152 protein-coding genes, 2 tRNA genes and 6 pseudogenes are annotated in these 170422 nt (G+C 62.1%); 82 read left to right on the plus strand and 78 right to left on the minus strand.

The window, feature by feature from the left end:
* Window positions 1-20: 20 nt before the first annotated feature.
* A complete protein-coding gene (locus V7650_RS13970) occupies window positions 21-1598 on the minus strand; it encodes a hypothetical protein (protein WP_335656855.1) in 1578 nt (525 codons plus the stop codon).
* A gap of 388 nt (window positions 1599-1986) precedes the next feature.
* On the opposite strand from V7650_RS13970, the gene V7650_RS13975 reads away from it, so the two are divergent.
* The 3 genes from V7650_RS13975 to V7650_RS13985 all read left to right on the plus strand — a co-directional run bounded on the left by V7650_RS13975 (window position 1987) and on the right by V7650_RS13985 (window position 4025).
* Window positions 1987-2661: a hypothetical protein gene (locus V7650_RS13975; RefSeq protein WP_335656856.1), complete on the plus strand. Its 675-nt coding sequence runs from the start codon at window positions 1987-1989 to the stop codon at window positions 2659-2661.
* A 45-nt stretch (window positions 2662-2706) separates the two neighbouring features.
* Entirely contained in the window at window positions 2707-2937 is a 231-nt protein-coding gene (locus V7650_RS13980; protein WP_335656857.1) for a hypothetical protein, read from the plus strand.
* Window positions 2938-3314: 377 nt separating this feature from the next.
* Window positions 3315-4025 (plus strand): hypothetical protein, encoded by a 711-nt coding sequence (locus V7650_RS13985; RefSeq protein ID WP_335656858.1) that lies wholly within the window; start codon window positions 3315-3317, stop codon window positions 4023-4025.
* 250 nt (window positions 4026-4275) lie between these two features.
* Here V7650_RS13985 and V7650_RS13990 read toward each other — a convergent pair whose 3' ends face one another.
* Window positions 4276-5034, minus strand: a complete 759-nt coding sequence (locus tag V7650_RS13990) for a competence/damage-inducible protein A (protein WP_335656859.1) — start codon at window positions 5032-5034, stop codon at window positions 4276-4278.
* 41 nt (window positions 5035-5075) lie between these two features.
* Window positions 5076-6941: a sulfatase-like hydrolase/transferase gene (locus V7650_RS13995; RefSeq protein WP_335656860.1), complete on the minus strand. Its 1866-nt coding sequence runs from the start codon at window positions 6939-6941 to the stop codon at window positions 5076-5078.
* A 111-nt stretch (window positions 6942-7052) separates the two neighbouring features.
* On the opposite strand from V7650_RS13995, the gene map reads away from it, so the two are divergent.
* The 5 genes and pseudogenes from map to V7650_RS14020 all read left to right on the plus strand — a co-directional run bounded on the left by map (window position 7053) and on the right by V7650_RS14020 (window position 9305).
* On the plus strand, window positions 7053-7877 hold the full coding sequence (gene map, locus V7650_RS14000; protein ID WP_335656861.1) for a type I methionyl aminopeptidase: 825 nt from the start codon (window positions 7053-7055) through the stop codon (window positions 7875-7877).
* 197 nt (window positions 7878-8074) lie between these two features.
* Entirely contained in the window at window positions 8075-8395 is a 321-nt protein-coding gene (locus tag V7650_RS14005; protein ID WP_335656862.1) for an HPF/RaiA family ribosome-associated protein, read from the plus strand.
* A gap of 44 nt (window positions 8396-8439) precedes the next feature.
* A pseudogene (locus tag V7650_RS14010) lies at window positions 8440-8595 on the plus strand (type I methionyl aminopeptidase); the annotation flags it as partial.
* Window positions 8579-8872 (plus strand): annotated as a pseudogene (locus tag V7650_RS14015) (CorA family divalent cation transporter); the annotation flags it as partial. The pseudogenes V7650_RS14010 and V7650_RS14015, both read left to right, overlap by 17 nt.
* Before the next feature lie 91 nt (window positions 8873-8963).
* Window positions 8964-9305, plus strand: coding sequence for a hypothetical protein (locus V7650_RS14020; protein WP_335656863.1), 342 nt, complete (start codon window positions 8964-8966; stop codon window positions 9303-9305).
* 187 nt (window positions 9306-9492) lie between these two features.
* On the opposite strand, the gene V7650_RS14025 is transcribed toward V7650_RS14020, so the two are convergent.
* The gene (locus V7650_RS14025) at window positions 9493-10602 is read right to left on the minus strand and encodes an AI-2E family transporter (protein WP_335656864.1); all 1110 of its coding nucleotides are present in this window, start codon (window positions 10600-10602) and stop codon (window positions 9493-9495) included.
* A 175-nt stretch (window positions 10603-10777) separates the two neighbouring features.
* On the opposite strand from V7650_RS14025, the gene V7650_RS14030 reads away from it, so the two are divergent.
* The 7 genes from V7650_RS14030 (at window position 10778) to V7650_RS14060 (ending at window position 20443) form a co-directional block, all read left to right on the plus strand.
* Window positions 10778-12937 (plus strand): TonB-dependent siderophore receptor, encoded by a 2160-nt coding sequence (locus V7650_RS14030; RefSeq protein WP_335656865.1) that lies wholly within the window; start codon window positions 10778-10780, stop codon window positions 12935-12937.
* A 5-nt stretch (window positions 12938-12942) separates the two neighbouring features.
* A complete protein-coding gene (locus V7650_RS14035; RefSeq protein WP_335656866.1) occupies window positions 12943-14184 on the plus strand; it encodes a PepSY-associated TM helix domain-containing protein in 1242 nt (413 codons plus the stop codon).
* Window positions 14185-14314: 130 nt separating this feature from the next.
* Window positions 14315-15415, plus strand: a complete 1101-nt coding sequence (locus tag V7650_RS14040) for a histidine kinase dimerization/phosphoacceptor domain -containing protein (protein ID WP_335656867.1) — start codon at window positions 14315-14317, stop codon at window positions 15413-15415.
* 145 nt (window positions 15416-15560) lie between these two features.
* Window positions 15561-17684 (plus strand): PQQ-dependent dehydrogenase, methanol/ethanol family, encoded by a 2124-nt coding sequence (locus V7650_RS14045; protein ID WP_335656868.1) that lies wholly within the window; start codon window positions 15561-15563, stop codon window positions 17682-17684.
* Between the two features lie 248 nt (window positions 17685-17932).
* The gene (locus V7650_RS14050; RefSeq protein WP_335656869.1) at window positions 17933-18271 is read left to right on the plus strand and encodes a P-II family nitrogen regulator; all 339 of its coding nucleotides are present in this window, start codon (window positions 17933-17935) and stop codon (window positions 18269-18271) included.
* Between the two features lie 47 nt (window positions 18272-18318).
* Window positions 18319-19731: a type I glutamate--ammonia ligase gene (gene glnA / locus V7650_RS14055; RefSeq protein WP_335656870.1), complete on the plus strand. Its 1413-nt coding sequence runs from the start codon at window positions 18319-18321 to the stop codon at window positions 19729-19731.
* Between the two features lie 127 nt (window positions 19732-19858).
* Complete coding sequence (locus V7650_RS14060; protein WP_335656871.1) at window positions 19859-20443, plus strand: hypothetical protein; 585 nt, start codon at window positions 19859-19861, stop codon at window positions 20441-20443.
* A 55-nt stretch (window positions 20444-20498) separates the two neighbouring features.
* On the opposite strand, the gene V7650_RS14065 is transcribed toward V7650_RS14060, so the two are convergent.
* The 6 genes from V7650_RS14065 to V7650_RS14090 form a co-directional block, all read right to left on the minus strand.
* The gene (locus V7650_RS14065; protein ID WP_335656872.1) at window positions 20499-22694 is read right to left on the minus strand and encodes a TonB-dependent receptor; all 2196 of its coding nucleotides are present in this window, start codon (window positions 22692-22694) and stop codon (window positions 20499-20501) included.
* Between the two features lie 34 nt (window positions 22695-22728).
* Window positions 22729-22920, minus strand: a complete 192-nt coding sequence (locus tag V7650_RS14070) for a hypothetical protein (protein ID WP_335656873.1) — start codon at window positions 22918-22920, stop codon at window positions 22729-22731.
* Window positions 22917-24083, minus strand: coding sequence for a PepSY-associated TM helix domain-containing protein (locus V7650_RS14075; protein ID WP_335656874.1), 1167 nt, complete (start codon window positions 24081-24083; stop codon window positions 22917-22919). Before V7650_RS14075 ends, V7650_RS14070 begins: the two co-directional genes overlap by 4 nt.
* 207 nt (window positions 24084-24290) lie before the next feature.
* Window positions 24291-24647 carry a hypothetical protein gene (locus V7650_RS14080; RefSeq protein WP_335656875.1) on the minus strand — a complete coding sequence of 119 codons (357 nt, stop codon included), beginning with the start codon at window positions 24645-24647 and terminating at the stop codon, window positions 24291-24293.
* A gap of 78 nt (window positions 24648-24725) precedes the next feature.
* On the minus strand, window positions 24726-28895 hold the full coding sequence (locus V7650_RS14085; RefSeq protein ID WP_335656876.1) for a translocation/assembly module TamB domain-containing protein: 4170 nt from the start codon (window positions 28893-28895) through the stop codon (window positions 24726-24728).
* Complete coding sequence (locus tag V7650_RS14090; protein ID WP_335656877.1) at window positions 28896-30989, minus strand: autotransporter assembly complex protein TamA; 2094 nt, start codon at window positions 30987-30989, stop codon at window positions 28896-28898.
* A 213-nt stretch (window positions 30990-31202) separates the two neighbouring features.
* Between V7650_RS14090 and V7650_RS14095 the strand changes: the two genes are divergently transcribed.
* Window positions 31203-31739 carry a hypothetical protein gene (locus V7650_RS14095; RefSeq protein ID WP_335656878.1) on the plus strand — a complete coding sequence of 179 codons (537 nt, stop codon included), beginning with the start codon at window positions 31203-31205 and terminating at the stop codon, window positions 31737-31739.
* Between the two features lie 12 nt (window positions 31740-31751).
* On the opposite strand, the gene V7650_RS14100 is transcribed toward V7650_RS14095, so the two are convergent.
* From V7650_RS14100 to V7650_RS14125, 6 genes are all read right to left on the minus strand, one after another.
* Entirely contained in the window at window positions 31752-32924 is a 1173-nt protein-coding gene (locus tag V7650_RS14100) for a winged helix-turn-helix domain-containing protein (protein ID WP_335656879.1), read from the minus strand.
* Window positions 32925-32926: 2 nt separating this feature from the next.
* The gene (locus V7650_RS14105) at window positions 32927-33850 is read right to left on the minus strand and encodes a DMT family transporter (RefSeq protein ID WP_335656880.1); all 924 of its coding nucleotides are present in this window, start codon (window positions 33848-33850) and stop codon (window positions 32927-32929) included.
* A 120-nt stretch (window positions 33851-33970) separates the two neighbouring features.
* Entirely contained in the window at window positions 33971-35113 is a 1143-nt protein-coding gene (locus V7650_RS14110) for an acyl-CoA dehydrogenase family protein (RefSeq protein WP_335656881.1), read from the minus strand.
* 29 nt (window positions 35114-35142) lie between these two features.
* Window positions 35143-35592: an acyl-CoA thioesterase gene (locus V7650_RS14115; protein WP_335656882.1), complete on the minus strand. Its 450-nt coding sequence runs from the start codon at window positions 35590-35592 to the stop codon at window positions 35143-35145.
* Window positions 35579-36739 carry an iron-containing alcohol dehydrogenase gene (locus V7650_RS14120; RefSeq protein WP_335656883.1) on the minus strand — a complete coding sequence of 387 codons (1161 nt, stop codon included), beginning with the start codon at window positions 36737-36739 and terminating at the stop codon, window positions 35579-35581. The genes V7650_RS14115 and V7650_RS14120 overlap by 14 nt, the downstream gene beginning before the upstream one ends.
* Before the next feature lie 104 nt (window positions 36740-36843).
* Window positions 36844-39387, minus strand: coding sequence for a TonB-dependent receptor (locus tag V7650_RS14125; RefSeq protein WP_335656884.1), 2544 nt, complete (start codon window positions 39385-39387; stop codon window positions 36844-36846).
* A gap of 536 nt (window positions 39388-39923) precedes the next feature.
* Between V7650_RS14125 and gpmA the strand changes: the two genes are divergently transcribed.
* The 10 genes from gpmA to V7650_RS14175 all read left to right on the plus strand — a co-directional run bounded on the left by gpmA (window position 39924) and on the right by V7650_RS14175 (window position 50508).
* Window positions 39924-40610: a 2,3-diphosphoglycerate-dependent phosphoglycerate mutase gene (gene gpmA / locus V7650_RS14130; protein WP_335656885.1), complete on the plus strand. Its 687-nt coding sequence runs from the start codon at window positions 39924-39926 to the stop codon at window positions 40608-40610.
* Between the two features lie 100 nt (window positions 40611-40710).
* Window positions 40711-41199: a 5-(carboxyamino)imidazole ribonucleotide mutase gene (gene purE / locus V7650_RS14135; RefSeq protein ID WP_335656995.1), complete on the plus strand. Its 489-nt coding sequence runs from the start codon at window positions 40711-40713 to the stop codon at window positions 41197-41199.
* 8 nt (window positions 41200-41207) lie between these two features.
* Window positions 41208-42278, plus strand: a complete 1071-nt coding sequence (locus V7650_RS14140; protein WP_442955303.1) for a 5-(carboxyamino)imidazole ribonucleotide synthase — start codon at window positions 41208-41210, stop codon at window positions 42276-42278.
* A 35-nt stretch (window positions 42279-42313) separates the two neighbouring features.
* Window positions 42314-42808, plus strand: coding sequence for a dihydrofolate reductase (locus V7650_RS14145; RefSeq protein WP_335656886.1), 495 nt, complete (start codon window positions 42314-42316; stop codon window positions 42806-42808).
* Complete coding sequence (locus V7650_RS14150) at window positions 42805-44064, plus strand: dipeptidase (RefSeq protein WP_335656887.1); 1260 nt, start codon at window positions 42805-42807, stop codon at window positions 44062-44064. Before V7650_RS14145 ends, V7650_RS14150 begins: the two co-directional genes overlap by 4 nt.
* Before the next feature lie 65 nt (window positions 44065-44129).
* Complete coding sequence (locus tag V7650_RS14155) at window positions 44130-45053, plus strand: bifunctional riboflavin kinase/FAD synthetase (protein ID WP_335656888.1); 924 nt, start codon at window positions 44130-44132, stop codon at window positions 45051-45053.
* A complete protein-coding gene (locus V7650_RS14160) occupies window positions 45050-46033 on the plus strand; it encodes a glycerophosphodiester phosphodiesterase family protein (RefSeq protein WP_335656889.1) in 984 nt (327 codons plus the stop codon). Before V7650_RS14155 ends, V7650_RS14160 begins: the two co-directional genes overlap by 4 nt.
* A gap of 357 nt (window positions 46034-46390) precedes the next feature.
* Window positions 46391-49306 (plus strand): isoleucine--tRNA ligase, encoded by a 2916-nt coding sequence (gene ileS / locus V7650_RS14165; RefSeq protein WP_335656890.1) that lies wholly within the window; start codon window positions 46391-46393, stop codon window positions 49304-49306.
* Between the two features lie 211 nt (window positions 49307-49517).
* Window positions 49518-50045: a signal peptidase II gene (gene lspA / locus V7650_RS14170; protein ID WP_335656891.1), complete on the plus strand. Its 528-nt coding sequence runs from the start codon at window positions 49518-49520 to the stop codon at window positions 50043-50045.
* Between the two features lie 55 nt (window positions 50046-50100).
* Window positions 50101-50508, plus strand: coding sequence for a DUF3035 domain-containing protein (locus V7650_RS14175; RefSeq protein ID WP_335656892.1), 408 nt, complete (start codon window positions 50101-50103; stop codon window positions 50506-50508).
* A 373-nt stretch (window positions 50509-50881) separates the two neighbouring features.
* Here the strand turns inward: V7650_RS14175 and V7650_RS14180 are convergent, their stop codons facing one another.
* The 5 genes from V7650_RS14180 to V7650_RS14200 form a co-directional block, all read right to left on the minus strand.
* Window positions 50882-51172 carry a DUF167 domain-containing protein gene (locus V7650_RS14180; protein ID WP_335656893.1) on the minus strand — a complete coding sequence of 97 codons (291 nt, stop codon included), beginning with the start codon at window positions 51170-51172 and terminating at the stop codon, window positions 50882-50884.
* A 196-nt stretch (window positions 51173-51368) separates the two neighbouring features.
* Window positions 51369-52961: a bifunctional phosphoribosylaminoimidazolecarboxamide formyltransferase/IMP cyclohydrolase gene (gene purH, locus V7650_RS14185; protein ID WP_335656894.1), complete on the minus strand. Its 1593-nt coding sequence runs from the start codon at window positions 52959-52961 to the stop codon at window positions 51369-51371.
* A 2-nt stretch (window positions 52962-52963) separates the two neighbouring features.
* Window positions 52964-54751, minus strand: coding sequence for a heparinase II/III family protein (locus tag V7650_RS14190; protein WP_335656895.1), 1788 nt, complete (start codon window positions 54749-54751; stop codon window positions 52964-52966).
* Window positions 54748-55410, minus strand: a complete 663-nt coding sequence (gene rpe / locus V7650_RS14195) for a ribulose-phosphate 3-epimerase (RefSeq protein ID WP_335656896.1) — start codon at window positions 55408-55410, stop codon at window positions 54748-54750. The genes V7650_RS14190 and rpe overlap by 4 nt, the downstream gene beginning before the upstream one ends.
* Before the next feature lie 120 nt (window positions 55411-55530).
* Window positions 55531-56808 carry an RsmB/NOP family class I SAM-dependent RNA methyltransferase gene (locus V7650_RS14200; protein WP_335656897.1) on the minus strand — a complete coding sequence of 426 codons (1278 nt, stop codon included), beginning with the start codon at window positions 56806-56808 and terminating at the stop codon, window positions 55531-55533.
* Between the two features lie 254 nt (window positions 56809-57062).
* Between V7650_RS14200 and V7650_RS14205 the strand changes: the two genes are divergently transcribed.
* The 4 genes from V7650_RS14205 to V7650_RS14220 all read left to right on the plus strand — a co-directional run bounded on the left by V7650_RS14205 (window position 57063) and on the right by V7650_RS14220 (window position 60328).
* Window positions 57063-57329, plus strand: coding sequence for a PadR family transcriptional regulator (locus V7650_RS14205; protein WP_335656898.1), 267 nt, complete (start codon window positions 57063-57065; stop codon window positions 57327-57329).
* Window positions 57326-58438 (plus strand): hypothetical protein, encoded by a 1113-nt coding sequence (locus V7650_RS14210; RefSeq protein ID WP_335656899.1) that lies wholly within the window; start codon window positions 57326-57328, stop codon window positions 58436-58438. The genes V7650_RS14205 and V7650_RS14210 overlap by 4 nt, the downstream gene beginning before the upstream one ends.
* A 304-nt stretch (window positions 58439-58742) precedes the next feature.
* Window positions 58743-59018: a hypothetical protein gene (locus tag V7650_RS14215; protein WP_335656900.1), complete on the plus strand. Its 276-nt coding sequence runs from the start codon at window positions 58743-58745 to the stop codon at window positions 59016-59018.
* Between the two features lie 218 nt (window positions 59019-59236).
* Window positions 59237-60328, plus strand: coding sequence for a hypothetical protein (locus V7650_RS14220; protein WP_335656901.1), 1092 nt, complete (start codon window positions 59237-59239; stop codon window positions 60326-60328).
* A gap of 57 nt (window positions 60329-60385) precedes the next feature.
* Here V7650_RS14220 and V7650_RS14225 read toward each other — a convergent pair whose 3' ends face one another.
* The gene (locus V7650_RS14225) at window positions 60386-61285 is read right to left on the minus strand and encodes a M48 family metalloprotease (protein WP_335656902.1); all 900 of its coding nucleotides are present in this window, start codon (window positions 61283-61285) and stop codon (window positions 60386-60388) included.
* 85 nt (window positions 61286-61370) lie between these two features.
* Between V7650_RS14225 and V7650_RS14230 the strand changes: the two genes are divergently transcribed.
* Both V7650_RS14230 and V7650_RS14235 read left to right on the plus strand, forming a co-directional pair.
* On the plus strand, window positions 61371-61553 hold the full coding sequence (locus V7650_RS14230) for a DUF1674 domain-containing protein (RefSeq protein WP_335656903.1): 183 nt from the start codon (window positions 61371-61373) through the stop codon (window positions 61551-61553).
* Window positions 61554-61674: 121 nt separating this feature from the next.
* A complete protein-coding gene (locus V7650_RS14235) occupies window positions 61675-62808 on the plus strand; it encodes a TIGR03032 family protein (protein WP_335656904.1) in 1134 nt (377 codons plus the stop codon).
* On the opposite strand, the gene V7650_RS14240 is transcribed toward V7650_RS14235, so the two are convergent.
* The gene (locus V7650_RS14240) at window positions 62798-64006 is read right to left on the minus strand and encodes a hypothetical protein (protein ID WP_335656905.1); all 1209 of its coding nucleotides are present in this window, start codon (window positions 64004-64006) and stop codon (window positions 62798-62800) included. The two genes, V7650_RS14235 and V7650_RS14240, sit on opposite strands and share 11 nt — an antisense overlap.
* A gap of 229 nt (window positions 64007-64235) precedes the next feature.
* Between V7650_RS14240 and V7650_RS14245 the strand changes: the two genes are divergently transcribed.
* The 9 genes from V7650_RS14245 to V7650_RS14270 all read left to right on the plus strand — a co-directional run bounded on the left by V7650_RS14245 (window position 64236) and on the right by V7650_RS14270 (window position 69109).
* Window positions 64236-65090 (plus strand): nucleotidyltransferase family protein, encoded by an 855-nt coding sequence (locus tag V7650_RS14245; protein WP_335656906.1) that lies wholly within the window; start codon window positions 64236-64238, stop codon window positions 65088-65090.
* 55 nt (window positions 65091-65145) lie between these two features.
* The gene (locus V7650_RS14250) at window positions 65146-65592 is read left to right on the plus strand and encodes a hypothetical protein (protein WP_335656907.1); all 447 of its coding nucleotides are present in this window, start codon (window positions 65146-65148) and stop codon (window positions 65590-65592) included.
* 73 nt (window positions 65593-65665) lie between these two features.
* Window positions 65666-67297, plus strand: coding sequence for an AAA family ATPase (locus V7650_RS14255; protein ID WP_335656908.1), 1632 nt, complete (start codon window positions 65666-65668; stop codon window positions 67295-67297).
* The gene (locus V7650_RS14260) at window positions 67212-67637 is read left to right on the plus strand and encodes a phage portal protein (protein WP_335656909.1); all 426 of its coding nucleotides are present in this window, start codon (window positions 67212-67214) and stop codon (window positions 67635-67637) included. The genes V7650_RS14255 and V7650_RS14260 overlap by 86 nt, the downstream gene beginning before the upstream one ends.
* Window positions 67609-67836 carry a phage major capsid protein gene (locus V7650_RS18250; protein WP_442955311.1) on the plus strand — a complete coding sequence of 76 codons (228 nt, stop codon included), beginning with the start codon at window positions 67609-67611 and terminating at the stop codon, window positions 67834-67836. The genes V7650_RS14260 and V7650_RS18250 overlap by 29 nt, the downstream gene beginning before the upstream one ends.
* Window positions 67836-68054 (plus strand): phage head-tail joining protein, encoded by a 219-nt coding sequence (locus V7650_RS18255; RefSeq protein ID WP_442955304.1) that lies wholly within the window; start codon window positions 67836-67838, stop codon window positions 68052-68054. The genes V7650_RS18250 and V7650_RS18255 overlap by 1 nt, the downstream gene beginning before the upstream one ends.
* Before the next feature lie 3 nt (window positions 68055-68057).
* A complete protein-coding gene (locus V7650_RS18260) occupies window positions 68058-68345 on the plus strand; it encodes a DUF2190 family protein (RefSeq protein ID WP_442955305.1) in 288 nt (95 codons plus the stop codon).
* A 58-nt stretch (window positions 68346-68403) separates the two neighbouring features.
* Window positions 68404-68619, plus strand: a complete 216-nt coding sequence (locus V7650_RS14265) for a hypothetical protein (RefSeq protein WP_335656910.1) — start codon at window positions 68404-68406, stop codon at window positions 68617-68619.
* Between the two features lie 67 nt (window positions 68620-68686).
* Window positions 68687-69109 (plus strand): hypothetical protein, encoded by a 423-nt coding sequence (locus V7650_RS14270; protein WP_335656911.1) that lies wholly within the window; start codon window positions 68687-68689, stop codon window positions 69107-69109.
* 108 nt (window positions 69110-69217) lie between these two features.
* On the opposite strand, the gene V7650_RS18265 is transcribed toward V7650_RS14270, so the two are convergent.
* Complete coding sequence (locus V7650_RS18265; protein WP_442955306.1) at window positions 69218-69604, minus strand: helix-turn-helix domain-containing protein; 387 nt, start codon at window positions 69602-69604, stop codon at window positions 69218-69220.
* Window positions 69605-69881: 277 nt separating this feature from the next.
* Between V7650_RS18265 and V7650_RS14275 the strand changes: the two genes are divergently transcribed.
* The gene (locus tag V7650_RS14275) at window positions 69882-70757 is read left to right on the plus strand and encodes a DUF5655 domain-containing protein (RefSeq protein ID WP_335656912.1); all 876 of its coding nucleotides are present in this window, start codon (window positions 69882-69884) and stop codon (window positions 70755-70757) included.
* A 103-nt stretch (window positions 70758-70860) separates the two neighbouring features.
* Here the strand turns inward: V7650_RS14275 and V7650_RS14280 are convergent, their stop codons facing one another.
* From V7650_RS14280 to V7650_RS14290, 3 genes are all read right to left on the minus strand, one after another.
* The gene (locus V7650_RS14280) at window positions 70861-71544 is read right to left on the minus strand and encodes a hypothetical protein (RefSeq protein WP_335656913.1); all 684 of its coding nucleotides are present in this window, start codon (window positions 71542-71544) and stop codon (window positions 70861-70863) included.
* Window positions 71545-71556: 12 nt separating this feature from the next.
* Window positions 71557-71748 carry a hypothetical protein gene (locus V7650_RS14285; protein WP_335656914.1) on the minus strand — a complete coding sequence of 64 codons (192 nt, stop codon included), beginning with the start codon at window positions 71746-71748 and terminating at the stop codon, window positions 71557-71559.
* Window positions 71749-71812: 64 nt separating this feature from the next.
* Window positions 71813-72106, minus strand: a complete 294-nt coding sequence (locus V7650_RS14290) for a hypothetical protein (protein ID WP_335656915.1) — start codon at window positions 72104-72106, stop codon at window positions 71813-71815.
* A gap of 360 nt (window positions 72107-72466) precedes the next feature.
* On the opposite strand from V7650_RS14290, the gene V7650_RS14295 reads away from it, so the two are divergent.
* Window positions 72467-73087, plus strand: a complete 621-nt coding sequence (locus V7650_RS14295) for a hypothetical protein (protein WP_335656916.1) — start codon at window positions 72467-72469, stop codon at window positions 73085-73087.
* A 41-nt stretch (window positions 73088-73128) separates the two neighbouring features.
* Here V7650_RS14295 and V7650_RS14300 read toward each other — a convergent pair whose 3' ends face one another.
* On the minus strand, window positions 73129-74154 hold the full coding sequence (locus V7650_RS14300) for a GmrSD restriction endonuclease domain-containing protein (RefSeq protein WP_335656917.1): 1026 nt from the start codon (window positions 74152-74154) through the stop codon (window positions 73129-73131).
* 357 nt (window positions 74155-74511) lie between these two features.
* Between V7650_RS14300 and V7650_RS14305 the strand changes: the two genes are divergently transcribed.
* Entirely contained in the window at window positions 74512-74829 is a 318-nt protein-coding gene (locus tag V7650_RS14305) for a hypothetical protein (protein ID WP_335656918.1), read from the plus strand.
* 28 nt (window positions 74830-74857) lie between these two features.
* On the opposite strand, the gene V7650_RS18270 is transcribed toward V7650_RS14305, so the two are convergent.
* The gene (locus tag V7650_RS18270; RefSeq protein ID WP_442955307.1) at window positions 74858-75244 is read right to left on the minus strand and encodes a helix-turn-helix domain-containing protein; all 387 of its coding nucleotides are present in this window, start codon (window positions 75242-75244) and stop codon (window positions 74858-74860) included.
* A gap of 146 nt (window positions 75245-75390) precedes the next feature.
* On the opposite strand from V7650_RS18270, the gene V7650_RS14310 reads away from it, so the two are divergent.
* The 6 genes from V7650_RS14310 (at window position 75391) to V7650_RS14335 (ending at window position 79300) form a co-directional block, all read left to right on the plus strand.
* Window positions 75391-75888 (plus strand): hypothetical protein, encoded by a 498-nt coding sequence (locus tag V7650_RS14310; protein WP_335656919.1) that lies wholly within the window; start codon window positions 75391-75393, stop codon window positions 75886-75888.
* Window positions 75875-76285: a hypothetical protein gene (locus V7650_RS14315; protein WP_335656920.1), complete on the plus strand. Its 411-nt coding sequence runs from the start codon at window positions 75875-75877 to the stop codon at window positions 76283-76285. Before V7650_RS14310 ends, V7650_RS14315 begins: the two co-directional genes overlap by 14 nt.
* On the plus strand, window positions 76260-76649 hold the full coding sequence (locus tag V7650_RS14320) for a hypothetical protein (RefSeq protein WP_335656921.1): 390 nt from the start codon (window positions 76260-76262) through the stop codon (window positions 76647-76649). The genes V7650_RS14315 and V7650_RS14320 overlap by 26 nt, the downstream gene beginning before the upstream one ends.
* Complete coding sequence (locus V7650_RS14325) at window positions 76646-77008, plus strand: hypothetical protein (protein WP_335656922.1); 363 nt, start codon at window positions 76646-76648, stop codon at window positions 77006-77008. The genes V7650_RS14320 and V7650_RS14325 overlap by 4 nt, the downstream gene beginning before the upstream one ends.
* Window positions 77005-77334 carry a hypothetical protein gene (locus tag V7650_RS14330; protein WP_335656923.1) on the plus strand — a complete coding sequence of 110 codons (330 nt, stop codon included), beginning with the start codon at window positions 77005-77007 and terminating at the stop codon, window positions 77332-77334. The genes V7650_RS14325 and V7650_RS14330 overlap by 4 nt, the downstream gene beginning before the upstream one ends.
* Before the next feature lie 481 nt (window positions 77335-77815).
* A complete protein-coding gene (locus tag V7650_RS14335) occupies window positions 77816-79300 on the plus strand; it encodes a reverse transcriptase/maturase family protein (protein WP_335656924.1) in 1485 nt (494 codons plus the stop codon).
* Window positions 79301-79382: 82 nt separating this feature from the next.
* Here the strand turns inward: V7650_RS14335 and V7650_RS14340 are convergent.
* Window positions 79383-79457 (minus strand) — tRNA-Gly (locus V7650_RS14340).
* Window positions 79458-79668: 211 nt separating this feature from the next.
* Between V7650_RS14340 and V7650_RS14345 the strand changes: the two genes are divergently transcribed.
* Genes V7650_RS14345 through V7650_RS14355 form a run of 3 tightly spaced genes read left to right on the plus strand, consistent with a single transcriptional unit; the run spans window position 79669 to window position 81385 of the window.
* Window positions 79669-80577, plus strand: coding sequence for a tetratricopeptide repeat protein (locus V7650_RS14345; RefSeq protein WP_335656925.1), 909 nt, complete (start codon window positions 79669-79671; stop codon window positions 80575-80577).
* On the plus strand, window positions 80574-81194 hold the full coding sequence (locus V7650_RS14350) for an LON peptidase substrate-binding domain-containing protein (protein ID WP_335656926.1): 621 nt from the start codon (window positions 80574-80576) through the stop codon (window positions 81192-81194). Before V7650_RS14345 ends, V7650_RS14350 begins: the two co-directional genes overlap by 4 nt.
* Complete coding sequence (locus V7650_RS14355) at window positions 81191-81385, plus strand: Trm112 family protein (RefSeq protein ID WP_335656927.1); 195 nt, start codon at window positions 81191-81193, stop codon at window positions 81383-81385. Before V7650_RS14350 ends, V7650_RS14355 begins: the two co-directional genes overlap by 4 nt.
* A 108-nt stretch (window positions 81386-81493) precedes the next feature.
* Here V7650_RS14355 and V7650_RS14360 read toward each other — a convergent pair whose 3' ends face one another.
* Window positions 81494-81706, minus strand: coding sequence for a hypothetical protein (locus tag V7650_RS14360; RefSeq protein WP_335656928.1), 213 nt, complete (start codon window positions 81704-81706; stop codon window positions 81494-81496).
* 580 nt (window positions 81707-82286) lie between these two features.
* Here V7650_RS14360 and V7650_RS14365 point away from each other — a divergent pair.
* The 4 genes from V7650_RS14365 to V7650_RS14380 all read left to right on the plus strand — a co-directional run bounded on the left by V7650_RS14365 (window position 82287) and on the right by V7650_RS14380 (window position 86055).
* The gene (locus tag V7650_RS14365; protein WP_335656929.1) at window positions 82287-82808 is read left to right on the plus strand and encodes a helix-turn-helix transcriptional regulator; all 522 of its coding nucleotides are present in this window, start codon (window positions 82287-82289) and stop codon (window positions 82806-82808) included.
* A gap of 59 nt (window positions 82809-82867) precedes the next feature.
* Window positions 82868-83233 carry a hypothetical protein gene (locus V7650_RS14370; protein ID WP_335656930.1) on the plus strand — a complete coding sequence of 122 codons (366 nt, stop codon included), beginning with the start codon at window positions 82868-82870 and terminating at the stop codon, window positions 83231-83233.
* 568 nt (window positions 83234-83801) lie between these two features.
* Window positions 83802-84284, plus strand: coding sequence for a JAB domain-containing protein (locus V7650_RS14375; protein WP_335656931.1), 483 nt, complete (start codon window positions 83802-83804; stop codon window positions 84282-84284).
* A gap of 64 nt (window positions 84285-84348) precedes the next feature.
* Window positions 84349-86055: a tetratricopeptide repeat protein gene (locus V7650_RS14380; RefSeq protein ID WP_335656932.1), complete on the plus strand. Its 1707-nt coding sequence runs from the start codon at window positions 84349-84351 to the stop codon at window positions 86053-86055.
* A 39-nt stretch (window positions 86056-86094) separates the two neighbouring features.
* Here the strand turns inward: V7650_RS14380 and V7650_RS14385 are convergent, their stop codons facing one another.
* From V7650_RS14385 to mutS, 7 genes are all read right to left on the minus strand, one after another.
* Entirely contained in the window at window positions 86095-86712 is a 618-nt protein-coding gene (locus V7650_RS14385; RefSeq protein WP_335656933.1) for a MarC family protein, read from the minus strand.
* Window positions 86709-87425 (minus strand): hypothetical protein, encoded by a 717-nt coding sequence (locus V7650_RS14390; RefSeq protein WP_335656934.1) that lies wholly within the window; start codon window positions 87423-87425, stop codon window positions 86709-86711. Before V7650_RS14390 ends, V7650_RS14385 begins: the two co-directional genes overlap by 4 nt.
* A complete protein-coding gene (gene folD / locus V7650_RS14395) occupies window positions 87425-88321 on the minus strand; it encodes a bifunctional methylenetetrahydrofolate dehydrogenase/methenyltetrahydrofolate cyclohydrolase FolD (RefSeq protein WP_335656935.1) in 897 nt (298 codons plus the stop codon). The genes V7650_RS14390 and folD overlap by 1 nt, the downstream gene beginning before the upstream one ends.
* Window positions 88318-88614: a YggT family protein gene (locus V7650_RS14400; RefSeq protein WP_335656936.1), complete on the minus strand. Its 297-nt coding sequence runs from the start codon at window positions 88612-88614 to the stop codon at window positions 88318-88320. Before V7650_RS14400 ends, folD begins: the two co-directional genes overlap by 4 nt.
* A 97-nt stretch (window positions 88615-88711) precedes the next feature.
* Window positions 88712-89629 carry an acetylglutamate kinase gene (gene argB / locus V7650_RS14405; protein WP_335656937.1) on the minus strand — a complete coding sequence of 306 codons (918 nt, stop codon included), beginning with the start codon at window positions 89627-89629 and terminating at the stop codon, window positions 88712-88714.
* Between the two features lie 43 nt (window positions 89630-89672).
* Window positions 89673-90227 carry a peroxiredoxin gene (locus tag V7650_RS14410; RefSeq protein WP_335656938.1) on the minus strand — a complete coding sequence of 185 codons (555 nt, stop codon included), beginning with the start codon at window positions 90225-90227 and terminating at the stop codon, window positions 89673-89675.
* Window positions 90228-90231: 4 nt separating this feature from the next.
* Window positions 90232-92811 (minus strand): DNA mismatch repair protein MutS, encoded by a 2580-nt coding sequence (mutS, locus tag V7650_RS14415; RefSeq protein WP_335656997.1) that lies wholly within the window; start codon window positions 92809-92811, stop codon window positions 90232-90234.
* 240 nt (window positions 92812-93051) lie between these two features.
* On the opposite strand from mutS, the gene V7650_RS14420 reads away from it, so the two are divergent.
* Window positions 93052-95322: an NADP-dependent malic enzyme gene (locus V7650_RS14420; RefSeq protein ID WP_335656939.1), complete on the plus strand. Its 2271-nt coding sequence runs from the start codon at window positions 93052-93054 to the stop codon at window positions 95320-95322.
* A gap of 9 nt (window positions 95323-95331) precedes the next feature.
* Here V7650_RS14420 and V7650_RS14425 read toward each other — a convergent pair whose 3' ends face one another.
* Window positions 95332-95823: an outer membrane protein assembly factor BamE gene (locus tag V7650_RS14425; RefSeq protein WP_442955312.1), complete on the minus strand. Its 492-nt coding sequence runs from the start codon at window positions 95821-95823 to the stop codon at window positions 95332-95334.
* A gap of 147 nt (window positions 95824-95970) precedes the next feature.
* Between V7650_RS14425 and V7650_RS14430 the strand changes: the two genes are divergently transcribed.
* Window positions 95971-96486 (plus strand): ubiquinol-cytochrome C chaperone family protein, encoded by a 516-nt coding sequence (locus tag V7650_RS14430; RefSeq protein WP_335656940.1) that lies wholly within the window; start codon window positions 95971-95973, stop codon window positions 96484-96486.
* Entirely contained in the window at window positions 96483-97007 is a 525-nt protein-coding gene (locus V7650_RS14435) for a YceD family protein (RefSeq protein WP_335656941.1), read from the plus strand. Before V7650_RS14430 ends, V7650_RS14435 begins: the two co-directional genes overlap by 4 nt.
* Here V7650_RS14435 and V7650_RS14440 read toward each other — a convergent pair.
* Together V7650_RS14440 and V7650_RS14445 are read right to left on the minus strand one after the other, a co-directional pair.
* Complete coding sequence (locus V7650_RS14440) at window positions 97004-99784, minus strand: [protein-PII] uridylyltransferase (RefSeq protein ID WP_335656942.1); 2781 nt, start codon at window positions 99782-99784, stop codon at window positions 97004-97006. The two genes, V7650_RS14435 and V7650_RS14440, sit on opposite strands and share 4 nt — an antisense overlap.
* A complete protein-coding gene (locus tag V7650_RS14445; protein ID WP_335656943.1) occupies window positions 99781-101490 on the minus strand; it encodes a class I adenylate-forming enzyme family protein in 1710 nt (569 codons plus the stop codon). The genes V7650_RS14440 and V7650_RS14445 overlap by 4 nt, the downstream gene beginning before the upstream one ends.
* A 79-nt stretch (window positions 101491-101569) precedes the next feature.
* On the opposite strand from V7650_RS14445, the gene lgt reads away from it, so the two are divergent.
* Both lgt and V7650_RS14455 read left to right on the plus strand, forming a co-directional pair.
* Complete coding sequence (gene lgt / locus V7650_RS14450) at window positions 101570-102436, plus strand: prolipoprotein diacylglyceryl transferase (protein WP_335656944.1); 867 nt, start codon at window positions 101570-101572, stop codon at window positions 102434-102436.
* Window positions 102429-103508, plus strand: a complete 1080-nt coding sequence (locus V7650_RS14455) for a class I SAM-dependent methyltransferase (protein WP_335656945.1) — start codon at window positions 102429-102431, stop codon at window positions 103506-103508. Before lgt ends, V7650_RS14455 begins: the two co-directional genes overlap by 8 nt.
* 15 nt (window positions 103509-103523) lie before the next feature.
* On the opposite strand, the gene V7650_RS14460 is transcribed toward V7650_RS14455, so the two are convergent.
* From V7650_RS14460 to V7650_RS14475, 4 genes are all read right to left on the minus strand, one after another.
* Window positions 103524-104123, minus strand: a complete 600-nt coding sequence (locus V7650_RS14460; protein ID WP_335656946.1) for an ABC-type transport auxiliary lipoprotein family protein — start codon at window positions 104121-104123, stop codon at window positions 103524-103526.
* Between the two features lie 11 nt (window positions 104124-104134).
* Entirely contained in the window at window positions 104135-105082 is a 948-nt protein-coding gene (locus V7650_RS14465; RefSeq protein WP_335656947.1) for an MlaD family protein, read from the minus strand.
* 65 nt (window positions 105083-105147) lie between these two features.
* On the minus strand, window positions 105148-105963 hold the full coding sequence (locus V7650_RS14470) for an ABC transporter ATP-binding protein (RefSeq protein WP_335656948.1): 816 nt from the start codon (window positions 105961-105963) through the stop codon (window positions 105148-105150).
* On the minus strand, window positions 105963-107075 hold the full coding sequence (locus V7650_RS14475; RefSeq protein ID WP_335656949.1) for an MlaE family ABC transporter permease: 1113 nt from the start codon (window positions 107073-107075) through the stop codon (window positions 105963-105965). Before V7650_RS14475 ends, V7650_RS14470 begins: the two co-directional genes overlap by 1 nt.
* Before the next feature lie 83 nt (window positions 107076-107158).
* Between V7650_RS14475 and V7650_RS14480 the strand changes: the two genes are divergently transcribed.
* The 3 genes from V7650_RS14480 (at window position 107159) to V7650_RS14490 (ending at window position 108607) form a co-directional block, all read left to right on the plus strand.
* Window positions 107159-107863 carry an HAD family hydrolase gene (locus V7650_RS14480; protein ID WP_335656950.1) on the plus strand — a complete coding sequence of 235 codons (705 nt, stop codon included), beginning with the start codon at window positions 107159-107161 and terminating at the stop codon, window positions 107861-107863.
* 63 nt (window positions 107864-107926) lie between these two features.
* Window positions 107927-108133 carry a hypothetical protein gene (locus V7650_RS14485; protein ID WP_335656951.1) on the plus strand — a complete coding sequence of 69 codons (207 nt, stop codon included), beginning with the start codon at window positions 107927-107929 and terminating at the stop codon, window positions 108131-108133.
* Window positions 108134-108136: 3 nt separating this feature from the next.
* Complete coding sequence (locus tag V7650_RS14490) at window positions 108137-108607, plus strand: GreA/GreB family elongation factor (protein WP_335656952.1); 471 nt, start codon at window positions 108137-108139, stop codon at window positions 108605-108607.
* Window positions 108608-108954: 347 nt separating this feature from the next.
* Here the strand turns inward: V7650_RS14490 and V7650_RS14495 are convergent, their stop codons facing one another.
* From V7650_RS14495 to pepN, 7 genes are all read right to left on the minus strand, one after another.
* Window positions 108955-110331, minus strand: a complete 1377-nt coding sequence (locus V7650_RS14495; RefSeq protein ID WP_335656953.1) for an efflux transporter outer membrane subunit — start codon at window positions 110329-110331, stop codon at window positions 108955-108957.
* Complete coding sequence (locus V7650_RS14500) at window positions 110328-113408, minus strand: efflux RND transporter permease subunit (protein ID WP_335656954.1); 3081 nt, start codon at window positions 113406-113408, stop codon at window positions 110328-110330. The genes V7650_RS14495 and V7650_RS14500 overlap by 4 nt, the downstream gene beginning before the upstream one ends.
* 13 nt (window positions 113409-113421) lie before the next feature.
* Complete coding sequence (locus V7650_RS14505) at window positions 113422-114525, minus strand: efflux RND transporter periplasmic adaptor subunit (RefSeq protein ID WP_335656955.1); 1104 nt, start codon at window positions 114523-114525, stop codon at window positions 113422-113424.
* 95 nt (window positions 114526-114620) lie between these two features.
* On the minus strand, window positions 114621-115949 hold the full coding sequence (locus V7650_RS14510) for a cystathionine gamma-synthase family protein (RefSeq protein ID WP_442955308.1): 1329 nt from the start codon (window positions 115947-115949) through the stop codon (window positions 114621-114623).
* 48 nt (window positions 115950-115997) lie between these two features.
* Window positions 115998-117404, minus strand: coding sequence for an SLC13 family permease (locus V7650_RS14515; protein ID WP_335656956.1), 1407 nt, complete (start codon window positions 117402-117404; stop codon window positions 115998-116000).
* A 96-nt stretch (window positions 117405-117500) separates the two neighbouring features.
* Entirely contained in the window at window positions 117501-118262 is a 762-nt protein-coding gene (gene pgeF, locus V7650_RS14520) for a peptidoglycan editing factor PgeF (protein ID WP_335656957.1), read from the minus strand.
* Window positions 118255-120852 carry an aminopeptidase N gene (gene pepN / locus V7650_RS14525; RefSeq protein WP_335657000.1) on the minus strand — a complete coding sequence of 866 codons (2598 nt, stop codon included), beginning with the start codon at window positions 120850-120852 and terminating at the stop codon, window positions 118255-118257. Before pepN ends, pgeF begins: the two co-directional genes overlap by 8 nt.
* A gap of 103 nt (window positions 120853-120955) precedes the next feature.
* Here pepN and V7650_RS14530 point away from each other — a divergent pair, with 103 nt between their 5' ends.
* Window positions 120956-122251 (plus strand): M48 family metallopeptidase, encoded by a 1296-nt coding sequence (locus V7650_RS14530; RefSeq protein ID WP_335656958.1) that lies wholly within the window; start codon window positions 120956-120958, stop codon window positions 122249-122251.
* A gap of 3 nt (window positions 122252-122254) precedes the next feature.
* Window positions 122255-123058 (plus strand): SDR family oxidoreductase, encoded by an 804-nt coding sequence (locus tag V7650_RS14535; RefSeq protein WP_335656959.1) that lies wholly within the window; start codon window positions 122255-122257, stop codon window positions 123056-123058.
* Window positions 123059-123060: 2 nt separating this feature from the next.
* Here the strand turns inward: V7650_RS14535 and V7650_RS14540 are convergent, their stop codons facing one another.
* The 4 genes from V7650_RS14540 to V7650_RS14555 all read right to left on the minus strand — a co-directional run bounded on the left by V7650_RS14540 (window position 123061) and on the right by V7650_RS14555 (window position 125711).
* Window positions 123061-123999: a DMT family transporter gene (locus V7650_RS14540; RefSeq protein WP_335656960.1), complete on the minus strand. Its 939-nt coding sequence runs from the start codon at window positions 123997-123999 to the stop codon at window positions 123061-123063.
* On the minus strand, window positions 123996-124997 hold the full coding sequence (locus tag V7650_RS14545) for a threonine aldolase family protein (protein WP_335656961.1): 1002 nt from the start codon (window positions 124995-124997) through the stop codon (window positions 123996-123998). Before V7650_RS14545 ends, V7650_RS14540 begins: the two co-directional genes overlap by 4 nt.
* Before the next feature lie 82 nt (window positions 124998-125079).
* The gene (locus V7650_RS14550; RefSeq protein WP_335656962.1) at window positions 125080-125397 is read right to left on the minus strand and encodes a hypothetical protein; all 318 of its coding nucleotides are present in this window, start codon (window positions 125395-125397) and stop codon (window positions 125080-125082) included.
* Window positions 125398-125625: 228 nt separating this feature from the next.
* Window positions 125626-125711: transfer RNA gene (locus V7650_RS14555), tRNA-Tyr, on the minus strand.
* A gap of 137 nt (window positions 125712-125848) precedes the next feature.
* Here V7650_RS14555 and rlmB point away from each other — a divergent pair.
* Window positions 125849-126595 carry a 23S rRNA (guanosine(2251)-2'-O)-methyltransferase RlmB gene (gene rlmB, locus V7650_RS14560; RefSeq protein ID WP_335656963.1) on the plus strand — a complete coding sequence of 249 codons (747 nt, stop codon included), beginning with the start codon at window positions 125849-125851 and terminating at the stop codon, window positions 126593-126595.
* 2 nt (window positions 126596-126597) lie between these two features.
* On the plus strand, window positions 126598-127524 hold the full coding sequence (locus tag V7650_RS14565) for a hypothetical protein (RefSeq protein ID WP_335656964.1): 927 nt from the start codon (window positions 126598-126600) through the stop codon (window positions 127522-127524).
* 707 nt (window positions 127525-128231) lie between these two features.
* Here the strand turns inward: V7650_RS14565 and V7650_RS14570 are convergent.
* Window positions 128232-128549 (minus strand): 2Fe-2S iron-sulfur cluster-binding protein, encoded by a 318-nt coding sequence (locus V7650_RS14570; protein ID WP_335656965.1) that lies wholly within the window; start codon window positions 128547-128549, stop codon window positions 128232-128234.
* Between the two features lie 94 nt (window positions 128550-128643).
* Here V7650_RS14570 and V7650_RS14575 point away from each other — a divergent pair, with 94 nt between their 5' ends.
* Window positions 128644-129261, plus strand: a complete 618-nt coding sequence (locus tag V7650_RS14575; protein WP_335656966.1) for a DNA-3-methyladenine glycosylase family protein — start codon at window positions 128644-128646, stop codon at window positions 129259-129261.
* A 146-nt stretch (window positions 129262-129407) separates the two neighbouring features.
* Here V7650_RS14575 and V7650_RS14580 read toward each other — a convergent pair whose 3' ends face one another.
* From V7650_RS14580 to V7650_RS14595, 4 genes and pseudogenes are all read right to left on the minus strand, one after another.
* Window positions 129408-130184 carry an SDR family NAD(P)-dependent oxidoreductase gene (locus V7650_RS14580; protein WP_335656967.1) on the minus strand — a complete coding sequence of 259 codons (777 nt, stop codon included), beginning with the start codon at window positions 130182-130184 and terminating at the stop codon, window positions 129408-129410.
* A 19-nt stretch (window positions 130185-130203) separates the two neighbouring features.
* Entirely contained in the window at window positions 130204-130728 is a 525-nt protein-coding gene (locus V7650_RS14585) for a hypothetical protein (protein ID WP_335656968.1), read from the minus strand.
* Between the two features lie 2 nt (window positions 130729-130730).
* Window positions 130731-132266, minus strand: a complete 1536-nt coding sequence (locus V7650_RS14590; RefSeq protein ID WP_335656969.1) for an ABC transporter permease/substrate-binding protein — start codon at window positions 132264-132266, stop codon at window positions 130731-130733.
* Window positions 132263-132940, minus strand: a pseudogene (locus V7650_RS14595) (ATP-binding cassette domain-containing protein); the annotation flags it as partial. The gene V7650_RS14590 and the pseudogene V7650_RS14595, both read right to left, overlap by 4 nt.
* A gap of 203 nt (window positions 132941-133143) precedes the next feature.
* On the opposite strand from V7650_RS14595, the gene V7650_RS14600 reads away from it, so the two are divergent.
* On the plus strand, window positions 133144-133977 hold the full coding sequence (locus tag V7650_RS14600; protein WP_335656970.1) for an SDR family oxidoreductase: 834 nt from the start codon (window positions 133144-133146) through the stop codon (window positions 133975-133977).
* A gap of 3 nt (window positions 133978-133980) precedes the next feature.
* On the opposite strand, the gene V7650_RS14605 is transcribed toward V7650_RS14600, so the two are convergent.
* Window positions 133981-134310 (minus strand): 4a-hydroxytetrahydrobiopterin dehydratase, encoded by a 330-nt coding sequence (locus V7650_RS14605; RefSeq protein ID WP_335657002.1) that lies wholly within the window; start codon window positions 134308-134310, stop codon window positions 133981-133983.
* A 20-nt stretch (window positions 134311-134330) separates the two neighbouring features.
* Here V7650_RS14605 and ccmA point away from each other — a divergent pair.
* Window positions 134331-134891 (plus strand): annotated as a pseudogene (ccmA, locus tag V7650_RS14610) (heme ABC exporter ATP-binding protein CcmA); the annotation flags it as partial.
* Here ccmA and V7650_RS18275 read toward each other — a convergent pair.
* Window positions 134853-134951: pseudogene (locus V7650_RS18275) on the minus strand (hypothetical protein); the annotation flags it as partial. The pseudogenes ccmA and V7650_RS18275 overlap by 39 nt on opposite strands.
* A 2-nt stretch (window positions 134952-134953) precedes the next feature.
* Here V7650_RS18275 and V7650_RS14615 point away from each other — a divergent pair.
* A complete protein-coding gene (locus V7650_RS14615; RefSeq protein WP_442955309.1) occupies window positions 134954-135604 on the plus strand; it encodes a heme exporter protein CcmB in 651 nt (216 codons plus the stop codon).
* A gap of 77 nt (window positions 135605-135681) precedes the next feature.
* Window positions 135682-136152 (plus strand): MarR family winged helix-turn-helix transcriptional regulator, encoded by a 471-nt coding sequence (locus V7650_RS14620; protein WP_335656972.1) that lies wholly within the window; start codon window positions 135682-135684, stop codon window positions 136150-136152.
* Here V7650_RS14620 and proB read toward each other — a convergent pair.
* Entirely contained in the window at window positions 136149-137312 is a 1164-nt protein-coding gene (proB, locus tag V7650_RS14625; protein WP_335656973.1) for a glutamate 5-kinase, read from the minus strand. The two genes, V7650_RS14620 and proB, sit on opposite strands and share 4 nt — an antisense overlap.
* Before the next feature lie 183 nt (window positions 137313-137495).
* Between proB and V7650_RS14630 the strand changes: the two genes are divergently transcribed.
* Entirely contained in the window at window positions 137496-138278 is a 783-nt protein-coding gene (locus V7650_RS14630) for a pyrroline-5-carboxylate reductase family protein (RefSeq protein WP_335656974.1), read from the plus strand.
* A 27-nt stretch (window positions 138279-138305) separates the two neighbouring features.
* Here V7650_RS14630 and V7650_RS14635 read toward each other — a convergent pair whose 3' ends face one another.
* The 3 genes from V7650_RS14635 to V7650_RS14645 form a co-directional block, all read right to left on the minus strand.
* Window positions 138306-138890, minus strand: a complete 585-nt coding sequence (locus tag V7650_RS14635; protein WP_335656975.1) for a sulfite oxidase heme-binding subunit YedZ — start codon at window positions 138888-138890, stop codon at window positions 138306-138308.
* A gap of 57 nt (window positions 138891-138947) precedes the next feature.
* Complete coding sequence (gene putA / locus V7650_RS14640; RefSeq protein ID WP_335656976.1) at window positions 138948-142427, minus strand: bifunctional proline dehydrogenase/L-glutamate gamma-semialdehyde dehydrogenase PutA; 3480 nt, start codon at window positions 142425-142427, stop codon at window positions 138948-138950.
* Between the two features lie 198 nt (window positions 142428-142625).
* Window positions 142626-143096, minus strand: a complete 471-nt coding sequence (locus V7650_RS14645; protein WP_442955310.1) for an Lrp/AsnC family transcriptional regulator — start codon at window positions 143094-143096, stop codon at window positions 142626-142628.
* A gap of 136 nt (window positions 143097-143232) precedes the next feature.
* Between V7650_RS14645 and V7650_RS14650 the strand changes: the two genes are divergently transcribed.
* Window positions 143233-144300, plus strand: coding sequence for a Leu/Phe/Val dehydrogenase (locus tag V7650_RS14650; RefSeq protein WP_335656977.1), 1068 nt, complete (start codon window positions 143233-143235; stop codon window positions 144298-144300).
* Between the two features lie 25 nt (window positions 144301-144325).
* Here V7650_RS14650 and V7650_RS14655 read toward each other — a convergent pair whose 3' ends face one another.
* The 7 genes from V7650_RS14655 to V7650_RS14685 all read right to left on the minus strand — a co-directional run bounded on the left by V7650_RS14655 (window position 144326) and on the right by V7650_RS14685 (window position 155112).
* Complete coding sequence (locus V7650_RS14655) at window positions 144326-145603, minus strand: dipeptidase (RefSeq protein ID WP_335656978.1); 1278 nt, start codon at window positions 145601-145603, stop codon at window positions 144326-144328.
* The gene (locus V7650_RS14660) at window positions 145600-147192 is read right to left on the minus strand and encodes a serine hydrolase (protein WP_335656979.1); all 1593 of its coding nucleotides are present in this window, start codon (window positions 147190-147192) and stop codon (window positions 145600-145602) included. Before V7650_RS14660 ends, V7650_RS14655 begins: the two co-directional genes overlap by 4 nt.
* Before the next feature lie 147 nt (window positions 147193-147339).
* Window positions 147340-148407, minus strand: a complete 1068-nt coding sequence (locus tag V7650_RS14665) for a DUF1611 domain-containing protein (RefSeq protein ID WP_335656980.1) — start codon at window positions 148405-148407, stop codon at window positions 147340-147342.
* Between the two features lie 3 nt (window positions 148408-148410).
* Window positions 148411-150750 carry a TonB-dependent receptor gene (locus tag V7650_RS14670; RefSeq protein WP_335656981.1) on the minus strand — a complete coding sequence of 780 codons (2340 nt, stop codon included), beginning with the start codon at window positions 150748-150750 and terminating at the stop codon, window positions 148411-148413.
* A 50-nt stretch (window positions 150751-150800) separates the two neighbouring features.
* Window positions 150801-152111, minus strand: coding sequence for a peptide MFS transporter (locus V7650_RS14675; protein ID WP_335656982.1), 1311 nt, complete (start codon window positions 152109-152111; stop codon window positions 150801-150803).
* On the minus strand, window positions 152108-153118 hold the full coding sequence (locus tag V7650_RS14680; RefSeq protein ID WP_335656983.1) for a dipeptide epimerase: 1011 nt from the start codon (window positions 153116-153118) through the stop codon (window positions 152108-152110). The genes V7650_RS14675 and V7650_RS14680 overlap by 4 nt, the downstream gene beginning before the upstream one ends.
* Entirely contained in the window at window positions 153118-155112 is a 1995-nt protein-coding gene (locus V7650_RS14685) for a serine hydrolase domain-containing protein (protein WP_335656984.1), read from the minus strand. Before V7650_RS14685 ends, V7650_RS14680 begins: the two co-directional genes overlap by 1 nt.
* Window positions 155113-155260: 148 nt before the next feature.
* Here V7650_RS14685 and V7650_RS14690 point away from each other — a divergent pair, with 148 nt between their 5' ends.
* The 5 genes from V7650_RS14690 to V7650_RS14710 all read left to right on the plus strand — a co-directional run bounded on the left by V7650_RS14690 (window position 155261) and on the right by V7650_RS14710 (window position 163419).
* Complete coding sequence (locus tag V7650_RS14690) at window positions 155261-155890, plus strand: helix-turn-helix domain-containing protein (RefSeq protein ID WP_335656985.1); 630 nt, start codon at window positions 155261-155263, stop codon at window positions 155888-155890.
* A gap of 186 nt (window positions 155891-156076) precedes the next feature.
* A complete protein-coding gene (locus V7650_RS14695; RefSeq protein ID WP_335656986.1) occupies window positions 156077-159283 on the plus strand; it encodes an autotransporter outer membrane beta-barrel domain-containing protein in 3207 nt (1068 codons plus the stop codon).
* Window positions 159284-159532: 249 nt separating this feature from the next.
* Window positions 159533-160054: a sigma-70 family RNA polymerase sigma factor gene (locus tag V7650_RS14700; protein ID WP_335656987.1), complete on the plus strand. Its 522-nt coding sequence runs from the start codon at window positions 159533-159535 to the stop codon at window positions 160052-160054.
* Window positions 160047-160967: a FecR family protein gene (locus V7650_RS14705; protein WP_335656988.1), complete on the plus strand. Its 921-nt coding sequence runs from the start codon at window positions 160047-160049 to the stop codon at window positions 160965-160967. Before V7650_RS14700 ends, V7650_RS14705 begins: the two co-directional genes overlap by 8 nt.
* A 1-nt stretch (window position 160968) precedes the next feature.
* Window positions 160969-163419: a TonB-dependent receptor gene (locus V7650_RS14710; RefSeq protein WP_335656989.1), complete on the plus strand. Its 2451-nt coding sequence runs from the start codon at window positions 160969-160971 to the stop codon at window positions 163417-163419.
* Between the two features lie 186 nt (window positions 163420-163605).
* Here the strand turns inward: V7650_RS14710 and V7650_RS14715 are convergent, their stop codons facing one another.
* The 4 genes from V7650_RS14715 to V7650_RS14730 all read right to left on the minus strand — a co-directional run bounded on the left by V7650_RS14715 (window position 163606) and on the right by V7650_RS14730 (window position 169590).
* Window positions 163606-165186, minus strand: a complete 1581-nt coding sequence (locus V7650_RS14715; protein WP_335656990.1) for a serine hydrolase domain-containing protein — start codon at window positions 165184-165186, stop codon at window positions 163606-163608.
* A gap of 142 nt (window positions 165187-165328) precedes the next feature.
* Entirely contained in the window at window positions 165329-167536 is a 2208-nt protein-coding gene (locus V7650_RS14720) for a TonB-dependent receptor (RefSeq protein ID WP_335656991.1), read from the minus strand.
* A 292-nt stretch (window positions 167537-167828) separates the two neighbouring features.
* Window positions 167829-168497, minus strand: coding sequence for a helix-turn-helix domain-containing protein (locus V7650_RS14725; RefSeq protein WP_335656992.1), 669 nt, complete (start codon window positions 168495-168497; stop codon window positions 167829-167831).
* A gap of 112 nt (window positions 168498-168609) precedes the next feature.
* Window positions 168610-169590, minus strand: coding sequence for a dipeptide epimerase (locus V7650_RS14730; protein ID WP_335656993.1), 981 nt, complete (start codon window positions 169588-169590; stop codon window positions 168610-168612).
* A 633-nt stretch (window positions 169591-170223) separates the two neighbouring features.
* Here V7650_RS14730 and V7650_RS14735 point away from each other — a divergent pair.
* Window positions 170224-170422, plus strand: a pseudogene (locus V7650_RS14735) (ParB N-terminal domain-containing protein); the annotation flags it as partial.

Below are 170422 nucleotides of genomic sequence, written 5' to 3' on the forward strand. Positions count from 1 at the left end.
TCGCTCCGCATAGCCGGAGGCTACGCTACGCAGCCCCTTGCTTCACCCGCGCAGTCGCGCAATAACGATGCCGAGACTCTAATCGCAAATGGATGAACGTTGGGGGTCACGTCACATCCAAAAATATCGCTTGATGAGAGTACTAGCGACCTCTCAAATACCGATCCGCGAAAGGTAAAAGTCTCTGAATGGGTAACCCCAACTAGGTTTTGGAAATGCGTGTACCCATGAAAGCTACAATTCTGAAAATGCACTGATGCATTAGCAATGTCTACATTGTCAAATGAGGTAAACCTGGACATAAATGAAGAGTCGTCAAAATCAAATTTGTTGTCAGAAAAGCTTGCAGAATTGAAGTCGAGTACTCCCTCATTTTCAACTCCAAAATTGGAATTTTTGAAGTGGGTCATTCCCCCTAGTTTTGAACGACAAAATTGCGTGTGGGCCGGCAGAGTACATAGTGAAAAGTCCAGTCTCTCCGACAAACAAATGACATCGACAAAATGAAAAGTTTGGCCGGAGAACTTACTTTTGCTGAATGACAGCTTGTCTCCTTCAAATCTACAATTTGCGAAATCAATCAAATCTGCGGATGAAGTTAAATTTCGAAAACTGACGCTCGCTTTTCCAAACCGCGAATCTGCGAAACCTAAAAGCCGACTGTCCATAATGAAGCCGTTCATTCGGAAATTACCGGCTTCTATTTCGCACTTTTGGAATTTAAAGTCGCTGTTGGTTAAACTGATAGATTCAAAATCTATTTCACATTCACCAAACACGCTGCCATCAAAAATAAAATCGGTTTGCGCCGCTTCAACTTTGTGGAATGTGAAGTCCCCTTTGCCTAGTCTGGTTTCTACAAAACTAGAAATCGACTTCGTATTCGATTTGAATTTGCTATTTGAACAATCGATTTTTCCAGTCCCCAGATCATTCCGCTCGAACGAAATCCCCTTGCTGAATATGATATTTGAGAGGTCGATTTCTGATGAGTTGAATTGGTTATCGTTAAACTCCAGTCTCTCGTCGAACTTAGTCTGACTTAAGTCGATTCTTGCGGAGCTGAACCGGTTTTTCTGCAACTTGCATTTTGATTGAACGAAGTTTGGGATGTTAAATTTGATATTAACAGATGATCTTTTTAAACTTTCAATAACAATGGATGATGCACGATACTTACCATCAAAGTATATTTTAGACTTGGTACAGTTACCTCCAACTATTTCGATTTGTGATTCTCGAACATCAGAGGCCGAAAAACCAAGCTCGGCATCTTTGAAATAACAATCACTGAAAAGCAGTCGAGACGAAAATACATTGCATTGCGTAAAAATTATTTGCGATGAAATCTTGTTCTTTTCGAATATCAAAATGCCATTGTTGAATTGAACATTCTCAAAACATAGCCCCTTTTCTGGGATCAAATAGCCTTCGAATGAAAAGAGCGGCTTAGGTTGAGACTGCTGAATGAAAACATTGAACCAACTGATATTTCTGAATGTAATCGAACCTTCGGGATTGTATTGAACCCATTCATTCCACGCATCTTTGCCTTGTCTGAGCTTGTTAATCACCTCGCGTTCCGAAAGACTAGCCACATTTCATCCAATGCTGATGGTTTAGAAACTAAATTAGATTCATGAGTCGGTGTGTCGAGATAGCAAGATTTTCTATACGATGACACTGCTTTACGGTGGCACTGCACCACTTGCCCTACCCGACAAATGACCTCAGCGGTGCTCCAATTACGGTGGGAATTACGGTGAAAGTGCACAAATTGCCTCAGCTGGCGAGCCTTGTCGCTCGTCGGGTTCAGAATGAACAGCAACAGCGGCCCAAATTCGCGCCTGTCGCGCTGTTCCTGGCCCCGATCAAAACAATAGCTGCCCCGCTGCTTTTGCCCTATGCCGATCCCGTTAAATACAGGGGTATTTGACGGTCGGGATCAGGCACTTGCCGGTCCCGGATGGTAAAAGGGGAGCTATTGTGAAAAAACTGATCTTGACCTTCGCCTTGTCGGCGCTGGCCGCGCAGGGTGCGCACGCACAGGATATGGCTACGCCGCCGCCAGCGGTTGCCGCCGTGCCGGTGGTTGCACCGGTCGCCGCGCCGGTGACCGTCAATGCCGTGCTGCGCGCGGGCACGCCCGTGGCGCTCAGCATGATGGAGCAAATCACCACCAAGAAAAAGGCCGCCAAGATCGGCCAGCGCTTCATGCTGGAAGTGTCGGCGCCGGTCGAGGTCAATGGCGTGACCGTGATCCCGGCCGGGACGCCCGCCTGGGGCGAGCTGGTCGGCGTGCGCAACAAGGGCATGTGGGGCAAGTCCGGGAAGCTGGATGCCAAACTGCTGTACCTGCGGGTCAATGGCCGGCAGATCCGGCTGACCGGATCGTTCGACGACAAGGGCGTCACCGGCACCGCCGGCGTGGTCGGCGCGATTGCGCTGGTGCCGATTGCCGGTTTCTTCATGACCGGGACCAGCGCCGAGCTGCCCAAGGGCGGCGTCGTGAGCGGTTTTATCGACGAGGATGTCGAGCTGGCGATTGCCAATGTCAAGCAGGCGCCGCTGGCGGTGGGCGCGGTGGCGGAGCCGCTGTCCGTGTCCGAGCCGGTCGCGAGCGAGGCCGAGGAAGCGAGCGAGAGCAGCGCTTCCGACTGATCCGACAGGATGGGCTGAGCCTGTCGAACCGCAGGGCGCCTGCTGATGCAAGTGCAGCGGTTGCCGGGAGGCGTGGTTAGCTGCGCTGGCCTTCGGCTCGACAGGCTCACCACCAACGGCAAATGGTGGGCCTTCGGCTCGACAGCATCAGGGCCAACGGCAGCTCGCTCCATTCCGGATGTCATTGCGAGCGCAGCGCGGCAATCCAGCGCGGCAGGCAATGAGGATGGCGGCCAGACGCCCTGGATTGCCGCGTCGCTGCGCTCCTCGCAATGACGGTTGTCCTTGCTGTCTGTACGCAACCTTGCTGGTGCGGGTGCTCCGCGCTTGACGCGGAGCTCTGGCCACCATCACCATCGGTATTTTGACGCGCAGGGCTCCGCATTCCCCGCCTTCGCGGGGACAGGCGAGCGCGGAGCGCGGGACGCGGGGTTTGCGTTGCCCCGGTGTCGGCTGCGATCGACGCGAACGGGGTGGCCGAAATTGTCCAGCCGGGGGGCTTTCCTACAGGTTCGGGGCTTTGGTAAATTCGGGGCATGGCTAGGAAGAAAACAGGTGGGCGGGGTCCTTCGACAGGCTCAGGACGAACGGGAAAAGGCGCGGGGCCAACGGGAGAAGGCTCGGGGGAAACGGAGACCGGCTCGGCGCTGGCGGTGGTGCCGCCGCCCGCCCTGCCCGTCCCGGCCCGCAAGCCCCGCCATGACGGGTGGACCGAGGTGCGGCGCAAGACGTTTCTGGCGGTGCTGCGCGAGAGCGGCTGCGTCGCCGATGCCTGCCGGGTGGTGGGGATATCGACGACGTCGGCCTACCGGCTGCGCCGGCGGGATGCGGATATCGCGGCGCGCTGGCAGGCGGCGCAGGCCAATGCGCGGCGCGGGCTGGTGGCGGTGGCGCACCAGCATGCGGTGGTCGGCAAGGAGACGGTGATCTACCGCGGCGGCGAGGAGGTCGAGCGGCGGGTGACGCCGTCGGATTCGATGCTGGCGCTGCTGATCCGGCGCGGCGACCTGGCGGCGGAGGCGGCGGCGGAGGGCGCGGCGCAGGCGGAGGCGGCGAGCACCATGATCAGCTGGGAGGAGTGGCAGCGGGGGATCCGCTTCGACCCCGACGGGCGCAAGAGCGACGTCACCGCCGAGCAGCAGCGGGCCAGCGCGTCGCTGGCGGCGAAGCTGGAGGCGCTGCGCGAGCGGATGCGGGGCGGCGGCCACCGGGCGGTCAACATATACACCGGCGAGGGGATCGACCAGGCGGTGATCGACGCGGTGATGCGCGTCGCCGGCGACCGCGCGCGGGTGGTGCCGGGGGTGGAATGGGACGAGGGCGTGGACTGGGAGGGGGCCTTGTCGGGGTTGAGGGGGGAGTGAGTTCGGGTTGGGGGGAGTGTGCTCCGCGCTTGACGCGGAGCTCTGGGGACAGGGACTGATGGCTATTGCCGCGCAGGGTTCCGCGTCGAGCGCGGAACACGGGACACTGCTGTGTTTTCCAGCACTCGTGAGGTTGCCGTCATTGCGAGCGTAGCGCGGCAATCCAGAGCGGCATGCACTGATGATGGTGGCCGGACGCCCTAGATTGCTTCGTCGCTGCGCTCCTCGCAATGACGAGGGGGCACGCTCGCTAGATGCCGCCGTCGGTGACGGCGTAGCCGGCGGCCTCGAGGGCGGTCTTGAGCGCGGCGCGGCAGTCTTCGAGCGCGTGCGCGTCGGTCGAGCGGACGACGAAATTGGCGCCGACGGTGCCGCTGCGGAAAAAGGGGTAGCTGCCGATGACGCAGCCGTCGTGCGCCTTTTCGGTGTCGCGGAGGATGGCGGCGATCTCGCTTTCCGGGGCCCAGGCGCCGAGCGTGGCGGAGAGCAAAGGCGCGCCGCCCTCGAGCGTGCCGGTGAGCGCGTCGAGCATGCCGGCGGTGATGTGGGGGACGCCGGCCATCATGTAGATATTGGCGAGATGGATGCCGGGCGCGCCGGACATGCGGTTGGGGATCAGCTCGGCGCCGTCGGGGACGCGGGCCATGCGCAGCCGGCCCTCGTTGAGGCCGCCGCGGGTCTCGTAATAGGCCTCGAGTATGGCGCGCGCCTCCGGGTGGATGGTGACGGCGAGGCCGAGCGCGGCGGCGACCGCGTCGACGGTGATGTCGTCATGGGTCGGGCCGATGCCGCCGGTGGTGAACAGATAGTCGTTGCGGGCGCGCAGGATGTTCACCGCCTCGGCGATATGGTCCATGTCGTCGGCGACCACCCGGACCTCGGCGAGGCGGATGCCCTGGACGTTGAGCCAGGCGGCGACCTGGGCGATATTCTTGTCCTGGGTGCGGCCGGAGAGGATTTCATCGCCGATCACGATCAGCGCGGCGGTCCAGATTTTTTCTTGGGTCATGGCGATGCCTATAGAGCGGCGGGGCGGGATTTGGGAATATGTTATTTGGTGCCGCTGGCGGAGCTTGCGGGAGCGGCGAAGTCGGAGGCCGGCGGATACGCGATGCGGGCGAGGTCGATCTGCCGCCAGCCGGGGGCGCGGCCGAGGCGGGCGTTGAACCGGTAGTTGAAGGCGAAGGGCGCCGGGTTGGCGCTGCGCAGGTCGCTGCCGTAGAGCGCGGTGACGGCGGCGGGGTCATAGCCCATCAGCTCGAGCATGGTCGGGAAGATCTGGAAATGGCTGGAGCGGTTGCGGCCGGTGGCGGCGGCGGCGGTCCAGTCGATGGCGGGCGTGCGTGCCGGGGCGGTCGGGGCGGCGGGGGATGCCGGGGCGGGAGCTGCGCCGGTGAGCACGACCAGCGGCACCAGCCCCTCTTCCGGCTGCGGGTCGGGCGAGCAATGGGTGACGACGCCGGTGCCGCCGCGCTCGTGCAGGTTCTGGCCGTGGTCGGAGGTGTAGAGGATGGTGGCGCCGGCAAGGTCGGCCGCGCCGAGCAGCCGGTCGAAGAAGCCGCCGACGTTCCACAGCAGGGTGTTGCGATAGGCGTTGCGGTAGAGCACCCAGCTTTCGCGCGAGCCGGAGAAGCCGTCGCGGTCGCCGGTGTCGCCGATGTGCAGATACTGGCCGCGCGGCAGCACCGGCCGGTAGCGCATGTAGGCGTCGGGATATTTGTCGTGAATCGGGAAATGCGCGCCGATCTTGTTGAGATAGATGAACTGGCGGCGGCCGTCATTGAGATAGCCGGCGAGCGCGGTGGCGGCGGCATGGTCGCGGCGCTGGATCGGCACGTCGTCGAACTCGATCCACTGGTCGATGTCGACCAGCTCGCTGTCGTTCATCAGATTGTTGAAGATCCGCCGGGTGCGGGGCACGTCGATATAGACGGTCTCCATGCCGGCGGCCTTGGCATAGGCCCAGAGCGAGGGCATGGTGCCGTTGATCCGCTGATAGTCGTCGCGGGTGCCGCCGTGGCGCAGCGTGTAGTTGACCGCGGCGCTGCAGTGGGCGATCGACACCGCCAGCCCGAAATTGTGCACCGCCACCCCGGCCGCGGGCTGCAAGAGGCCGCTGCGCACGCCGGCGGGATTGTTGATGTCGAGATAATGGCCGGAGATGCTCTCGTCGACCAGCAGCACGATATCGCCGTCGCCGTTTGGCGGCGCCGCCGGGACCAGCCGCACCGGCTGGCGCGGCTCGATCACCGCGGTGGCGCGCTCGTAGCCGTAGAGCAGGCTGTAGGCGGCGCCGGTATAGCTGGCCGGCAGCCCGCGGCCGCCCTCGCCGCCGCGCGCGAACAGCACCGCGACCATCACCGCCAGCGCCAGCAGCGGCGCCGCGACCAGCGCCGGCCGGTGCCGCGACCCGCGGGCCGGCGCGCGCGCCAGCCACGCCGGCAGCCGCCGCCGTGTCGGTGTCCGATTGTCCTGTGCTTGCCCTCGCCCGGACCCCTGCCCCGGCCGGTGCCGGCCGGCGCGCAGGCCGATGCCGAGCAGCAGCAGCAGCGCCTGCACCCCGCCCAGCACCATCGCCCCGGCATATTGGCCCCAGGCCTCGTGCAGCGAGCCGGAGGCGTTGATCATGCTGATGAACGCGTCATAGGGCATCTGGTCGTCGACGGTATATTCGTAGGTGCCGACCATGATCCCGGCGAGCGCCAGACCGGCCGCGAACAGCCAGCGGAGCGCGGCGAGCGGGATGAAGGCGGCGGCGATCAGGCCGGCGAGGCAAATGCCGAGCAGCCCGGCATAGGCGGCCAGCCCGAACCATTGCACGGTCGGCGCCAGCAGCGATTCGATGCGCGCGGCGATCTGCGCCCATTCGAGCAGCAGCGCCCCGGCGATCAGCAACAGTTTCAACGTGGTGCGCATGGTCAGGCTCTGGTCAACAAACCCCGATGGCTAGCAGAGGAGTGTTAAATAACTGAGAATATGTGCACGGCAGGCCTCGCATCTTGGCGATTCCGTCGTTATATAGGCGGCATGACAGACTATCTGACCGTGGAAGACACCACCCCCCATGCGCGCACCGGCGCGATCAAGCTGCACGGCCCCGACGGGTTCGAGGGCATGCGCCGGGCCGGCCGGCTGGCCGCCGATATCCTCGACGCGCTGGTGCCGCTGGTCGTCCCCGGCGTGACCACCGGCGAACTCGACGATTTCGTGCGCCAGCGGACCTTTGCCGCCGGCGCGGTGCCGGCGACGCTCGGCTATCGCGGCTTCACCCACAGCTGCTGCACCTCGATCAACCATGTCGTGTGCCACGGCATCCCCGGCGACAAGAAGCTGGTCGAGGGCGACATCATCAATATCGACGTGACCCCGATCGTCGACGGCTGGCACGGCGACACCAGCCGCATGTACCTGGTCGGCAAGACCCCGATCAAGGCGAGCAAGCTGGTCCAGGTGACCTATGAATGTTTGATGCTGGGCATCAAGCAGGCGAAGCCGGGCAACCGGATGGGCGATGTCGCGCACGCGATCCAGAGCCACGCCGAAGCCAACCGCTATTCGGTGGTCCGCGATTTCTGCGGCCACGGGCTCGGGCAGATGTTCCACGACGCCCCCGAAGTCGTCCACGCCGGCCGGCCCGGCACCGGCCCGGAACTGCGCCCCGGCATGTTCTTCACCATCGAGCCGATGATCAATATCGGCAAATATGCCTGCAAGATGCTCGACGACGGCTGGACCGCGGTGACCCGCGACCGGTCGCTGACGGCGCAGTTCGAGCATAGTATCGGGATTACCGAGGACGGGTGCGAGATCTTTACGAAGAGTGCGAAGGGGCTGGATTGCCCGCCTTATTAGGTTTTGGTGCGGGCACCACTAGCGCGCGGGATCGCTTGCCTTGAACAAAGGCGGTTGCATCCTTGATGCCCTTGAGAATTCCTGCAAAATTTTCCTGCTTCATATCTCGACTCCAGGTTCCCGCTATTTCCCGCTGTCCGGAACGAACCCGCGGTTGGGCGGTAGATTATATGATAGATAATCTAGAGAGGGCTTCCATGGATTTCCAGTTCAACAGCGACAGCAATATCGAAGGCACCAGCGAAATGGCCGACCGGGTCGAGATGCGGGTCCGGGAACGGCTCGCGCGGTTCGAAAGCCGCCTGACCCGGATCGCGGTGCATGTGCGCGATATTGATGGCGACACGGACGGCCCGGACGGCGTCGAGGCCTCGATCGAAGCGCGCCCCGCTGGCGCTCAGCCGGTTGCTGCATCGGACCGGGCGGGTGAGCCGGAGGCTGCGGCGAACGGTGCGCTCAAGAAGCTCGTGGCGCGGTTGGATAGCGAGTTTGGGAAGACGGATCGGGTTCGGCGGTAATTTGGGGTGGGGGCGACTTAGAAAAGTTCACTGTCATCGTAATTCCCGGAGCTGCGCCCCGCATGTTCTTCACCATCGAGCCGATGATCAATATCGGCAAATATGCCTGCAAGATGCTCGACAACGGCTGGACCGCGGTGACCCGCGACCGATCGCTGACGGCGCGGTTCGAGCATAGTATCGAGATCACCGAGGATGGCCGAGGAGCTGGAGGCGATCCGCGAGCGGGCGGCGCTGCTGCACGAGCAGATCACCGACCTGCGCGCCGAGCTGGTCGACCAGCGCAGCCTGATGATCGCGGTGGTCGCCTTCATCTTCCTGCCGCTGACCTTTGTCACCGGGCTGCTCGGCATGAATGTCGAGGGCATACCCTTTGCCCATGCGCGATGGGCCTTCTGGGGGGTCGTCGGCTTCTGCCTCCTGCTCGGGCTGATCGTGCTCGGCTGGTTCGGCTTGCGGCACTGGCTGAGGCGCTAGGCGGGCGGCGGCGGGACCAGCTTTCGCTGGCCATAGGCGCCGCGCGGGCCTAGGCCTCCCCCTTCCCACCCGGCAAGACAGGCAGTATGTGATGGCGCGCAAACATTCGAAACATGGCGGCTACCGCGAGCCGGAGCGCGACGAGGCCGAGGAGGCACCGGTGCCGCTGCCCTGCTGGCTGTGTGCGCGGCCGGTCGGCGAGACCGTGGTCTGGCACCATCCGGTGCCGAAGAGCCGGGGCGGCCGCGAGGTGGTGCCGATGCACCCGATCTGCCAGAAGATGCTGATCACCCAGTTCACCAACAGCGAGCTGCAGCGCCACGGCATGGATGTCGAGGGGCTGCTCGCCGACCCGGCGGTGCGCAAATTCGTCGACTGGGTGGCGAAGAAGGACCCGGATTTCAACGCGGCGATCGCCAAGAAGCCGCGCTGAGGAGGACTGCACCTGTCTTTTATCAGGACCTTCTCCACGCTCTGTTTTTCACCTCTGTAACTGGCTGCCGTTCGCACTGAGCTTGTCGAAGTGCAACTCACGGCGTGCGGCGGGGTTCGACAGGCTCACCCCTGACGGCATAAAGCTCACCCCTGACGGGATTTCTCTCATGCGAGGCGCGGCTGGGTCAGCCGCCGCCGCCGACCTCGACCGGCTTGCCGAGCAGGCCCTCGACGTAGACGCGCTGGACCATCACGAAGACGACGATGGTCAGCGGCGCGGCGAGCAGGACGCCGATGAAGCCGAACAGCAGCCCGGCGGCGAGCACCGCGAACAGCAGCACCGCCGGCGGCACGTTGACCGCCTGTTTCTGGATCATCGGCTGCAGGAAATTGCCCTGCAGCTGCTGGATGCCGAGGAACAATAGCACCGTCCACAGCGCGGTGACCGGCGAGACGGTGAAGGCGAGCAGCGCCGCCGGCAGGCCGGCGATCACCGGGCCGATCATCGGGATCACGTCGAGCAGGCCGGCGACGACGGCGAGGCCGCCGGCGGCGGGGACGCCGAGCAGTTCGAGGCCGAGCCAGGTCAGCGCGCCGACCACCAGCGAGGAGACCGCCTGCCCCATCATCCAGCCGCGCAGGCCCTTGCCGCTGTCGTCGAGCGCCAGACCGGCGGTCGGTTCGGCGCGGGCCGGGACCAGCAGCAGCAGGCCGCGGCGATAGGTCGCCGGATCGGCGGCGAGGAAGATCGCGCCGACCAGCACCAGCACCGCATCGGCGATGCCGCTGCCCGCGGCGAGCGCGAAGCCGCCGGCGCTGGACAGGATGCGGGAAATGTCCTGGCTGCCGGTCTCGACCAGCTCGCGGGCGCGGTCGCCCATGCCGTAGCGGTCGAGAAACTGCTCGATGCTCTCCATCGAGCGCGGGACGGTGGCGCGGATCGTGTCGAATTCGCTGGCGATCTGCGAGCCGAACAGCAGGAAGGCGCCGCCGAACATGGCGAACATGCCGATCACCGCCAGCGCGAGACCGAGCGGGCGCGGCATGCCGGTGCGGCGGCTGAGCCAGCTGGCGATGGCGTCGAACACCGCCGCGATGACGATCGCCGCGAAGATCAGCAGGAAGAAGCGGGCGAGTTCGACCGCGAGCCAGGCGAGGCCGCCGATGGCGATGATGATCAGCGCGGCGGTGGCGATCTCGCCGGCGCTGCCCTTGGGCGAGAGCAGCGCGGGCGCGCCGGGCTTCCGGGCGGGCATGTGGTCCGGCGCGGCCGGTGCATCTGGTTTTTTGGGCATGGCGCATATTAGCGCGCGGCACCGGCAGTGCAAGCCCGGCGAGCAGGGGCGACGCACGGGCCCGGGAATGCGGTGGTCAGCGGCCATCGAACAACTTGCGTATAATTGCGATTGATTTGCAATAGCGTCTTGCCTATCAGCCTCTGCGAACGATTCGCAAAAAGGGGTGTCCATCGTGTCCAAAGCCAATTTTCTCCGTCTGAAGATCCTGCTGCTCGGGGGCAGCCTGCTGCCGGTGCCGGCGCTGGCACAGGAGAGCGCGGCGGGCAGTGCCGACGCCGAGGCACCGGCCCCGGTCGACGACGAGGGCAATGTGATCATCGTCACCGGCCGGGCGCAGAAGCTGTACCGGGCCGAGGAGACCAGCACCGGCAAGCTGTCCACCCGGCCGCTGGAATCGAGCCTGGTGATCACCACCATCACCGAGCAGCTGATCGAGGACCAGGGCGCGCGCGACGCGCAGGACCTGTACCGCAACATTTCCGGCGTCAGTTTCTTCAGCTATGCCGGGGTCACCGCCCGCGGCTTTCGCCAGGAGGAGATTTTCTACGACGGGCTGCGCGGTGATCCCTATGCCGGCTTTTCGGTGCCGCAGCTGTTCAACGTGAAGAAGGTGGAGTTCCTGAAGGGCCCCGCCGGTATGCTCTATGGCCCGGGCGCGCCTGGCGGCGTGTTCAACTATATCACCAAGAAGGCGGAAAATGACCGGCTCAGCGGCAAGATCCAGGCGATCGCCGGGACCGAGGACCGCTGGGGCGGGTCGGCCGAGATCAACGCGCCGTTGGGCAACGGCTTTGCCGCGCGCGGCGGGATATTCTACGAGGATCGCGGGACGTTCCGCTATAATGCCGCATCGCGGACGATGATCGCCGATGGCGGGCTGTCGTTCGATCCCGGCCCGGTGCGGATCGATATCCAGGCCACCCATTATGACCAGGAACTCGACGCCAACCGCCTGCGCGGCGTGCCGGTGGACGATGACGGCGAATTTCTGACCGACCGGCGCTGGAACCACAACGAGCCAACGGATTTTCTGAACCTGGAATCCGACGTGCTGCAGATGCAGCTGAAGGCGGAGCCGGTTGCCGGGCTGACCGTCGACGCCACGGTCCGCTACAACAAGGCGGTCGAGTTGCAAAATTACCACGAGCCGCGCGGCCTGTTCGATTCCGACGGCGACGGCGTCATCGACGCCTCGATCCGCGAATTCCGCGACCAGCGGCGCGAACAGGAAACCTGGTCGTTCGGGGCCAATGCGGTGTGGTCCGCCGGTATTTCGGACACGGTCAGCAACCGGCTGCTCGCCGGGTTCGACCATTTCATCTCCGACCAATATTTCCAGGGCCGCTCGCTGCGCGGCGTCACCACGGTCACTCCCGGCCTGCCCAGCCCGCTGAGCCTGTTCGACCCGGTCTATGGCCAGTCCGACCCGGCGACCTATAACCAGGGACCGTTCAACATCACCCTGACCGAAGGGCGGCGGACCGGTTTCTACCTGCTCGACGAACTGACCATCGGACGGCTGATCGTGACCGGCGGCATCCGCCGCGACAGTTTCCGCGACGATGCCAATGGCACGGTGTTCGAGGATGACGAGACCACCTACCGGATCGGTGCGGTTTACCGGCTGACCGACGAGATCTCGGCCTTTGGCCAATATGCGACCAGTTTCGAACCGCAGAGCGCGGCCTCGCAAAACCCGCTGGCCGGCGGCCCGTTTGCGCCCACCACGGGCGATATTTTCGAAGGCGGGGTCAAGACCGCCCTGATGGGGGGCCGGATCCAGACGTCGCTGTCCGCCTACCGGATCCGCCGCACCAATATCCTGCAGACCGACCCGCGCGGCGATGTCGGCAATGACGGGGTCGACGATGTGGTGGCGCTCGGCGAGATCACCAGCAAGGGAATCGAGTTCGACATCGCTGCAGACGTGACCCCCGACTGGGTCGTCACCCTGGCCTATGGCTATAATGACACAAGGATCAGCGCCGACAATGGCGGCGGCGGTTTTTCCAACGCGGTCGGCGACCGTTTCGCCAATGCGCCCGAGCACCAGCTGGGGTTCTGGACCCGCTACCAGTTCCCCGAGCTGGGCCTCGCCGCCGCGCTGGGCGGCGACTATGTCTCCAGCCGGTTCAGCATCGACGGCCAGCGGGTCGACCCCTATATGGTGTTCGACGCCTCGCTGATTTATGAAACCGGTCCGATCCGTGCGATGGTCCGGATCGACAATCTGTTCGACAAAACCTACGCGGCATCCGGCTTCATCGAGCGCACCGGCCATTTCCCCGGTGAACCACGCTCGCTGTTCGTCGAGCTCGGCTACCGCTTCTGATGGACATGGCGCGGGACAGCGGCGGCGCATTGCCGGTGCGCGCGAAGCCCGCGCCCAAGGCCGCGCGCACCTGGTGGAACGTGCACCAGTGGGTCGGCCTGAAGCTCAGCCTGTTCCTGACCTTCATCCTGTTCACCGGAACGCTGGCGGTGGTCAGCGCGGAGATCGACTGGCTGCTGCAGCCGAGCCTGCGGGTGTCGCCGGCAAGCGCCGACGGGCCGGTGGCCTGGGCAAAGATCGCCGACAATGCCGCCCGCTATCCCGGCGTCGCCAAGGCCAATGCGATCGACGCACCGACCGCTTCGGCCTTCGCCGCCCGAGTGACGATCGAGCACCAGGACGGTTCGCTCGGGCTGCTGCACGCGCACCCGACGACCGGCAAAATCCAGGGCGAGGCGCCGTGGGTCGGCGCGCAGCGCATATTGCGCAACATGCACCGGCATCTCAATCTGCCCGTCAAATATGGCGTTCCGATCGTCTCGTCCCTCGCCTTCCTGCTGCTGATCAGCCTGGTCACCTCCTTCGTGGTCTACAAGAAATGGTGGCGCGGCTTCGCCAAGCCGCTGCGCAAGCGCGATGCCCGGACCTGGTGGGGCGATTTCCACCGGCTGGCCGGGGTCTGGTCGCTGTGGTTTGTCGCGCTGATCGGCCTGTCGGGCCTGTGGTATTTCGTCGAGAGCCTCGGCGGCGATGCACCGCCGCAGCCGCGCGTCGAGGTCGAGGCAGGAGCGGAACCCTCCCCCCTTCCGCCGAGCCTGGCCAATGCCTTCGAAGCGGCCCTGGCCGCCCGCCCGGCGCTGCGCGTCGAGCGGGTGATCCTGCCAAGTCCGGAAAAGCCGCTGCTGGAGCTGCACGGCGACTATGAAGCGGTGCTGGTCCGCCCTCGCTCCAATGCGGTCTGGGTCGATGCGCGTAGCGCCGAGGTGCTGCTGGTCACCGACGGACGCGACCTCAACCTCCACCAGCGCATTTCGGAAATGGCCGATCCGCTGCATTTCGGATATTTCGGCGGCTACTGGACCAAGGTCCCGTGGTTCCTGTTCGGGCTGGCGATGACCGGCCTGGCGCTGTCGGGGGCGGCGATCTACACCCTGCGCATCAGCCGCGATCGATCGGAGATGCTGAGATTCGCCAAGACCCTTTCCGGCATGTGGCAGGGATCGGGGCGCTGGCGCTGGCTGTCGGTGATCCTGATCGCGATCGGCTTTGCCCTGCTGCCGGCGCTGATCCTGCAAAACGGGGGCTGACGACCGGGCCGGTTCCGCAAAGCAGGACGGTGCGACATTCGCTCGCTGCCGCGCAACTGGCGAACCGAAACAATCCGAAGGGGTGGCGAACGGCTCTTCCCTCTGCATCCCGATCTGCTATCAGCAGCCGATGAAGCCTGCACCCCACCCGAGAGAGACCGAGCGTCTCCGCGAACTACACCGCTATGATATACTCGACACCGACCGGGAAGGCGATTTTGACGAGATTGTCGAACTGGCCTCGCAATTGTGCAACGTGCCGGTGTCGGTGGTCAATTTCATCGACGCCGATCGCCAGTGGTTCAAGGCGGAGATCGGCCTCGGCGTGCGGTCGACGCCCCTCGACACCAGCCTGTGCGGCCATGCCATTCTGGAGGGGGATTTCGTCGAGATTCCCGATACGCTGGCCGACGCGCGGATGGCCGACAACCCGCTGTGCACCGACGAGCCGGGCTTCCGCTTTTACGCCGGTGCGGTCCTGAAGGGCGCCAACGGGCTGCCGCTGGGAACGCTGTGCGTGCTCGACCACGAGCCGCGCGTGCTGACCGGACAGCAGCGCCGGGTGCTGATGGCGCTGTCGCGCCTGGTGATGCGGGAACTGGACCTGCGCCGGTCGCTGGAGCGCGAACGGGTGCTGCGCCGCGAGATCGACCATCGGGTGAAAAATTCGCTCGCGGCGATCGGATCGCTGCTGTCGATGAAAGCCCGGGGAGCGGCAGACGAGAATGTGCGCGAGGCGCTGGAAGACGCCGGCCTGCGGATCCGCTCCCTGTCTTCGCTGCACGCCGAGCTGCACGACCTCGAACACGGGCAGTCGGTCGACCTGAGCTCGCTGTTCCACCGGGTGCGGGCTGACCTCGGACAGCTGCTGCCCGACGACATCACACTGACGGTCACCGTCGGCGGCGGCCAGGCGTCGCCCCATCTCGCCAACGGGCTGCTGCTGATCGTCAACGAATTCGTGTCGAACAGCGTCAAGCACGGGCGGTTCGCAGACGCCGGCCGGATCGAGATAGCGATCGCAACGACCGACGACCGATGGTCGATCGTCTGCCGGGACAATGGTGCGGCAGGCGCGGAGGCCACCGCGCGCGCGGCGGGCGCGACGGGGCTTGGTACGCGGGTGATCCAGTCGCTGGCGGCGTCGCTCGACGCTTCGCTGGAGTGGTGCGCGACCGGCGAAGGCCTGGAAATGAAACTGAGCGGTCCCGGGGACACGGTCGCCGCCTAAACCGCGAGCGATCCGCGGCGAGACGCGCGGCGCGGTGAGGCGTCCGGTGCGACAGGCCTTTAATCCTTGACCTGCTGCCCGGAGTTTAGCTAGTCAATTAAATTGCAAGGGCGGCTGACCGTCCGGCGGTTTCGGGAGACGGGTGATGCGCAGGCTGGGTTTGATATTGATGCCATTGTTGCTGGTGGCTTGCGAAAGCCAGACCAGCGCGCCGCCGCCACCCGAGACCACGGTCGAGGGCGACTGGAGCAATATCGGCTTCGATGCCAAGGAACAGCGCCACAGCCCGCTCACCCAGATCAACGACGGCAATGTCGGCGAGCTGGGCATCGCCTGGTTCAAGGACCTGCCCGACGCGCGCGGCCAGGAAGCCACGCCGATCGAGGTCGACGGCAAGCTTTATATCTCCACCGCCTGGTCCAAGGTCTTTGCCTATGACGCCAAGACCGGCGAGGAAATCTGGTCCTATGATCCCGCGGTCGATGGTGCCAAGGCGGTCGACGCCTGCTGCGACGTGGTCAACCGCGGCGTCGCGATCAACCGCGGCACCTTGTTCTTCGGCACGATCGACGGGCGGCTAATCGCGCTTGACCGCAACACCGGTGCGCGCCTGTGGGAGACGCAGACCACCGACAACAGCAAGCCCTACACGATCACCGGTGCGCCGCGGGTCGTCAAGAACATGGTGATCATCGGCAATGGCGGCGCGGAATTCGGCGTCCGCGGCTATGTCTCCGCCTATGACATCCGCGACGGGACCCTGAAATGGCGCTTCTACACCGTGCCCAATCCGGAAGGAAAGCCGGACGGCGCGGCCAGCGACGAGATTTTCGCCAAGGCGGCAGCGGCGACCTGGAGCGATGGCGAGTGGAAGGAATCCGGCGGCGGCGGCACGGTCTGGGACAGCATCGTCTATGACGAGGATCTCGACCAGCTCTATTTCGGCGTCGGCAACGGCAATCCGTGGAACCACGGGCTGCGTTCGGGCGGCGAAGGCGACAACCTGTTCCTGTCCTCGATCGTCGCGGTCAATCCGGACACCGGCAAATATCTGTGGCATTATCAGGAAACCCCGGCGGAGACCTGGGACTATACCGCCACCCAGCATATCATCCAGGCCGAGATGCAGATCGGCGGCAAGATGCGCAAGGTGCTGTACCATGCGCCGAAAAACGGCTTTTTCTTCGTCATCGACCGGATCGACGGCACGCTGATCAGCGCCGAGCCGTTTGTCGAGGGAATCAACTGGGCGACCGGCTATGACCTGGAGACCGGGCGGCCGATCGAGAATCCGGACGCGCGCTTCTACAAGACCGGCAAGCCGTTCATCGCCATTCCCGGCGCGCTGGGCGCGCACAACTGGCATCCAATGAGCTATAATCCCAAGACCGGGCTGGTCTATATTCCGGCGCAGCAGATCCCGCAGGGCTATGAAGTACCGGCGAGCGACATCGACAAGAAGCGCGAACGGCTTGGCTTCAATGTCGGGGTCGGCTGGTCGATTGCCCAGTTGCCCGACGACAAGGAAGTCTACAAGGCGGCGATTGCCGCGACCACCGGCAAGCTGGTTGCGTTCAACCCGAAGACCGGCAAGGTCGAATGGAGCGTCGACTATCCCGCGGCCTGGAACGGCGGCACGATGACGACTGCAGGCAACCTGGTGTTCCAGGGCACCAGCACCGGCTTTTTCAAGGCCTATTCGGCCGACAAGGGCACGGAATTGCTGAGCCTGCCGATGCAGTCGGGGATCGTCAGCGCGCCTTCCACCTATATGGTCGACGGCGAGCAATATGTCGCGTTCCTGACCAGCAAGGGCGGCGCCTTTCCGCTGGTCGCCGGGGTTGCCGGCGGCGCCACCCGGCAGGTGCCCAATATTCCGCGGCTGGTGGTGATGAAACTGGGCGGCAAGGCGAAGCTGCCGCCGCTGCCCGACAAGGGCGAAGTCGTCTGGGACCCGCCGGCACAGACCGGCACCGCGGCGCAGATCGCCGCCGGCAAGGGGCTGTACGGGCGCAACTGCATCGTCTGCCACGGTGACAGCGCGGTCGGCAACGGTTTCACGCCGGACCTCAGGATCAGCGGCGTGCTCGGCGACGAGGAGGCCTGGGCATCGGTGGTCACCGGCGGCGCGCTGAAACAGCACGGCATGGTCGGCTTTGGCTCGCAGCTTAGCCCGGCGCAGGTGGAGAATATCCGCCACTATATCGTCGAGCGGTCGCACTGGACCAAGGAGCACCTGCCGGAGATGACCGCGCCCACCGCGCGCTGAGCATCGTCCGCGGGCCCGGCCTGCTGCCTAAATTATGGTCATTTGCCGACGCAAATGCCTGTTTTTTGGGCGGCATTGTCAGAAGGCGGATTAGCCATTAGCAATGCAGGCACGCATTCCGGTGATTCTGTTCGCGAATCAATTCTGGCATGGTAATTGAATAGTTCCGGGCAATTGTGCCCGGCTGAGGCTCCTTCCCCTTGCGCAAGCGGAATGGCCGAGGATGAGGTACACGGGGACGTATTAAAATGAAAAAGATTGAAGCGATCATCAAGCCTTTCAAACTCGACGAGGTCAAGGAAGCGCTGCACGAAGTCGGCGTGTCCGGGATCACCGTGACCGAGGCAAAGGGCTTTGGCCGGCAGAAAGGGCACACCGAGCTCTATCGCGGCGCCGAATATGTCGTCGACTTTCTCCCCAAGGTAAAACTGGAAGTGGTGGTCGAGGACGCCCTTGCCGACCGCACCGTCGAGGCAATTTCCGCCGCCGCCCAGACCGGCCGGATCGGCGACGGCAAGATTTTCGTCATTCCGGTCGAGGCCGCGCTGCGCATCCGCACCGGCGAGCGTGACAACGACGCCATCTGATCTTTCTTTCGCAACCCATCCAAACACGCAAAACCAAGGGATAAAAAATGGCCAATTCACCATCCGATATTATCAAGATGATCAAGGACGAGGAGATCGAGTGGGTCGATGTCCGCTTCACCGATCCGCGCGGCAAGTGGCAGCATCTGTCGATGTGCGCCGGCGTGATCGACGAAGACGTGCTGGAAGAGGGCTTCATGTTCGACGGCAGCTCGATCGAGGGCTGGAAGGCGATCAACGAATCCGACATGATCCTGCGCCCCGACCTTGACGCGGTCTACATGGACCCGTTCTCGGCCACGCCGATGATGATCATGGTCTGCAACATCGTCGAGCCCGGCGACGGATCGCTGTACAGCCGCGACCCGCGCTCGACCGCTGTCCGCGCCGAAGCCTATCTGAAATCGACCGGCATCGGCGACACCATCTATGTCGGACCGGAGCCGGAATTCTTCATGTTCGACGACGTGAAGTTCGAGAACGGCTATGACCGCTCGGGCTTCCGCATCGACGATATCGAACTGCCGACCAACAGCGGCCGCGACTATGATGTCGGCAACATGGGCCACCGGCCCCGCGCCAAGGGCGGCTATTTCCCGGTCGCTCCGGTCGACAGCTGCGTCGACATCCGCGGCGAGATGGTCGCGACGATGCTGGAAATGGGCCTGCCGATGGACAAGCACCATCACGAGGTGGCCTCGGCGCAGCACGAGCTGGGCATCACCTTCGGCACGCTGACCCAGACCGCCGACCGGGTACAGGTCTACAAATATGTCGTGCAGCAGGTCGCCCATGCCTATGGCAAGACCGCGACCTTCATGCCGAAGCCGATCAAGGACGACAATGGCAGCGGCATGCACACGCATATGTCGATCTGGAAGGACGGCAAGCCCTTGTTCGCGGGCAATGAATATGCCGGCCTGTCGGAAATGTGCCTCCACTATATCGGCGGCGTGATCAAACATGCCAAGGCGATCAACGCCTTTTCCAACCCGACCACCAACAGCTACAAGCGGCTGGTTCCGGGCTTCGAAGCGCCAGTGCTGCTCGCCTATTCGAGCCGCAACCGGTCGGCCTCCTGCCGTATTCCCTACGGCGCGGGCGACAAGGCGAAGCGCGTCGAGTTCCGCTTCCCCGATCCGCTGGCCAACCCCTATCTGTCGTCAGCAGCGCTGCTGATGGCGGGCCTCGACGGCATCGAGAACAAGATCCACCCCGGCGACGCGATGGACAAGAATCTCTATGACCTGCCACCGGCGGAGCTGGCCGAAGTGCCGACCGTTTGCGGTTCGCTGCGCGAGGCGCTGGAAGCGCTGGAAGCGGATCACGAGTTCCTGCTCAAGGGCGACGTTTTCTCCAAGGACCAGATCGACGCCTATGCCGAGCTGAAATGGGAAGAGGTCAGCCGCTGGGAAACCACGCCGAGCCCGGTCGAGTTCGACATGTATTATTCGAGCTGATCGCTGCGATCCGATGGAATGCAGACAAGCCCGGGGCAAGCGATTGCTCCGGGCTTTTTCGTGGCGAGATCATGGCGGAAGGCCCGGCGAGCCGGGAACCGCTGGCCGGCCTGCGGGTTGAGGACGGATGACCCCGAACAAATTCTGGGCCGCAATGGCCCCCGCCCTTCTGTTGCTGGGATGCAGCGAGCCGCAGACGCCGCAGAACGAACCGCAGCCGGACCGCGGCGCTTCCCCCGCCGCCGCGCCGCATGCTGAGATGGATGCGCCATCATCCGACGCGGGCGCCACCGCCAATGACAGCGCGCCTGATCTTTCGCCGCCAACCCTGATCCCCGAGGCGGAGCGCGGAGAAAAGGGCGCGCGCAACATTCTGCTGTCCTTCGCGCGCGCGATCGAACTCGGCGCCTTCGACCAGGCCTGGTCCCTGCTCAGCCCACCCGACAAGAACAAGTGGAGCAAGAGCGAGTTTGCCGGCCTGTTTGCGGATCTGTCGGCGATTACCGTTGCCATTCCCGGCGGAACGGTGGAGGGCGCGGCGGGATCGCTTTATTACACGGCGCCGGTCACCATCACCGGCACGGACGGGAACGGCCGCCCCCTACGCATCGAAGGCAAGGCGGTGCTGCGGCGGGTCAACGACGTCGAAGGCGCGACAGCAGCCCAGCTGCGCTGGCATTTCGAGACGCTGACGCTCGACTGGACGCACTAGGCGGCGAGCCGCTCGCGAGGCTCCCGCGGAAGGTGCCGCGGGAGCCTCGTGGTGTCTAGAAGTCGATCGTTGCCGAGGCCTTGAAGGTGCGCGGCGTGCCCAGCGCGAGGTCGGGGCGGAACGTGTCGAAGGCAGAGGCCCAGTAGGCGGTGTTGGCGATATTGTCGACGCTCAGCCGCAGGGTCAGCGGCTTGTCGCCGACCACCGCAACATAGCGCGCACCGAGATCGAACCGGGTCCAGGAATCGAGATACAGCGTGTTGTCGATATTGGCAGGCTGCTTGCCGGTGTGCACCGCGCGGCCGGTCAGCGTCAGCGCGGGGGCGAAGGGCACGTCCCATTCGACATTGGCGTTGAGCAGATATTCCGGCACGCCGACGGCTTCATTGCCCTCGTTGACGCCATTTTCCGTCTGCCGCAGCTTGGCATCGATCACCGAGCCGCCCGCGATCAGGCGCAGGCCCTTGCTGATTTCACCGGCGACGGTGAACTCGATGCCGCGGTTGCGCTGGGTGCCGAACGGCCCGAATTCGAGCATCGTTGCATCATCCGGGTCGATGCGCAGGATGGCGGTCTCGCGGTCGATCTGGAACAGAGCCAGCGTCAGGTCCACCGGACCGAGGGTCAGCTTGCCGCCGATCTCGTACTGTTCCGACACATAGGGCGCGAGGGTTTCGCCGGCATTGCTGACCGGCAGCGGGTTGCCGCCCGCCGGATTGGCACCGCTGGCGGGCGCGCTGGGACCCTGTACCAGAGATTCGATGCGATTGGCGTAGAGCGACAATCCCTCGGCCGGTTTCACGACCAGACCGAAGACCGGCGTCCAGGCGTCTTCCTTATATTCGCTTTGCAGCGCTCCGCCGAAATAGGAATAGGATTTGGAACGGATCTCCTGCAGCCGCACGCCGGCAGTGAACATCACCCTGTCGTCCCAGAAGCCGATGGTGTCGGAGAGGAAGGCGCTGCGCAGGCGGGTCCGCGATATCGGGAACGGATCGGCAAGATTGCCGCCGGCGAAGGAGACGGTGGTGGAACGCGGCAGCTCGACCGGGTCGTAGAGATTGTTGAGGCCCGGCGAATTGGTGTAGAATTCATAGGCGTTGCGGTTGACCAGCCAGTTGATCGAGCCGCCGACATTGATCTCGTTGGAAACCCCGCCGGTCTCGAACCGGGCGCGCAACCCGGCCGTTGCTGCCTCGTTGTTGTCGGTGCGCGGAATGAAGGAGCTGCTGACCGAAATGTCGCCGGTGGTCGCGTCGACCAGGGTCGGCGTGCTGTAGACGCCGGATTCCGATCCGTCGCGCGCGCCGAAGGCGGCATAGGCCATCACGTCCTCGGCAATGTCATATTCGGCGCGGAACTGGCCGAAGACGTCGCGCAGCGTGGTATATTGCCAGGGCTGGCCGAAATTGGTGTCGGCATCGGGTTCCTCGGGGATCACGCCGAGACCGGACACGCTCAGCTTTGGGCGGAAATGCGCCACCTTGATCCGCTGATAGGCAACGTCTAGCGAAAGCCGCAGCGGCCCGGAATCATAGTCGATCGCGCCGCCCAGCACATAGGTGCTGCGGAATTCGTCATCCACCGAGACATCGCCGGCGCGCGCGGCACCGTTGATGCGGACGCCCCATTCGCCATCGGCGCCCAGCCGGCGGCCGACGTCGAAGCTGCCGCCGACATGTTCGGATGCGGTATAGCCGAGCGTTGCGCGGGTGATTTCACGCTCGCTGGCGCGTTTCGGAATGAGATTGACGCTGCCGCCGATGCCCGATCCGCCCGGCGCCGCACCGTTCAGGAAGGCGCTGGCGCCGTTGAGCACCTCAACCGATTCATAAAGTTCCGGCGCGGCGAGCTGGCGCGGCATGATTCCGTAGAGCCCGTCATAGCCGATATCGTCACCGGCCAGCGTGAAGCCGCGAATGTTGAACAATTCGCCGGCGATGCCGAAGCCGGTGGTGGTGCGGATGGTCGGATCATTCTCGAGCACCTGGCCCAGCGTCTGCGGCTGCTGGTTGAGGATCAGCGCCGCATTGTAGCTGCGCACGCTGAACGGCAGGTCTTCGGCTGCCTTGTTGCCGAGCACGCCGGCGCTGCCGCCCTGGCGCACGCCGGTCTGGTTGTCGCGCTGGGCGGTGACGATGATCAGGTCCTTGTCGGCCTGTGATTCCTGGGCAAGGGCCGGGACCGCCAGCGTGGTCGCGGTGAAGCCCGCGGCGACCAGGAGCGCAGCGCGCATATGTTTGTGGTTCATGATTTATTTCCCTTTCAAATCCGAATTCAAATGCTCAGTAACGCCGGGCCCGCAGCGCCCAGGCGAGCGCGGCCACCGGCGCGGCCAGCGCCAGCCAGGACAGGCCGTCCCGCCAGCCGTCGCCGGTCAGTGCGCTCACCAGCCCAAATATGCCGATCAGGAAGATCGTCACCGGCGATGCAAAGATCGCCCGGAGCGGCAGGCTGCGCTTGTTGTGCCTGCTCATTCCGCCGGGACCGCCAGTTGCTCGATCTTGCGCAGGTGCGCCCGCGAGGAGGATTCCTTCTTCACTAGCCAGAGATAGAGTCCCGTCCCGAGCACGATGATGGTGAACAGCGTCAGCGCCGCCCACAGCAGCTTGAGCGGCAGGCCGCCATAATCGCCGAAATGCAGCGGCCGCGAAAGCGACAGCGCCTGATAATACCAGGGCATCGGCCGCGCATCGGTGAACGCGCCGGTCTCGGCGTCGATCAGCGCCGGGGTCAGCAGCCGCTCGGTCAGCGGCGTATCGCCCTGGAAGAACACCGCATAATGATGGTCGGAGCTGAAGCTGCCGCCGGGGAAGGCGATGAACTGCGGGTTGTTGCCGGGAAGCACTGCCCGCGCCCGCGCCATCGCGCGGTCGAGCGATCCGTAGCGCGCCGGCGGCAGCGCCTCGCGCCCGGCATATTCGCGGGTCATGTCGGCCAGTTCGCCCGCCTGCCAGATATCCTCGATCGGCGTCGACAGCGCGTTGATCACGCCGGTCAGGCCAACCACCAGCATCCAGGCCAGCGCGACAATGCCGAGCAGGTTGTGATAGTCGAGCCACTTGAGGCGCGGGCTGCGCGAGACGCGGACGGTGCCGAAATCGAGCTTGCGCATGAACGGCGCGTAAAGCACCACGCCGGATACCAGCGCAGCGGTAAACAATATCCCGATCAGCGCCAGGAACAGCATGCCCGGCAGGCCGAGAAACATGTCGGTGTGCAATTGCAGCAGGAAGTGCATCACGCCGCCGTCGCTTTCCGCGACCATGCCGATCTGCTGGCCGGTCGAGCGGTCGAAGGACTGGATGGTCATGTCGGCTGCGGGCGAACCGGGGCGCGGCGCGGTGGTGACCGTCATCGACGGCTGATCATTGTCAAAGGCCATGAACACCGGCACCTCGCCCGGACGGTTGGCGAGCGCGCGGCGCATCATTTCGTCCAGTGACAGCAGGCCTTCGGCGGTTCCCGACGAGCCGACGCCGGGCATGCCGAACGCCGGCTGTTCTTCGGTCAGCAGGTCGATTTCGTCATGGAATATCAGCGGCAGGCCGGTGAGACAGAGCATCAGCAGAAAAGCGGTGCAGACGAGGCTGCTCCACTTGTGCACCAGAAACCAGAGCCGAATCGCCCTTCGCGTCACATTGATCGTCCTTGTTGCAATCGATTATCATTAGCCCTTATCGATGGGTTTCACCGATTGCAAGCGGCGAAAGCCGATCAGCAGCGACTGCGCGCAAAAGATGTATTTTTGAAACATCTGCCGGTGGTGATGCCGATCGAAGCCGGGACAATCTCCGCCGCTGGCAAGTAACGGCGAAGCGCGAGGAGGCAGGCGATTGAGCGGATGCTAGCCGGCTTGTTCGTCATCCTCGATGGCCAGCAGATCCAGCCAGGCCTGCGCCTGTTTCGGCTCTCCAACGGCCTGTGGGCCGACCGGGCCGCGCGCGGCCAGAAATTGCTGGTGCAGTTCGAACGGAGGCATGGCGAGCGTCTCCCTTGCCCGGTCTATCGCGTCCGCGGTTTCCTTCAGATTTTCGATCGTCGGAGCCACGGCCGCGCGGGCCCGGCGGTCGGCATTATGGTCAAAAAGGCCCCATTTGCCAGCGGCCGTTACCCGCAGCGCGTCGAGCAGCGCGGCGCGATATTCTGTTTCCAGGTCTGAACGAAGCGCGTCCAGGCGGTCAAGTCGATCAGCTTTGGACATGTCCGGGCGTTACACCGCCCGTTCGACATTGGCAATCAGGACCGCAGCAACAATCTGCCGGTCCTGGCTGGCGGCCGCTCAATAATCCTTGCTCACCCGGATATTGGCGCTCTGCCGTCCGAGGGTCGAGATGGTCGAGAGGACCGACAGCCAGCGGGTGATCTGGAATTCCAGCTGAGTGGCGCTGTAGCCCTTGCCATCGGTGATCAGCTCGACATAGATGCGGCGGGTAATATATTTGCCGGCGGCGATCGAGGTGCCGGACCCGGCGTCGAGGTCGGAGGGCAATATCCGCAACCGGTCGAGACCGACGGCCTTGCGCAGCTGGTTGATCGGATCAAGCCCGCCGCCGCTGTTGAGCGAGGCCACCGCGGCGGCCAGCTGGACCGCCTCCGGGGCCGACAGGTTGGCGATCGAGGAGCCGAACAGGATGCGGGACAGCAGCTCGTCCTGCGGCAGCGCGGGGATGCTGGAAAAGGCGATTTCCGGCCGGTTGCCGGAGCCGGTGACGTTGATCGTGGCGTTGAGACCGGTCAGGTTGGCCTCTGCCTCAATGTCGAGTATGGGGTTGACCGGCTGGTTGCCGACAAAGCGGATCTGGCCCCGTTCGAGCCGGAAGCGGCGACCGGCGAAGGTATAATTGCCGTCGAGCAGATTGGCAGCCCCGACGATGGCGAAATTGTCGACCGGACCGGTGATCTTGAGATTGGCCCGCCATTCGCTGTCCAGCCCGAGGCCCTCGACCCGCAGACGGTTGGGAGCATTGGCCGTAAGGTCGAAGCGCCAGGGCCGGCTGCGCAGGCGGATCGGGCGTTCGTCCGCGCGCCGGTTGATCTCGCGCGTCTTGATGTCGGGCAGGTTGGCCGATGCACTGGCCCGGCCGAAGCGGAAGAAGCTGCGGTTGAGCGTGACATCGCCCGAGATCAGGCCGCCGTCGGGCGCGCTGCGGATGCGGATCGGTCCGGTTACGGTCGCCGCGAAATCGTCGCGAGCGATCAGCGCCGCCCGCTGTGCGTCGAGATCCATGGCAATGCCGATGCCCTCGCCTTCGGCGACGGCGAAGTTGAAGCTGCCACTGCCACTGATCGTGCCGCCATCGACGGTGGTGCCGGTGAGATTGGGCAGCACCAGACGCGAGCCGTTGAACCGGCCGGCCGCCCGGATATTGGACACCACGGTCCCGGTCAGCGGGCTTTCCAGCCGCGCATTACTGGTCCGCACCTGCCCCTCGATGCTGGGATTGGCGAGATTGCCGCTGACGTCGGCGCTCACTGCAACCGGTCCGGTCAGGTCGAAGGTTTCGATGCCGGTCAGCCGCCACAGGCTTTCGGCACCGCCATTGAACCGGGCCTGGGCGAACAGCGGCTTGCGCAGCAGCTCGTCCTGCCAGCGGCCGGCGCCGAGCCCGGTGACGCGGCCCTGGAAGCGGCCGATGGTCTTGCCGTCGGGCGATTTGATGACTCCGCGCGCCGCCGCGTTGCGCGCGGAAATGGCGATGTTGAGGCCGAGGTCGACGGGCGCCGATGTCAGGATCAGCCCGGACCGGGTCAGCCCCCTGACGGTCAGCCGGGCATCGCCGACGGGAACCTGCGCGCCCGTCTGGCTGAGCTTGACGGTGCCGCTGGCGGTGCCGCCCAGCCCGAGCTCCGCATCGGCGATATCCAGCAGCGACAGCGGCATTTTTGCCATCGCCAGGTCGAGCCGCGAGGTGCCGCTGCCGAGCCGGCCGGAGAAACGCGCGCTGCCGCTGCCGTAGCGGATGGTGGTCGGCGATGCGGTCCAACCGTCGCCTGCCCGCCGCAGCTCGAGCGCGCGGGTCAGCCGCAGGTTGCGGCCCATGAATTCGCCGGTGCCGGTGATCCGGTACAGGTCCGGGGTGATGTCCGCCTTTGCCTGGAATTCGAAGGTGCTGCCGCGGGTGCCGGCGATCGTGAAGATCGCCGACCCGCGGCCGTCGGTGAGCTTGGCGTTGGCGGCGATCCGGCCGACAATCAGCTCGCCGCGACTGATTCCCTGCGCCCGCAGCGTGACATCGACATTCGACCGGCCCTCGATCAGGACGATATCGGCGTCGAGCACGGCGGTGCGGATGAAAATCGGCGGTTTGCCGGCAAAGCGGGCATTTTCGGCCTTGAGGTCGGCGCGGATCAGCTGGCGGTTCGCCCCGGGCCGGAACAGGACGCTGCCGTTCACACCGCCGCCGCTGACGGCCAGCGTCCCCGACAGGCCGTTGGGCGTGGTCAATATGGTGCCGGTCGCCAGCGTGTCGGAGACCAGCAGCCGGTCAACCCGCACCGCGGTATCCTGACCCGGGGCGATACCGATGGTGCCGGTGCTCGTGAATGGCCCGAGGGTGGATCCGCCGGCCGCGGCGTAGGAGAAACCGGAGCTGGTCGGGTCGAGGCGCAGGTTGACCGCCGACAGGCCGAGGGCGGGCAGCGGGCTGTCGAGCAGCAGCGCGATATTCGGCCGGTTGAGCGGGCCGTCGAGCTTGAGATCGAAGCGGCCGTAGCTGGCCTGCGTGCCCGAACCCTGGAAGGCGAATTTCGCCGCGGCGGTCTGGCGGCCGGCGCCGCGGAAGGTGATTTTCGGCGCGGTCACGGTCAGGTCGGAAAAGCGGAGCAGGCCGTCGGGACCCAGCACCAGCCCGGTGTCCAGTTCCGGCAGGCCGCCCGCGAGGTCGCGGAGAAAGCCGATGTCGAAGCGGCGCAGCCGGGCATTGACCTGACCGTCCAGCGCCAGCCCGCGCGGCCCCGGGCCGAGATTGATGTCGGCGACAATATCGGCGAGGCCGACCCCGGGCACCGCAAATCCCGGCGCGGTGGCAGCGATATCGACCGCGAAGTCGCCGGTCGAGGGCTTGAGTTCAAAGTCCAGCGTCCCCTTCGCGACATTGGTCGCCACGCGGGCCCGCTCGGCGAACAGCCGGTCCTTTACCAGCCGGAGCCGGGCATCGGCAGAAAAGCCCGACAGCAGCTGCTTGAGCAATTCGCCATTGCCGATCAGCGTGCCGACCGACAGTTCGAGCGGGATATCCCAGCCACCGGCATCGCGCTGCCCCTCGCCTTCGCCGCGGACGCCGGTCAGCAGCGTCTTGCCCAGCGCCAGTTGCGGCGCGGTCAGCAGATACTGGTAGCGCAGCTCCGAAAACTTGCCGTTCAGCAGCGCCTTCAGTTCGAAATCCTGGGCCTTCATATTGGCGGCCAGCGCCGACGGATCGATCAGCCTGGTCTCGATCCGCATCGCGTCAAGGCTGCTGCGGCCCAGATCGATGCCGCCCCTGGCGACCAGCGAGAGAGCGGCGGAGCGCGCCTGCAGATCAAGCGAGACGAGGCGATTTTCGAGACTGGCGGTGCCCTTGACCGCGAGACGGGGAGCGGTAAGCTTTTGCACGACGCCTTTTGGCAGCACCGACCCGGACAGCGTGCCGTCATAGCTGAACAGCCCCTCCCTTGCCTCCAGCGTGATCCGGGCCAGCGAGTCCTCGCCGCTCAGGGCGGCGAGTTCGCCTTCCCATTTCTGCCAGCTGCCGTCGCCCTTGAGGGTCACCGCAAGATCGCGTTCCAGTCCCAGAGCCCCGGCCAGCACGCCGCCGGCGGGCGCGACAATCTCGGCGTCGATATCGAGCTTCTTGCGATCGGGCTCCGCGTTCAGGGCGAGCAGCAGCTTGTCGCCGCTGCCGCTGGTCGTTGCGTTGAGATTGACCATGGCTCGGCCAGCGCGAATGTCCGCCGATCCGGCCAGGTCGGCGGTTTGCTCGCTGCCGGTGATCGCCTTGCCCAGCACCAGATTGTCGGCGCGAAACGCACCAATATAGATGTCGAAACCGGGCAGCAGCGGCTGGTCCTCGCCGGTGTCGACCAGTTCCGGCAGCCGGTCGAGCCGCGCCTTGCCGATCACCGCATCGGAGATGTTGAGTTCATTGAAGATCCAGGCCAGCGGATTCCAGTCGACCGCCACCGTTCCGGCGGTGAAGAACCGGCCCTTGGGATCGCGGAGTTCCAGGCCTCGCACCTGCGCGGTGCCGTAGAGCGAGCCGTCGATATCGGCGATGCCGATGCGCAGGCCGGACTTGGGCTCCAGCGATTCGATCTGGTTGATCACGAAGCGGTGGCCGGCATCGCTGTCCAGCCAGATGGCCGCACCGGCAATGCCCAGGACAAAGAGCAATCCGAGCGCCAGCAGGCTGCGCAGCGGCCAGCGCCATGTCATCAGTCCGGAGCGGGGCTGGGCGGCGGTGTCGGTCATTCAGAACGCCTGCCCGAGCGACACATAGACGGCGACCCGGGAATCGCCGGGCTGCGGATTGATCGGCGTGCCGACATCGATGCGGATCGGTCCGAAGTCGCTGTAATAGCGCACACCGAGACCCGCACCGTAGCGCATGCCGGAAAAATCGGGGGTGCTGCTGGTGTAGACATTGCCGCCGTCGACAAACGGAACAATGCCGAGATTGCCGCCAAAAAACCCGGTCTTGACGCGGGCTTCGAGCGAGAATTCGACGAGCGAGCGGCCGCCGACCGGGTCATTATTGGCATCGCGCGGCCCGATCCGCTGATAGCCATAGCCGCGCACCGAGCCGCCACCGCCCGAATAGAGCCGGCGGGACGGCGCGATGCGGTTGTTGCCGGCCCCGGCTATCGTGCCAAAGCGCGCGCGACCGGCGAGCACGATCTTGTCCGACACCGGGAAATAGGCGCTGCCGTCCAGCTGGCTGCGGACGTAGAAGAAGCTGCCGTCCTGCAGCGATGCTTCCGGCGCCACCCGGGCGGTCAGGCGGAAGCCGCGGGTCGGATCGAGCAGGTCGTCGCTGGCGTCATAGGTGACCAGCCCCGGCAGCGAGCCGATGAAGAACGTGTCCCGGCCGGTGGCGCCGGTCGGCCCGGTCACATCGGTTTCGCGCGAGGCGAGCAGCTCGACCCCGGCCGACCAGCTCCAGCGCTTCTGGTAGATCAGGTTGCTTTGCCGCTCGAAATTGGCGGCGACCGAGAAGGTCTGGGCCTTGAACGCCGGGCGATCGACCACGCTCAGCGCGGTGCGGGCGTTGAAAATATTGTCGCGGCGGCGGAAATTGTTGCGGCGAAAGGCGATGCTGCCCGATTGTTCCTGGGTCGCGAGCACGCCGCTGACGCGCACCAGCCCTTCGGGCGGGAAGAAATTGCGATGCTCCCAGCTGACTTCGGCGCGGGCGCCCTCGCCGGTGCCATAGCCTAGCTCGCCGGCGATCGTGCGCAGGGGCGCGGCGGTCACGTCAACCGCGATATCGACCTTGCCCGGATCGTCCGCCACCACCGGCTCGAGCGTGATGGTCGAGACCAGCCCGGTGGCAATCAGCGCGCGGCGCAGGTCTTCCAGATCGGACGCCTGATAGAGATCGCCGGGATCGAAGCGCGCAATCAGCTGGACGTGGTCGGCATCGAACAGTTCGGTCCGGGCCATTGTGATCGCGCCGAAATTGTAGCGGCCGCCGGGGGTCACCTGAACCGCAAGATCGCCGAGCCGTTCGGCGTGATCGATTTCCAGTTCCGGTTCGCCGCTTGTGGCAAAGGCATAGCCATTTTCGGCCATGGCCGTATCGAGCCGGTCGATGGCCGCCATGATCCGGTCGCTGTTGACGGTTTCTCCCGGCTGCAGCGCAAAAATGTCCCGAAATCGCTGCGGGTCCGGCGCGACTGCGCTGTCCAGCCCGGGCAAGGCGATGGCGTCGAGATAATAGAGCGGCCCTGCCTGCACGTCGATCACGACCTTGACCCGCTCGTCGCCGTCCGCATCAAACCGCGTTTGCACGACGGCGTCATAATAGCCCTCGATCCGCAACAGCCGTTCGACCAGTTCGGCATCGCTCTGCGCGCGCCGGCGAATCTGGGCAAAATTGGCATCGTCGCCGCGATATTCCTCCAGCACCGACAAAATCTCGAAGCGGCTGCCAAAGCTGTCCCCGAGCGCGTCGGGCAGGCCTTCGAAGCTGATCCGATAGGCGGTTTCGCTCAGGGCATCGGTCGGCTGATATTCATTGCCGGGTGCCGCGTCCGCCAAGGCGGGCTGGGCCGTCTGGGGTGGCTGACCTTCGCCGCCGTCGACCAGGGCCTCGGCCGGGACCGCTTCGTCCTCGCTCTCCTCGATCAGCGGTTCCGAAACCTCCTCCAGATCGGGCCATTCGACCCCGAAATCGGAAAATTCGGTGAGCGGCTGGTCGGGATCGAGAGGGCTGTCGAAATCGTCCAGACCCTGGACATCGGCAGCCGGCTGGTCCGCAACCTGGGCGTAGCCAGGCCGGATGAGCGATCCCATCAGCACAATGACCAGCATGCCGAGGCGGCAACGATATGTGGTTCGACCCATCGCCGATCTCTTTAGCGGGGGATGATTCGCGATGCCAACGAATAAGATGGATTTGGCGGCAACAAATATCACGTGCGCAGCCTGCTCCGGCAATCCGTTTCACGCGCGGCTTTAACCCCATTTTAACCAAGATCGTCCATGTTTCGAGCTCAGAAAGACCGGGTGATCCTACCCGGTTGTCATTGCTCAACGGGATCGCGGAACATGTCGAACATGCGTAATATTTTTGTCGAAGCCACGATGGTTGCCGGAATTCTGGCGACCGGAATGTCCCTGCCGGACATTGCCCATGCGTCGCCGCTGGCGGCTGCCGTGCAGACGGCCACACCCGCGGCGCAGTCCGACGTGAAGATCGAAAGCTCGATCCGGGTCGAACGGACCGAGGTATCGGAGAACGGCGCGAGCGCGACCGTCTTGCTGGACCCGGCCGCGGTGAAGGTCATTCCCGGCGACAAGCTGCTGTTCATCAACCGGTACAGCAATTCGGGCCAGGATGTGGTGACCGGCTTTGTCATCAACAATCCCGTGCATAGCGCCGTGACCTTTGTCGAGGTGCTGGAAGACTGGGCGCTGGTGTCGGTCGATGGCGGACAGAATTTCGGCAAGCTGGCGGAACTGACCGTCACCGACGCCGAGCAGGCCAGCCGGCCGGCCGTGGCCTCGGATGTGACCCATATTCGCTGGGCCCTGCCGATGCCGATCGCGCCGGGCGCGTCCGGCGAACTGCGTTTTCGCGGCATCGTCAAATAGGCCGCGCGTCCTTCAAGAACCGCCTTCGCATTCCCAGACCACGGCGCTGACGCCGATCAGCCGTCCGAGACGTGACAGCTCCGCCGCCAGCTTGCGCCGACGCGCGGCTGGCCAGGCGACGCCGGGTTCGGGCCAGAATTGCGTCACCCGCAAATGGCCCGCCCCCCGGTCCGCCTTGACCTCGATCCGCCCAACGAACCGGTCGCGCTCGAGCAGCGGATAGACATAATAGCCCCATTTTCGCTGCGCTGCGGGCACGAACATCTCGTTGCGATAGGCAAAGCCGAAGAGCGCCTCCAGCCGGTTGCGGTCGCGCACCACCGGATCGAAGGGATTGATGATGCGCAGCCGCGAGGTCGGCTCGGCCACCTCCGCCAGACGCTGCCCGATATTCGCCGGGGCAAGCATCCCGCGCCAGCTGCCATCATCGGCCTCCAGCTGCACCGGAACCAGATCCGATGTCGATGCGGACCACAGCCGGACCTCCTTCGCGTCGATCGCGGCCCAGAAGCGCTGGATATCGCCAAGCGAGGCAAAGACCAGGCGGTCGAGCGCGTTGCGGCACAGCCAGTCGACCTGACCGGCATCGTCGAGCGTGGGCTGGCGGTGCTGCTCCGGGATCACCCGGTCGCGCAGATCATAATATTTTGCAAAATTCTCGCGATGCGCGGTGGCAAGCTCACCGGCATACCAGAGCTGGTCGAGCACCCGCTTGTGCGGCGGGCGGTCCCACATCTGCCGTTCGCCCTCGACCCTGGTGTCGAAGGCATGGGTGGACAGCGGGCCTTCCTCGGCGATCCTGGACAATATGTGCTGCGCGTCGACCTGCTGCAGCGCCCTTTGAAAGGACGCGTGGCCGGCGACCTTTGCCCCCAGCCGCCGGAACTGGCGTTGCCACATCGGGTAAAATTCGATCGGCAGCACCGACGCGTCATGGGTGAAATGCTCGAACACCGCCCGGTCGCTGCCGAGCAGCCGGTCGAGCATCGGCTCGCGGTAATTCTGGTTGCGGCTCCACAGGATATGATGGTGGGCGCGGGTGACATTCTGGATCGTATCGAGCTGGACGAAGCCGAGGCGGCGGATCGTGTCCGGCAGGTCGAGCGGACCGGTCGGGGCATCCGACAGGCCCTGCGCCTCGAGCCAGAGCCAGCGCGCCTGCCGATTGGGGATGCGCAGCGCCATGGTCAGACCGCGGTGGATTCGATATGGGCGACCTTGCGCTCCCGCCGCGTCGCCAGATAGCAGCCGGCGACGATCAGCAGGGTGCCGGACACCGTCGCCAGGGTGATCGGTTCGCGAAAGAACAGCCAGCCGAAGATCGCTGCCCAGATGAAGGCGCTATATTCGAGGTTGATCAGATTCTTCGCCTCGGCCCGCCGGTAGCCCCAGGCGATGAACACCGCCGCGATGATCGACAATATCGCGCCGGCGACGATCAGCGGCCAGTCGGCCTTGTCCGGCAGCACCGCAAAGAAGGGAGCGAGCAGCAGAAAGGCGCCGGCGACGATCAGATTCTGGGAGAAGCTGATCTCGATCGGACCGGCGAGCAGCGCCTGCCGCCGCTGGATTACCAGGTTGCCGGCATAGAGCACCGCCGACAGCAGGATCGCGCCGATGCCGAGCAGCGCGGCTTCATCATAGTCCCCGGTGGCGCGTCCCCCGGCAATCACCAGCACGCCGCCGAAGCCGAGCGCCGAGGCGTAGATAGCGTTGCGATGGATCGTCTCGCCGAGAAACACCGCGGCGAGATAGAGAGCGATGATCGGTGCGATGAAGGACAGCGCAATGGCCTCGGCCAGCGGCACCCGCGCCAGACCCCAGAAGAACAGATAGGACATGAAGACGACGATGATGCCGCGCTGCAGATGCACCTTGCGCGCTTCGGGGCCGGGCATTTTCGGCCGACGGGCAAAGAAGACCAGCGAGACGAGGACCAGCGAAGCCAGCACCCGCCAGAGGATCGCGTTATAGGCACCCATGCTGATCGCCAGGCTTTTCATCACGACATCCATCGACGCGAAGGCGAGCAGGCCGACCAGCACCGACCCGACCGGCAGCAGCGGCACGTTTTCGTCAGCATGTACAGAGGCCGGTTCGAGGTCAGGCATATTTCATTCCATCAATATAACCGGGTGCGCAGTCGCCACACCAAGTGCTTCGACAGGCTCAGCACGAACGGTCTTTGAGCCGCCTGCTTATGCCCCAGCAACCGGCAATGGCAAGCGCGATCAGAGGCCCATCTGCCGGACGGCGAGATCGCGCATGATTTCTTCCGAGCCGCCGCCGATCGCCATTACCTTGACCTCGCGGTAGAAGCGCTCGACCGGGTTGCCGCGCAGATAGCCGGCGCCGCCGAGGATCTGCATCGCCTCGCTGGCGCAATATTCGAGATCCTTGGTGGCGCTGAACTTGGCCTTGCAGATCTGCGCGACCGGCATCTCGCCCTGTTCGGCGAGCCAGCAGATCTGGTTGAGCCAGGCGTCGAGCCGGTCGATGCGGGCCGACATCTCGGCGATCTTGTGGCGGATCACCTGGTGGCGGATCAGCGGCTTGCCGAAGGTTTCGCGCTGCTGCGCATAATCGATCGCATATTCGAGCAGCACCCGCATCATGCCGAGGCTCTGCGCGACCATGCCGAGCCGCTCGTGGTTGAAATTGTGCATGATCTGGATGAAGCCGCGGCCCTCTTCGCCGAGCATGTTCTCGGCCGGAACGCGGACTTCGTCGAAATAGAGCGAGGCCTGGTCCGACGCCCACCAGCCCATTTTCTTGTCGAGCGCGCTGCGCGAAAAGCCCTCGGCATCCTTGTCGACCAGGAACAGCGAGATGCCGTTCAACCCCTCGCCGCCGGTGCGGGCGCCAATGACATAATAGTCGGCGGTCATGCCGCCGGTGATGAAGGTCTTGGCGCCGCTGATCACCCAGTGGTTGCCGTCCTGCCGCGCCGTGGTCTGCATGTTGGCGACGTCGGAGCCGCCGCCGGGCTCGGTGATGCCGAGGCTGGAGCCCTTGTGCCCGAGCACGATATCCTTGAGGATGCGGTCCTTGATGTCTTCGGACGCCAGCTTGTGGATCGGGCCGATCGAGATCGAGCGGCCGCCGAGCGCGGCGAGCGTGCCGCCATTGTGGGCGCGGGCGGCCTCCTCGCCCCAGGCGGCGCGCATGAAGATGTCGTCCATGCCGAGCCCGCCATATTTCTCGTCGACGCCAAAGCCCCAGACGCCGAGCGCGCCGACCTTCTGGTGCATCTCCCAGGGGATTTCGCCGGCCTCGTCCCATGCGTTGGCATGCGGCTGCAGTTCGGTTTCGATGAAGCGGCGGCAAGTGGCGCGGAATTCACGGCGTTCGTCATTGTCAAAGGGGCGTAGCATGTCTCTCTCCCAAGAGTTTAATCAGTTGATTAAAACTCTATCGCTTCCAGCGCGGAACGCAAGGGGGATGGGAGGGAAACCGGGCGACGGGTCGCTCGGTCGACATAGACATGGGTGAAGCTGCCGGCGGCTGATGCGCTGTCCTCGTCGCCGCGGAACAGGCCGACGCCATAGGTGACGCTGCTGGTGCCGAGCCGGTCGACGCGGATGCGGGCCATCACGTCATCGGGAAAGGCGATCGGGGCGAAATAGTCGCAGCTGGTGTTGACGACCAGCCCGATGGTGGCGCCGCCGGTGATATCGAGGGCGCCCTGCTCGACCAGATAGCGGTTCACCGCGGTGTCGAACCAGAAATAATAGATGGCGTTGTTGACATGGCCATAGGGGTCATTGTCGTTCCAGCGGGTGGTGATCAGCGAGCCGGCGCGATAGTCGGCGCGGACCGGCGGTGCGGCCCGCTCGGCTTTACCAGGCGGCATCGTAGATCCTCTGCGCGTCGGCCTGGGTCAGTTCCCTGGGGTTGTTCATCAGCAGGCGGGTCTGCAGCATCGCCGCTTCCGCCAGTTCGGCGGTCGCCTCCTGCTTTATGCCGATCTCGCGCAGCTTGCGGGGCGCCTTAACCTTGACCGCGAGCGCTTCGAGATAGTCGATCAGCTGCTGCGCCCTCGCCTCGTGGCTGTTCTCGCTGCCGCGCGGCACGTCCAGCGCATCGGCCAGCTGGGCGTAGAGCGGCGCCGCGGCCTCGAGATTATACTGCATCACATAGGGCATGACCAGCGCGTTGGAGAGGCCGTGCGGGACATGATAGATGCCGCCGAGCGGATAGGCGAGCGCGTGGATCGCGCCGACCGGTGAATTGGCAAAGGCCTGGCCGGCGAGCATCGAGCCGCGCAGCATCGCCTCGCGGGCCTGCATATTCTGTCCGTTGGTACAGGCGGTTTCGATATTGCCGGTGAGCAGTCTGAGCGCCTCGATCGCGAGCATGTCGGAGACCGGGTTCTTGGCGTGGCGACCGGTGAAGGCCTCGATTGCGTGGACCATCGCGTCGATCCCGGTGGCAGCGGTGACGGCGGCGGGCAGGCCGAGGGTCAGCGCCGGGTCGAGCAGCGCGACGTCGGCGAACAGATAGGGCGAGACGATGCCCGCCTTGGTGGTTTCGCCGGTGGTCAGGATCGAGATCGCGGTGACCTCCGAGCCGGTGCCGGAGGTGGTCGGGATCAGGATCGTCGGCAGGCCCTTGCGCTGCAGCGCACCGACACCGTAGATCTCGGCCAGCGGCTGGGCGTTGTCGACCGCGAGCGCGGCGACGACCTTGGCGGTGTCGAGCGAGCTGCCGCCACCGAGGCCGATGACGATATCCACACCCTTCGCTCTCGCCGCTTCGATGGCCTGCAGCACAATGGCTTCCGGCGGGTCGGCGACCACGGCGTCGAAAATGACCGCGTCAAGCCCGGCGTCGGCCAGTGTCCGCTCCACCGGAGCGATCAGGCCCGCCGCGACGATGCCCTTGTCGGTGACGATCATCGGTTTCGACGCGCGCAGGGCGGCGATCTGGGAGGGAAGTTCGCCGAGGCAGCCTTGCCCGAAATGGAGCACGGGAACGGTCTGGAAGATAAATTTTTTCATGCGGCCAGTCTTTTGCATCAATGCTTGTGCCGCGCAATAAAAAGGGGCCGGAAAACCGGCCCCTGATTGTCTGGTGACACGAAGTCACGCGATGATGGTGGCGCCTAGAACTTGCCGCGCAGGGTCAGGCCGTAGCTGCGGGGTTCCTGGACGAAAGCCGAGCGCGAACCGGACCGCAGCACCGTGTTGAAGGTGACACCGCGGGTCACTTCGTTGGTCAGGTTGGTCACGAAAGCCTCGATGCCCCACGTATCGTCCTGGCTGCCGATGCCGGCGCGCAGGTTGAGCTTGATGTTGCCATCCTGCTCGTCGAACGGAACCGGGATCATCGCTGCCAGATTGGCAGGATCGACGGCCTGGGTGGACGTCCGGCGATCGCTTTCGAACCGCATCTGCGCGTTCAGGAAATATTTCAGGTTGGTACCAATGTCATTGGCATAGGTCGCCCCTGCAATACCCACGATATCCGGAGCGTTGGTCAGCGAATTGCCGCACAATGCCACGACGTTCGGGTTGGTCTGCGTACCGGCGCAGTCCTGCGGATAGTTGGCATCGGTGAAGGTCAGCGCGGCGTTGACCGTGAAATGGTCGTCCGGACGGATCGTCGTTTCGATTTCCACGCCCTGGGTTTCCGCCTTCGGAACGTTGAAGGTCTGGAACTGCGCACCGGTGAATTCGAGAACCTGGAAGTTCGAGAACTCCTCGCGGAAGGCCGCCAGGTTCAGGGTCACCGCATTGTCCAGGAACTTGGCTTTCAGACCAATTTCATAGGCATCGACTTCTTCCGAAAGGAACCGCGGATCCGCGCCGCCGGCCGCTGCCGTCGAATCGAGGTTGAAGCCACCCGACTTGTAGCCGTGGGTAAAGCTGGCATAGATGTTGATCGGATCGGCGAAGGCATAAGCCACCTTGCCGGTATAGATCAGCTCGGTGTCGCTGAACTTGCTGTTGAACGTGCGGGGCGATGGCAGCGCCGCTGCATAAGGCGCGTCGGCCGGCGAGGTGAAGGCAAAGCAACCCAGGCTGAAAAACGCGTTCTGCAGAGCGGCAGGAAGGCCGCTCAGGCCGCCACCGGGCGAAATCTGGCCGACGATTGCCGGGCAGACCGGATTGTTGTTCGGACCGGCCGCGTAACCGCCATCCTTGCTTTCGTCGGAATAGCGGAGACCAACGGTCAGTTCGAGGCCATCGGTCACTTCCAGCGTGTTGTGGGTGAAGATCGACCAGCTTTCGCTGTTCTGCGAATATAGATTGTTGTTGGTGATGGTCGCAGGATCAAAGCCGGTGATGTTCTGCAGCGGCGTGGCGCCAAAGAAGATCGGGCTTGCCGGGTTCAGGCTGGCACCGCCGGTGGCACCGGCGAGGATCGCGCCGACCAGCTGGTCATAATCTTCGCCGAGCGCGAAGGACACGTCCTGCGAGATATCTTCCTTGGAATAATAGCCGCCGACCAGCCAGTTCAATGCACCGCCGAACGCCTGTCCCTGCACCCGCAATTCGTGGGTCATGGTTTCGATCGAGGTGAAATTGTCGGTGACGTTGAAGACATCGAGGCCCGAGAAGTCGGAGTCATAGGCCTCGCTGGCGTCATATTCGCGATAGGAACCGATGTAGATCAGGTCCGCGCTGTCGCCGAGCGGCACTTCGACCTCGCCGGTGACGCCCCACTGGTCAAAATTGGTCCGTGGCGCGAAATTGGCGGTCGCGATGCGATTGTCGACGGCGCGTTCTGCGGTCGTCGTGTCGAACGGGTTAACCGCCACATCCGGGGCTGCCATGCCGCCGCGCGGGCCAAGGCCGACCGCCGCAAACAGGCCAGCGGTTTCCAGCGGCGACTGATAGACTTCGACCGGCGTGCAGCAGCCGGCGGAGCTCTTGGCATAATCGCCGATCAGACGGCCGCGAATGCCGCTGTCGGTTTCGAAACCGAGCTGGCCACGCACCAGATACTGGTCGGTGCCATTCGATTCGCCGATTTTCGCGCCGGTCGGGTCGACCACGGTAACATAGCCGTCACGCTCCCGATAGGCACCGGTGACGCGCAGCGCCAGACTGTCCTCGACGATCGGCACGTTGACCGCGCCCTGAACGCTCATCAGGTCGCGATTGCCGTAAGTCGCGTTGGCAAAGCCGCCAAATTCGCTCAGATCCGGGCGGACATTGGTGATGTTCAGCGCACCGGCGGAGGTGTTGCGACCGAACAGCGTGCCCTGCGGGCCGCGCAGCACTTCGACGCGTTCGACGTCGACAAATTCGGACAGCGCAACACCGGGACGCGACTGATAGGCGCCGTCGATGAAGATGCCGACGGCCGATTCAAAACCGATATTGTTGGAGGTCGTGCCGACGCCGCGAATCCGCAGCACCACCGAGCCCGACGCCAGCTGGGCGTTGGAGGTGGAGAAGCTGGACGATACGTTGGTGATCTGGCCGACGCTGACAACGCCCTGGCGTTCCAGCTGAACCGGGCTGACCGCGGTCACCGCCAGCGGAATGTCCTGGACATCCTGCGCGCGGCGGGTGGCCGTCACGATGATGACATTTTCGTCGTAGGTTTCGGCGTCCTGGCCGGCATCCTGCGCATAGGCGGGGGCTGTCATGGCTGTCGTGCAGAGGGCCGTCATGAGAATTTTATGGATGGTTTTCATTGATATACTCCGATTGAACTCAGTCTCGGCCGCGCCAATGTCCTGGGGGATGGCTTGCTTTTCCGACGACTGCGGCGGCGTCCGTCGTTTAATTGCACCGTTAAATCAAGCGCAGTGGGGGCGAAACGGGCCGATTGGCAGTCGTGTGTTGCGAATATGTTACATTCCGAGACAAGAAAAACCGGGGATGCGGGCGCGATTGACGCGGCAGCGATGCTGAAAGGGCACGCCGGTTTCTCGCAGAGGCCGTAACGGCGGCGATGGTCGGCGGCGGCTCGCGCGATGATCGCAAAACCGGAGATCCGGCCGGCAGGCCGTGCGCGACCGACTGGCCGATCCGCTGGGGCGCCTGTCCCCCTGACCTGGTTGTGCATAGCGGAAAATGCCATTGCTGTTGATCCGGCCATCGCCCTCACTGCTGCGACAGAATTAGGGACGACCGGCCGACCATCACCCGGTTTCCGGATGAAATCGCTCTTGGCGACCCATATGATCATCGCTAGGGGGAGACCGAACCCAAGATTTAAGGACATCCTATGCCGCAACTCATCCTGCTTCGCCACGGCCAGTCGCAATGGAATCTTGAAAACCGCTTTACCGGCTGGTGGGATGTCGACGTCACCGAAAAGGGTGTCGAGGAAGCCAAGGCCGCCGGGCAACTGATGAAGGAACGCGGCATTGATCCGGACGCCTGCTTCACCAGCCTCCAGACACGGGCCATCAAGACGCTCAATCTGGCGCTGGAAGAAATGGGCCGCCTGTGGCTGCCGGTGGAAAAAAACTATCGGCTGAACGAACGCCATTACGGCGGACTGACCGGCCTCGACAAGCAGGAGACGCGGGACCAGCATGGCGACGAGCAGGTTCATATCTGGCGGCGCAGCTTCGATACGCCGCCGCCGCCAATGGCATCCGACAGCCCCTACCAGATGTCCAACGACCCGCGCTACAAGGGTATCGAGGTTCCCGCGACCGAAAGCCTGAAGGACACGATCGCCCGCGTCCTGCCCTACTGGAAGAGCCGGATTGCCCCCGAATTGCAGAACGGCAAGCGGATCCTGATCTCTGCCCATGGCAACAGCCTGCGGGCGCTGGTCAAGCATCTGTCCAAGATTCCCGACGACGAGATCACCGGGCTGGAAATCCCGACGGGACAGCCGATCATCTATGAACTGGATGATGATCTCAACGAGATCGAACGCTATTATCTGTCCGATCGTTAGGCCGAACCCGGCGATGCAGCGAGGCACGACAAGGTGCATTGCCTTCGCACCCATTCCCCACTAAACGGCATTGCTTCCGCAGCATTTGTCAGGGGCAAAAATGGTCGAAGCACCTCCTCCGGTTGGAATCATCATGGGCAGCCAGTCCGACTGGGCCACCATGAAACTCGCGAGCGACATTCTCGACAAGCTGCAGGTGCCGCATGACGTACAGATCGTGTCCGCACACCGCACGCCCGGCCGCCTCTACGACTATGCGACATCGGCGGCGGACCGCGGCCTGCAAGTGATTATTGCCGGCGCCGGCGGGGCCGCGCACCTTCCCGGCATGGCGGCGTCGATGACCCGTATTCCGGTGCTCGGCGTGCCGATCCAGTCGAAGGCGCTGAGCGGCATGGACAGCCTGCTGTCGATCGCGCAGATGCCCGCCGGCGTGCCGGTCGGCACCCTGGCGATTGGTGAAGCGGGGGCCAAGAATGCGGCGCTGCTGGCGGCCGCGATCCTGGCCAATTCGGACCCCGCCCTCGCCGAGCGGCTGGACGCGTGGCGCGCGGAACAGACCGAAGCGGTCGCCGACCGGCCCGAGTAGCCCGGATCGTGACCCCCCTTTCCCCCGGATCAACCATCGGCATATTGGGCGGCGGCCAGCTGGGCCGGATGCTGGCGGTGGCTGCGGCGCAGCTCGGCTATCGCTGCCACATCTATGCTCCCAATGCCGACAGTGTGGCAGCGGAAGTTTCCGCCGCCTTCACCTGCGCCAAGGACGACGACATCGACGCCCTGAGCCGCTTTGCCGACAGCTGCGATGTCATCACCTTCGAATTCGAGAATGTACCCGTCGATCCGCTGCACCGGATCGCCGCCTGCGCGCCGCTGCATCCGCCGATTGCCGCGCTTGACATCGCGCAGAACCGGGTGGCCGAGAAGAATTTTGCCCGCGACCATGGCGGGACCACCGCGCCCTTTGCCGAGGTCACCGACCGCGCGGCGCTCGACAAGGCGATTGCCGAGATCGGCGCGCCGGCGATCCTGAAGACCATCCGCATGGGTTATGACGGCAAGGGCCAGTCCCGCATCCAGCCGGGCGACGATCTCGATACGCACTGGCAGGCGGTGGCGCAAAAGCCTTGCGTGGCCGAAGGCTTCGTGACCTTCGACCATGAATTTTCCGTCATCCTGGTGCGCGGCCGGGACGGCGAGATCCGCTTCTGGGACACACCCCATAACGTCCACGAGGACGGGATTCTGGCGGTTTCCACCGCTCCCGCACCCCGCGCGATATTGGCGCAACAGGATGCAGCACGCAGCCTGGCGGCAAGGATGGCCGAGGCGATGGGCTATGTCGGCGTGCTGACCTGCGAATTTTTTGCCACCGCCGAGGGGCCGGTGTTCAACGAGATGGCGCCGCGGGTGCACAACAGCGGCCACTGGACCATCGAGGGCGCGGTCACCAGCCAGTTCGAGAATCACATAAGGGCAATCTGCGGCCTGCCGCTGGGCGACACGGGTCTTGCGGCAAAACGGGTCGAAATGCACAATCTGATCGGTGCGCAGGCGGACGCGTGGCAGGCATTGCTGGCCGACGGGGCCAACCACCTGCATCTCTACGGCAAGGGCGAGACGAGACCGGGCCGGAAAATGGGCCATGTTACAAAATTGCATTTCTAATTTGCAGTCTGCCGGAACTGCGCTAGGCGTCGCCCATGAACCATCCTGAAATCATCTTCTTTCTCGCCCGCGCCGACAACGGCGTGATCGGCGATGGCGACAGCATTCCCTGGCACCTGCCCGAGGATCAGCGGCGATTCAAGTCGATGACCATGGGCAAGCCGATGGTCATGGGGCGCAAGACCTTCGACAGCCTGCCCGGACTGCTGCCCGGCCGGCGGCATATCGTGCTGACCCGCGACACCGACTGGGAAGCCGACGGCGCGGAAGTGGCGCACAGCGTGGCAGAGGCGCTGAAAAAGGCCAATGCCCCGCATATCGCGGTGATCGGCGGCGCCCAGATCTACAAGGCGTTTCTGGCCAAGGCCGACCGCATCGAACTGACCGAGGTGCATGACAAGCCGGCGGGTGATATCAAGCTTGCCGCGTTTGACGGCGCCGCCTGGGACGAGATCGCGCGCGAGGATCATGAGGCGAAAAACGGCAAGCCCGCCTACAGCTTCGTCACCCTGAAGCGAAAAGCGCCATGAAGAAGGTCGCGCTGGCCCTTCTCGGTCTCGTCGCGATTGCCATCATTGCCTTCCTGATCTTCGGGCCCGCCTGGTTCGAAAAGCAGACCAACATGGTCGACGGCAAGCCGTTGCCGGAAATCAGTGCCGAGGCGCAGCGGCTGCACGACAGCCTGATGATCGTCGACCTGCACGGCGACACCCTGCTGTGGCAGCGCAAGATCACCGACAGCGTCAACTATGGCCATATCGACCTCAAGCGCATGCAGCAGGGCAATGTCGGGCTGCAGGTCTTCTCCAGCGTCAGCAAGACGCCGCGCGGCCAGAATTACGACAGCAACAGCGCCGACACCGACAATATCACCTTGCTGGCAATCACTCAGCTGCAGCCGATGCGGACCTGGTTCTCGCTGCTCGAGCGGCAGCTCTATCACGGCCAGAAGCTCGATCGGGCGGTGAAGGATTCGGCCGGGGCGCTGGCCAAGGTCAGCAACGCGGCCGATGTTGACGGGCTGGTCGAGTTCCGCGCCCGGACCGGGAAACCGATCGGCGTGCTGTTCTCGGCGGAGGGCCTGCAGACGCTGGAAGGCGAGCGGGAGAATCTCCAGAACCTTCATGATTCCGGGATGCGGATGGCCGGGCTGGTGCATTTTTTCGACAATGAACTGGCCGGTTCGATGCACGGCGAGAAGAAGGGCGGGCTGACCCAATTCGGCCGGACCATCCTCCGCGACATGGAGCAGAAGGGTATGATCGTCGATATCGCCCATTCCAGCCATGCGACGGTCGCCGACATATTGAAGATGGCGCGGCGCCCGGTGGTCTCCAGCCACGGCGGCGTGCAGGCGGTGTGCGGCGTCAACCGCAACCTCACCGACGCGGAAATCAGGGGCGTGGCCGCGACCGGCGGGGTCATCGGCCTGGGCTACTGGGACGGCGCGATGTGCGATACCGATCCGGCGACCGTGGCCAAGGCGGCGAAACATGTCCGCGACCTGGTGGGGATCGAGCATGTCGCGCTGGGCAGCGATTTTGACGGCGCGGTGACCACGCGCTTCGACACCAGCGGCATCGTTCAGATCACGCAGGCGCTGATGGATGCCGGCTTTGCCGAAGCGGAAATCCGGGCGGTGATGGGACTGAACGCGCTCCGGGTAATCAAGGCGGGCATCGAGCCCCTGCCAAAGACCGCCGCGCCACCGCAAGGCAAGGTTACCCCGGCGACCCCGCTGGTGGTCAAGCCCGGTGCCGATGCCCGCAACCTGGTCACCGAATAGAGCGCGGTCGCGTCCGGCATGACGAACTTGTTGAATGAAATGCAAAAGCCCGCGATAGCGACTCGATGATCAGACTGAACGGACAAGACCGGATCGAGGGCGCGCTGCGCGGGGCGATTCTGGCGCTGGGCAATTTCGACGGCTTCCATTTCGGCCACCAGGCGGTCGCCGGCAAGGCGCTGAGCTGGGCGCGGGAGGAAGGCCGGCCGGCGATCATCGCCACCTTCGATCCGCATCCGGTACGCTTTTTCAAGCCCGACCTGCCGCCCTTCCGGCTAACCTCGCTCGACCAGCGCCAGCGCCTTTTCTGCGACGCCGGGGCGAGCGCGATGCTGGTCTTGGAATTCAATGGCGGGCTGGCGGGGACGACGGCCGAGGATTTCATCACCGAACTGCTGGTAGACCGCTTTGGCGCGGCCGGCGTGGTCACCGGTGCGGATTTCACCTTTGGCAAGGGTGCCAAGGGCAATGTCGAGATGCTCCATGCCGTCGGTGCCGAGCACGGGCTGAAAAGCGAGGCGGTCCGGCCGATCAGCGACAGCGACGATGTCATTTCCTCCAGCCGGATCCGGGCGGCGCTGAAAGAGGGGCATTGCGAGGAAGCGGGCCGCCTGCTGACCCGGCCGTTCGCGATCCAGGGCGAGGTGATCCACGGCGACAAGAACGGGCGGCAGCTTGGCTACCCCACCGCCAATATCGACATGGGCCAGTATCTGCGGCCCAAATATGGCATCTATGCGGTCAAGGGCAGGCTGCCCGACGGGCGGGTGCTGAACGGCGCGGCCAATCTGGGCATTCGCCCCAGCTTTGATCCGCCGAAGGAATTGCTCGAGCCCTATTTCTTCGATTTTGCCGAAGATCTCTATGGCCAGACGATCGAGGTGGAACTGCACCATTTCCTCCGCGGCGAACAGAAGTTCGACGATCTGGAGGCGCTGAAGGCGCAGATGGAGAAGGATTGCGAGCGGGCGAGGATGCTGCTTGCATGAAGCGAACACTGCTCTGGGGCGTCGGCGGTTTGTGGATGCTACTGGTGCTCTTGTTCCTGCTCAACCATTCGCGCTGGGCCTCCGAGCCGCAAGGCAGGCTCAAGATGATCGCGCATCGCGGCGTCCACCATCTCCATGATCCGTCCGGCGTCGGCAGGGATGACTGTACCGCCGTGCGGATGCTGGCGGGCCAGGACAAGCTCGAGATATTTGAAAATACCGTCCATTCGATCCGCGCTGCGGTGAGCGCCATGGCGGACATGGTCGAGGTCGATGTCGCGCCGACCCGCGATGGCCGGATGGTCCTGTTTCACGACTGGACGGTCGATTGCCGGACCGACGGCAAGGGCGATACCCGCGACCTGACGCTGGCTCAGCTGAAGCGGCTCGATATCGGCCACGGCTATAGCGCTGATGGCGGCAAGAGCTTTCCGCTGCGCGGCAAGGGCGTCGGCAAGATTCCGACCGTGGAGGAGGCGCTGGCGGCGGAGAGCGGCAAGCCGTTCCTGTTCAATTTCAAGTCCAAGGACGCGGCCGAGGCCGACCAGCTGGCGGCGATCCTGAAGGCGGCCGGGCGCGACCCGGTCGCGGAAGGTGACGGCTTTTACGGGGCGGAGGGTCCGGTGCAGCGGATGCGCCGGCTGTTCCCCGGCGCCTGGGCTTGGACGACCGACGAGATCAAGGCCTGCACCAAAGATTATGCCTGGATGGGCTGGCTGGGGATCATGCCGAACAGCTGCCGCGAGCGCACGCTGTTGGTGCCGCTGGATTATCAGTGGGTGATGGCCGGCTGGCCCAATCGCACGATTGCGCGGATGGAGGCGGCCGGGACGCGGATCCTGATCACCGGTCCAATGGACAAGGACCGCTCCGGCCGCGGCCTGACCCAGGGCGCGCAACTCACCGAGATTCCGAGCAACTATAATGGCTATGTGATGGTCGAGGATATCCGGCAGGTCGGGCCGGCGCTGGTGCGCTGATCGCCTATGCCCGTCGGTCCGGAGCCTGTCGAGCCAAGGGCCAGGCTTGCCGGGGAGTGCCGTTCGTCCCGAGCTCGTCGAAGGGCGCCTTGCGACGAGAGGCGTGGTTCGACAGGCTCACCACGAACGGCAGGAAGGCAACTAGCAGCAGGAAGGCAGCCGGATCGGGGCGCGGGGATTGCCGGGTTGAGCAGCCCTACTCGTCATTGCGAGCGGAGCGAAGCAATCCAGGGCGCCGCTTGCCGCTCTGGATTGCCGCGGGCTTTCAGCCCTCGCAATGACAAGCCTATTTGAAGGTTCCCGCGCTGCACAAATCCCGCTTGCACCGGCGCCTCGCCTCCCCTAATCCCCGCGGTCATGACCGATCCCAAAGCAGATTATAAAGACACGGTTTTCCTGCCGAAAACCGATTTCCCGATGAAAGCCGGCCTTGCCCAAAAGGAACCGGCGATTTTGGAACGCTGGCAGCAGATTGGTCTCTATGAAAAGCTGCGCGAAACGCGGTTTGGGCGCGAAAAATTCATTCTGCATGATGGCCCGCCCTATGCCAATGGCAATATCCATATCGGCCACAGCCTCAACAAGACGCTGAAGGATCTGGTGGTCCGCTCGCAGTCTCTGCTCGGCAAGGACGCGCCGTTTGTGCCGGGCTGGGATTGCCACGGCCTGCCGATCGAGTGGAAGATCGAGGAACAATATCGCAAGAAGAAGCTGAACAAGGACGAGGTCCCGGCGAGCGAATTCCGCGCCGAATGCCGGACCTATGCCGACAACTGGGTCAATGTGCAGCGCGAGGAATTCAAGCGGCTCGGCATCCTGGCGCAGTGGGACAAGCCCTATCTGACGATGGACTATGACGCCGAGGCGGCGATTGTTGCCGAGCTATTGAAGTTCGCCGAAGCGGGGCAATTGTACCGCGGGGCCAAGCCGGTGATGTGGTCGCCGGTCGAGAAGACCGCTCTGGCCGAGGCCGAAGTGGAATATGAGGATATTGTCTCGACGCAGATCGATGTGGCGTTTGAGATTGTTGAAGCGCCGAAGGCGCCGGAACTGGTGGGTGCGCATGCGGTGATCTGGACCACGACACCTTGGACGATTCCGGTTAATCAGGCGCTCGCTTATGGGGCGGATGTTGAATATGTTTTGGTAGGCGAGCATCAAGGACCAAAATACCTAGTCGCGAAAGCTCTGGTTGAATCCGGTGAACTATATGGCCGTTTCCTCGCTCAAGAGGCGACCGAAATCGCTTGGCAAGGCAAAGGCTCGCAACTCGCCGGTGCCATCGCCAAACACCCGATGGCCGACAAATTCCCGGACAGTGAATTCTATACCAAGCCCCGCCCGTTTCTCGACGGCTCGCATTTCGTCACCACCGATGCCGGTACCGGGCTGGTGCATATGTCGCCCGATCATGGCGAGGATGATTTCATTCTGTGCAAGGCCAATGGCATCAACCCGGTGTTCGCGGTCGAGGCCGATGGTGTCTATCGCGAGGACTGGGAATGGCTGCCGCGCGGCGACGAGCGTTCCGGCGGGGTGATCAACAAGAATTTCAATGGCCCCGATGGCCCGATCTGTTCGGACTTGCGCGAAGCGGGCGCGCTGCTCTCGGCCAGCGCCGATTTCACCCACAGCTATCCGCACAGCTGGCGGTCCAAGGCGAAGATCATCTATCGCTGCACGCCGCAATGGTTTGTGCCGATGGATGCGCCGCTTTCGGCCCCTCCACCGTCTTCGACGGTCCCCCTCCCCACGCCTTCGGCGCAGGGAGGAAATGGGGATGCATCCTCCCTGGCGCGCAGCGACGGGGAGGGGGACCATGCGCAGCATGGTGGAGGGGCCACCCTCCGCGATGTCGCGCTGGACGAAATCCGCAACAAGGTCCGCTTTGTGCCGGAGCGCGGGCGGCGGCGTCTCGAATCAATGGTCGAAGGCCGGCCCGACTGGGTGCTGTCGCGCCAGCGGGCGTGGGGCGTGCCGATCGCGCTTTATGTTGATCGCAAGAGCGGCGAATATCTCAACGATCCGGCGGTCAATGCGCGGATCATTGCCGCATTCAAGACCGGCGGGGCCGATGCCTGGTTCAATGCCGACCATCAGCTGTTTCTCGGCAACGACCATGCGCTCGACGATTATGAAGTGATTACCGACATTCTCGACGTCTGGTTTGACAGCGGCTGCACCCATGCCTTTGTGCTGGAAAGCGGCAAATGGCCTGAGCAGCAGTCGCCGGCCGATCTCTATCTGGAAGGCAGCGACCAGCATCGCGGCTGGTTCCAGTCGAGCCTGCTCGAAACCTGCGGCACGCGGGGCCGGGCGCCCTACAAGGCGGTACTGACCCATGGCATGACGCTCGACAAGACCGGCAAGAAAATGTCGAAGTCGCTCGGCAACACGCTCGATCCGAAGAAGATCATCGATGTGCAGGGCGCGGATATATTGCGGCTGTGGGCGGCGAGTGTCGATTTTACCGAGGATCACCGGATCGGTGACGAGATCCTGAAGGGGGTTTCGGACAGCTACCGGAAGCTGCGCAACACCTTCCGCTACATGCTGGGCGGCCTTGGCGATTATACCGAGGCCGAGCGGGTGGCGGTGGCCGATATGCCGGAGCTGGAACGCTATATCCTGCACCGGCTGGCGGAGGTGGACGCGGAGCTGAAGCGGCATGTCAACGATTTCGCCTTCGGTCCCTATATGCGGGTGCTGAACGCCTTTGCCCAGGAAGACCTGAGCGCCTTCTTCTTCGATATCCGCAAGGATTGCCTCTATTGCGATGCGCCGGATGATCCGAAGCGCATGGCCTACCGCACGGTGATGGATATCTTGTTCCACGCCCTCACCCGCTATATCGCGCCGGTGCTGGTGTTTACCGCCGAGGAAATCTGGCAGAGCCGGTTCCCGGACGAGGCGGATTCGATCCATCTGAAGGAATGGCCCGAGGTTGATGCGGGCTGGTCCGACACCGGCCTTGCGGACAAATGGCAGAAGATTCGCGATGCCCGCGAGAAGGTCACCGAGGCAATCGAACCGTTGCGACGCGAAAAGACGATTCGCTCCAGCCTGGAAGCCGAAGTCGTCTATCCGATGAGCGATCTGCCGATCAGCACGGACGAATTTGCCGAGCTGGCGATTGTCGCAAAGGTCAGCGATGGTGGCGAAATCGCCGTCACCAAGACCGACAACCACAAATGCGGCCGCTGCTGGCGACTGCTGCCGGAAGTGGATGAGGATGGCATGCTGTGTGATCGTTGTGCGGAGGTGCTGGCGTGAACAGAACCAGCCGCATCCTCCTGAAAATATCCGACAAGCAATTCCTTGCACGAAGGCCGTCATTGCGAGCACAGCGAAGCAATCCAGAGCGGCACACACCGGCGATAGCGGATAGACGCCCTGGATTGCCGCGTCGCCTGCGGCTCCTCGCAATGACGCTGCTGGCCCTGCCCCTGTGTCTCGACTGCGCTCCGCACGAACGGAATATGATATGACCGACCAAATCACCAAATACCGCCGCGCCGGCCTGATCATCGCCTTTCTGATCTTTGTCCTCGACCAGGCGAGCAAGTTTGGCGTCATGCAGCTGCTGCAGCTGCCGGCGCGCGGACAGATCGAGCTGGTGCCCTTTTTCAACCTGACCTGGGCGGAAAATTACGGCGTGTCGATGGGCTTCCTGACCGCCTCCACCGATTTCCAGCGCTGGGCGCTGGTCGCGCTGACCGGGCTGATCGGCATCGCGGTGTTTGTCTGGATGAACCGGGAAAGGGCCAAATGGGACATTGTCGCGCTCGGCATGATCCTCGGCGGGGCGATGGGCAATATCGTCGACCGCGCGCGGCTCGGCTATGTCGCCGATTTTGCCGACCTGCATGTCGGCGATTTCCGGCCATTCCTGATTTTCAACCTGGCCGACGCCTGCATCAGCATCGGCGTCGTAATCCTGCTTGCACGGGCGCTGCTAATCCGCGAAAAGACGGGCGAGACAAAAGACAATGTTCAGCTTGACGAAAGTTGACCTGTGTCAGGAGCGCGCTATCAGGCTCCACAAGAGATTTTTGAGGGACAATATCATGCGTAAATCGACCGTCGCCATCAGCCTTGTTTCGCTGGCCAGCCTGACCGCCTGCGGCTCGAGCGGGCTGTTCGACCGTGACCGGCCCGATGAATTCGCCGTTTCGCGCCAGCCGCCGCTGGTTATCCCGCCCGATTTCACGCTGGTCCCGCCGCAGCCCGGCCAGCCAAGACCCCAGACCGGCGGCGTGCAGCAGCAGACGCTGGAAGCCCTGTTCGGCGGCCCGCAGGCGCGCAGCATCACCGAATCGGCGGTGGTCGGACAGGCCGGCGAAGCCGATGCCGGCATCCGCTCCTCGGTCGGTGATCCCGATACCTATACGGTCGACAAGGGCAGCGTCACCCGCGACATCATCGCCGCACCGGAAGGCGACGGCCAAAACGCCCAGGCGGCCGTACCGGAATAGTCGTTCCCCTGCACAGGCAGGGGTCCATCCAGTGTCATCAAGGTAGGTGAATCTGGCTGAAGGGCTTCGGTGCTTGAGCCGGCAGAATGTTATTCCATAGATAACGCATGAAGACTGTGGTTCAGGAGATGGGCCGTCAAACGAGTCACGCGCCTCGCTTGACCCTGCGCACGGGCACGGGTTCCTGCCTATCCAAACCTTCTCCCGTGAGGGAGAAGGATAGGGAGGCTTATGAGCGAAGCGAATTAGCCGGACTTGGATGAGGGTGTTCTGCCCTCTGGAGTGTCGTACACCCTCACCCAGCTACGACTAGCAAACAAGTTTGCGAGTCTGCGCAACCAGTTTGATGACGGAAAAAGACCCGGTGCCCGTATCAATCGGGAATAGCGATTGTCTTGGTTCTTGCATTGCCGCCCCGGACAATTGCGAGCGATGTCTTGGGCAGCCCGAGCGCCTTGGACAGCAGTTTCAAAACGGCCGCATTGGCTTTCCCATCCTCTGGTGTAGCGGTAACGCGGACCAGCAATATGCCGCATGGCCCATTCTTGTCCGGCATGCTGATGCTATTTTCTCCCGCATTCGGGGTGACTTTGACGGTCAGCTCACCGCCACTGACGAGCGACAATATTTCTTCGCGAGGCGAGAACAGGGTTTTCTTGGCCATTATCATACCTGACTGATGCGGTTCCTTCTCACGTGAGGGAGAAGGATACAGAGGCTTATTCGCGAAGCGGATTAGCCGGCGTTGGATGAGGGTGTTCTTCAATCCGAAGAGCAGTGCACCCTCATCCAACTGCGCCTAATTCGCTCCGCTCATAAGCCTTCATATCCTTCTCCCTTAAGGGAGAAGGTAAAATTACCTAATGCCGGAAATGCCGCATGCCGGTGAACAGCATCGCGAGGCCGGCTTCGTCCGCCGCGGCGATCACCTCGTCGTCGCGGATCGAGCCGCCGGGCTGGATCACCGCGGTCGCGCCCGCCTCGACCGCGGCCATCAGGCCGTCGGCGAAGGGGAAGAAGGCGTCGGAGGCGACCGAGGAGCCGATCGTGCGGGCCTCGTCCCAGCCGGCTTTCTCCGCGGCATCGCGGGCTTTCCAGGCAGCGATGCGCGCCGATTCGAGGCGGTTCATCTGTCCCGCGCCGACACCCGCAGTGGCGCCGCCCTTGGCATAGACGATGGCGTTGGACTTGACATGCTTGGCGACCGTCCAGGCGAACAGGCAGTCGGCCAGTTCCTGGTCGCTCGGCTGGCGCTTGGTGACGCATGTCAGCTCATCTTGCGAGACCTGGCCATTGTCGCGGCTCTGCAGCAGATAGCCGCCAGCGATATTCTTCACGTTCATGCCGGTCCGCGCCGGATCGGGCAGCTCGCCGGTCAGCAACAGGCGCAGGTTCTTCTTCTTCGCGAAAATGGCCTTGGCCTCATCGTCGGCATCGGGCGCGCAGACGACTTCGGTGAAGATGCCGGTCATCGCTTCCGCCGCCGCCGCATCGAGCGGCCGGTTGACCGCGATGATGCCGCCGAAGGCCGAGACGCTGTCGCACGCGAGCGCCGCCTGATAGGCCTCGACGATACTGTCGGCGCTGGCGACGCCGCAGGGATTGGCGTGCTTGACGATGACCACGGTCGGCGGGCCGTCGCGAAATTCGCTGACCAGCTCCAGCGCCGCGTCGGCATCGTTGTAATTGTTGTAGCTGAGCGCCTTGCCCTGCAGCTGCTCGGCCTGGGCGATGCCGCGGGCCGAGGGGCCGTCGGGCAGATAGAGAGCGGCGCTCTGGTGCGGATTTTCGCCGTAGCGCAGCTCGACCGGGCGGCTCATGGTGAGCGGCAGCGTATCGGGGAACATCTTGCCCTGGTCGGCGAAACCGAACCACTGGGCGATCATGCCGTCATAGCTGGCGGTCGCGGCAAAGGCCTTGGCAGCCATGTTCTTGCGGAAGGCCAGCGAGGTGCCGCCGTCATTCTGCTGAAGCTCGGAGAGCAGGGTGGCATAATCCGACGGGTCGGTGACGATGGTGACGAAATCGTGATTCTTGGCGGCGCTGCGCACCATCGACGGGCCGCCGATATCGATATTCTCGATAATCTCGTCGCGCCCGGCGCCCCTGGCGACGGTCTGGGCGAAGGGGTAGAGATTGACGATCACCAGGTCGATGCCGGCGATGTCATGTTCCTCCATCGAGGCGACGTGGCCGGGATCGTCGCGCCGGGCGAGCAGGCCGCCGTGGACCTTGGGATGCAGGGTCTTGACCCGGCCGTCCATCATCTCGGGGAAATTGGTGACGTCGCTGATGTCCGCGACCTCGAGCCCGGCTTCGCGCAGGGCCTTGGCGGTACCGCCGGTCGAGATCAGGGCCACGCCCATCGCCGCCAGCTGCTGGCCGAGTTCGGCCAGGCCGCTCTTGTCCGAAACCGACAACAAGGCGCGCTTGATTTTGATATTCTCTGTCATTCTTACCCCATATGTTTGAGCAGCCAGCCGGTGGCACCGCCACCCCTGCCCACTGTTCCGGAAATTACCATCTGCCGGACGTCATGGCCAATGCCCATGCCGTTGACCCAGACGCTTTCTTCCAGTTGAATGTCTCCGCTGGTCGAGCGGAACTGCCATAGATTGCCGTCCGCCAAACGCAAGAGCACGCCCTTGCCTTCGGAAATCAGGTCGCTTTCGATATCGGGTCCGAGATGGAAGCGCAGCGCATAGGGTATATCCTCCTTGCGACGCCGGCGCTTCTTGCCGTCGGGGATCAGCATGTCCTCGCCGCGCAGCTCGAGACCATCCGAGCGCATGAGCAGCAGCCGCTTGTGGACAAGGCCGAAGCGGCGCGCATAGCCGTCGTGGCTGGCTTCCAGCCGGGTCGCGTTCTCGACATCGCGGCGGAAAAGCTCGACCTCGTTGACACCTCGGCCAAGCTTGCCTTCGGGGAGGATCGAGGTGCTGTTGCTGTCGGCGACGCAAAGCGTGCTGTGGGCGGCGGTGGTGCGCAGACCGCGCGCCAGTGCCGCCGGAATGGTCGCGCCGACCAGCCCGGCACCGCCGCAATTGCTGATGATCCGGCAGTCGCCGTTGGAAAATTCAAATGCCAGGGTCGAGGCGCAGCCGGCTACCGCCATGCGCGCGATCGGCGGCGGCGCGGCGTCGAGGATCAGCACTGATCGTCCGGAAGCCACGCGCTGATAGCCCCAATCGCGGGCCTGCCGCAGCGGCCGGGCGCGCACGCCGCTGGCCTCTACCACCTGCGCCACCTGTTCGGCGGACGTGGCGCCGCTGCCCTGCCAGTTGCCCATGGTCCCATCAAAATGAGTCAGCGCGGTCAGCGGCGGCACCGCCTGGTTGAGCGCTTCCTCGAGAAAGGCCGGCGGGTCCTCGTTGCGGGCCAGATAGACCTGTTTCAGCATCGACAGCAGGATCACCGCGTCGATCTGGTTGAGCGGCGAGCGCGAGACCGATCCGCCATCGGCAAAGAAAAATTCGCCCATCGCCTTTTGCAGTCCGGCCTCGCCGACGATCTGGCGGACGCGGCCTTCGGGCAGCAGCAGCGATGCGGCGACCACCCCGCTCCACGCCACCAGCCGGCCGAGGCTGGATTCCGCCTTGTCGGCGGTGCGGTCGAGATGGCGCGCGGTGCGGGCGATATGGTTGAGCAGCTTGGAGCGGTAGATCAGGTCACGGGAAGACAGGATCAGCGGCGCGTGGCTGGCCCAGATCATCAGCCGCCAGCCGCAATTGTCAGGCCGCCACGCGGGCTGGCGGATGACCGCGCCATTGGCATCGAGCCACTGGCTGACCAGCTGTTCCGCCACCGGCACCGCCTGGTCGCGGGACGCGGCGGTATCCAGGTCGCGCAGCCACTGGAAGCGGTGGACATAGTCCTCGAACTGGGGCGGCAGCCGGAGGTTGGCAAAGTCGATATTCTCGTGCGTCTTCTTGAGCCCGCGGAACAGGAAATGGCCGGCGCGCACCGCCATGCCCTGCACCCGGTCGCCCTCGACCGGATCGACCGGCACGGCGAGCAGCCGCAGCGGCAATTTCCCCGACAGGCGCAACCGGTGCATCGGCATCCGCCACGTCAGCCGATAATAGAGCATCGCCGCCTGCTCGGCGAGCGACTGGCCGCGGTCGCGGTCGTGGCGCAGCGTGAGGCTTCGCCCCTCTGGCGCGCTGTCATTCTCGTCGTGGGTGGCCGGATCGTCGGGGTCGCTGTCGCCCAGATCCAGCCGGTCAGCGCTCCCCGTGGTCATTCACCCCTCAGGCCGGCAATATTGGCGGCATAATGGTCGGGACCGCCGCGGAAGGTGGCCGTCCCGGCGACCAAAGTGTCGGCACCGGCGGCAATCGCCCTGGGGGCGGTGGCGAGATCGATGCCGCCGTCCACTTCCAGCCGGATGTCCTTGCCGGTGGCGGTGATGCGGCTGCGGATCGCCTCGATCTTGCGCAGCTGGCTGTCGATGAAGCTCTGTCCGCCGAAACCAGGGTTGACGCTCATCACCAGGATCAGGTCGAGATCCTCGATCAGATAGTCGAGCATGTCGAGCGGCGTCGCCGGGTTGAGCACCACGCCGGCCTGCTTGCCGAGCGCCTGGATCGTCTGCACCGTGCGGTGCGGATGCGGGCCGGCTTCGGGATGGAAGGAGATGATGTCGGCGCCGGCGTCGGCGAAGGCCTCGAGATACTGGTCGACGGGGGAGATCATCAGATGAACGTCGAACGGCTTGGCGCTGTGCGGACGCAGTGCCTTCACGACCGCCGGGCCGATGGTGATATTGGGCACGAAATGGCCGTCCATCACGTCGACATGAATCCAGTCGCAGCCGGCCCGGTCGATGGCCTGCACCTCTTCACCCAGACGGGCAAAATCGGCGGAGAGTATGGACGGGGCGATACGAATGCTGTCGGACATGGCGCTTCCTTAAACTTGTTCCGGCCCTAGAATTTTTGGACCCGGCAGGCAAGGCGCTAATCCGATGGTGCCACAGTCCCTTGTGGACAGATTGGGGACAGGTTCACAATATGTAGAATATCAGGATTTGCGGACCAGACGGGCGATGAAGAAACCGTCGACATGACCGGCTTCGGCCAGCGTCGTCGGCAACGTCCGGACGCAACCGTCATCGGTCGGCAGCAGCCCCTCGGGCAGCGCGTCGGCGGCGACCGGGTCGATGGCAAACTCGCCGTGACGCTCCAGGAAAGCCTCGATCTGCTCCTCGCCTTCCTCGGGTTCCAGCGAGCAGACAGCGTAGACCAGCGTCCCGCCCGGCTTGACCCATGGTGCGATCCGGTCGAGCAGCGCGCGCTGTGTCTCGGCCCGGTCGGCGATCTGGCGGGCGCCGATGCAGTGCAGCACATCGGGGTGGCGGCGGTAGATGCCGGTGGCGCTGCACGGCGCGTCGAGCAGGATGGCATCGGCGGGCTCGGCCGGCTGCCACTGCATCAGGTCGGCGATCACTTCCTCGGCCTGCAAGCCGGTGCGGTTCAGATTGTCCCGAAAACGCTCCATTCTTTTGGCGCTGCTGTCGACCGAGACCACGTTCCAGCCGTTGCTGGCCAGCTGCATGGTCTTGCCGCCGGGCGCGGCGCAGAGATCCAGGATCGTCTTGCCGTTCCCCTCTCCGAACAGCCGCGCGGGGATCGAGGCTGCCAGATCCTGCACCCAGAACTGCCCTTCATCGAAGCCGGCCAGGCCGGTGACCGGAAGATTTGGCAGCATCCGAAGATGTTTCGGGGCCAGCTGCACGCCTTCGAGCGCGCCGACGTCGTCGGTCCGGAAGCCGAGATCCAGCGGCGCGGGCCTGGCCCAGGCTGCATTGGCCGCAAGCGCGACATCCTCTCCCCAATTCTGTGTCCAGCGGTCCAGCGTTTCTCCGGGAATTTCGGGAAATTCGGGCAGTTTCAGCGCGCCCGATTCGACGCCGCGCATGACGGTCGAGAATACGCCGTGGACCAGCCGGCGCGGGCCGCCATGGACCAGCGGCAGAGCGGTCGAGATTGCAGCATGCTGCGGCGTATCCAGGATCAGCACCTGCGCCAGCGCGATCCGCAGTGCCATCCGCGGCTTGGCATCGTCGGCCAGCCGGTTGCGGGTGGCGCTGTCGATCATCGCGTCGAGCGCGGTCATCCAGCGCAGCACATTGGCGGCGATATTGTGGGCCAGCGCCTTGTCCGACGGATTGGAAAGCTTGCCTGTGGCAGCAGGCATCGCCTGGTCCAGCGTCTCTCCGCGCCGGCAGACCGCGTCGAGCAGGCGAATGGCGGACTGGCGCGTGGCGAGACCGGGGATGGCGTTATTGGGCTGGTTCATTGTTCGATTCCACGACGGCTTTAGATCGAGAACCCGGATGGCTCGCGCTGCCGCACCGCATAGACCTTCCCGCGTTTCGATCAAGCTTTTGCAATGAAACGCCGGGAACCGGAGGGACGGGAATCGCTGCATGCCTCCCGCTCCAGGCGATGGGCGCGAAGCCGCCATCAATCCGGTTGACATTAAGTCGATATATATCGATATAAATCGTCATGCGAAAACAGCGCGCTCCATCAAAGGCTACCAGACTGGCATTGACCGCCTTGCTCGATGCTTCGGACAGCCTGCATGGGTATGAAATCATGCAGGTCACCGGCATCAAGCCGGGCACGCTCTATCCGATGCTGGCGCGGCTGGCAGACCAGGCGCTGCTGGAATCGCAATGGCAGGAAGCGCCGGTCGACGGCCACCCTCCCCGCCATATGTACAGGCTGACCGACTCGGGCCGGGCGCTGGCGACCGATCTCGCCCGGGACGACCGCGGCAGGCCGCAGCCGGCACTGCGGGCGAAACCGACATGAGCCGGCGCGCCCTGCAGCGCATGGTCCTGTGGCTGGCCCCAGGTCATCGCAGGAGCTGGGCGCAGGCGATGGTCGCGGAGATCGCGGCAATCGAGGACCGAAGGGCCGCGACCCATTTTGCGCTCGGCTGCCTGGTTGCCTGCGCCCGCTTTCAACTCGAGCAGGAAATTTGGGCAAGAAGGATAGGGAGCGGGCTAGTGACGGACAGATTCTCGATTTTGACATTGGGATGCGGATTGGCGGGAGGACTCGTCGGCCTTTCCTATCTCCTGATCGCCGGCGCGCCGCTGACGATGGTGACCGTCAACGGCGCGGCGATCCTGATCGGCCTGTTCTTTGCTCTCGGCCTGCGCGCTTCGGTCCGGATCAACGATCAGGTCATTATGGGCGTCGCGTTCGCCGGCGCCCTCATCCTGCTGGGAACCGCGACATTCGGTCATGCCGTGGAGGAGGCCCGGCGGTGGCTGGCGATCGGTCCCTTTTTCATCCAGACCAGCCTCATCCTCCTGCCGATCCTGGTGACCGGCTTTGCCAGGCTGCAAAATCCGGCAACGGCCACGGCAATGGTGCTGACCGCCGCCGCCATGGCGATTCAGCCCGACCGGGCGATGGCGGTCATGCTGTTCGTCGCGGTCGCGCTTGTCGGCCTGTTCCGGCCAGGAAGGCTCACCTTCGGCACGGCAATGGCCTGCGCGATCGCCCTTGCCATCACCCTGTTGCTGCCCGACCGCCTGCCGGCGGTTCCGTTCGTCGACCATATATTATGGACAGGCTTTGCCATCGGTCCGTGGGTCGGGCTGCTGCTATGGGCCGGCTGCCTGACGCTGGTCTGCCCGATCCTGTTCGTGCCAGGGGCGCAGCGGACCGTCCCACAACATGTCCTTGCCGGCAGCTGGCTGACCCTGATCGCCGCCGCCGCGATCGGAGCCTATCCGACGCCCGTCGTCGGCTACGGAGCCAGCGCCATCCTCGGCTATTTCCTGAGTCTGCTATTCCTGCAGCCCTTGCCGCAGGGTCGCGCAACGGAAGCTGGTTTACAGGATGATCCGTCAAATTCTGACGAGACATCACCCCCGCTGCGGAGCAGCATATCCTCGTTCGCGACCTGACCGCGCTCGACGACCCGGCTTTGGGAAACAGACCGGCCTTGCCCGAGCCGGATAGCTCGTGCTGCCCCAGCGCTTCGACCGTCCCGCCCTCTGACCCACGCCGGGTGAAAAATTTCGTCGGTCGATCTTAACAACCAGCCGGAAAGGCCGTGAAAAATCATATCGCAGGCCAGAGCGACATGGGGGGAATGTCTCAAAGGTTGGTTGGCCACTGCCTTTGAGGCATTCAACATTGTGAAAAGACCAATATCTCCGTTCAGAAAAAGCCTTGTCCAACTAATATCATACAACAAAGGGCGATATAATGAGTATATCATTATTATTGAAACTTACTTCTTTAATGATAGCTTCATCCACTGTTACACCACATATTGAATCGTCTTCCAAAGTGAGTTGGGAAGACCCCGACACGATGCCTTCTGTCCACTGCTCCGAAGTGGAACTGGTCTATCATGTTGGCGGCGAATATAATTGGACCAGCAGCCAGCATTGCGCAGATGAGAAACCATCCCGCGAACGTGCGATGTCGCGACACGGTCAAGATCCACTGACCGCCGAATCCCCGACAGAAGTGCGGTAGAGAATTTCGGTTCATCCCCACCTCGATGATCGTGATTGTCGGTATCAGCCTGTGCTTCCCGGCCAGACAGTCCGGGCTTCACTGGCCCCGGTGACTGCCGCGGCAGATCGACAGCAAGGCTCCCGAAAACGCCAGCATCTCGGTGAGATCGGCTGCCAATCGCTATCAAACCTGTCGCTCTCCGCAACCCGAACAATTGTTCCGTCGACGCCATGAATATGAAACGGACACGCGGCCCTTCCATCGTGCCTGCACTCGGTAGCCACGTGCTTTCCCTTGCGGCATGGCTTTGCCTGCTGCTCGCGCTGGATGCGGACCGCGTCCATGCCCAGAGCATTGCCATAGATCCCGCCAGCACGCTGGAGGATAGCGGCACCACGTTCAACTGGAACCACACGGTTGGCAGCGGCAGCAACCGGTTTCTCATCCTGTCGATGGCCATCGAGCGGGACAATGACCGTGTGGTTTCGGCGAGCTACGCGGGCCGCGCCATGACCTTCCTGGGGACGAGCGCGGATGCGAGTGGCGACACAAGGGTGGAAGTCTGGGGTCTGGTTGCTCCCCCCACCGGGACCAATAGCGTCTCGGTCCGGCTTGACGGGACTGCCGCTATAATCGGAGCCGCGATCTCGTTCGCCAATGTCGACCAGACGAACCCGGTTTCCGCATCGCAATTCGCCAGCGGCACCAATTCCCTCACCGCCTCTGCGAGCGTAGCCAGCGCTCCCGACGAAGTGGTTCTCGCAGCGATTTCTGCTGACGACAACGTCAATTCGGTCACGGCAGGCTCGGGGCAGACAAGCAGGTGGAACCGCCTGAATGCGGCAGACGTCATCGGTGCGGGAAGCACAAAATCTGGTTCGGCAACAACAGCCATGAGCTACTCGCTCAACCGTGTGCAGGGATGGGCAATGGGAGTCCTTTCCTTGCGGCCGGTCCGCCTGCCCGATATCCAGGTGACACTCGTGTCCTATGTGTTGAGCGATCCGGTCAATGCCGGGTCGAACCCTAAGGCCATTCCCGGTGCCAGCGTCCGCTATTGCATGACCGTTTCAAATGCCGGCACCGGGCCGGCAACGGCGGTGGTCGCAACCATCCCGTTGCCGGCGGCCGTAAGCTACGTTGCCGCGTCGATGGTTTCAGGGACCAGCTGCAGCGCGGCAGCGGACGTCGAAGACGATAACGCCAGCGGCACCGACGAAAGCGATCCGCGCGGCGGGTCGGTAACCGGTTCCACCATCACGTCCGGAATTCCCACGCTCGGTCCTTCCGAGTCGATGGCGCTGATATTCAGGGCCCTGACCAACTGAGCCTGACAGTCGCGGGCAACCGGAACGTCCCGCCGCCCTACCGGGGATCGCCGCAGACTAGCGCGTCGGATCGAGCGCGCTCGGCTTGCGCGTCCGGCCCGTGGTTGCGGGCTCACCAGACCGGCCCGGGCCACCGTCAAAACCACCGCCATCTGCCATCGCCTGCAGCGCCGCGATGCGGTCCTCGGTCGCGGGATGGGTGGAGAACATCTGCCGCACGCCGCCGGGCACGATATAGAGCTGCGATGCCGCCGGGTTGCGCTCGGCCACCGGATTGGGCGTGCGCGCGGCAACGCCGGAAATCTTGGCCAGGGCAGAGGCCAGCGACAGCGGCTTGCCGCTGATCCGAGCGGCCGCGGCGTCGGCGCCGAATTCGCGGGTGCGGCTGATCGCCATCTGCACGATCATCGCCGCAAAGGGTGCGATCAGCACCGCCATCAGCCCGGCGATGCCGGCGTTGCGGTCGCGGAAGAACAGGCCGAAATTGGCCAGCATCGACACCGCGCCGGCAATCGTCGCGACCATCGTCATGATCAGCGTATCGCGGTTCTTCACATGGCCAAGCTCGTGCGCCATCACGCCCTCGATCTCGTCATGACTGAGCATCTGGAGCAGGCCGGTGGTCGCGGCAACCGCCGAATGTTCGGGGTCGCGGCCGGTGGCAAAGGCATTGGGCTGCGCCTGGTCAACGATATAGACCTTCGGCATCGGCAGCTGCGCCCGCTGCGCGAGATTGCGGACCATGTTGTAATATTCGGGATGGCTGGCGGCGTCCACCTCCACCGCATTGTGCATTTTCAGCACGATCTTGTCGGCGTTCCAGTAGGTGAACAGGTTCATCCCCGCCGCGACCAGCAACGCGAGGATCGCGCCGCCGCTGCCGCCCAGCGAATAGCCCATCGCCATGAACAGCGCGGTCAGCGCCGCCAAAAGCATGCCTGTCTTCATGAAGTTCATCGTCTCTATCCGCTTGAATATGGTTGGTTCATCCTCAATATAAGATCAGAGGCGGGACGATTCAATTTGGCGGACAGGCAAAAATATGACCGAAAGCGATAGAAAACCGGGCGAGCGACCGGCGCACGTCAAGGCGCCCGCGCATCTTTCCAGGAGCAAGCCGGTGCCCGAGCCCGATCCCCTCGAGAAGGCCGATGAAATCACCGGCAAAGGCGGGCCCACCCGCTATGGCGACTGGGAGCACAAGGGCATCGCGGTCGATTTCTGACGCACCGCGAAACCGGACCGACGGCAACGGGCGATGCGGCCGGACCATTTAAGCCTTTGCCCCACCATCCTTTTGTGGAAGGATCGCTGACCGGAGCCGATCGGAGAGCGGGAGCGATGTTGTGAGCAAGGACAGGCCGGGCACAGAAGACGTCGAAACCGTCGCGCCGGAAGACCGGAATATCCCCACCGAAGCCGCGCCGACCGCCGCCGCCGAGACCGGCAGCATCGATATCAGCTTCTCTCCCGGGCTCACCGCCTTTCTGGCGAGCCACAATATCGCGCTCGGCTTCACCTCCTACCAGACCGGGCGGCTCTATCTGATCGGCCATGGTCCGCAGGGCAAGATGGCGCTGCACGAGGCGGTCTATCCGCAGGCAATGGGCCTGACCGGCAATGGCGACCGCATCTATCTCGGCACATTGACCCAGATCGTGCGGATGGAAAATGTCCTCGCCCCCGGCCAGCGCGCCAACGAGGTGCACGACAAGGTCTATGTGCCGCGCAACCTGCAGACCACCGGTAATATCGACATCCACGAACTCGGCATTCAGGCCAATGGCCGGATATTGTTCGTCAACACGCTCTACAATTGCCTGTGCGAGCCCAGCCTGACCCACAGTTTCAAGCCGGTATGGAAACCCGAATTCATCAGCGCGCTGGTCGCGGAGGATCGCTGCCATCTCAACGGCCTGGCGATGGTCGACGGCAAGCCGAAATATGTCAGCGCCGTGTCCCGCAGCGATACCGCCAACGGCTGGCGCGATGACCGCGACACGGGCGGGCTGGTCATTGAGGTCGAAAGCAACCGCATCATCGCCGAAGGGCTGTCGATGCCGCACAGCCCGCGGGTCCACGAGGGCCGGGTCTGGCTGCTCAATTCCGGAACCGGGGAACTGGGCTGGCTGGACCCACACGACCAGCGCTTCGTGCCGCTGGCGTTGTTCCCCGGTTTTCTGCGCGGGCTTGCCTTTCACGCGGATCATGCCTTTGTCACCCTTTCGAAACCGCGCAAGGGGCATTTCGAGGGCCTGGCGCTGGATGACCGGCTGAAGGAAAAGGACCGCGAGGCCTGGTGCGGCGTCCAGATCGTGTCGCAGAAAGACGGCGCGCTCGCCCACTGGCTGCGCTTCGAGGGCGCGATCACCGAACTGTTCGATATCTGCGTGCTGCCGGGGGTAAAAAATCCGATCACGCTTGGCCCGAACTCGGTCGAGATCCGGGATTTCCTGACGATCGAGCCGGCTAGCCCGTAGGGCCCGGCTGGTCCGGTTTCGGCCGCATCAGAAACTCGGTGATCGCGGCCGCCGCGCGGTGCGATGGCGGCTGGCGATGATCCATATCGAAGGAATAGGCAAAGGCCTGCGCCTGTGCCGCCCGATAGGTCTCGGGCAGCGGTGTGACGTCGGCCAGCGTCGGCGCGAGATCGGCGATATCATCCAGCACCGGGCCGAGCGTCCAGTGTTCGTAATTGGCATTGCCGCGCCATTCGGCGGCATGGGAATTGAGAAAAATCGCCGGGCGCGGGGTCCGGATGAATTCGTAGATCTGGCTGCTGACATCGCCGAGATAGATGTCGGCGGCATTGGTATAGGTCATGTCGACGCTCCGCGGGCTGCCGGTGTCGATATGCATATGGTCCAGCGCGGCGTAGCGCGGGTCTATGCTCTGGCGGAACCGCAACAGGCGGTGCTCGACCGAGGCCAGTACCCGGCGCTGGAACAGCATGACGTGCGGCGCGAAGATCAGGTTATAGGCGCTCTGCTGCGCGAAATGGTCGAGGACCTGCTCGCCGAAGCGGAACCAGGATGAAAGCAGGGGATCGAAATGCGGGTTGTAGAGCACCGTCGGCCGGTCGTTGGCGAACAGCCGGACCGGGGGGCGATCGCCAAAAACCTCGAACTTGGGATAGCCGACGATGCTGTGATGGTCGGGACGGATTACCCCGGCGGCGAGCATCCGGTCGCGGGTCTTTGCGCCGGGCAGCAGGACATGGTCAAACCGGGCGATTTCCGGCGAAAATCCGATCGACCGGTCGCCGGCCCCGTGCGGAAAGAAGATTAGCGCGGGCCGGTCAAGCCCGCCATTTTTCTTCAGAAAGGTCGTGGTCGTCTCCGGCACCACCAGCGCATCATACTGGCGGAACAGGCTGGTCGCGCGCTTCAGGCTGCTGAGCCGGTTGAGCGGCACCATATTGCCGAGCAGGGCCTCGACGAGGCGCGCGCCGCGGCCGGGCCGGATCGACCGGAATAGCGGTGGCGAGCAAGCCGGATCCAGAAAACTGCGCACCGCTTCGGCCTGCCGTTCGCTGGAGGTGATGACCTCGACACTCGCCGCCGGCGCCTGCCGCTGCAGCGCCGAAATGATCGGGGCGGTGTGCGCGACCTGGTGCAGTTCGTCATGATTGAACAAGAAGCCGATCCGCGGGCGGTCGCCGGGTTTTCCAGTTGTCATTCTGCTTCCATCGGATGTCCGACCCGTTTGTTCGCTGGTCCAAGGCGGAACCGTTCCGCCCTGTCCTGTCCTTGGACATGTTTTAGGCAGAAGTCCACGCGGTCACCATCCGGGCAGAGATAGTGCGCTTGCGGCACCGATATTTGCGGGTCCCGCTTTGCAAAGGCGTGCCTGACGGCTAAGGCGCTTGGGCCTACCGCCTTTACACCGGTTGCGATGGAAAATGAGCATGAAAACCGTGATCCCCGTTGATGATTCGAGCCCCCGGCCCGACGCGTCCGTTTCCGGCCCGGCCACGGGAGACAGGCTGTGGACCGCGATCATCATGGCCGGCCAGCGCCCGGGACCCGACCTGATGGCCGATGCTTCCAACGTTCTCTACAAGGCACTGATCCCGATCGCCGGCCAGACGATGCTGGAACGGGTGGTGCGTGCGCTGCTGGCCTCGCGCCATGTCGGGCGGGTCGTGGTCATGGCCCAGTCGGCCGAGGCCCTCAAGCTCGCCCTCGGCGCAGATCTGGCCGAGCGCGACGACATCGCCTTCGTGGCATCGGGTGACGGCATCGCCACCAGCGTCCACGCCATTGTCGGCACCGCCGGCGCCCCCTGGCCGGTTCTGGTGACCACCGCCGACAATGCGCTGCTGACCGGAGAAATCATCGACAGTTTCATTGCCGGGCACAATGGCCAGAATGTCGCGGTCGGCGTGGTCGAGCGCCGGACGATGCTGGCCGCTTATCCCGATGCTCGCCGCACCTGGCTGAAATTCCGCGGCGGCGCCTATAGCGGCGCCAATCTCTTCGCCCTCTACAATGAGGAGGCGAAACCGGCGGTCGCCTTCTGGTCATCGGTCGAACAGGATCGCAAGAAGGGCTGGAAAATATTCGCCCGCTTCGGACCCCGGCTGCTGCTCCGCGCGCTCAGCCGCACGATCAGCTTCAAGGATGCGATGGCCCGCGCCGGCGACAGCCTGTCGCTCCGCGCCGAGCCGATCATATTGCCGTTTGCGGAAGCGGCGATCGATGTCGACAAGCCGGCTGATCTGGCGCTGGTCACCGGGATCTTGGAACGGCGGGAGGGCTAGGGCCGGCGGCTGGTCTGCCGAGCGCCCCATAGAGGTTGAGGCCTGCGCAGGGCGATTGCGCCGCGAACCCGCTTTCCTACAAGCAGCGCTCTGTGATAAAGAAGCCGCCTGTTCGAAGCGCAACGCCCTGGGAGCGGCAAAGGCGGGCAACCTTGCAGGCGGCCAGATATCGCAACGGTTCATCGACGCCCGTCTTCGGTTCAACCGAATCTCGCCGGATAATCACGTCACTTGTGTCAACTTTGCCAGGCTTGAGGAGAACCGTCCGGACGAAGATTTTTCGCCGGGAAGGCGGTGTGGATTGCGGCAGGGTGCACTGGTGGAGCGACGGCAATGCCGATTCTCGCAGGGTGATGAGGCGGGGCAATCTGGGGCAAGCCACCTTCGCTTGCGCTGGGGAGTTTTTCGGGCAGACATGCGCCGCATGCTTGCTTTTTCCGAAAAACTGGAGCGGGCGAAGAGATTCGAACTCTCGACCCCAACCTTGGCAAGGAAACCATAAACCAAGCAAAACAACAGCTTAGACGCGCAAAGCTGGGCAAAACTGATACGCAAAACTAAGGTTTTTGCAAACTATGCGTGTTAGTAGCGTGTTAGACAGACAGATTACGCTGAGCCGTTTTAAGAGCGCCAGCGCCCGGCAAGTTTATGCGCATCAAGTTACCATCCGGGAGCTTGGTCCTAAAATCGTCAAACGATCCGGCGCACAAAAATCTGAATTGCCTTGGCTCAAGTTAGCGTCATTCGGCAAACGAAAAACTGGCAAAGGCTCATTGCGCCATAATGCCAATGTTATAGCTATAGAGGGCGTTGAAGGCGATTATGATGGGGAAACTATATCCCCGGCTAAGGCTGCCCAGATGCTGCGCAAATCGGGCATCGCGGGTCTGATCTATACCAGCCCGTCGCATACTCCAGATAAACCGCGCTGGCGTATCCTATGCCCGACATCGCAATCGTTGCCGCCAACTGATCGGGAACGCCTTTGTGCGCGGTTGCATGGCGTTCTAGGGGCCGCATTGGCACCGGAATCGTTCAATTTGTCTCAGGCTTACTATTATGGCGGCGTGGACGGGCAATCCGTCCCGGAAACAATCATGATTGAAGGTGCTGCAATCGACACGCTGGAGCAACTGGATAAAAGCGCACTGGGCAAAAACGGAAAACCTTATCGAGGTCAATCGGAGCCGATTGCCGATGACATCGGAAATCATGATGACTTTTGGCACGTCCCCGAACTTGACGATATGGATATGCGGCCCGCCCCGCATATCGAAAAGCTGACAAGCGCGATGGATGCAATCCCAGCCGATGCTCGCGATGATCGGGAGCAATGGCTGAAAATCGGGGCAGCGTTGCATTATGAGTTTGACGGTGATGGTCCCGGCTTTGAGTTGTGGAGCGACTGGAGCGCTGCCAGTGACAAATATGACGCCACAGATCAGCAGAGGGTCTGGGAGTCCTTTGGCAAAGGCAGCGGCAAGCCGACTACCGGAGCAAGCATTTATGACGTGGCAAAGAACTACGGCTGGAATCCGAAAACTTGGGACAAGCCCAAGTCGATATCACGACTCCAGCTTTTCAACCCCGCCCAATGCGCAGATGCACCGGCACGAGGTTATGTCATTAAGCGCCTAATTGCGCCGGGTGACGTCGCCTGCATATTCGGAGCACCCGGCGGCGGCAAATCAACTATCGCACCTTATTTGGGATTCCACGTTGCACGGGGCGAAGAGGCGTTCGGATTGCGCACTAAACCGGGCAAGGTCTTATATGTTGCCGCTGAGGACGCGCACGGCATGAAGGGCCGTGTGACGGCGCTCCGGCAAAATATCGGTGATGCACCGGACTTTTACGTCGTGGACGGCGTTTCCGACCTGCTCAATGATGACAGCCCCGATTTGAAGGAACTCAGGGAGATTGTCGCAAGCCAATGTCCGGCGCTCATATTCATTGACACGCTGGCGATGTCGTTTCGCGATCTGGAGGAAAACGACGCGGCGGCTATGAACCGGGTTGTTAGCATATCCCGTTCGCTAACGTGCCACGGGGCGGCTGTCATACTTATCCATCATGGAACGAAAGCGGAAGGCTCCACGCCACGAGGGCATAGCGTCCTCAATGGTGCGCTGGACGTTGCGCTCCAGCTTATTCGGACGCGGATTGTCTCGCCCCGCTGCCCGCGACTTGCTCCAGCGGCGCTTTGACGCAGCATCTGGGCAACGTGGCAATGCAGCTTTTGGGAGTTATGGGCCGGAGACTCTTGCCGGAAGCGCGCTAATTGCTCGCAAGGCTCGCCATGCAACTGAGAACAATGCGTGGATGGCTAGCGGCGTTTCCGCGTGGACAACCGCGCTAATCGGCGCTGGCATAATGCCGACGCCGCAACATCCCGACCGTGAACTGCGTCCGGTGCTGCAATCTGCATTTAATGGCTGGGCAGCTGATTGCGACATGGACGGTTTGACCGATTTTTATGGACTGCAATCCGCTGTCGCCCGCTCGATGATCGTAAGTGGTGAGGCATTCCTACAACTTGACTGCTGACGATTGGTATATTTTTGCGGACCCCGCTGCATCGCCTGTTCTCGAATATGCTTATCTGTCATCCGCTCAAGGTCCACAGCTTGCCAGCCGTGACGGCTGGGAGGTTCTAGGCCGGGAGTTCCGAGTTGTTCTCGACTTTGGTTGTGGCGCGGTTGATTGGCGCGGTGCCTATCGCAACCCGGGAGCGGATGAACTGTAATGGCAACTTTGGCTGATCTCCAGAAATGGCGGGAAGAGCTATTTAAGGCGCGCTTGGAAGGCGTTCGGTCCTTCCGGGACCAGAATGGCGAACAGGTTGACTATTCATCTGACCGGGAAATGGCAGCGGCTCTTGCCGCCGTGGACCGGGAGATTGACTCGCTAATTGTTGGACCGCCGCCAAAATCTATCATTTTCCGAACAAGCAAAGGACTTTGAATCATGAAAAACTACGTTCAACCGGGCAATACGCTCACCCTGACCGCTCCGGCGGCTATCATTTCCGGTGATGTCGTCATAGTCGGCTCAATCATCGGCATTGCAAATGGTGACGCAGAAAATGCCGCGCCCGTGGATGTCGATACCGTTGGTATATTTCGCCTATCGTGCCAAGGTTCCTTGGGCTTCTCACTACATGGCCTTGGGCCAAGGTCTCCCGCAAGGTCTCCCGCAAGGCGTTTAGGTGGTCCGGCTCCGCCGTACGGAATTAGGGCAAGTGCAGTTTCCTGAGCTCCTGCCATTCTCTCCTGACACCACCAACCGGCGGTGAAAATAAGGAGAATGACAAATGCAAGTATCACATAAGGTCGAGCGGTTGTTCAACCATTTCGGAGAGGCGCTCACGCCCGAGGGATTGTCGCTCGTTCAGCGACTGTTTGCCGAAGCGACTTGGAAGACAGGGCGCACAATCGGGGAGCCCCAAGGCGACGTGCTGTTGATCCGAGCCGAGACGCGGCCGCTTACCGACAGCGACGAAGAGCTTATTCGGGGATGGCTGGATTGAAAGCAATACGGCGGCCCGGCTGAGCGGCTGGGCCGCCATGTATCACAGGAACAGGAAGGATACTGATATGACCAATAATGAGTACGTGGATTGGGAGCCGGACGAAATCGTCTATCTGCTCGAGGAGCTTGCGGAAGGGCACTGGAATGACCGGGGCGACAAGATGGACGGCTTCGCTGCCGCCTTTGCCGGTTGTCGCATTGCCCATGCATTCGACGCCTATGGGGACACGAAGCAGGCGGTCGATATAGCACTCGAAAACATTTGGCTGATTGCCGATTATCTTTCCGGTGGTTTGTTGTGGGGACAGGACCAGCCCGGCGAAGGTTATAGCGCCAGCGAATTGCTACGGATGGAGAAAACGCTCGAAGCAATCGCCGAAGCCACGCTATGGATCAAGCACCGCGCGGAGGACCTCGGCTCCGAGCCGGGCGTCGTGGCCCCGCGACCGATGGCCGCGATTGGTGCCGGGAAATATGGCCTTCACTAAGCACCTAACCTCCTCGAGGTTCAGGCCGTCGGGGCCATCGTCAACGATTCGATGGCCCCGGCATCGCCACCCGCGCAGCAAGGTAACCGGAAAGGTCTCCCGCATTGCTTATTCGCCATAATCGAGCGTAATCCGCACCTTTGATGATGGGAGACCCGCTGCTGAAGCAATAGCTTCCCGAGAGCTGTTGATTAGTTCCGCCATCGACACCGGGGCATCTGGCTCACCCGCGCTGCGATCATCAGTCTCAGCGATGGCCTCCACATCCTCGCCCTCGAGTAGATGATCGGCGGATACGTTTAGCGCCTGCGCTAGTCGCGACAGACTGCCGGGACGGGGGTGTGTGTTTCCCTCTTCCCAATTCCAGACGCAGGTGCCGGAAACTCCGACCTTTCGCCCGAGGTCCGCTAAGGTCCAGCCGTTCTGCGACCGCTCCCATGCAACACGTTTACCGAAACCATCTCTTCCCTTCGTCAGGCGGGACCTAATCGTCATCGCTTGTCTCCTTTGTCCGATATGGGCAACTTATCAGCGCATCAACTTACGTCAACAAGTTTTATCATTTTTTATTAATTTATTATCTTATCAATCCTTCGCCGTTCGCTTTCCAACAGACCCCATCTAGCGTTTCGGGCATTAACCGGCGGGGCCTTCGCCCCTCGGTATCCACATTCCGTGCGGGGGTCCGGCGCCGAGCCAACGAATCCAAATAGCTGGAATAAAGCGGAGCGTTTAGCTACTACGACAGTCGGAAAGTTGTCAGGGGGCTCGTGTGACCAAAGGATATGTGAAACCGGAACGTCTGCTAATGCGGACTCATCCTGAGTATTCGGAAAAGTGGGTTCAACAGCTTATTGCCGATGATCCGTCTATCCTGGGCCTCGGTGACCTTGTCCTTCGAGATCAGGAGCGCATACACCCCCGCGCGGGCCGTCTTGATCTGCTGCTACAAGATGCCGATACTAAACGGCGTTACGAGGTTGAACTTCAACTCGGATCGACCGACGAAGCGCATATTATCCGGACCATCGAATATTGGGACATAGAGCGTAAGCGATACCCCCAGTATGATCACTGCGCTGTCATCGTCGCGGAGGACATTACAAGCCGGTTCCTGAATGTGATCTCCCTTTTTAACGGGACGATCCCGCTTATCGCGATCCAAATGCAGGCCTTGTGCATTGGGGAACATGTCACGCTCGTGTTCACGACTGTCATGGACGAAATGTCTCGCGGCCTTGTTGATGAGGACGAGGATGCGGAGGCCGCTCCCACCGACCGAGCGTATTGGGAAAAGCGCGCAACGAAGGCCACCGTCTCGCTCGCGGACGAGCTGCTTGGAACGGTCAGGGGATTCGATCCATCGCTAGAGCTGAAATACAACAAATTCTATATCGGCCTGTCTCGCGATGGGCAGCCATACAACTTTGTCACGTTCCGCCCGAAGAAAAGCAATCTTAACCTCGACGTGAAACTCCCGGAAACAGAGGAACTCGACGCAAAGATCGAGGAGGCTGGAATTGAGACGCTGGAATACAACAAGCGTTGGGGTAATTATCGGCTTCGTCTCACCAAGGAGTTGGTCAAGAATAGAGCCGAGCTGCTGCGCGAGTTGATGCAACTCGCATACGAACGGAGGTCCGCATGATGCGGGGCCTTCGTCCTCAAGGCCTAGCTCAATCTCTACTATTCCAGCAATGCTTGGCTTCGATAGTGCGACACCATTGGCCAGGGTATCCTAGGGGAAACGACTAGCTGGTTTGGGCGATGGTCTGGTCTAGCCGGGCAATCTGCTGGCGTAGCTCATTGGTCCCTGTCTGTTGTGCCGCTTTGAGCGCCCGGTTGGCCTTCCACGCCTCGTTGACCTTTTTAGCGGCTAGCGTTTTTCCTTCATCAGCCTTCCGCAGTACCTCCGCCCATTCTTCATCAGTTAGGCAATAGTCATCGCCGCTTTGGTCGTTGTGATCCGGCCAATGCACTGAGTTGAGCGTCCTGCTAAGACCGTCGAGCGCTTCGGAAAGCTCAGACTTTGCACTTTCGATAGAGGCGTCCTCTGTGCCGCGAAGCGTGATGAGATACCAATCAAGCAGCCCCTCTAGTATTCGCATCATTTCAAACGCATCATGCGGCCCAACCTCGCGCGGTTCACCTTGCGGATAACTTGTTAGTCTCTGCGCTTGCAAAAGAGGTTCGTCTATTGCTGTCGCAACCCGGGCGGCCCGTTCCTCGGCTTCTCGCAGTCGCACAGCTAGCGTTTCCCGGTGCATAATTTGTGTCTGAAGTCTGTTGTCCTTCAGCTGCTGCCAGACTGGAGCCCCAACATACCAAGCCGCCACAATTGCTGCTGCGCCGGTAATGAGCGTCTGAAAGTTGTAAATCCAGTGGCCGATCGAGCAACCGACTGCAACTGCGCTGTCGCTGACCGTGGCAAGCATATCGGAGCCTACTTAGGCCGCAAATATCATGAGTGGGATGGTGTGCTCACCGCGCTTTACCATGATCTCGTTGCCTGTTTCGACTTCGTCTATCAGAGCCTCGTATAGGCGCAGCGCGTTCTTCATGACTTCGGCATAGGACGCTGCCTCGGTCACTTCTTGTAGGCGCTTTAAGCGTTCGACGGATCGCGGAGGCATCTCCATCTGTACCCGCTTTAGCTCCGGACCATTGGCCCTAGCTGGCCTCGACATAATCCATTTTACCTTTCTATGGTGGCTTAGGCTCGTCAAAAAAAGCCTTCAAAATATACCCAAGCGGCAAGGCCGCAGCACTCCACACCAAGCCAACTTCATCGAAAGACCCATCGAACAGGCCAATCGCTGTAGCGCTCAGGAGGGCGGCGACAATCGAGATTAAGATCAAATATGTAAGCCGTTCTTGGATGCGTTGTTGGGCGCGTCCGTTCGCAATCTTACTTAATTTGCTAATATCTTCGATGTCTTGCAATTCAAAGGCTTCGATTTGAAAATCGTCGCCAACAATAACATTGTATTTACTCATAGCCACATCCTTACAGATGCGGACTACGGCCTTATTTTAAGCCATAAATTCTAGGTCTGGCAATAATAAAGGCGCAATCCGAACATGTTCTTCATAATTTTTCTCCATTTTAGTTACCAAAGAATCCAATTTATATTTGCGCCGGATCTAAAAGCGCCATTTTACGGCTTCATAAATTCATCCCTTCCATGCTTCTATCCATCGTGATCCACTAAATTGTGAATCATGATTTTATGAACATATCACACAATATCTCCGGATGCAATTTATTTGAGTTTAAAGAGCTCATATTATGCTCTTGCTATCAATATTTTCCCGTTCGCTTTCCAACGCACCCCAGCTACCGTTTCGGCTATGAAGTTGACCGACCGCCGCAAAATGATGTTCCTCGCAGAGCTCGCCCGCCACGGCATCCTTGTCCGGGCCGCCCGGGCGGCAAGTCCGCGTGCTTCGAGCCAATACGGCGCTGTGCAGACGTTCAAGGACGAACGCACTCGGGACGAGGAATTTGCGGCACAATGGGATGAAGCGATGCAGGCGGCGGAGGCATCGGTCGAAGCCGAGATATTCCGGCGCGCGCAGGAAGGATGGGAGGAGCCGATATTTGGGGGCCGCCATCGTGAAAAGATTGTTGGCACCGTCCGCAAATACTCGGACCGGCTCCTCGAGCTCCGGGCGAAGGCCCTGCTGCCAGTGTATCGGGAAACAACCAGCGTTGCGGTCCGTGGCCGCGTAACGCACGACCTTGATGTTGGTGTCTTGGGCGATTTGCCGGATGGAACGCGGCGAGGAGCTTTGGGTGGATGTGTTCCGAAACGCACCCGGATCGGCGGACGCGAAGCGGCTGATGACGAGGGGGCAATCGCGTACCTACAGCTACATGCTGCTGGCGATGGACTGAGTGACCGACCGCGCGATTATCGAAACCGGCGGGAGGTGTATGACGAGATCGTCCCCACAGTGATGTGGCTGTGTCAGTGATGCAGCAAATGTACGACGCGCAACATGATGCATCGCTGACCCTATTTTCCAGATTTCCTGCGGTTGTCTTCTCGGCAAAGCATTTGGCAATTTTCAGCACTAGTTAGGCCGCCCTCGTGCCATGGTGTTATGTGATCCGATTCCATCTCAGATAAGTCGAAATGCTCCTGGCATATCGGGCAAACTCCTGCCTGTCGCTCGTACGCCTCGCGGCGCTGATTTGGGGAGAATGACCTAATGTTGAGATGCTTCTCTTTGCGACTTAGAACGTAGGAATAAATACCCTTTTTGTTGGTCACATCTTCATCAACCATCAGTCCCGACACCTCTTCCTCAAGCGCTTTTGGATCCAATTTAGCGGATTGAAAATCGTTGTAGAGAAAGCCCCAAGGAACTCCCTTCATCTCTCTTCTGTAGTGCGGGAAAACAGCTTTCACCCAATTCAAAACAGAACTAAAATAGAGCCAAAGGTCATTTGCGCTTGGGTCATGTTGGTGCGCTGACATATATTTCTCAACGCCGCCATTTTCTGATGCCCAGCTAATTGCAGTTTCGAGAAAATCCTGCCTGATTACAGACCCGCTCAGATAATCTGAGCCTAGCGCGTATGCCGGACAATTGCTCTTGCTGAAATATCGTTTTGCATCTGAAACCCACGAGCCATGATATACAGCGTTTAGAAGTTCCTGATCCGTCAGCTCTTCGCCCGCGATGTTGATGGTTCTGAACCACTCGAGCTTTTCGCTATCCGTGCCGCTGCAAAGATACACCATAAGTTTATAGTCGAGCAGAGCCTGCTTTTCATCTTTCTGAAGATTGTGAAACGCGCGCTTTTCTGGAAAGCTCCCCAGTTGGACAGAGAAGTCGCCTTCCGCATACTGACAAAGGGATATTGTTCGTTGTTGTCCATCGATGACTTCATAATTTCCGTCGTCTCTAACGGCCCAATACATCACGTTTAGTGGGAATTCCCGCGACGCTGTGTCTATCACTGCATCACGCTGTTTATCTTTGTAAATGAACTCTCTCTGATACGGTGGTCGTATGTCGAGCTTATCCCAAGCCATTCAATTCCCCCGTGTTTTCTCTACCAATACATAGCAGAAAGAGAACCGAAAGGGAGCCTAAAAGCACTGACTTGCGTTACCTTGCGGGTTACCTATAGCCTATCGCCCGAAGGCAAAAGTGATCAGAAATCTTGGAAAAACTGGAGCGGGCGAAGAGATTCGAACTCTCGACCCCAACCTTGGCAAGGCGAGCCTCCTGCGGTTCTCCGAGGTTCTCCGCAATTCGTCGCGTTCGAAAAATACTAGGATTACTGAGCATTTCACGCTATTCGGGAAGCTTAAGGGTTCGGCACGGTTCGGCGGGGAATGCTCCCCGGTAACCTAGCGCGTAACCTAAGGTTACCAGAGGAGCATAGGATGGCAAGCAGGCCCAAGGACAAACCGAAGCAATATGAGATGAAGCAGCGGCGACTGGCAAACGCTGACTTGAGCGCGCTCCGGGTTCCAACTGGAATGAAATCGCTCGAGGTCCGCGACACGAGTTGCGACGGCCTCCGGCTCCGGGTCACGCCCACTGGCAAGAAAACGTGGTCAGTGGTCTACCGAGTTGCCGGTGTGGGCGGCCCCACCGAAGCGGGAATGCTTCCGCTTTTTCCTTCTGGTGTTCAACAGCCGCAACAATACCGTGATCAATCCTCCGCCGTTCACTTCCCAATGGTTCCCAGCTATCGTTGAGGCTAACCGGCAAGATCTCCCACAGCGCTCATTCGCTATAGTCGAGCGTAATCCGAACCTTCGATGATGGGAGACCTGCTGCGAGGGCAATAGCGTCCCGAGAGCTGTTGATAAGCTCCGCCATGGACACCGGCGTATCTGGCTCACCCCCACTGCGCTCATCAGTTGCAGCTATCGCCTCCACCTCCTCCCCCTCGAGTAGACGGTCGGCAGACACGTCTAGCGCCTGCGCCAGTCGCGTCAGACTGCCCGGGCGTGGGTGTGTGTTTCCCTCTTCCCAATTCCAAACGCATGTGCTGGAAACTCCGACTTCTCGCCCAAGCTCTGCTAGGGTCCAGCCCTTTTGCGACCGCTCCCATGCAACGCGTTTACCGAAACCATCTCTTCCTTTTGTCAGGCGTGGCCTAATCGTCATTGCTCGTCTCCTTTGTCCGATATGAGGAACTTATCATCCTATTAACTGTTGTCAACATGTTTCATCACTTTTTATTATTTTGTTATGTTATCAATCCTCCACCGTTCGCTTCCCAACGGACCCCAGCTATCGTTTCGGTTATGAAATTGACCGACCGCCGTAAGAAGATGTTCCTCGCAGAGCTGGCCCGCCACGGCATCCTTGTCCGGGCCGCCCGAGCTGCCAGCCCGCGTGCTTCGAGCCAATACGGTGCTGTCCAGACATTTAAGGACGAACGCACCCGGGACGAGCAATTTGCCGCGCAATGGGATGAAGCGATGCAGGCGGCGGAGGCATCGGTCGAGGCCGAGATATTCCGGCGCGCGCAGGAAGGATGGGAGGAGCCCATCTTCGGCGGCCGCCATCGTGAAAAGATTGTCGGCACCGTCCGAAAATATTCCGACCGGCTCCTCGAGCTTCGGGCCAAGGCCCTTCTGCCAGCATATCGGGAGACAGCCAGCGTAGCGGTCCGAGGCCGCGTAACCCACGACCTCGATGTCGGTGTATTGGGCGATGCTGTTGCGAAGGTTGCGTTGCAGATGGCCCAGAGCTTCCGGCCGCAGCTGCCCGCACCGGCTGAGGTGATTGACCATGAACCACGATAGCGCCCTTGACCAACTCGCCTTCGCGGTGGGCTATCGGATAATGGGGCCGGACGCGCGCCGTGCGCTTCGCATATCGCTGTTGATGGAGATGGGCGAAAAAGCTCCTTCGACCCCGGACCTCGCCACGCTGTGGGACGAGGACCGCCTGATGCGCGGCGAGCGTGAACCCGTGTCAATTTATGACCACTGGACGCTGATGCGCGCCCGAGACGAAGCCAATCGCCCGCTTTTCGAGGAACAATTCTGGCGACTGCGCCGGGCCGACCTCGAGGGTGCGGGCTTTGATACGAAGGAGGCGAGGGACTTAATCGCCTCGCTCCGTGCTTCGCTGGGCGAAACCAACACCATCGGTAACGAAAAAGGAGACAACTATGAAGATTTGGAACAGGCCGTCTAGCGAGGAAGCGACCAAGCCGGACTTAAACAGGTTGGCCGCAGCACGAATTTCGGCGGCTGCGCGATTGGACGCGGCAATTGTCGAAGTTGAGGCATCCCTTGAGGGCTTGCTGGACGCTGATCGAACCTTCTTCAACGAGGTGCGGTCCTCGGGCCAAAGCGACTATGGCAGCAGCGGTAATCTATTGCGCGTGATCCGGACGCTGATTGTGGGGCAGATGCAGGTCTCGGCTCCGAATCTGACGAAGCATTTGGGCCTCTTACATGTTCCCGCCCGGGCACAAGGTCCGATTGCCGATGCCGTCGCACGAACAGCCACCAATGACCTTACTAACCATTACCTTCCGAAGGAGACAGCATCGTGATCGCCCAACAGAAGAAGATGATTATCCGGGATATGACCGTGAACGAGATTTCCTCGGTCGATAATCCGGCCGTGAAGGGCGCAACCGCCGTGATTATGAAGTGCACCGGAATACCTATCCGCAAGAATGCTGCCGAGATCGCCATCGGGCAAGCGGAGCCACTATTTAAGGCAGCGGAGTACGGAAACGCGATAATCGAGCGCGCCGGGGAGATCGCCGCCCAGACCGGGATAACACCGGAGAAGGCACTCCTCGACCATAGCGGCACGGACGTAGTGCTGATCGAGCTCGCTTACGGTGAACGCGCGGCCGAGATGGCAATTATGAAGGCCCGGTCTGACCGGCTGTTCCCGGGGTGACGTTCTCTCCGGAGGCCATTGCCGATGGATATGCGGCGCGCTTCGATGAACGGACCCGCGCCGCCCACCTGGCAACGCTGATTCACGCCCGCGCTATCGAGCCGAGCGGATGGCCGAGCGTGCCGATGATCCGCAAGTTCGCACGCCTGTTCGAAATCCCGATGGCCGAGCTCGGGGCCTTCTTTGGGCAGATGTGCCGGATGGAGCGCGGCAACGAGTTATGGGTGGACGTGCTTCGCCACGCGCCCGGAACAGCGGACGCGCTGCGGTTAATGACGATGACGCAGTCGCAGGCCTTGGGCTTTATGCTGCTGGCGAAAGATTGAACGCTAGAGACCTCGACCCGGCCTTGCCTCCAATGCCGCAAGCCGTTTGAGAGCGAAGGGCCGCAGAATCGGCCGTGTCATCCCTGTGTCACGGCGAACGTGAGCACTTTTGCCGCGTTGTGTGGACAATTTCCAAAAACGTCGAACCATTGCTTGACATTTCTAAAATGTTCACTCAATGTTCTACAATCTGTTCACTAGGGGATCAGAGTAGCGCGTTATGACTGTAAAGGATAATCGTGAGCTGAAGCAGAAGGCGGATAGTCATTATGGCAACTCCGTTGGACGCCGAGGATCGGATTTCCCGCCAATCGAATATCGCAATATACGCGATACCGGTGACGGTTACAGCATACTCGACAACGTCGAATTACTTCCAGACAGAGCTGGGTGCGCCCAGTTCGTTGCCAACGGTGCGGGGCGGTAGCTATAATCGGATGGAAACGATTGCTACCTGCCCCCTCTCGTTGAAGGGAGCGACATGAAGGAATGGCAGCTAAGGAAAAGTGATCTTAAGCGCTATCCGCACTTCGATCAGATTATCAAGCCGGATGAAATTGTGGCACTTGTGACCGATCCGGCCCGAGTCGCTCAAAACAGTTTCTTTCCACTCTTGCGGTATATGAAAGGGTGGCAGCCTTTTCGATCTGTTAAGGACAGCGCTGCACCCCGCCCACAGAAAAAAGATCGACCGATCCGGTATGCCGCCCGGCGCGATGCATATATTTTTGCCTATTATCGGCACCTGTTGAGCGAGCCATATGAGCTCGAACTCGAGCGATTGGGCATAAGCCACTGCCCCGTTGCATATCGCCGCATCCCGACGGAAGCCGATCCTCACCGGGGAAAATGCAATATCCAATTTTCTCGGGAAGCCGTCGACCGCATACGCGGGTTGGGTGACTGCTTCGCAATCGCAGTCGATATTAGCAGCTACTTCGAGTCAATCGACCACGAACGACTAAAAGAGCTCTGGTGCAGGTTGCTTAATGTTGACCGGCTACCTCCTGATCACTTTGCAGTATTTAAAAATATCACCAAATATCGCGTTGTGGATCGCATCGCCGCTTACCGACGCCTCGGCTTTTACGGGGTCCGAACCACTAAAAGCGGCCATCCAATTGATGGCTATCTCGTCCCTTACAAGGACATTCCAACCCAGCTGTGTTCTCCCCGCGACTTCAGAGAAAAAATCCTTGGAGAAAACGGGCAGTATGCATCGCTGGTCGAACCCAACAAGGAGCCACACGGCATACCGCAGGGGGCGCCAATATCTGACCTTCTAGCTAATCTCTACCTAATCGACTTCGATGTTGAGATGAACGAGTTGGCACGCAAGCTCGGCGGCTCGTACGTCAGGTATTCTGATGACATCCTTCTAGTCCTGCCGGTGACATTGACCAAGGCCCGTCAGATAATGGACGAACTACCGCCTAGAATTCGGAAGTATGGTACTCAGCTTATAATCAAACCTGAAAAAACATCGTTGGTGCGCTACACGCAAGATTGTGATGGTCAGCGGTGCGAGCTGATCTCTGGCAAGGGAAAGAACGGCCTCGAATACCTCGGCTTCCGATACGATGGTCAGAATGTTTACCTCCGTGATTCGACCATGTCGAACCTTTACCGTAAAGTCGCATCGGTCGCGCGCAACCACGCAGAGGCAACGGTGAAGCGATATCCGGATAAGTCGTATGACGAACTGTGCAATATGTTCAATTTTGAGCAATTCACCAAGCGTTTCGGAAAAGTCGAAGGATTTGAGCCCAACTCTACAAACAAAACCTGGACCTTCTGGACATACGTGGTCCGGGCGGCCGAAGACTTTGGCCAGCTGGGTAAAAAAATCTCTGGGCAAGTCAGAAAGCTAAAACGACACTCGCGCATCCGGGTGGATCAAGAGATAGCTAAAGCACTAGAGCGCAAGGCAAAGCGTGACGCCTCTGGCGAGGTGTCTATTGGATAGCTAGCGCCCATGTGGCGTAACCTAGCCCGTAACCTAGTAGGTGGCCCGTCAAGGCCATAAATCGCGAAAATCTTGGAAAAACTGGAGCGGGCGAAGAGATTCGAACTCTCGACCCCAACCTTGGCAAGGTTGTGCTCTACCCCTGAGCTACGCCCGCTCGGCGGCTGTGACATGGGTATCGTCATCAGCAGATTGAGGCGCGCGGTTAGCATGGGTTTTTATACCCCGCAAGCCCCAATCCTTCTCTCCGGCACAGCAAATGCAAAAATATCCTTGGCATTGGTGCGCCGGACCCCACATAAAGACCTCAAGATGAACGATTTGGCGCCGGTCCGGGCATGGGCCGGGCGCGATAACAGGAGCAGAATGTGGCAACAGCAGGACTGACGGTCGAAGAACAGAAGGCGGTAGAGGTTTTTCAGCGCGAGGTCGTCGGACCGAGCATGAACAAGCTGGTCATTCTCGATTTCTGGGCCGAATGGTGCGGGCCGTGCAAGGCGCTGACGCCGCTGCTCGAAAAGGTCGCCGCCGCCTATGCCGACAAGGGCGTGGTGCTGGCCAAGATCAATGTCGACGAGAACAAGTTCATCGCCGCGCAGTTCCAGGTGCAGTCGATCCCGACCGTCTACGCGATTTTCCAGGGCAAGCCGGTCGCCGACCTGACCAGCGCCCGCAGCGAGAGCCAGCTGACCGGTGCGCTCGACCAGTTGCTCGGGCAATTGCCGGTGGGAGGCGATGCCGAGCCGGAGCAGGACATCGCACCGCTGCTGGCAATGGGCGAGGAAAGTCTGGCCGGCGGTGATGCTGAGCGGGCTGCCGGGATATTCGCGCAGATTGCCGAAATGGCTCCCGACAATGCCGAGGCGCTGGGCGGACTGATCCGGGCAATGGTCGCGGCGAATCATCTGGACCAGGCAGAGGCGGCGATCGCCGGGCTGCCGGAGGAGCTGCGCAGCGATCCCGCGATCGAGCGGGCGCAGACCACGCTGCAGCTGGCCAAGGACCGGCCGGATGCGGAGACGATGGCGGCGCTGGAGGCGGCGGTTGCCACCGATGGCAAGGACCATCAGGCGCGCTATGACCTGGCCGGGGCGCTGATCGCCACCGGCGACCATGAGGCGGCAGCAGAGCATCTGCTGACGATCATCGCCTCCGACAAGGAGTGGAACGAGGGCGCGGCGCGGCAGAAACTGCTGTCGCTGTTCGAAATGGTCGGGCTCGAGGACGAATGGGTCGCCGCGACCCGGCGCAAGCTCAGCGCGCTGCTGTTCGGATGAGCGAGACCAAACGCCTCTCGATTTTCCCGCTGGCCGGCGCGTTGCTGTTCCCCGGCATGCATCTGCCGCTGCACATATTCGAGGACCGCTACCGCGCCCTGATCAACGACGCGATGGCGCGCGACCGCCGGATCGGCATGATCCAGCCGAAGGAGGCCGGGACGCGCCCTGCCCTGTTCGATATCGGATGCCTCGGCAAGATCATAGATATCGAGGCGCTGGATGATGGCCGCTTCAACGTGGTGCTGGAAGGCATCGCGCGCTTCCGGGTGGTCGAGGAGATCGACGCATCCACGGCTTTCCGACAGGTTCGCGCCGAGATCGAGGACGATCAGGAACTCGACGAGGTGCTGGCCAGCGCCGAACGCGCCGCGCTGGAGATCGAATCGCGCAGATTTGCCGAACTGCAGGGCTATCAGGTAGACTGGGACAGTATTGGCCGACTGGACGACATGGCCTTTGTCAACGGCATCGCCCAGATCGCGCCGTTCGACGCGGCGTCGAAACAGGCGCTGCTGGAAGTGGACGGCCTCGCCAATCGCGCCGAGCTGATCATCCAGCTTCTGCAGTTTTTCGGCCGGCAGGACGGGGATGACGACCGGGTCACGCTACAGTGAACGATCGCAAAAGAAACATCGATCCCGAACTGCTGGAAATTCTCGTCTGCCCGATGACGCGCACGCCGCTGATCCACGATGCGGACAAGGGAGAACTGGTCAGCGAGGCCGCCGGCCTGGCCTATCCGATTCGCAATGGAGTCCCGGTCATGCTTGTTGAGGAAGCGCGCAAGCTGGACGACCGCCGATAGCTGCAAAGGTGGCTGCGCGATTTGCCACAATGCCGTTCTGCCCCCGGCAGTCATTATACACAGATTGAAGGGGCAATTCCCACGGCCAGCCAGCAGCAACGCGAATGGTCAGGAAATCGCGGCGTCACCCGTTTGTATCGTCGGGGCCAATGCCTTGGCCGTATCGCCTTCTTCGGCGGCATTGATGCCGGCAAAAACGATGACGACGATGAACGTAATGATGATGGAGCCCCACGTCAGAATATGTCCCAGAAACAGTTCTCTGTCTCTGGGGCTCGGGCCATTGTCATCGGTTTTGAAAAGATCAGTCAAAAAACTCACACTACGCCACTAACTAAGAAAAAAATTCCGGGTCATTGCCCGGCTACAAAACAATCTCCGGGCTGATCCAGTCATGGGAGAAATGGATCAGCCCGGATTGTTTATCCAAAGAAGCGTTGCGGGTTTGCCCGCTTCTTCTGGTTTGGTTCGAAACCCATAGGAGCGAGGAAATACTGACCAGAATATTTCGTTCGCCCCGAACGATGGTAGATGAAAGCGGAGCCACTAGAATTCCGGGGGTCCAGAACCGAGCAGCAACCGTGCCAAACAAACCAACGCCAAGGATCTCTTGCCGAACGCCCTATCTATGGACGCCCCGTCGGTCCTTCCAGAGTTTGAACCCGTATCATTGGATATGGCCGGGGTTACAAATTAATATTTTTCGCGCCGCCTCACATCAATATTAACCGAAATCCCTAGTTTTTAACGGCGGGCGATTAACCTTTTGTAGCGGTAACACACGATATTACCCTAGCCGAACCGAAGAAATATCGCTCTTGAGCCAATAAGATACGTCCGTTTGCATTTCCGCCTGCCATTCTTTTTTGCCAATTGATTGACCCTGACATATGATGCGCCAATGACCAGAACTCCTTGCGATGACCTGAACGACAATGAGAAAGAGGTTCTCCGCCTGCTTTTGGCTGGTCACGATGCCAAGACCGCCGCACAGGAGCTTGGCGTAACGCCCAACGTAATCAACGAAAGATTGCGTGCGGCGCGGCAGAAGCTGCAGGTTACCAGCAGCAAGGCAGCGGCGAGGATGCTCGCCACGCACGAGGGCCATGAACCCAAATTTTTTGTGCCCAAGGATATTGGGATTGCCGAAAAGCCGAAATCCGGGGCAATTTATCCCCTGCCTGGACAAGAGGCAACGACACCGGACAGGGTCAGGGAAGCGCAGTCGGCCTATCAAACCTATGCCACCTTCCCGAATCCAATCCTGTCCGTGCCGTTTCGCAAGCAGGGAGAAAGGGGCAATGATCTAAACAAGGGGCAGCGGATATGGGCGATTGCCGATCTTTCGGTCAAACTCGCCTTCGCCTTTGCCTTCGTCTGCCTCGCAGCCATGCTGTTAAGCAGATTGATCAGCCTGACCTAACCCTGAAATTTTAGCTACCAATCGACGCCGGAGCGATTCGGCGCCTGGAGAGTCACATGTTGAACCAACGTATCGAAGCCGCTCGCCCCATCGCCAAGAAAATCAATGAAGTCGAAAAATCCCTGAACATGACAATGCTCCAGATGGGTGAGCTGATGAGCAACATTGCGAAGGCCCGGCTGGCGAAAGGAACGCATTTTTCGCTCACCGCGGGCATGGAAGCATCCGAAAAGCTGATTGCCGCCGCGGCCAAGACGGCGCGCAGCTACCGGGAAGTCGTCGAAGCGCACCAGCATCTCGCTGAAGATCGTGAAGACGCGGGCTTGCGGACTGTGGGTCTGGGAGATGTTTTTGAATGCCCTCCCGCTCAGGCTATGGGCACCGAAACAATTACCAGCCCGCTTCGCGTTGTGGAAAGCGCCTAAAAAGGCGTACGAGACTTGACCGATCATTCGAGATTTGGTCGTGTAACGGAATGTCTCGGATTGATCTCTTTTTAGTTCTCCTGACGGCCGTCTGTATCTTTTCGGTCGTCAGGGGAGGCCCGCCCGAAAGGCGGGCTGTACTGATCTTTCTTATAGGGATCGGTTTTACAGTTCTTGCAGCCTCGCCATCAGAAACCAGATTTGCACATCCAGAGCTAGGTATTCTGATTGTCGATGCAATTGTTTTGTTCGCATTCGTGATGTTGGCACTGAGTGCAGAAAGGTATTGGACGCTGTGGATCTCTTCCATGCAGGTAATACAGGTTTTGTCACATATCCCAATGATGATAATTCCGGAACTACTTCCCCAAGCCTACTACGTTATAATTGCCGTGTGGGTTTATCCCATGTTAGTTGTCTTGACGATTGGCACCTATCGGCACCAGCAACGTCTTCGGCAATTCGGGGTCGACAGATCCTGGAGCGACTTTTCACCGCTGCGAAGATAGATAATGCTGCTTTCGTAGCGGACTCGCTGATCAAGGAATTCGGGTCTATCGGGGCGATATTGCATTCCAATTTTCGCGCGACCGACAACAGCCCGGCTCGCGCCATACTCTCTCTCGTCCGCGAAGCCATAATCGTGTCTTCCAAGGACGAGATGATGGACCGCATCAGCCTATCAAAGGCCGCAGACGTCATAGAATATCTGGTGGTCGCGATGGCGCGCCTGCCAGTCGAAGAAGTCCGCGTGTTGTTTCTGGACAGCAGGAACCGGCTGATCAGTGACGAAGTCGTGAGCCGGGGGACGATATCGGAAGCCCCCATCTATCCGCGGGAGATATTGAAGCGTGCGCTGGCGCTGGATGCCACGGCCCTGATTCTGGCCCACAATCATCCCTCCGGCGATCCCAGCCCCAGCGAGGGGGATATCGAGGCAACAAACAAGCTGCTAAAAGCGGGCAAAGAAATCGGATTGACCGTGCACGACCATATCATTGTCGGTCGGGAAGGATGGATCAGCCTTCGCGACTGGGTGAATTTTTCCTGATACACTTGTTTCTGTACGGTGTAACGACGCCTGAAATGACACTAGCCAAAGGGAGGCCAGAATAATGTCCTCGCCAAAATCGGAAGAGCAGCGGATCCATTTGCTCCGAACTGAAACGCAAGCGATTCTGCAGGCGCCCGAATTCATTCGGTCGCCGGTGATGACCCAGTTGCTCCGCTATCTGGTCGAAGAGGCTATCGCCAATCCCGGGAACCCGCCGAAGGCCTATCAGGTTGCGGTGGACGGTCTCGGTCGCCCCGAGGATTTCGATGTGCAGGCGGATAGCTATCCGCGGGTACAGGTGGGCAGATTGCGCAAGATGCTCTCGGCTTATTACGCCGCTCGCGGCAGGGCGGAACGGCTGCATATTCCGATTGGCCATTATGCCGTCGAGATCGAAAGGGATGATGCAGAAGCAGTACCGATAGGAGAGGATGCAGCCGCCGTGCATCCCGAAGCCGCAGTAGCTTCAGCAAATCAGGACCTGCGGCCCTCTCGCCTGGATCGCTGGAAGAAGGCGCTCGCCCTCACCGCCTTGCTGCTGCTGACAGGGATCGGCCTTTTCTGGGTAATGAACAGCGTTACCCCTTCGCTGTCGGAGGTCAACGCCGATCCGGACCGATATATTCTTCCCCCCAAGGTATATATTGCGACCAAGCAGCAAAGCGGTGCGGATACAGGCGAGAAAACATCCGCCGAGATCGAACGATTTTTCGAGGACGCTTTTGCCCGGTCTTCGCAAGTGCGTCTCGCGGCAGCCAGCGAAGCCAATATCAACGCCGGGAACGGGGAAAATTCCTATCTGTTCCAAAGCAAGATCGTGGACGGACCATCCGGACCAGAAATCAATATTTCGGTTGTCTCGCTGCTTCGCGACGAAACGATCTGGTCGACCACGATTCCGGTGCCCGAATCCGCTGCCGACTATCATGAGCAACTGGGGCTTGTAGCGAGCCGTATTGCCAGCATTTACGGTGTTATAGCAACCGATCAGCGCAAACATTTGCCCAAGAATGCAATGGTCGGCCACGCCTGTCTTCTTCGGTTCGAGAGCTTCCGCGCCAATCGCGACCCGGCGCTATTGCCTGTGGTCGAATCCTGCATCCGCAAATCGCTTGCTGCCGACCCTCTCGACAGCCGAATTTTGGCGGCTGGCTCTTACCTGTCGTTCTTGCGGGAAGAAGTCACCGGGCATCAGCCCGATCCAGTGGTCGGAATGGAATATGCGCGGCGCGCAATGGTCCGCGGCAGAGAAGATGCGGCAGCCAATTTCTCCCTGGCCAGATCCAGTTTCCTGACCGGCAATTGCAACCGCGGCAAGGAGTTCGCTCAAAAGGCCGCGGAGCTCAATCCCTATGAAGCCACGATCCAGGCCCAGATCGGCGCCCATCTCTTTGCGTGCGGCGATCGAGAGGCTATCGTGTTTCTAAAGCGCGCCATGGCCCTTGATCCACGCGGCTCAATATTGGCGGAAACCGGGCTGGTATTCACGCTGCTGGCCGAAGGAAAAAACAGGGAAGCCCTCGAGCTGGCAGAAAAAATCGTCCCGTCCAGTACAAGCGCGGGACCCTATTATGATATTGCCATGACAATGGTTTATGCCAAAAATGGCCGCGTTGAAGACTCTCGTGCCTCCTGGGACCGGCTTGTGGCCGCTTATGGCAAAAAGGATAGCGAGAGCCCGCAACAGTTCATCGGCCGCCTGATTATCAATCCTTTGCTTGCTCAGCGGGCCTATACCCTGCTGTCACAGAGTGGCGTGGTAAAATAATCGCAGGGTGATGTCTCGATATCGGCAGCGTCGTCAACGCTAGAAGCTTGCGTTCAGCCCGTCGACAACAAATTGCACCGCCAGCGCGCCCAGAAGCACACCGAGCACGCGGGTGATGACCGCCTCGACCTTGTTCCCCAATATCCGCATCAGTGGGCCTGCCGCGATCAGTCCAATCAGCGTCAGTAGCAGCACCGTTCCCAAAGCCCCCAGAATTACGAACGCATTGTCGAGACCGTCGTGCTGCGATGTCAGCAGCATGACGGCAGCGATCGACCCGGGACCGGCAATCATCGGCATCGCCATCGGAAAAATCGACACATCCTCGATCTCGGGCTGCTCGATTATTTCCTGTGCGCGATCCTCGCGCCGTTCGGTGCGCTTTTCAAACACCATCTCCAGCGCAATCAGAAACAGCATGATGCCGCCGGCAATCCGGAAGCTGTCGAGACTGATACCCAGCGCACTCAGCATCGGTTCGCCGAACATGGCGAAGACGAGCAATATGATCGCGGCGACCATGATCGCCCGGATCGCCATGATCTTGCGATCACGCGGCGGCACGTTGCTGGTCAGGCTGGCGTAGATCGGTGCGCAGCCTGGCGGGTCAATCACCACGAAAAAGGTGATGAAGGAAGATATGAACAGTTCGATCATTGGGCCAGAGCAGGGATTTTATATTCATGGACCCGTTTGAAGCTGCCATCATCCTGTGCCAGATCAACGGACACTGTCCGTGAACCGTCATCGGCAAAGCCGGTCTTCCAGACTAGGCTACCGTCAGCCGAAGCCCCGGTCTGGCCGTTGGCGTTCAGACCGGTCGGAGAAGTTCGTGCAGGCGCACCGGCCTTGCAAGAGGCGACCTCGGTCTCGACATAGTCCGGCTCCGCCAGCGGCGTAGCCAGCGGCTGGCCATCGTCAAACACCCATTTCCACTCGACATTCCTGTCGGGGCGGCGTTGGCCAAAATCCGATTGCTGCCAGACCGTCGTGAAATGGCCGGACTCGCCCCTGGCATTCTGCCACGCACCGGTCGAAGCCGCCATGCTGCCATCGCACGACATATAGATGTGGTGGGGCTGCCAGGTGACCGCCTGCGCCGGATCGGCCTTGCCCTTCAGCCATTGCTGGGCATTGACCAGTTCGGGCGTGAACATGATCGCGTCATCGGTGGCGGTTTCACGAAAAGCGGTCCACTGGCCCTCTTCCTGCGCCAGCCGCGCAAAGGCGAGCTCTGCCTGCACCACGGCACTGGGATTGGCAACCGGTGCCCCCATGACCCGATTATAGCGTTCCCGATCACTAGAGCTGCCGCCGGTGGCACATCCAGCCAGCAGCAGGGCGATTCCGATTGCGCCAAATATTCGCATTACAGCCCCTTCGGCTTTTCCAGTCCGGCGCGCGCGGACGCGGCCACCAACGTGTTGCGCAATAGCACTGCAATGGTCATCGGTCCAACCCCTCCCGGTACCGGCGTGATCGCCCGCACATGGTCGAGCGCTTCGGCGGTGGCGACGTCACCGACCAGCCGGCCCTTATCCGTGCCTGGTTCCGGGTCCAGGCGGTTGATACCCACGTCAATCACGACCGCACCATCCTTCAACCAGTCGCCCTTGACCATCTCGGCACGGCCGACCGCGGCAACCACAATATCGGCGCGGCGCACGACGTCCGGCAGGTTGCGGGTCCGGCTGTGCGCCATGGTAACCGTGCAATTTTCCGCAAGCAGCAATTGCGCCATCGGCTTGCCGACAAGGATCGAACGGCCAACGACGACGGCGTCCAGTCCGGTCAGGTCGCCAAGCGTGTCTTTCAGGAGCATCAGGCTGCCCAGCGGCGTGCAGGGTGTCAGCGCCTCTTCGCCATTGGCGAGACGACCGGCGTTGATGACGTGCAGGCCGTCGACATCCTTGTCGGGGTCGATCGCCATGACTACGGCTTTTTCGTCGAGGCCCCGGGGCAGCGGCAGCTGGACCAATATCCCGTCGACGGCTTCATCGGCATTCAGCTGTTCGACGAGAGCCATCAATGTTTCCTGCGACGCATCAGCGGGCAGGCGATGCTCGAAACTTTCCATACCGGCCGCGATCGTCGCCTTGTGCTTGGATGCGACATAGACCTGGCTGGCCGGATCGTCGCCGACCAGAACCACGGCCAGGCCAGGTGCGCGACCCGCATGCTTCACGAACGCGGGAACCGCTTCCCGGATCCGTTCGCGCAGACCCGCAGCAAAAGCCTTGCCATCGATGATCTGCGCGGCGCTCAACCCAGAAGTGCCTGAGCCAGCGGCGGAAGGATCGCATCCTGCAAGATGATGATTCCGATGATCACGACCATCGGCGTAAGGTCGATCGAACCGAAATCGGGCATGATCTTGCGGATCGGCCGGTAGATCGGCGCTGTCAGAGCATCCAGCGTTGTCCAGATCGCCCGGGCGATGTCGTTCTGCAGGTTGATGACGTTGAAGGCCAGCAGCCAGCTCATGATCGCCTGTACGATGATGACGGTGATCGCCACGTTGAGCAGTATGGATATAATCTGAAGAATTGCGAATGCCATGGCGGAACCTTTATCGATAATCTGGCGGAGCGGCCAGCGGTTTGTCACCGGCTTGGCCAGATACTTGCTGTATCATATATATAAGACAGTCGGCGATTTAATCAACCGGTTCGAAATCGTCACGGACCAGCGTGCCGGCCCCCTTGACGGTGAAGATTTCGAGCAGCATCGCGTGCGGAATGCGGCCATCGAGGATGACCGCAGCATCGACGCCTTCCTGCACCGCTTTCACGCAGGTCTCGAGCTTGGGGATCATGCCGCCCGAGATAGTACCGTCCCTGACCAGTTCCCGAATCGCTCTTGGCGCAAGATCGGTCAGCAGTTCGCCCTGCTTGTCCAGCACGCCGGCCACATCGGTCAGCAGGAACAGCCGGGCGGCGCGCAGCGCCGAGGCAACCGCCCCGGCCATGGTGTCGGCGTTGATATTATAGGTATGACCATCGTCGCCCACGCCAATCGGCGCGATCACCGGGATCATGCCGGCCGACGAGATCATGTCTACGACGCTGCGGTTGACGGTCTTGGGTTCGCCGACATAGCCGAGGTCGATGATCCGCTCGATATTGCTGTCGGGATCGCGTTCGGTGCGACGCAGCTTGGCGGCTTTGACAAAACCGCCGTCCTTTCCGGATATACCGATCGCGCGGCCGCCGGCCCGTTCAATCCAGCTCACCAGTTCCTTGTTGATGGCACCAGACAGCACCATTTCGGCTATCTCGGCGGTTTCCTTGGTGGTCACGCGCAAACCATCGACAAATTTGCTTTCGACGCCGACCCGCTCCAGCATCGCCCCGATCTGCGGGCCGCCGCCGTGGACGACGACCGGATTGATCCCGACCGCTTTCAACAGCACGATATCCTCGGCAAAATTGCGCGCCAGCGTGGCGTCTCCCATGGCGTGTCCGCCATATTTCACGACAAAGGTCTTGCCGGTATAGCGCTGCATATAGGGCAAGGCATCGGTGAGCGTTTCCGCCTTGGCCAGCATGGCGGGATCGGGTGCATGGTCGGTCATCGGCGTCTTTCAGTATAGGGGCGATGCAAAAGCAAGCCTTTAATCAGCTTTTGGAAAGCTGCTTCACTTTTTCCAGGGTGCCTGTAACATGGCCTTGCGGCTTCATCGCGCTGTGGACGAAGGCAATCTTGCCGTCCTGTCCGATGACATAGCTGGTGCGGTTGGTCATCGCCAGGCCGGGAGCCATGCGGACCTGATAGTCGGCGATGATCTGGTCATCGGCCTGGGCAACCGCAAACTTGTCGCGGCATTCTGAGGTCGAGAATTTCTTCAGGCCGTCGATATCGTCGCCGGACATGCCGATCACGGTGGCTCCCGCCGCGTTGAATTCGGCCGTTGCATCGGCAAACATATTCGCCTCGATGGTGCAGCCTTCAGTGAACACTTTGGGAAAGAAATAGAGCACGACGGGCCCGTCTTTCAGCTTGTCGGCGAGCGAGAACTGAAACTCCTTGCCGGCGAGAGCGCCGGTGGTCGTGAAATCGGGCGCGCTGGCGCCCACTTCCAGCGGTTCGGCATTGGCGCTGCGCGTGTAATAGACAAAGGCACCGCCACCCACGACGACAACGGCCAACAGTATCAATATCCATTTTTTCATATCGTCATTCCTGTTCGAGTTGCGCTTTCAATGCGTATAGTTGATCCAGGGCCTCGCGCGGCGACAGAGCATCCACGTCGAGTGCGGCCAGGGCCTCGCGCAAGCTATCGGATTTTTCTGCGACTTCCGCAAGGCTCGCAGCGAAAAGCGGCAAATCACCGAGACCGGCGGCGAGTCCGCCGGTTTCCGCCTTGCCCGCTTCCAGCTTGTCGAGCACCGACTTGGCGCGGTGGAGGACGGGTTTCGGAATTCCCGCCAACTTGGCCACGGCCAGGCCGTAGCTGCGGTCTGCCGGACCCTTGGCCAGTTCGTGGAGCAGCACCAGATCGCCCTTCCACTCGCGGGCACGAACGTGGTGGAGAGACAGTGCATCGAGCCGGTCGGCGAGCCTCGTCAGCTCATGATAATGGGTGGCGAACAGGCAGCGGCAGCGGTTAGTTTCGTGCACCGCCTCGACCACCGCCCACGCCAGGGCCAGACCATCATAGGTGGAGGTTCCCCTGCCCACTTCATCGAGAATGACAAAGCTTTGCTGGGTCGCCTGCGACAGGATGGCGGCGGTTTCAACCATCTCGACCATGAAGGTCGACCGACCCTGGGCAAGATTGTCGGAGGCACCGACCCGGCTGAACAACCGGTCAACCAGGCTGAGCTTCGCCGACGAAGCGGGCACGAAACCACCGGCCTGCGCCAGAATGACGATCAGCGCGTTCTGGCGCAGGAAGGTCGACTTGCCGCCCATATTGGGTCCGGAGACCAGCCACAGCCGCTCATCGTCAGCCAAGCCGCAGTCATTGGCGACAAACGCCTCGCCCCTGGCCGCGAGCGCCGTCTCGACGACGGGGTGCCGACCGGCCTCGATATGGAGAATATTGCCGTCGACAAATTGCGGGCGGCACCACTGGCCCTCGGCAGCGCGTTCGGCGAGGGCGGCAGCGACATCGATCCGCGCCAGCGCGTCGGCGCTTTCGCTGATCGCCTGCTTGCGCGCCAACACCCGGTAGACCAGCATTTCGAAATGCGCTGCTTCTGCCGCCAGCGCATGGGCCCCGGCCTGCGAAACGCGCAGTGCTTCTTCGTGCAGGTCGGTCGAATTGAACCGGACCACCCCGGCCAGCGTCTGCCTGTGGGTAAAGCCCGAATGCTCGGCCATCAGGCTGTCCCCGTGCCGTGCTGGCACCTCGATGAAATAGCCAAGCACCGCATTATGCTTGATCTTGAGCGTGTTGATCCCCGTCGCATCGCGATAGCGCGCTTCCAGCCTTGCGATTGACTGACGCCCGTCCGAGCCGGCGCTCCGCAGCTCGTCCAGCGCCGCGTCGAAACCGGCCGCGATATAGCCACCATTGCTCATTTCCGTCGGCGGTGTCTCGACCAACGCGCGGCCGAGCAGGTCGACCAGTTCGCCATGGCCGTCGAGGAGCGGCAAGAGCTTTTCCAGCAACTCCGGCAGGCCGAGCGCGTCCGCCAGCAGTTCGCGCAATATCCGCGCGCCATCCAGACCGTCACGGATCTGTCCCAGATCCCTTGGGCTGCCCCGCCCGGCAGAGACCCGACCGAGAGCCCGGCCGATATCCGGCAACGCCTTCAGGCCTGTGCGAACATCGTCGCGAAGTCCCGGTCCGTCATGAAACCACTGCACCAGACCAAGGCGCCGGTTGATCGGCGTTTCCGCGAACAGGGGCGCGGCCAGATCGCGGGCCAGCAAACGCGCTCCAGCGGGTGTGGTCGTGCGGTCGATGGCGTGTAGCAGACTGCCCTCGCGTGCGCCCGCCAGAGTCCGGTCAATCTCAAGGCTGGCGCGGGTGGGGCCGTCAATCGAAAGAAACTCCCGCGTCTCTCGCTTCATCGGCGGGTGCAAATAGGGCGCCCGGCCTTGCGACACGTGATTGACATAGGCAACCAACCCGCCCGCGGTCGCCAGCTCGGCACGCGAAAATTCGCCCATGCCATCCAGTGTCGCGACCCCGAAATGGTCGCACAGCCGCTTCTCCGCATCCAGGCTGGCAAAATTTTCCTTTGCCCATCCAGTGGCCTTGTGCAGCCGGGTCAGCATGGAGGGAGGGCAGATGATTTCTGAAGGCGAAAGCCGCGCCAGTTCTGCTTCCAGGGCATCGTCGGCGATGGTTGCGAGTTCGAAGCTTCCGGTCGAGATATCCGCCGCAGCGAGACCGATGTCGCCCTGCACTTCCGCCACCGCGACCAGCATGTTGTCGCTGCGGGCATCAAGCAAGCTGTCTTCGGTCAGCGTCCCCGCCGTGACATAGCGAATGATGTCCCGCGCGACCAACGCCTTGTAGCCACCGCGCGCCTTGGCCTCGGCCGGGGTTTCGATCTGTTCGGCAATCGCCACCTTGAAACCGGCCCGGATCAGTTTCGCCAGATAGCCTTCCGCCGCGTGGACGGGCACGCCGCACATCGGTATCGTCTCGCCCGCATTCTTGCCCCTGGAGGTCAGCGCAATATCCAGCGCGGCCGCCGCGTGTCTGGCATCGTCGTAGAACAGCTCGAAAAAATCACCCATCCGATAGAACAGGAGGCAATCGCCTGCCTGTTCCTTGAGCGCAAAATATTGCTCCATCATCGGCGTGACCTTGTCCGCTGCCGATGCCGACCCCGTGGAACGATTCTTCGTCTTGTCCTGAGTCTGGGTTGCCATGGCCACGCGATAGCCGAGTGCAGCAGGACATAAAAGAGCGGCGAACATATCGCGCTGAAATTTAGTTGATATTGCGGCTCCGCATCAAAGCGAGTAAGCCTCGGAGCGGGACGTGACCATCCGATCGGCGCAGGCAAGCCGACAATCAACATGCGGAGATATAATTTGGCTGACAAGACTGAGAGCAATCTGGAATTTTCGGAACGGGAAGCGCTGCTTTTTCACTCCCACGGCCGTCCCGGAAAAATCGAGATCATCGCCTCCAAGCCTATGGCCACCCAGCGTGATCTGAGCCTCGCCTATTCTCCCGGCGTTGCGGTCCCCGTTCGGGCGATCGCCGAAGATCCTTCCAAAGCTTACGACTATACCGCGAAGGGCAATCTGGTTGCCGTGATTTCCAACGGGACCGCGATCCTCGGTCTGGGCAATCTGGGAGCGCTCGCCGCGAAGCCGGTGATGGAAGGAAAGGCGGTGCTGTTCAAGCGCTTTGCTGACGTCGATTCCATCGACATCGAACTTGATACCGAGGATGCGGACACCTTTATCAACGCCGTTCAGATCATGGAGCCGAGCTTTGGCGGCATCAATCTGGAGGATATTGCCGCGCCGGATTGTTTCATCATCGAACAGACCCTGCGCGACCGGATGAATATCCCGGTCTTTCACGACGACCAGCACGGGACAGCGATCATCGCTGCGGCCGGCCTGATCAACGCCTGCCTGCTGACCAACCGCAAGATCGAGGACGTGAAGGTCGTGGTCAATGGTGCCGGTGCCGCAGCGATTGCCTGCGCCTCGCTGATCAAGAGCCTGGGCGTGCCGCATGACAATCTGACCATGTGCGACCGGACCGGCGTGATCTATCGCGGTCGCGACGATGTCGACCAGTGGAAATCCGCGCACGCCATTGATACCGATGCGCGCACATTGACCGACGCCCTCAGTGGCGCGGACGTTTTCCTCGGCCTTTCGGCCGCTGGCGCGCTGAAACCCGAGATGGTCAAGGACATGGCGCCGCAGCCTATAATCTTTGCGATGGCCAATCCGGACCCGGAAATCACGCCGCCCGACGCCAAGGCGGCGCGGCCGGATGCGATCATCGCCACCGGACGCTCCGACTACCCCAATCAGGTCAACAATGTTCTGGGCTTTCCCTTCATCTTTCGCGGCGCGCTGGACGTACGCGCAACCCGGATAAACGAGGAGATGAAAGTCGCAGCCGCGCACGCCATTGCCGAACTGGCGCGAGAGCAGGTTCCGGAAGAGGTCGCCGTTGCCTATGGCGGGAATGCACCGAGCTTTGGCGTTGATTATATCATCCCGGCCCCTTTTGATCCGCGCCTGATGGATGTGGTGTCGGCTGCCGTGGCCAAGGCAGCCATGGACAGCGGTGTTGCCCAGAAGCCGATCGCCGATCTCGATGCCTATCGGCAGAGCCTGAAAGCCCGGCTGAATCCGACCACGTCGGTGCTGACCCAGGCGTACGAAGCCTGCCGCCTGTCGCCGAAGAGGATCATCTTTGCCGAAGCGGAAGAAGATGTCGTTCTCCGCGCGGCGATTCAATTCCAGGATGGCGGCTATGGCACCCCGGTCCTGGTGGGACGCGATGACCGCGTGCGGGAAAAGCTCAAGGAACTTGGGGTCCGGGATCCGGACAGCTTCGAGGTGCACAACAGCCGCAACAGTCCGCTGGTTCCCGACATGGTGAGCATGCTGTACGACCGCCTGCACCGCCGGGGCTATATGGAGCGCGATATCAAGCGCATGGTCAATCAGGACCGCAATATTTTCGGCTCAGCGCTGCTGGCCATGGACCAGGGCGACGCCATGATTACCGGCGTGACCCGGCCCTATTCGCAAACCTTCCGCGATATTGCCAAGGTGATCGATGTCGAGAAAGGCCGTACCGCTCTTGGCATCCATATCATGGTCGGTCAGCACCACACGGTCTTCATGGCCGACACCACGGTCAACGAACGGCCAACCGCCCATGAGCTTGCCGATATCGCCGAGCAGACAGCCGCCGTCGCGCGGCAGATGGGTCACGAACCGCGGGTGGCATTTCTCAGCTACTCGACCTTTGGCAATCCCGAAGGACGCTGGCTGGAAAATCTCCGCGAAGCCGTTGCCCTGCTCGATCAGCGGCGCGTGCCTTTTGAATATGAGGGAGAAATGGCGCCGGACGTGGCTCTCAATCCCAAGCTGATGGCAAACTATCCGTTCAGCCGCCTGTCACAACCGGCCAACGTTCTTGTTATGCCCGGGCTGCAGTCGGCCAATCTTTCGGCAAAACTGCTGCGCGAACTGGGAGGCGATTCGGTGATCGGACCAATGCTGGTCGGACTCGAAAAGTCGGTTCAGATTGCCACGATGGCTTCCACTGCATCGGAACTGGTAACCTTGGCGGTGCTGGCGGCCAGCGGCATTGCCAAATAGGCAAGCCCGCTAGGGACGGGTCGGATCGTTGCTGGGACCTTGTGCGCCCGGTGCGCCGACTGCACCGATATTGCCGAAAAGCTCTTCGAAGAAGGAGCGGTCCCGACCCAGAGTCGGGGTCTTGTCGCCGTCGGGGCTGATGTTGGCCACAAGTTCGAGGCCCGTGCGGTCGACTGCGGTGACATTGCCATCCGCATCAAATTTCACGCGCATCACCTGTTGCTCGCGCGGCCGCGGGTTGTTGAAGCCATATTGACGGGTGTCGCGCGACAAATAATACCAGGTGTCGTCGTCAAACTGCCCGGTAAAGGTGGGCCGACCGAGCGAGGCTTCGACCGACTGCCGGTTGTCAACACCAGCCTGGATCGCGGACATCAGCACTTCGTCGGCAATATATCCCTGATGGCCGCGCACCTGCGTGCATCCGGCCACGGCCATGGTGCCAGCCAGAAGCCCGATCAAAAGGCTATGTTTCTTGATATTGCCGACCATCGAACTCATTCTCCACTGTGAAGCCGGCACCATATCGGCGCCCGACCAGTCATCGCCCATTGCATCTCGCGCGATAAATATCAATATGCCCTGTATCCAGACTTAACAACCGACCTGATCACGCATAAACTTGCAACCCAACCAGCGGAACCAGCAATGTCCTTTTTCAGCAAGATTTTTTCTCGCGACAATCCGAACCAGAAAATGCAGCCGCTGTACAATGCGATCATCAGCGAAGGACGACAGCTGTTCTGGTACGAGCAGGCACAGGTTCCGGACAGTCTGGACGGCCGTTTCGACATGATTGCGGCGATCTTTTCGCTGGTGCTGATCCGGCTAGAGAAGGAAGCGGACCGCGGCCAGGAGCTTGCCTGGTTGACCGAGCTCTTCATCAGGGACATGGACGGGCAATTGCGCCAGATCGGCATTGGCGACATGATCGTCGGCAAGCATGTCGGGCGGATCATGGGCGCGCTCGGCGGTCGGGTCGGTGCCTATCGCGCGGCTCTGGAGCAGGGTGCAGACCTGCGGGAGGCTGTCATCCGCAACATATTTCGCGGCGAAAAGCCGGACGATGCCGCGCTCGACCATCTCATCGGCCGGTTGACCGCCTATCATGCCGCCCTGCGCGATCGCGATGCCGAAACCATCGTTGCGGGCCAGCTGCCATGAGTGACGGGCCGGAGTTTTCGCATGTCGTCAAGCTTTCGGAACTGGGTTCCAAGCCGCGGACGGGCAAGCTGTCCGCGAATGCGGATGAATGCCGCGGGCTCGCTGAACGGTTTGACCTGCCGAAAATCACGTCGTTGAATGCGACCTACACGTTGCAGAACGGTGACGAGCGGATCAGCTTTACCGGGCGAATCGAATCCGACCTGCAACAGCTTTGCTCGGTAACGGGTGAAAGTTTTCAGGTCCGGATGCGCGAAAATTTTGACATTGCCGTCGTTCCAAAACTGGAAATTGAGGGGACGGACGAAGAGATCGAGCTGTCCGAGGACGATTGCGACATCGTCGAATATGAAAATGGTCAGTTTGATATAGGCGAAGCGATTGCCCAGACCCTCTATCTTGCCCTGGATCCGTTCCCGCGTGGCCCGAACGCCGACGCCTTGGCGCGCGAGGTTCTCAAGACAGAGGAAGAGGCAGGGCCGTTCGGGGCGCTGGCAGCACTGAAGACGAAAAAGTCCTAGCTGGCGGCCTTGCCGCTCTTCCGTTCCGCCGCCTTCGCAAGGCGTTTTTGCAATCCGTTCAGCCGTTGCTTGCTGGTAATCTTCCCCCCCAGCAGATCGGTGATGTAGAATGTATCGACCGCGCGCTCTCCGTAAGTGGCGATGTGCGCGCTGTGCACGGTGACCTTCGATTCAAACAGTGCATAAGCCAGCTCGTTGAGCAGGGCCGGGCGGTCCTGAGCATTGACTTCGACCACGGTGAAGCGATTGGAAGCCTCGTTGTCGACCAGGGCAAAGGGCGTGATCTCAAAGGCTCTGGCACGGGCATGAGCCAGCGGCCTGGCTTCCAGTTTCGTCGAAAGCTTCGTGCGGTTTGCAAGCGCGTCTTCGACCGCCTGCTTCAGCCGGTCCAGCTGTCCCTTTTCCGAGAACGGTTTGCCGTGCGGATCCTGAACCAGAAAATTGTCGAGCGCCATGCCGTCACGGGTGGTGTGGATGCGTGCATCGATGATGTTGCCACCCGAGACATGGATGCCCCCGGCAATCCGGTAGAACAACCCTGGATGGTCTGCGGCATAGACGGTGATCAGGGTCGCACCCCGTTCGGGATAGACGTCAGCGACTATCGCCAGGTCAGTGTCCCCGGCATCAAGGACAAGCTGGGCATTTTGCGCAATGATGTCATCCGGCTCGGCGATCCAATATGCATCGGTAAAGCGCTTGGCCAACGGCTTGAATTCGTCATCGGGCAGATCCAGCGTTTCCGCCAATATCGCCTTCTTCTGATCGATCCGTTCCTTTCGGCCGCGCTGCTTGTGGCCGAGCAGCAGCATTTCCTGCGCCGCTTCGAAAAGGTCCGTCAGCAATTGCCGCTTCCAGCTGTTCCAGACACCGGGGCCGACCGCACGGATGTCCACGACCGTCAAAACCGTCAATTGGCGCAAGCGTTCGACGCTCTTCACCCGGCTGGCGAAATCCTGGATGGTCTTGAAGTCGGAGAGATCGCGCTTGAAGGCCACCGCCGACATCAGCAGATGATTGCGCACCAGCCACGCTACCAGTTCGGTTTCATGGGGCTTGAGTCCGAGACGCGGACACAGCTTCTTGGCCACTTCCGCGCCCAATATGCTGTGATCGCCGCCGCGTCCCTTGGCAATGTCGTGCAGCAGCGTGGCGACGAACAGCACGCGCCGGTTCTGCAATTTCTCCATCGTAGCCGTGCTGTTGGGATGATCGGCCTCGAGATCGCCGCGGCCAATTTTGGCGAGTAGCCCGATCGCCCGGATACTGTGTTCATCCACGGTATAATGATGATACATGTCGAACTGCATCTGCGCCACAACCCGCCCGAAATCGGGAATGAAACGACCGAAGATCGCCGCTTCGTTCATCCAGCGCAGCACCAGTTCGGGATCGCGCGGCGAGCAGAGCACATCGAGAAACAGATTGTTCGCCCGTGCATCCTTGCGGATATTATTGTCGATGAACTTGGCATCGCGCCGTGCGGAACGCATCGCCAGCGGATGTATTTCCAGCTCGTGCTTGTCGGCCAGCCAGAATATTTCAAGCAGCCGGACCGGATCCTCTTCGAAAAACTGCTCGTTCGGCAGGGCGAGCCTGCCGCGATCCAGCACAAAGCCGTTCAGTTTCTTCGGTTTCCGGGTGAGCGAAGGCAGGAACCGCCGCACGCCCGCATTGTGGGTCTCGTCAAGATGGGCGAGAAACACACCGGTCAGGTTGCCGACCACTTTCGCGTTCAGAAAATAATATTGCATGAACCGCTCGACCGATGATTTTCCCGGGCGGTCGGCGAAACGCATCCGCCGGGCCACCTCGGGCTGCAGGTCGAAGGTCAGGCGGTCTTCCGCGCGACCGGTGATATCGTGCATGTGACAGCGAACCGCCCAGAGAAAATTTGCCGCCTTGCGAAAGCGCTTGAACTCGTCGGCGGTGAGCAGGCCCACGTCGACCAGTTCGCTCGCTGACATGACCCGGTGGATATACTTCCCGATCCAGTAGAGCGTCTGCAGATCCCGCAGTCCGCCCTTGCCCTCCTTCACATTCGGTTCCACGACATAGCGGCTGTCGCCCATCTTGATGTGCCGGGCGTCGCGTTCTGCCAGTTTATCGGCGACGAAGCTGCTGTCGGTGCCGGTCACGACATCGTTGAAGAACCGCTGCTTGGATTCTTCGTAAACAGCGGTATCGCCCCAGATATAGCGTCCTTCGAGCAACGCGGTCCGGATCGACAGGTCCTCGCGTGCCATGCGTACCATCTCGTCGATCGACCGGCTGCTCTGTCCGACCTTGAAGCCCAGATCCCACAACCAGTAAAGCATCGCCTCGACTGCCTGCTCGGTCCAGCTGTTGGTCTTGTGAGGGGTCAGGAAGGCAATATCGACATCGCTGTGGGGTGCCATCTCGCCGCGGCCGTAGCCGCCGACGGCCATCACCGCGATCCGTTCTCCCGATGACGGGTTGCTGACCGGATATTGATGGTTGACCGCGATATCATGGATCAGCCGGACAAGCTGGTCGACCAGAAAGGATTGCGCCGCTGCGGCATCATGCCCGGCCGAAGGCTTTTCACGCAAGCGTCGGCTGATCTCGGAGCGACCTTCGCCCAGCGCATTTTGCAACAGCGCCAAGATATCCGGGCGCGCTTGAGCCATGCCTTGCGCCGCGATCAACTTTTCTATTTCTTCAGCCAGCACCCGGCGATTGATGACGTCGCGCTGCCGGTTGATCCGGGTGGCAGGGTCGGCTGGTGCCGCTGGAATATTGGCCCGAATGTTCATCCAGTGCCGGCCAGTTCGTCCCGGTGCTTTTTCGCCAGTACGATCTTGGCAATTTTGGCGGTACCGAGTTTCGGCAGCGGCTCTTCATATTGCCAGACATGCACCGGCAACTTGAACGGCGCGAGCTGGTGCTTAAGCGATTCCATCAGTTCATCCTTCGGCAAGCTGTGGCCGTCCTTTGTGTGATAGACCAGAGCGGGCACTTCACCGAACCGTTCGTCCGGCACTCCGAAGATACAGGCCTCTGCCACCGCCGGATTGGCATAGACGGCGGCCTCCACTTCCTGGCAGCTGATATTTTCCCCGCCGCGAATGATGATCTCCTTCTTGCGATCGACGATGTAGAGATAGCCCTCGGGATCGAGATAGCCGATATCGCCGGTGCGGAAATAGCCGTCGTCGGTGAAGGCGTCACGGGTCGCTTCTTCATTGTTCCAGTAGCCGGTAAAATTCGCTGCGGTGCGGATGCAGACTTCTCCGCGTTCGCCCTGCGGCAGCTTGTTCCCGTCATCGTCGAGGATCGCGACATCGACAATCGGTGGCGTGGCGCGACCGGTGCTGTCGGGTTTGGCCAGATAATTCTCATTCTGGTTGGAGCAGCCGACACCGTTGGTTTCGGTCAGGCCATAGCCGATCACCGGATAACCATCGCCCATTTTCTCCTTGATCCGACGGACATGCTCGACCGGGCGCGGCGCACCCCCCGCCGCCATGGTGACACAGCTGCTCAGATCGTATTTGTCAAAATGCGGGTGGGAGTAAATTTCCATGCTCATCAGTGGCACGCCTACAAAATAGGTTACCCGTTCCTTCTCGATGAGGCGCATCGCATCTTCCGCATCCCATTTGTTGAGCATCACCAGCTTGCGCCCGATCGCATAGCTGACCAGGACCAGCGGCACCGACGCGGTGACATGGAACAGGGGCACACAGACCAATGCGGTTGGCTGGCCGTCCGGCATCTTGCCCTGCTTTTCCATGATGTTGACCAGCACAAGAACCGTGCCGACAAAGCTCATGGCCCCCTGGACCACCGATCGATGCTCGGCGTAGGCACCCTTCGAGCGCCCGGTCGAACCGGAAGTGAACAGGATGGTCGCATTGTCCTCGGGTTGCATTTGCGGCAGCGGCGTATCTGCGCCACCGCCTTTTTCGAGCATGACCTTCAGCCCTTCGAGCGGCGATTTATCATGTTCAAAGATCAGCAGTTCCGCGCCGTGATCGCGCTTGGAGTCCACCAGTCGCTGAGCCCGCTGATAGTCGGCAAAAACAAAGGAACAACTTACATCCTCTATCCCGTCTGCCAGTTCGTCGCCTCGCCACCAGCCATTGAGCTTCGTAGAAACTGCGCCGGCCATGGTGATCGCCATATCAAGAATGACCCAGTTGGCCGAGTTGCGCGCGGCGATTCCGATACGATCGCCTTTTTGAACGCCGTAGCCTTCGACCAGCCCTCCGGCCAAAGCGCGGGCAGCCGCGTAAGCCTCTCCGAAGGTCAGGCGGATATCGCCATCGACCAGAAATTCCTTGTCAGCATGCTGATGACAGAAATAGGCAAAATAATCGGAGACATTCTGGGGGGCATTCTTGAAGATCGGCATTTCGACGCCGTATTTGTTGATCGTGTCGAGTTCCAGCAACTGACCAGGCTGCGTCAACGCTTCCAGCGTCTTGTCAATTATCACATCGAGTTCAGAGGTCGCCATTATTCAAGTCTCCCGTTGTTCCCTCTTGGTAAAGGGGATTTTCCCTTTATATGGACAGGAAACCACACGGGGAAAAGAGTTGATTGATATTATCTTGGCCAATGCGAGCCAGTTTACCCAGTTTACGGAGCTCGGCCTCTCTGCGAATGCGCTCGACCTCGGATTTTTCCAGTTGAAATGGTATTCTCTCGCATATCTCGCGGGCATTCTGCTCGGCTACTGGTATCTGACCAAGCTGGTTGCGCAGCCAGGCTCGCCCATGGCCCGCCGCCATGCCGATGACCTGATCTTCTGGGCCACCCTTGGTATCATCATCGGCGGTCGCCTGGGATATGTGTTTTTCTACAGTCCCGAAATTCTGCTGGAGCCAGTCAAGATATTGCAGGTCTGGAAAGGCGGGATGTCCTTGCACGGCGGCACGATCGGCGTTGTGCTCGCGCTGTGGTGGACGGCGCGGCGGGAGAAGCTCGATTTCCTGAGACTGTGCGATTATATCGCCTGCGTCATTCCGTTCGGACTGTTCTTCGGTCGTCTCGCCAATTTCGTCAACGGAGAGCTTTGGGGCAGGACTACCGATGTGCCGTGGGCGATCGTGTTTCCGATGGGCGGCGATGTGGCGCGGCACCCCAGCCAGCTTTACGAAGCCGGCCTCGAAGGCATTCTCTATTTTCTCATCCTGTCGCTGCTATTCTGGAAAACCGATGCCCGCTATCAGCCAGGCAAGCTCGTCGGCGCCGGGTTGCTGGTCTATGGCCTGAGCCGGTTTACCGTCGAGTTCTTCCGGGAGCCGGATGCCCAGTTGACTTGGCTGGTGGAGCAGTCCGGCTTCAGCATGGGGCAATGGCTGACGGTGCCGATGATCCTGCTTGGTGCATGGCTGGTCTATACCGCCAAGGGCCGCCGAGCGCGCGTCGAACCGGTGGCGGGAGACCGAAGCGTTGCCTGACGGCATCAGTGCGGAACAGCCCACTGCAGCGCATGTGATCGCGGAGCGGATCGACCGCGAAGGTCCGATTCCGCTCGGCGACTATATGGCGATTGCCAATAGCCATTATTATGCGAGCAAGGATCCGCTGGGCGAGGAGGGCGACTTTGTCACCGCGCCCGAAATCAGCCAGATGTTCGGGGAAATTGTCGGCATCTGGCTGGCCGACCTGTGGCTGCGCAAGGGTTCACCCGATAATTGCCACTATGTCGAACTGGGGCCCGGACGCGGCACTCTGGCACATGATGCGCTGCGATCGCTGGCAAAGTTCGGCTGTCATCCGGCGGTCCACCTTGTCGAGACCAGCCCGGTACTGAAGGCACGCCAGGCCCAGCTTCATCCCGATGCGGTCTGGCATGACGACGTCGGAAGCCTGCCCGAAGACGGACCGCTGCTGATCGTTGCCAACGAGTTTTTCGACGCCCTGCCGGTGGAGCAGTTTGTCGCAACCGCCGGCGGCTGGCGACGGCAGATGGTGGCGCGGGAACGCAGCCGGTTTGTTGCGGTGCCGAGCAACGAAATCGCAGAAGATCTAGTGGGTGGTGGCACCAGTCGTTTTCCCGAAGGCACGATCTTGGAGCGATCGCCGGTCAGCGTGGAATGGGCCGGCAATATCGCCCATCGTCTGGCAAAACAGGGTGGCACGCTGCTGATCATCGATTACGGCTACGCGAGGCCGGGCACCGGCAGCACGCTGCAGGCGGTGAAGGATCATCTGCCGATCAGTCCGTTTGACTGCCCGGGAGCATCCGATCTGACCGCCCATGTCGATTTCCATACGCTGGCCAATATCGTCCGGACGCGCATGCTGGCCGTGCATGGCCCGGCAGAACAAGGGCAGTGGCTCAAATCACTGGGCATCGACCAACGCGCCGCAGCATTGATTGCGGCAAAACCCAAGCAGGCGGACAGTATCCGTGCCGCGCACCAGCGGCTCACCCATCCGGACGAGATGGGATGCCTGTTCCGGGTGATGGCAGCGACCGCTCTGGACTGGCCGGAACCCGAGGGGTTCAGCTATGGCGACGAATGAACGGCTAGCGAGCGCTTAACCTATCCATGCGGCCACATCGGCAGCCACCTTGTTGGCCGCCTTGTTCAGGCCTTCGCCTACCGCCCCGGGTTCTGCGGCAAAGACCGGCTCGCTGGCCTCGAAGCGCTTTTTCTCCACGGGCTTGTCGTCGGTCATCTTGACCGCGTCATAGGTGACGGTCACGGTCAGGCTCGGACCGTCGAGGCCAAAATTGACCAGTTCGCCGGTGATATAGGTTTGTGCGAGACCGCCCGCTTGCGCGGCGGTCAGTACCAAGCGGCCATTGCGGGCAGCAATCGTCTCGCTCAGCAGATTCTGAAACAGGCGAGCCGGCTTGTCGACCCAGACGGCATTTTTCAGATAGGCGATGCCTGAGCCGCTGGTCTGCACGGGTACGCGAACCGTGTCCAGTTTCTGCGGGGCGGCAGGAAGCGCCACCACCAGCGAGCCGGATTGGGGCCCGCTCTGCGTGGATCCTGCGGCCAGCTTCTGGTTCGCCGACAGCGAGAGCAGCGAGGGAGGTGGTTCGGCACCACCGAAGCTGACGCAACCCCCGAGTGCTGCAGTAGCGGCCAGCAGACCCGCGGCTTGCCAAAGTTGAAATGTGCGCATCATAGTCGGCCCCTTCATTGTCCCGGCTCATAGTCGGGCAGCGCCGGTGCCGACAATAAGGACCCGGCCCCGCCCTGGTCCAGCCGTTCCGTCACATTGGTCATCGACTTCGTAAGCGCCTGCATATCCTGCACCAGCTGATCGACCTCCGGCAGCGTTTTATTGGAAAAATGCTCGGCACCAGGCTGCGCATTTTTCAGCACCCCCTCGAGCGCGCGCAGACTCTTGTCGGCGGCATCGAGCGTGTTCGCCAGGTTCCTGGCAACCGGTTGGCCATTGTTGGTGAGAAAGTCATTCGTGCTATCTGCGACAAGCCCGAGTTTTTCAATCGTCACGGCGGCGTTGCGAATGGCGATGCGCGATTCTGTCATCAGGGCTTCCAGCGCCGGTGCCTGTTTCGCCAGGGTTCCGGTCAGCTGATCCGTGTTGGCAAGGATGCCGCTGATCGACTTCTGGTTTTCATCCGACAGCAGCTGCGTCAGCCGGTCGGTCAGCGTCGCCAGCCGCTCCACCACAAGCGGAGCGCTGTTGAGCAGTTCGCCGAGCGCTCCCGGCTTGGTCGGGATCACCGGCACGCCTTCCGGCCCGAGCTCGGTGATCGGCGGCGCACCCTTTTTGGCACCGTCGAGCTGAATATTCGGCGGGGCCGTGAAACTTACGCTCTGGATCGTGGCGGTGGTGCCTTCCAGTATCGGCGTATCCTTGCTCACGGCAATGCGCACGCGGACAAAATTCGGGTCCTTCTTCCACAATTCGACCTTGATCACCTGCCCGGACGGCACACCGGCAAAGGTGACGCCGGTCCCAGACGCGAGGCCGCCGACCGACTGGGAGAAGAATATGTCATATTGCTTGGTTTCGCCGTCGCCGAAGCGGACGATCCAGACCAGAAAGGCGGCGACAAGCGCCAGCATCGCCAAAGTGACAACACCGACAAGGATATGGTTGGAGCGCGTTTCCATCTATTTCCCCTCTATGACGGGCGGTGCCGCCACCTGCAACATTTCTCTGATCGTTTTCCCTGCGGTCATCCGAGCATCTTCTTTCCCGCCGACGCCATGCGACCGCGTGGCCCGTTGAAATATTCCTGTATCCACGGGTGATCCAGCGCGAGCAGTTCGTCGATCGTGCCGACCGCGATCACGCGCTGGTCGGCGAGCACCGCGACCCGGTCACAAATGGCGTGCAGCGTATCGAGGTCATGGGTGATCAGAAACACCGTAAGGCCAAGCGTCTGCTGCAGTTCCTTGGTCAGATTGTCGAACGCGGCCGCCCCGATCGGATCCAGCCCTGCGGTCGGCTCGTCGAGAAACAACAGCTCGGGATCGAGCGCCAGCGCCCGGGCGATGCCAGCGCGCTTGCGCATGCCGCCGGACAGCTCCGAAGGATATTTCGGCGCCGCATCCGGCGGCAAGCCGGAGAGGCAGACCTTGTACTTGGCGACTTCGCGGCGAAAGTCGCGATCCATATCGGGATAGAATTCGCGGATCGGCACCATGACGTTCTCGGCGACGGTGAGCGTGGAGAACAGCGCGCCACCCTGGAACAGAACGCCCCAGCGTTTGCGGATTTCGATCGTCTCGGCATCGGACTTGCCCAGAATCTGCTCGCCAAAGACGCGGATTTCGCCTTCGTCCGGAGTCTGCAATCCGATGATCGAGCGCATCAGCACCGACTTGCCGGTGCCGGAACCGCCGACAACGCCGATGATCTCACCGCGCTTGACGTCGAGATCCAGATTGTCGTGGACCACCTGATCGCCGAAGCTGTTGCGCAGGCCGTGCACGCTGACGATCGGGCCATCATAGTCGCGATCATAGGCAATGGCGTTCGAATCGCGCATCAGTTCCATCCGATCCAGGTGAAGAAGACCGCGAAAAACGCGTCGAGCACGATAACCAGGAATATCGCCTGGACGACGGCCGCCGTGGTGCGCTTGCCGACGTCCTCGGCATTGCCCTTGACCTGCATCCCCTGATAGCAGCCGGTGATCGCGATGATCGCTCCGAAGACCGGTGCTTTCACCAGCCCGACATAGACATCGGTGAGCGGCACCACCTCGCGGATGCGCGAGAAAAAGGTGGCCGGCGGGATATCCAGCTCGACCCAGCTGAGCAGGCCGCCGCCGATGATCGCGACGACCGATGCGTAAAAGCCGAGCAGCGGCAGCATGAACACCGCGGCGATGAAACGCGGCAGCACCAGCGCCTCGATCGGGGAGACGCCGATCGTGCGCATCGCGTCGATTTCCTCGGTCAGCTTCATCGTCCCGATCTGCGCAGCAAAAGCCGAGCCGGACCGGCCCGCGACCATGATCGCCGTCATCAGGACACCGAGTTCGCGCAGCGTCAGCCGGCCGACCAGATTGACGGTGAATACTTCCGCACCGAATTGCCGCAACTGGACCGCGCCCTGCTGCGCAATCACCAGGCCGATGAGAAAGCTCATCAGCCCGATGATACCGAGCGCGCGGACGCCGACAACGTCGAAGCGCTGGATCACCGCGTTCCAGCGGATTTTCCCGGGGTGGCGAACCAGCCTAAAAAAGCCGATCATGATCGCGCCAAAAAAGCCGACCAGCCCGGTCAGCGTGGTGAAGGCGATGGTTGTCGCCTCGCCAACCTCGTTGAGCACGCGGAGCACCGGATTGGGTGGTTCGGGCCGGATATCGGTCGCCTGGTCCGCTGCAGCGACCGCGGCAATCAGCCGCTGGGCATCGTCATCGGCCCCGGTGATCTCAGCACCCCTGTCGCGCGCCGTCCGGTGCACCAGCCAGGCGCCGACCGTGTCGACATAGCCGGTATCGGCAATATCGATGCTGCGAACGTCGCCGTCATACTGGCTGAGTCGCTCCGGCAAGTCCCCCATGCTGGCAATCGAAAGATCGCCGGAAAAACGCAGGGTCACTGCTCCGTTTTCGGCCGTTTCTTCGACAAAATCGCTGGGTATAGCCATCAACTCCATAGGTGACCGAATTTCGGGCAAAGCTCAAGCGATTAAACCGCTCAAATATTTGGCGCTTTTGCGCAGCGGCTGCTATGGCACGGCGGGAACGGGAATTGCGGGACGGCATGCAGAAAATATCGCTTTACGACATGGACCGCACGATCACGGTGCGCGGGACCTATACACCGTTCCTGTTCCACCTGCTTTTCGCGCGGGCGCCGTGGCGGCTTGTCGCCCTGCCGCTGCTGCCGTTCGGCTTTCTCGGCTACGGACTGAGAGTGATCAGCCGCGGCCAGCTGAAGACCTTCAACCAGCGGCTGATGATGGGCGGCGGGCCGAAACAGGCCGATCTGCAGCCGCATATCGAGCGGTTCGCCGACCGTGTGCTGCGTGCCAACCGGTACCAGAAGGCGCTCGACCAGATCGAGGCGGATCGCGCCGAAGGCCGGACGCTGGTCCTGGTCACGGCATCCTATGAACTGTATGCCGAGGCGATTGGCCGTCGGCTCGGTTTCGATCACGTGATCGGCACCCGGCTCATGGTTGACGCCGGAGGGCGGGTGCGGCCTCAGATCATCGGCGAGAATTGCTATGACAACGCCAAGATCTGCCGCATCGAGGAACTGTTCGCCGCGCAGGGCTGGCTGCGCAGCGACAGCCATGTCCGCGCCTATTCCGACCATGTCAGCGACAAGGCGATGCTGGAATTTGCCGACGAGCCGATCGCGACCACCCCGACCCTGCCGCTCCGGCTTCTGGCCGAGCTGCGCGGCTGGCCGATCGTCGACTGGCGCTGACCGCCGGGTCACGTCTTTCGGCAGTGGTTGACAGTCGGGCCTATCCATCGCAAGCGCACCGCCATGAGCATCATCGCCACCATCATGAACAGCGCCACCGGTCAGCCGATCCAGAAGATGACCTTTGCCCGCATGCCCAAGCCATGGGCCTCTTTCACGCTGGAAAGCGGCGAGCGGGTTACTGCCGAACGGATCGATGTCGGCACGCCGGCGCATGGCCGTTTCGTCGCCCCGGTCGACATCTGGGTCACGCCCAAGGCCGGGAGCTGAACCATGAGCGTGGCGTTTCGCCGGGAGGGCGACGACGAGCATCTGGAACCCAAGTTCGAGCATCCGATTCCGGTCGGCCCCAACTGGGTCACGGCGCGCGGTTTGCGAATGATCAAGCAGCGCGTGGCTGCGCTGCAGGCGGATATCGCCGCACTGACCGACGAAACGGCGCTCAAGATCGCAAAACGCGACCTGCGCTACTGGAACACCAGGCAATCGACGGCCGAGCTGCCTCCGCTGCCAAGCGGGGCGAGCGTCGAATTCGGTACCCGGGTGACATTTCTGCTCAACGGCAGCGAGAAGACGCTTGCCATTGTCGGGGATGACGAAGCCGACCCGGCAAGCGCGCTGGTTTCCTTTTCCGCCCCGATCAGCCGGGCGCTGATGGGGCTGACGACCGGAGACCTGGCCGATTTTGGCGGCCGGGAAGACGCGATCGAAATCATTGCCATCGAGGCGATCGCGGAGGAATAGCAAGCGCCGTCGGGCGCATGCGTGCCGGCGGAAAAAATCGCGGTCGCGGATCGCTGGCTGCTTTACACTTTCGTGCATGTTTAATTTCCGTGACTTTTGCCGGTTATGCCCGGAATTCCGCCATTGCGAAGGTCGCGCCGAACGGCCGAGTGTGACCTTTCGCAGGGGGCGTGAGATGTCGTCCGGGTAATGATGGCGCCCTATCCTTTCCATCCACCATGAAAGCGTCCACGCGGGGACGGCCCCAGAATAACCGATTGGCGGGGGTGTAGGAAAGGCCGAATGCACATTTCGGAGATCAGGTGTCGCTCGTCAGACGGATGCCGGTCGCGATCCAATTAAACCGTTCATCGCTCGTCGTCTTCCCCTGCCTCATAGCCGCCCGATCCGACCGCCGCGTGAAAGGCGACGAAGGAACTGGCGAGCGCGGCGTTGCTGTCGATCAGCGACTGCCGGCTGGCGATCAGCTGGCGCTGGGCGTCGAGAACGTCGAACAGGGAGGCCAGGCCTTCGCGATAGAGGGCGTTGGACTGTTCGAGCGCGGTCTCGCTTTCGTCGATGGCTTCGGTCAGAGCGGCGCCGCGCTGGCGATAGGCGTCAATCGACACCAGGGCATTTTCGACTTCGCCGAGAGCGTCCAGGAAAGTCGCGCGATATTCCGCCAGCCGGGCATCCGCGAGCGCTTCTGCGGCGGCGACTTCGGCGCGCCGGCGGCCGCCATCGAACAAGGGTATGTCGATCGCCGCGGCCAGTCCGATCAGAAAATCGGAAAACAGCCCGCCCAGCGATCCGTCGCCGATCGACAGGGTGCCGGGGATGGTCAGCGACGGCCGCAGGTCGGCGCGTTCGATCCCGATAGCGGCGGCAGCGCGCGCCAGCCGGGCCTCGGCGGCCAGAATGTCGGTGCGCCGACGCAAGAGATCGGCGGGAAGGCCGGCCTCCGGACCCCGCGCATAATCGGGGATTTCGCCCTGCGCCTCGCCGTCGGGCGGAGCGAACGTACCAGGCGGCTCGGCGATCAGCACGGCGAGCGCGTTTGCCGCGCTGGCGCGATCAATCGCGATAAGGCCGCTGCGCGCGCGCGTTTGCGCCAGATCGGCGGCGGCACGGCGGACATCGAGATTGGCCGCCAGACCCGCCTCGAAGCGCAGGGTGACGATCCGCAGGGTCTGCTCCTGCAGGTCGGTGGACTGGTTGAGCAGTTCGAGCTGCGCGCCGCTGCGGCGATATTCGATATATTGACTGACAATGGCGGCAGCGACAATCCGGCGCTGGTCGGCCTGCAGATATTCCGCTTCGGCGTAATCGGCCGCAGCTGCGCGCACCTCCGCCGCGAGCCGCCCGTTGAAGTCGGGATCAAACAGTCCGAACAGTCCGGCCGTCGCCGACGTGTCGCGATCATCGCCGATGGTGATGCCGGCCTCTGCCGAGCCATCGAGCGACGGCAGGCGATCTGCCCGCTCCGCCTTCAGAAGCGCCTCCGCCGAGCGCAGACGAGCGGACGCGGCATCGATATCAAGATTGCTGGCCAGGCCGCGCTCGACAAGCTCGTCGAGCACCGGATCGCCAAAGCCACGCCACCATTGCTCGGCCAGTCCCGATGGCGGCAGGTCCGCGGCGTAGGACGGCGGGGCGGCGATGGGCGTGAAATCGGGTCCGGGCGCACCGCCGGCGCAACCCGCCAGCAGCGAACCGAGCAGCAAGGGGGCCGCAAACCGCATCATGCCGGTGCCGCCATCAAGTCCTCGTCATCCGCCGCGTCGATCTCTTCGCTGATGCGTTTCAGGTCGACGCTGCGCGGCTTGCCGAAGCGGGCGATGCCGAGGTAGATCACGGGGGTGAGGAACAGGGTGAAGACGCCCGCAATACCGAGACCGCCGACGATCACCCAGCCGATCGACTGGCGGGCCTCCGATCCGGCGCCGCTCGCCAGGATCAGCGGCAAGGCGCCGAGCACGGTCGAGATCAGGGTCATCGCGATCGGCCGCAGGCGGATGGCGGCGGCCTCTTCCACCGCCTGGCGCACGCTGCGGCCCTGATGGCGCAACTGGTCGGCGAATTCGACGATCAATATCCCGTTCTTGGCCATCAGGCCGATCAGCATGACCAGGCCGATCTGGGAATAGATGTTGAGCGATATGCCGGACAGGAACAGGGAGAAAATGGCGGCGGCCAACGCGAAGGGCACGGTCAGCAGGACCACCAGCGCGCTGGTCAGGCTTTCGAACTGCGCGACCAGCACCAGAAAGACGATGATCAGCGCGAAGGCATAGGTGAGCAGCAGGTCTGACGAGGTTTCCTCCAGGCTCTCCGCCTCGCCCTGCAACAGCATGTCGATGCCGGGGGCGACCGCATCCCCGGCCAGCGCCTCGATCTCGTCGACTGCGTCGCGCAGCGGCGTCCCGGCTGCGATATTGGCGTTGATCTCGATCGCGCGGCGCTGCTCGGTGCGGTCCAGTTCCGCAGCCACTCCCTGTTCCTCTATCTCCGTCACGCTGGACAGCGGAATCAGCGCGTCGTCCGTCCCCCGGACATAGAGATTGCGGAGATCCGACGGATTGGTCACGGTCACCGCCTGCGCGGTCAGGAAGATCGGCACCGCCTGGTCATCCACGTTCAGATCGATCAGGTCCTCGCCGCCAACCATCGCGCGCAGCGTCTGGGCGAGATCGTCGAGATCAATACCCAGATCCGCGGCGCGCTGCCGATCGATCCGGATCGACAGCTGCGGCTGGGTGGGCTGATAGGAAATATCGGCATTGGACAATATCTCGGACCGCGTATCGATCGCGGTCGCCAGCGCCTGGGCGGATTCGTAAATCTCTTCATAGTCGGCGCCGGTCAGCGCAACCTCGATCCCCTCGCCGCCGCCGCCGAAGCTCAATGTGCCGCGGCCGCGGGCATTGGTTCGGGAGCCGGGGATATCCTGCAGCGGTTCGTTGAGTTCCTCGACGATGGCGGTCTGGCTGCGGTCGCGATCGTCCCAGTCGGACAGCTGTGCGGTCACCCGCACGCGGTTCGGGTCGTAGCGGCCGACGATCGAGAAGGTGCTCCGGATCTCGCCGCTGTCGAGATAGGGCTGGAGCACCCGTTCGACCTCGTCGAGCTCGCCGTCCATGAAGGCGATGCCGACGCCGTCCGGGCCGGTCGCATCGACGGTGATCACGCCGCGATCCTCGTCCGGCACCAGTTCGTTGTCGAGCTGGGTGTAGAGCAGGCCGGCCAGCACCGCCAGAATGAGGCAACCGATGCCGACGATCCGCGGCCGGTCGAGGCAGCGGGTCAGCAGGCTTTCGTAGCGGTGAGTTGCATGGGTTCCCCAGCGCGCCAGACGGCCCGGATTGTCGTTGTCGCTGGTCAGGTCGAAGCGGGCGGCCAGCGCCGGTACCAGCGACAGCGCGACGAAGGAGGAGATGATCACCGCCACCGCCAGGACGAAGCCGAACTCGCGAAACAGCCGCCCGGCCTCCGACGGCAGGAAGCTGATCGGCACGAACACCGAAACCAGCACCGCGGTGGTGGCGACCACGGCGAAGAAGACCTGGCGCGTGCCGACCACGGCCGCCGCGCGGCGGCCCATGCCCTTGTTCTGCAGCCTTTGGGCATTTTCGAGCACCACGATGGCATCGTCGACGATCAGGCCCGTGGCCAGCACCAGCGCCAGCAGGGTGAGCAGGTTGATCGAGAAGCCCATCATCCAGATGCCCGCGATCACCCCGACCAGCGCCACGGGGATCGTCGCGCTTGGCACGATCGTCGGTCGCCAGGCGCGGAAGAACAGCAGCATCGTGCCGACCACGACGGCGATGGCGAAGGCCAGCGTGATCAGCACCTCGCGCACCGAGATGCTGATGAACTCGGCATCGTCGGAGACCACCTCGATGCTGACCCCCTCGAAGCGCTGGTTGATGCGGTCGACGCCGGCGCGGATCGCGTCGGAAATCTCGATGGTGTTGGAACTGGCCTGGCGGACCACGCCGAGCCCGATGATCGGCTGACCATCGAGCCGGACGAAATTGGTCGCATCGGCCGGGGCAAAGCCGGCCTCGGCAACGTCGCCGATCCTCGTGTTGCCCGCAATGACGATATTTTCGATGCGCTGCGGATCGACGGCGCTGGCCTCGGCCCGGACCACCAGCTCCTGGGCGTCGGACCGGAACGAGCCGACCGGCACGTCATAGGGCGCGCTGCGCAGCGCGTCGGCGACATCGGTAAGGGTCAGGCCGTAGCGGTTGAGCCGCGCCGGATCGACCGAGACCCGCATCTGCCGGGCGCGGGTGCCGAACTGCTCGATGCTGGCGACGCCTTCGGCGGTCAGCAGTTCCGGGATGATGTCATTGTCGACGATGCGGGTGAGTTCGGCCTGGTCATAGCGGGTGGACAGAACCGCCAGGGTCATGATCGGCTGGGCGTCCTGGTCCGCCTTGACCACGGTCACCTGTTCGACCCGGTCGGGCAATTCGCGCGTCACCCGGCTGACCGCTTCGCGGACATCGGACGCCGCCGTGTCGAGATCGATCCCGGGGTTGAATTCGACGCGGATGCGGGAGTTATTCTCCTCGCTCGAGGCGCTGATCTGGCGCACCCCCGATACCCGCGCGACAGCGTCCTCGAGGATGCTGGTGACCTCCGCATCCATCGTCTCCGGTGCGGCCCCGGGCAGGCTCGCGGATACCGACACGATCGGCCGGTCGACATTGGGCAGCTCGCGGACTTCGACGCCGGTCAGCGCGGCGATGCCGGCGATGACGATCAGCAGATTCAGCACCCCGATCAGCAGCGGCCGCTTGACGGCCAGCATCGGAAGATCGTTCCTATTCGCCATCGGCACCAGTGGCACGGGTTGCGGCGGCACCCGCCGGCCGGACGCGGACATCCTGGCTGGTGGCGGCGGCGGGCTTGACCAGGCGGATATCCTGTCCGTCGCGAATCTTCTGCACGCCCTTGACGATCACCCGGTCGCTGCGCGCGACCGCGCCGTCGACGAACACCAGACCGTCGCGCCGGGAGGTGATGGTGACCGGCACCCGGCGGGCCTTGCCGGCGCGCACGACGAACAGATGCGAACCCTCACCGCCCCAGACGATCGCCTCTTCCGGGACCGCCGCGCGGGTCTCGCCGTTGCGGGTGAACAAGATCCGGAAGCTCATGCCCGGACGCAGCCGGTCCTTTGCATTGGTAATCGCGGTGCGGACGATGAAGTCCCGGCTGTCCTGCGATATCCGGTTGTCGGTCGCGACGACCCGGGCTTCAAGGGTACGCGAAGGATCGGAAAAGGGCGTGACCTGCACCGTCTGGCCGGGGCGCAGGACGTTGAACACCGCCTCGGGCGCCGGGAAATCCACGTAGAGCGTGCCGCGCTGGTCAATCTGGGTGATCGGCGTCGAATCGTTGACCCGGTCGCCCGGATCGATTTCGGTCAGCCCGACATGGCCGGAAAAGGGCGCGCGGACGGTGCGGTCAGCCAGCGATGTCTGCGCCTGCTCCAGCGCCACGCGGGCCGATGCGAGCGCCGTTTCGCCGGCCTCGATCTGGCTTTCGGACAGGGCGCCGGTGTCCTCGATCCGGCGGTAGCGCGACAGCAGCTGATCGGCCTCGCGCACCTGGACCCGGGCGGCATCGACTGCGAGCTGCTCCTGCCGGGCATCCAGCTGCAGCAGCGGTTTGCCGCTCCGCACAAAGTCGCCCGCAGTAAACAGCACGCGGGTGACCCGGCCCGCGGTCTCGGGATAGATTTCGGCAGAGGTGGCGGCTCGTGCCGTGCCGATTGCCTCGACCTCCGTTCGTTCCGGCAGAAAGCGAACGTCCTGTCCGACCACCGGCACCGGCGCGCGCTCCGGCTCCGGTTCGCTCCCGGAACAGGCGGTCAGGCCAAGGCATAACAGGGCGGCAAGATGGGGGATTCTGAGCAGCGGCATCCACGATGTCTATCCAAATTCGCCAGCGGGTGAAAGCGGTTAGTCACATCTTCTTTCGCGCCAGCCGATAGAAAACCCTGTCGAACGGCTGTCCGTCAGACCGCCGCCAGTGCCTGCTCGAAATCGGCGATCAGGTCGTCCGGATCCTCGACGCCGATCGAGATGCGGACCAGATTGTCGGTGATGCCGAGCGCCGCCCTGCGCTCGTCGGGGACCGACAGATGGGTCATCGCCGCCGGCAGGCTGGCCAGGGTCTCGGTGCCGCCGAGGCTGACCGCCAGCTTGGCGATCTTCATCGTGTCGAGGAAGCGGAAGGCCTCCGCCTCGCCGCCCTTGATGAACAGAGAGAAGGTCGAGCCGGCACCGCTGCAATGGCGGTCGTAGATGTCCTTCTGGCTGTTGCTCTCGATGAAGCCTAGATAGCCGAGGCCGTCGACCTTGGGATGGTCGCGCAGGAAGGTGCAGACCTTGAGCGCGTTTTCGCCGGCGCGGGACATGCGCAGTTCCAGCGTCTCGAGGCTGCGCATCAGCATCCAGGCGGTGTTCGGGTCGCAGATCGTGCCGATCGTGTTCCGGATCGCGCGGATCGGGTCCATATGGGCCTTGCTGCCGAGCACGCCGCCGGCGACCAAGTCGCTGTGGCCGCCGACATATTTGGTCAGGCTGTAGATGACGATATCGGCGCCGTGCTTCAGCGGCTGCTGCCAGAGGGGGCCGAGGAAGGTGTTGTCGATCGCGATCGGCGGCGCATATTCGTCGTCGCCGAATACCTGCTTGCGGGCATCGGCAACGCCCTCGATATCGACCAGCGCGTTGGTCGGATTGGCCGGGCTTTCGAGATAGATGATCGCGACCTTGCCGCCACTGGCCCTGGCCTTGTCCTTCGCCTGTTCGAGCATGACGGCGACTTCGCCCGGGGTCGCCCCGGCGGGAAAGTCGAGAAACGTTACACCGAAGCGACCGAGGATCTTGTTGATCAGGGTCTCTGTCGCGGCATAGAGCGGGCCGCTGTGGACGACGACATCGCCCTGGTTGACATTGGCCAGCAGAACGGTGGTGATCGCCGACATGCCGCTGGAGAAGACCAGCGCATCCTCCGCCTCGTCCCAGACGCTCAGCCGGTCCTCGAGAATTTCCTGGTTGGGGCCGTTGAAGCGCGAATAGACGAGGCCGTCGGATCCGCCCGGACGCTTGCCGGTGATGCCTTCGAAGAAGCGCTTGCCGGCCGCGGCATTTTCAAAGGCAAAGGTCGAGGTCAGGAAGATCGGCGGCTTCAGCGATCCTTCCGAGAGCTCCGGATCATAGCCGTGGCCCATCATCAGGGTTGCCGGCTTCAGCTTGCGGCCACCAATCTTCTCTATCGGGGCCTTGGGCATCCGGCGGGTGACCGGGATACCGGCGACGTCATCGTCATGATCGGACATGTTCTTCCCTTTATCGATTAAAATCCTGCAGAAACCATGGACGAAAAGCTATGTGGTTACAATGGCAACCATCCAGATGCAGCCGATAATCAGGGGAATTCCGGCCAGATCCAGCAGGAATCCGGACTTCAGCATTTTCGGCAGTTCGATATGGCCGGTCGCCCAGGCGATCGCGTTGGGCCCGGTGCCGCTGGGCAGCATGAAGCCCCAGCTGGCAGCCATGGCTGCGGGTACCGCGAGCAGCACCGGATCGGCGCCGGTGGCAAGGATCAGGCTGGCGACCACCGGCATGACGCCGCTGGCGGTCGCGACGTTGGAGGCAAATTCGGTGACGAGGATGACCAGCGCGACCAGCGCGATGGCAATGACGATCACCGGGACGGTCCTGAGCGGCTCGAGCATCAGGCCGAGCCAGTCGGCGAGGCCCGATTCGATGATCCCGGCGGCCAGCGCGAGGCCGCCGCCGAACATCATGATCACGCCCCATGGCGCGCGGTCCGCCTCGTCCCAGTTGAGCAGCTTGCGCCCGGTGCCGTCGGGCAGCATGAACAGCAGCAGCCCGCCCAAAACGGCAACGCTGCCATCGTGCAGCGCACCGTCCGGGAACAGGGGCTTGAGCTGGGGCAGCAGCAGCCAGCCGAGCACGACGAGCGCGACGACCGGGACGAGCCGCTTTTCCGGCAGGCTCCACGGTCCCGAAGCGCCAATCACGGCCTTTGCCTTCACCCCGTCGAAGCTGTCCCGGCCGACCTTTTGCACCGCGATCAGAATGGCTGCCGAGGCGGGAATGCCGAGGATCACGATCGGCAGGCCGTACATCAGCCAGTCAAGAAAGTCGATCTGCATGCCCAGCGTCTTGTTGATCAGGCCGACGGCAATGGCATTGGTCGGGCTGCCGACCAGGGTACCAAGCCCGCCGATCGATGCAGCGAAAGCAACGCCCATGATCAGCGCACCGGCAAAGCCACCGGTTTCCTTGTCCTGCACCCCGCCGGCGAGGAGCACGGCAAGCGCGATCGGCACCATGATCAAGGTGGCCGACGTGTTCGAGATCAGCATGCTGAGCAAGGCGGTGGCGGTCATGAAGGCGAACAATATCCCCCAGGCGCTCTTGCCGGACAGGCCGATGATCGCGAGCGCCAGTCGCTTGTGCAGGCCAACCCGTTCGATCGCCAGCGCCAGAAAGGCACCGCCGAGAATCAGGAACAGGATCGGGGAATAATATTCGCTGGCGGTATCGGCGGCGTCCATCACGCCCATGGTCGGCAGGGCAAGAAAGGGCAGCAGCGCGGTCGCGGTCAGCGGGATCGCCTGGGTCATCCACCAGACCGCCATCAGGATGGTCAGCGCGGCGACGTGCCAGGCGGGCGCAGACATCGAGGCGGGCGCGGGCAGGAGCAACATGACGACAAACAGGGCAAGTCCCGCCCCCAAACCGATGCGTTGTGCGTTCATGCCCTCTCCTGTCCCCCTGTCAAACCGGTCAGCCGTTCCCTGACGTGCGATTGGTCCGGACCCCAGCCTTCGCCGGGGTGACGCGGGAAATCAATCTTATTCCGCCAAGCCGATCAGCGAAATCTGGCGGCCGTAGCCCGCCTCGCCGCGATGGCAGGAGCGGCGGTAGCTGTAATAGCGATCCTCGTGAACGTAGGTATCGAGGCCGAGCTTGTCGGCCTTGGTGACCCCGGCCGCCTGCAACCGGGCAGCCACATAGGATTCGATGTCGAACTGGAAATGGCCGGGCTTGCCGGCAGCAAAAAATCGTTCGTTGTCCGCATCCGCATCCAGAAATTTCGTGCGGAAGCCGGCATCGACCTCGTAGCTGGCCTGGCCGATACAGGGACCGATGGCGCAGGCGATATGGTCGCGGTCTGCGCCCAGCGCTTCCATGGCGATCAGGACATTGTCGGTCACACCCGCGAGCGCGCCTTTCCAGCCGGCATGGGCGGCGCCGATCACCCGCGCCTCTGGATCGTGAAACAGCACCGGCACGCAGTCGGCGGTCAGTATGCCGAGCAGCATGTTCGGCCGGTCGGTGACCAGGGCGTCGGCCTGCGGGCGCTGCTCGAGGTCCATGGATCCGGTCACCGTGACAACATCGGCGCTGTGTATCTGGTGGACCGTGACCAGCGCGCTGCCGGGCAGCACGCCTTCGGTCGCGCGGCGGCGGTTTTCCATGATTGCCGCGCGATCATCGTCGCTGCCGAGGCCGATATTCAGACCGCTGTAAATCCCCTCGGAAACGCCGCCTGCCCGGCCGAGAAAGCCGTGGGCTGTGCCGTCGAGCAGGGAAGATCTGCTGATATCAAGCAAGGCTTTTGTGGACCTGTTCGGCAACGTCCTTCGACAGGTTGGGCTGCGCCGCGATCTTCTCCAGCGCCAGCCGCATCAGCTCCGACCGGCCGCGCTCGAAGCGGCGCCAGCGACCGAGCGCCGGAATGAAGCGAGCGGCGGTTTGCGGATTCTGCCGGTCCAGCGCGATCACCATGTCGGCGATCATCTGGTAGCCCTTGCCCGACGGATCGTGAAAGCGGACCTGATTGCCGGTAAAGGCGCCGTAAAGCGCGCGCACCCGGTTGGGATTGGCCATGGTGAAGTCGGGGTGGCGCGACAGGGCGTCGACGCGTTTCAGCGCGTCCGGCCGCTGGGACATCGCCTGCAGGCTGAACCATTTATCGAGAACCAGCGCATTGCCGCGGAACCGCTTGTAGAAATCCTCGAACGCGATCGTGCGCTCTTCCGCTTCGAGATGCGACAGCACCCCCAGCGCGCCCTGCATGGCGGTCATATTGTCGGCCTCGCGATATTGGTCGAAGGCGGTTTCGGCAGCATTTTCGGTGTAGGATGCGGCCAGATAGCCGAGCGTCACATTGCGCAGCTTGCGCTTCGCCCGGGCTTCGGGATCGAGCGAGAATTCGCCTGGCGCGCAGGACTTGTAGAGCTTGCGGAATTGCTTTTCGAACTGGACGCCGATCTTGCCGCGCAGCTTTTCGCGCTCGTCGTGGATCGCCTGCGGGTCGACCTCGACCATCTGGTCCCCGAGAAAGGCCTCGCTGGGCAGCAGGATGATCTCGGCGAGGAAGGCGGGATCGAGCGACGCGTCGGCAAGGATTTTTGCAATCGCGAGCAGGATGATATCGCGGTCCACCGGGGTTCCGGTAACCTTCGCCGTCAGATAGTGGGTCATCAGCTGCTGCATCGCCTCGAACCGGGCGAACGGATCATCGTCATGCGCCGACAGGAAGGCCAGCTGCTCCGCGCTCTGGTTTCTTTCGAGGATGACCGGGGCGGAGAAGCCGCGGTTGATCGAGAGCACCGGATGGTCCTTGTGGCCATCAAAGGTGAAGCTTTTCTCCGGCTCGTCGAGCAAGAGCAGCTGTTCGCCGTCATGTGCGCCAGTTTCCGGGTCGAGCAGCGCGGTGCGCAGCGGGACGAGCAAATCGGAGGCGTTCGGCATCTCCCCATTTTGCGCTATTTTCTGCGTCAGGTGCAGCGTCGCCGTGCCGGTCTGCGGATCGTGCGACAGTTTCGCGGACACTCGCGGCGTGCCCGGGGTCTCATACCATTTGCGGAATTGGCTCAGGTCGATCGCGCCGCCATCTTCCATCGCGACGACAAAATCCTCGCACGTCGCGGCCTCGCCGTCGTGGCGGTCGAAATAGAGATCGGTGCCCTTGCGGAAATTGTCCGGTCCCATCAGCGTGTTCATCATCCGGATGACTTCGGCGCCCTTGTTGTAGACGGTGGCGGTGTAGAAATTGGAGATTTCCTGATAGCTTTCCGGCCGGATCGGATGGGCCAGTGGGCCGGCATCCTCGGGGAATTGCGCGGCGCGCAGGATCCGCACATCCTCGATCCGCTTCAGTGCGGCGGAGCCCATGTCGGCGGAGAAGCTCTGGTCGCGGTAGACGGTGAAGCCTTCCTTGAGGCTGAGCTGGAACCAGTCGCGGCAGGTGACGCGGTTGCCCGACCAGTTGTGGAAATATTCGTGCGCGACGACACCCTCGATCCCGTCATAGTCGGCGTCGGTGGCGACTTCCGGATCGGCGAGAATATAACGCGAGTTGAAGATATTGAGTCCCTTGTTCTCCATCGCGCCCATGTTGAAATCGCTGACCGCGACGATGTTGAACAGCCCGAGATCATATTCCCGGCCATAGGTTTCCTCGTCCCAGCGCATCGAGTCCTTGAGCGCCTTCATCGCGTGCCCGGTGCGCTCGAGATCGCCGTCGCGGACCCAGATGTTCAGTTCGACCGGCTTGCCGGAACGGGTGGTGAAGCTGTCACTGTTGGCGACCAGATCCCCGGCGACCAGCGCGAACAGATAGCTCGGCTTCAGCCACGGATCATTCCACTGGACCCAATGGCGGCCATTGTCGGCGTCGCCTTCGGCGACCTTGTCGCCGTTGCAGAGCAGGACGGGGAATTTCACCTTGTCGGCTTCCATGCGGACCGAATAGCGGCTCAGTACGTCGGGCCGGTCCGGCGCGAACGTGATCCGACGGAAACCTTCCGCCTCGCACTGGGTGCAGAGCATGTCGTTGGAGGCGTAGAGGCCCATTAGCTGGGTGTTGGTCGACGGATCGAGTTCCACCTCGATCTCCACGACATGCGAGGCCCCGGCCAGCGGCAGCACGAGATCGCCCCCGACCAGCGACCAGTCCGTGCGGGTCGCACCGTCGACCTTGACCGACAGCGGCGTGATATCGTCACCCTGCAGCACCAGTGGTTCATCGGACCTTGCGCTTTTCGAGCGGCGGACATCAAGCTTCGAGCGGACCAGGGTGCGCTCGATCGCAAGATCGAAGTCCAGTTCCACCTCCGGAATGAACCAGGCCGGCGGGCGGTAGTCTTGGCGGCGGATCGTCGCGGGATCCTTGGGGGCTGGCGCGGCATCGGCCATTTCGTCATTGGGGGCTTTTTGAATATCTAGCATGGCCCATGCCATAAGAGCCATTTGCACCCCGCGCAATTGCGTTTATGGCTGGGGGAAAAGGGAGTGGGCCATGTCCAGATTATTGCTTTTCGCTCTTGCCATCATGTTGCTGGCCGGGCTGCCGGCGGAAACCGCCTTTGCCCAGACCGCCGCACCGGCCTTCGATGTCGAGCAGGCGAGCCGCGCCTATATCGACAGTCTGCAGGGCGCTGATCTGGAGAAATCGAACAATTATTTCGAAGGCGGTTACTGGCTGATCCTGTGGGGCGCGCTGATCGGGGTGCTGGTCGATTTCGTGATATTGCAATCACGCCTGTCGTCGCGGTTCCGCGACTGGGCGGCGCGGGTGACGACAAGGGAATGGCTGCAGCCCGGGATCTACGCTCTGCCTTATGTCATTGCCGGATTCCTGTTCACCCTGCCGTGGACCATCTACACCGGTTTTTTCCGGGAACAGCAATATGGCCTGATGAGCCAGGGCTTTGGCGCATGGTTCGGCGAACAGATGATCGGCCTTGTCATATCGCTGATTGTCTTTCCGCTGCTCATCATGGCGATTTTCGCGGTGATCCGGCGTTCGCCGAAGCGGTGGTGGATCTGGGGCACCGGGGTGATCGCGGGCTTCCTGTTCATCGGGCTGCTGCTCGGACCGGTGTTCATTGCGCCGCTGTTCAACGACTATACGGAAATGGCCGACGGACCGCTGCGCGACCGGATCGTCGCGATGGCGGCGGAATATGATATTTCCGGCGACCATATCTACGTGTTCGACCAGTCAAAGCAGCACAAGCGGATATCGGCCAATGTTTCGGGGGTCGGGCCGACCATCCGGATCTCGCTCAACGACAATCTGCTGGAACGCACCGGACCGGACGAGGTCGCCGCGGTGATGGGCCATGAAATGGGACATTATGTGCTGGGGCACACGTGGCGCATTGTGCTGGTGCTCGCGCTGATCGTCGCGCTGGGACTGTTCCTTGTCGCGCAGCTGGCCCCGCGGCTGATCGAGCGACACGGGGCAAGATGGGGCGTAGGAAATATCAGCGATCCGGCGGCGATACCCCTACTGAGCCTGATCCTGACCGCCTATTTCTTCCTTGCCACCCCGGCGATCAACAGCCTGATCAGGATCAATGAAATCGAGGCGGATCGCTTTGGCCTCGACACGGCCAGGGAGCCCGACGGCTTCGCAAAAGTGGCGATGCGTTTGTCGGAATATCGCAAGATCGAGCCGGGACCGATCGAGGAAATGCTGTTTTTCGATCACCCGTCCGGCGCCACCCGGGTGCGTGGAGCAATGCAGTGGAAGGCGGATCACGTCAAAAATCCGGCCATGCTGAATCCGGGCCGGCTGGAGCAGGAATAGACGATGGCCAACCGCATGCTGATCTTCGGAATGGGCTATACCGCCGCGCGGCTGGCCGAGCGGATGAGAGCGGACGGCTGGGAAGTGATCGGCACGCGGCGCGAGGCGCACGACGGTGCGATCGGCTTTGACGACCGAACATCGGTGCTGGCGGCGCTGGCCGGGGCCAGCCATGTGCTGTCCTCGGTGCCGCCGGCCCGCGACGGCAGCGAACCGGTGCTCGATCATTATGGTGAAGCGATCGGGGAGGCGACGCTGCAATGGAGCGGCTATCTGTCCTCGACCGGCGTCTACGGCGATGCCGACGGCGCCTGGGTCGACGAAAGCGCGCCGATCGGCTCGGGCCGGCGCCAGGCGCGCAGCGAGGCCGACCAGCGCTGGCAGGATTTGCGCGACGACATGCGCGTGTTTCGCCTGCCCGGCATTTACGGACCGGGCCGCAGCCCCCTTGACCGGGTGCGCGAGGGGAGATCCAGCCGGATCGACATGCCCGGACAGGTGTTCAGCCGGGTCCATGTCGACGATATTGTGGCAGGGGTGATGGCGTCGTTCGAGGGACCGGCGGGCGTCTACAACTTATCCGACGACCTGCCCGCGCCGCAGCACGAGATCGTGGCCCATGCGGCCCGGCTGCTTGGCCTGGCGGTTCCGCCGCTGCAGTCGCTGGAAGAGGCGAACCTGTCCGATGCCGCGCTGGGATTCTATGAGGAGAATCGCCGCGTGGCCAATGGCAAGGCGAAGCGGCTGCTTGGCTGGGAGCCCCACTATCCCGACTACAAGGCGGGGCTGCAGGCGCTGCTCGGCTGAAATCAGGCGGGGATGCGGGGCAGCTTCGGCTTGCGGGCACGCAGCGCGACAAGCAGGCCGGCCATGGTCAGGACCGCGCCCGCCGCGGCGAGCCCGGTCCAGACATAGCCTTCGAAAAGGGTCGACAGGATCATTGCCACCACCGGCACCAGCACGCTGGTATAGGCGGCGCGTCCCGGGCCAATCTCGCGGATCATCGAGAAATAGAGCGGGAAGGTGACGACCGAACCGATCACCCCGAGATAGACGATCCCGCCCCAGTAGGCCGCACGCGTTTCATAGACCGGCGGGCCGACGGTGACCCAGGAGACCGCGACATTGATCAGCGCACCGAACAGCATTGCCCAGGCCAGAACGGTGATGATCGGATAGGATTTGAGCCGCTGCCCCGCCTGCATGACATTGGCGACCGATGCAGACAGGATGCCGCCGAAGGTCAGGGCCGCGCCGAGCAGCACCTGTTCGAGGCTGGCCGGGGAGGAGCGATATTCATGCCAGAACAACAGCGCGATGCCGGTGGCGGCGATCGCCGAGCCGCCGAGAAACGGCGCGGTCAGCTTGTGGCCGAGGAAGATGCGGCCCATGATGGCGTTGGGTACCATCAGCAGCGCGAACAGCACCGCGACCAGGCCGGAGGTGATGAACAGCTCGGCGTTGTAGACGAAATTGAAATTGAAGGTGAACTGGAAGAAGCCGAGGATCAGCGCCAGCAGATAGCCGGTGCGGTCGAGCCGGAACGGCAGCCGCTTGAACGCCGCCAGCGCGAACATCGCCGCGGCCGCGATCAGGAAACGGTAGCTGACCGACCAGCTCGGCGGCACTTCGGAAATCTGGTCCTTGATCACCAGCCAGGTCGATCCCCAGATCAGCGAGACCAGCAGGAAGGGGATCAGGATACGCGGGGTGAGCAGGCTGGTTTCAGCGCTTTCCTCGCCACTCACAGCGCGGCAATCGCGTCGGCGAGCGGGCGGATATCGTCCGCGCTCTGGTTCCAGCTGGTGACCAGCCGCGCCTGCCCGTCACCCCAGTCGTAGAAGTCGAAGCCGATGGCGCGCAGGTCCGCCGCTTCGTCAGCGGACAGCCGGATGAAAATCTCGTTGGCCTCGACCGGGTGTATCAGCCGATCGCCCGCCGCAGCGGCGATGATCTGGGCGCCGGCATTGGCCGAGCGGGCATTGTCGAGCCACAGGTCGTCCTGCAGCATCGCCAGGATCTGCGCCGCCAGGAAACGGCCCTTGGATTGCAAATGGCCGGCGCGCTTGCGGCGATAGCGGGTTTCGGCGGCCAGATCGCGATCGAAGAAGATGAGCGCCTCGGCGCCCATGCCGCCATTCTTGACAAAGCCGAAGCTGAGCGCATCGACGCCGGCCTGCCAGGTCAGTTCGGCCGGCGAGCAGCCGAGCGTGGCAACGGCATTGGCAAAACGGGCGCCGTCCATGTGCAGGCCGAGGCCGCGCGCCTTGCAGATATCGGACAGGGCAGCGACTTCCTGGGGCCGGTAGACCAGGCCATATTCGCTGGCGTTGGTGATCGAGACGGCGGCGGGCTGGACCTGGTGGACATCGTCGCGGATCGCAGCGCAATGCGCTTCCACGGCCTCCGGGGAGAGCTTGGCGCCCTCGCCCTCGATCAGCATCAGCTTGGCGCCGCCGGTGAAGAAACCGGGCGCACCCGCCTCGTCCTGCTCGATATGCGCTTCGCGGTGGCAGATCACGCCCTGGTGCGCCGGGCACATGGCCGCCAGCGCCAGACAATTGGCGGCGGTGCCGGTGGCCACCCAGAGCGCCTCGACCTCGGTCCCGAACAGGCCGGAAAAGGCAGCATCGAGCTGCGCGCTCAGCGCGTCGCCGTCATAGGCGCTGTCCGGTGCATTCGCTGCAACGAGCGCTTCGAGGAGCCTGGGATGCACCGAGGCAGCATTGTCGGAGAAAAATCGCATCGGCAGCGCATGGCTCAAGGCCCTTGGCGCGTCAAGATGGCAGTGTTGCGGTTTCGAGCGGACCGCAACCGGTTCTGTCCCGTCAGTCCAGAAACACGCTCAAATCAATGGTCTCGAACGTGTGGATGCCGAAGATGTTCTGGTGCCGCCATCGGACCACGCCCTGAAACCGGCCGAGACCGGCGAGTTCGATTTCAATGGCTTCGCCGACCGAAGGCGGGAAATCGCTGGTCGCCCGGACCCCGTGGATCGACAGGTTCTGAATGCAAATATCAACCGGCTGATCCATGTCGCGGAAGAGCTGTGCATCCGCTTCTACATCAATTCTCGTCTCACGATCATAGGCATCGATCGTGTCCCAAAACGTCTCGTCGTCGCAAAATTGTGGTTGCGCAGTCATTACATTTACCCCGTTCTAGAACGGCGCAAGGTCTCTTACCGAATCAAAGGAACCTGGTCGCCCCAATGAATGCCCGTGTAGGCTTTGTGTATTAAAAAATACTTAAAACAACCAATGTCTTACGGGCGATTCGACGCTGGGCGAGCAACATGCGAGAGCGGCCAGGCATCAGGATTGCGGCCCGGACTGCGAGCCCCGGCAGGGGAGTGATCGCGAAAATCTGAGGGATGGTGGACAGGATAGGATTCGAACCTATGTACGCTTACGCGGGCAGATTTACAGTCTGCTGCCTTTAACCACTCGGCCACCTGTCCATCCGGGTATCCAAGGCCGCCCGGGGGCGACAAGAGCGGCTCAATGACGAAGGGATGGCAAACTGTCAATGCCTGCCCTCGCAAATTGACAGAAAAAAAGGGCTGTCCGCAGATGGCTTAGCGGCTACAGGGGGGAAATGGCACGCAAGAACAAATCCATCAAGAAAACCGGCGGCGGACTCAAATTCTGGGGACGGCACGCGATCGAGGCGGCGCTCGACAATCCGGAACGGGTGATCAAGAAGATTTCGATCACCCGCGAGGCGCTGGCGACGATCGAGATTCCGTCGGATATCGCGGTGGTGATCTGCGACGTCGCAGATCTCGGCCGGGTGATCCCGCGCGAGGCGCCGCACCAGGGGATGGTGGCGGACGTCGACCCCCTGCCCGACCGCTGGCTGGGCGAAATTCTCGATGCTGGCAGCGACCGGCCGCTGCTGCTGCTCGACCAGGTCACCGACCCGCATAATGTCGGCGCGATCCTGCGCTCGGCCGCGGCCTTTGACGCCGCCGCGATCATCACCCAGGACCGCCATGCGCCACCCGAATCGGGGGTGCTGGCCAAGTCGGCTTCGGGCGCGCTGGAAATCGTGCCGTGGATCCGGGTGGTCAACCTGTCGCGGGCGCTGGATGAAATTGCCGAGGCCGGCTACTGGCGGATCGGGCTCGACGGCGATGCCGCGGACGAGCTGGACAGCGCCATGGGCACCGGCAAGCTGGCGCTGGTGATGGGCGCGGAAGGCGAAGGGCTGCGGCAGAATGTCGCGGCGCATTGCGACACGCTGGCGCGACTGCCGATGAGCAGCAGGATGGAAAGCCTGAATGTTTCCAATGCGGCGGCCATTGCCCTATATGCGGAGTATACCAGAAAACGGGGGGACTGATCGTGGGGACATTTTGGAAATCGGCGCTGGCACTGGCCGCGCCGCTGCTGCTGGCGGGTTGCCTGCTGCTGCCGGGCAAGTTTGACTCGAAGCTGCGGCTGATGAACGACGGGACCTACAGCTTCAGCTATGTTGGCCAGATGCAACTGGTCGACGGGGACGAAAAGCCCGCGGCGGCTACCGATTTTGATCCCGATCAACAGCGGTGCACCAACCAGATCGACAAGGACACCGGCGAAATAACGCCGCTTGCCTATGCCGTGGAAGATTATGCCGAACAGGCGGCCAGCGATTCCGAACCTTATTCCTACGAGGATCGCGCCTGTACCGCAGAGGAGATCGCCGAACGGCAGCGGCTGCATGACGAAGACATGGCCATGATGGCCAGCAGCGCCGAAAGCAGCAAAAAGGACGAAGAGCAGAAAAAGGCCGCAATGCGCGCGGTTTTCGGCGGAGCGGTACCCGGCGATGACGAGGGCCTGGAGAAATTTGCCGAGCAGCTTGCCAAATATGACGGCTGGGACAAGGTCGAATATGTGGGCAACAATCTGTTCGAGGTCGAATACCGGATCAGCGGCCGGTTCGATCAGATGCTCGCCTTTCCGACGATCCCCGGGGCGACGATGCAGTTTCCCTTCGTGCAGGTGATCCGGCGCAGCGGCGGCGAGATCGAGGTGTCGACCCCGGCGATGGCGGGCCCAGGCGGACTGGCCGGAGCCATGGGCCCGATGGCAATGGCCGGGACCAGCCCGCAGAAAATGCAGCCGATCGACGGCAATTTCTCGATCGAGACCGAGGGCGAGGTGTTGAGCAACAACACCGCCGACGGCTACAGCAGCATGGGTGGCTTGAAAATCCTGCGCTGGAAGGTCAGCGAGGCGACCAGCACGACCGGTGGTCCGCTGGCGATCGTCAAACTGGCGAACTAGTCGCCGAAGCTTGTCAAACTTGGGGCCTATGAGCGGTTTTGCGTACCCGGTTGTGGGAGTTAGCGTACTGGACTCGCGCGAAGGCGCGAAGTGGAAGACGCCAAAGGAATATGTGCGCGCTTTTATCCCTGGTGGCTTCGTGTTTTAGTGCGAGCCGCAAGTTTACACCAACGCGCGTTTTTAATTTCTGTGACTTTTGCCCCAAAGCCGCAAATTTCTGTCATTTGTTGGAAGCCAGCCGGGTGCCGAGTGTGACCTTTCGGCGGGTCTGAAGGCGGGCCGGCTGAAAATGCCGATTGCTTATTCAGATTGTCAAAGAGCCTGTGCCCACGCAGGTGGCGGGAGTGGGGGTGATAATAGCTTGTTGGGGTGGGTGTAGGACAGCGATTTTTTAGGATCCTTGCCCTTCTCCCTTGAGGGAGAAGGATACGAAATCTTGCCGCCGAAGCGTCAGCGCAGGCGGCTAGATGGAGTTGGATGCGGGTGTTCCGCTGGTGGGTTGCTGTGCCAGTACCGTTCGGTACACCCTCACCCAGCTTCGACTAGGCAGCCCTTCGACAAGCTCAGGACTGCCAAGTCTGCGCAACCCTCTCCCTTAAGGGGGAGGGGGAATAACCGGCCTTCGTTCAGCGTCCAGCTTTCGCTCTGCTTTTTAGACGCAAGGACAAGAGATGGGCCCCTACCTTCGCAGGGGCACAGGCAGAAATTCAGTCTTCTTCGGCGATGCGGACCTTGAGGCCGTCGAGTTCGTCCGAGACTTCGATCTGGCAGCTGAGCCGGGAGAATTCGTCGCGGTGGTCGCTACTTTCGAGCAGGTCGTCCTCGTCTTCGCTCATCTCGGGAAGCTTTTCCTTCCAGTCGGCGGCGACATGGACATGGCAGGTTGCGCAGGAGCAGCAGCCGCCGCACAGGGCGAGCAGCTCGTCGAAGCCATTGTCGCGAATCGCTTCCATGACGCTGATTCCGGCATCGACGGAAACCGCCTTTTCCTCGCCGTCGCGGCCGGTTACGTGAATCGTTGGCATAGCTACCCCTTGTCGTGACTGTTAATATAGAATCCCGCACGCTATGTCTGGACCGCAAGAAAGAATCAAGGGTCGAAGCGGGAAGCGGAAATCAATGGGCCTATCAAAAGAAGTGATCCGCGCCGGCCTCGACCACGCGAGCGCGATCGAACCGCGGCTGGCCGCGGCGATCGCCGCCTCCGGCTATCCGGAACCGCGGATCCGGCCGCGGGGCTACGAAACGCTGCTGCGCACGATTGTCGGACAGCAGGTCAGCGTCGCGTCGGCGGCGGCGGTGTGGAACCGGCTGGAGGCGCGGCTGGGCGAAGGATGCCCAGCGGAGGCGCTGATCGCCACCGAGTTCGACGAACTGCGGGCCTGCGGCCTGTCGCGACAAAAGCAGGGCTATGCGCGCAGCCTGGGCGAGCTGATCCTGTCGGGCGGGCTGGATGTGGACCATCTGCCGGAGGATGACGAGGAGGCTATCGCGCTGCTGACGAAGGTCAAGGGCGTTGGCCGCTGGTCGGCGGAAATCTACCTGCTGTTTGCCGAGGGCCGCGCCGACATCTGGCCTGCGGGTGACCTGGCGATTCAGGTCGGTGTCGGCAATTTCCTGGGGCTGGCGGAACGGCCTTCGGAACCGGCGGTGCGGGAAATCGCCGAGGCCTGGTCGCCGCACCGCGGCGCCGTGGCGATCTTCACCTGGCACCATTATCATGTGATGGTGATGTAGCTGGATTGACCGCCGTCATTGCGAGGAGCGAAGCGACGCGGCAATCCAGAGAGTCTACCCACTATCGCCTGTGTGTGTGCCGCTCTGGATTGCCGCGCTGCGCTCGCAATGACGTCCCTTGAGCGATGCAATCATTTTCCCGGTCACTAGATATCCAGCGGATGATTCCACCAGGCGGTGTCGCTGAAGGCGCGCATGTCGAGTTCGAAGGTCCAGGCGGAGCGGTGCTGGTGGGCGACGTGGAAATAGGTGTCGGCGATCGCCGAGGGTTCCATGATCTCGTCCTTGCCATTGGCCTTAGCCTCCCGCAGTTCGGCAAAGCGCTCCGGGCCGAGCAGCTTGCCCAGCGTGTCCGGCGCGTTGACCGCGCTGTCGATCAGGATATGGGCGACATGGATATTCTGCGAGGCGAATTCCGCGTTGAGCGACTGGCAGAGCATCCTTCGACCGCCCATCGCCGCGGCGTGGCTGTGCTGCCCGGCATTGCCGCGCATCGCCGAGGTGGCGGAGGTGACCAGCAGCGCGCCGCCGCCGCGCGCCACCATCTTCGGGAACAGTTTTTGCGCCACCCGGAAAACACCGAAATTGCCCATGCGCCAGCCCAGTTCGAAGGTCTTGAGCGGGGTGTCGGCGAGCGACCGGTTGCCGATCTGCGCGCCGAGATTATACACCAGCACGTTGATCGGCCCGATCTCCGCCTCGACATCGTCAATCAGCGTCTCGATCGCCCCTTCATCGACGGCGTTGAGCAGATGGCCCGATGCCTGGCCGCCGGCGGCCTCGATTTCCGCGACCATGGCGTCGAGCCCGTCACGGTTGCTGCGGCGACAGAGGGCGGCGTGATAGCCCTCGGCGGCAAAGCGCTTGCCGACATGACCGCCAATGCCGGCGCCGGCGCCAATGATCATGCACACGTCCGTCATAGGCGATATCCCTTGCTGGTCACTTGAGGAACGGGTTGAGCCGCATCACCTCTTCCATGAAGGAGCGCGGCTTTTTCCAGTTGGCGGTCTTCAGGTTGGTCTTCAGGTCCAGCGTCTTGATCGCATCATTGATGAAATGGACGCAGTTGCGCTTGTTGAGGCTGTAGCTTTTCTGAGGAATATTCTGCCATTTGTCGACCACGGCCAGCAGTTCGCGATATTGCCTGTCCTTGATCCTGACGGTGAAATGCGGATTGCTGCTGGCGATGTAGCTGGCCGATGGCGCTTTCACATGGCCGTCGACCGAACCGAACAATATGCCGGGCGACACGTTGACGGCGGTGAAGCCGAACGCGGTATCGACCTGCCGGCCATCGGCGGTTTCGCCCTTGGCGACAAAGAAGGCGTGCGGGAAATTCTTGCCGAAATCATGCGAATAGAAGGTGACCGACACTTCCGCCCTGGCGGTTACCGAAAGGCTGGCAAGCAGCAGCATGGCGGCCAGGCCGGCAATTCTCAACAGATGGGCAAAGGCAGGTTTCACGATCATTTCCTCAGATTATTTTCCAGCCAGCGCGCCACCTGGCGGGGCGTCTGCTTGTCCTCTTCACGGTCGACCCTATAATTGGCTTCCCGCATGTTTTCCACCGTGATTGCGCCAATCAGCGGCTCAAGCGCGGCGACGAACCGGTCGTCGCCCGCGCGCTCCGGTGCGAGCAGCAGGATCGCTTCATAGGAAGGGACCGCGCCTTTCCGGTCTTCCAGCACGACGAAATTGTTGGCCGCAATCCGGCCGTCGGAGGAGAAGGCCGAGATCACGTCGACCTCGCCGCTTTTCAGCGCCGGATACATGAAGGTCGGGTTGAACGCCCGGGCATTTTTGAAGCGGATCGGATAGGCGTCCTGGACCATCTGCCATTCGGGCCGTTCGAGAAATTCGACATCGGTGCCGAAATTGAAGTCGCTGGAGACCCGCGCCAGATCATCGAGCGTCGCCAGCGACTTGGTCCGGGCGTCTGCGGCGCGGACGGCGAAGGCATAAGTGTTCTCGAAGCCCAGCGCGCCGAGCATGGTGACTCCATGGTTGGTGCTGGTCCATTGCGCGATCGTGTCGAGCATCGCGGCTTTCGGCTGGCTGTCGGTGCGCTGCATCTGGTTGGTCCAGAGCGTGCCCGAATAGTCGACATAGACATCGACATCGCCGGCAGCCAGCGCCTGATAGACCACCGCGGAGCCGAGGCCGTCGCGGTAGCGCACCGCATATCCCGCTTCCTCCAGCCGCGAACCGATCAGCCGGGCGAGGATATATTGTTCCGAGAAGCTCTTGGCGCCGATGACCACGACATTGTCGCGCGCGATCAGCAGCGGCAGCGTCGCGATCAGCAGGCCGGCGGCGATCAGCGTGGCCCCGGCTATCGCGAGGACCCGGCGGCGCTCGCGGATGCCGCGCTCGATCAGCCCGAGCAGCAGATCAACCGCGATCGCCAGCGCGGCGGAAAACAGGCAGCCGGCCAGCACCAGCGTCCAGTTCTGCGTCTGCAGCCCGGCAAAGATCAGGTCGCCGAGGCTGGGCTGGCCGACGGTGGTCGACAGGGTGGCCGCGCCGATCGTCCAGACCGCGGCGGTGCGGATGCCGGCCATGATCATCGGTGCGGCGAGCGGCGCCTCGACATGGCGCAGTTTCTGCCAGGCGGTCATGCCGAGGCCGTCGGCTGCCTCGCTGGCCGCCGGGTCGACACCGGTCAGGCCGGTCACCGCGTTGCGCAGGATCGGCAGCAGGGCGTACAGGGTCAGTGCGAGCAGCGCCGGCAGGAAGCCGAAGGCGGAAATGCCGCCGCCGACCAGCGCCGACACGCCCAGCAGCAGCGGATAGAAGAGCGCCAGCAGCGCCAGGCCGGGGATGGTCTGGATCAGGCTGGCGACGGTCAGCGCGACCGCTGCGATCCGCGGCGAACGCGCCGCCCAGATCGCCAGCGGCAGGCAGATCAGCATCGCCAGCAGCAGCGCGGAAAAGCTCAGCTGGACATGCGCCGCCAGCAGCTCCGGGACGCGGGCCAGCGCCTGTTGCCAGGCGGCGTTCATGATGTCTTGCCCAGCGCGATCAGATGCGCGGCCTGGGCGCGGGGGATGGAGACCAGCGCTTCGGCTTCGGCGCCGACATCGCCGGAGACCAGCTCGGCCGGGGTGGCGTCCGCCCGGATCTGGCCGGCCTCCATCACCAGCACGCGGTCGGCCAGGTAGAGCGCCTCGGCCATGTCATGGGTGACGATGATCGTGGTCAGGCCGAGCCGTTCGTGCAGCGCCTTATACTGGTCGGTGAGATTGTCGCGGGTCACCGGGTCGAGCGCGCCGAACGGTTCGTCCATCAGCATCAGGCCGGGCCGGGTTGCCAGCGCCCGGGCGACGCCGACGCGCTGTTGCTGGCCGCCGCTCAGCTGGTCGGGCATGCGGGACGCCATCTCCCGCGGCAGTTCGACGAGATCGAGCAGCTCGGCGACGCGCGCGTCGCGGCCTGTCTTTTCCCCGGCCAGTTCGAGGCCGATGGCGATATTGCGGGCTATGGTCATGTGCGGAAACAGGCCGATATTCTGGAAGACATAGCCGATCCGGCGGCGCAGCACATGCGGGTCGACCGAATCAACCGGATCATCGCCGATCCGGATGGTGCCGCCGGTCGGTTCGACCAGCCGGTTGATCATCTTGAGCAGGGTGGACTTGCCGGAGCCGGACAGACCGACCAGAGCGACCAGCGAGCCGGCGGCAATGTCGAGCGATACCCCGTCGACCGCCCGAATCGCGCCATAGTGGCGGCTGACATCGTGGAGGCGGATGGAGGGACCGGAGACAGGCATCGACGCATAGTGACGGGCTTTGCCGCGCATGTCCAACCCCACTTGACGTCCGCGTCAAAAACGGCTCGAATGAACATCAATGTCAATAAGCAGGCGGGAGCGGAAACATGGGCTATCAGAGCGGACAAAAGACGATCTTCATCACCGGCGGCGCATCCGGCCTCGGCCGCGAGGTCGGGCGCTATTTCGCCGAAAAGGGATGGTTTGTCGGCATTGCCGATATCAATGATCAGGGCATGGCCGAAACCGCTGCGATGCTGCCCGAGGGCCAGAGCTCGGTCCACCGGCTGGACGTGACCGACCGGGCGCAGTGGAAGCAGGCGGTTGCAGAATTTGGCGCAATCACCGGCGACAGGATGCACGTGCTGTTCAACAATGCCGGGATTGGCGAAGGCGGTCCGATCCAGGAGATGACCGACGAGGCGATCGACCTGATGATCGCGATCAACCTGACCGGCGTGATCAGCGGCACCCGCGCCTGTTTCGAAATGCTGAAGGACACGCCCGACAGCTGCGTCCTTTATACCGCATCGGCGGCGGGAATCTACGGGGTGGCCGACCTCAGCGTCTACAGCGCGACCAAGTTCGCGGTGCGCGGGCTGGCCGAATCGCATGACATCGAATTTCGCAAATATGGCATCAGGTCGCGCTCGCTGATGCCGGGGTTCATCGACACCAACATCATCTCGGCGGTGGTCGAGGGCAGCAACCAGAGCGGCAAGCAGAGGCTGGAAGAGGCCGGCGTGATGGTCAGCCCGGTGGCGATCATCGGGCCCGCGGCCTGGGCCGCGGTGCACGGCGACAAGGTGCACACGCCGGTCAACAAGATGGCCAAGCAGCTCGCCTTTGCCGCGCGCTGGATGCCGGGGCGGGTGCGCAAGCAGTCGGTCAGCCTGGCCAGCAACCTGGGCGACGTGCTCGCGGGGGCGGACGACAAATAGCGGCTAGAGACAGGCCTCGATGACAGTGGCCAGATCCACGTCGCGCTGCGACAGGCCGCCGTTTTCGCCGGCGTCATGGGTGGTCAGGGTGATGTCGACCTTGTTGTAGACATTGAACCATTCGGGATGATGGTCGGCCTTTTCCGCGTGCAAGGCGACGCGGGTCATGAAGGCGAAGGCCTCGGTGAAGTCTCCGAACTTGAACGAGCGACGGATCGCGTCGCGGTTCCCGTCATAGTCCCAGCCGGACAGTGTGCCGAGCGCCGCCTTGCGTTCGCTTTCGGTCAGTTGCGCTACCATATTTGTTGCTCCTTGCTTGGCTTTCGCGCCAATTCATGCCTTAAGTCTGTGCGATGAAAGAGGAACAGTCAACCGGAAGCGACGAGCGGCTCGTGGTCGAGGCGCTGGGCTGCGTGCGCGGCGAGCGGCTGTTGTTCCGCGGGCTCGGTTTTGCGCTGGATGCGGGACAGGCCGGACTGCTGACCGGGCCCAATGGCGTTGGCAAGTCGAGCCTGCTGCGGCTGCTGGCCGGGCTGCTCACGCCCTCGGCCGGCAACTACCGGGCACCCGGGACCCGGGCGTTGTGTGACGACCGGCTGGCGCTGGACGAACATCTGCCGCTGGCACAGGCGCTGCGCTTCTGGGCGAAGCTGGACGGCAGGAGCGAGGCCGACGCCGCATCGGCGATGGCGCGGGCCGGGCTGGGTCATCTGGCCGAGGTGCCGGTGCGCTATTTCTCCACCGGCCAGCGGCAGCGGGCGCGGCTGGCGCGGACCTATTTGTCAGGCGCTCAGCTGTGGCTGCTGGACGAGCCGGCCAATGGCCTCGACAGCGATTCGGTCAGCCAGCTCGGGACGGTGCTGCAAGAGCATCTGGATGGCGGCGGGATGATTCTGGCGGCGAGCCATATTCCGCTGCCGATCGCCTTTGATATCAGCCTGCGGCTCGAGCCATTGGAAGAATTGGAAGCTTATAGATGATCGGCAATCTTGCGACGATCATCTGGCGCGACGTGCGGCAGAGCTACGCCAGCGGCGGCACCTGGCTGCCGGTGATTTTCTATCTGTCGGCGGCGACGCTGTTTCCCTTTGCCGTCGGGCCGGACCGCGACCTGCTGCTGCAGACCGGCGGCGGGATATTGTGGATCGCGGCGCTGCTGGCGACGCTGCTGCCGCTCGACCGGCTGATCCAGCCCGATCTGGAAAATGGCGTGCATGACCAGCTGATCGTGCGCGGGCTGTCCGACGAGATGATCGCGGCGGCGCGGATGGTGTCGCACTGGCTGGCCTTTGGTCCGCCGCTGCTGCTCGCCGCCTTTCTGGCGAGCGGGCTGATGGGGCTGGAAGGCGCGGCGCTGGGCACGCTGCTGGCGAGCCTGGCCATTGCCACCCCTGCCCTCGCCGGGCTGGCGGTGATGATCGCCGCGCTGACCGCGGGCCTGAAGGGCGCGGGCGCGCTCGGCGGCCTGCTGCTGGTGCCGCTGGCGATCCCGCTGCTGATCTTCGGAGCGGGAAGCCTGTCCGCGCCGGGCGGCAGTGCCTTGCTGTTTCTGGGTGCGATTTCGCTATTATTGGTGGCGATCACGCCCTTTGCGGCGGGCGCGGCGCTGGCTGCGGTGCGGGAATAGCAGCAGGGGAGCGCGTGCAAGGCCCGGCCTCGGAAAAAGCCGGGCAATCCCATTCAAAATCCTGTAGCAGGCTGGTCATGTCAAATTCAAATGCACTTCTGGTGGCGTTGCGCCAGATCAACCGGGCGATCGACCTACAGTCCAAGAAGCTGGAAAAGGAAACGGGCCAAACCACGCCGCAGCTTCTGGTCCTGAAGGAACTGGCCAAGGAGGGGCGGGCCAAACCGTCGGTGATTGCGAAATCCGTCCATCTGTCGCACGCCACGGTCACCTCGATCGTCGACCGGCTGGAAAAATCGGCGATGGTGACGCGGGAGAAAAACGAGGACGATCGCCGTTCGGTGGAGATTATCCTGACCGAAAAGGGGAGCGAATGCATCCGCAACGCGCCGGAGCTGCTACAGGAGGATTTTCTCCTGGCCTTCGCCAAGCTCGAACCGTGGGAGCAGAATCTGCTGGTCTCTTCCGTGCAGCGGATCGCCGTGATGATGGACGCCAACCGCATCGATTCCGCGCCAATCCTGGAGATAGGGGAAATCCGGCCCTAGGAGGAGGACACCTCGTTCATGCCGTCGCCGGCCGGCAGTTCCCAGGGCAGGTGCCGATCGTCGAGCACCACCATATTCTTGTCGGTGATCAGCGTACCACCGGTCTTGTACCCCAGCAGCTGCATGGCGGTCATCGTCGGATTGCGGGCCAGAGCCATGGTTTCGTCGGAGGAGAAGTTGGTCAGGCCGCGGGCGATCTCGCTGCCGGACTCGCCGTAGATATGAATCACGTCCCCCTTGACATAGGGCCCCTGGATGGAAAGCACGTCTTCCCGGCCGAGGTGGCGCGGACCGGATTCAAGCGCCTTGGCCGCCTTTTCATTGATCACGATGCTGCCGGCCATCTGCAGCCGGTCGGATAGCCAGTTGGCCCATGCCGATTCCGGCCGTTCGTTGGCCAGAATCGTGGTGTGGCGCCGCTCGCCGTTGAGCACCGACGTCACCGGATGTTCATATTCCCCGTGCGCGATCAGCGTCTCGCAACCCGCATTCTGGGCCATGTGCGCCGCCTGGATCTTGGTCAGCATGCCGCCGCTGCCGAGGCTGCTGACGCCTTCGGTGACAGCCAGATAGGGGGACACATCGCTCAATTCCTCGACCAGCTTCGCGCCAGGCTCCGAGGGATCGCGGTCGAACAGGCCATCGACCTGAGTGAGGATGACGAGCGTGTCGGCCTGCAGCATCTGGGCAATCTTCGCCGACAGCCGGTCGTTGTCACCGACCCGGATTTCTTCGGTGGTGATCGTGTCGTTTTCATTGATGATCGGCATGATATCGGCCTCGAGCAGCCGGTCGACGGTGTTCTTGGTGTTGAGGAAGCGCTTGCGGTCCTCCAGATCGCGCAGGGTCACCAGCACCTGGGCGATCTCGAAACTATATTCGTGGGCGACCTGCTTGTAGCCGTTGAGCAGCAGCGGCATGCCGCAGGCAGCAGCCGCCTGCTTGTCCCGCAATCCTGCCGTTTCCGGCCTTTCGCCGATCATGTTCATGCCCAGCGCGACAGAGCCGGACGAGCACAGGATCACCTTGGCACCCGATTCGCGCAACTGGGCGATGTCCGACAACAGATGGTGCATGAACGCCCAACGCGGCGTCAGCCGCTCCTGATTTGCCAGCAGGCTCGATCCGACTTTTACGACTATCGTTTTGCCCTTTACCATTTTATGCCTTGTCCTTCATAATGTGCCCCGCAGGTAGGGACTGATCTGATCCAGTGCAATAATTTAGTGATCAAAATACCCAAATTTGCACAGAAGCTTTAAAAACTTGCATTTGTTGACAACGCTGTTTTGAGTACTAAGCATATCCTGAAATTCCCTTATAACAGACAACGCGAGATTGATTTGAAAAAAATATTGCTGCTGGGCTGCGGAAACATGGGCGGTGCGCTGCTCAAGGCATGGGCGGAGCAGACCGACCATGAGTTCACCGTGGCAGATCCCGCCAAGCCCGACCTGCCCGAGCACGTCACGCAGGTGGACAGTGTCGACGAACTGGACGGAGCGATGTTCGACTGTCTGATCGTTGCGCTCAAGCCGCAGCTGATCGATACGGTGCTTCCCGATTATCTGCCGGTTCTCGCGCCCGACGGCGTCATCAGTTCGATTGCGGCGGGATATTCCGCCAGCCGGCTGGCAGCGCACGCGGCCGGCCGCTCGGTTATCCGGATCATGCCCAACCTGCCCGCCTTCATCAGCAAGGGCGTCAGCGGGCTTTATGCCCATGGCGATGTACCCGAGGCAGCGACGGGGTTGATAGAACAGCTGGCCCTGTGTTCGGGGGAGATCGTCTGGGTGGACAGCGAAGACATGCTGGATCGCCTGACAGCGGTGGCGGGCAGCGGCCCGGGTTACGTGTTCGAAATGCTGCGGGCCTATATCGAAGCAGCAGAGGCGCTGGGATTCAGCGCGGAAGACGCCAGGACCCTGGTTCTCGGCACTGTGCAGGGGACGCTGGAAATGGCGCGGCAATCGGACCGGTCGCTCGAGGATTTGCGCAACAGCGTGACCAGCAAGGGCGGAACCACGGCCGCCGGTCTCAACGCGCTGAACGGCAGCGGAGTCTATTCGGACCTGATCCGCGATACGCTGCAGGCCGCCTATGAGCGGGCTGTCGAGCTGAGATAGGCTGAGCGGCAAACGGCCGCCCGGACGTCACGCGAGTCCCTGATGTCTTTGCCTGCGGCGGCCCATGGCGCGAAGGGTCCACGCCACGACGAGCGGTGCCAGATGCGCCGCAGCGGGCTGCCAGGTCCAGTTGAGCAAGATCCAGTGCGCAAGCCCGATCAGCAGCGCCAGATAGACCAGGCGCTGCAGCTTTTTCCAGCTCTTGCCGAGCCTGCGCATTGCGTAGTTGAAGCTGATCGCAGCCGGCGGCACCATGAGCAGCAGCGACAGCCAGCCGGTCCAGATCCCGGGTAGCCCCAACTCGCCCATCATGGCGCCTATCGTGCCCATGTCCGCCATGTAGAACAGCATATGCAGTAAGGCATAAGCGAAGGCGGCCACGCCGAGATTGCGACGCACCGCGAGCCAGGCCCGGAAAAAGCGGTTCCGTCCGAAATACTCCGACAGCGGGCCGGCGAGCAATGCCAGAATCATCAACCGGATCGAGGTCTCGCCGCTGGGGTGCAGCATATCCATCGCCAGCGCGTCACCCTTGAACACCGGTGCCAGCATCAGCGCGGCGGGGACGGCGAGCAGAATCCACAATATTGCCTTGGCAGCGGTGCGGTTCATGGCCAAGCCTGAAGCTGCATCATGTCAAAGAGCCCGTCCTTCGCCATTTGATCATTCCTAGGTCAGCAGCGACACGTTGCCGCCGGCAGCGGTGGTATCGTTGCAGACATGGCGCTCCACAAGGCACTGATGATCAAAATTTTCCTCGGTGATCAGCGGTAGCAGCGCGCCATCGCGCTTGGACAGCGCCATGCGGATCGCCCGGATATCCTCGATATCGCTCCAGCAGACGATGCCGTCCAGGCCGGACAGGTTGGCCAGCATCGCGCGCGGGACAAACCCGTCGAGGCTCTGCTCCCCGGTCGCACCGGGGACGCAGACCAGCGGCTGGCAGCCCTGCTGCCTTACGATGTCCGCCTGTTTCGCGGCATCTTCCGGCGTCGGCCCGAGACAGAGGATGGTCCCCCGGGCATAGGTGAACAGTTCGTTGGATTCGCCGGTCGGTCCGGGCATCATGACCGCGCTGCGCGGCCCCGGGTCGGCCGCTGGCAACTGGTCGAGCGCCGCTTGTACGGTTTCGTGGGGCAGGTCCTGCCCGGGATGGACCGGGTTTCTCGGTCCGGCGTTTTCGTAGAAGCGGGGCAGATAATGCGGCCCGCCGGCCTTGGGGCCGGTACCCGACAGGCCTTCGCCGCCGAATGGCTGGGACCCGACAACCGCACCGACCTGGTTGCGGTTGACGTAGATATTGCCGACCTTGAGCGCGCCCGTCAGCTTGTCGATGCGGCGCTCGATCCGGGTCTGCAGGCCGAAGGTCAGTCCGTAGCCGCGATTGTTGATATCGCTGATGACCTGGTCAAGCTGGTCATTTTCATAGGTCGCCACATGCAGCACGGGTCCGAATATTTCCTCTTCCAGATCGTTGATGCCGTTGACCCGGATCACAGCGGGGCCGACAAAATGACCGTCCTCCGGTGCATCGAGCTGCATCAGCAAGCGGCCGTCCGCCTTGGCGGCGGCGATATGCTTGCTGATCTTGTCCTGCGATGCCCGGTCGATGACCGGCCCGATATCGGTCGACAGCCACCAGGGGTTGCCGAGCGACAAGGCCTCCATCGCTCCGCTCAGCATGTTCAGGAACGGCTCGGCAATATCCTTCTGCAGATAGAGCACCCGCAGCGCCGAACAGCGCTGGCCGGCCGACTGGAAGGCGGAGGTGACGATATCGCGCACGGTCTGTTCCGGCAGCGCGGTCGAATCCGCGATCATGCAGTTCAGGCCGCCGGTCTCGGCAATCAGCAGCGAGTCAGCCTGGCCATTCTCCGCGATATTGCGATGGATGGCCTGTGCGGTGGCAGTCGAGCCAGTAAAGCAAACGCCGTTGATCCGGGGATCGCCGCTGATCGTGGCGCCGACCGTGGCACCGGCGCCGGGAAGCAGCTGCAGTGTTGGCAGGGGGACGCCGGCCTCGTGCAGCAAATGGGTCGCCAGAGCCGCGATCAGCGGCGTCTGGTCGGCCGGTTTCGCCAGCACCGCATTGCCGGCAGCCAGAGCCGCCGCGATCTGCCCGGTGAAGATTGCCAGCGGGAAATTCCATGGCGAGATGCAGCCGATGATGCCGCGGGCCTTCCTGTCGGGTGTCTTCTCCGCTTCCTTGGCATAATAGCGCAGGAAGTCGACCGCCTCGCGCAATTCGGCGATCGTGTCGAACTGGGTCTTGCCGGCTTCCCGGGCCAGCAGCGCAAAAATCTCGCCGTGATGCTGTTCGTAGAGATCGGCCGCCTTGCGCAGAACCGCAGCCCGTTCGCTGACCGGTGCATTCCAGGGGCGGGCCTCCTCGATGGCATCCAGCGCCTGCTGTTCATCGGCTTCGATGACTTCGCCGACCTGACTGTCGGTGATCGCGGGATTGAAGATCTTGTGCGCGGTGCCGCTGGTGACCGGCCGCACGGTGATCGGCGACGACCGCCACAGCTTTTCGGCAAAGGGCGCGCGCTCCGACACATAATCGTTCATGTCGGTCCGGTTGGCCAGATCCCAGCCGCGCGAATTGAGGCGCTCCGGCATGTAGAGATCGGACGGCTTGATGATCCTCGACCGGCTCGCCTGCTGATCCGCCTGCAGCGTGTTGAACGGATCGGTGGCGATCATTTCGGCGGCCACCGAATGGTTGGCCAGCTGGTTGACGAAGGAGGAATTGGCACCATTTTCGAGCAGGCGGCGAACCAGATAGGCCAGGAGCTCGCGATGCTTGCCGACCGGTGCATAGATCCGCGAGCGGACCTTTTCGTTGCGCAGCAGGGCCTCGTGCAGGGTTTCGCCCATGCCATGGAGGCGCTGGAACTCGAAATCCTGCCTGTTGCCGGCCATTTCCAGAATCGCCGCGACGCTGTGCGCATTGTGGGTGGCGAATTGCGGATAGATGCGATCGGTCATGTTGAGCAGTTGCGAGGCGCAGCAGATATAGCTGATATCGGTGGCCGACTTGGTGGTGAAAACCGGGAAATCGGGCACGCCGTCCATCTGCGCGCGCTTTATCTCGCTGTCCCAATAGGCACCCTTGACCAGCCGGACCATGATCTTGCGGTCGAGCTGGGTGGCCAGCGAATAGAGCCAGTCGAGCACGAAGCTGGCCCGCTTGCCGAAGGCCTGCACGACCACGCCGAAGCCGTCCCAGCCGGTCAGGCGCGGATCGCTCAGCACCATCTCGATCATGTCGAGCGACAGGCCGAGCCGGAAGGCTTCCTCGGCATCGATGTTCAGTCCGACATTGGCATCGCGGGCGGCGCGCGCCAGCTGGCCAACGCGGTCGGCAAGCTCGGGAACGGCCTTTGCCTGCTGGCTCATTTCGTAGCGGGGATAGAGAGCGGACAGCTTGATCGACAGACCGGGGTTTTCGCGGAGGTCGTCGGATACGGCGACCTTGGCTATTTCCCGGATCGCATCCTCATAGGCCGCGAAATATTCGTCGGCACCGGCCTGGGTGATCGCCGCCTCGCCGAGCATGTCATAGGAGTAAGTGGCGCCCTTGGCCTTCCATTTTTCCGCCCGCTTCAGCGCCAGCTTCATGTCCTCGCCGAGCACGAACTGGTTGCCCAGTTCCTTCATCGCCTGGCGCACGGCCATGCGGATCACCGGCTCGCCGAGCCGCTTGATCGCGCCGCGCAAGGCATCCAGCGGGCCACGGCTGGCCGGCTTGTTGATCACGCTGCGGGTCATTTCGAGGGCGTAGGTCGAGGCATTGACCAGCGAACTCTCGGACTGGCCGATATGCTCTCGCCAGTTGGAGGGGCCGATCTTGTCCTCGATCAGGTCGTCGATCGTCTGGCTGTCCGGAACGCGCAGCAGGGCTTCGGCCAGCGTCATCAGGGCCAGGCCCTCGTCAGTCGACAGGCCATATTCGCCGAGGAAGCTTTCGGTCAGGGTCGGGCCCGAGGCGCTCCGCACCTCCCGCACGACCTGGATCGCGCGCTCCTGGATGCGCTTGCGCATATTCTCGTCGGGTCCGTATTTCGAAACCAGATATTCCAGAATCTCCGCCTCGTCGGTGCGATGGTGCGTGCGGACTTGGTCCCGGAAATCAATCAGAGTATTCATTAATCAAGCTTTTCCTACAGTTATGCCGAGATTTCTAGTTTTGCAGATTTGCAGATCATGGTGGAACGAGACGATGACCAAATGGGGGAAGGTCAGTCGGCTGGCAGGCGCAGAGTATCGCATTAGAGGCTTCGAACGCAACCTTTGTCGCCCGCCGCCCGCATTTTCGCCTGATTTCCGGGAATCCCGGCCCGATCGCTATTCCGTTAGATGAATTGGCAGGGCGGTCGAACTCTTGATTTCGGACAGGGCAATGCTCGAGGTTATTTCCTGCACGCCGGACAATCTGGACAGCTTCTCGAAGAACAGCCGTTCATAGGCTTCGATGTCGACGGTGACGACCCGCAGCAGAAAGTCGACGGTTCCCATCAGGACATAGCATTCGATCACTTCCGGGATATCGGCAATCGCGGCTTCGAAATCCGCCAGATGCGCCCGGCCGTGCGCCGACAATTTGACCTGGGCGAATACCTGCGCGCGCAATCCGACCTTCTTGCGGTCCACCAGCACCACGCGCTTGCGGATCACCCCGGATTCCTCGAGCATGTTCACCCGGCGCCAGCACGGAGATTGCGACAAGCCCACCCTCGTCGCCAGTTCGCTGCTCGAGATCCGGGCATCCTCCTGCAATATTTCGAGGATTTTTCTCTCATAGCGATCAAGCTGCATAATTTATTCCATTTATGTCGTTATTATGCCTTCCTTATGCACATAAGAGTGGATTCAATCAATGATAGACCAACATATTCCGCTATTCCGGTTTAAATAGGACCATATTTTCAACCAGCCTTTTCAGGAGCAAACCATGGTCAGCCACCGCAACCCTCTCATGACCCATGAGGCGGTATATAATTTCCACGATCAAGCGACAGGCGTGCAGGCGGTTATCGCCGTGCACTCGACGACGCTCGGTCCGGCCGCTGGCGGATGCCGGGTGCTGCATTACGACGATTACGCAGGGGCGGTCCAGGATGCGATGCGGCTGTCTGAAGGCATGGCCTACAAGAACGCCCTTGCCGGCCTGCCCTTCGGCGGCGGCAAGGCGGTCATCATGTTGCCCGAGAACGCGGATGCACCCGATTTCGACCGGAACCGCATGTTCAGAACATTCGGCCGCTGGGTCGACAGCCTCGACGGGGCCTATGTGACGGCGGAAGATGTCGGGTGTTCCGTCGAGGACATGCAGATGGTCGCCACCGAAACGGGCTATGTATCGGGCCTGCCCAGCCGTCCCGGACTGGCGGGCGGCAACCCCGGGCCCTGGACCGCGAAAGGCGTGTTTCTCTCGATCGAAGCGCTGGTCCGCCACCGGTTCGGGTCTGATCTCAAGGATGTCGTCGTCGGGGTCCAGGGCCTGGGCCACGTGGGCTTTGCGCTATGCGAACTGCTGCACCAGGCCGGTGCCAAGCTTCTGGTCAGCGACCTGAACGGGCAAGCCCCTGCCCTCGCGGCGCAGAAACTGGGTGCCGAGATCGTCAAGCCGGAGAAAATGCAGGCGGTGGCGATGGATGTGTTCGCGCCCTGCGCCCTCGGCAATATTCTGACCGAAACGACCATCCCGCTGCTCAAGGCGGCTGTCGTCTGCGGCGCCGCCAACAATCAGCTGGCAACGGCCATGCAGGGCCAGCAGCTGGCCGACCGGGGCGTGCTTTATGCGCCGGATTACCTGGTCAATGCCGGCGGCATCATCAATGTCGCGGCCGAATATCTGCGGGAAACCACCGACTCGGTCGAAAGCCGGGTGGCGCAGATACCGCATCGGCTGATGCAGCTTGTGCGGCGGTCCGAAGCCGAGAAAATCGCCACGAATGTCTTGGCCGACCGGATGGCGCAGGACATCGTGGCAGCCGGTCAGCCGTCGAAGGTCGCCTGATCCACGAAAAAGGCCGCTCGCCGGACTATCGCGCCGATGCAGCGGCCTTTTCAGCCTCCCGAAGAACCCGCAGCAGATTGCCGCTGGCGAGCTTGGCGAGATTGTCGTCACTCCAGCCGCGGCGCACGAGTTCCGCAAACAGCGCCGGATATTTGTCGACCGCGTCGAGTCCCTCGGGCGCATCCGGTATTCCGTCCAGATCGGCGCCCAGACCAACATGATCGAAACCGGCGGTCTTGGCGATATAGTCGACATGATCCGCGACCATGGCGATCGTGGTGCGCGGCATCGGGTTTTTCTTCTGCCATTCGGCGAGAGCGGCAGCCGCCTTGTCCGGCTGCCCAATATAAAGTCCGCCATAAGGCGGGGCATTGAGCCGCGTCTTCTGCGCGGCGAGTTCGGCATCCCAGCGGCGGCGGGCTTCGGAGGCATAGCCGGGATAGAAATTGACCATGACGATGCCGTTGTTGGCCACCAGCAGCTTGAGCACGTCATCCGGCACATTGCGCGGGTGATCGGTCACGCCGCGCGCATTGGAATGGGAAAAAATGACCGGGGCCGTGGAGATGGCCAGCGCGTCTTTCATCGTTTCGGGCGAAACATGGCTGAGGTCGACCAGCATGCCGAGCCGATTCATCTCGCGCACGACCTGCTCGCCGAAGGACGTCAGACCGCCATGAACCGGCGAATCGGTAGCGGAATCCGCCCATTCGGTATTCGTCGAATGGGTCAGGGTCATGTAGCGTGCGCCGAGCGCGTACATCTGCCGGAGAACCGCAAGCGACCCGCCGATCTGATGGCCGCCCTCGATGCCGATCAGCGACCCGACCTTGCCGGCCTGCATTGCCCCCTCCAGATCGCTGGCGGTCAGGGCGAGGCCGAAATCGGCGGGATAGGCAGCGACCATCTGCTTGACGAGGTCGATCTGTTCGACGGTCATTTCAACCGCTTCCGGTCCCGTGACCGAAACCGGAATCCAGACCGACCAGAACTGGCCGCCGACATGTCCCTGGCGCAGGCGCGGTATGTCGGTCATCAGCGGGATGGCATCGGGCATCGATTCCGGTGGCGGCAGGCCAGCGGTATCCTTGGCCAGATCCACTTTTGAAAGATCGCCGTCGAACCACTCGCGCAAGGCCCAGGGCAGATCATTGTGACCGTCGATGACGGGATGCGCGCTGAGCACCTGCTCGACACGGGCGGCGGTTGCCCGATCCGCGGCGGCGGGTTGCGCTGTCGCCAGGCTCGACGAGGCAAGCATCGCGGCCGTGAAAGCTGCTCTTTTCAAATAGGCCAAGATCATTCCTTTTCGTTTTTCGGTACAAAATTCAGATGGTGGTAGTCAAAGCTGAAATCGGCAATCGGCGAAACCGCCTTTGCCGTCACCCCTTTGACCTTGCCCGCGGCCCCGATCGCGAATGTCAGATAGGCCGGCTCGATCGACGGATCGGCGAATTCGGTGACGAAAGTATCATATTGCCAATGCCTGAGTCGCCCCTTCATTCCCGGAGTTGTCGCAAAATTCACGCTCAACCCCTTGCCGTCGGCGGCAACCACCAGATCGCCATACCACGGATCGGCATAGGTCCCGGCATAGCGGGCGACCGGAAGCGAGGGTCCGACATCGGCCGGCTGGTCCTTCGCACCGCTCACCACCGCTGCGGCCCCGGCAAGCCGTTCACTGACAAAGGCCCCAAATTTCGCAGGCCAGTCCTGAGCTGGCCGGCCCAGATAATGGTCAAGCAACTGGTACATCAGTCCGTAGCGGGGCTGAATATCCTCGGCGTTCACTTCGATGGCGAAGCCAATATTCTTCTCCGGAATCAGCACCACGATCGAGGTAAATCCGAAAAGGCCGCCGGCGTGCCACACGATCTGCGTCCCGTGATAGTCCTGAACCTGCCAGCCAAGCGCATAGGCCTGATAGGTGGGTGTCAGCTCTTCCAGCCCCTTGCGCGGCGCTGGGATCGGCATCGGCGTGACCGGCTCCCACATTTCCCGGCCGCTTTCCTCGCTGAACAGCCTGCCGCCTTCGGGCGTCGCGCCAGATGCCAGCTGGATCTGCAGCCAGCGCGCCATGTCCTTGGCGCTCATCGCGATCATGCCGGCGGGTGCGGCAGCACGGCCCAGCTGATCGCGTTCATCGAGCAACGTCTGGTCGCCCAATCCCCGGACGATGCCGCCGACCCGGCCGTGCGGGAAAGCGCGATTGGGGTTGCCAAAATGCGCGGCATCGGTGGCGGCGGCAGTCTTCAGAGCTGCGGGCGCAAACACATGATCGTGCATATAGGCTTCCCAGCTCTGACCGCTGACTTCCTCGATCAGCTGCCCTGCGACCGCGTAGAGGATGTTGTCATATGCATATTCGCTGCGAAAGCTGGTTTCCGGCTTGATATGGCGCAGACGGCGCACCAGTTCCTTGCGCGATATGTCGCCGCGCGGAACGTAGAGCAGGTCGCCCGCGCCCAGCGGCAGGCCGCTGCGGTGGACCAGCAGGTCGCGGACCGTCATCTCGCGCGTCACCCATGAATCGTACATCTGGAACCAGGGCATATGGTCGATGACCGGATCGTCCCAGCCGATTTTCCCGTCGTCGACCAATGTGGCCAGAGCGGCAGCGGTGAACGCCTTGCCGGTCGAGCCGATCATGAAAATCGTGTCGGCATCGACCTTGTCGTCGGACCCGATCTTGCGAACACCATAGCCTTTCGCCAGCGTGACCTCGCCATTTTCGACGATGGAAATAGCCAGGCCCGGCGTTCCGGCATTCTTGCGCACATCTTCCACATGGCTGTCGAAATTGGCGGGCGGGGCGGCCAGCAGCGGCATGTGAGGGACGGCGCAGCTGACCGCGGCTGCCGCAGAGAGGATAATTCGGCGAACATCAAGCATGGGACAGCTCCGTTTTTATAGGCGAGAGAATGATATGCTCCGGACAGCAATGGCCGTTGCAATCGGCAAGCAGGAAGATCCGGCAGGGACAGATGGATCCGGAAAGAATCCGACGGGAAGACAGGTGCGCGCGTGCCGCGTTTCCGATCATCCGGCGAGACAGCTTTCCACCAGAGCAGCAAAGCGGGAGCCGCCCCGCATCGGGTCGGCGGCCGGTAGGTTGAGCCGTGCACTTTCCCGATCAAGCAGGCGGTCGGCTTCGGGCTCGGCTAGATGCGATGTATTGATGCTGACGCCGCCGCAGCGAACCGCAGGATTGATTCGGCGCGCCAATTTGAGATTGAGCTCGATGGCCTCCTCGACCGAAGGCAGGGCGTATTGGTCCAGGCCAAGGATATTCTGCCGGCCGGCCTGGTGGCACAATATGATGACATCGGGCTGGCTGCCATGGAGCAGGCCCGTCGAAACGCCCGCATAGGCGGGGTGAAACAGCGATCCCTGCCCCTCGATGACGTCCCAGTGATCCTCGTCCGCGTCGGGGCTCAGCATTTCCGCCGCGCCCGCGAGAAAATCCGCGACCACGGCATCGATCGGAATGCCGCTGCCGGCGATCATGATGCCGGTCTGGCCGGTGGCCCGGAAATCGCAGTCCAATCCGCGTTCGGCAAACGCCCTGGCCAGTGCCAGCGCGGTATATTTCTTGCCGAGCGCGCAATCGGTGCCAACGGTGAGAAGGCGCTTGCCGGTGCGTTTGCGTCCGGTTCCTACCGGGATATTGGCCGGCGGACATCGAACATCGATCAGGCTGCGCCCCAGGCTATCCGCGAGATGGCGCATTTTCAAATTGCTCGCGAGCGGCGAGTGCATGCCGCTGATCAGGTCAAGACCCGCATTCAGCGCATCGACCATCGCCGGCAACCAGCTGGCCGGGACAATGCCGCCCGGATTGGCCACCCCGATGATCATCGAGCGCGCACCGGCCGCATAGGCTTCGGCCGGTGTCATCGCCTTCAGTCCGGTCGACACCGTTGCCTCGGGCAAACAATATTCGCCTACGCATTTGTCCCCGGCCCAATCGCTCAAGCCGAAAGCGGTTTTTGCGAAACCCGGTTCTGTCGTGTCGCCCAGAAAAAGCAGATAGGGCCCGGGCAGCGTTGGCGCCGCGTCACGCGGTCGCCATCGAGATTGCGCGGTCGTCGCGGTGCCTGCATCCATGCCTCAATACTCGGCCGTCAGCGCCAGACCGATCGAGCGTGGCCGAATGATGCCGGTGCCGATAGCGCCGTTGGGCAAAACCGGCAGACCATTGGAATTGAGCGATGCGATCGAGGTTTTTCCGTCGCTGTTGGTGAGGTTTCTTACAAATCCTTCCACGCGGAACTGCCCGAAGTCGAGACCTGCCCGCAGGTCGATTACCTCATAGGAAGGCAGCTCGCGCTGCCGGCCGTTGGCCGTGCGATAAGCACCGTCAAACGCGCCGGACTGCTTGGACAGGAACCGCAGCGAGCCGCCGAAGGAAGCGGTGACGCTGTCGCTGAGCGACCATTCATAGTCGCCGTTCACGCTGATGCTGTACTTCGGAGTGAAGGGCAGAGCATCGCCCTTGATGCCCCCAACCAGATTGGCGCCGGGCACGCCGTTGGTAACCACGACCGTGTCATCGGTCAGGCGGGCATCGGTATAGGCACCGTTGACCGACAGCACCAGACCCGGGGTTGGCCGCGCGGTCGCGGTAAATTCCAGACCGTCACTCTCGGCCCCCGGCCCGTTGGTGTTGACATTGAAATTGCCGATCGCGGCAATCAGCTGCACGTTGCTCCAGTCGATATGGTAGACGGCGGCCTCGATGCTGAAGCTGTTGTCGAGCGTAGCTGCCTTGACCCCCAGTTCATAGCTGAGCACCGTATCGGAATCGAAGGTCTGCACACTGGCCGGCGCTCCGGGGGCCAGAGCGTTCGGCCCGCCCGGGCGGAAGCCCTTTGCGACCCGCGCATAGACGGACGCATTGTCGCCGAACTTGAATTTTGGCGCGACCGAATAGGTGAATACATTTTCGGAGGAATTCTGGCTTGCCGAAGTCAGCCCCCCGGCCAGCGGCCCGTCCGTGCCCTGCAACGCGTTCTGGTTGTTGTGGCTATAGCGTCCGCCAAGATCGATATCGAACCGGTCGCCCAGATGTACGGTCGCGTTGGCGAAGCCCGCGATTTCCTCATATTCGGAATCCAGAGTCGCGATCGCCAGCGTGCCCAGAGCGGTGATGCGATTCAGCGTGCCTTGCGTGACCGGGATGAACTCCTGATCGATCAGGCCGTTTTCCTTGGTATAATAGCCGCCGATGATCCAGTCGATGAAGCTGCTTTCGGACGATGCGAGCCGCACTTCCTGTGTGAACTTCTTCGCGCGCGTGGTCTGGTTGAGATAGATCTGGTCGGGAAACAGGCCCAGCGCCGTGCTCAGGTTGAAGGACAGATCATCGCGGAACTGCTGCTCCAGCGTGGCGTAGCTGGACGAAGACGTCAGAGTGGCGAAGCCGAAATCATAGTCGATCACGCCATTGTAGACGCGGTAGCTGACATCGCTTGCAGGCGATACGAACAGCGACTGGGTCGGGCGTCCGAACAGGGTTTCGAGCGTATCGGGATCGCTTTCGACCGAGGATGGGGCATCGGCCTCGAAATTCTGGAAAATTGCACTGAGGCGTACCGACAACGCATCGTCTGGCGTAAATTTCAGGGAAGCGCGACCACCATAGGATTTCGTGCCGTTGATATTTTCTGCCTGACGCGAGGTGAAGGTCGAACCGAACAGATCCGTCGAGGTGGAGCCGATGGAATCGATGAAGCCGCCCTGCTTGCGATAGGTACCTGACGCCCGGAAGGCCAATGTGTCGCCAAGAGGCACGTTGATCACGGCGTTGCCTGCATAGGAGATATCGCCACCCTTGACGGTTTCGACGGATCCCCGGACGCGACCGACAAATTGTGTTGTGTCTGGCTCGTTCGTCACGAACTTGACCACGCCGCCGAGGGAACTTGCGCCGTACAGCGTGCCCTGGGGGCCGCGCAAGACTTCGACGCGGGCAACGTCGAATGTGTCGAAATCGCCGGCCAGAATGGCGCCGTTGACGAGACCGCTGCTCGAACCAAAGGGCGTTTCATCGACATAGGTCGCAACCGTCGAAGCGACGCCGCCGGTATTGACGCCGCGAATGACCAGCCGTCCGAAGCCGGGCGTGTCCTGCACCAACTGGAGGCCTGGCACCAGGTTCAGGTAATCCTGAAAGGATGATGCCTGCTGCGCCTCCAGCGCATCCCCCGATACGACCGAGATGGACTGGGGCACATCGACCAGCGTCTGCTCGCGCTTTTGCGCGGTCACGATGATGATACCCGAATTTCTCGCGCCGGCCTCATCCACATCGTCGGCCTGTTCCTGAGACCAGGCCGCGCCGCTCCAGAGCATGGCAACCAATGCGGTCGACATGCCGGCAGTGCGGATCGCGCTTGCCCGTGCCGTCCGGCCATTGACGAAATTTGACGATTTTGATCCCCAAAGCATGATTTTTCCCCGTTTTTTGATTTTTATGTCCTGATCAGGAAAACTAGTACCTAATTAGATAATTTGTCAATCGGTAAAAGCTGCGGGCGAACCGCCTGGTCGTGCTCGGCAATGACGCGCGCGGCGGTTGGCGAGAGCAGGTAGAGAATTCCCGCCGAGATCGTCGCGATACCGGCGAGGATCAGGAAGAAAACCGGTCGTTCAAAAACGCTCCACAACGTCCCGACCAGCCCGGCAGCCAGACTGCCGCTGAAGATCGTCAGGTACCAGGCCGCCACTGTGGTGGCACCAAAGCGCGGCGGCGCCAGCCGGGCGAACAATCCCAGACCATTGGGGAGAATATAGAGTTCGCCCAAGGTAAAGATGGCGAAGAAGGCGACGAGCCACAGCGCGTTGGCGCGATCATCCCCGCTGATAACGGTCGCTGCCGCCAGAACGAGATAGGCGCAGGCCACGATAAGCGCTCCGATGGCCATCTTGATGATCGGCTCATGCTCCTTTCCTCCCACCGCACGCCGCTGCCAATGCGCAAGCAGCAACGGTGTCATCAGAATGACGAGCAGCGGATTGAGGGACTGGAACCAGGTCATCGGCACGGTCCAGCCGGCCACCAGCCGGTCGACCCCGGTATCGGCCCAAAGCGCCACGGTATTCCCGACCTGTTCATAGGCGCCGCGGAACACGGTCACCGCCAAGCCAATGCCGAGCAGGAAAAGATAGGGGCGGAAATCGTTCGGCCGCTTTTCGTCGCTTGCGCTGGCAAAGCGGCTCGGTTCCGGGGGAAGATATTTGCCTCCGACCAGATAGATCAACAGCCCGAGAAACATGCCGATACCGGCGGCGCCGAATCCCCAGTGCCAGCCATAGACTTCGCCCAGCGTTCCGCACACCAAGGGTGCCAGAAATCCGCCGATATTGATCCCGACATAATAGACATTATAGGCCCAGGGACGCCGGGGGTCGCCAGGCCCGTAAAGATCATTGATCTGGCTGGGCAATGTCGGCAGGAACAGACCATTGCCCAGAGCAATAGTGGCCAGCGCGACATAGAGCATCGGCTCGAAGGCCATCATGAAATGCCCCGCCGCCATGATCGTGGCGCCGATGATCACCGCCTTTCGCTTCCCCAGCCAGCGGTCGGCAATCGCTCCGCCGACGATCGGGGTGAAATAGGCGAGCGCGGTGTAGCTGCCGTATATGAACGACGACGTCTGCTGATCGATCAGCAGTTCCTTGGTCATGTAATAGATCAGCAGCGCCCGCATCCCGAAATAGGAAAACTGCTCCCACATGTTGGTCAGGAACAGGATGGTCAGGCCGCGTGGCTGTCCGAACCAGGTTTTTTCGGTGGCGACCATCATGGCTGAACCGGCTTTCCAGAACCCCAGATATTGTCATCGCACGTTACAAGGCCGTCGGCATAGCGGATGGAAGGCTTGCGGTCTTCCGTCAGGAAGATCGGGCCGTCGAGATCGACCACTTCGCACAGCTGGCCCAGCACGTAGGCCGGCGCCATCGCCAGGCTGGTGCCCACCATATTGCCAACCATGACCCCCAGATCACGCGCGCGAGCGGCGCGCGCCATTGCCAGGCCTTCGGTCAGGCCGCCGCATTTATCCAGCTTGATGTTCACGATGTCGAAGCGCCCTACCAAACCGTCAATGTCGGCCAGCGAAAGGGCAGATTCATCCGCGGCCACCGGTATTGGCGAGTCAAAGCCGTCGAGAGCGCCCTCGTCCCCGCGCGCAAACGGCTGTTCGAGCAGGCTGACGCCACAGGCGGTCAGCGCCTGCATCACAAGCTTGATGGTGTCGCGGGTAAATCCCTGATTGGCGTCTACCGCCAGCCAGACCTCCGGTCGTGCGGCCCGAATGGCCTCGATCCGGCCGATATCGTCCTCGGCATCGCCGGTCAGCTTGACCTTGATCCGCTTCGCATGGCTGTAATTGCGAGCGCCCTCCGCCATTTTTTCAGGCGTGTCAGCGCCCAGCGTGAAAGTCGTTTCCAGCGGACGGGGTGCTGACAATCCCGCCAGCTCCCATACCGGCTTGCCCGCTTCCGCTGCTTCGAGTTCCCACATCGCGCAATCGAGAGCATTGCGTGCTCCGCAAGGCGGGAGCAGCGATTGCAAGGCCACGCGATCGGCGCCATCCTCAATCGCGGCGCGCACCTTCTCGATGGTCGCGACCATCACAGCGGCGTCCTCGGAAAGATAATAGACCCCGGAGGCTTCGCCCCGCCCTGCATACGACCCCTTGACCAGCGTCACGACCACGACGTCATGCGAAGAGAAGACGTGGCCCGAGATACGAAAGGGAGTGGCGAGCTGGAGAGGTTCGATGGCAACGTGCAGCCGAACCCGGGACATCAGAAATTCAGTCCAAGGGTCAGCATGCCCGCAACCAGCGCGACCCACGTAATCAGCAACATCGCTACCATCAGCACCACGGCCCACGCGCGCGCCTGCCAGCTGCGCGGAGATTGGAAGACCTGCAACAGGTTCCAGCCGGTGGCGGCCAGGCCGCCAATGATCGTCAGGATACCGAAGATCTGCAGAACCTGCAGCAGCCAGTCGAATCCTCCGTTGAGATTGGCTTCTTCGATCGAGATCAGGCTGATGAACCCGACCCAGCCGAGGATCAGCACCACCACGGCAGCGGCGGCTATCCGGGTGGCCCGATAGGCCCGCATGTCATTGCGCTCCAGCACCAGAGGTGCCTGGTAGCGGCGCCGCACCAGTGCCCGCACCGGCCAGAGCAGCAAGGTGATGAACATGACCGCCAGTGCAGCCATAGCCGCTGGCATCAGCCATGCGGAATCCTTGTACCAGGGAACTCGGTCGAACACCATGAACGGCGAGATCATGTCGAAGGACCAGCGCACCGGCTTGCCGTCCACGACCTTGGCTGCCAGCTTTTCATGGTTGACCGGATCCTGCCAGACGAAGGGCGCAACTTCGACCCATTTGCGCGGGGCACCGCCCGGGGTCAGAAGATCTGGGACGAGCAAGCTGCCATCTTCCGCCACCCCGACCTGGGTCTGGCCGGTGAAATAGAGAAGCCGGAACCAGCTCGACTCGGCACGGCGCGAACCCTCCCAGGTGCCCGCCATCAATTGCGCATGCTCGCGCTGCGTCTTGCTGTCGAGCGGAGCCGGCATCGGCGGGCCGGGGAAATAGCGGTCCGCAAAATCGTGGAACAGCGCGATCCGGACGGTGCCGGCAGCACCCTGCTTGCCGGCGCTGTTGAACGAGACATAGAAGCCGGTATCTTCATTCTCGAAGAGATGCAGCGAGGTATGGAAGTCGGACGTATCGCCCAGATGCGCGATCACCTGCCGACCGTTGACATTGGTTTCAAAGAAACCGAGCTCCATCCGGTTCAGGCCCGGAATAAATGTCGTTGGGGAATCATGCATCTGGCGCGCGGTTTCCGGCTTCAGAATCCGCTGGCCATCCAGTTCGCCGCCGTTCAGATGCGCCATCATGAACCGCGCCATGTCGGCGCCGGACGCGGACAGCGAACCCGCCGGAGCAGGACCGACATGCTCGAAATCCCGCGCGTCTTCGCTCGCCCTTGCATAGCCCTTTGACATGTAGGGCACCAATTTCTTGGGCAATGGCTGGCGCATCGTCGCATAATCCATGCCCAGCGGGTCGAATATATGCCGGTCGGCATAGTCATAAAAATTTTCACCGGACGCGCGCTCGACAATATAGCCGGCCAGCGACGTGGCATAATTGGAATAGGCCGGCGTGCTGCCGGGCTCGAAGATGGTTTCGGGCGTCCAGCGCTTGAGCAGCGCGACATAGTCCGGAACGGAATTGGGACCACGGCCAATGATAGACTTGGCGTTCTCCTCGAATCCCGCCGTATGCTGCATCAGTTGCCGCATCGTTATCGGGTCGCCCTGTTCGGGAGAGATTTTGAAATCGAGATACTGGTCGACATTGGTATCGAGATCAATCTTGCCCTGCTCGACCATTTGCATGACTGCAGTCCATGTCACCAGCTTGGAAACCGAACCGGGGCGGAACAGGGTGCGCTCTGGATCAACCGGCTTGCGCTTTTCAACGTCGGAATAGCCATAGCCGCGCTCGCTGATGATCTCGCCATCCTTGACCACGACCACGACCACGCCGGCAATGTCCGATGAAGCCAGGGCAAAGGGCATATATCCGTCGAGCCAGGCATTGACGTCGCTGCTGGTCAGCGGCTTCGCTCCCGAAGAAGGAACCTGGACATCTTCGGTCTGCGCGACCGCCGGCGTTGCGTCGGGAGTGAGCGGCAAGTCGACCTGCGCCAGTACCGGTATCGCCAAAATAGCCAAAGCCGCGCCGATGATGGTCCGTCTGATTGTCATGCTAACTCTCCGCCCTTATTCGATTTCCTGACTGACTGATTGCAATCGCCATGAAATTTTTCTATTCTATAAACTTTATATAACGGTCTTGATTAGGTCATTGCTATCCTGAAATGAAAATGCAGTCAATTGGTTTGGAGATAATGTAATGAGTTTGGAGCGACAGACGCTTGGCGCCCTTCTCCGCGGTTTGAGAAGTCGCAACCAATGGACGCTGAAAGAAATGAGCGAAGAGAGCGGAATTCCGGTCTCGACCCTGTCGAAGGTGGAGCATGACCGGCTGACCTTGACCTATGACAAGCTGCTGCAGCTCAGTGACCGGCTGGGCATCCCGATCACCGAATTGTTCGCGCAGCCGGAAAACGCCGAACAGCCGGTCACCGCGCGCCGCAGTCTCGGAAAGATCGATGACGCCGTTCGCGTGAAGACGCCCAATTATGACTATCATTATCTCTGCACGGAGCTGCGCAACAAACGGATGATTCCGGTGGTCACGCGCATTCGGGCGAAGAGCACCAAGGAATTCGGCAAGCTGGTGAAGCATCCGGGCGAAGAATATATCTACGTTCTGCAAGGGGCGATCGAGGTCCACAGCGAGTTCTACGATCCGGTCACCCTGTCCCAGGGGGAATCGATCTATATCGATTCCAACATGGGCCATGCCTATATCGCGACCGACGGCTTTGACGAGGCCTTGGTGCTGGGGGTGATGTCGAGCGAAGACAGCAACCTCATCGATTCCCTGATGTCGCTTCACGATGACGAGAACGGTGCCTGATAGATCCGCGCGACGGAGATCTATCCGCGCCCTGAATAGCCTATCTTCGGCTCCGGCCCGCCCGGGCAACGGATAGCCCCTCACCCATCCCCCAAAAAAAACATCATCGCTCCAAGGTTCCCGGGGAATGACTCCGTCTTGTCTTTGCACAGGGAAATTTATCCCGCCAATCACAAGAGGATTTGTATGCGCAACTATCTGCTCGGGTCGACCTGTCTGTTTGCTGTCCTGTCGATCCCCGCTCATGCGGAAACGACGGTGGCGACCGCGACGACCACTCCGGTACGGACATCAACGATCAAGGCCGGAACTGCCGATGATATCAAGATCACGTCGGCGGGCTCGATCAAGCCGGCGACCGGGGTTGCCGTTACCATTGACAGCAACAACAAGCTGATCAACGAAGGTACGATCGAGATCAACGATGCCAGCAATGCCACCGGCATTCTGGCCAATGCAGGGGTCAGCGGCACGATTACCAACGCCGCTAGCGGCAAGATCATCGTCAATGAACCCTATACCCCGACCGATGCAGACAATGATGGCGATATTGACGGACCCTTTGCCCTCGGGACAAACCGGACGGGCATAGCCACAGCGGGTTCCTTCACCGGCAATATCACGAACAGCGGCGCGATCACCATCGAGGGCAATGATTCGGCCGGTATCCGGCTTGGCGGACCTTTGACAGGCAATTTGGTAACGGACGGCAATATCTCGGTACTCGGGGACCGTGCGCTCGGCGTCGGCGTCCAGGATGTCGATGGCAATGTGCGGCTGGCCGGAACCATCTCCGCGCAGGGCGCGGATGCGGTTGCAGCGCGCATCGAAGGCAATGTCAGCGGGGCGCTGGTTGTACAGGGCTCGCTGAGCTCGACCGGCTATCGTTACACGACGCCGCCCGCGGATGCTTCGAAGCTGGATGCGGATGACCTGTTGCAAGGCGGGCCGGCCCTGTCGATCGAAGGCAATGTCGCGGGCGGCATCATTCTCGCCGTGCCGCCAAAGGACAACAGCACCACGGACAAGGACGAAGATGACGACGGCATCGAGGATTCGAAAGAAGGCTCGGCCCTCGTCCGCTCTTATGGTGCCGCACCGGCGATGCGCATCGGCGATAGCAGCAACGCCGTCACCATCGGTCCCGTTGCCGGGACGGGCACGGGCTTTGGCCTGGTCATCGACGGCGGCATTCTGGGCGGCGGCCTTTATGCCGGTATCAATGCCAACGGCCTGCAAGTCGGCGGGCTGGGCGGCACCGTCACGATCGCTGGCGGCATCGGCATCGGCGCCACCGGATCGGTCAAGGCCACGTCCAATGGCGGGTCGGCGACCGCACTGCAACTGGGAGCCGGCGCGACGACACCGGAAATCCGGAATGCCGGCACCATTCAGGCAACCGGCGGCAGCAGCGCGACCTCCGTCAGCACGGGTGTATTGATCGGCGCTGGTGCAAACCTCCCGACCGTCCGCAACAGCGGCACGATTGAAGCCAAGGCTGGCGGCAATGATGCGGCCGCCTTTGCCATTGTCGACAAATCCGGCACCGTTGCGCTGGTCGAGAACAGCGGGACAATCCTTGCCACGGGTGCGCTCGGCACATCCACTCGCAACGTCTCCATCGACCTCTCGGCAAATAATTCCGGTGCTGTCATCCGGCAGACGGCCGTTGCCTCGACGGCCAAAGCCCCATCCATCACCGGTGATGTCCGTTTCGGTGGCGGAAACGACCTGTTCGAGATCGCCGATGGCAAGGTGACCGGCAACAGCAGCTTTGGAACGGGCGACAACCAGCTCACCCTGTCGGGCGATGCCACGTACACCGGCAAGGCGAGTTTTGCCGGTGGTGCCGATGCCATCAGCCTTGCCGGAACCTCGGTGTTCACTGGCAGCGCCGACTTTGGCGGGGGAGCTGACAGCCTGACACTGGCCGGCACATCGCGCTTTTCCGGTTCGCTGGCCAATGCCCAGGGCCTTGCTGTGACAGCCTCCGGTGGCACGTTCGATGTCATCGGTGCCGCCCAGATCGCGTCGCTGGATGTTACCGGCAACGGCGTGATCGGGGTAACCCTTGGCGGCGACACCGACACCATTCTGCAGGTATCGGGCAGCGCAAGTTTCGCAACAGGTTCCAAACTCGCGATCAAGCTCACCGACGTCAAGGGCGCCGAAGGCGATCATGTCGTGGTCCAGGCCGGAACCCTGGCGGGCGCCAACAACCTGACGGCATCGACGACGCTGCTGCCTTTCCTCTACAAAGGCTCGGTCAGTTCGAACACCAATCAGGTCATCGTCAGCGTGGCGCGCAAGGATACGACGGAACTGGGCCTCAACCGGTCGGAAGCAAGTGCCTTTTCGGCAGCCTATGCCGCACTGGCCGAAGATGAGGATGTCGAGGATATTTTCCTGGCTATCGACAATCAGGAGGAATTCCGGTCCCAGCTTCAGCAGATGCTGCCCGAACATGAGGGCGGACTGTTTGAAACGGTGACGTCGGGATCGCGCGCACTGGCACGATTTCTGGCCGATCCGAAAGGTCCGTTCCAGGATGAAGGCAATTGGGGCTATTGGATAGCACAGGCCGGATGGGGCACGTCGAAGAGCGTCGGTGACACGGCCGGCTATGACATCGGCGGCTGGGGTATTTCGGCCGGCGCCGAGCACAAGACCGGTATCGGCAATTTCGGGGCGTCCGTCGGATATCTGAACGGCAAGGACGGCAACGGTGCCAACGGCAATGAAATCCGGTCGATCCAGTGGGAACTGGCGGGCTATTGGCGACTGAAAACCGGAAACTGGCTGGCCCATGCCCGGGTATCCGGTGCCAAGATCAATTTTGACGGCTCGCGCTATTTCATCGGCGCGCTTGAAGGCGAAGATGTCATCAAGACGATGTCAGCCGAATGGGACGGCAGCTTGTGGTCCGCTGCCGGCGCCGTGAGCCACGATCTGCGCTCCGGAAATTTCTCGATCCGGCCGACCCTTGCCGTCGACTATTACAAGCTGAAAGAGGATGGCTATGCGGAAACAGGCGGCGGGGATGCCCTCGACCTGACCGTTGCCGAGCGTGACAGCGACGAGCTTGCGGTGTCCGGTACCGTGGCGCTCGGCCTCGATTGGGGCGGAGTTGACCAGTATGACGGCTGGTACCGCTTTGAGCTGGAAGGGGGCCGCCGCCAGATCGTCGGCGGGGCACTGGGCGTCACCGTCGCCCAGTTCAATGACGGTGATCCGTTCACCCTCGTTCCGGACGAACGCGAGAGCGGCTGGATCGGCCGCGTGCGCGCGGTTGCCGGCAACTCCGGTTTTCAGGTCGGCGGCGAATTGTCGGTCGAGGAACACCAGAGCCATGCCGCCATTGCCTTCCGGGCCAGCGTAAGGCTTGGGCTTTAGCACATTCGCCCAAGCCAGACTGCAAGGGAGGGAACGACCCCCCACCCCCATTTCCCTCCCTTGCTTTTCCATCCGAACCACAAGGACAACGACATTTCTGCCACCCAAGCCTCGATCAGCGCTCATCCGTTCATGCTGCTATTGCGCGGTCCGATGCGGCTGTTATATAGCGCCCCGGCGAAGGGTGCGTGCGATGGCGGAGTCACGAAACTGGCCAGCCCAGAAAAGATGCACCGGGGTCAACATTGCATGACTAGGACGGACAGAGAAGCTGAGACAGCGCATGGGCTCGAAGCGGTGCTGCTGGACAATCGCGAAAAGCTGATCCGCTTTCTGGCGGCGCGTGGCGCGGGCGATAGCGCCGAAGATGTTTTTCAGGAGCTTTGGTTCCACATTGCCGGCTCGCCGACGGGCCCGGTGGCGCACCCGCTGTCCTACCTGTTCCGCGCCGCCAACAATCTCATGCTCGACCGCCACCGCTCGGCCAGGGCCGCCGAAACGCGCGAACAGGCATGGGGCGAGAATGATCTGGGCCGGGTTCAGCCGTCGGTCGAGCGATCGCTTATTTCGCGGGAGGAGCTTGCCCGCGCGGACGCCGTGATCAGCGCGCAGGGCGAACGGGCCGCGGCCAGCTTCCGTTATTTTCGTATCGAGGGCATGAACCAGCGCGACATCGCGGCTCGGCTGGGCGTCAGCCTGAGCACGGTCGAGGCCGATTTGCGCAAGGTCTACCGCGCCCTGGCGGCATTGGGGGGTCAAGCCGATGAGTGACAATATGGCGTCGGGCGCTGAAGCCCAGGCAACGGATTGGCTGATCCGGCAGCGGGATCCGGCCTTTGATGATTGGGACGCGTTCACCCTCTGGCTGGAGCAGAGTCCGACGCACGCCGCCGTCTATGACCGGCTTGCCAGCCTTGATGCCGACCTTGCCCACCTCGCCGAGCCTGTCGAGCGACCGGAGATTGTCGGCCGGCCGGTCGCTGCAACCCGCAGGATGTGGCTGGGCGGCGCGATGGCGGCAGCGCTGGTTGGCGTTATCAGCTTTTCCCTGTTCAGCAATGACACCAACCGGATCGAGACTTTGGGAGGAGAGCATCGGACAGTGGCGCTGGCCGATGGCACCCGGATTGAAATCAATGGCGGGACGGTCATCGAACTGGACGAGGATCGTCCGCGGTTTGCCCGGCTTGAAAGCGGCGAGGCGATGTTTCATGTGGTCCACCGCGACGGCGACCCCTTTGTGGTCGAGGCCGGCAACGCGAGGCTGGTCGATCTGGGAACGGCGTTCAATGTGATCCGGCGCCGCGATGCGGTGAGCGTTGCCGTGTCGGAGGGGCTGGTCGTCTACAATCCCGGACGCGACAATGTTCGGCTGAATGCCGGCTATGGTCTCGAGGCGCCGGACCAGGGTGGACGTCCGCAGGTGCAGCCGATCGATGTGTTCAGTATCGGCGGCTGGCGGAAGGGCCAGCTTGTCTATAATGGCGCATCGATTGCGCAAGTTGCCGAAGATCTGGGCAGGACGGCTGGCCTGACCATCGCCGTGGCGCCGGATGTTGCTGCCCTGCCGTTCCGCGGTGCCTTGCTGGTGGACGAGGAAAAGCAGCAAGTGATCGACGATCTTGCAGCACTTGCCGGCATTCGCGCACAGAAACAAACCGAAGGATGGTTGCTGACCCGCTAAAATGATCGCCCGTATCTCATTCGCCTTGTTGCTGCTGCTGTTCGCGATGCCCGTCGCGGCGCGCGATGACTCGCGCGCGATCGAATTGCCCAGCGGCACGCTGCTGCAGAGCCTGCCTCTGCTGGGACGGCAGGCTGGCATCAGCATCAGCGTTGCCGACGCGAAGCTGTGGCAAAAACCCGTGAAGCCGGTCCGCGGCAGGATGAGCGCCAAGAGGGCGCTTGCCCGCATGCTGGCAGGAACCGATGCCCACGCGGTCCGGGTGGGGGCTACCAGCTGGCGGATAGAGCGGCGTCCGCGCGGCACCACCATCGCCAGTCGCCAGAAGCAAGCGCCGCCCAAGGCGCGGCAGGTGAATGCGGACCCGCCGCAGGAACCGGCAACGGCCTCTCCGGTGGAAGAAATTGTCGTCACGGCCAGCAAGGTCAACACGCCCTACGTGAAATATGCCGGGGTGGTCACCATCCTGGATGGCACCGATCTGAGCTTCGGTGGCGAGAGAGGCATGGATTCGATATTGTCGCGGATGGCGACGATATCGTCCACGCATCTGGGCAGCGGCCGCAACAAGCTCTTCATCCGGGGCATCGCGGATTCCAGTTTCACCGGCCCGACCCAGGCAACCGTGGGCCAGTATCTGGGCGATATCCGGCTGAGCTACAACGCGCCCGATCCCGACTTGCGACTATACGACATCGACCGTGTGGAAATCCTCGAGGGACCGCAGGGTACGCTATATGGTGCGGGATCACTGGGCGGTATTATCCGGATGATACCCAATGCGCCGGACCCCACTGCGCCCGAGCTGGTGGCGTCCGCGGGCGTCTCTCTGGTCCAGCATGGCGCGCCCGGCAGCGACTTGTCGGCGACCGCAAACCTGCCTTTGGGAGACAGCGGCCATGCCCTGCGCCTGGTCGGCTATTCCATCAGCGATGGCGGATATATCGATAATCCCCTGCTCGGCCAGCGGGATGTGAACCGGACAGATATCCGCGGCGGGCGTGGCACGCTTCGCCTGAACCTTGGCGACGGCTGGACCTTTGACACCGGCGGCATCCATCAGACCATAACGGCGGAGGATGCCCAATATGCCGACAAGGGCGCGCCGCCGCTGACGCGCAGCAGCCTTGTCGAGCAGGGGGCAAAGGCACGCTACGGGTCGGCGATGATCGTGGTCACGAAGGAATGGGGCGATCTCCACCTTCAGTCCTCGCACGCCTATGTCGATCACCATCTCTTCGAGCGGTTCGATGCCAGTCTCGCCCATGACATCCCTCGCCTGTTTGACCAGAAAAACGAGACCCGGATGTGGACGAGCGAAACCCGCCTGTCGCGTCCCTATCAGGACGGCCTGGGCTGGGTCGTCGGCACGAGCTTCGTCGACAACAAAACCAGACAGACGCGAGCCTTCGGCGGCGAGATTTTCCGGTCCTCGATCGCCGGGGTGTCCAACTGGATTACCGAATATACAGCCTATGGCGAGGCGTCCGCCGAACTCCTGCCCGCGGTGGTGGCGACCGGTGGCGTGCGCTATACCCATGCCCTGCTCGGCGGTGGCGGGGAGGATGTCGACGCGCTGCTGGCACTGACCCAGTCAAGCCGGGCGATCACCGCCCGCCGCAAGGAAGAGAATTTTTCGCCATCGGCATCGATTCTCGTCACTCTGGACAGGAATGCGACTTTCTACGCTCGCTATCAGGAGGGCTTCCGGCCCGGGGGCCTATCCATAGACGGCAGTTTTGTGCAGCGCTTTCGCAACGATCATGTGTCCACCTATGATGCCGGCTTGCGTTTCGGACGCAAGGGAATCACGCCCTTCGATGCAACCATCTCGATCTCGCACAGCCGCTGGCGCGACATTCAGGCGGACTATATCGATGCCAATGGTTTCCCGACCACGGCGAATATCGGTGATGGCAAGATCACGAGCATATCCGGCTCTGTCGCGCTCCGGCCGGTCAGGGGCTTGTCGCTCGAACTGGGTGCGGTGTACAATGAAAGCCGGGTGACCCGGCTATCGCCCGCGCTGCGGCTGGCTGCCGTGACATTTGGCGGCCCCGCTTTCGACATGTCGCCGCCGGTCATCATTCCTGCCCTGGAACGACTGGGCCGGATACCCAATGTCGCCAGTCATGCCGTCCGGGGCTCGGCCAATTATTCGACCGTCATTGGCGACGAGGATTTCCGCATCCAGGGATGGGCGAACTATGTGGGACCCTCTCGCCTCGGCATTGGTCCGATTTTGGGTGAAGGCCAAGGCGACTATGTCGATACCGGTCTGGCGGCGCGTATCGGCAACCAGACCCGCGGATTGACCCTGACGTTGACAAATCTGCTCGACTCGCGCGGCAATCGCTTTGCGCTGGGCACTCCCTTCGTGCCGGGCAGCGATGGCTATCTGACCCCCTTGCGACCCCGGACAATCCGCGTCGCCATCGATCTCGCCTATTAGCCTGCGCGATCAACCGCCTCCCGGTCGCGAGAGCAGCAATTATTCGCCTTCTCCGCTTTTGGTCGCGCGAAAATATTGATATCGGCCGCCTGGAAGTCGGTTCCCAGCCGCTGCTCTATCTTGGCAACCGCACGCCCGGCTTCGCTTGTCCGCCCCGGCCAATTGGCAAAACGCCGGCAGTATCAATTATCCCGCTCGAGCGAATCGGATAGCGCGCATGCGCCCCGATGCGAATTCGAACCCGTCCCCGTCGCCCGCCAGGGTCAGGATGCCGCCAAGCATCGAAAATGCCCCGACGCAGCTTGCCTTCCAGATCGCAGGCGTGACCGGCGTGAGTTGATAGCTTGCCGTTCCCACCGCTCCGACAAGCTTGAGATGACTAGCCCCGCCCGCTTCCCAAATTTCTGCCCGCGTCGCAGCGGCAGAGGCGATGAAACGCCCGGCTCGATCCCCGATCGTGGCGCCGGGTTCTGCTTCGATCGGCTCGAGATGATCGGTATTCCCGAATTCGGTGAGGATGAGTGTGGAATCTTCGATCCGGGCCGTCTGAAGAATGAAGGACATGATGTCTGGCAGCTTCAGATTGCCCTGCCCGTCGTCGGTGACCGGCAGCGGCGGTTGACCATCAACGGCCATCAACTGCATGTCGCCATGCGCGAGCAGCTCGACAACCCGGCCACTGCTCCGCGATAGGAACCGGCCAGTCCGCTTTTCGAAGGGCACCTCGATCACCGGGTCGAGGCCCTCTACGCACGCATCTATGATCTTGTTTGCGAGATCCGCACCGTTCACATCGGCCCGATTGACCGCGATGGAAATATCGAGACGGGCTGCGGGAACCTTGATCATCTGAGAATTGCCCGCCACCACGCCACCCGCGTGCGAGATAGTCTCGACGCCGCGATAGTGGCCCATGACGAGCCCGAGACCATAGCCTGTCGAGGTCCCGTTCTGGAGCCGGTGCGGTTCGCGCATCAGGGACCAGCTTTCCGGTGATCCGACCCGGGGATCGTCCATGTGGCGAAGCCAGCGCAGCATGTCATCCATGGTCGAGACAATACCGCCGGGACCGCTGATCTCGGATCCCATATAATCACGCGTGAACCGGCCCTCCGCGGTCCGGAAATGGAGCGCCGCGCTGTTTGCAACAAAATCGTTATCGGAGCGGCGGAGCATGGTATCATGCATGCCGACGGGTTCAAAAATTCGCTCGCGCAGCACCGTCTCGAGCGACTCGCCGGTGATCCGTTCGATCGCTGCGGTCAGCAGGACATAAGCTCCATTGTTATAGCTCCAGCTCGTCCCTGCTGCGGTATCGACATCAGCGAGTGTTTGGTAAAGTTCGAGGATATCCGCATCGCTGACCCGCGTGGCCGCGCCATTGATCAGCATCGATATCGTCATCGCATCACGAATGCCCGACGTGTGCCCCATCAATTGACGCACTGTGGCATGCCCGCTGGCCTCGTGAATTTCGGGAACATAGCGCCCTATCGGGTTATCCAGACTTGCACGCCCCTCTTCACAGAGAAGCAGAAAGGCAAGCGCCACGAAATGTTTGGTCGTCGAGCCGATCCGCATGCGCATGGCCGGGCCGAGGATCACCGGCAGTTCCATGTGGGCAAGGCCGAAACCGCGGCGATAGACGGGCTTCCCGTCAATCGCGACAGCGACTGCCGCGCCGGGCAGACGACATTGGTCGAGCGGCGCAAAAATCGCATCCATGCGGGCTTCATCAAAATGCGTCGCCAGGGTTTTTTCCATCATCATCCGTTCCTCACAAAAGACTGAATCACTGGCAGCGCCGTCCGGCAGGCTTTGCGTGGCGACCGGAGCGTTGCCAATGGCCGCGATCCCGAAAGAAGGCCGCTGGAGCAATTCAAAACGGCGCGCCAGCGGCCGACATTTTCTAGAAGCGCGAAGTCAGCCGAAGACCTGCCGTTCGCGGCCGGAGGACAAGCACCTGTGCGGGTCCGCCGAGCTGCGAGAGAACCGTCTGCGCCGCCAGCTGGCCTCGCGTATCGAACAGATTCTGGACATAGACCTGTGCATCGACCGGGCCAAAGGACACGCCGCCCCGCAAATCGACAGTGGCATAGTCAGGGACGTCATATTGCCTGAGCGCCGGGCTAGCATCGAAACTCGCCTTGCTATCGGACGCGAAACGCAAGGTCGCCCCGAATGTGGGCTTGAGCGCGCTTTCGACCATGCTGTAGTCGACATTGACGGCGGCGGTGAAATGCGGCGTGTTCGGCAGTCGCTCGCCTTTGCGCGCGCCGAGCAGCGGCACGTCGTCAGTCAGGTAGCCGTCATTATAGGCAAAGCTTCCGGTCGCGACGAATTCCCGTGCCGGGCGGGCGGTCAGGGTCATTTCGGCACCCTTGATACGGGCGCCCGGGCCGTTTGCAAAATTGGCAACGCCGGCCACTGGGCTCAGCAGCTGGATATCCTTCCACTCGATATAATATCCTGACAGATCGATACCGAACTTGCGGTCTGCGGTCTCGGCCTTGAAGCCAAGCTCATAGCTGTTCAACGAATCGGAATCGAACGTCGGGGGAGAGGGCTGGTTGGTCGCCGGATCGATAACGCGGAAATTGGGGCCGCCGGGTCGATAGCCGGTGGCAAAGCGCGCATATGCCGTCGCGTTGCGACCGATGCGGTACCGGGCATTGGCGAGGTATGTCACCACCCCTTCGCTCGAACTCGATCCGGGCGCCGACACAACGAATATGCCCGACGCATCCTGGGTGAATTCCTGATTGTTGTGCGCATAGCGAATACCGCCGCTCACATCGAAGGCTTCGGTCAAGCGCCAAGTCAGGTTTCCAAATACGGCATATTCTTCGTAGGTGCTGTCGATCGCGGCGGTTACCGCGTTGATATTGGGCAGAAGAACGAGCCCCGCGCCATAGGTGTCGGCGACTTGCCGCAACAGGCTCTTCTCGCGGGTATAGAAACCACCCGCCAACCAGCTGATCGTCTGCTCTGTCGGCGATGCGATGCGGATTTCCTGCGTGAACTTGCGCGTGCGGGCGAGTTCATTGATTGCCACGGCTTCGGCGGGAATGTTGGCCAGGATCTGAAGGAAGGGAGCGTAGACCGCTGACCCGTCGGTCGTGGCGAACGTCTTGTTCACCTGGTAGCTGGTCACTGACGTCAGCGTCGCCCCGGCAAAGCTATAGTCGATCGTCGCGCTTCCGAGGCGGAAATCGGAGCGGAAAGGCTCGTCAAGCGGATGGGCCTGGTCGAGATATCCCGCGACGGGCACGCCATTGAGACCGATATTCGCATAGCTGCCGCCTTGGCGGCGGACATCTTGCGCGAATCCGGTGAGCCGGATCGAAAGATCCTCTGCGGGCGCAAACAGTGCGTCGAGGCGTCCGCCATATACCTTGCCGCGATCGACATCATTCTCTCCAGTAACGATATTGTCGAAATAACCGCCGTCCCGTGAATAAAATCCGCTCGCCCGAACCGCTGCCTTGTCGAGTGCGATCGGCGCATTGACCACCGCCGAGGCATCATAGCTCGTCCCTCCGAACCGCGTCGTTGAGACACCAAGCTGCGCCTTCGTCTCGAATTGCGTCAGCGACGGCTTCGTCATTACATATTTGAGGACACCGCCCATCGAACTCGCGCCATAGAGCGTGCCCTGGGGCCCGCGAAGGACCTCGATACGCTCTATGTCGAACAGCCCCACATCGAGCGCTCGCCGCGCGCCATTGGCGAAGGCCGAACTCGATCCGTAGGGAACCTCGTCGACATAAACGCCGACGGTCGACGATACATCCGCACCGCTGGTGACGCCACGCAGACTGATCTGGGACGTGCCGGCACCCTGGGAGGTATATTGGAGCCCCGGAACCGTGTTGGCGAAATCGACGAATTGCTTGGCGGCGATTTTGGACAATTCCTCCGAGGAAAGGACGGAAATCGATTGCGGCGTTTCGATCAGGCGTTCGGCCCGCTTTTGGGCTGTCACCACAATCTCGCCAGAGTAAGTTTCATTTTCCGAAACTTGGTCGGTTTCCTGCGCGTGGGCGGGAGACAGGATGAAGAGCGCCGCGCCCGACGCCAGAAAAAAATGCGCCTTTTTCGTCGAAAATGAAGTCATCGATAATCCCCTTCTGTAAAGACTGGCAGCGGTGAGCGCCCCATGTGATTGATTGCCGAGCGCGGAGCACAACCGACCAGAACCACCGGCGGCCGGGTCAACCCTTGCCCTGCTCCGACAATCATGACGCCCCCATGCACTTGCATATACTCACCCACCCCAAGCAATTTTGCATTATGTGCAATATGCAAATATAACTTGCTAATCAAGCAATAACTGGAATCGGACTGAACACCCGTGCAAACGGACGCGATCGCCGAATGGATTTCAGCGTTCAACGGGGTACCGGCGTCTAGTTTGCCTTGAGCGAGGCCCAGCTCTGGGGCGTGAACACCTGGGTTTCGAAGAGTCCCTCGGCGGCGTGAGGGCCGTGATAATAGGTCACCAGAAGCTCGGCAGGCGCGCCGTGGACCGCAACCGTGCTGTGCCACATTTGACCATCCATGAAGATCGCGTCGCCGGTTTCGAGAATAAGCGGCGCATGGCCTTCGCAATAGATCACCGCGTCGCCACGCAGGACATAGATGATCTTTTCTCCGGGGTGCCGGACGAATTCCGAATCCCAAACACTGATCGACTCGATCGTTATCTGCATACAGTCCAGCGAACGATCGCTGTCCTCGTCGAAAAGATATCGCAGATTGAGTTCGCGATAGGAACTTGCCTTGCGGTCGCGATCCCGCGCGCGATCCACGTTCAGGCGCCGGAGATCCGAAGCATGCCCGACCGTATCGACGGCTCCGCCATCGACGGCGCCGGGCTTGCGCGAGATCAGGTCCTCTGGCGCGATATCGAGTGCTTTTGCGAGAAGATCCACCTTCTCGATCGTCAGGCCGAGCTGCGTATTCTCGATACGCGACAACGAGGAAACCGAGATACCGGTCAACTCCGAAAGCCGCTCGAGCGTCATCTTGCGACGCTTGCGAATGGACCGCAGCAGGCCACCGATCGTGTCCTTCATCTCACCTACCTGCCGCCCCCTTTGATGATTCACGTTGCGACCTACTAATCCCTGCTTCTCGGCTTGGCTAGCCACGAGTCGAGGGAAACGCTTCAGGAGGCCCATCGGTGCGTCAGCCCCAGACCTCCGATGGGAAGCGATGCAGGCACCGACCATCATGATGCACGCCCGCATCCGCCGGATCCTTGACGATCAGCGGCGCATCGAGATCGACCACGTCGCAGAGCGAGGCGACGACGTAGGCTGGGGCGATCGCAACACCAGAGCCGAGCATACACCCGACCATCAGGCGAAAGCCCTCGACGCGGGCAGCTTCGGCGAGCGCCAGCGCTTCGGTAAGTCCGCCGGTTTTATCCAGCTTGATGTTGATATAGTCAAAACGCCCGGCCAGTCGGGCAAGGTCGCTGCGGTCGTGACAGGATTCATCAGCGCAAAGCGGCACAGCCCGATTATATCCATCCAGCAGCAGATCGTCTTCGGGCGGCAAGGGCTGTTCGATCATGAAAACGCCGGCATCTGCCAGGATCGGAGCGGCTTCGTTGAGCCGGTCAAGAGTCCACCCGGCATTGACGTCGACAAAAAGCCGCGCATCGGGCAGCACAGACCGGACGGCGGCCAGGCATTCGAGGTCCGAATCTCCCCCCAGTTTCAGCTTGATCATCGAGGCGTCTTCAAGCGTTGCCGCGAAATTTGCTGTCTCTTCCGGTGACATGATGCCGATGGTCACGTCTGACGGAATCGTGTCGGGTGCCTGAAGGCCCGTCGATTGCCAGATCGTCTGTCCCGAGCTTTTGGCTTCGAGATCCCAGAGAGCGCAGTCGATGGCATTGCGCGCCGATTGCGCCGGCAATTCCTGCTGGAGGGACAGCCGGTCCAGCTCGCCGCTTTCCAGTCTTGGGGCAACGGTCGCGATTTCGGCGAGCGTCGAGGTGGCGTCCTGGCCGTAAATGCCCATCGGACAACATTCGCCGCGCCCGACTTTGCCGCCTTCGTGGGCCGTGACTTCGATGACATCGAGGCCGGCAATTGTGCCAAAGGCAACCCGAAAAGGCTGCGCGAGCAGGATATGCTTCCTGCGAACTAGAATCTTCATCACCGCCCCATATGCTAATTTGCTATATTAGCAATTATTAGCGGCATGTTGCTTTTTTAGCAATTTATAATTGTTGCTGCTGGTAGCAGAAACCGCTGGTGCGCTGCATTGCAATACGTGGAATTGCCATCCGCGACATGCGCCCGGATCAGCCGGCCACTCTCAGGACCAGCCCCCTGCCCGACTGCATCGGCCATAACGCGATAGATTGCCCGGCGATGATCCGGCACGGATATCGATTTAAGTCGCTATTTCAGAAGGATGGAAATGGTGGTGCGCGACGCAGTCCGTAGCGAACCGGTCTCAGCGGTGATCTTCCCATATTCGTGGGAAAGTAGTGGGAAAATCGATGGATTCGGGCTGAATCGCACCGCTTGACCTTTCAGACCCCCAGCAATTACGGGCGTCCAGGGCAGTTTTCCCATATCCGATGTTCGTGGGAAGATTGCGCCATGTTCGTGGGAACGAGATGCAATCTCGTGCGAACATTTGGCATTTGTTTGCACATTCAAACATTTATGCATTTTCTAGCGGGGTAGGTCATTTCAGGTCTGGACAAACCTGCTTTGATAGAACATACGGTGAACTTATCACCACGGAAAATGTTAAATAAAATTAATCCGTAGGTGAATAATGTCCAAATCCAACGTAAAATCTAAAATCCCGTCCCGCCCCCTCGCGTTCAGCTACGTGCCGATCGATGAGGTGATTGTCTATGCGAACAATCCCAACACGCATTCGCGCTCCCAGATAAAGAAGATCCAGCGGAGCATGAGGAAGTTCGGGTGGACAAATCCCATTCTCATCGACGATGACGGGCACGTAATCTGCG

The sequence above is a fragment of the Parasphingorhabdus sp. genome (assembly GCF_036964565.1).
Classification (GTDB): domain Bacteria; phylum Pseudomonadota; class Alphaproteobacteria; order Sphingomonadales; family Sphingomonadaceae; genus Parasphingorhabdus.

Excerpts from the sequence above, each read along its gene's own strand:
- V7650_RS14145 (WP_335656886.1), top strand. The coding sequence starts at position 42,314 with ATGAACCATCCTGAAATCATCTTCTTTCTCGCCCGCGCCGACAACGGC.
- V7650_RS13990 (WP_335656859.1), bottom strand. The coding sequence starts at position 5,034 with ATGACCCAAGAAAAAATCTGGACCGCCGCGCTGATCGTGATCGGCGAT.
- V7650_RS14265 (WP_335656910.1), top strand. The coding sequence starts at position 68,404 with ATGCAAGTATCACATAAGGTCGAGCGGTTGTTCAACCATTTCGGAGAG.
- mutS (WP_335656997.1), bottom strand. The coding sequence starts at position 92,811 with ATGATGGAGCAATATTTTGCGCTCAAGGAACAGGCAGGCGATTGCCTC.
- V7650_RS14670 (WP_335656981.1), bottom strand. The coding sequence starts at position 150,750 with ATGCTTTGGGGATCAAAATCGTCAAATTTCGTCAATGGCCGGACGGCA.
- V7650_RS14615 (WP_442955309.1), top strand. The coding sequence starts at position 134,954 with ATGATCGGCAATCTTGCGACGATCATCTGGCGCGACGTGCGGCAGAGC.
- purH (WP_335656894.1), bottom strand. The coding sequence starts at position 52,961 with ATGACAGAGAATATCAAAATCAAGCGCGCCTTGTTGTCGGTTTCGGAC.
- V7650_RS14660 (WP_335656979.1), bottom strand. The coding sequence starts at position 147,192 with ATGCTTGATGTTCGCCGAATTATCCTCTCTGCGGCAGCCGCGGTCAGC.
- lspA (WP_335656891.1), top strand. The coding sequence starts at position 49,518 with ATGACCGACCAAATCACCAAATACCGCCGCGCCGGCCTGATCATCGCC.
- V7650_RS14365 (WP_335656929.1), top strand. The coding sequence starts at position 82,287 with ATGACCAGAACTCCTTGCGATGACCTGAACGACAATGAGAAAGAGGTT.
- V7650_RS14380 (WP_335656932.1), top strand. The coding sequence starts at position 84,349 with ATGTCCTCGCCAAAATCGGAAGAGCAGCGGATCCATTTGCTCCGAACT.
- V7650_RS14215 (WP_335656900.1), top strand. The coding sequence starts at position 58,743 with ATGAGTATATCATTATTATTGAAACTTACTTCTTTAATGATAGCTTCA.
- V7650_RS14685 (WP_335656984.1), bottom strand. The coding sequence starts at position 155,112 with ATGACAATCAGACGGACCATCATCGGCGCGGCTTTGGCTATTTTGGCG.
- V7650_RS14500 (WP_335656954.1), bottom strand. The coding sequence starts at position 113,408 with ATGCTGGCCGTCAAGCGGCCGCTGCTGATCGGGGTGCTGAATCTGCTG.
- V7650_RS14240 (WP_335656905.1), bottom strand. The coding sequence starts at position 64,006 with ATGACAACTGGAAAACCCGGCGACCGCCCGCGGATCGGCTTCTTGTTC.
- V7650_RS14705 (WP_335656988.1), top strand. The coding sequence starts at position 160,047 with ATGAGTGACAATATGGCGTCGGGCGCTGAAGCCCAGGCAACGGATTGG.
- ileS (WP_335656890.1), top strand. The coding sequence starts at position 46,391 with ATGACCGATCCCAAAGCAGATTATAAAGACACGGTTTTCCTGCCGAAA.
- V7650_RS14480 (WP_335656950.1), top strand. The coding sequence starts at position 107,159 with ATGGCACGGCGGGAACGGGAATTGCGGGACGGCATGCAGAAAATATCG.
- V7650_RS14435 (WP_335656941.1), top strand. The coding sequence starts at position 96,483 with ATGAGTGACGGGCCGGAGTTTTCGCATGTCGTCAAGCTTTCGGAACTG.
- V7650_RS14635 (WP_335656975.1), bottom strand. The coding sequence starts at position 138,890 with ATGAACCGCACCGCTGCCAAGGCAATATTGTGGATTCTGCTCGCCGTC.
- V7650_RS14445 (WP_335656943.1), bottom strand. The coding sequence starts at position 101,490 with ATGGCGACCTCTGAACTCGATGTGATAATTGACAAGACGCTGGAAGCG.
- V7650_RS14315 (WP_335656920.1), top strand. The coding sequence starts at position 75,875 with ATGAACCACGATAGCGCCCTTGACCAACTCGCCTTCGCGGTGGGCTAT.
- V7650_RS14475 (WP_335656949.1), bottom strand. The coding sequence starts at position 107,075 with ATGGCTATACCCAGCGATTTTGTCGAAGAAACGGCCGAAAACGGAGCA.
- V7650_RS18255 (WP_442955304.1), top strand. The coding sequence starts at position 67,836 with ATGGCAACTTTGGCTGATCTCCAGAAATGGCGGGAAGAGCTATTTAAG.
- V7650_RS14465 (WP_335656947.1), bottom strand. The coding sequence starts at position 105,082 with ATGGAAACGCGCTCCAACCATATCCTTGTCGGTGTTGTCACTTTGGCG.
- V7650_RS14385 (WP_335656933.1), bottom strand. The coding sequence starts at position 86,712 with ATGATCGAACTGTTCATATCTTCCTTCATCACCTTTTTCGTGGTGATT.
- V7650_RS14390 (WP_335656934.1), bottom strand. The coding sequence starts at position 87,425 with ATGCGAATATTTGGCGCAATCGGAATCGCCCTGCTGCTGGCTGGATGT.
- argB (WP_335656937.1), bottom strand. The coding sequence starts at position 89,629 with ATGACCGACCATGCACCCGATCCCGCCATGCTGGCCAAGGCGGAAACG.
- glnA (WP_335656870.1), top strand. The coding sequence starts at position 18,319 with ATGGCCAATTCACCATCCGATATTATCAAGATGATCAAGGACGAGGAG.
- V7650_RS18260 (WP_442955305.1), top strand. The coding sequence starts at position 68,058 with ATGAAAAACTACGTTCAACCGGGCAATACGCTCACCCTGACCGCTCCG.
- V7650_RS14665 (WP_335656980.1), bottom strand. The coding sequence starts at position 148,407 with ATGGATGCAGGCACCGCGACGACCGCGCAATCTCGATGGCGACCGCGT.
- map (WP_335656861.1), top strand. The coding sequence starts at position 7,053 with ATGACAGACTATCTGACCGTGGAAGACACCACCCCCCATGCGCGCACC.
- rpe (WP_335656896.1), bottom strand. The coding sequence starts at position 55,410 with ATGTCCGACAGCATTCGTATCGCCCCGTCCATACTCTCCGCCGATTTT.
- V7650_RS14190 (WP_335656895.1), bottom strand. The coding sequence starts at position 54,751 with ATGACCACGGGGAGCGCTGACCGGCTGGATCTGGGCGACAGCGACCCC.
- V7650_RS14210 (WP_335656899.1), top strand. The coding sequence starts at position 57,326 with ATGAGCCGGCGCGCCCTGCAGCGCATGGTCCTGTGGCTGGCCCCAGGT.
- V7650_RS14160 (WP_335656889.1), top strand. The coding sequence starts at position 45,050 with ATGAAGCGAACACTGCTCTGGGGCGTCGGCGGTTTGTGGATGCTACTG.
- V7650_RS14290 (WP_335656915.1), bottom strand. The coding sequence starts at position 72,106 with ATGAGTAAATACAATGTTATTGTTGGCGACGATTTTCAAATCGAAGCC.
- V7650_RS14730 (WP_335656993.1), bottom strand. The coding sequence starts at position 169,590 with ATGAAGATTCTAGTTCGCAGGAAGCATATCCTGCTCGCGCAGCCTTTT.
- V7650_RS14180 (WP_335656893.1), bottom strand. The coding sequence starts at position 51,172 with ATGGCCAAGAAAACCCTGTTCTCGCCTCGCGAAGAAATATTGTCGCTC.
- V7650_RS14060 (WP_335656871.1), top strand. The coding sequence starts at position 19,859 with ATGACCCCGAACAAATTCTGGGCCGCAATGGCCCCCGCCCTTCTGTTG.
- V7650_RS14715 (WP_335656990.1), bottom strand. The coding sequence starts at position 165,186 with ATGATGGAAAAAACCCTGGCGACGCATTTTGATGAAGCCCGCATGGAT.
- proB (WP_335656973.1), bottom strand. The coding sequence starts at position 137,312 with ATGGTAAAGGGCAAAACGATAGTCGTAAAAGTCGGATCGAGCCTGCTG.
- V7650_RS14305 (WP_335656918.1), top strand. The coding sequence starts at position 74,512 with ATGGCAAGCAGGCCCAAGGACAAACCGAAGCAATATGAGATGAAGCAG.
- V7650_RS14115 (WP_335656882.1), bottom strand. The coding sequence starts at position 35,592 with ATGCCGCCTGGTAAAGCCGAGCGGGCCGCACCGCCGGTCCGCGCCGAC.
- V7650_RS14220 (WP_335656901.1), top strand. The coding sequence starts at position 59,237 with ATGAAACGGACACGCGGCCCTTCCATCGTGCCTGCACTCGGTAGCCAC.
- V7650_RS14515 (WP_335656956.1), bottom strand. The coding sequence starts at position 117,404 with ATGAACGCACAACGCATCGGTTTGGGGGCGGGACTTGCCCTGTTTGTC.
- V7650_RS14025 (WP_335656864.1), bottom strand. The coding sequence starts at position 10,602 with ATGCCCAAAAAACCAGATGCACCGGCCGCGCCGGACCACATGCCCGCC.
- V7650_RS14270 (WP_335656911.1), top strand. The coding sequence starts at position 68,687 with ATGACCAATAATGAGTACGTGGATTGGGAGCCGGACGAAATCGTCTAT.
- V7650_RS14510 (WP_442955308.1), bottom strand. The coding sequence starts at position 115,949 with ATGTCCGATCATGACGATGACGTCGCCGGTATCCCGGTCACCCGCCGG.
- V7650_RS14505 (WP_335656955.1), bottom strand. The coding sequence starts at position 114,525 with ATGCCGCTGCTCAGAATCCCCCATCTTGCCGCCCTGTTATGCCTTGGC.
- V7650_RS14200 (WP_335656897.1), bottom strand. The coding sequence starts at position 56,808 with ATGAACCAGCCCAATAACGCCATCCCCGGTCTCGCCACGCGCCAGTCC.
- V7650_RS14035 (WP_335656866.1), top strand. The coding sequence starts at position 12,943 with ATGGCGCGGGACAGCGGCGGCGCATTGCCGGTGCGCGCGAAGCCCGCG.
- V7650_RS14425 (WP_442955312.1), bottom strand. The coding sequence starts at position 95,823 with ATGAGTTCGATGGTCGGCAATATCAAGAAACATAGCCTTTTGATCGGG.
- V7650_RS14575 (WP_335656966.1), top strand. The coding sequence starts at position 128,644 with ATGGGCCTATCAAAAGAAGTGATCCGCGCCGGCCTCGACCACGCGAGC.
- V7650_RS14005 (WP_335656862.1), top strand. The coding sequence starts at position 8,075 with ATGGATTTCCAGTTCAACAGCGACAGCAATATCGAAGGCACCAGCGAA.
- V7650_RS14700 (WP_335656987.1), top strand. The coding sequence starts at position 159,533 with ATGACTAGGACGGACAGAGAAGCTGAGACAGCGCATGGGCTCGAAGCG.
- V7650_RS14260 (WP_335656909.1), top strand. The coding sequence starts at position 67,212 with ATGGTGCGCTGGACGTTGCGCTCCAGCTTATTCGGACGCGGATTGTCT.
- V7650_RS14580 (WP_335656967.1), bottom strand. The coding sequence starts at position 130,184 with ATGACGGACGTGTGCATGATCATTGGCGCCGGCGCCGGCATTGGCGGT.
- V7650_RS14320 (WP_335656921.1), top strand. The coding sequence starts at position 76,260 with ATGAAGATTTGGAACAGGCCGTCTAGCGAGGAAGCGACCAAGCCGGAC.
- V7650_RS13980 (WP_335656857.1), top strand. The coding sequence starts at position 2,707 with ATGCAAGTGCAGCGGTTGCCGGGAGGCGTGGTTAGCTGCGCTGGCCTT.
- V7650_RS14720 (WP_335656991.1), bottom strand. The coding sequence starts at position 167,536 with ATGACTTCATTTTCGACGAAAAAGGCGCATTTTTTTCTGGCGTCGGGC.
- V7650_RS14155 (WP_335656888.1), top strand. The coding sequence starts at position 44,130 with ATGATCAGACTGAACGGACAAGACCGGATCGAGGGCGCGCTGCGCGGG.
- V7650_RS14120 (WP_335656883.1), bottom strand. The coding sequence starts at position 36,739 with ATGAAAAAATTTATCTTCCAGACCGTTCCCGTGCTCCATTTCGGGCAA.
- V7650_RS14225 (WP_335656902.1), bottom strand. The coding sequence starts at position 61,285 with ATGAACTTCATGAAGACAGGCATGCTTTTGGCGGCGCTGACCGCGCTG.
- V7650_RS14095 (WP_335656878.1), top strand. The coding sequence starts at position 31,203 with ATGCGTAATATTTTTGTCGAAGCCACGATGGTTGCCGGAATTCTGGCG.
- V7650_RS14680 (WP_335656983.1), bottom strand. The coding sequence starts at position 153,118 with ATGTCCCGGGTTCGGCTGCACGTTGCCATCGAACCTCTCCAGCTCGCC.
- V7650_RS14065 (WP_335656872.1), bottom strand. The coding sequence starts at position 22,694 with ATGAACCACAAACATATGCGCGCTGCGCTCCTGGTCGCCGCGGGCTTC.
- V7650_RS13995 (WP_335656860.1), bottom strand. The coding sequence starts at position 6,941 with ATGCGCACCACGTTGAAACTGTTGCTGATCGCCGGGGCGCTGCTGCTC.
- V7650_RS14085 (WP_335656876.1), bottom strand. The coding sequence starts at position 28,895 with ATGACCGACACCGCCGCCCAGCCCCGCTCCGGACTGATGACATGGCGC.
- V7650_RS14040 (WP_335656867.1), top strand. The coding sequence starts at position 14,315 with ATGAAGCCTGCACCCCACCCGAGAGAGACCGAGCGTCTCCGCGAACTA.
- V7650_RS14335 (WP_335656924.1), top strand. The coding sequence starts at position 77,816 with ATGAAGGAATGGCAGCTAAGGAAAAGTGATCTTAAGCGCTATCCGCAC.
- V7650_RS14535 (WP_335656959.1), top strand. The coding sequence starts at position 122,255 with ATGGCCAACCGCATGCTGATCTTCGGAATGGGCTATACCGCCGCGCGG.
- putA (WP_335656976.1), bottom strand. The coding sequence starts at position 142,427 with ATGAATACTCTGATTGATTTCCGGGACCAAGTCCGCACGCACCATCGC.
- V7650_RS14645 (WP_442955310.1), bottom strand. The coding sequence starts at position 143,096 with ATGCAGCTTGATCGCTATGAGAGAAAAATCCTCGAAATATTGCAGGAG.
- gpmA (WP_335656885.1), top strand. The coding sequence starts at position 39,924 with ATGCCGCAACTCATCCTGCTTCGCCACGGCCAGTCGCAATGGAATCTT.
- V7650_RS14695 (WP_335656986.1), top strand. The coding sequence starts at position 156,077 with ATGCGCAACTATCTGCTCGGGTCGACCTGTCTGTTTGCTGTCCTGTCG.
- V7650_RS14175 (WP_335656892.1), top strand. The coding sequence starts at position 50,101 with ATGCGTAAATCGACCGTCGCCATCAGCCTTGTTTCGCTGGCCAGCCTG.
- V7650_RS14090 (WP_335656877.1), bottom strand. The coding sequence starts at position 30,989 with ATGGGTCGAACCACATATCGTTGCCGCCTCGGCATGCTGGTCATTGTG.
- V7650_RS14650 (WP_335656977.1), top strand. The coding sequence starts at position 143,233 with ATGGTCAGCCACCGCAACCCTCTCATGACCCATGAGGCGGTATATAAT.
- pepN (WP_335657000.1), bottom strand. The coding sequence starts at position 120,852 with ATGGCCGATGCCGCGCCAGCCCCCAAGGATCCCGCGACGATCCGCCGC.
- V7650_RS14050 (WP_335656869.1), top strand. The coding sequence starts at position 17,933 with ATGAAAAAGATTGAAGCGATCATCAAGCCTTTCAAACTCGACGAGGTC.
- V7650_RS14105 (WP_335656880.1), bottom strand. The coding sequence starts at position 33,850 with ATGCCTGACCTCGAACCGGCCTCTGTACATGCTGACGAAAACGTGCCG.
- V7650_RS14675 (WP_335656982.1), bottom strand. The coding sequence starts at position 152,111 with ATGATGGTCGCCACCGAAAAAACCTGGTTCGGACAGCCACGCGGCCTG.
- V7650_RS14285 (WP_335656914.1), bottom strand. The coding sequence starts at position 71,748 with ATGGAGATGCCTCCGCGATCCGTCGAACGCTTAAAGCGCCTACAAGAA.
- V7650_RS14230 (WP_335656903.1), top strand. The coding sequence starts at position 61,371 with ATGACCGAAAGCGATAGAAAACCGGGCGAGCGACCGGCGCACGTCAAG.
- V7650_RS14460 (WP_335656946.1), bottom strand. The coding sequence starts at position 104,123 with ATGATGCGCACATTTCAACTTTGGCAAGCCGCGGGTCTGCTGGCCGCT.
- V7650_RS14410 (WP_335656938.1), bottom strand. The coding sequence starts at position 90,227 with ATGAAAAAATGGATATTGATACTGTTGGCCGTTGTCGTCGTGGGTGGC.
- V7650_RS14550 (WP_335656962.1), bottom strand. The coding sequence starts at position 125,397 with ATGACTGCGCAACCACAATTTTGCGACGACGAGACGTTTTGGGACACG.
- V7650_RS14080 (WP_335656875.1), bottom strand. The coding sequence starts at position 24,647 with ATGTCCAAAGCTGATCGACTTGACCGCCTGGACGCGCTTCGTTCAGAC.
- V7650_RS14045 (WP_335656868.1), top strand. The coding sequence starts at position 15,561 with ATGCGCAGGCTGGGTTTGATATTGATGCCATTGTTGCTGGTGGCTTGC.
- V7650_RS18265 (WP_442955306.1), bottom strand. The coding sequence starts at position 69,604 with ATGACGATTAGGTCCCGCCTGACGAAGGGAAGAGATGGTTTCGGTAAA.
- V7650_RS14490 (WP_335656952.1), top strand. The coding sequence starts at position 108,137 with ATGAGCGTGGCGTTTCGCCGGGAGGGCGACGACGAGCATCTGGAACCC.
- V7650_RS14620 (WP_335656972.1), top strand. The coding sequence starts at position 135,682 with ATGTCAAATTCAAATGCACTTCTGGTGGCGTTGCGCCAGATCAACCGG.
- rlmB (WP_335656963.1), top strand. The coding sequence starts at position 125,849 with ATGGCACGCAAGAACAAATCCATCAAGAAAACCGGCGGCGGACTCAAA.
- V7650_RS14110 (WP_335656881.1), bottom strand. The coding sequence starts at position 35,113 with ATGCTACGCCCCTTTGACAATGACGAACGCCGTGAATTCCGCGCCACT.
- V7650_RS14440 (WP_335656942.1), bottom strand. The coding sequence starts at position 99,784 with ATGAACATTCGGGCCAATATTCCAGCGGCACCAGCCGACCCTGCCACC.
- V7650_RS14600 (WP_335656970.1), top strand. The coding sequence starts at position 133,144 with ATGGGCTATCAGAGCGGACAAAAGACGATCTTCATCACCGGCGGCGCA.
- purE (WP_335656995.1), top strand. The coding sequence starts at position 40,711 with ATGGTCGAAGCACCTCCTCCGGTTGGAATCATCATGGGCAGCCAGTCC.
- V7650_RS14245 (WP_335656906.1), top strand. The coding sequence starts at position 64,236 with ATGAAAACCGTGATCCCCGTTGATGATTCGAGCCCCCGGCCCGACGCG.
- V7650_RS14070 (WP_335656873.1), bottom strand. The coding sequence starts at position 22,920 with ATGAGCAGGCACAACAAGCGCAGCCTGCCGCTCCGGGCGATCTTTGCA.
- V7650_RS14280 (WP_335656913.1), bottom strand. The coding sequence starts at position 71,544 with ATGCTTGCCACGGTCAGCGACAGCGCAGTTGCAGTCGGTTGCTCGATC.
- V7650_RS14300 (WP_335656917.1), bottom strand. The coding sequence starts at position 74,154 with ATGGCTTGGGATAAGCTCGACATACGACCACCGTATCAGAGAGAGTTC.
- V7650_RS14400 (WP_335656936.1), bottom strand. The coding sequence starts at position 88,614 with ATGGCATTCGCAATTCTTCAGATTATATCCATACTGCTCAACGTGGCG.
- V7650_RS14350 (WP_335656926.1), top strand. The coding sequence starts at position 80,574 with ATGAGCGAGACCAAACGCCTCTCGATTTTCCCGCTGGCCGGCGCGTTG.
- V7650_RS14655 (WP_335656978.1), bottom strand. The coding sequence starts at position 145,603 with ATGATCTTGGCCTATTTGAAAAGAGCAGCTTTCACGGCCGCGATGCTT.
- V7650_RS14150 (WP_335656887.1), top strand. The coding sequence starts at position 42,805 with ATGAAGAAGGTCGCGCTGGCCCTTCTCGGTCTCGTCGCGATTGCCATC.
- V7650_RS18270 (WP_442955307.1), bottom strand. The coding sequence starts at position 75,244 with ATGACGATTAGGCCACGCCTGACAAAAGGAAGAGATGGTTTCGGTAAA.
- V7650_RS14495 (WP_335656953.1), bottom strand. The coding sequence starts at position 110,331 with ATGATGCGGTTTGCGGCCCCCTTGCTGCTCGGTTCGCTGCTGGCGGGT.
- V7650_RS14570 (WP_335656965.1), bottom strand. The coding sequence starts at position 128,549 with ATGCCAACGATTCACGTAACCGGCCGCGACGGCGAGGAAAAGGCGGTT.
- V7650_RS14590 (WP_335656969.1), bottom strand. The coding sequence starts at position 132,266 with ATGAACGCCGCCTGGCAACAGGCGCTGGCCCGCGTCCCGGAGCTGCTG.
- V7650_RS14125 (WP_335656884.1), bottom strand. The coding sequence starts at position 39,387 with ATGAAAACCATCCATAAAATTCTCATGACGGCCCTCTGCACGACAGCC.
- V7650_RS14470 (WP_335656948.1), bottom strand. The coding sequence starts at position 105,963 with ATGCGCGATTCGAACGCCATTGCCTATGATCGCGACTATGATGGCCCG.
- V7650_RS14725 (WP_335656992.1), bottom strand. The coding sequence starts at position 168,497 with ATGAAGGACACGATCGGTGGCCTGCTGCGGTCCATTCGCAAGCGTCGC.
- V7650_RS14530 (WP_335656958.1), top strand. The coding sequence starts at position 120,956 with ATGTCCAGATTATTGCTTTTCGCTCTTGCCATCATGTTGCTGGCCGGG.
- V7650_RS14710 (WP_335656989.1), top strand. The coding sequence starts at position 160,969 with ATGATCGCCCGTATCTCATTCGCCTTGTTGCTGCTGCTGTTCGCGATG.
- V7650_RS14020 (WP_335656863.1), top strand. The coding sequence starts at position 8,964 with ATGGCGCGCAAACATTCGAAACATGGCGGCTACCGCGAGCCGGAGCGC.
- V7650_RS14430 (WP_335656940.1), top strand. The coding sequence starts at position 95,971 with ATGTCCTTTTTCAGCAAGATTTTTTCTCGCGACAATCCGAACCAGAAA.
- V7650_RS14255 (WP_335656908.1), top strand. The coding sequence starts at position 65,666 with ATGCGTGTTAGTAGCGTGTTAGACAGACAGATTACGCTGAGCCGTTTT.
- V7650_RS14545 (WP_335656961.1), bottom strand. The coding sequence starts at position 124,997 with ATGCGATTTTTCTCCGACAATGCTGCCTCGGTGCATCCCAGGCTCCTC.
- V7650_RS14690 (WP_335656985.1), top strand. The coding sequence starts at position 155,261 with ATGAGTTTGGAGCGACAGACGCTTGGCGCCCTTCTCCGCGGTTTGAGA.
- V7650_RS14485 (WP_335656951.1), top strand. The coding sequence starts at position 107,927 with ATGAGCATCATCGCCACCATCATGAACAGCGCCACCGGTCAGCCGATC.
- V7650_RS14100 (WP_335656879.1), bottom strand. The coding sequence starts at position 32,924 with ATGGCGCTGCGCATCCCCAATCGGCAGGCGCGCTGGCTCTGGCTCGAG.